The 230,686-nt window shown below is 48.5% G+C and carries 213 protein-coding genes and 3 tRNA genes (1 of these 216 running past the window's edge); 164 read left to right on the top strand and 52 right to left on the bottom strand.

Annotation, left to right across the window (positions count from 1 at the left end; translation table 11 throughout):
* From pstB to phoR, 4 genes are all read left to right on the top strand, one after another.
* Positions 1-338, top strand: the final stretch of a protein-coding gene (gene pstB / locus GEV47_RS02205) for a phosphate ABC transporter ATP-binding protein PstB (RefSeq protein ID WP_153233068.1). 448 nt of this gene lie to the left of the window's left edge; only the last 338 of its 786 coding nucleotides appear in the window; the start codon falls outside the window, past its left edge; its stop codon occupies positions 336-338.
* A gap of 104 nt (positions 339-442) precedes the next feature.
* Positions 443-1,147, top strand: coding sequence for a phosphate signaling complex protein PhoU (phoU, locus tag GEV47_RS02200; protein WP_153233067.1), 705 nt, complete (start codon positions 443-445; stop codon positions 1,145-1,147).
* Positions 1,148-1,210: 63 nt separating this feature from the next.
* Complete coding sequence (locus GEV47_RS02195; RefSeq protein ID WP_153233066.1) at positions 1,211-1,900, top strand: winged helix-turn-helix domain-containing protein; 690 nt, start codon at positions 1,211-1,213, stop codon at positions 1,898-1,900.
* A 106-nt stretch (positions 1,901-2,006) separates the two neighbouring features.
* Entirely contained in the window at positions 2,007-3,326 is a 1,320-nt protein-coding gene (gene phoR, locus GEV47_RS02190) for a phosphate regulon sensor histidine kinase PhoR (RefSeq protein WP_153233065.1), read from the top strand.
* 67 nt (positions 3,327-3,393) lie between these two features.
* On the opposite strand, the gene GEV47_RS02185 is transcribed toward phoR, so the two are convergent.
* On the bottom strand, positions 3,394-3,657 hold the full coding sequence (locus tag GEV47_RS02185) for a CCDC90 family protein (protein WP_153233064.1): 264 nt from the start codon (positions 3,655-3,657) through the stop codon (positions 3,394-3,396).
* Positions 3,658-3,820: 163 nt separating this feature from the next.
* Here GEV47_RS02185 and GEV47_RS02180 point away from each other — a divergent pair, with 163 nt between their 5' ends.
* Positions 3,821-5,023, top strand: a complete 1,203-nt coding sequence (locus GEV47_RS02180) for a PA0069 family radical SAM protein (protein WP_153233063.1) — start codon at positions 3,821-3,823, stop codon at positions 5,021-5,023.
* A gap of 59 nt (positions 5,024-5,082) precedes the next feature.
* Here the strand turns inward: GEV47_RS02180 and GEV47_RS02175 are convergent, their stop codons facing one another.
* The 3 genes from GEV47_RS02175 to trxB all read right to left on the bottom strand — a co-directional run bounded on the left by GEV47_RS02175 (position 5,083) and on the right by trxB (position 7,050).
* Complete coding sequence (locus tag GEV47_RS02175; RefSeq protein ID WP_153233062.1) at positions 5,083-5,751, bottom strand: Smr/MutS family protein; 669 nt, start codon at positions 5,749-5,751, stop codon at positions 5,083-5,085.
* 14 nt (positions 5,752-5,765) lie between these two features.
* A complete protein-coding gene (locus GEV47_RS02170) occupies positions 5,766-5,951 on the bottom strand; it encodes a hypothetical protein (RefSeq protein WP_153233061.1) in 186 nt (61 codons plus the stop codon).
* Positions 5,952-6,093: 142 nt separating this feature from the next.
* Positions 6,094-7,050, bottom strand: a complete 957-nt coding sequence (gene trxB, locus GEV47_RS02165) for a thioredoxin-disulfide reductase (RefSeq protein WP_153233060.1) — start codon at positions 7,048-7,050, stop codon at positions 6,094-6,096.
* Between the two features lie 522 nt (positions 7,051-7,572).
* Here trxB and GEV47_RS02160 point away from each other — a divergent pair.
* The 19 genes from GEV47_RS02160 to GEV47_RS02070 all read left to right on the top strand — a co-directional run bounded on the left by GEV47_RS02160 (position 7,573) and on the right by GEV47_RS02070 (position 29,628).
* Complete coding sequence (locus GEV47_RS02160) at positions 7,573-9,909, top strand: DNA translocase FtsK (RefSeq protein ID WP_153233059.1); 2,337 nt, start codon at positions 7,573-7,575, stop codon at positions 9,907-9,909.
* A gap of 138 nt (positions 9,910-10,047) precedes the next feature.
* Complete coding sequence (gene lolA, locus GEV47_RS02155) at positions 10,048-10,701, top strand: outer membrane lipoprotein chaperone LolA (RefSeq protein WP_228124527.1); 654 nt, start codon at positions 10,048-10,050, stop codon at positions 10,699-10,701.
* A 5-nt stretch (positions 10,702-10,706) separates the two neighbouring features.
* Positions 10,707-12,008 (top strand): replication-associated recombination protein A, encoded by a 1,302-nt coding sequence (locus GEV47_RS02150; RefSeq protein ID WP_153233057.1) that lies wholly within the window; start codon positions 10,707-10,709, stop codon positions 12,006-12,008.
* A 749-nt stretch (positions 12,009-12,757) separates the two neighbouring features.
* Positions 12,758-13,069 carry a flagellar transcriptional regulator FlhD gene (gene flhD, locus GEV47_RS02145; protein WP_153233056.1) on the top strand — a complete coding sequence of 104 codons (312 nt, stop codon included), beginning with the start codon at positions 12,758-12,760 and terminating at the stop codon, positions 13,067-13,069.
* A gap of 2 nt (positions 13,070-13,071) precedes the next feature.
* Complete coding sequence (flhC, locus tag GEV47_RS02140) at positions 13,072-13,683, top strand: flagellar transcriptional regulator FlhC (RefSeq protein WP_153233055.1); 612 nt, start codon at positions 13,072-13,074, stop codon at positions 13,681-13,683.
* A 364-nt stretch (positions 13,684-14,047) separates the two neighbouring features.
* Positions 14,048-14,917 (top strand): flagellar motor stator protein MotA, encoded by an 870-nt coding sequence (gene motA, locus GEV47_RS02135; protein WP_153233054.1) that lies wholly within the window; start codon positions 14,048-14,050, stop codon positions 14,915-14,917.
* Positions 14,918-14,938: 21 nt separating this feature from the next.
* Positions 14,939-15,976, top strand: coding sequence for a flagellar motor protein MotB (gene motB, locus GEV47_RS02130; protein ID WP_194270553.1), 1,038 nt, complete (start codon positions 14,939-14,941; stop codon positions 15,974-15,976).
* A gap of 17 nt (positions 15,977-15,993) precedes the next feature.
* Positions 15,994-18,030 carry a chemotaxis protein CheA gene (gene cheA / locus GEV47_RS02125; RefSeq protein ID WP_153233052.1) on the top strand — a complete coding sequence of 679 codons (2,037 nt, stop codon included), beginning with the start codon at positions 15,994-15,996 and terminating at the stop codon, positions 18,028-18,030.
* Positions 18,031-18,090: 60 nt separating this feature from the next.
* Positions 18,091-18,609, top strand: a complete 519-nt coding sequence (locus GEV47_RS02120) for a chemotaxis protein CheW (RefSeq protein WP_153233051.1) — start codon at positions 18,091-18,093, stop codon at positions 18,607-18,609.
* A gap of 309 nt (positions 18,610-18,918) precedes the next feature.
* Positions 18,919-20,685: a methyl-accepting chemotaxis protein gene (locus tag GEV47_RS19775; protein ID WP_153233050.1), complete on the top strand. Its 1,767-nt coding sequence runs from the start codon at positions 18,919-18,921 to the stop codon at positions 20,683-20,685.
* A complete protein-coding gene (locus GEV47_RS02110) occupies positions 20,685-21,560 on the top strand; it encodes a CheR family methyltransferase (RefSeq protein ID WP_153233049.1) in 876 nt (291 codons plus the stop codon). Before GEV47_RS19775 ends, GEV47_RS02110 begins: the two co-directional genes overlap by 1 nt.
* Positions 21,560-22,243 (top strand): chemoreceptor glutamine deamidase CheD, encoded by a 684-nt coding sequence (cheD, locus tag GEV47_RS02105; RefSeq protein ID WP_228124526.1) that lies wholly within the window; start codon positions 21,560-21,562, stop codon positions 22,241-22,243. Before GEV47_RS02110 ends, cheD begins: the two co-directional genes overlap by 1 nt.
* Before the next feature lie 46 nt (positions 22,244-22,289).
* Complete coding sequence (locus GEV47_RS02100) at positions 22,290-23,339, top strand: protein-glutamate methylesterase/protein-glutamine glutaminase (RefSeq protein WP_407646181.1); 1,050 nt, start codon at positions 22,290-22,292, stop codon at positions 23,337-23,339.
* Between the two features lie 140 nt (positions 23,340-23,479).
* Positions 23,480-23,878 (top strand): chemotaxis response regulator CheY, encoded by a 399-nt coding sequence (cheY, locus tag GEV47_RS02095; RefSeq protein ID WP_153233749.1) that lies wholly within the window; start codon positions 23,480-23,482, stop codon positions 23,876-23,878.
* 1 nt (position 23,879) lies between these two features.
* The gene (cheZ, locus tag GEV47_RS02090; protein ID WP_153233047.1) at positions 23,880-24,581 is read left to right on the top strand and encodes a protein phosphatase CheZ; all 702 of its coding nucleotides are present in this window, start codon (positions 23,880-23,882) and stop codon (positions 24,579-24,581) included.
* 247 nt (positions 24,582-24,828) lie between these two features.
* Entirely contained in the window at positions 24,829-26,118 is a 1,290-nt protein-coding gene (flhB, locus tag GEV47_RS02085) for a flagellar biosynthesis protein FlhB (protein ID WP_153233046.1), read from the top strand.
* Between the two features lie 56 nt (positions 26,119-26,174).
* Entirely contained in the window at positions 26,175-28,253 is a 2,079-nt protein-coding gene (gene flhA / locus GEV47_RS02080; RefSeq protein ID WP_153233748.1) for a flagellar biosynthesis protein FlhA, read from the top strand.
* Between the two features lie 62 nt (positions 28,254-28,315).
* A complete protein-coding gene (locus tag GEV47_RS02075; protein ID WP_153233045.1) occupies positions 28,316-29,080 on the top strand; it encodes an RNA polymerase sigma factor FliA in 765 nt (254 codons plus the stop codon).
* A 104-nt stretch (positions 29,081-29,184) separates the two neighbouring features.
* A complete protein-coding gene (locus GEV47_RS02070; protein ID WP_194270552.1) occupies positions 29,185-29,628 on the top strand; it encodes a flagellar protein FlhE in 444 nt (147 codons plus the stop codon).
* Between the two features lie 140 nt (positions 29,629-29,768).
* Here GEV47_RS02070 and GEV47_RS02065 read toward each other — a convergent pair whose 3' ends face one another.
* The 3 genes from GEV47_RS02065 to flgA are packed head-to-tail and all read right to left on the bottom strand — an operon-like array spanning position 29,769 to position 31,385.
* Entirely contained in the window at positions 29,769-30,239 is a 471-nt protein-coding gene (locus GEV47_RS02065; protein WP_153233043.1) for a flagella synthesis protein FlgN, read from the bottom strand.
* A gap of 4 nt (positions 30,240-30,243) precedes the next feature.
* Positions 30,244-30,588, bottom strand: a complete 345-nt coding sequence (gene flgM, locus GEV47_RS02060; RefSeq protein WP_153233042.1) for a flagellar biosynthesis anti-sigma factor FlgM — start codon at positions 30,586-30,588, stop codon at positions 30,244-30,246.
* A 59-nt stretch (positions 30,589-30,647) separates the two neighbouring features.
* Positions 30,648-31,385 carry a flagellar basal body P-ring formation chaperone FlgA gene (gene flgA, locus GEV47_RS02055; RefSeq protein WP_153233041.1) on the bottom strand — a complete coding sequence of 246 codons (738 nt, stop codon included), beginning with the start codon at positions 31,383-31,385 and terminating at the stop codon, positions 30,648-30,650.
* Positions 31,386-31,651: 266 nt separating this feature from the next.
* On the opposite strand from flgA, the gene flgB reads away from it, so the two are divergent.
* The 11 genes from flgB (at position 31,652) to flgL (ending at position 42,851) form a co-directional block, all read left to right on the top strand.
* Positions 31,652-32,059, top strand: coding sequence for a flagellar basal body rod protein FlgB (gene flgB / locus GEV47_RS02050; RefSeq protein ID WP_153233040.1), 408 nt, complete (start codon positions 31,652-31,654; stop codon positions 32,057-32,059).
* Positions 32,060-32,104: 45 nt separating this feature from the next.
* On the top strand, positions 32,105-32,500 hold the full coding sequence (gene flgC / locus GEV47_RS02045) for a flagellar basal body rod protein FlgC (RefSeq protein ID WP_153233039.1): 396 nt from the start codon (positions 32,105-32,107) through the stop codon (positions 32,498-32,500).
* Positions 32,501-32,569: 69 nt separating this feature from the next.
* Complete coding sequence (locus GEV47_RS02040; RefSeq protein ID WP_153233038.1) at positions 32,570-33,271, top strand: flagellar hook assembly protein FlgD; 702 nt, start codon at positions 32,570-32,572, stop codon at positions 33,269-33,271.
* 68 nt (positions 33,272-33,339) lie between these two features.
* On the top strand, positions 33,340-34,608 hold the full coding sequence (gene flgE, locus GEV47_RS02035; RefSeq protein WP_153233037.1) for a flagellar hook protein FlgE: 1,269 nt from the start codon (positions 33,340-33,342) through the stop codon (positions 34,606-34,608).
* 136 nt (positions 34,609-34,744) lie between these two features.
* Entirely contained in the window at positions 34,745-35,488 is a 744-nt protein-coding gene (locus GEV47_RS02030) for a flagellar basal body rod protein FlgF (protein WP_153233036.1), read from the top strand.
* A gap of 185 nt (positions 35,489-35,673) precedes the next feature.
* Complete coding sequence (gene flgG, locus GEV47_RS02025) at positions 35,674-36,456, top strand: flagellar basal-body rod protein FlgG (RefSeq protein WP_153233035.1); 783 nt, start codon at positions 35,674-35,676, stop codon at positions 36,454-36,456.
* A 29-nt stretch (positions 36,457-36,485) separates the two neighbouring features.
* Positions 36,486-37,187, top strand: coding sequence for a flagellar basal body L-ring protein FlgH (locus GEV47_RS02020; RefSeq protein WP_153233034.1), 702 nt, complete (start codon positions 36,486-36,488; stop codon positions 37,185-37,187).
* 24 nt (positions 37,188-37,211) lie between these two features.
* Entirely contained in the window at positions 37,212-38,360 is a 1,149-nt protein-coding gene (locus GEV47_RS02015) for a flagellar basal body P-ring protein FlgI (RefSeq protein ID WP_153233033.1), read from the top strand.
* A 2-nt stretch (positions 38,361-38,362) separates the two neighbouring features.
* A complete protein-coding gene (gene flgJ, locus GEV47_RS02010; protein ID WP_153233032.1) occupies positions 38,363-39,382 on the top strand; it encodes a flagellar assembly peptidoglycan hydrolase FlgJ in 1,020 nt (339 codons plus the stop codon).
* Positions 39,383-39,617: 235 nt separating this feature from the next.
* Positions 39,618-41,600, top strand: coding sequence for a flagellar hook-associated protein FlgK (gene flgK, locus GEV47_RS02005; RefSeq protein ID WP_153233031.1), 1,983 nt, complete (start codon positions 39,618-39,620; stop codon positions 41,598-41,600).
* 36 nt (positions 41,601-41,636) lie between these two features.
* Positions 41,637-42,851, top strand: coding sequence for a flagellar hook-associated protein FlgL (flgL, locus tag GEV47_RS02000; protein WP_153233030.1), 1,215 nt, complete (start codon positions 41,637-41,639; stop codon positions 42,849-42,851).
* Positions 42,852-42,965: 114 nt separating this feature from the next.
* On the opposite strand, the gene fliR is transcribed toward flgL, so the two are convergent.
* From fliR to fliF, 13 genes are all read right to left on the bottom strand, one after another.
* Positions 42,966-43,760: a flagellar biosynthetic protein FliR gene (gene fliR, locus GEV47_RS01995; protein ID WP_153233029.1), complete on the bottom strand. Its 795-nt coding sequence runs from the start codon at positions 43,758-43,760 to the stop codon at positions 42,966-42,968.
* Positions 43,761-43,783: 23 nt separating this feature from the next.
* Positions 43,784-44,053, bottom strand: coding sequence for a flagellar biosynthesis protein FliQ (gene fliQ, locus GEV47_RS01990; protein WP_153233028.1), 270 nt, complete (start codon positions 44,051-44,053; stop codon positions 43,784-43,786).
* 111 nt (positions 44,054-44,164) lie between these two features.
* Positions 44,165-44,857: a flagellar type III secretion system pore protein FliP gene (gene fliP / locus GEV47_RS01985; protein WP_407646197.1), complete on the bottom strand. Its 693-nt coding sequence runs from the start codon at positions 44,855-44,857 to the stop codon at positions 44,165-44,167.
* Positions 44,858-44,937: 80 nt separating this feature from the next.
* Entirely contained in the window at positions 44,938-45,492 is a 555-nt protein-coding gene (gene fliO / locus GEV47_RS01980) for a flagellar biosynthetic protein FliO (RefSeq protein WP_228124525.1), read from the bottom strand.
* 31 nt (positions 45,493-45,523) lie between these two features.
* Positions 45,524-45,949, bottom strand: a complete 426-nt coding sequence (gene fliN / locus GEV47_RS01975) for a flagellar motor switch protein FliN (RefSeq protein ID WP_153233746.1) — start codon at positions 45,947-45,949, stop codon at positions 45,524-45,526.
* Positions 45,936-46,943, bottom strand: a complete 1,008-nt coding sequence (gene fliM, locus GEV47_RS01970; protein WP_153233026.1) for a flagellar motor switch protein FliM — start codon at positions 46,941-46,943, stop codon at positions 45,936-45,938. Before fliM ends, fliN begins: the two co-directional genes overlap by 14 nt.
* A gap of 113 nt (positions 46,944-47,056) precedes the next feature.
* Entirely contained in the window at positions 47,057-47,587 is a 531-nt protein-coding gene (locus GEV47_RS01965) for a flagellar basal body-associated FliL family protein (RefSeq protein WP_153233025.1), read from the bottom strand.
* 251 nt (positions 47,588-47,838) lie between these two features.
* Entirely contained in the window at positions 47,839-49,119 is a 1,281-nt protein-coding gene (locus GEV47_RS01960) for a flagellar hook-length control protein FliK (RefSeq protein WP_153233024.1), read from the bottom strand.
* Positions 49,120-49,140: 21 nt separating this feature from the next.
* The gene (fliJ, locus tag GEV47_RS01955) at positions 49,141-49,593 is read right to left on the bottom strand and encodes a flagellar export protein FliJ (protein WP_153233023.1); all 453 of its coding nucleotides are present in this window, start codon (positions 49,591-49,593) and stop codon (positions 49,141-49,143) included.
* Positions 49,594-49,636: 43 nt separating this feature from the next.
* The gene (fliI, locus tag GEV47_RS01950) at positions 49,637-51,142 is read right to left on the bottom strand and encodes a flagellar protein export ATPase FliI (protein WP_153233022.1); all 1,506 of its coding nucleotides are present in this window, start codon (positions 51,140-51,142) and stop codon (positions 49,637-49,639) included.
* A 2-nt stretch (positions 51,143-51,144) separates the two neighbouring features.
* Positions 51,145-52,047 carry a flagellar assembly protein FliH gene (locus tag GEV47_RS01945; protein WP_153233021.1) on the bottom strand — a complete coding sequence of 301 codons (903 nt, stop codon included), beginning with the start codon at positions 52,045-52,047 and terminating at the stop codon, positions 51,145-51,147.
* A gap of 5 nt (positions 52,048-52,052) precedes the next feature.
* Positions 52,053-53,075, bottom strand: a complete 1,023-nt coding sequence (gene fliG / locus GEV47_RS01940; RefSeq protein WP_153233020.1) for a flagellar motor switch protein FliG — start codon at positions 53,073-53,075, stop codon at positions 52,053-52,055.
* Complete coding sequence (gene fliF, locus GEV47_RS01935) at positions 53,075-54,745, bottom strand: flagellar basal-body MS-ring/collar protein FliF (RefSeq protein WP_153233019.1); 1,671 nt, start codon at positions 54,743-54,745, stop codon at positions 53,075-53,077. The genes fliG and fliF overlap by 1 nt, the downstream gene beginning before the upstream one ends.
* 621 nt (positions 54,746-55,366) lie before the next feature.
* Here fliF and GEV47_RS01930 point away from each other — a divergent pair.
* From GEV47_RS01930 to chrA, 11 genes are all read left to right on the top strand, one after another.
* Positions 55,367-56,473: a FliC/FljB family flagellin gene (locus tag GEV47_RS01930; RefSeq protein WP_153233018.1), complete on the top strand. Its 1,107-nt coding sequence runs from the start codon at positions 55,367-55,369 to the stop codon at positions 56,471-56,473.
* Between the two features lie 346 nt (positions 56,474-56,819).
* Positions 56,820-57,929: a FliC/FljB family flagellin gene (locus tag GEV47_RS01925; RefSeq protein WP_153233017.1), complete on the top strand. Its 1,110-nt coding sequence runs from the start codon at positions 56,820-56,822 to the stop codon at positions 57,927-57,929.
* Between the two features lie 340 nt (positions 57,930-58,269).
* The gene (locus GEV47_RS01920; RefSeq protein ID WP_153233016.1) at positions 58,270-59,382 is read left to right on the top strand and encodes a FliC/FljB family flagellin; all 1,113 of its coding nucleotides are present in this window, start codon (positions 58,270-58,272) and stop codon (positions 59,380-59,382) included.
* A gap of 322 nt (positions 59,383-59,704) precedes the next feature.
* Positions 59,705-60,025 (top strand): flagellar hook-basal body complex protein FliE, encoded by a 321-nt coding sequence (gene fliE / locus GEV47_RS01915; protein WP_153233015.1) that lies wholly within the window; start codon positions 59,705-59,707, stop codon positions 60,023-60,025.
* A 208-nt stretch (positions 60,026-60,233) separates the two neighbouring features.
* Complete coding sequence (fliD, locus tag GEV47_RS01910; protein ID WP_153233014.1) at positions 60,234-61,673, top strand: flagellar filament capping protein FliD; 1,440 nt, start codon at positions 60,234-60,236, stop codon at positions 61,671-61,673.
* Positions 61,674-61,715: 42 nt separating this feature from the next.
* Complete coding sequence (gene fliS / locus GEV47_RS01905) at positions 61,716-62,180, top strand: flagellar export chaperone FliS (RefSeq protein ID WP_153233745.1); 465 nt, start codon at positions 61,716-61,718, stop codon at positions 62,178-62,180.
* A 103-nt stretch (positions 62,181-62,283) separates the two neighbouring features.
* A complete protein-coding gene (locus tag GEV47_RS01900; RefSeq protein WP_194270551.1) occupies positions 62,284-62,571 on the top strand; it encodes a flagellar protein FliT in 288 nt (95 codons plus the stop codon).
* Between the two features lie 36 nt (positions 62,572-62,607).
* Positions 62,608-63,966: a flagellar hook-length control protein FliK gene (fliK, locus tag GEV47_RS01895; RefSeq protein WP_153233012.1), complete on the top strand. Its 1,359-nt coding sequence runs from the start codon at positions 62,608-62,610 to the stop codon at positions 63,964-63,966.
* Positions 63,966-64,298: an EscU/YscU/HrcU family type III secretion system export apparatus switch protein gene (locus GEV47_RS01890; protein WP_407646180.1), complete on the top strand. Its 333-nt coding sequence runs from the start codon at positions 63,966-63,968 to the stop codon at positions 64,296-64,298. The genes fliK and GEV47_RS01890 overlap by 1 nt, the downstream gene beginning before the upstream one ends.
* 399 nt (positions 64,299-64,697) lie before the next feature.
* Positions 64,698-65,438, top strand: a complete 741-nt coding sequence (locus tag GEV47_RS01885; protein WP_153233011.1) for a winged helix-turn-helix domain-containing protein — start codon at positions 64,698-64,700, stop codon at positions 65,436-65,438.
* A gap of 218 nt (positions 65,439-65,656) precedes the next feature.
* Positions 65,657-66,877 carry a chromate efflux transporter gene (chrA, locus tag GEV47_RS01880; protein WP_153233010.1) on the top strand — a complete coding sequence of 407 codons (1,221 nt, stop codon included), beginning with the start codon at positions 65,657-65,659 and terminating at the stop codon, positions 66,875-66,877.
* Positions 66,878-66,912: 35 nt separating this feature from the next.
* Here chrA and GEV47_RS19335 read toward each other — a convergent pair whose 3' ends face one another.
* Positions 66,913-67,989 carry a sulfite exporter TauE/SafE family protein gene (locus GEV47_RS19335; protein ID WP_194270550.1) on the bottom strand — a complete coding sequence of 359 codons (1,077 nt, stop codon included), beginning with the start codon at positions 67,987-67,989 and terminating at the stop codon, positions 66,913-66,915.
* Between the two features lie 8 nt (positions 67,990-67,997).
* Entirely contained in the window at positions 67,998-68,276 is a 279-nt protein-coding gene (locus GEV47_RS01870; RefSeq protein WP_153233009.1) for a metal-sensing transcriptional repressor, read from the bottom strand.
* Positions 68,277-68,536: 260 nt separating this feature from the next.
* Between GEV47_RS01870 and GEV47_RS01865 the strand changes: the two genes are divergently transcribed.
* Genes GEV47_RS01865 through GEV47_RS01855 form a run of 3 tightly spaced genes read left to right on the top strand, consistent with a single transcriptional unit; the run spans position 68,537 to position 72,377 of the window.
* Positions 68,537-69,781 (top strand): SfnB family sulfur acquisition oxidoreductase, encoded by a 1,245-nt coding sequence (locus GEV47_RS01865; RefSeq protein WP_153233008.1) that lies wholly within the window; start codon positions 68,537-68,539, stop codon positions 69,779-69,781.
* Positions 69,782-69,785: 4 nt separating this feature from the next.
* A complete protein-coding gene (locus tag GEV47_RS01860) occupies positions 69,786-70,994 on the top strand; it encodes an SfnB family sulfur acquisition oxidoreductase (protein ID WP_153233007.1) in 1,209 nt (402 codons plus the stop codon).
* Positions 70,995-71,012: 18 nt separating this feature from the next.
* A complete protein-coding gene (locus GEV47_RS01855; protein ID WP_153233006.1) occupies positions 71,013-72,377 on the top strand; it encodes an LLM class flavin-dependent oxidoreductase in 1,365 nt (454 codons plus the stop codon).
* A 28-nt stretch (positions 72,378-72,405) separates the two neighbouring features.
* On the opposite strand, the gene GEV47_RS01850 is transcribed toward GEV47_RS01855, so the two are convergent.
* Positions 72,406-72,639: a metal-sensing transcriptional repressor gene (locus GEV47_RS01850; RefSeq protein ID WP_153233005.1), complete on the bottom strand. Its 234-nt coding sequence runs from the start codon at positions 72,637-72,639 to the stop codon at positions 72,406-72,408.
* A 225-nt stretch (positions 72,640-72,864) separates the two neighbouring features.
* Here GEV47_RS01850 and GEV47_RS01845 point away from each other — a divergent pair, with 225 nt between their 5' ends.
* The 7 genes from GEV47_RS01845 to GEV47_RS01815 all read left to right on the top strand — a co-directional run bounded on the left by GEV47_RS01845 (position 72,865) and on the right by GEV47_RS01815 (position 81,390).
* Entirely contained in the window at positions 72,865-73,515 is a 651-nt protein-coding gene (locus GEV47_RS01845; protein ID WP_194270549.1) for a helix-turn-helix domain-containing protein, read from the top strand.
* A gap of 116 nt (positions 73,516-73,631) precedes the next feature.
* Positions 73,632-75,251, top strand: a complete 1,620-nt coding sequence (locus tag GEV47_RS01840) for an ABC transporter substrate-binding protein (protein ID WP_153233003.1) — start codon at positions 73,632-73,634, stop codon at positions 75,249-75,251.
* A 111-nt stretch (positions 75,252-75,362) separates the two neighbouring features.
* Entirely contained in the window at positions 75,363-76,373 is a 1,011-nt protein-coding gene (locus GEV47_RS01835; protein WP_153233002.1) for an ABC transporter permease subunit, read from the top strand.
* The gene (locus GEV47_RS01830) at positions 76,370-77,302 is read left to right on the top strand and encodes an ABC transporter permease subunit (protein ID WP_153233001.1); all 933 of its coding nucleotides are present in this window, start codon (positions 76,370-76,372) and stop codon (positions 77,300-77,302) included. The genes GEV47_RS01835 and GEV47_RS01830 overlap by 4 nt, the downstream gene beginning before the upstream one ends.
* A 27-nt stretch (positions 77,303-77,329) precedes the next feature.
* A complete protein-coding gene (locus GEV47_RS01825) occupies positions 77,330-78,358 on the top strand; it encodes an oligopeptide/dipeptide ABC transporter ATP-binding protein (protein WP_153233000.1) in 1,029 nt (342 codons plus the stop codon).
* Positions 78,358-79,374 (top strand): peptide ABC transporter ATP-binding protein, encoded by a 1,017-nt coding sequence (locus GEV47_RS01820; RefSeq protein WP_153233743.1) that lies wholly within the window; start codon positions 78,358-78,360, stop codon positions 79,372-79,374. Before GEV47_RS01825 ends, GEV47_RS01820 begins: the two co-directional genes overlap by 1 nt.
* A gap of 480 nt (positions 79,375-79,854) precedes the next feature.
* Positions 79,855-81,390: a glycine betaine uptake BCCT transporter gene (locus GEV47_RS01815; RefSeq protein ID WP_153232999.1), complete on the top strand. Its 1,536-nt coding sequence runs from the start codon at positions 79,855-79,857 to the stop codon at positions 81,388-81,390.
* Positions 81,391-81,540: 150 nt separating this feature from the next.
* On the opposite strand, the gene GEV47_RS01810 is transcribed toward GEV47_RS01815, so the two are convergent.
* Positions 81,541-81,625, bottom strand: a tRNA-Leu gene (locus tag GEV47_RS01810).
* A 191-nt stretch (positions 81,626-81,816) separates the two neighbouring features.
* On the opposite strand from GEV47_RS01810, the gene rnr reads away from it, so the two are divergent.
* From rnr to GEV47_RS01775, 7 genes are all read left to right on the top strand, one after another.
* On the top strand, positions 81,817-84,333 hold the full coding sequence (gene rnr / locus GEV47_RS01805; protein WP_153233742.1) for a ribonuclease R: 2,517 nt from the start codon (positions 81,817-81,819) through the stop codon (positions 84,331-84,333).
* An 8-nt stretch (positions 84,334-84,341) separates the two neighbouring features.
* The gene (gene rlmB, locus GEV47_RS01800) at positions 84,342-85,085 is read left to right on the top strand and encodes a 23S rRNA (guanosine(2251)-2'-O)-methyltransferase RlmB (RefSeq protein WP_153232998.1); all 744 of its coding nucleotides are present in this window, start codon (positions 84,342-84,344) and stop codon (positions 85,083-85,085) included.
* A 183-nt stretch (positions 85,086-85,268) separates the two neighbouring features.
* Positions 85,269-85,886 carry an HAD family hydrolase gene (locus GEV47_RS01795; RefSeq protein ID WP_153232997.1) on the top strand — a complete coding sequence of 206 codons (618 nt, stop codon included), beginning with the start codon at positions 85,269-85,271 and terminating at the stop codon, positions 85,884-85,886.
* Positions 85,883-86,317 (top strand): VOC family protein, encoded by a 435-nt coding sequence (locus GEV47_RS01790; RefSeq protein WP_322741519.1) that lies wholly within the window; start codon positions 85,883-85,885, stop codon positions 86,315-86,317. The genes GEV47_RS01795 and GEV47_RS01790 overlap by 4 nt, the downstream gene beginning before the upstream one ends.
* A 62-nt stretch (positions 86,318-86,379) precedes the next feature.
* On the top strand, positions 86,380-86,922 hold the full coding sequence (locus tag GEV47_RS01785) for a GNAT family N-acetyltransferase (RefSeq protein WP_153232996.1): 543 nt from the start codon (positions 86,380-86,382) through the stop codon (positions 86,920-86,922).
* Between the two features lie 37 nt (positions 86,923-86,959).
* Positions 86,960-87,709 carry a serine O-acetyltransferase gene (cysE, locus tag GEV47_RS01780; protein ID WP_153232995.1) on the top strand — a complete coding sequence of 250 codons (750 nt, stop codon included), beginning with the start codon at positions 86,960-86,962 and terminating at the stop codon, positions 87,707-87,709.
* Positions 87,710-87,797: 88 nt separating this feature from the next.
* A complete protein-coding gene (locus tag GEV47_RS01775; protein ID WP_228124524.1) occupies positions 87,798-88,496 on the top strand; it encodes a YceH family protein in 699 nt (232 codons plus the stop codon).
* A gap of 23 nt (positions 88,497-88,519) precedes the next feature.
* On the opposite strand, the gene GEV47_RS01770 is transcribed toward GEV47_RS01775, so the two are convergent.
* The 3 genes from GEV47_RS01770 to GEV47_RS01760 are packed head-to-tail and all read right to left on the bottom strand — an operon-like array spanning position 88,520 to position 90,489.
* On the bottom strand, positions 88,520-89,296 hold the full coding sequence (locus GEV47_RS01770) for a UDP-2,3-diacylglucosamine diphosphatase (RefSeq protein ID WP_153232993.1): 777 nt from the start codon (positions 89,294-89,296) through the stop codon (positions 88,520-88,522).
* Positions 89,297-89,329: 33 nt separating this feature from the next.
* Positions 89,330-89,821, bottom strand: coding sequence for a peptidylprolyl isomerase (locus tag GEV47_RS01765; RefSeq protein WP_153232992.1), 492 nt, complete (start codon positions 89,819-89,821; stop codon positions 89,330-89,332).
* 50 nt (positions 89,822-89,871) lie between these two features.
* Complete coding sequence (locus tag GEV47_RS01760) at positions 89,872-90,489, bottom strand: peptidylprolyl isomerase (RefSeq protein WP_153232991.1); 618 nt, start codon at positions 90,487-90,489, stop codon at positions 89,872-89,874.
* 304 nt (positions 90,490-90,793) lie between these two features.
* Here GEV47_RS01760 and cysS point away from each other — a divergent pair, with 304 nt between their 5' ends.
* The 6 genes from cysS (at position 90,794) to GEV47_RS01730 (ending at position 97,252) form a co-directional block, all read left to right on the top strand.
* Positions 90,794-92,194, top strand: coding sequence for a cysteine--tRNA ligase (cysS, locus tag GEV47_RS01755; RefSeq protein WP_153232990.1), 1,401 nt, complete (start codon positions 90,794-90,796; stop codon positions 92,192-92,194).
* 5 nt (positions 92,195-92,199) lie between these two features.
* Positions 92,200-92,874: a DNA-3-methyladenine glycosylase family protein gene (locus GEV47_RS01750; RefSeq protein ID WP_228124523.1), complete on the top strand. Its 675-nt coding sequence runs from the start codon at positions 92,200-92,202 to the stop codon at positions 92,872-92,874.
* A 95-nt stretch (positions 92,875-92,969) separates the two neighbouring features.
* Complete coding sequence (locus tag GEV47_RS01745) at positions 92,970-93,944, top strand: acetyl-CoA carboxylase carboxyltransferase subunit alpha (protein ID WP_153232988.1); 975 nt, start codon at positions 92,970-92,972, stop codon at positions 93,942-93,944.
* A 73-nt stretch (positions 93,945-94,017) separates the two neighbouring features.
* Positions 94,018-95,439, top strand: coding sequence for a tRNA lysidine(34) synthetase TilS (gene tilS, locus GEV47_RS01740; RefSeq protein ID WP_153232987.1), 1,422 nt, complete (start codon positions 94,018-94,020; stop codon positions 95,437-95,439).
* Positions 95,440-95,763: 324 nt separating this feature from the next.
* Positions 95,764-97,014, top strand: coding sequence for an aspartate kinase (locus GEV47_RS01735; protein WP_153232986.1), 1,251 nt, complete (start codon positions 95,764-95,766; stop codon positions 97,012-97,014).
* Positions 97,015-97,159: 145 nt separating this feature from the next.
* Positions 97,160-97,252, top strand: a tRNA-Ser gene (locus tag GEV47_RS01730).
* Positions 97,253-97,405: 153 nt separating this feature from the next.
* Here GEV47_RS01730 and GEV47_RS01725 read toward each other — a convergent pair.
* Positions 97,406-97,708, bottom strand: coding sequence for an ArsR/SmtB family transcription factor (locus GEV47_RS01725; protein WP_153232985.1), 303 nt, complete (start codon positions 97,706-97,708; stop codon positions 97,406-97,408).
* Positions 97,709-97,801: 93 nt separating this feature from the next.
* On the opposite strand from GEV47_RS01725, the gene GEV47_RS01720 reads away from it, so the two are divergent.
* A complete protein-coding gene (locus GEV47_RS01720) occupies positions 97,802-98,890 on the top strand; it encodes an NADH:flavin oxidoreductase/NADH oxidase (RefSeq protein ID WP_153232984.1) in 1,089 nt (362 codons plus the stop codon).
* Between the two features lie 336 nt (positions 98,891-99,226).
* Positions 99,227-100,483 (top strand): cystathionine beta-lyase, encoded by a 1,257-nt coding sequence (gene metC / locus GEV47_RS01715; RefSeq protein WP_153232983.1) that lies wholly within the window; start codon positions 99,227-99,229, stop codon positions 100,481-100,483.
* Positions 100,484-100,557: 74 nt separating this feature from the next.
* Here metC and GEV47_RS01710 read toward each other — a convergent pair whose 3' ends face one another.
* The gene (locus GEV47_RS01710) at positions 100,558-101,025 is read right to left on the bottom strand and encodes an Lrp/AsnC family transcriptional regulator (protein ID WP_153232982.1); all 468 of its coding nucleotides are present in this window, start codon (positions 101,023-101,025) and stop codon (positions 100,558-100,560) included.
* Between the two features lie 29 nt (positions 101,026-101,054).
* A complete protein-coding gene (locus GEV47_RS01705; protein ID WP_153232981.1) occupies positions 101,055-102,260 on the bottom strand; it encodes a hypothetical protein in 1,206 nt (401 codons plus the stop codon).
* Positions 102,261-102,375: 115 nt separating this feature from the next.
* Here GEV47_RS01705 and GEV47_RS01700 point away from each other — a divergent pair, with 115 nt between their 5' ends.
* Together GEV47_RS01700 and GEV47_RS01695 are read left to right on the top strand one after the other, a co-directional pair.
* Positions 102,376-104,364 carry an autotransporter domain-containing protein gene (locus tag GEV47_RS01700; protein ID WP_153232980.1) on the top strand — a complete coding sequence of 663 codons (1,989 nt, stop codon included), beginning with the start codon at positions 102,376-102,378 and terminating at the stop codon, positions 104,362-104,364.
* 206 nt (positions 104,365-104,570) lie between these two features.
* A complete protein-coding gene (locus tag GEV47_RS01695) occupies positions 104,571-105,809 on the top strand; it encodes a patatin-like phospholipase family protein (protein WP_153232979.1) in 1,239 nt (412 codons plus the stop codon).
* 433 nt (positions 105,810-106,242) lie between these two features.
* Here the strand turns inward: GEV47_RS01695 and GEV47_RS01690 are convergent, their stop codons facing one another.
* The gene (locus tag GEV47_RS01690; protein WP_153232978.1) at positions 106,243-107,307 is read right to left on the bottom strand and encodes an adenosine deaminase; all 1,065 of its coding nucleotides are present in this window, start codon (positions 107,305-107,307) and stop codon (positions 106,243-106,245) included.
* A 289-nt stretch (positions 107,308-107,596) separates the two neighbouring features.
* Between GEV47_RS01690 and GEV47_RS01685 the strand changes: the two genes are divergently transcribed.
* A complete protein-coding gene (locus tag GEV47_RS01685) occupies positions 107,597-108,076 on the top strand; it encodes a GNAT family N-acetyltransferase (protein ID WP_153232977.1) in 480 nt (159 codons plus the stop codon).
* A gap of 247 nt (positions 108,077-108,323) precedes the next feature.
* Here the strand turns inward: GEV47_RS01685 and ppc are convergent, their stop codons facing one another.
* On the bottom strand, positions 108,324-111,206 hold the full coding sequence (gene ppc, locus GEV47_RS01680; protein ID WP_153232976.1) for a phosphoenolpyruvate carboxylase: 2,883 nt from the start codon (positions 111,204-111,206) through the stop codon (positions 108,324-108,326).
* Between the two features lie 288 nt (positions 111,207-111,494).
* On the opposite strand from ppc, the gene hemC reads away from it, so the two are divergent.
* The 21 genes from hemC (at position 111,495) to GEV47_RS01575 (ending at position 135,624) form a co-directional block, all read left to right on the top strand.
* Positions 111,495-112,439 (top strand): hydroxymethylbilane synthase, encoded by a 945-nt coding sequence (hemC, locus tag GEV47_RS01675; protein ID WP_322741518.1) that lies wholly within the window; start codon positions 111,495-111,497, stop codon positions 112,437-112,439.
* A 4-nt stretch (positions 112,440-112,443) separates the two neighbouring features.
* The gene (locus GEV47_RS01670) at positions 112,444-113,256 is read left to right on the top strand and encodes a uroporphyrinogen-III synthase (protein WP_228124522.1); all 813 of its coding nucleotides are present in this window, start codon (positions 112,444-112,446) and stop codon (positions 113,254-113,256) included.
* Between the two features lie 2 nt (positions 113,257-113,258).
* Complete coding sequence (locus tag GEV47_RS01665; protein WP_153232973.1) at positions 113,259-114,518, top strand: uroporphyrinogen-III C-methyltransferase; 1,260 nt, start codon at positions 113,259-113,261, stop codon at positions 114,516-114,518.
* Positions 114,519-114,525: 7 nt separating this feature from the next.
* Positions 114,526-115,725, top strand: coding sequence for a heme biosynthesis HemY N-terminal domain-containing protein (locus tag GEV47_RS01660; RefSeq protein WP_153232972.1), 1,200 nt, complete (start codon positions 114,526-114,528; stop codon positions 115,723-115,725).
* A 312-nt stretch (positions 115,726-116,037) separates the two neighbouring features.
* Entirely contained in the window at positions 116,038-116,913 is an 876-nt protein-coding gene (locus GEV47_RS01655) for a DMT family transporter (protein ID WP_153232971.1), read from the top strand.
* A 148-nt stretch (positions 116,914-117,061) separates the two neighbouring features.
* Positions 117,062-118,462 (top strand): 3-isopropylmalate dehydratase large subunit, encoded by a 1,401-nt coding sequence (leuC, locus tag GEV47_RS01650; protein ID WP_153232970.1) that lies wholly within the window; start codon positions 117,062-117,064, stop codon positions 118,460-118,462.
* Positions 118,463-118,501: 39 nt separating this feature from the next.
* Positions 118,502-118,624, top strand: a complete 123-nt coding sequence (locus tag GEV47_RS01645) for an entericidin A/B family lipoprotein (RefSeq protein ID WP_153232969.1) — start codon at positions 118,502-118,504, stop codon at positions 118,622-118,624.
* Entirely contained in the window at positions 118,624-119,271 is a 648-nt protein-coding gene (gene leuD / locus GEV47_RS01640; RefSeq protein ID WP_153232968.1) for a 3-isopropylmalate dehydratase small subunit, read from the top strand. Before GEV47_RS01645 ends, leuD begins: the two co-directional genes overlap by 1 nt.
* A 96-nt stretch (positions 119,272-119,367) precedes the next feature.
* On the top strand, positions 119,368-120,441 hold the full coding sequence (gene leuB / locus GEV47_RS01635; RefSeq protein ID WP_153232967.1) for a 3-isopropylmalate dehydrogenase: 1,074 nt from the start codon (positions 119,368-119,370) through the stop codon (positions 120,439-120,441).
* Between the two features lie 64 nt (positions 120,442-120,505).
* Positions 120,506-121,651: an aspartate-semialdehyde dehydrogenase gene (gene asd, locus GEV47_RS01630; protein WP_153233740.1), complete on the top strand. Its 1,146-nt coding sequence runs from the start codon at positions 120,506-120,508 to the stop codon at positions 121,649-121,651.
* A 264-nt stretch (positions 121,652-121,915) separates the two neighbouring features.
* Positions 121,916-124,915 (top strand): FimV/HubP family polar landmark protein, encoded by a 3,000-nt coding sequence (locus GEV47_RS01625; protein ID WP_228124521.1) that lies wholly within the window; start codon positions 121,916-121,918, stop codon positions 124,913-124,915.
* A gap of 147 nt (positions 124,916-125,062) precedes the next feature.
* Positions 125,063-125,881: a tRNA pseudouridine(38-40) synthase TruA gene (gene truA, locus GEV47_RS01620; RefSeq protein ID WP_322741517.1), complete on the top strand. Its 819-nt coding sequence runs from the start codon at positions 125,063-125,065 to the stop codon at positions 125,879-125,881.
* Between the two features lie 49 nt (positions 125,882-125,930).
* Positions 125,931-126,599 carry a phosphoribosylanthranilate isomerase gene (locus GEV47_RS01615; RefSeq protein ID WP_153232966.1) on the top strand — a complete coding sequence of 223 codons (669 nt, stop codon included), beginning with the start codon at positions 125,931-125,933 and terminating at the stop codon, positions 126,597-126,599.
* A 17-nt stretch (positions 126,600-126,616) separates the two neighbouring features.
* Positions 126,617-127,834, top strand: a complete 1,218-nt coding sequence (gene trpB / locus GEV47_RS01610) for a tryptophan synthase subunit beta (protein ID WP_153232965.1) — start codon at positions 126,617-126,619, stop codon at positions 127,832-127,834.
* A gap of 60 nt (positions 127,835-127,894) precedes the next feature.
* On the top strand, positions 127,895-128,692 hold the full coding sequence (trpA, locus tag GEV47_RS01605; protein ID WP_153232964.1) for a tryptophan synthase subunit alpha: 798 nt from the start codon (positions 127,895-127,897) through the stop codon (positions 128,690-128,692).
* Between the two features lie 125 nt (positions 128,693-128,817).
* The gene (gene accD / locus GEV47_RS01600; RefSeq protein ID WP_153232963.1) at positions 128,818-129,690 is read left to right on the top strand and encodes an acetyl-CoA carboxylase, carboxyltransferase subunit beta; all 873 of its coding nucleotides are present in this window, start codon (positions 128,818-128,820) and stop codon (positions 129,688-129,690) included.
* A gap of 92 nt (positions 129,691-129,782) precedes the next feature.
* Positions 129,783-131,111 carry a bifunctional tetrahydrofolate synthase/dihydrofolate synthase gene (gene folC, locus GEV47_RS01595; RefSeq protein ID WP_153232962.1) on the top strand — a complete coding sequence of 443 codons (1,329 nt, stop codon included), beginning with the start codon at positions 129,783-129,785 and terminating at the stop codon, positions 131,109-131,111.
* A 64-nt stretch (positions 131,112-131,175) separates the two neighbouring features.
* A complete protein-coding gene (locus GEV47_RS01590) occupies positions 131,176-132,126 on the top strand; it encodes an SPOR domain-containing protein (protein WP_153232961.1) in 951 nt (316 codons plus the stop codon).
* Positions 132,127-132,144: 18 nt separating this feature from the next.
* Entirely contained in the window at positions 132,145-132,633 is a 489-nt protein-coding gene (locus tag GEV47_RS01585; protein WP_322741516.1) for a CvpA family protein, read from the top strand.
* Between the two features lie 115 nt (positions 132,634-132,748).
* Positions 132,749-134,269, top strand: a complete 1,521-nt coding sequence (gene purF / locus GEV47_RS01580; protein WP_153232960.1) for an amidophosphoribosyltransferase — start codon at positions 132,749-132,751, stop codon at positions 134,267-134,269.
* A gap of 107 nt (positions 134,270-134,376) precedes the next feature.
* Positions 134,377-135,624, top strand: a complete 1,248-nt coding sequence (locus tag GEV47_RS01575) for a cystathionine gamma-synthase family protein (RefSeq protein WP_153232959.1) — start codon at positions 134,377-134,379, stop codon at positions 135,622-135,624.
* Between the two features lie 77 nt (positions 135,625-135,701).
* Here GEV47_RS01575 and GEV47_RS01570 read toward each other — a convergent pair whose 3' ends face one another.
* Positions 135,702-136,373 carry a TetR/AcrR family transcriptional regulator gene (locus tag GEV47_RS01570; RefSeq protein ID WP_153232958.1) on the bottom strand — a complete coding sequence of 224 codons (672 nt, stop codon included), beginning with the start codon at positions 136,371-136,373 and terminating at the stop codon, positions 135,702-135,704.
* A gap of 210 nt (positions 136,374-136,583) precedes the next feature.
* On the opposite strand from GEV47_RS01570, the gene GEV47_RS01565 reads away from it, so the two are divergent.
* The 14 genes from GEV47_RS01565 (at position 136,584) to dgoD (ending at position 153,002) form a co-directional block, all read left to right on the top strand.
* Positions 136,584-137,609, top strand: a complete 1,026-nt coding sequence (locus GEV47_RS01565; RefSeq protein ID WP_153232957.1) for a patatin-like phospholipase family protein — start codon at positions 136,584-136,586, stop codon at positions 137,607-137,609.
* 104 nt (positions 137,610-137,713) lie between these two features.
* Positions 137,714-138,583 (top strand): alpha/beta fold hydrolase, encoded by an 870-nt coding sequence (locus tag GEV47_RS01560; RefSeq protein WP_153232956.1) that lies wholly within the window; start codon positions 137,714-137,716, stop codon positions 138,581-138,583.
* A gap of 35 nt (positions 138,584-138,618) precedes the next feature.
* Complete coding sequence (locus GEV47_RS01555; protein ID WP_153232955.1) at positions 138,619-138,978, top strand: RidA family protein; 360 nt, start codon at positions 138,619-138,621, stop codon at positions 138,976-138,978.
* 44 nt (positions 138,979-139,022) lie between these two features.
* Entirely contained in the window at positions 139,023-141,287 is a 2,265-nt protein-coding gene (locus GEV47_RS01550) for a RelA/SpoT family protein (RefSeq protein WP_153232954.1), read from the top strand.
* Positions 141,288-141,369: 82 nt separating this feature from the next.
* Positions 141,370-141,444, top strand: a tRNA-Val gene (locus GEV47_RS01545).
* A 649-nt stretch (positions 141,445-142,093) separates the two neighbouring features.
* Entirely contained in the window at positions 142,094-143,152 is a 1,059-nt protein-coding gene (gene chvE / locus GEV47_RS01540; RefSeq protein WP_322741551.1) for a multiple monosaccharide ABC transporter substrate-binding protein, read from the top strand.
* A gap of 281 nt (positions 143,153-143,433) precedes the next feature.
* Complete coding sequence (gene mmsA / locus GEV47_RS01535; protein WP_153232953.1) at positions 143,434-144,993, top strand: multiple monosaccharide ABC transporter ATP-binding protein; 1,560 nt, start codon at positions 143,434-143,436, stop codon at positions 144,991-144,993.
* A 1-nt stretch (position 144,994) separates the two neighbouring features.
* Positions 144,995-146,197, top strand: coding sequence for a multiple monosaccharide ABC transporter permease (gene mmsB, locus GEV47_RS01530; RefSeq protein WP_194270547.1), 1,203 nt, complete (start codon positions 144,995-144,997; stop codon positions 146,195-146,197).
* A gap of 129 nt (positions 146,198-146,326) precedes the next feature.
* Positions 146,327-148,072: an IlvD/Edd family dehydratase gene (locus tag GEV47_RS01525; RefSeq protein ID WP_153232951.1), complete on the top strand. Its 1,746-nt coding sequence runs from the start codon at positions 146,327-146,329 to the stop codon at positions 148,070-148,072.
* 20 nt (positions 148,073-148,092) lie between these two features.
* Complete coding sequence (gene araD1 / locus GEV47_RS01520) at positions 148,093-149,097, top strand: AraD1 family protein (protein WP_153232950.1); 1,005 nt, start codon at positions 148,093-148,095, stop codon at positions 149,095-149,097.
* Positions 149,098-149,223: 126 nt separating this feature from the next.
* Positions 149,224-150,015, top strand: coding sequence for an SDR family NAD(P)-dependent oxidoreductase (locus GEV47_RS01515; protein WP_153232949.1), 792 nt, complete (start codon positions 149,224-149,226; stop codon positions 150,013-150,015).
* A 140-nt stretch (positions 150,016-150,155) separates the two neighbouring features.
* Positions 150,156-151,196 (top strand): 2-dehydro-3-deoxygalactonokinase, encoded by a 1,041-nt coding sequence (locus tag GEV47_RS01510; RefSeq protein ID WP_153232948.1) that lies wholly within the window; start codon positions 150,156-150,158, stop codon positions 151,194-151,196.
* Positions 151,197-151,215: 19 nt separating this feature from the next.
* Entirely contained in the window at positions 151,216-151,839 is a 624-nt protein-coding gene (locus GEV47_RS01505; protein ID WP_153232947.1) for a 2-dehydro-3-deoxy-6-phosphogalactonate aldolase, read from the top strand.
* Between the two features lie 14 nt (positions 151,840-151,853).
* Positions 151,854-153,002 (top strand): galactonate dehydratase, encoded by a 1,149-nt coding sequence (dgoD, locus tag GEV47_RS01500; protein WP_153232946.1) that lies wholly within the window; start codon positions 151,854-151,856, stop codon positions 153,000-153,002.
* Between the two features lie 50 nt (positions 153,003-153,052).
* Here the strand turns inward: dgoD and GEV47_RS01495 are convergent, their stop codons facing one another.
* Entirely contained in the window at positions 153,053-153,994 is a 942-nt protein-coding gene (locus GEV47_RS01495) for a LysR family transcriptional regulator (RefSeq protein ID WP_153232945.1), read from the bottom strand.
* Between the two features lie 403 nt (positions 153,995-154,397).
* Between GEV47_RS01495 and GEV47_RS01490 the strand changes: the two genes are divergently transcribed.
* Entirely contained in the window at positions 154,398-155,324 is a 927-nt protein-coding gene (locus tag GEV47_RS01490) for an SMP-30/gluconolactonase/LRE family protein (protein WP_153232944.1), read from the top strand.
* A gap of 84 nt (positions 155,325-155,408) precedes the next feature.
* A complete protein-coding gene (locus GEV47_RS01485) occupies positions 155,409-155,600 on the top strand; it encodes a DUF1289 domain-containing protein (protein ID WP_153232943.1) in 192 nt (63 codons plus the stop codon).
* 12 nt (positions 155,601-155,612) lie between these two features.
* Here GEV47_RS01485 and galE read toward each other — a convergent pair whose 3' ends face one another.
* The gene (gene galE / locus GEV47_RS01480; protein WP_153232942.1) at positions 155,613-156,647 is read right to left on the bottom strand and encodes a UDP-glucose 4-epimerase GalE; all 1,035 of its coding nucleotides are present in this window, start codon (positions 156,645-156,647) and stop codon (positions 155,613-155,615) included.
* A 274-nt stretch (positions 156,648-156,921) separates the two neighbouring features.
* On the opposite strand from galE, the gene GEV47_RS01475 reads away from it, so the two are divergent.
* The 24 genes from GEV47_RS01475 (at position 156,922) to rlmD (ending at position 180,440) form a co-directional block, all read left to right on the top strand.
* Positions 156,922-157,731, top strand: coding sequence for a beta-ketoacyl synthase chain length factor (locus GEV47_RS01475; RefSeq protein WP_322741515.1), 810 nt, complete (start codon positions 156,922-156,924; stop codon positions 157,729-157,731).
* The gene (locus tag GEV47_RS01470; RefSeq protein WP_153232941.1) at positions 157,724-158,563 is read left to right on the top strand and encodes a lysophospholipid acyltransferase family protein; all 840 of its coding nucleotides are present in this window, start codon (positions 157,724-157,726) and stop codon (positions 158,561-158,563) included. Before GEV47_RS01475 ends, GEV47_RS01470 begins: the two co-directional genes overlap by 8 nt.
* 60 nt (positions 158,564-158,623) lie before the next feature.
* Positions 158,624-158,884: a phosphopantetheine-binding protein gene (locus GEV47_RS01465; protein ID WP_153232940.1), complete on the top strand. Its 261-nt coding sequence runs from the start codon at positions 158,624-158,626 to the stop codon at positions 158,882-158,884.
* A 39-nt stretch (positions 158,885-158,923) separates the two neighbouring features.
* A complete protein-coding gene (locus GEV47_RS01460) occupies positions 158,924-159,208 on the top strand; it encodes an acyl carrier protein (RefSeq protein WP_153232939.1) in 285 nt (94 codons plus the stop codon).
* A 20-nt stretch (positions 159,209-159,228) separates the two neighbouring features.
* The gene (locus tag GEV47_RS01455) at positions 159,229-159,813 is read left to right on the top strand and encodes a COG4648 family protein (protein WP_153232938.1); all 585 of its coding nucleotides are present in this window, start codon (positions 159,229-159,231) and stop codon (positions 159,811-159,813) included.
* Positions 159,810-161,699: an AMP-binding protein gene (locus GEV47_RS01450; protein WP_153232937.1), complete on the top strand. Its 1,890-nt coding sequence runs from the start codon at positions 159,810-159,812 to the stop codon at positions 161,697-161,699. Before GEV47_RS01455 ends, GEV47_RS01450 begins: the two co-directional genes overlap by 4 nt.
* Positions 161,692-162,480: a glycosyltransferase family 2 protein gene (locus tag GEV47_RS01445; protein ID WP_153232936.1), complete on the top strand. Its 789-nt coding sequence runs from the start codon at positions 161,692-161,694 to the stop codon at positions 162,478-162,480. The genes GEV47_RS01450 and GEV47_RS01445 overlap by 8 nt, the downstream gene beginning before the upstream one ends.
* Complete coding sequence (locus GEV47_RS01440) at positions 162,477-163,451, top strand: LpxL/LpxP family acyltransferase (RefSeq protein ID WP_153232935.1); 975 nt, start codon at positions 162,477-162,479, stop codon at positions 163,449-163,451. Before GEV47_RS01445 ends, GEV47_RS01440 begins: the two co-directional genes overlap by 4 nt.
* A complete protein-coding gene (locus tag GEV47_RS01435; RefSeq protein ID WP_153232934.1) occupies positions 163,438-165,003 on the top strand; it encodes an HAL/PAL/TAL family ammonia-lyase in 1,566 nt (521 codons plus the stop codon). Before GEV47_RS01440 ends, GEV47_RS01435 begins: the two co-directional genes overlap by 14 nt.
* Positions 164,996-165,427 (top strand): acyl-CoA thioesterase, encoded by a 432-nt coding sequence (locus GEV47_RS01430; RefSeq protein WP_153232933.1) that lies wholly within the window; start codon positions 164,996-164,998, stop codon positions 165,425-165,427. The genes GEV47_RS01435 and GEV47_RS01430 overlap by 8 nt, the downstream gene beginning before the upstream one ends.
* The gene (locus GEV47_RS01425) at positions 165,424-166,029 is read left to right on the top strand and encodes an outer membrane lipoprotein carrier protein LolA (protein WP_153232932.1); all 606 of its coding nucleotides are present in this window, start codon (positions 165,424-165,426) and stop codon (positions 166,027-166,029) included. The genes GEV47_RS01430 and GEV47_RS01425 overlap by 4 nt, the downstream gene beginning before the upstream one ends.
* A complete protein-coding gene (locus GEV47_RS01420; protein WP_322741514.1) occupies positions 166,022-168,427 on the top strand; it encodes an MMPL family transporter in 2,406 nt (801 codons plus the stop codon). The genes GEV47_RS01425 and GEV47_RS01420 overlap by 8 nt, the downstream gene beginning before the upstream one ends.
* Before the next feature lie 200 nt (positions 168,428-168,627).
* Positions 168,628-169,854, top strand: coding sequence for an NAD(P)/FAD-dependent oxidoreductase (locus GEV47_RS01415; protein ID WP_153232931.1), 1,227 nt, complete (start codon positions 168,628-168,630; stop codon positions 169,852-169,854).
* The gene (locus tag GEV47_RS01410; RefSeq protein WP_153232930.1) at positions 169,845-170,411 is read left to right on the top strand and encodes a DUF3261 domain-containing protein; all 567 of its coding nucleotides are present in this window, start codon (positions 169,845-169,847) and stop codon (positions 170,409-170,411) included. Before GEV47_RS01415 ends, GEV47_RS01410 begins: the two co-directional genes overlap by 10 nt.
* Positions 170,412-170,463: 52 nt before the next feature.
* Positions 170,464-171,663: a beta-ketoacyl-ACP synthase gene (locus tag GEV47_RS01405; protein WP_153232929.1), complete on the top strand. Its 1,200-nt coding sequence runs from the start codon at positions 170,464-170,466 to the stop codon at positions 171,661-171,663.
* Entirely contained in the window at positions 171,663-172,160 is a 498-nt protein-coding gene (locus GEV47_RS01400) for a hotdog family protein (RefSeq protein ID WP_228124520.1), read from the top strand. Before GEV47_RS01405 ends, GEV47_RS01400 begins: the two co-directional genes overlap by 1 nt.
* Before the next feature lie 40 nt (positions 172,161-172,200).
* Positions 172,201-172,929, top strand: a complete 729-nt coding sequence (gene fabG / locus GEV47_RS01395) for a 3-oxoacyl-ACP reductase FabG (protein ID WP_322741550.1) — start codon at positions 172,201-172,203, stop codon at positions 172,927-172,929.
* Positions 172,926-174,164 (top strand): beta-ketoacyl-ACP synthase, encoded by a 1,239-nt coding sequence (locus GEV47_RS01390; RefSeq protein WP_153232928.1) that lies wholly within the window; start codon positions 172,926-172,928, stop codon positions 174,162-174,164. Before fabG ends, GEV47_RS01390 begins: the two co-directional genes overlap by 4 nt.
* Positions 174,165-174,227: 63 nt before the next feature.
* Positions 174,228-174,677, top strand: coding sequence for an excinuclease ATPase subunit (locus GEV47_RS01385; protein ID WP_153232927.1), 450 nt, complete (start codon positions 174,228-174,230; stop codon positions 174,675-174,677).
* A gap of 216 nt (positions 174,678-174,893) precedes the next feature.
* On the top strand, positions 174,894-175,631 hold the full coding sequence (surE, locus tag GEV47_RS01380; protein ID WP_153232926.1) for a 5'/3'-nucleotidase SurE: 738 nt from the start codon (positions 174,894-174,896) through the stop codon (positions 175,629-175,631).
* Complete coding sequence (locus tag GEV47_RS01375; RefSeq protein WP_153232925.1) at positions 175,628-176,536, top strand: protein-L-isoaspartate(D-aspartate) O-methyltransferase; 909 nt, start codon at positions 175,628-175,630, stop codon at positions 176,534-176,536. The genes surE and GEV47_RS01375 overlap by 4 nt, the downstream gene beginning before the upstream one ends.
* Before the next feature lie 109 nt (positions 176,537-176,645).
* Positions 176,646-177,629 (top strand): peptidoglycan DD-metalloendopeptidase family protein, encoded by a 984-nt coding sequence (locus tag GEV47_RS01370; protein WP_153233732.1) that lies wholly within the window; start codon positions 176,646-176,648, stop codon positions 177,627-177,629.
* A 189-nt stretch (positions 177,630-177,818) separates the two neighbouring features.
* Positions 177,819-178,901, top strand: a complete 1,083-nt coding sequence (gene rpoS, locus GEV47_RS01365; RefSeq protein WP_228124519.1) for an RNA polymerase sigma factor RpoS — start codon at positions 177,819-177,821, stop codon at positions 178,899-178,901.
* A gap of 186 nt (positions 178,902-179,087) precedes the next feature.
* Positions 179,088-180,440, top strand: a complete 1,353-nt coding sequence (rlmD, locus tag GEV47_RS01360) for a 23S rRNA (uracil(1939)-C(5))-methyltransferase RlmD (RefSeq protein ID WP_153232924.1) — start codon at positions 179,088-179,090, stop codon at positions 180,438-180,440.
* Positions 180,441-180,542: 102 nt separating this feature from the next.
* Here the strand turns inward: rlmD and GEV47_RS01355 are convergent, their stop codons facing one another.
* A complete protein-coding gene (locus GEV47_RS01355; RefSeq protein ID WP_153232923.1) occupies positions 180,543-181,235 on the bottom strand; it encodes a Bax inhibitor-1/YccA family protein in 693 nt (230 codons plus the stop codon).
* 378 nt (positions 181,236-181,613) lie between these two features.
* Between GEV47_RS01355 and ndk the strand changes: the two genes are divergently transcribed.
* The 19 genes from ndk to GEV47_RS01260 all read left to right on the top strand — a co-directional run bounded on the left by ndk (position 181,614) and on the right by GEV47_RS01260 (position 201,099).
* Entirely contained in the window at positions 181,614-182,039 is a 426-nt protein-coding gene (gene ndk / locus GEV47_RS01350; RefSeq protein ID WP_153232922.1) for a nucleoside-diphosphate kinase, read from the top strand.
* A gap of 24 nt (positions 182,040-182,063) precedes the next feature.
* Positions 182,064-183,263: a 23S rRNA (adenine(2503)-C(2))-methyltransferase RlmN gene (gene rlmN / locus GEV47_RS01345; RefSeq protein WP_153232921.1), complete on the top strand. Its 1,200-nt coding sequence runs from the start codon at positions 182,064-182,066 to the stop codon at positions 183,261-183,263.
* Positions 183,264-183,286: 23 nt separating this feature from the next.
* A complete protein-coding gene (gene pilW, locus GEV47_RS01340) occupies positions 183,287-184,099 on the top strand; it encodes a type IV pilus biogenesis/stability protein PilW (protein WP_228124518.1) in 813 nt (270 codons plus the stop codon).
* Positions 184,092-185,012 carry a helix-turn-helix domain-containing protein gene (locus tag GEV47_RS01335; protein WP_194270546.1) on the top strand — a complete coding sequence of 307 codons (921 nt, stop codon included), beginning with the start codon at positions 184,092-184,094 and terminating at the stop codon, positions 185,010-185,012. Before pilW ends, GEV47_RS01335 begins: the two co-directional genes overlap by 8 nt.
* Positions 185,013-185,082: 70 nt before the next feature.
* The gene (gene ispG, locus GEV47_RS01330) at positions 185,083-186,348 is read left to right on the top strand and encodes a flavodoxin-dependent (E)-4-hydroxy-3-methylbut-2-enyl-diphosphate synthase (RefSeq protein WP_153232919.1); all 1,266 of its coding nucleotides are present in this window, start codon (positions 185,083-185,085) and stop codon (positions 186,346-186,348) included.
* A gap of 77 nt (positions 186,349-186,425) precedes the next feature.
* Positions 186,426-187,778: a histidine--tRNA ligase gene (gene hisS / locus GEV47_RS01325; protein ID WP_153232918.1), complete on the top strand. Its 1,353-nt coding sequence runs from the start codon at positions 186,426-186,428 to the stop codon at positions 187,776-187,778.
* 94 nt (positions 187,779-187,872) lie between these two features.
* Positions 187,873-188,523 (top strand): YfgM family protein, encoded by a 651-nt coding sequence (locus GEV47_RS01320; protein ID WP_153232917.1) that lies wholly within the window; start codon positions 187,873-187,875, stop codon positions 188,521-188,523.
* Between the two features lie 85 nt (positions 188,524-188,608).
* A complete protein-coding gene (bamB, locus tag GEV47_RS01315) occupies positions 188,609-189,766 on the top strand; it encodes an outer membrane protein assembly factor BamB (protein ID WP_228124517.1) in 1,158 nt (385 codons plus the stop codon).
* A 51-nt stretch (positions 189,767-189,817) separates the two neighbouring features.
* Complete coding sequence (gene der / locus GEV47_RS01310; RefSeq protein ID WP_153232916.1) at positions 189,818-191,161, top strand: ribosome biogenesis GTPase Der; 1,344 nt, start codon at positions 189,818-189,820, stop codon at positions 191,159-191,161.
* 149 nt (positions 191,162-191,310) lie between these two features.
* Positions 191,311-191,547 (top strand): RNA chaperone Hfq, encoded by a 237-nt coding sequence (gene hfq, locus GEV47_RS01305; RefSeq protein ID WP_153232915.1) that lies wholly within the window; start codon positions 191,311-191,313, stop codon positions 191,545-191,547.
* A gap of 72 nt (positions 191,548-191,619) precedes the next feature.
* Complete coding sequence (hflX, locus tag GEV47_RS01300) at positions 191,620-192,765, top strand: GTPase HflX (protein WP_228124516.1); 1,146 nt, start codon at positions 191,620-191,622, stop codon at positions 192,763-192,765.
* 38 nt (positions 192,766-192,803) lie between these two features.
* Positions 192,804-194,114 carry an FtsH protease activity modulator HflK gene (hflK, locus tag GEV47_RS01295; RefSeq protein ID WP_153232914.1) on the top strand — a complete coding sequence of 437 codons (1,311 nt, stop codon included), beginning with the start codon at positions 192,804-192,806 and terminating at the stop codon, positions 194,112-194,114.
* A gap of 2 nt (positions 194,115-194,116) precedes the next feature.
* Positions 194,117-194,998 carry a protease modulator HflC gene (gene hflC / locus GEV47_RS01290; protein ID WP_153232913.1) on the top strand — a complete coding sequence of 294 codons (882 nt, stop codon included), beginning with the start codon at positions 194,117-194,119 and terminating at the stop codon, positions 194,996-194,998.
* Between the two features lie 277 nt (positions 194,999-195,275).
* Entirely contained in the window at positions 195,276-196,439 is a 1,164-nt protein-coding gene (locus GEV47_RS01285) for an ATP phosphoribosyltransferase regulatory subunit (RefSeq protein ID WP_153232912.1), read from the top strand.
* Between the two features lie 13 nt (positions 196,440-196,452).
* Positions 196,453-197,766 (top strand): adenylosuccinate synthase, encoded by a 1,314-nt coding sequence (locus GEV47_RS01280; RefSeq protein ID WP_153233728.1) that lies wholly within the window; start codon positions 196,453-196,455, stop codon positions 197,764-197,766.
* Between the two features lie 30 nt (positions 197,767-197,796).
* Positions 197,797-198,336 (top strand): phosphoribosyltransferase, encoded by a 540-nt coding sequence (locus GEV47_RS01275; RefSeq protein WP_153232911.1) that lies wholly within the window; start codon positions 197,797-197,799, stop codon positions 198,334-198,336.
* A 27-nt stretch (positions 198,337-198,363) separates the two neighbouring features.
* The gene (locus GEV47_RS01270) at positions 198,364-199,125 is read left to right on the top strand and encodes an SDR family oxidoreductase (protein WP_153232910.1); all 762 of its coding nucleotides are present in this window, start codon (positions 198,364-198,366) and stop codon (positions 199,123-199,125) included.
* A gap of 216 nt (positions 199,126-199,341) precedes the next feature.
* A complete protein-coding gene (locus GEV47_RS01265) occupies positions 199,342-200,187 on the top strand; it encodes a 3',5'-nucleoside bisphosphate phosphatase (protein WP_153232909.1) in 846 nt (281 codons plus the stop codon).
* Positions 200,188-200,460: 273 nt separating this feature from the next.
* A complete protein-coding gene (locus GEV47_RS01260) occupies positions 200,461-201,099 on the top strand; it encodes an SH3 domain-containing protein (protein WP_153232908.1) in 639 nt (212 codons plus the stop codon).
* Between the two features lie 85 nt (positions 201,100-201,184).
* Here the strand turns inward: GEV47_RS01260 and GEV47_RS01255 are convergent, their stop codons facing one another.
* The 3 genes from GEV47_RS01255 to gmk all read right to left on the bottom strand — a co-directional run bounded on the left by GEV47_RS01255 (position 201,185) and on the right by gmk (position 204,512).
* The gene (locus GEV47_RS01255; RefSeq protein WP_153232907.1) at positions 201,185-203,476 is read right to left on the bottom strand and encodes a RelA/SpoT family protein; all 2,292 of its coding nucleotides are present in this window, start codon (positions 203,474-203,476) and stop codon (positions 201,185-201,187) included.
* Between the two features lie 32 nt (positions 203,477-203,508).
* Positions 203,509-203,712, bottom strand: a complete 204-nt coding sequence (gene rpoZ, locus GEV47_RS01250; RefSeq protein WP_153232906.1) for a DNA-directed RNA polymerase subunit omega — start codon at positions 203,710-203,712, stop codon at positions 203,509-203,511.
* A gap of 155 nt (positions 203,713-203,867) precedes the next feature.
* Positions 203,868-204,512, bottom strand: coding sequence for a guanylate kinase (gene gmk / locus GEV47_RS01245; protein ID WP_153233727.1), 645 nt, complete (start codon positions 204,510-204,512; stop codon positions 203,868-203,870).
* Positions 204,513-204,873: 361 nt separating this feature from the next.
* On the opposite strand from gmk, the gene GEV47_RS01240 reads away from it, so the two are divergent.
* Positions 204,874-206,199 (top strand): dicarboxylate/amino acid:cation symporter, encoded by a 1,326-nt coding sequence (locus GEV47_RS01240; RefSeq protein WP_153232905.1) that lies wholly within the window; start codon positions 204,874-204,876, stop codon positions 206,197-206,199.
* Between the two features lie 86 nt (positions 206,200-206,285).
* Here the strand turns inward: GEV47_RS01240 and GEV47_RS01235 are convergent, their stop codons facing one another.
* A complete protein-coding gene (locus GEV47_RS01235) occupies positions 206,286-207,995 on the bottom strand; it encodes a peptide chain release factor 3 (protein ID WP_228124515.1) in 1,710 nt (569 codons plus the stop codon).
* Positions 207,996-208,295: 300 nt separating this feature from the next.
* Complete coding sequence (locus GEV47_RS01230) at positions 208,296-209,642, bottom strand: MFS transporter (protein WP_153232904.1); 1,347 nt, start codon at positions 209,640-209,642, stop codon at positions 208,296-208,298.
* 149 nt (positions 209,643-209,791) lie between these two features.
* Here GEV47_RS01230 and cyoA point away from each other — a divergent pair, with 149 nt between their 5' ends.
* From cyoA to GEV47_RS01190, 8 genes are all read left to right on the top strand, one after another.
* Positions 209,792-210,754 carry a ubiquinol oxidase subunit II gene (gene cyoA, locus GEV47_RS01225; protein WP_153232903.1) on the top strand — a complete coding sequence of 321 codons (963 nt, stop codon included), beginning with the start codon at positions 209,792-209,794 and terminating at the stop codon, positions 210,752-210,754.
* 93 nt (positions 210,755-210,847) lie between these two features.
* Positions 210,848-212,851, top strand: a complete 2,004-nt coding sequence (gene cyoB / locus GEV47_RS01220; RefSeq protein WP_153232902.1) for a cytochrome o ubiquinol oxidase subunit I — start codon at positions 210,848-210,850, stop codon at positions 212,849-212,851.
* Positions 212,844-213,479 (top strand): cytochrome o ubiquinol oxidase subunit III, encoded by a 636-nt coding sequence (cyoC, locus tag GEV47_RS01215; RefSeq protein ID WP_153232901.1) that lies wholly within the window; start codon positions 212,844-212,846, stop codon positions 213,477-213,479. Before cyoB ends, cyoC begins: the two co-directional genes overlap by 8 nt.
* Positions 213,476-213,919 carry a cytochrome o ubiquinol oxidase subunit IV gene (gene cyoD, locus GEV47_RS01210; protein ID WP_153232900.1) on the top strand — a complete coding sequence of 148 codons (444 nt, stop codon included), beginning with the start codon at positions 213,476-213,478 and terminating at the stop codon, positions 213,917-213,919. Before cyoC ends, cyoD begins: the two co-directional genes overlap by 4 nt.
* A gap of 13 nt (positions 213,920-213,932) precedes the next feature.
* Positions 213,933-214,808 carry an SURF1 family protein gene (locus GEV47_RS01205; RefSeq protein WP_153232899.1) on the top strand — a complete coding sequence of 292 codons (876 nt, stop codon included), beginning with the start codon at positions 213,933-213,935 and terminating at the stop codon, positions 214,806-214,808.
* A gap of 2 nt (positions 214,809-214,810) precedes the next feature.
* Positions 214,811-216,163, top strand: a complete 1,353-nt coding sequence (locus GEV47_RS01200; protein WP_153233726.1) for an ATP-binding protein — start codon at positions 214,811-214,813, stop codon at positions 216,161-216,163.
* Positions 216,153-216,689, top strand: a complete 537-nt coding sequence (locus tag GEV47_RS01195; protein WP_153232898.1) for a response regulator transcription factor — start codon at positions 216,153-216,155, stop codon at positions 216,687-216,689. The genes GEV47_RS01200 and GEV47_RS01195 overlap by 11 nt, the downstream gene beginning before the upstream one ends.
* A gap of 659 nt (positions 216,690-217,348) precedes the next feature.
* Entirely contained in the window at positions 217,349-217,825 is a 477-nt protein-coding gene (locus GEV47_RS01190; RefSeq protein WP_153232897.1) for a hypothetical protein, read from the top strand.
* A 168-nt stretch (positions 217,826-217,993) separates the two neighbouring features.
* On the opposite strand, the gene GEV47_RS01185 is transcribed toward GEV47_RS01190, so the two are convergent.
* The 11 genes from GEV47_RS01185 to GEV47_RS01135 all read right to left on the bottom strand — a co-directional run bounded on the left by GEV47_RS01185 (position 217,994) and on the right by GEV47_RS01135 (position 229,607).
* Positions 217,994-218,485 (bottom strand): group II truncated hemoglobin, encoded by a 492-nt coding sequence (locus GEV47_RS01185; RefSeq protein WP_153232896.1) that lies wholly within the window; start codon positions 218,483-218,485, stop codon positions 217,994-217,996.
* 59 nt (positions 218,486-218,544) lie between these two features.
* Positions 218,545-218,856, bottom strand: coding sequence for an antibiotic biosynthesis monooxygenase family protein (locus GEV47_RS01180; protein ID WP_153232895.1), 312 nt, complete (start codon positions 218,854-218,856; stop codon positions 218,545-218,547).
* A gap of 113 nt (positions 218,857-218,969) precedes the next feature.
* Entirely contained in the window at positions 218,970-220,139 is a 1,170-nt protein-coding gene (locus tag GEV47_RS01175; protein ID WP_153232894.1) for a CmpA/NrtA family ABC transporter substrate-binding protein, read from the bottom strand.
* A gap of 24 nt (positions 220,140-220,163) precedes the next feature.
* The gene (locus tag GEV47_RS01170) at positions 220,164-220,739 is read right to left on the bottom strand and encodes an ANTAR domain-containing response regulator (RefSeq protein ID WP_153232893.1); all 576 of its coding nucleotides are present in this window, start codon (positions 220,737-220,739) and stop codon (positions 220,164-220,166) included.
* Between the two features lie 108 nt (positions 220,740-220,847).
* Entirely contained in the window at positions 220,848-221,606 is a 759-nt protein-coding gene (gene cobA / locus GEV47_RS01165) for a uroporphyrinogen-III C-methyltransferase (RefSeq protein ID WP_153232892.1), read from the bottom strand.
* A gap of 8 nt (positions 221,607-221,614) precedes the next feature.
* Positions 221,615-224,311 (bottom strand): nitrate reductase, encoded by a 2,697-nt coding sequence (locus GEV47_RS01160; protein ID WP_153233725.1) that lies wholly within the window; start codon positions 224,309-224,311, stop codon positions 221,615-221,617.
* 58 nt (positions 224,312-224,369) lie between these two features.
* Positions 224,370-224,690, bottom strand: coding sequence for a nitrite reductase small subunit NirD (gene nirD, locus GEV47_RS01155; protein ID WP_153233724.1), 321 nt, complete (start codon positions 224,688-224,690; stop codon positions 224,370-224,372).
* Between the two features lie 16 nt (positions 224,691-224,706).
* The gene (gene nirB, locus GEV47_RS01150) at positions 224,707-227,148 is read right to left on the bottom strand and encodes a nitrite reductase large subunit NirB (protein WP_153232891.1); all 2,442 of its coding nucleotides are present in this window, start codon (positions 227,146-227,148) and stop codon (positions 224,707-224,709) included.
* Positions 227,149-227,172: 24 nt separating this feature from the next.
* Positions 227,173-228,375, bottom strand: a complete 1,203-nt coding sequence (locus GEV47_RS01145) for a nitrate/nitrite transporter (protein WP_153232890.1) — start codon at positions 228,373-228,375, stop codon at positions 227,173-227,175.
* A complete protein-coding gene (locus GEV47_RS01140) occupies positions 228,365-228,505 on the bottom strand; it encodes a hypothetical protein (RefSeq protein WP_153232889.1) in 141 nt (46 codons plus the stop codon). The genes GEV47_RS01145 and GEV47_RS01140 overlap by 11 nt, the downstream gene beginning before the upstream one ends.
* A 214-nt stretch (positions 228,506-228,719) precedes the next feature.
* On the bottom strand, positions 228,720-229,607 hold the full coding sequence (locus GEV47_RS01135; protein ID WP_153232888.1) for a LysR family transcriptional regulator: 888 nt from the start codon (positions 229,605-229,607) through the stop codon (positions 228,720-228,722).
* A 65-nt stretch (positions 229,608-229,672) separates the two neighbouring features.
* Between GEV47_RS01135 and GEV47_RS01130 the strand changes: the two genes are divergently transcribed.
* Positions 229,673-230,677: a zinc-binding dehydrogenase gene (locus GEV47_RS01130; RefSeq protein WP_228124513.1), complete on the top strand. Its 1,005-nt coding sequence runs from the start codon at positions 229,673-229,675 to the stop codon at positions 230,675-230,677.
* Positions 230,678-230,686: the final 9 nt, after the last annotated feature.

Here is a 230,686-nt window from a genome sequence, read left to right as displayed (position 1 = left end):
AATTAAATAAAAGTGGCCTCAGTTTATCTGGTGGTCAGCAACAGCGTTTGTGTATTGCACGTAGTGTTGCGGTGCGTCCAGACGTTTTATTGTTGGATGAGCCAACATCGGCTCTGGACCCGATTTCAACTGCCAAAGTTGAAGAACTGATTACTGAGCTCAAGCAGGATTACACCATCGCTATCGTCACGCATAACATGCAGCAAGCTGCACGTTGCTCGGATTACACCGCCTATATGTACTTGGGTGAATTGGTAGAGTTTGGTGAAACCGATCAGATTTTCATGAATCCTGGGCGCAAAGAGACGCAGGATTACATTACTGGTCGCTTTGGCTAATTTGGGGCTTCCGCAATATGTCTTCGTCACACCTGGATAAGACACATGCATAAGCCGCCAGCAATAAATTAAAAATAACGTATAAAACTGTAAGGAATAATCAGATGACCGGCGAACATTCTTCAAAACAATACGACGCAGACTTGGAGACTATCCGTTCTAAAGTGCTGTTAATGGGCGGTTTGGTGGAGAAGCAGTTTCAAGATGCGATTGAGGTGTTTCGTAGTGGGAATGTAGAGATTGGCGAGCGCATCATCAAAGATGATGTGCAAGTTAATCATATGGAAATCGAACTTGATAACGCATGTAGTCATTTAATCGTGCGCCGGCAACCGACCGCCAACGATTTACGCACTGTGATGGCAACCATCAAGGTAATTACGGATTTGGAACGCGTCGGTGACGAAGCTGCCAAGATCGCGCGCATCGCCATTCAGTTGCACAAGCGCGGACTTTCTACGATCAATCATTTTGAAACTGTGCATGTGATTGCCGATGGCGCGATGGATCAGCTACACAATGCGTTGGATGCGTTGGCACGATTGGATGAGAAAGAAGCCATTCAATTGATTAAGCATGATGATGTGATCGACAAGGATTTTGGTTTCATTATGCGCAATGTCATCACTTACATGATGGAAGATCCGCGTACGATTTCTGCAGCGATGGATACACTTTGGGTTGCAAAAGCGATTGAACGTATTGGGGATCATGCAAAAAATATTGCTGAATACGTCATCTATATCGTCGAGGGAAAAGATATTCGGCATACCGATTATGCAGCGACTCAAATTGATTCTGGTGCATGAGTTTTGCAATTGAACCTTACAACTAAGTTTTGCAATTGATACTGGTCACTTCTACGGGCAACCATGCTTTCTGATAAAACATCTATTTTGATTATTGAAGACGAACCATCAATTGCAAAATTGATCGACTATACAATTTCAGAAGCTGGTTGGCATTCCACTGTAGTGCACACTGCTGCCGACGGATGGGATGCCATCTCGCGCCGTATGCCAGACTTAGTACTGCTGGATTGGATGTTGCCTGACCAAAGTGGTTTGCGTTTCTTATCGCGATTGCGCGCGGAACGGCAATGGCAGGCGTTGCTGGTCATGATGTTGACGGCAAAAAGCATGGAAGAAGATAAAATTTCCGGCTTGGATAATGGCGCTGATGATTACATGACCAAGCCATTCTCACCACGAGAGTTAACCTCACGTGTCAAAGCGTTATTACGTCGTAAAAACCCTGAGCAAGTATCGGATATTTTGTCTGCAGGTGGCGTGACACTTGATTTGGCAAGCTGCACTGTGGCGATGAACGATCAAAAAATTGAAATTGGTCACGCAGAATATCGACTGTTAAAATTTTTCATGGCTAATCCTGATCGGGTTTTCTCTCGTAGCCAATTGCTCGATAAAGTATGGGGCGATCATGTGGTTATTGAAGAGCGTACGGTAGATGTGCATGTATTGCGCCTGCGTAAAGCATTGCGCGAATCGGAGCATCTGATACGCACGGTGCGTAGTGTTGGTTATATGCTATCGGCTAAATAAGTTTTTAGCCGTACTTAGCATTCCTTTCCTTTGCACATGAAATAGGGCACACTTATTTCATGCATTCTTTCTGCACTTTTTCTACGCACTTTCTAAATCATCATTTATGAATCCACAAGTTTTATTCTGGATACCTGCAGCATTGCGGATATTGTTGATTTTTGTTGCGTCAGCTGTTTTGTGGTTTATTTTTGGCGCAGTACCGGGCCTGCTGTTCGGTTTGCTTTGTATGACGGTCGCAGTCTGTGTGCAGCTTCATTATTTATTCCGTTTGAGCGGTTGGTTAAATTATCCGCGTAGTGAAAAACTGCCTGATGGCTGGGGTGCATGGACAGATATTTTTTCTCGCTTGTATCGCTTGCGACGCGATGACGAAAAAAATCAGGCCGAGTTATCGGAATGGCTGGCGCGTTTTCGCCAGGCCATGCATTTGTTACCAGACGGCGTAGTCATCATGGATGACGTGCTATTTCTGGAATGGTGCAATCCGGCTGCGGAACGTCATCTTGGTTTGCAGCATGAGCGAGACAAAGGAATGCGCGTTACCAATTTGATACGCACGCCGGATTTCATTGATTACATTATTCTCGGACGTTACGATCAACCGCTCACACTGACTTTGCGTGAACGTAAATTGATCGTGCAAATTATTCCCTTTGAAAATCGCCGGCAAATTTTGGTGACGCATGATGCGACCGAATCCCAAAGAATAGATATGATGCGGCGAGATTTCATCGCTAACGCATCGCATGAGCTGCGGACGCCATTAACAGTGATTAATGGCTTTCTGGAGATCGCCCAGGCGCATCCAGAACTAGATGCGAAAGTGCGCGAAGGTCATCTCACCATGATGATAGAGCAGGGCCAGCGCATGCAAAATCTGATTGGCGATATGCTGACATTGACGCGCCTGGAGTCGATTGATTATCCAATGCGGCCAGAGCTCGTGCATATTGAGGCTATGTTGAAAAATATTTTGCAGGAAGCCGAGCTTCTTTCTGCAGGCAATCACAAATTCACTTTACGGATAGATGGACCTGATATTAACGGCAGTGCCGATGAATTGCGTAGTGCCTTTAATAATCTGGTTTCAAACGCGATCCGTTACACACCCGCCGGCGGCACAATTGATTTGCTTTGGCAAGGCACGGCAACCGGCCCGCAATTGATAGTGCGTGACTCTGGTATTGGTTTTAGCCCAGAACATATTTCACGGCTGACAGAACGTTTTTATCGTGTAGATAAAAGTCGCTCACGTGAAACGCAAGGTACGGGATTGGGACTGGCTATCGTTAAGCATGTTTTATTACGTCACGGCGGCTCTTTAGGAATTGATTCGGAAGCTGGTAAAGGCAGCACATTTACGGCACGTCTACCGGCAACAATAGTGGCTGATAAAAAGGACGAGATTGCCGATGTGAAGTAAGCAGTACGTTGATTGAAAAAAAAGCGCGAACTTATTCGCGCTTTTTCTTTTTCTAATGGAGGGAAGCTCAGTGAAAGAGTTTAAAGATGATGCCGACCACACCAGCAAGTGTAAATCCCATCATCCATTTGAGTAATTCGAATTGACCACGTATTTCTGTCATTTGTGTTTTTACCTCCGCACGAAATTCATTTAAATCAGCTTTTTTAACTAATTCGTTATTCATCGCGTCACCCAGCGCCTTTGCATGTGCTTCAGCTTGATCTTGCGATATGCCTGCCGCCTCTAATTTTTTAACGTATTCGTGCGTATCGAAATAAGTTGTAGGCATAAATTTTTCGTCCCGATTTGGTGAGTATATATCAAGCTTAAGATTTATCATCTTTTTGTGTTCGAAAACTGTGCCGACCTTCTGCACGACCCGCATTTTAAGGTTTAACTTGAGGATTTGCAGTATTGTACTGTATTTATATACAGTATTAGCGAGTTTTATAATGCGAAACAAGCCTCCCAAAACTCTAGAGCACGCATTGCATTTCCATGACTCTTTGGCATCGTCTATACCAATCAAAGGACGCGGCGCGACGGGTAATATACAAGGGCGTTACGAAGTTGATCAAAGAGAATCGTTTGATGATGGCTGGACTGACAACACGCGTGAAATTGCGTCTATCGGTGAGGACGATGAAGGGGAGGCAACGCCAAAGAAATTGCGCACCATCGTTACAGAAGAGCGCGCCAAAAGTATTCTGAATAATCATAACTCTCCAGATCTGCCATTTAGCGTTACGCTGAACCCCTATCGAGGCTGTGAACATGGTTGTATTTATTGTTTTGCGCGTCCAACCCACAGTTATCTTGGCTTGTCGCCCGGATTGGATTTTGAGAGCAGGATTTTTGCCAAGATTAATGCGCCAGAATTGTTAACTCAGGCATTGGCACAATCTTCGTATCGTGTTGAGCCGATTGCGCTGGGTGTCAATACCGATGCTTATCAACCGTGCGAGCGCGAACTCGGATTGACTCGACGACTATTGCAAATCCTGCATGACTATGAGCATCCGGTTGCATTAATCACCAAATCTTCACTGATTGAACGTGACATCGACCTGCTTGCTGCGATGGCAGCGAAACGCCAGGCTGTGGTGGCGATAACTATCACGACGTTAGATCCCGTCATTGCCCGAACGTTGGAGCCAAGGGCTGCCGCGCCCGCACGAAGATTGCGTACGATACGCACGTTGACTGATGCGGGTATTCCTGTCCGCGTTAGCGTCGCGCCAATGATCCCATTCATTACCGAACCTGATCTTGAGCGCGTGATCGAAGCAGCCGCTGAGGCTGGCGCAGTGAACGCTGGGTACATTGTTTTACGTTTGCCGTGGGAAGTGGCGCCACTTTTCAAATCCTGGCTTGAAGCGCATTTTCCTGAGCGGGCGCAACGCGTCATGAATCGTGTCAGGGAAATGCGCGGTGGTGCTGATTACGATGCGCGCTTTGGTGCGCGGATGCGTGGTGAAGGAGTGTGGGCGGACTTAATCCGACAACGTTTTGAAAAAGCTGCGGCGAGAGTGGGTTTGCTACAGCGCAGTTCGTTTGCCAATCTGGATGTTTCGCGTTTCAAGCCGCCATTACTGGTTAGTCGAGGTGATGAGAAAAAGACGAAAAATGATGCATCGCAATTATCATTGTTCTAGCATTGTTTTAGCATTAATCGTAAGGTAATTCAATTGTTGATGCGTAAACGAACTGACGACTAGGCTCGCAGCAAAACCATCAGTGCACCGGCGCCACCATCAGCCTCATTGGCTTGGCAAAAGGCGATTACTTCGGGAATTTGCACTAACCAGTCGCGTGCTTTTCTTTTGAGTACCGGTTGTTGATTCACTGAGCCATAACCTTTGCCGTGAATGATGCGGACGCAGCGCCAGCCACGCTGATAAGCGAATGCGATGAATGCCGCCAATGCATCGCGCGCCTGATCGCTGCGCAGACCGTGCAAGTCAAGCTGTTGTCGAATAGCCCAATGACCACGCTGCAATTTAGTGAGAACGTCGGCACCGATACCTGCTCGCGCGTAGCGTAAAACTTCGTCGCTACCAGACAGATTTTCTATGCTGTATGCGTCGGATAGTGATGCCTGCAAAATATCTCTGGGCGACGTGAGTGATCGAGGACGATGCTTCGGAGTCGGACGTGGGATTGACGTTGCTGTCAGCGGTTGCCGCGCGATATTCGCAATTTTATTGGACGATTTAAGGGGGCGAACCTCGCCAACGACATGACGAAATAAATTTTCTTCGCGGTGCTTTGCCTGTTGTTGACGGTGCTGCTCTGCAGCTGCTTCCAGGCGGGCTTCGTGTTGAATTTTTAAGGTTTTACGTAGCGGTTTGAGAGCACGAAAATCCTTGATCGGATTTGCCATAAAAGTCGTGCCAATTATGATTTCTTTTTCGTCAGTGGCTGAACCTGTCCAACACTCTTACGAAAAACATCAGCAGCGCGTGTCGCCTCTTGCTCTTGTTTTAGCCGTTCTGCAGCTTCAGCCAGTCGCACTTCCTCTTGCGCCTTCAACTTTTGCTGCAGTGATTTGAGATCGTTAAAGTCTTTCAGTGGCGCTGACATGATGATCTTTCAAATGTTTCGTATTTTGTTTCCCTTTCCCGCTTGCGGGAGCAGGAAAGGGGGGAACGCGGGCGCATGAATGCAACCTTATCATGCGCTCTCTTGTTGGCTCATTTCGCGCAAACAGGTGAGGAATGTGCCATTAGTTTTCTAAAAACCGCTGTGCATCCAAAGCCGCCATGCAACCGGTTCCAGCGCTGGTAATTGCTTGGCGATAGATATGATCTTGCACGTCGCCAGCCGCAAATATGCCGGGGATGGTGGTGGCGGTTGCCATGCCTTCGAGACCTGTTTTGGTCTTGATATAGCCATTATGCATTTCAAGCTGGCCTTCAAAAATAGCCGTATTTGGTTTATGGCCGATAGCGATGAAAACACCGTGCAGTTTGATCGGTGTGACAACGCCATCGTCGGTACTTTTGATATTCATACCGGTTACACCACTGTTGTCACCAGTGATTTCATCCAGAGTGTGATTCCATTTGATGTCGATTTTTCCCTCAGCCACTTTCGCCATCAAACGGTCTACCAAGATAGGCTCTGCGCGGAATTTGTCGCGACGATGTACCAAGGTCACTTTAGTGGCGATGTTGGATAAATACAGCGCTTCTTCGACGGCTGTGTTGCCACCGCCGATGACTGCGACTTCCTGACCTTTATAAAAGAAACCATCACAAGTGGCACAGGCGGATACGCCTTTGCCCATGAAAGCTTCTTCTGACGGCAGACCAAGGTATTGTGCTGAAGCACCAGTGGCGATAATCAACGCATCGCAAGTGTATTCGCCAGTATCACCAATCAGACGGAATGGTTTTTCTGTCAATTTGGTGGTGTGAATATGATCAAAAATGATCTCGGTGTTAAATTCTTCGGCATGCTTTAATAAATTTTGCATTAAATCAGGGCCTTGTATGCCGCCGTGAGCACCTGGCCAGTTTTCGACATCAGTGGTGGTCATCAGTTGGCCGCCTTGCTCTACACCAGTGATGAGCACTGGGTTCAGATTAGCGCGTGCAGCGTAAACCGCCGCCGCGTAACCAGCAGGACCGGAGCCTAGAATAAGAACGCGAGCATGTTTAGTTGGTTTTGCAGTTGTCATGATGATCTCTGGTGAAGATGATGAGGGCGGATAGTTTGCAATGAATATGGTCTAAAGACTGGCAAGCAAATGGTTTGCACTAAATTCAATTTATATGGTCAATCTCACATATAAGCACTTTAGTGTAGATAACAAGTCATTTAGCAACCAGCGATGCCATACGAAAACAGCAATTGATTAAGAAATGAGCGCAATAATGTAAATATTAGCAACTCCCTTAAGCCGGTATCCAAAAACTGGGTAAGATTATAGCCGAAGCCATGCTGATGGCGCTGTGATAGTCTTAAGTGAGATGTGATTGAAGCGGTTAATGCATGGCGTTTTACTATGTTTTTATCAAAAACCGGGCAGCTACATCACAATCCGGTGCATAATTTCATCTGGCTTTTCAAGCTTTTCACATCAGTGGCAGCATTGTAAAAATGCTGAACTAATAAGTGGCAGATCTACAAAACATGTTAATGAAAATGTACGTATAAAGCGCTTGTATAAAAACATAAGCATGAACTATCAAACGGATTTATGACAAGAACCACACCAGCCTATACCCGCACCAAGCCGCTAGCAGCAGCCCCTCCACAGAGCCGTTTGGTTAATCTGTTGACGGAAGCGCGCTGGATTTTATTTGCCGCACTGACTATTTATCTGTTCATTATTCTTATCAGCTACACCAAAGTTGATCCCGGTTGGTCGCACGCCAGCGCCGTATCGCGCATACATAATTGGGGCGGCCACATTGGTGCCTGGATGTCGGATTTGCTGTTGTATGTTTTTGGTGCTTCAGCCTGGTGGTGGTGCGTGCTGCTGATCCATGCCTTATGGAGCGGTTATCAACGCTTGGCACATCCGGCATTGATTGAAGTTGAACCACCGCGGCATCCGCAAGAAGGCATCATTCGCGGCGTTGGATTTGCCTTCATTCTGGCTGGCAGTATGGGTATTGAATATACCCGTATGTACTCCTTGCATATGGAGTTGCCACGGGCACCGGGAGGAGTATTAGGGCAATTAATTGGGAGTACCGCGCAGAATCAACTCGGATTTACTGGCGCCACCTTGCTACTTTTGCTGTTAATCGCCATAGGCGTAAGTTTGTTTTTCCATGTGTCGTGGCTGACCGTAGCAGAGCGTATTGGCGCTGGCGTGGAAAGAAGTTTTCAATGGATCAAAAATCTGATCGCTGCACGTGAAGATCGTAAGGTTGGCCATGTTGCTGCGGTAAAGCGCGAAGAAGTGGTGGTACAAGAACGTGCCAAGATCGACGAAGCGCCACCGATTCGGATTGAGCCTCAGATCGTAGCAGTGCAGAAATCAGAGCGAGCCCAGAAAGAAAAGCAAAGCACCTTGTTTCAGGATATGCCTGATACGAACTTGCCGCCATTGTCGTTGCTTGATGACGCGCCTGAACTGCAAGAGACCGTGAGCGTCGAAACGCTGGAATTTACCAGCCGTTTGATTGAGAAAAAGCTCTCTGATTTTGGGGTGCAGGTGAAAGTGATTGCAGCCTATCCGGGGCCGGTGATTACGCGTTATGAAATTGAACCCGCCACTGGCGTAAAGGGCAGTCAGATTGTCGGTTTGGCGCGTGATTTGGCGCGCTCGTTGTCGTTGACTTCGATTCGTGTGGTGGAAGTGATCCCCGGAAAAATGTACATGGGGCTGGAATTGCCGAATCCGAAGCGGCAGATTGTGCGCTTAACCGAAATTCTTGGGTCCAAGGTCTACAACGATGGCGTTTCTAGTTTAACTATCGCGCTCGGTAAAGATATCGCTGGTCATCCGGTGGTAGCAGATTTAGCAAAGATGCCGCATTTGTTGGTAGCCGGTACGACAGGTTCGGGTAAATCAGTGGGGATTAATGCCACCATTTTGTCGTTGCTGTATAAGTCCGATCCCAAGAATGTCCGTTTGATTTTGATAGATCCAAAAATGTTGGAGCTGTCGATTTACGAAGGCATTCCCCATTTATTGGCGCCGGTTGTCACTGACATGCGCCAAGCCGGCCATGCGCTCAATTGGGCTGTCAATGAAATGGAACGGCGTTATAAGTTGATGTCGAAAATGGGGGTGCGTAATCTTGCCGGTTTTAATCAAAAAATCGCTGATGCAGAACAGCGCGAAGAAAAAATTCCGAATCCATTTAGTCTGACGCCAGATGCGCCAGAGCCGTTGGAGAAATTGCCAACTATCGTCGTCATTATTGATGAGCTGGCAGATTTGATGATGGTGGTTGGTAAAAAAGTGGAAGAGTTAATCGCACGCATTGCACAGAAGGCTCGCGCTGCGGGTATTCACCTTATTTTGGCGACACAACGACCATCAGTGGACGTCATCACTGGCTTGATTAAAGCTAACGTGCCGACCCGGATTGCGTTTCAGGTCAGCAGCAAAATTGACTCACGTACTATTTTGGATCAAATGGGCGCAGAAGCTTTGCTCGGAATGGGGGACATGCTTTATATGCCGCCCGGAACCGGTTTGCCGATTCGCGTCCATGGTGCGTTTGTGTCGGATGACGAGGTGCATCGCGTGGTCGATTATTTGAAGGAACAAGGCGAGCCCAATTACATCGAAGGCATACTGGAAGGCGGTACGATTGATGATGGTGGCGATGCTGCCGGTGGCGGCGGTGGTGTCGCTAGCGGCGAAGGAGATGAGTTGTATGATCAAGCGGTCGCCATCGTCCTGAAAAATCGTCGCGCATCGATTTCACTGGTGCAGCGCCATTTGCGGATAGGTTATAACCGTGCGGCACGCTTGCTGGAACAGATGGAGCAAAGCGGAATGGTGTCAACCATGCAATCAAACGGTAACCGCGAGATATTGGTGCCGGCTGGAAGTGGTGATGCTGTTGAGTAATCTGCTGCTGTTCAGTGGCTTGGGGCGACACGAACAAATGTCATCGCAGGAATAGGTAAGGCGCGATTTTTATGCCTTATCTACTCTGGAAATAGTTGTATCAGTATTTTGAAAATAATGAAAGTCATAGGCAATCTAATGCAAAAATCTCATATAGCAAAACTGGCCGCAAGTCTGGCGCTTTCAGCCATGTTATTGCCCGGCATTGCCAGCGCTAGCGCCTTGGCGCAATTTAAATCCTTCGTCAGCAGCACCAAATCGGCTAAGGGGGATTTTGAACAGGAATTGCTGAATGCAAAATCGAACGGTGCTAACAAAGTTGGCAGCCCTTCCTCTAAATCGAGTGGGACATTTATTTTTGCGCGCCCTGGGAAATTTATCTGGACTTATAAACAACCCTACGAACAGTTATTGCAAGCAGATGGCGAAACATTATTCATCTACGATAAAGACTTGAATCAAGTCACCATTAAAAAACTAGGCGATGCGCTTGGGTCGTCACCAGCGGCGATTCTGTTTGGCAGTAACGATCTGGAAAAGAATTTCATTTTGAAAGAAGGCGAGGCTAAGGATGGTGTGGAATGGTTGGAGGCTACACCAAAATCCAAAGAAACCACCTTTGCACAGATTGATATCGGTATGCGTAATGGTGTGCCAGAGATCATGAAGCTACAGGATACATTGGGCGGTACTTCATTGCTGACCTTTAAAAACTTCATTAAAAATCCTCCGGCTCCGGCCGGCGGATTTAAATTCGTACCACCTAAAGGTGCAGATATTCTGAAGGAATAAGCACCATGTCTGACCTGTTTAAAGTAGCGCCTACACCACCATTGGCAGAGGCGTTACGTCCGACTACCCTGGATGACGTGATCGGGCAAAGCCACTTGCTGGGGGCGGGTAAGCCGTTGCGTTTGGCGTTTGAGTCCGGCAAGCCGCACTCCATGATTTTGTGGGGACCGCCTGGTGTCGGCAAGACAACCCTGGCACGTTTAACTGCACATGCTTTCAAGTGCGAATTTATTGCTCTTTCCGCCGTGTTTTCTGGCGTCAAAGATATACGCGCCGCGATGGAGCAAGCCGAACAGCATCTGGCGCAAGGCAAGCATACGATTTTGTTTGTCGATGAAATTCATCGTTTCAACAAGTCGCAACAAGATGCTTTGCTGCCCTATGCAGAGTCAGGCTTGGTCACCTTTATTGGCGCAACAACTGAGAACCCTTCGTTTGAAGTTAACTCTGCTTTATTATCGCGAGCCCAAGTGTATGTGCTGCAGGCGCTTTCTGATGACGAGCTAAAGCAGCTGCTGATGCGCGCACAAGAGCGGGTTTTGTCACATTTGCAGTTTGATGATGCCGCAGTGGATACGTTAATAGGTTATGCGGATGGCGATGCCCGGCGCTTTCTAAATCTGCTTGAGCAAAGTAGTGCATCTATCAAGTCTTCAGAAACCACCAGAATCACGGCAGAGTTTTTACAAAACGCTTTAACACTGAATGCACGGCGCTTTGATAAGGGCGGCGATAATTTTTACGATCAGATTTCAGCTTTGCATAAATCTGTACGGGGTTCTAGTCCAGATGGTGCGTTGTATTGGTTGTGTCGCATGCTCGATGGTGGAGCAGACCCTAAATATCTGGCACGGCGCATAGTCCGGATGGCTTGGGAAGATATCGGTCTGGCCGATCCACGCGCCATGCAAATTGCCAACGATGCTGCGGAAACGTATGAGCGCCTGGGGTCGCCAGAAGGCGAATTGGCTTTAGGCCAGGCAGTGATCTATCTGGCCATTGCTGCAAAAAGCAATGCAGGTTACAACGCGTTTAATCAAGCGATGGCGTTTGTCCGTACGGACAAATCACGCGAAGTGCCGGTACATTTGCGCAATGCGCCGACCAAGTTAATGAAAGAATTGGGATATGGTCATGAATACCGCTATGCCCACAATGAACCGCATGCCTACGCCGCCGGCGAGTCCTATATTCCCGATGATATGGTAGAGCCGGATTGGTACCAACCTGTTCCGCGTGGCCTCGAAAGTAAAATTGCCGAAAAAATGGCATTTTTGAGGAAGTTGGATGAAGACGCAGGTGGGTAGTGTGTAGCGTGTTTGAGAGCAAATGAATACCTGAATTTGATCTGACAGTCGCTACATCAAAATCGGATAACGACCAGATCAACTGACGATGATTAATCATGTATTAGTCATGTTATCTAATTGATTTAATATTTTGCAAACTGATTCCCTCTATTGTCGCAAAAGCAGAGATCCAATAATGGCTACTGCACAGCATCAGCAGAACCCTGCTTTTGCGGAAAATGCGGCCATTATTATCAAATCAATTGCGTAATGTTAATTAGCTAATTAGCTAATAGGCATTAATTTTATTGCACGTCATGCAATATTGAATTTCCCCCTTCAGCATTTTATCTAGCCAGATTTTGCATCGTTAATGGTGCGGACTGCCTTTCCTTGATACTTCAATAATTGCATTAATATAAACAACATAACTGCCGACAATAGCATTCAGGTAAGGTAATGATTGCTGTCGCGGCACCTTGTGGTGTCAAAATAATAGTAAATTGGCATCTTAAATGATGAATTTACCGATATTCAGCACACATAATAATTGTCTAATACACATTATTCTTGTTAAAAGTTATGAAAAACCATGAAATATTGCGTCGATTGATGAAATGTCCGTGCATATTTGTTGTGAAAGTATAATTCCCATCTAACTTCTCATCCGGCAATAATGACCATAAGCAAGGTCTGTTGCAGAAAATTACAATTGAAAGGTTGTAGTAACATATTTGAGTTGATTTTTATTTAAGGTGGCTATAGTCATGGATGGACTAAGTAGCGAAATCTCGGAAGTAAATTTGTCTTATTTGTTATTAACGCAGCGCATGCTGAGAGAAGATCGTGCTTCCGCAATGTATCGCATGGGTATCTCAAAAGAGTTAGCTGATTTACTAGAAAAATTATCTCTCTCTCAAGTCGTTAAATTATCTGCATCAAGTTCATTGTTATGTCGTTTTCGCTTTGACGATCATACGATCTTGTCAGCATTGACACATGCAGAAAAGGACAATGGCTTACAACAAGCACACGCGTCCATTTTGCTTGCTGGGCAGCAAGTTGAGAGAGGGGTTTAACGATGCCGAAAAGTGTAATTCAGGAGGCGGAAGAAATTCAGCTGGCGATGGAGCTGATCAAGCTTGGTGCACGCCTTCAGTTTTTGGAAGCAGAAACCAGTCTGAGTCGCGATCGTTTGATCAAGTTATATAAAGAGATCAAAGGTATATCGCCGCCGAAAGGTCTGCTGCCATTTTCTACGGACTGGTTTATGACGTGGAACGCGAATATCCATTCGTCTATGTTCTACAACATTTATCGCTTTATGGTGACACATGGCGAGTGCGAACAAATTGTTGCAGTGATGAAAAGTTATCGCCTATATCTGGAACAAGTAGAGCGCTATGAGGGCGAAGTTATCTTAGACTTCACACGCGCCAGAACTTTAGTGCGATTCTTTGACAGTGAGATGTTGCAATTGACTCCATGCTCTCAGTGTCAAGGTAAGTTTGTCACCCATGCGCATGATCCACAGATTGGTTTTACTTGCGCTTTATGCCGCCCACCGTCACGCGCAGGCAAAACGCGTAAAGTCGCCGACAAGGTAAAGAACGAACGCGTGATTGCGCCGAATAATGCAGAAAAAAATGACAACTTTACGGTTGTTTCGAAGCCTGAATTAGACCTCGCTTAGAGTGTTGCCGATGTAGTGTAATGCCCTGCGAATCGCTGCTTTCTAACCTCGGATAGCAAACAGTAAAACGCTCTCAAATTTGTTGCCTCTATTGCAGCCATACCATTCGGTATGGCTGTTTTCATTTTTAAAACATCTATTGCGAACTTAAATATTTTGTCATTTCTGCCGTAAAGGTAGGTATGAGTGAAATGTATGTGGCGCGGAAACAGTTTCCTTGAAATATTGTGGATTCATTTCTTATGTCGGGAACGTACTAATCAACACTGTAAGCGGAAACGAAAAGTTTAATAGATGTAAGAGCAACCTCTTCATTTTGTGTATGCAGCTTGCACCATAAAATTCATATTTCAAGGGGAATAAATTGTTAGTTCTAGCGGGTTACGTGGTTGTCATTGCTTCAGTTTTCGGTGGCTATGCGCTGATGGGCGGCCATTTGGGAGTGCTATATCAGCCTCTTGAATTACTAATAATTGGCGGCGCCGGTGTGGGAGCGTTTGTCGTTGGTAACAATGGCAAGGCGATTAAAGCAACAGTGAAAGAATTGCCAAAACTTTTGCGCGGTTCCAAACACAACAAAGAGCTGTATCTGGAGCTTATGGCATTGCTCTACGTTTTGCTGGCTAAAGGTCGTAAAGACGGCATGATGACGATCGAAGCCGAGGTCGACAATCCGCATGACAGTGCCATCTTTGCGCAATTTCCTTTGATCCTGAACGACCCTCATGTAATTGAGTTTTTGACCGATTATTTACGTCTGATTGTCAACGGCAATATGGATGCTTTTGAAATCGAAGCCTTGATGGATCACGAAATCGAAACCCGTCAGCATGAAGCGGAGATTCCGGCACAAAGCCTGGCCAAAGTTGGCGACGCGTTACCTGCATTTGGCATTGTTGCTGCTGTGATGGGTGTGGTACATGCGTTGGCTTCCGCCGATTTACCGCCTTCCGAAATGGGGCAATTGATTGCGCATGCGATGGTGGGGACTTTTCTCGGTATTTTAATGGCCTATGGATTTGTGTCCCCATTGGCGTCGCTGATAGAGCATCAAGTTGCCGAATCAATGAAAGTTTATCAATGTATCAAAGTGACTTTGCTCGCCAATCTGAATGGTTGTGCGCCGCAGGTATCGGCAGAATTTGGTCGTAAAGTGCTGTTTTCGACAGAGCGTCCTTCCTTCATTGAACTGGATACACACGTGCGCGAAGTTAAGAATCGCGAAGCGTCGTAATGCTAGTGTGACTCGGAGAATTTGATGAGCAAAGACAAGCACAGAATTATTATCAAGCGTTCAGGACGCGCCAAACACGCGCACCACGGAGGCGGTTGGAAAATTGCCTACGCCGATTTTATGACCGCAATGATGGCTTTCTTTTTGGTGATGTGGCTATTATCGATTTCCAATCCTAAAGAGTTAGAAGGTATTTCCGAATATTTCCGCATGCCGCTAAAAGTGGCACTGGTTGGTGGCAATAAAAGCAGTTTGAGCTCCAGTGTAATTCCAGGGGGAGGCCATGATCCTATGCATACCGATGGAGAAGTGCGTCGTGTGAATGCGGATGCTTCCGATATGCTTGATTCTGAGGATAGAGAGCGCTTATCTGAGTTAAAGAAAAAACTGGAAGAGTTGATCGAAATTAATCCCTTTTTGAAAAGATTCAAAGCGCAACTGCTGATTGATATCACCAGCGAGGGATTGAGAATTCAAATTGTGGACACCAAAAAGCGCCCCATGTTCGATCTTTCAAGCGCTCGGGTTGCGCCATATATGCGCGATATTTTGCGGGAAATTGGGCCGATTTTAAATGAGCTACCGAACAAAATAGCTTTATCTGGGCATACCGACGCGACGCCATATTCCACCGGTGAAAAGCTATATAGCAATTGGGAATTATCAGCCGATCGCGCCAATGCGTCACGGCGTGAACTGGTTGCCGGCGGCATGGAAGAGAATAAGGTGCTACGTGTGCGCGGTGCTGCATCAACCATGCATATGAACCAGGACGATCCATATGATGCAGTAAATCGGCGCATCAGTCTGGTGGTGCTAAATCGTGCGGCGGAAGCGCAGATCCAGTACGAAAATCAAAATAACGGGAATGACAAGGCGCGCACGCCTCCGTCACAGCAAATGAACGGCAACATGGTCGCCAATATTCAAGCCGATAATCCTAAGGTTGTTGCTAATCAGTTCCGCGCCAATTTACCCAAAGTGAATACGGATGGCGGCAATGTGCAAGGAGCTATTCGCCCAGTGTCGTCGCAACGGACATTGAAGTTCGGGTTTTAACTAAGGATAAAATTTGCATGGATATTACTGAGTTTTATCAGGCGTTTTTTGAAGAAGCAGAAGAGTTGCTGGCTGAGATGGAGCAATTGTTGTTGGTACTTGACGTCGATTCGCCAGATGGTGAACAACTGAATGCGATTTTTCGGGCTGCTCATTCAATTAAAGGTGGTGCTGCTACTTTTGGATTTACTGCTCTCACTGATACTACGCATCTTCTAGAGAATTTATTAGACAGCGCACGTCATCAGCAAATAAAACTACACAAAGAAATGATCAACGTTTTTTTGAAAACAAAAGATGCACTGCAAGAGCAAATGCATGCTTATCGTGCAGGCAAGGAACCAGAGCCGGAAATGGTAGAACATATATGTGCGGTGTTAAAACAATTAGCGCAAGAGAGCGCTGCCGGAATATCCGCACCGGTGAGCACGCCTGTCGTGCCAGAACCAGTCATAAAGAACACGATTGCTGCAGCGGCAGCAACGACGGGTAAGCGGCTGGCTATACGATTCTCGCGCGTATCAGCTAGTGATAGCAAATTGCTCAGTGAGGAAATGGCGAATCTCGGAGAGGTCGTCAGCCAGGCGCAAGATGGTGACACTCTGACGATTTCGCTGCAAACCAGTTGCGATGCTGACGACATTATTGCGGTTAGTTGCTTCATCATTGAAATAGATCAAATCGCGATCGAGCAAGAGTCGGCGGCGCAATCGACGACGGAGCCCGAAATGCCAGCATTACCTGCTGTCCCAGAAAAAACCGTGGTGACCGCGAGTAAGGAGATTTCCACGCCAATTAAAGCGGCTGGTAAAAATGCCGATGGCGATGTCAAAGCCAAAGAATCCAATTCGATTCGGGTAGATGTTGAAAAAGTAGATCAGGTCATCAATCTGGTTGGCGAATTGGTGATTACACAATCGATGCTGGCGCAGACGGCATCTACACTTGATCCGGTGCTGCACGAGCGGCTATTGAGCGGCATGGCGCTATTGCAACGAAATACGCGTGATTTGCAGGAATCGGTGATGTCAATTCGCATGATGCCTATGGATTATGTGTTCAGTCGCTTTCCTCGTCTGGTGCGAGATTTGGCCGCCAAATTAGGCAAGGAAGTGCAGCTGGTCACCGTAGGGAAGAATACTGAACTGGATAAGAGTTTAATTGAAAGTATTATCGATCCACTGACCCATTTGGTCCGAAATAGCTTGGATCATGGTATCGAAAAAACTGAGCAGCGCATCGCTGCTGGAAAAAATCCAGTCGGCACAATTACGTTATCAGCGCAACACCAGGGTGGCAGTATTGCGATTGAAGTGTCGGATGACGGCGGTGGTTTGAATCGTGAAAAAATTCTCGAAAAAGCAATTCAGCAAGGTTTGCCAATTGGCGATCCGGCCTTAATACCGGACGATGAAGTCTGGCAAATGATTTTTGCTCCCGGATTTTCTACGGCTGAAAAAATTACCGATGTCTCCGGGCGCGGCGTTGGCATGGATGTAGTGAAACGTAACATTCAGATGATGAGCGGTCAGGTAAAAATCTCATCCAGATTGGGGCAGGGCAGCACCATCAAAATTATGTTGCCGCTCACGCTGGCGATTCTTGATGGCATGTCCGTGAAGGTAGGCAACGAGGTATATATCCTGCCATTGGATTACGTTATCGAATCCTTGCAACCAAGTAAAGAAGATATTCACTCGGTTACCAATAACGAAAAAGTGATTCATGTGCGCGGAGATTATCTACCGCTGATCGCTTTGCATCAGGTGTTTAACGTCAGCGAGGCAAATCGTGATATTACGCAGGGCATAGTCGTGATTGTGCAGGCAGAAGGAAAATTGTTGGCGTTGCAGGTGGATCAATTGATCGGCCAGCATCAAGTTGTCGTTAAAAATCTGGAAACCAATTATCGCAAAGTGCCGGGTATTTCTGCTGCCACTATTCTCGGTGACGGCGGTATCGCTCTGATTGTCGATGTCGGGCAATTGCCGCTTATGCGTCGCCAGATGCTTGAGCGTGCAGTAACTCAAGAAGAAATCGTTGATGCCGCTTGATCAGTGGATTGAAAACAGAGCTGCTTTAGGTAAAACAGAAAAATAGAGGATGAAAATATTATGAGTGCCGTAAACAAGCAAGAAATGACCGCCTTGACTAACATGGCTGGATTGCAAGGTGACATAGGCAATGAAGGCAAAAAATTTCTGATTTTTTCCTTAGGTCAGGAAGAATATGGTATCGATATTTTGCGTGTCCAGGAAATTCGTCAGTTGGAGGAAGTTACACGCATTGCCCACGCGCCCGAATTTGTTAAAGGGGTTATCAATCTGCGCGGCATTATTGTGCCTATCGTCGATTTGCGGATCAAATTCAATCTGGAAAATGTGCAGGAAGATCCGGTCATGATCATTTTGAATATTCATCAGCGCGTAGTCGGCATATTGGTTGACGGTGTTTCTGATGTGTTGACGCGAGAGGCCGAGCAGATCCTGCCGGCGCCGGAGTTTGGCGCCAAATTAGCCAATGCATATTTAACAGGTTTGACCACGGTTGATGAGCACATGGTCATCTTGATTGATATAGAAAAACTAATGACAAGTGCGGATATGGCTTTATTGGAGGGAGTTGAGGTTTAACGTTCCAAGTATTAGCGATATTCCGACATTATTTATTTTCAATAAACGGCATTCTCTGAATGCCGTTTTGCATTGCGTTGCCACTATTCACCCTCCCGGCGCCGCGACAAAATTCCCTTTAAAACAATCAATAAATAAACGTATTTGCCGTTAACAAGGTAGATGGTCCTGTCTGAGGAAATTTGCTGCTGTTTTCTTGCAATGTGTTCGTGTCATCGGCAGAAGAGCTGCCTTTTCCGCTTGCTTTTCCATGCATCAATCGACAGTCAGATTACGTATATTGTGAAGTATCTATCGAAATGAATGAAGATGAAAAAATTAACTTTAAAGAAAAATTTGTTGGCAATCCTGATAATTTTGTGGGTTGGACTAATAGCACTGAGCTTGCTTTCAGCGCGTGAGCTTTATCATGCCAAGTTGGAAGAGCGTAAGCTAAAAGTGATGGATTTGATTGATATTGTCGGAGACTTGACTAGCTCGTATATGGGCGATGTCAAGAAGGGAACAATGACAAAAGAAGATGCGCAGAAACACGCATTGGAAAGAATTTCTGATCTGCGGTTTGAAGGCGAAAAGAATTTCTTTTATGTTTTCGATTCCAAGCCCATCGTCTTGGCTAATCCGGGGTTGACCGACCTGATCGGGACCAATGTCAGCAACTGGACTACGGAAGACGGCAAACGTCTGTTCATGGAAATGATAAAAGGCGACTTGGCCAATGGCGAGACTTTTGTCGAATACATAGTGAAGTATCCAGGAAAGGGCAACGTCAGCAAATTGGGCTATAGCCGGTATATTAAAGAGTGGGATTGGCACGTTGCCAGCGGTGTTCTTTTGGATGATCTGGAAGCTTCGTTTATGAAAGAATTGTTGGCTCAAATACTGTATTTGGTCATCGTTGGCGGCGTATTGACGATCTTGCTTTACTTGTTGAGCCGCAGCATCGTCAAGAGTTTGGGAGGCGAACCGGCCTATGCCACGCACATTGCAACCCGTATTGCCGAGGGTGACCTGAGTGTGGCGGTTAATGTAAAGGACAATGATAGTAGCAGTTTGCTGTTTGTCATGCGGCAGATGCAACAGTATCTCGCTCAGACCGTTCGACAGATTCGCGATGGCAGTGAAGCTATCACGGTAGGCACCAAAGAAATCGCCGCAGGCAATAGCGATTTGTCGGCGCGTACTGAACAGCAAGCCGCTTCGCTGGAAGAAACCGCAGCGAGCATGGAACAACTGACGGCCACGGTGAAACAGAATGCCGACAACGCACGCCAGGCTGGTCAACTGGCGCAAGCGGCATCCGACATTGCGGTTAATGGAGGCAGTGTCGTCAATCAAGTGATCACTACAATGCAGGGCATCAGTGAGAGCTCGCGTCGAATTACCGACATTATTGGGGTGATCGATGGAATCGCTTTCCAAACCAATATTCTGGCCTTGAATGCTGCTGTGGAAGCTGCGCGTGCTGGCGAGCAAGGACGCGGCTTTGCCGTGGTTGCCGGAGAAGTTCGCATATTGGCACAGCGCAGTGCTCAGGCCGCCAAAGAAATCAAAGTCTTGATTGATGATTCCTCTAGTCGTGTCAGCAACGGTTCAGACCTGGCCAGCCGCGCCGGTAATACCATGAGCGAAGTGGTGCAATCGGTAAAACGCGTAACCGATATCATGGATGAGATTTCTTCAGCTTCACAGGAGCAAAGTAGCGGTATTGCACAAGTCAATCAGGCAGTGATTCAAATGGATCAGGTCACGCAACAAAACGCTGCATTGGTGGAGCAGGCAGCTGCGGCCGCCATTTCTCTGGAAGATCAGGCACATCGCCTGAATGGGGCAGTCTCTGCATTTCAACTGAATGAAGCGGCCCAGGGTTTTGTTAAAAAAAATGCCAGCACTGCGCAGCAAAGTTCGCATGAAAGTTCTCATACTGTGCGTCATGAACCTGCAATGGCAATGGCAACGGCGAAGTCGCGAGCGAAACCGGCTTCTCAAGTTGATACTAATCACAGGAGTGATAGCCCAGCGAGCAAAAGGGCTGTCGCAAAAACTGCTTCTTCTGATGACTGGCAAACGTTCTGATGAGCGTAGCCGGACAACGGTTGGCGCCAGTATTTGAGGCGCCGCCTGATCCATCACACAGGCGCGAATTTATTCTGACTGACAGTGATTTTCTGCGTGTACGTCGCATGATTTATCAACGCGCAGGAATTGCTTTGAGTGAGCAAAAGCGCGAGATGGTATATAGCCGTTTATCTCGTCGTTTACGAGAGTTGGATATGACGGAATTTACGTCATATCTGACCAACCTGGATGACAACAAAAATAGTCGGGAGTGGGAGGAGTTTACCAATGCATTGACCACCAATTTGACGTCATTCTATCGGGAATCGCATCACTTTCCGTTGTTGGCCGCTCATGCCAGTCAATGCACTCAACCAATGACAGTCTGGTGTTCGGCAGCCTCTACGGGAGAGGAGCCATATTCCATTGCCATGACGCTGATTGAAGCATTGGGTGGTCGCGCGAGTCAGGCCAAGGTAATTGCCACCGATATTGATACGCAGGTGCTGAAGAAAGCCGTTACTGGGATTTACACAGTAGATCAGGTGAGCAAGATATCGCCGGAGCGCCTCAAACGTTTTTTTCTAAAAGGAACAGGCGCGCAAGCGGGTTTAGTTAAGGTGCGACCAGAAGTGATGGCGATGGTTAGTTTTTTTCCGTTGAATTTGCTGGAGCATCAATGGCCTTTAAAAGATCCATTCGATGCGATTTTTTGTCGGAATGTGATGATTTATTTTGACAAGCCGACGCAAGCAAAAATTTTACAGCGGTTTACGAATTTAATGAAACCGCAAGGGTTATTGTTTGCTGGTCACTCAGAGAATTTTTCTGATATCAGTGCCGCCTTTCGCCTGCGTGGACAGACCGTTTACAGCTTTGAAGGGAAATGCTGATGGCGATGATAGAGGAGGTCGCTAACCATCACTATTTTGACCATGGCTTCGATGTTGCCGCAGTAAAGCTATTGCCTAATCAATACTATGTGACAGACAAAGAGATGCTGCTGACCACCGTACTGGGTTCTTGCATTGCGGTCTGCATGAGTGACCGTATTGCGGGCGTAGGTGGCATGAATCATTTTATGTTGCCTGATCTGGAGCAGCGCAGTGATGACGGAAAGCCGTCACCGGTTCCGACGCGCGACATGCGCTATGGCACTTACGCGATGCAGGTTCTGCTGGAACAATTAATGAAAGCCGGAGCGCAGCGCGAGCGATTAGAAGTCAAGGTTTTTGGTGGTGGTGCGGTGCTGGATAATATGCGTGCGCTCAATATTGGGGAGCGCAATTCAGAATTCATTTTGCGTTATTTGCGTAATGTTGGCATACCGGTTGCAGCCCAGGATTTGGGTGGAAATTTTCCACGACGCGTTCTTTATTTTCCGAAAAGTGGTGTGACTATGGTACGCACCTTGCGCCGTAAGAATGATTTACAGCTGGTGCAGACTCAGGAAATTCAAGAAATATCAGATACACGGAAATGGTTAATACGTACACAACCAGCACCATTTTTCGTCGCTAAACAGACAGAGCTGGAAAAATATTCCGGAGGAATAGGTAGTGGCAGTGAAAAATAAAATCAAGGTGTTGTGCGTTGATGACTCGGCCTTGATACGGAGTCTGATGACTGAAATTATCAATAGCCAGCCAGATATGGAGGTCGTTGCTACGGCACCGGACCCTTTGGTCGCACGGGATTTAATTAAAAAAATCAATCCGGATGTGTTGACACTGGATATTGAAATGCCGCGTATGGATGGATTGGAGTTTCTGGAAAAACTAATGCGCTTACGTCCGATGCCGGTATTGATGGTATCAACTTTAACGGAGCGGGGGTCAGAAATTACCATGCGCGCATTGGAGCTGGGTGCCGTTGATTTTGTTACCAAACCGCGTTTAGGAATACGTGAAGCATTATTAGATTACACGGATTTGATCGCAGACAAAATTCGTGCTGCCGCGAGTGCCAAGATACAACGACTATTAGTTAAAACAGTGGCGCCGGGCTCGAGTACCGATGGAGTGAAAAATGTGTCAGCAATAGCGCAAACGCCTTTATTGGGAAGCGCTTTAATGATTACTGAAAAACTCATCATTATCGGGGCATCAACCGGAGGTACAGAGGCGATTCGGCATGTGTTGGAATCGTTGCCACCTGACAGCCCTGGAATTTTGATCGCGCAGCATATGCCGCCTGGATTTACGAAGTCATTTGCGCAGCGCCTGGATAGCCTGTGCCGAATTAAAGTGAAAGAAGCGGTACACGGTGAGCGCATATTGCCCGGTCATGCCTATATTGCACCCGGCGGTTATCACCTGAGTTTGACCCGATCCGGCGCCAATTATGTAACGCACGTTGATCAAGAGGAGCCCGTCAATCGCCATCGCCCGTCGGTTGATGTGTTGTTTGATTCGGCCGCCAAATATGCCGGTAAAAATGCGATCGGTGTGATTTTGACTGGTATGGGGCGTGATGGTGCGGCTGGCTTATTGAAGATGCGACAAGCGGGAGCTTATACCCTCGCTCAAGACGAAGCCAGCTGTGTTGTGTTCGGAATGCCACGAGAAGCGATTATGTTAAACGCCGCCAATGAAGTAAAGCCATTGGCGGAAATTAGCTCGTCCATTGTTATGCATCTCATGTCGTTTGGGGCTGGACGCAATAGGGTGTAGGAGTTTTTATTCGGATGTCAGGCGATTTTTCCTCTCCCTCCATTCATCTCCGACAAGTGGATGATAAGTGGACGACAAGTGTTTTCGCGTTACATCAACGTGCAATTATTTTTAATGACAGACAGTATGGAGTGTTAACCATGGTAGACAAGAATATCAAAATTTTGGTAGTTGATGATTTTCCGACGATGCGTCGGATTGTTCGCAATTTGCTGAAAGAACTCGATTTCATCAACGTAGATGAAGCGGAAGATGGCGCGCAAGGATTTGAAAAACTGCAGAATGGCTCTTACGATTTCGTCGTTTCAGATTGGAATATGCCCAATTTGAATGGCTTGGAAATGTTGCAAAAAATCCGTGCTGACGAAAGATTGGCTAAATTGCCCGTGTTGATGGTAACGGCAGAGGCGAAAAAGGAAAACATTATCGCGGCAGCACAAGAAGGTGCTAACGGCTATGTAGTCAAACCTTTTACTGCCGCTACGCTGGAAGAAAAGATCGCCAAGATTTTTGAAAAAATTCAAAAAGAAGGGGCTTAATATGGCGCAGGCTGCAACATCTGACGTTTCTTTATTGACACAGGATTCTGGCGATAATGTTGAGAAATTGATTAGCCGAATTGGACAACTCACTCGCACTTTGCATGAAAGTATGCGGGAGCTTGGTTTGCATAAGGAAGTGTTGAAAGCCGCCGAGGCAATACCGGACACGCGTGATCGCCTCAGCTATGTCGCAACGATGACTGAGCGTGCCGCGGAACGTGCTTTGAATGCTGTTGATGTTGCTCAACCGATTCAGGAGAGCATTGCTAAACAGGCCAAAAATTTAGAGCAGCGCTGGAACGCCTGGTTCGCGGAACCTGTGGAACTCAATGATGCACGCTCTCTGGTGATGGATACTCGTTCCTATTTGCAGGACGTGCCGATACAAGCGAGCGCGATTAATGCGCAACTGGTGGAAATTATGATGGCGCAGGATTTTCAGGATTTAACCGGGCAAGTCATCAAAAAAATGATGGAAGTCGTGCAGCAAATGGAAAAACAATTGCTGCAAGTGTTAATTGACAACACGCCAACTGACAAGCTTACCGACGTTGGACAACTTTCTGGCGAAGTCAGTGATGCGGCGGATAGTCATTCTGTTGATCTATTGCACGGCCCCAATTACAAGCAGGTGCTCGATTCAAATTCTTTGTCCGATCAAGGGCAGGTGGATGATCTTCTGGCGAGTCTGGGATTCTAGATCACAGTAGTGACGCGGTGAAAACGACAGCACCGCAACTTGCGTCATGCAATCAGGATTTGTCATCAACGATGAAGCAATTAGCCAATTTATTGATGCAAATTGCGTCAAATCTCCATTGATTGCACAAAAAGCGCCCTCAACCTCCCCCTGTTTCACAGATCACTTCATTGCCCCAGCGTCAATAATCTTATCTGCGGAGAGTTCTCTCCGCCGTATTTATTGAGTTTCGCATACTGGAGCGCACATGTCTGACGATAGCGATGTTGAAAAGACCGAACCCGCCTCTCCCCAGCGCCTGGAAAAGGCGCGCAAGGAGGGGCAGGTTGTACGCTCGCGCGAGTTAAGCACCTTTATTCTATTAATCACAGGCGTGGCTGGCCTGTGGATTTTTGCGAGCTCTATGAGTGAGCATTTAAGCCGGGCGATGATGGCCAGCATGCAGTTTGAACGCGCCTCCGCCTTTGACACGTCGCACATGTTAACCCGCGTGGGCATGGTATGGATCGAGGCGTTGGTGGCGATATTGCCATTGCTGGGCATGTTGGCACTGGCCGCGATCGCAGCGCCCATGTTGCTGGGTGGCTGGTTGTTTTCCATCGATGCGTTGGCTCCCAAGTTTTCCAAAATGAATCCCATCAACGGCATAGGACGCATATTTTCCGTGCAATCGCTGACCGAGTTGATTAAGGCGATCCTCAAATCATTGCTGGTTGGTGGAATTGCTTATTTGGTCATTTCATCGAATATTGATTCCATCATGGCGCTGCTGAGCGAACCAGTGCATTCGGCGTTGCCATACATGATGCGCCTGGTAGCAACCTGTTGTGCGCTGATTGTTTTTTCTTTGCTTTTGGTGGCAGCGATTGACGTGCCGTATCAGTTATGGAGTTTTCATAAAAAACTGCGCATGTCATTGCAAGACGTTAAACAAGAATACAAAGATAGCGAAGGCGATCCGCATCTGAAATCAAAGATTCGTCGTCAACAGCAACGGATGGCCAGCCAACGCATGATGTCTGAAGTTGCGACTGCGGACGTGGTGGTTACTAATCCAACACATTACGCGGTGGCGTTGAAATATATGGATAAAGAAATGAGTGCGCCACGAGTAGTGGCCAAAGGTACGGATTTGATCGCCCAGCGTATTCGTGAATTAGCTCTCGATAATAAAGTTCCAATTTTGGAAGCGCCGCCATTGTCTCGCGCCTTGTATAAGCACACCAAACTGGGCAACGAAATTCCAGCGGATTTATATACCGCCGTAGCAGAAGTGCTGGCTTGGGTATATCAGTTGAAGCGTTGGAAAGACGGCCATACCAAAGGGGTTGCGCCACTGACGCCAACACAATTAGCTGTACCGCCAGAACTAGATCCACACTCAACGCAAGCAAAAGCAGCAGTGAATGAAAATATTGAGAGCGACGAAAACGAAATGATGCAAGACGAAGTAACGCTATCGACGGTGCGCAATCAAGTTGATGCAACGGTAAAACCTAAAGCAGGCGCAACAGATTCATCCGGGAGTGGCGCATGAAGACCAATATCAACACAGCCTCATCGAATGGCAGCGGAACTAACTTGAACATCTTTATGCAACTGCCCAAGATGATCAAAGATGGCCAATTAAAAGGTATGGCAGGTCCTATTCTGATCTTGATGATACTTGGCATGATGATTTTGCCTTTGCCAACGGTCGTACTGGATTTTCTATTCACTTTCAACATAGCCTTGTCGATCATGGTGCTGCTGGTCAGCATGTACACCATGAAGGCATTAGAGTTTGCTGCCTTCCCGACGATATTGCTGTTTTCGACTTTGCTGCGTTTGTCACTTAACGTTGCTTCAACACGCGTAGTTTTGCAGGACGGACATACCGGCCCGGCAGCGGCCGGTAAGGTGATCGAAGCCTTTAGCCAATTTCTGGTCGGTGGTAATTTCGCCGTCGGGATTGTGCTGTTTATTATTTTAGTCATCATCAATTTTATGGTCATTACCAAAGGTGCTGGCCGTATTGCCGAGGTGGGAGCACGCTTTACGCTGGATGCGATGCCGGGTAAGCAAATGGCGATTGATGCTGATTTGAATGCAGGGTTGATTGGCGAAGATGTCGCGCGCAAACGTCGCGCCGAAGTGTCGCAAGAAGCCGATTTTTACGGTTCCATGGATGGTGCCAGCAAGTTTGTGCGAGGCGATGCAATTGCCGGTTTGATGATCATGGCGATCAATATCGTTGGAGGCTTGATAGTCGGCGTGGCACAACACGATATGGCGGTAGCTGACGCTGCCAAAACGTATACCTTGCTGACTATCGGTGATGGTTTGGTTGCCCAAATTCCTGCATTGATTATTTCCACCGCTGCGGGTGTCATCGTTTCTCGCGTGACGACGGACGAAAACGTTGGCGAACAAATGATGGGGCAATTGTTCTCTAACCCGCAAGTGCTGTATCTGACCGCTGGCATCATTGGTTTGATGGGCTTAATTCCAGGTATGCCGCATTTTTCCTTTTTGGCGATTGCAGCCGGTCTTGCATACATAGGCAACGGCTTGACGAAAAAAGCCAAGAAAAAAGCATCAGAACAATCTCCCGATGCTGCCGCCAATGCCGCGGCAACTGCAAACGCGACGGCCGAGCCGGAAGAGGCGACTTGGGATGATGTCGTGTTGACCGACCCATTAGGTTTGGAAGTCGGCTATCGCTTGATCTCAATGGTCGATAGGACGCAGAACGGCGAACTGTTGGGACGAATTAAAAGTATCCGTAAAAAATTCGCTCAGGATATTGGATTCCTGGTACCTGTCGTGCATATCCGTGACAATCTGGAGTTAAAGCCCAGTGACTATGTGATCACACTCAAAGGTGTTGAAATTGGTCGTGGAGAAGCATTCCCAGGGCAGTGGATGGCGATTAATCCGGGGCAAGTCAGTTCTAGTTTACCGGGTACGCCAACCACAGATCCAGCCTTTGGTTTACCGGCGATTTGGATAGACAGCAAATTGCGAGAGCAAGCACAGATTTATGGCTATACCGTGGTCGACGCCAGTACTGTGATTGCCACGCATTTGAATCATTTAGTGCATACCCACGGCTCAGAATTACTGGGTCGTCAGGAAGTGCAGAAACTGGTTGACCGTATCGCTAAAGATGCACCGAAATTGATCGAAGACTTAGTACCGAAAGTGTTGTCATTGACTACCTTGCAAAAAGTGCTGCAAAACTTGCTCGATGAAAGTGTCTCGATACGCGACATGCACACGATTCTGGAAGTACTGGCAGAGCATTCACCGACTATCACTGATATCAATGAATTGACCTCGCATGTCCGTCTGGCATTGGGGCGCGCGATTACGCAGCAACTTTTCCCTGGCGGCGGCGAATTACATGTGATTGGCTTGGATGGCACGATCTCGCCAATGCTATTGCAAGCACTCAGCACCGGCAGCGCTTTGGAGCCTGGTTTGGCGGACAATTTATTGTCTCAAACGCAAGTGGCGATCACTCGTCAGCAGCAGCTGGGCTATCCGGCGGTGCTGGTCGTGCAGCACCCGCTACGCGTGTTGTTGTCGCGTTTCTTACGGCGCAGTTTGCCGCAGCTTAAAGTGTTGTCGCATGCAGAGATCCCAGACAGTCGCCAGATAAAAATCACCGCCAGTATTGGAGGCAGATGATGAGCGATGTTGTGCAGTCTTCCTTCCGCAATGGCGCATTATAAGTAAGAAAGGACACGGCTTTGTATACCGCTCAGGGAAAAATGGACAAGAACGCGATGCTGACCAAGCATGCGCCATTGGTACGTCGTCTGGCATTACAACTGATTGCCAAACTACCTTCCAGCGTTGAATTGGACGACATGATTCAAGTGGGCATGCTGGGTTTACTCGATGCCTCCAATCGTTATCAAGACAATATGGGAGCGCAGTTCGAAACCTATGCAAGCCAACGAATTCGCGGCGCGATGCTGGATGAATTGCGTGCCAACGATTGGCTCTCGCGCAGCATGCGGCAATCTTCGCGTAACGTGGAAGCGGCGATCCAGTCATTGGCGCAGCAATTGGGACGAGCACCAAGCGAACAAGAGATTGCTGATGAAATGTCTATGTCTTTGGATAAATATCAGCGCTTGTTAGGTGAAGTGCATGGTAGTCAATTGGTGTACTACGAAGATTTTGAAGGAAGCGGCGGTGGCGAGAATTCTTTCATTGATCAGCAGATCAATAGTCACAGTGAAGGCAATGATTTATTGCATGGACAACACAGCGACCCTCTGCAGCAATTATTGCAAAGCGGTTTCCGCGAAAATTTAAAAGCGGCGATCGACAGTTTGTCTGAGCGTGAGAAATTGTTGATGAGTTTGTACTACGAGCAAAAATTAAATTTGCGTGAAATCGGTGCGATTATGGAAGTTAGCCAATCACGTGTTTGTCAGTTGCACAGTCAAGTGATTGGCCGTTTGCGCGCCTATTTACATAAAGTCGATGAGTTGGAATACGCATAATGTTGCTGCGACGAAGGCTTGTGCCGTGCTTGTTGCTGATAGCTTGTTTGGGGAATGCCGAAGCTGCTGTATCCACATCGTCAAACAGAACAGAACTAAGTGCCATGCCGTTGGAACAGTTTCTGCGAAAAAGTTATAAAGCGCAATCGAATACGCATATTGCCAGTTTGAAAAACGCCGGAAATACAGGAATCAAGGGTGCTTGGTCCGGCAGTGAATTGGCACCATCCATGAGAAGTCGCGGTGTGACTGTCGCATCGGCGCAAATCAAACCGACTGGCCTGATGATGCAAGCTAGCGAAATCAGGAGAGTGAGAAAAGTAGAATGGCAATATGGTTTTCTGCCAGCCGCTCCACCTTATTTGCAGGCGTATCTTTGCAACGCGGCACGTTGCGCCGCGCTTGGCAGCGGCAGCGGTAGCACTGATCGCTTTAATGGCGATAATGCGAATTCAAATTTTGTATTTGCTTTTGTGATCAGCGGAAAAGGCGCGTTACTTCCGGCAATACGCGGCGAGAAATTGCGGTTGGTAGTGAGTTATGAATAGGTGATTTCATGTGCCGTTTTGCTGCTTTTGTATGGCGGTAACGCATTTAAATTATATGAATGGTGTGCCGCAATGACGTAACGAAAAAAAGCTGGGGTAATTAAATAATTACCCCAGCTTTTTATCAGAGCAGCGAGAACTTATCCTGCCGCCAAGCTTTTTCCGTGCCCCAAGCCAACCCGATGCTGACCATCGGCGCCATACAACGATTGGCCATGCGCGTGCACGAAATTGATCGCGTTACGGCTTAGCTCCAGATGGGCATGGATCAAAATGCCATTGTTGTGATTGTGTTGGCGTGATTCTGCAGTACGCGCCAATAAGGTTGACCATGCTTCTTGTAATGATGTGCCGCCAGCGGTGGCAGCGGCATTGGCACCTTTCGGCGAAACCGGATAGCCCATGATTTGCAGTTGCGTTTCACGTGCCTGATCTACGTCGACCAGTGTGGTGACCAATTGCTCTTTACGCTCTGTCATTTCCATCATGTCAGAGAATCGACCTTCCATTAAGGCGGCGGCTTCATCTTTCAGCAGCTGCGTGTAGGCCTCCATAGCGGCAATTTCTTCAACGATGCGGTGTTGCAAAAAAGCATAAGGGGAAATGATCATTTATTTATTTGGCTGCTGCCGTAGTATTTAAAAAATCGCGGACATCATCAATCAGGCCATCAGCGATTTTGTCAGTATTAACTTGATAACGACCTTCACTGATTGCCAGACGAATTTCGGCAACTTTCGCGGCATCGAAATCGGCCGCAGAAGGTTGTAGCAATTGCGTTTGCAATTGTTGAAAATGCGTTGCGGTTAAATCCAGATTGGCTGGTAATGTAGAAACGCTAACCTCATCCGCGAGTTTGCTTGCTTGTTTGCTGGAGTTGGTGCTGGCAAGGTTGCTCATTTTTGTGGTTTGTTGGTCGATTTTCACAATATTTCCTTGGCGACTATTTATTGGTGTCATATAGACTCATACTTGATTATCGGCATGGCATGGCTAAACTTTAGCGTAACCGCAAAATTTTAGGATGGCATTTCTACCGTGCCATCGGCAAGCACGATGCCTTGCAGCATTTTGCCATTGTCGGCCTTTACTTGCAGTCTGGCACCGACACTACCGTTACTCATGGCACGTCCTTCGGTGCTTGCGACAAAACCTTGTCCTTGCGCCGAGACTTTGACCGTTTGACCTTGTTTGATTACCTCAAGATTTTTGACTGATTCTTGCCGTATTGGCGCGCCTTGCGGCAAGCGATTACGTGTTACCAAGCCCGTGATTTGCCTCATGTCAGTGATGATATTACGCGGCAGGGCGGTTAAATCGCCTTCTTTTATACTGACATCCGCCGCTGATAAGGGTGCTCCTGCGGCGATTGTTCTGTTGGTAGTCAGGTAATTTGAAAAAACGGCAACGTGCGCTGCGACATATCGTGTCCATTCCGCCTGAGCAGCTGATTTCTGGCAGCGTATTCCAATGGATACACGTCCCCAGACGCTCGCGCCACTCGGCAAAAAAGCACTGATTTCGCTGGCGCAGGCTGGCAAATTCGCGGATGCTGCATTCACCGTGATATCAATTTTTCCGGGCAAGCCACTTGCCTGTTCCAATAAAAATTGCTTGATTAACGGATCAGCCCCAGAAGGAACGGAGCTTTGTGCGTGCGCGCCGAACATCGTTGTTACCCCGATAAACACAGTTACACCGAAGCGCTTTAGGCATTTCCGATGTGCCGTATTTTTATGTGGAGGGCGTTGATGCATGCTGCGTCGCTTTGAAAAATAAAATCAAGAAAATTCCAGCAATTTAATTCACCGACTTAAACCGCGGACATCATTTTAATCAGGTCAAATTTTAGCGAATTTTTGCTGCTGCTTAATTGTTGAAGTAAGCGGCAAATTGCGGTTTGTTTAAGCGATAGCACTTGTACTCGACTACCTATAATCGCTTTCATCAAAAAGTCTAGTGGCACGCGCAAAAATTCAGCCGCATTTGCCAGTCGAAAGTAGATAACAAGGGTGAGGACTCGATGGATAAATTAGATGGGGCATTACGTTTTCAGCAAGAAGCACTCAATTTAAGAGCAAGAAGGCAAGAGGTCATTGCCAGCAATATCGCGCATGCAGATACACCTAATTTTAAAGCGCGTGATTTCGATTTCAGCAGCACTTTGGCGCAAACCGTAGAACGTGGCCGACAGGCCATGGCGACGTCGATGACGATTACTTCGGCCGGTCATATTCAGGGCGATCAAGTGGGCCATGTGGAAGCCGATTTGTTGTACCGGGTTCCGAGTCAATCCAGTGTGGACGGCAATACGGTTGAGATGGACGTGGAGCGTGTCAATTTTGCGGATAACGCCTTGCACTATGAAGCTAGCATGACCGTGATTAGCGGCCAGATTAAGTCGATGCTATCTGCCATACAAGGTAATTGAATAAGATAAATCAGAGAGATTAACCCTATGTCTTCCAATGTGTCTATGAACATTTTCGATGTTGCCGGCTCTGCCATGCAAGCGCAATCGCAACGCATGAACGTCACCGCCAGCAATATGGCAAATGCCGACAGCGTGGCAGGCCCAGATGGTCAGCCCTATCGTGCCAAGCACGTAATTTTTGAGGTGGCTTCGAATAATCAACATGCCATCGGTGGCGTTAATGTTACCGGTGTGGTGGAAGACGATTCGCCTGCACGTATGGTGCACGATCCGAAAAATCCTCATGCCAATGCGGATGGTTATGTGGCGATGCCCAACGTGAACGTAGTCGACGAAATGGTCAACATGATGTCCGCTTCTCGTTCGTATCAAGCCAACGTTGAAGTGATGAATAGCGCCAAAACCATGATGTTGAAAACACTCAGCATCGGTCAATAACTGTTCGTTTTTTCGCTGACACCTATCAATATTTTTAACTATTAGCAGCCTTCTTTGTAAGGGAATTTCATGAACGTCAATGGATTTAAATCTGACTCGCTCAGTACAGGCGGTGTCAGCGGCAACGGTACTGGATCGGCAAGTGAAAAGCAATTTCTTAAATTGATGATCACGCAAATGCAAAATCAGGATCCTTTGAACCCGTTGGATAACGCCCAACTGACATCTCAACTGGCGCAGATGGCGACGGTCAGTGGGGTTGAGGAACTGAATGGACGCTTTGGCGACATGTTGGCGCAGGATGGATTTACCCAAGCTTTGCAAGCATCCAACTTAATCGGAAAAGAAGTTTTGGTGCCCGGTTCGGATGTGAAACTGGGTGAGTTGGGAGGCAAGGACGATGATGTCAATGCCAAAAGTAGTGAGGGTAAGCGCGAAGTGAAATTTGGCCTGAATTTAGATGGCGCGGCTGATGGCGTAGTCGTCAAAATCACCAACGATAAAGGCGAAGTGGTGCGTACTATCGATCGTGGCGCATTGCCCGCTGGTGTCGACAACATGGTGTGGAACGGTTTGGGTGACGATGGTCAGCCATTGCCGTCCGGTGATTACAAGATTGCTGTTACTGCGACCAATGCCGGTTCCAAAGTGGAGGCGGCGGCGTTGAAATACGCCAAAGTGGATGGCGTCAGTTTTGATAATAAAGGCGTTTGGCTGGATTTGGCTGGAAGCGAAAAAGCGCGCTTGGCTGATATCCGCTGGATCGTCTAAGACACGCATTTTTAATTTTGTTCATTAATTTTGTTCATTAAATTCGTTTCATAAATTAGGAGTTCAATATGGGTTTCGGACAAGGTGTCAGTGGTTTAAATGCATCAGCAGCAAGTTTAGATGTGATTGGTAATAACATCGCTAACTCAGGCACATGGGGTTTTAAATCGGGCAGTGCATCGTTTGCTGATGTATATGCAGGATCGCGTATTGGTTCAGGCACCAAGATGAACGGCGTTGCGCTCAATTTTAAAGGTGGCGATTTGCGGCAGGGTACCGGTGGGCTGGACATGGCGGTTAGCGGTGGCGATGGATTTTTCCGCGTGGTCAGTTCGGATGGCAATATTGCGTATACCCGTAACGGTCAATTCAGCGATGATAAAGACGGCTTTATCGTCAATGCCAGCGGCCAGAAATTAACTGGTTTTCCGGTCGGTCCGAATGGGCAGATTTCCGGCGGCGCGCCAGTGCCATTCCAGCTGTCGAAATTGCCGATGGCACCAAAAGAAACGACTGCCATGTCGCTGAAGTTCAATTTCGATTCTGGTGCTAAACAGCCTGCAGTGAATCCTTTTGACCCGGATAACGCTGAGTCGTACAACTTCCAAAATTCCAGCGATGTCTATGACACGCTGGGCAATAAGCACAACATCACCACTTTCGTGGTTAAAAATCCGGCAGGTGACTGGAGTATGTATGCCACGGCGGATGGTTGGCCATTGGATGCAAACGGCGCCAAGGTTGCTGAAGATCCCGCCAATCCGGGCAAGCCTGATATGACACTGGCTGCGCCTGTCGGTGCAAACATTACTTTTGATAATCGCGGCACCATGTTGACGCCGGCGAATGGCAAATTTGCATTCGCTGGTCTGGATTTTGGAAATGGCGCAGCGCAGATGAAGTTTGTGTTGGATGCCACTGGTACCACTCAACGTGCGAGTGATTTCAATACGACACCGACTATCCAGAATGGTTATGCCGTTGGTGTGATGAACGAATACACCATGGACAAAGATGGCACGATTATCGGGGTTTATTCTAATGGTGAAAGACAGCCTTTGGGGCAGGTTGTGTTGAGTTCCTTTGCCAATCCAAATGGCCTGCGTCCTAACGGCGACAACTGCTATTCCGAAACTACTGAATCTGGCCAGCCGGTAACAGGTGCGGCATCTTCGGGCGGTCGCGGTGATATTTTGGCGGGTTATCTGGAGGCCTCAAACGTTGAGATGACGGGCGAATTGGTCAACATGATCGTGGCGCAGCGTACTTATCAGGCCAATGCGCAAACCGTGAAAACACAAGATCAAGTGATGCAGACTTTGGTTAGCATGCGTTAATTTTCTAATGCATTGATGCATTGAAGTAAGAGCAGATGGCGTTGCCGACCGCAACGTCATTTTGTTTTGGATTTTGTGGTCGATTTTGTAGTCGATGTTGTAGTTAATACTGAGCCTAATCAAGTAGGAGTAAAGCATGGATCGCATGATCTATACCGCCTTAAGCGGTGCCAAGCAAACGCTGGAACAACAAGCTTCTATCGCCAACAATATGGCGAATGTGTCGACACCGGGTTTTCGCGCTCAGCTCAATGCATTTCGTGCCGTACCTGTAGTTGGCGATGAGGCGACAACCCGGGTATTTACGGCCGCCACTACGCCAGGCGCGGATATGAGTAACGGTCCCACTATCGAAACCGGCCGCGCTTTGGATATTGCTATCAATGGGGACGGTTGGTTGGCGGTGCAAAGCGCAGATGGCAGTGAAGCGTATACCCGCGTCGGCAATTTGCAGGTTGCTGCAGACGGCCAATTGATCACGATGGGTAAATTGCCTGTGCTGGGCGACGCTGGTGCGATTGCGGTGCCACCTGGTGCGCAAGTCATGATAGGAAAAGATGGTTTGATCACTGCGCTGGGCGCTGGTGATCCCGCTACCGATGCGGCAGAAGTTGGACGTTTAAAGTTGGTCAATCCAGCTGCGTCTGATCTGGTGCGCGGTGATGATGGTTTGTTCCGTATGCGCCCAGGCATGGATTCGGCGGAGGCCGACCCTGCTGTCAGTGTTACCAGTGGCGCGATTGAAGGCAGCAACGTCAATTCTATCGCCGTTATGGTGGACATGATTGCCAATGCCCGTCGTTTTGAAATGCAAATGAAAGTGATCAGCAGTGCAGATGGTAATGAGCAGAAGGCTAATCAGTTGTTGAGTATGAGTTAAGAATCAGACGTTCTGATTTCACCCCTTTCCCGCTTGTGAGGGGCGAGCCAAAGCCAGGAAAAAATGATTCAAACCAAGAAACAGGGAGTAAATCCCTGTTTGTTCAAGCCATCTGTTTTCCCTGCATTCCCACATAATTTACATATACAAGGTCATTCATTTGGCCATCATTTTGGAGTTTTATTATGTTACGTTCCCTCTCAACTGCGCAATCAGGTTTGAATGCACAACAAACTAACCTGGACACTATCAGTAATAACCTCGCCAACGTTGGCACGACAGGTTTCAAACGTAGTCGCGTGGTTTTTGAAGATTTGATGTATCAAAATTTACGTCAACCAGGTGGTCAGAGTTCTGATCAGACGCGTTTGCCATCGGGCTTGCAAGTCGGTACCGGGGTGCGCGTGGTCGCGGCGGAGCGTATGCATACACAAGGCGCGCCTACGCAAACCGATAATGCCACCGATGTCATGATTAAAGGCGATGGCTTTTTCCAGATACAAATGCCAGATGGCACCACGGCGTATACCCGTGACGGCGCATTTCAATTAGATGCGGATCGTCAGTTAGTAACTTCCAGCGGATTTTTGGTACAACCGAACATCACAATTCCGGCTAATGTAAAAAGCATCACCATTGGTATAGACGGCATTGTTTCGGTAAAAGCAGACAACGATGCGGCGGAAGTGCAAGTGGGACAGCTTCAGATCGCCACCTTCATGAACGCAACCGGTTTGGAAAGCAAAGGCGGTAATTTATATGCCGAAACGGCGGCATCCGGCACCCCGAACGAAACAGTACCAGGGCAAAACGGCGCCGGTCTGCTAAATCAAGGTTATGTCGAAGCGTCGAATGTCAACGTGGTGGAAGAATTGGTCAATATGATTCAGGCCCAGCGTTCATACGAAATCAATAGTAAAGCCGTGACAACATCGGATCAAATGTTGCAAAAGCTGACGCAATTGTAATGAGAGTAATTGTGCCGGAGTCTTTGAGCATGTCCTTGATAAATCGTATCGAAATTCGTTTCAGCATGGTAGCGCTGGTGTCTGCAGGCGCCTTGTTGAGCGGCTGCGCACAAGTACCACGCGAACCGTTGGTGCAATTGCCGATGACAGCGCGCGCACCTGACCGTGTTGTGGTTGCATCAACGAATGGCGCGATTTTTCAAGCTGGCTTAGGTTCACAGGCGTTGTTTGAAGATAGGCGCCCGCGTAGTGTGGGCGACATCTTGACGATAGTGATCAGTGAAAATGTCAACGCCAGCAAAAATTCCGGTACGAATGCCAGTCGGTCCGGCAGCGCGAGTACCGGGTTGAGTGCAGTGACTAAAGTGCTTAGCGGCTTGTTGGGCGACGGTAAATTAGATACCCAAGCGAGCGGTAAGAACGCATTAACCGCCAAAGGCGGTGCCAACGCGGCCAATACTTTCAATGGCACCATTACCGTCACAGTGACTGAGGTTTATGACAACGGTAATTTGTTGGTCAGCGGTGAAAAGCAAATGATGATTAATCAAGGTACGGAATTCATTCGTTTCTCGGGTGTAGTTAATCCACGTACAGTCAGAGGCGACAATTCCGTGTCTTCCAGTCAGGTGGCCGACGCGCGCATAGAATACAGCGCCAAAGGTTACATCGACGAAGCTCAGAACATGGGATGGCTGCAGCGTTTCTTCCTGAATGTTTTACCGTTCTGATTTTTTGTAATGGATACCTAGGCTATGGCTGTTAAATTTTTCGACTTGATCTGTAAATATGCTGCGGCCTCTGGCGTGACGCTATTGTCTGCGGCGTTATTATTTATTGCTATACCGGCACAGGCCGAGCGCATCAAAGAATTAGCCAATATCCAGGGCGTGCGCGACAATCCTTTAATTGGCTATGGCTTGATCGTCGGTTTGGATGGGACTGGCGATCAAACTATGCAAACGCCGTTTACCACCCAAAGTCTGAGCAACATGCTGTCGCAACTAGGTATGTCGGTCGAAGCTGCCAGCAAAATGCAATTGAAAAATGTCGCATCGGTGATGGTCACGGCGACCTTGCCACCTTTTGCACGGCCAGGTCAAACCATCGATATCACCGTATCGTCGATGGGAAATGCCAAGAGCTTGCGCGGCGGGACCTTGTTGATGACGCCGTTAAAAGGATCCGACGGCAATGTGTATGCGGTTGCGCAAGGCAACATGATCGTCGGTGGTGCAGGTGCGTCGGCCAACGGTAGCAAGGTGCAGGTGAATCAATTAAGTTCCGGTCGAATTCCTGCCGGGGCATTGGTTGAACGTGCCGTGGCTGCACCACTCGGTGCCGGTGAGCATCCCGGCACCTTTATGCTGGAATTGAATAATACCGATTTCGGCACCGCACAAAAAGCCGTGGATGCCATCAATCGTCATTTTGGCAGTGGAACTGCACAAGCGTTAGACGCTCGCGTGATTCAGGTGAATGGACCGATCCGGCCCGATGCGCAAGTAGGATTTTTGGCGAAAATAGAAAATATCGAAGTAACACCAGATCAAGCGGCAGCCAAAGTGATTATCAATGCACGTACCGGCTCGGTGGTCATGAATCAGGCGGTAAAGGTGCGTGATTTTGCGGTGGCTCATGGTAATTTATCGATAACGATCAACACGCAAAATAATGTTAGTCAACCGAATTCCTTCGGTGGTGGCAGAACGGTTGCCACGAGTGAGTCACAAATCGAACTCGATCGCGGCAGTGGTGCCTTGCAGGTTGTGAAGGCCAGCGCATCTTTGGCTGAAATTATTAAAGGCCTTAATCGTCTGGGCGCAAATCCGCAAGACCTGGTATCGATTTTGCAAGCGATGAAAGCAGCAGGCGCATTGAATGCTGAACTCGAGGTAATTTGATCATGGGTATCAATGGGTCTTCCATTCAATCAACAGCGCGTAGCGGCGCCGATCTGGATCAACGTTTTGCGCTCGATGTGCAAGGCGTCAACGCGTTACGACGTACCGTCAAGAACTCGCCGGAAGCTGGAGTCAAGCAAGTATCGCGTCAGTTTGAAGCGATGTTCATGCAGATGGTGTTGAAGAGTATGCGTGAAGCAATGCCGACCGAGGGCGGTATGTTTGATACACAGACTACCAAACAGTTTACGTCGATGCTGGATCAGCAGCTGGCGCAAAATTTGTCCGGCCGCGGGCTTGGTTTGACCGAGATGATGCAAGCGCAATTGACACAAGATACACGCAAGCGTGAGCAGGCTCAGGCGGATATTCAGGATGTATTGAAAGACAGGGAGCCTGCACGCGGTCTGCCATTAGATGGCAGTCAGATGCAGAACCGTAAGCTCAATCTTAAGCCGCAGCAATCGGTTAAACAATTATCAGAAGCAGCGTTAAAAAGCGAAGCGACTGTATCCAATTTGTCGTTTTACGACATCGCTAGCGGCCAGGGAAATCGTGCGAACGGTACGCCGGCACATGTGCAACAGTTCGTTGACCGTATGGCTGATGCGGCTGAGAAAGCCAGCGCCGTTACTGGCGTGTCAGCGCAATTGATTTTGGCGCAGGCAGCTCTCGAATCAGGCTGGGGCAAGCGTGAAATTAAAAATGCGGATGGTTCTAGCAGTCACAACGTCTTTGGCATCAAAGCGCATAAGGGGTGGCAGGGTAATGTGGTAACAGCTGATACCAGTGAATATGTAAACGATGTGAAAATCAGCGTGAACGACAAGTTTCGGTCCTATGGCTCATACGAAGAAGCATTCACTGATTACGCCAATTTCCTAAAAACCAATCCACGTTACGCTAAAGTGTTAGCGTCAAATAATCCCGCCGAAGCGGCACATGGCTTGCAACGAGCCGGCTATGCAACTGACCCACAATATGGGAATAAGTTGGTATCGATTATGCGGAAAATTGCTTAGATATTTGACGTCATGCAGTAGGGCGGATACAAAACATGTGCGCTCTACATGCGATTGCAGTTTGAAAATAAGTTGGTGTCACTGACACGACAGCTGACAAAAAAATGTCAACAAAAAATTCTCAGCAATAAATAAAATTCTCGAATCCTCTTAATTTCCCAGAGCAATTTCCGTTATACCCAATATATATCGCCACATGGCGTTTACTTGCATTTATATATTTACAGGATGAACCATGCCTAATATGTTTTATATCGGTTTGAGCGGCATGAATGTTGCTCAAGGCTCGCTGATGGCGACAGCCCATAACTCTGCCAATTCTGCGACGCAAGGTTATAGCCGTCAGTATGCGGTGATTGGTGCCAACGGCGGTAATTATGTTCCTAGCGTTGGCTATTTTGGAAATGGCGCAAAAATTTCCGGTATGGTTCGAAGCTATGACAATTTCATTTCTGGCGAATTAAATCAAGCCATTGGTAAAGCCGAGTTTTTGAACGCACATTTTACGGGTGTCAGCCAAATTGATACTTTGCTGGGCGGCATTACTGTCGGGCCAAAACTGGCGGCATCGCTGGAAGGTTTCTTCAACAGCATGCAAGGCGTGGCCAATAATCCTGCCGACCCATCTGCTCGCCAACAGTTACTCTCTTCAGCGCAAGCATTGGCAAATAAGTATCGCTCGGCCAATGGCGAATTGAATAATATGAATCTAGGTGTGAATGATCAGATCACGGCAAGTGTTGATCAGATCAATTTGTTGAGCAGGCAAATCGCCGATATGAACAAACAGATTTTGCAAGCGAGCGCCGGAGGTCAGCAGCCAAATGACTTAATGGATCAACGCGATTTGATGGCCCATAATCTGAGCGGATTGGTGCAGGCCAAAGTCAATATCGGGAGCGACGGGCGATACAACATCACTACCGGCAATGGTATGTCGCTGGTGTCGGGAGATGCTGCGAAACAGTTTAAGGCGGTACCTTCGGCCGCCGATCCGAGTCGCATGGCGGTAGCCTTGGTCAATCAGAATGGCAGCGAATCAGAATTGAGCGACAGCACCTTCACCGGTGGTTCCTTGGGTGGCGTGCTGCAATATCGAAATGAGAGTCTGATTCCTTCGCAAAATGCGCTGGGCCGGATTGCGATTGCCTTAGCCGATGCCATCAATTCGCAGCAAAAACTGGGCGTGGATATGAAAGGGCAGTTCGGCACGGACTTCTTTTCGCAAAGCTCACCTGGCGCGCTTTCCAATGACAAGAATAAGGGCAACATGTCGTTGACCCCTAAATTTTCTGATGTCAGCAAGCTGACTGGCAGTGATTACAAAATTACCGTTTCTGGCACACCAGGTAGTCTGGAATATATTGTCACACGCTTGCCCGGTAATGGTGTGATGGGTAACTATAACGATGCGGATTTCCCACTGAAATTTGATGGCTTGACTATAGATGCGGCAGGTTTAGGACAGCCGGGCGACTCGTTTCTGATTCAGCCAACCCGTAATGGTGCGTCTGGTCTCAACGTGTTGATTGCTGATCCGGAAAAAGTAGCTGCTGGCGGTGCACTAGTCACTAACACCGTTGCAAGCAATACCGGTACAGGGAAGATTTCTACGGCAGAGATTAATAAGCCGTATATGGGTAATCCATTGACTGGTCCTGTAACACTGGTCTTTGATAACGTAACCGGTACGTTTTCTGGTTTCCCGACTGGCTCTGGAGCGCCGTCGAATATGGATATCACCGTGACGACCGCAGATGGTTCGTCCACAGTTTATCCTGCGGGATCCGACGTTCCCTACACCTCTGGCGCCACCATGAGTTTCGGCGGGATTACGGTTTCAGTTTCTGGCGAACCAAAGGCAGGCGATCAATTCACCATTGAGCCGAATATTAACGGTATTTCTGATGGTCGTAATGCCTTGGCAATGGGGGCGTTGCAGAATACAAAAACCATGGATGGTGGCACAGCCAGCTTTAGTGATGCTTATGGAAAATTGGTTGGCAAGGTCGCTAGTAAAACCCAAGAGTTGAGCATGGCAGCGACTTCGCAAGGGCAGTTGGCACAAAACATTTTGGAACGTTTGCAATCCATCTCTGGCGTGAATCAGGACGAAGAAACCGCCAATGTATTGATCTATCAGCAAATGTATCAGGCCAACGCCAAGGTTCTCAAAACAGCGAACGAAATGTTCGACACTATTTTGGGCATTAACTAACCCGGTCAATTTCGCTACACCAATTTGGAAATTAATATGCGTATCAGCACACAAACTTTTTATGACAGAAGCCTGAATTCATTGCAGTCACAACAAACTGCGTTATCGCGTCTGGGAATGCAGGTTGGCACGCAAACACGCGTGATGACAGCATCGGATGACCCTATCGCGGCGATTCGCGCCCTCGGTATCGGCAAATCGCTTTCCGTCAATGCCCAATTTGCTGCCAGCCGTACGCAGGCCAATCAAAGTTTGGGGCTTTCCGATAATGTGTTGGGCAATGTTGCCAGCACTACTCATAAAATTAAAGAGCTATTGGTTCAGGCGGGTGACAATGCGTTGAGCGACGTTGACCGCGCCGCGATTGCCACGCAGCTGGAAAGCCAAATGGATCAATTGATGGGATTGGCGAATACCCGTGATGGGAATGGTCAATACCTCTACGCGGGATTCAAAAGCGCGTCGCCACCATTTATCAAACAGGCTGACGGCAGCGTGTCATATGTCGGTGACCAGGGCGAACGTTTAATGCAGGTCGATGCAGCACGCCAAATGGCGGCAAATGATAACGGCCGTAGTATTTTTCAATCGGTGCAAGCTAATGCAAAATATATAGGTTCTACACCGGCATCGAATACTGGTAGTGCGATGTTTAAGGGCACTTCAGTGGTCAATGCAAACGATCCGAATTTTGGTAAAGATTTCGATATCACTTTCCTCGCTGGCGAATACAAGGTCATGACGAAAGATACGCCGCCAGTAGTAATTGCAACCGGGCCGTATAAAGATGGTGGCACGATTACTTTTGGCGGTATGCAAATGGCAGTCACTGGCACGCCGGTAGATGGGGATGTCATTCATGTGACGACTGCAAAAAATGCTGGCACCGACATGTTTAGCGCATTAAGCGATGTCATTTCAGCATTGCGTCAGCCGGCTTCAGGTGGCGGCAGTCCCGCATTCGCAAAAATAAACAATGCATTGAGTACCGCAAATGTGAAATTCAGTAATGCGTTGGATAATGTGCTGACAGTGGCCACATCCGTTGGCGCCCGTATGGCGGAGCTAGATATGCTGGATGAAGGCGGTGAAGATCGCCGAGTATCGGAAGAAGGTTCCCTGGAAAATCTGGTTGGACTTGATATGATAGGTGCGATCTCTCAGCTGGAGCGCCAAAAAATGGCGATGCAAGCAACCATGTTGACGATCATGAAGGTCCAGAGTTTATCGTTGATGGACTATGTGAAATAAATAGCGCATTTCAAAAAAAGAAGCTTAGGCTTCTTTTTTTATGTTTCCTCCATGTTGTCATTGCTATGTAAAAGTAGAAAAATCTAACAAGCGTTGCCGTTAATTAAATTCAAATTAAGCGCGCAATCCCAGCAACACCTGCATTACTGTCGCATGTGCGTTGGCAAATCCTTGTTCCAGAAACAAGCTTAAGTGCGGCATCATCATTTGCAGGACCAACATACCAGATAGCAATGTCACTGGAAAACCAACCGCGAAGATACTCAACTGCGGGGAAGCGCGATTGAGTATGCCCATTGCAAGATTAAGCGTTAATAATGCGGCAATCAGTGGCGATGCCAGCATCAATCCGATGGAGAATACCTGGCCGCCGGCCATCACTAAGGTGTACCAGCCATCGCGTGCCAAGGGGGCGTCAGATATTGGCAAGAGATGAAAACTCTCTGCCAGAGTAGCAATTAATAGCAGATGACCATCGAGTGCCAGAAAAATTAACAGCGCCAACATATTCAAAATACGCGACAGCACGACAGTTTGGCCACCGCTGCCAGGGTCAAAAAACGAGGCAAACGACAGACCCATTTGCAAGCCTATATAGTCTCCCGCCGCTTGCACGCCAGCGAACACCAGTTTCATGCAGAAACCCATGGCCGAGCCGATTAACACTTGTTGGAAAATGATCCAAAAACCCGGGGCGGAAAACAGCGGCACATCGGGCATTTCTCCCACTGTAGGACCAAGGGCAAATGCGAGTAGGGCGGCCAGTGCCACTTTGAGCGGTCGTTGAACTTTCGCCTCGCCAAAAATTGGTGCGGTGCTGATCAATGCCAGCATTCGCACGAATGGCCAGAGGAATGCGACTATCCAGCTAGTCAGCTGTTCTGAGTTAACGAATAGGACAGGATCCATGACGGGTAACGTAGGTTTGCGGCTTAGGATGCCAGAAGCGGGATACTGATAATTGTTTCACGCATGTAATCGACTAAGGTGCTTAACATCCATGGACCGGCGATTATGAGGGCGGCGAACACCCCCAATAATTTAGGAATGAAAGACAAAGTGGTTTCATTGATTTGGGTCGCGGCCTGAAAAATACTCACGACCAGACCGATGATCAGTGCAACCAATAGTAATGGCGCAGCAATAAGCAGCGTAAGCTTCATCGCCTGGAAACCCAAGGTCATTACTGATTCTGGTGTCATGTGTATACTCTAAATTGAGAGATGGGAGTGGAAGGTCGTTGCACCCGCACTAGTATTCGTCGAGCGGGGATGCGACAATGTATAACGAAGGAGGCAGGAATAGCTTATCAGCTACGTGTAAAAACTCTGGGCCAATGCACCCACCAATAATTGCCAGCCATCGACTAATACAAACAGCATGAGCTTAAATGGCAATGATATTGTCGCCGGTGGCACCATCATCATCCCCATAGACATCAAGACACTGGCGACCACCAGATCGATAATTAGAAAGGGAATGAAAATTGTGAAGCCAATCTGGAACGCTGTTTTTAATTCACTTATCACAAATGATGGCACCAGAATCCGCAAGGGCACTTCTTCCGGTCCTTGCATCTCAGGAGTGTTGGCCAGCTTGGCAAACATGGCTAAGTCAGCTTCGCGTGTTTGTTTGAGCATGAATTCCTTGAACGGTTTTACTCCGCGATTTAAAGCAGTTTCCATGCTGATTCTATTTTCAGAAAACGGTTTGTAAGCGTCCTTGTAGGTTTTGTCCAGGACTGGTGACATGACGAAAAATGTCAAAAACAGCGCCAGGCCAACCAGAATTTGATTTGGTGGTGACGATTGAGCGCCGATGGCGGTACGCAGCAGGCCGAGCACGATGATGATGCGAGTGAAGCCGGTCATGGTTAGCAAGATCGCAGGCAAGAACGACAGCGATGTCAGCATCAGCATGGTTTGCACTGAAAGCGACCAGTTTTGGCTGCCATTTGGACCAGGTGTGGTAGTTACCCCAGGGATGCCTTGCGCGTTTGCCAGCATCGGTAGCATCGTCAATAAAATGCATGCCGAAACTGCGAAGGTACACCAGACGGCACGGCGATTAAATACCAGTTTATGCATTAGTCGGCCTTTATGACGAATGAAGAAGCGACGACGCCATTGGAAGGTGCGATTCCTGAGTTTTTGCCAACAGATTTATACGTTGCCTCGCGCAATTTCTGAGCGAAATTGGCGGCAAATGCCGCACCGAAAGATGTAGCTTTGTTTGTGTTTGCTTGTGTTGTAACTCTCGCCTTTGCCTGCGCAGGTAAAGTATGCAAGGTGTTGATTTGACCGGTAGTGACACCCAGCACTAACCAAGTGTCGTCTACTTCAACGATGACTACCCGTTCTTGCTTTCCAACGTTAGTGCTGCTAATGACTTTGAGTAAATCACCTTTGCCGTTACGCTGAAATCCCAGGCGACGAGCGATGGCTGCGATCAAAAAAATGACGCCGATCACCACGACCAGACCAGAGCCGGCCTGCATCAAGCCAGCGGCGCCCCATGATGGCGGACCGCCGGTTGCACTTATTATGGCGGCTGTGCTCTCCGACTTCATGGGCGCGACAAAGCCGGCAGCAGCGGTTGCTTCCGTGTTGACTGTTGCGCTGGAAGGTGAAGTCTTATTCATGATGGACAATCGGCTATAAGATTAAACAGGATCAGCGATTCAGTTTATGAATCCGTTCGGACGGCGTAATGATATCGGTGATGCGAATCCCGAATTTGTCATTGACCACGACCACTTCGCCTTGAGCAATCAGGTAACCATTGATCAATACATCCATAGGCTCACCGGCTAAGCCATCCAGCTCGACCACAGAGCCTTGCGCCAGTTGCAGCAAATTTTTGATGGTGATGCGAGTACGGCCCAATTCAGCAGTAAGCTTGACGGGGATATCCAAAATCATGTCGATATCGGTTTTAGCCGCGTTATCACTTTGCACCGACTGGAACGCACCCTCAGTGCCAGTGCCAGTACCAGCGCCGGTGGACGGAGCTGCATTTTGTGCTGCTAAAGCGCTGGCCCATTCGTCAGCAACATTGGCGGAATTCTTGTTTGGATCTTCTTGCTCACTCATGGTCATTTCCTTGGCTGGCATCGCCGCTGCGATGATTAATCATTTTTTGTAGGTTTAACGCATAGCGCCCATTGGAGGTGCCGTAGCTGCATTCCATTACTGGCACATTATCGACATTGGCAAATATAGTTTCGGGCATTTCAATCGGTAATACGTCGCCAATTTGCAGTTTCAGCAACTGGCCTATGGTCGATTGCAACTCCATGAAGTTGGCGGTTAATTCGACATCGGCACTTTGCACCTGGCTCGATAATTGTTTGATCCAGCGCTTATCAATCCCGACTTCATTTTTCACAGGGTTGATCAATAAATCGCGTATCGGTTCTATCATCGAATACGGTAAGCAGACATGCAGTTCACCGCCAATCGGTCCAAATTCAATATTGAATGTGGTATTGAGAACGACTTCGTTGGGCGTAGCAATGTTGGCAAATTTGGTATGCATTTCTGAACGCATATATTCAAATTCAATCGGGTAAACGGGATTGAATGCAGAGCTATAACTTTGTAATGCAAGGTTTAGCAAACGTTTGATAATGCGTTGTTCAGTTTGTGTAAAATCGCGTCCTTCAACCCGCATTTGAAAACGGCCATCGCCACCAAACAAATTATCAACGACCAAAAACACTAAATTAGGGTCAAATACAAACAATGCAGTGCCGCGCAAAGGCTTCATGTGCAGCAAATTGATATTGGCTGGCACAGGCAGATGGCGCATAAACTCGCCATATTTTTGTATCTGTATGGCACCTACGGAAATATCGGCATTGCGACGCATAAAGTTGAATAAGCCGCTACGTAAATTTCGGGCGAAACGCTCATTAATAATTTCCAGCGTTTGCATGCGGCTACGCACAATACGCTCTTGATTCCCTAAGTCGTAGGCTTGCACACCGGCAGACTGCGTTGGTGCAGCGCTGATTTTTTCAGCATCGTCACCGGAGAGTCCTTTCAGTAGTGCATCTATCTCATTTTGAGATAATCGCTGTTCATATGCCATTCTTTGGTCCCGGCTTTTCTGTTGTTAAGCGCTAACCCTATCCGGCTAGCAGTCAAAATTACGTCTAAATTATTATGCAAATGCATCGGGCGATGATGCGTTCGATTGCAGACTTATTGCACAATGAAAGTCGTAAACAACACACCTGAAATACGCAGCGGTGCCTGTCCGGCGAAAAATGGAACGCTCAATGATTTTGCAACTTCTGCAGCTAAATTTCTCTTGCTTTCTGGTGTATCCAGCGACTCTGAAGAGCGATCGGCGAGCAATGTCAACACACGGCTGCGGGCTTCAGGTAAAAAATCTGTTAGCAGAGTTTTTGTTTTCGCATCGGCGACTTTGATGACCAGCCCGACATGCAAGAAGCGATCACGACCTTGCTGCTGTAAATTCACCGTAAAAGGTTCAAGCGTGACAAAAATTGGCGCTTCCAGAGCAGCTTGAGATTCTGCATTTTGTATTGTTTTTTTATTAGCTGCGTCGGCCGGATTATGTTCAGACGTTGCATTTGCCGGATGAAATGATAGATAACCAAAATTATATGCCCCACCGATACAGATGGCCGCAAGCACGATCAGAATTGCCAGGATCAGGCCTATTTTTTTCTTGGATGAATTTGCTTGCTCAGCTTTTATAGTTGCCATGAATAGTCCCGCATTAATTAACAGCCCATATTCTCAAGGAATTGGGTCGCTAACTATCGGCTGATTAAAAGGCATAAATTGCTTTAACTTGGCGTTTTGGTTTTTTACGTTGTTTAGAACAAAGTGTTTGGCAGAGCAGGTGTGGGGGAGATTGCGAGGCTGGCTATTGCCGTAACGGTATCGAAGCGGGAACAGTATCTTGTTCCCGTTACGAACGCGTATCCTGCTAAGAAATGTTTATTTTTGAAACGTTAAACAAAGGTATCGATTTCACCAAGATTGCGACGTTTTATGACGGTTTGTGGTGATTCTGTCGTCGTATTTGCATCGCCGCCAAATGCATCGCGATTTGGTTGACGATGTTGCTGGCCTGACGCAGATGAATGTTCGCCGCCATGCTGGTTCTGAGTAAAGGCGCTTGGCTGACCTTGTGTATCTGGACTCACCGAAGATTGACTCAGGGTGATACCGTTGTCTTGTAGTGCAGTGCGTAACTGCGGCAAGGCGGCTTCTAATGCTGCGCGTACCGCCATATGGGCCGAGGTGAAATGCGCTTGTGCCTGATTTTCTGTAAAGCTTAATGTTACTTTTAATGGCCCAAGTTCTGGTGGGTTTAAATGTAATTCTGCACTTGATTGCTGATTGTCGCTCATCCACGAAATGTGCTCGCCGATGGCGGCCCCCCATTTTTCACTACCCACTTCCGGATGGACTGCCAATGTTGCGACAGGTGTGTCGGCGCTAGTGTTAATGGACAAAGGCATCGCGGGTACCACCTGCATCATGGAGGCTGTCATGGACGATGACAGGCTTGAATTAAACGGTTCCGTCATTTTAGGTGTGCTTGCTTGCAGATCACGGGCAGCGACGACGGACGAGGATAAATCAGATGTATCATTTTGTTTGTGTTGCCCGGATTGTCCGTTACCGGCCGCATTTTTTGGTAATAGAGCATCGGTATCGGCAGCAGCAATCGCTTTGGATGCGATGGTACTAGCATCTTGCGTGGCGGCTTCTGCTTTGTCGCGCGGCGATAATAAGGCCAGAGCTGCCGCAGGGGAACTTGCATTATTTTTTCCGGCCCCGGCATTGCCGGTTGTTGGCTGCAGGCCTAGCAATGTCGCTGCTTTGTCGGCAGGATAAGCTTCGGGTATTAAATTCTTCCCCGCGTAGTCGAATTCCTGCTTTGCCTGTTTGCCGTGCGCGGCAATTGCCCGCTCAAATTGTGCATCGGCACTGGTTTTCAGGCTGCTGATATCGACCGTGCTGGCCAGCGTACCTAAATCCGATACTTTCGGCGTTTCTTGTACATCGTGTGCAGCGACCGACTGCGGACGTTTAGCCGGACGCGCATTGGCTTTGTCAGCAGGCTTGTCATTATCGGTAGCGCCATTTTCCTTTTTTGATAAAGAGTGCTTCATTGCCTGATCGAAGCTATCCGCATTATTTTCCTGATGGCCAGCATTTTTGCTGGCAAACTGAACTTGTGTCCCGGCTTGATTTGCAGTCACAGGATTGAGTAATAAAGACATAGTGTTCCTTGAGAAAATTATTTATATCGCTACTTCGCGCAAACTAAACTGTCGTGCTGCATGTTCGTCACTAATACCTTGCTCGCGCTTGCTTTGTACCTGTGCCTCTTGCTGTTTGACTCTTTCCTCCAGAGTGCAAAAAGAAGATACTTTCTGCTTCGCCTGAATCCAGTCTTTCCGACCATGTATCAAACTTTCTTCAGCTTGCCTGACGATGGATTCTTGCTGAACGATCGCGCCATCCAGAGTGGTGATGAAATGCTGCGTATTGCGCCAATAGGAAGAGGGCGCGCCTTGTTCCATTTGTGCATGCAGCTTGAGGTAATACTCTGTGCGATAAGCATGAAGCATTACTACTTTCTCTTTTGCATGGCTTAATGCCGTTTGTAATTGACCAAGGCGCCGGGTCGCATTGTCAGTTTTCTTTTCTGCCAGCTCAATCAACATCGGCAGTGGTAAAGTGTTTTTTGTCATTGTTTTACCGTATCAATTCGTAAATTCTGCTTAAGAAACGCCCTTAAGAAAAAATACCTGTCAATTTTGCAGTTGCATCTTCGTAACTGGTTCTGTCATCCATCTCTTGCTGCAAGAATTCCTCAATTTTTGGGTACAGAGCAATCGCCTTATCCAGTTGTAAATCATGACCGGCAGCATAAGCACCGACACTGATCAAATCACGATTGCGTTGATAGCGCGATAACATTTGTTTGCATAGTCGTACCTCGGCGAATTGCTGCTTAGGGATAATTGCGGACATAACACGGCTGATCGAGGCTTCAATGTCGATCGCTGGATAATGGCCCGCTTCGGCCAAACTACGCGACAACACGATGTGACCATCCAAGATCGCACGGGCTGAATCGGCGATAGGGTCTTGTTGATCGTCGCCCTCCGTCAGCACTGTATAAAATGCAGTAATAGAACCGCTTTTTCCATCGGAATCGGCCGCGCCGTTACCGACACGTTCAACCAGCGCTGGCAACTTGGCAAATACAGAAGGCGGATAACCTTTGGTGGCAGGCGGTTCACCGACTGCCAAAGCGATTTCACGTTGTGCCATCGCATAGCGCGTCAACGAATCCATAATCAGCAGCACATCTTTGCCTTGATCACGGAAATATTCCGCAATACAAGTGGCATAGGCTGCACCTTGCAATCGTAATAACGGTGAAGTATCCGCAGGAGCTGCAACCACGACGGCGCGTGCCAAGCCGTCTTCGCCCAGCGTATGTTCAATAAATTCTTTGACTTCGCGTCCGCGTTCGCCGATCAGACCAACCACGATGACGTCTGCGCTGGTATAACGGGCCATCATGCCAAGCAACACACTTTTACCGACACCAGAACCTGCGAACAAGCCCATACGCTGGCCGCGGCCCACCGTTAATAAGGCATTGATTGCGCGTACGCCGACATCCAGGACCGAATCGATAGGTGCGCGTTGCAAGGGATTAATAGGGGCAGAGGAAAGTGGTACTTCACGTTCGAAATTGAGCGGACCTAAGGTATCCAACGGCCGACCGGTCGCATCGACCACGCGCCCCAGCATTCCACTGCCGACTGGCAATCGCTTGGCGCCTGTGACGGCACTGTGATGAGTTTTGTCCGCTTCCGCGTTATTCGCCCCGAGGTTGGCGGCAGAAGGGGGTAATGCTTCCACTGGATAGACGCGCGCACCTGGTATCAAGCCGGTGACTTCCGTTCTCGGCATCAAGAAAATACGATTGCCACTGAAACCGACGACTTCCGCTTCTGTGGTGCGCTCCGCGCAGCCAGCAGCAAGCTCGATCAGGCAATCACTGCCAACCGGCAGGCGAATCCCGACTGCCTCCAGCACCAGGCCGACAGCGCGCGTCAAATGGCCGTAACTACGAATTGGCGTACTGCGTGCAACTTTGCCACTGGCATGTGCCAACGCAAGCTGCCATCGCTGTTGATGAAGATTGCCGCTAAGTTTTTCGCTCAATGAGTTGCTTATCGACTCACTTAACTTGGCGTTTTGTCTGGCCCGGTAGGTCACCATATTTATTCTTTCACATCATCACGACGGCGATGGAATTGGGTCTCGTGGTGCCCCAGCGCCGCAGTGATACGCTGCCAGCGGGTATCCAAAGTGGCGTCGATCCCGCCACTTTCAGCTTTGACACGACAATCACCGCGCTGTAAATGCGGATCGCTTTTGATGTTCCAGCCGACTGCTTGCAATTCTTCCATCAGATATTTTTCAACCAGGCTGAAATCTTCCGGATGCAGCAGTAGTTGCGGCTGTCCGGATAATGCTGGTTCGGTTTGCAGCAATTCCCGTACAACCGGCAAAATCAATTCGGGCTCAATCGACAATTCCTGCACTACTAATTGGCGTCCGACATCCAATGCCAATGTGAGCAAATCGTCGGCAATTTCTTGATCGTTATTACGCAATGCCTGCGGTAATGTCGTGAGCAAAGTACGCAGTTTTTCCACTTCATTTTCAACCAGCGCGATGCCGACGTTATAACCTTGTTTTTGACCCTCCAGATACCCCAACTTCAAGCCTTCATTAAGGCCTTCTTGTCTGGCCTCTTCGCGCAAGCGTACCAGCTCTTCTTCATCGATCAGCAGGTGCGCTTGCAGTTGTTCCAGTCCTGATGCAAGGCCGGTTTCTGGCAATGCATCATCATCGACTGTTAAATTGATCAGCGTATCGTCAATTGGCATGCCGTCTTTAAACATGCCGGCGTTCCAACGTTCCCAGGCATGCACGGAGCTTTGAGAAGCAATTTTTGGCGGCCGTTTTTTCTTGACGTTATGACGATTAACCGGTTGCAGCACAGCTGGCCTGGCGTAAGTATTCGCCAGAGGCATAAAAGTTTCGGCTGAGCCGTGCCGTACTGCTGGCATCGGGAACGGCTGAAATGAGGATGGACTGGTTTTCGTAGCGTTGGCCATAATCGTTATACAAACTGTTCATCTTTAGAGGCGCCAAGCGTGAGTTGTCCAGCATCGGCCAGACCACGCACGATTTGCAAGATCTTCTTCTGCTCAGCTTCCACCTGCGATAAACGAACCGGACCGCGGTTTTCCAGATCTTCACGCAATATTTCTGCCGCACGTTGCGACATATTGCGTAAGAATTTTTCGCGCAATTCCAGTTTCACGCCTTTCAAGGCGATGATTAATGTTTCCGATTCGACGTCTTTCAACAGGAGTTGAATGCCGCGATCTTCTATATCCATCAGATTTTCGAACAAGAACATTTCATCGATAATGCGTTGTGCCAGATCGGCATCCTGATTGCGAACATGATCGATGACGTTTTGTTCTTGTGTGCCACTCATCAGATTGAGCATCTCGGCCGCAGCGCGTACACCACCCAGGCGATTACGTTTGATGCCCTGGCCGGATAGCAGATTCGACAAGACTTCCATCAGCTCTTCAAGTGCTTCTGGCTGAATGCCGCCGAAAGTGGCGATGCGCATCATGACATCCTGACGCAGACGTTCATCAAATACTTCCAGTACCGCCGATGCTTTAGGGCGATCAAGATGGATCAACAAGGTAGCGATAATCTGTGGATGTTCATCACGGATCAGCTCTGATATCTCCAGCGTTTCTAACATGTTCAACGTTTCGATTCCGTTGACTTTGTGGTTTTTACGCATGGATTCGGTGATGCTTTCAAACAGGCCGGAGGCACGATCGCTGCCGACGGCTTTATCCAGAACGGCACGTAAATAAGCATCGGAGTCCAGCGTGATGGATGAAAACTGTTCCGTTTCCAGGCGAAACTCGTCCAGTACATCTGCGATTTGATCGCGAGTGAGGTTATGCAATCTGGTCATTGCCAGACCTACCTTTTGCACATCTTCTGTATCCAAATGTTGGAATACTGCAGCAGCATGATCTTCACCCAGCGACATTAATAAAATGGCGCTTTTTTTAATGCCGGCTTCTGTTGTCGTGGTTGTGATCGCCATTATTGCTGCTCCTTGTCGCCGTTTATCCAGTTTTTAATCACCATCGCGGCCAGGCGCGGATCTTGTTCGATGATGGTTTGTGCATGCTGCATATTTTCGTGCAATCGTTGCTCCCGCCGCTCTTGTGCTTCTGCACTCAGTTGTACGTTATTCGGCTTGATTTCTTCTACCGCCGGGATTGCCGGCGTTGGTGTCGATGCTGCTACTGGCGGTTCTAAATGTTTGCGTAATAATGGGCGCAACACGCTAAACCAAAGCCATGCGAAGATCACGGCGAACAACAAATACTGGCCTAACGTTTTACCCAGGGCGATATTGTCGCGTTGCTTCCACCATGGCAGTTCTGGTTCCAGATTTTCATTGGTGACGAATTGGCTGTTAGCGACGTTGAGCGAGTCGCCGCGTTCAGTACTGAAGCCCATTGCTTCGCGAGTCAGATTTTTAATCTGATCTAATTCTGCGGCCGGAATCGCTTGTGTCGTCGGCTTGCCTTTTGCATCTACCGCGTTACGGTAGTTGACTACGACTGCGACCGACAAGCGTTTGACACCACCAGCGCCTTGTTGTGTATGGCGTATTGATTTATCGACTTCATAGTTGGTGGTTGCATCACGACGAGTATTACTTGGACCGCGGGCAACCTGGGCATTGTTCGCCGTAGCGCCAGCTGGTGGGGCATTAATTTGTGCGGTTGGTGCATTTGGCGCTTGATTTGACAATGCACCTGGTACGCCACCTGGTGGGGTCACACCCTGTTGATTGGAATCGCTGGATTGCATGCTGCGCACAGCAGCTTGATTCGGATCTTGATTAGGGCCATATTTTTCGTCGGTTTTTTCTACGGTTGTAAAGTCAACGTCTGCTGTAACTTGTGCTTTGACATTGCCGCTACCAACGATAGGTTGCAAAATTGCTTCAATTCTGCGGATATAGTTTTGCTCAATTTCATGGGTATATTTCAACTGGCTGGCATCTAGCCCACGATTGTTGGTGTTTGGAGATGACAGTAAATTACCTGCCTGATCGACTACCGTCACATTTTTTGCATTGAGCTCTGGCACGCTGCTGGAAATTAAATGGGTGATAGCGCTGACCTGGCCTTCGTCGATACTGCGGCCGCGTTGCAAGGTCAAGATCACGGAAGCACTCGGCTTTTGCTGGTCGCGAACAAATAATGAAGGTTTTGGAATGGCCAAATGTACGCGGGCCGTTACTACTGAAGCAATCGATTCGATGGACTGGGCGATTTCACCTTCCAGCGCGCGCTGATAATTTACCTGCTCGGCGAATTGGCTGGTACCGAATTTTTGTGTCTCCATTAGCTCAAAGCCAACTGAACCGCCTTTAGGCAAGCCCTGCGCTGCCAGACGAAAACGCGCATCGTGCACTTGACTGGCCTCAACCAGCACGGCGGAGCCGCCATCAGAATATTTATAAGGGATATTCATTTGCTGCAATGACGCGATTACTGCACCGCCGTCACGATCAGACAGGTTGCTGAACAACACCCGATATGTCGGCGCACTGTTCCACAACCACAAAGCGGAAATGAGTGTTATCGCTAGCGCGCCGCCAATGATCAAAGGTAGCTTGGGATTGCTGCGTAATTGCGCTATCAGTTTCGTAATGGGATTGGCTGCGTCAGTACCGCTTTGTGTCGCCGTGCTCATGCTGACACCTCAACTAGGCTATTCGTCGATGACTGTATGCATAAGTGGCTGGTATTTTTATTTTTCTTCACTTCACATTTCTGCTTGGATGTCATACAGCAGGCTTCCTTAAATTTGGGGAGTAGGGATCACGACCAGGTGCAACAAACGGCTGTTGAGCCCTAACGAATAGATATTTTTTAATGCAGGCGCTGTTTATTCATGCTGAATTCAAATTTAGCGTGACGGCAGCCGCAACAACTGTACGTATTGTCAACGGATAGCCTATTTTTTGATCGGTTGAATAGCCGGGTTTTTTGCCGTTAGTTGCTGCTTTACGAACAAATTCGGGCTGTTGAGCGGTTTATTTGAAAATTTAAATGAGTCGACTATCAACAAAAAAATGACGGCGCATTAGATTTTGGAAAAATATTTTGAAAAAAAGCAGCCGTTGTTAAATTTTTTCAAATAGCTGTCGATAACTGGATTGACGATGGCTTGCACGACTTTGTGTTTGGAAACGAATCAGAGGATTGCGTCAACGTTAAAAGGAGTAGTGAATGCAGGGCGCACTCAACGTGATATCGCATTGAGTTACTGTTGCTGACATCAATTATTTGCAAACCAAGAGGAATTTTCAGCATGGCACAAATCATCAATACCAATGTATTGTCATTGACAACACAAAATAATTTAAACAAATCACAAGCTGCTTTGGGTTCTGCCATTGAGCGTTTGTCATCTGGCCAGCGTATCAACAGCGCAAAAGACGACGCTGCCGGTATGGCCATTGCAAGCCGCTTCACTTCAAACATCAAAGGTTTGGAAATGGCAAAGCGCAATGCCAACGACGGTATCTCGATTGCGCAAACCACTGAAGGCGCATTGACAGAAATCACGAATAACGTGCAACGCGTACGTGAATTGACAGTACAGGCGGCTACCGGCACTAACTCAGCAACCGACTTGCGTTCTATCCAAAAGGAAATCAATCAGCGTCTGGCTGAGATCGACCGTACTGCCGCACAAACTGACTTCAATGGCGTCAAAGTATTGGGTTCAGACCAGAAGTTGACTATTCAAGTTGGCGCAAATGATGGGGAAACTATTGAAGTTAGCCTGCGTGAACTGAATGCAAAAACGTTGGGTCTTGATACTTTGGGCGTTGCTGGCCCTAAAGACGCACCTGTAGCGCTTGCTGACGGCGATCTGAAAGATGGCAAAGGTGCTGCGATTAAAGGTGCTGCTGTGACGGCAACGATCAATGTCGATGGCACAGATATAACCGGTACAGTAATGAAAGATAGCAAAGGTAGCCTCTTTATTCAAGCTACGGTTGGTGGTGCTACGAAATACTACGGTGTTTCGAAGTCCGATTTTAAAATTACTGATGAAACTGCAGCTGGTGCTGCCGATGGAAAAGCAGTTGCTACTATAACTGGTGCGACTTCAAGTGATATGTCGGACGTTGCGACTGCCGACCCATTGGCAGCAATCGACAGCGGTTTGAAACAAGTGAATGACCTGCGCGCTGATCTGGGTGCGGTACAGAACCGTTTCGACTCGGTTATCGCCAACCTTGGCACTGCAGTGGTTAATCTGTCCGCTTCACGTTCACGTATTGAAGATGCAGACATGGCAGTTGAAGTGTCGAACATGACGCGTTCACAAATCTTGCAGCAAGCTGGTACGTCAGTTTTGTCGCAAGCAAACAAGACTACACAAAACGTTTTGTCGCTGTTGCAATAAGCTGGTTAAAAAGCGGTATTTTTTCCGCTTTTACCTATGCAATATGAAAATAGATCCCGCTCGGGATCTATTTTTGTTTGTGTCGCGATGGGCGTGTCACTTTTTTTTTGCGCGACATTACTTGTGCCAATGTAAAGATGCAGATTGTTTGTAAGTAGCTAAATTTTTTGGAAGTGGTGCCGATAACATGATTAGCGCTGGCTAGCTCGACTCTGAATTTGGTAACAAAGACAAGAATCGTGTCAACGTTAAAAGAAGCGGTAAGTGCAGAGCGCATTCAAAGTGATTTCGCATTGAATTACTACTTCTGACATCAATTATTTGCAAACCAAGAGGAATTATCACCATGGCACAAATCATCAATACCAATGTATTGTCATTGACAACACAAAACAATTTAAACAAATCGCAAGCTGCTTTGGGTTCTGCCATTGAGCGTTTGTCATCTGGCCAGCGTATCAACAGCGCAAAAGACGACGCTGCCGGTATGGCCATTGCAAGCCGTTTCACTTCAAACATCAAAGGTTTGGAAATGGCAAAGCGCAATGCCAACGACGGTATCTCGATTGCACAAACCACTGAAGGCGCATTGACAGAAATCACGAATAACGTGCAACGCGTACGTGAGTTGACGGTACAAGCGGCTACCGGCACTAACTCAGCAACCGACTTGCGTTCTATCCAAAAGGAAATCAATCAGCGTTTGGCTGAGATCGACCGTACTGCCGCACAAACGGACTTCAATGGCGTCAAAGTATTGGGTTCGGACCAGAAGTTGACTATTCAAGTTGGCGCAAATGATGGTGAAACTATTGAGGTTAGCCTGCGTGAACTGAATGCAAAAACGTTGGGTCTTGAAAATTTGAGCGTTGCAGGTCCTAACGGCGCGGTTACAGCGCTTGCTGATGGCGATCTGAAAGACAGCAAAGGTGTTGATATTAAGGAAGCTGATGTAGCAGTAAATTTTAAAATCGACGGTAAAGCTGTAGCCGGTACACTAGTGACGGATAGCAAAGGTAGCCTCTTTATTGAAGATGCTACTGGTCCAACTACTAAATACTATGGCGTTACCAAGTCTGATTTTGCTATTACGGATGCCGATGCTGGCGCAACTCCTGCCGTCGTTGGTTCAGCAAAGCTTACTGTAGACGCGACTTCGAGTGATATGTCGGCGGTCGGAACTGCGGATCCATTGGCAACCATCGACAGCGGCTTGAAACAAGTGAATGACCTGCGCGCTGATCTGGGTGCGGTACAAAACCGTTTTGACTCTGTTATTGCGAATCTGGGTACTGCGGTGGTTAATCTGTCCGCTTCACGTTCACGTATTGAAGATGCAGACATGGCAGTGGAAGTATCGAACATGACACGCTCGCAAATCTTGCAGCAAGCTGGTACGTCAGTATTGTCACAAGCAAACAAGACTACGCAAAACGTTCTGTCGTTGTTGCAATAAGCTGGTTAAGAAGCGGCATTTCTTGCCGCTTTTTACCTATGCAATTTGAAAATAGATCCTGCTGGGTCTATTTTTCGTTTTCTTTCGCCACTTTCATCGTGTGATATTGCTTGTGCCAATGTAAGGATGTAGATTTTTTATCTATAACTGAATTTCTTGAAAATGGTGCCGATAACTTGATTAACGATGGCTAGCCCGACTCTGAATTTGGGAACAAAGGCAAGAATCGTGTCAACGTTAAAAGAAGCAGTGAGAGCAGAGCTGGTTCAAAGTGATATCACATTGAAATACTGCTTCTGGTATCAATTATTAGCAAACCAAACCAAGAGGAATTTTCAGCATGGCACAAATCATCAACACCAATGTATTGTCATTGACGACACAAAATAACTTAAACAAATCACAAGCTGCTTTGGGTTCCGCCATTGAGCGTTTGTCGTCGGGTCAGCGTATCAACAGCGCAAAAGACGACGCTGCCGGTATGGCCATTGCAAGCCGTTTTACTTCAAACATCAAAGGTTTGGAAATGGCAAAGCGCAATGCCAACGATGGTATCTCGATTGCACAAACCACTGAAGGTGCATTGACAGAAATCACGAATAACGTGCAACGCGTACGTGAATTGACAGTACAAGCTGCTACCGGCACTAACTCAGCAACCGACTTGCGTTCTATCCAAAAGGAAATCAACCAGCGTCTGGCTGAGATCGACCGTACTGCCGCGCAAACTGACTTCAATGGCGTCAAAGTATTGGGTTCAGACCAGAAACTGACTATTCAAGTCGGTGCAAATGATGGTGAAACTATTGAGGTTAGCCTGCGTGAACTGAATGCAAAAACGTTGGGTCTTGAAGGTTTGAGCGTTGCCAGCCCTAAAGGCGCAATTACAGCGCTTGCTGACGGCGATCTGAAAGATAGCACAGGCGCTGACATTAAAGCTGGTGCCGTGACACCAACGATTACGATCGACGGTGGCACTGCTGTAGCCGGTGCTGCAGTAATGAAGGATAGCGAAGGTAGCATGTTCATTGAAGTTACTGTTGGCGCAGATAAGAAATATTATGGTGTTTCGAAGTCTGATTTTAAAACTACTGATGAAACTGCAGTTGGTAATGGCGATGGAACAGCAACAATTGATATAAAAGCGACTTCGCTTGATATGCTGGCAGCAACAAAAACTACGGACCCATTGGCAAAAATCGACAGCGGTTTGAAACAAGTAAATGACCTGCGCGCGGATCTGGGTGCGGTACAGAACCGTTTCGACTCTGTTATCGCCAACCTGGGTACTGCGGTGGTTAATCTGTCTGCTTCACGTTCACGTATCGAAGATGCTGACATGGCTGTTGAAGTGTCGAACATGACACGTTCACAAATCTTGCAGCAAGCTGGTACGTCAGTCTTGTCGCAAGCAAACAAGACTACACAAAACGTTCTGTCGTTGTTGCAATAAGCTGATTAAGAAGCGGCATTTTTGCTGCTTTTTATCTACGCAGTTTGAAAATAGATCCCGCTTGGGATCTATTTTTGTTTGTGCAGATACTTCAATTTGATTGCTTGAATTGCTTGGTTTTCCCCCATTTGTTGATGCATTGACGATTTTTTTTTGCTGTTACGCTGGAGTGCTGGATGTGGCGTGGTCCGTTAGCGTTATGAAAAGTCGACAAAATCCAGCGTCGTTTGGTATTTACTTCAATCGAATGAGAAGTGAATGCGATTCAGACGGCGCTGCATTTTTTCGATTTTCGTATTTGGTCAATATAGAAGAGGTTCGTATGTCGATTTCATCGATTCAGACGGTGTTGCAGCAATTGCAAGCCACCGCGCAAGCTGCCAGCGGTAGTTCTGACAATACTCATGCAGGCGCGATAGGCAGTAGTTTTTCCGATGAAATGAAAAAAACACTGGAGCGTATCAGTTCTGCCCAAACCAGCGCGCAGAGCAAAGCGCAAGATTTTGAATTGGGTAAGCCTGGTGTCGCATTAAATGATGTGATGGTGGATTTGCAAAAGGCGAATATTGGTTTTCAAATGGGATTGCAAGTACGTAACAAGGTTGTTTCTGCGTATCAGGAAATTATGAATTTACCTGCTTAATCCTTGTCGATCTGTGTGAAGTTATTTTTGCTGCCGTCGATCGTTGCGTCTGTTACGGAGAAGACATGACTGGTGATTAAAGTTTTTTTGCAATTAGCCGATAAAGAGGACAAGAACTCTTCTATAGACAGCGGTAACTAGCATCAGAACCCAATCATCAGCACAGACTAGTTACAACCATCACTAGCACAAGAATAAAGGAGTACACATGTCAGATACCGGAATATCACTCCCAGGGGCAGGCGGCGGTTTTAATTACGCCGATCTTTTAGATCGTTTGACCATCAATGCGGCCAAGCCATTGACGACGTTGGAGGCGCAACAAAAGTCGTATACCGCAAAATTATCGGCTTTTGGTACGTTGCAAAATGTGCTGAGCTCTTTTAAAAGTTCTGCGACGGCGTTGAGTGCCACTGGCTTGTTCCATAAATTGCAGATATCGACGAGCGGCACGGATGTTTTGAGTGCGTCGATAGGCACTGGCGCAGTGGCGGGCACATGGAAAGTGAATGTCAAAGCATTGGCAGCAGCACAAGCGTTGGCGACTGGTACGCAGGCCAGCTCAAATACATCGATCGGTGAGGGCAGTGTACAAATCGCATTAGGGAAGCTTGATGCGAACGGTAACTTTGTAGCCAATACCGATAAAGGCGGTACGCTTAATATCTCATCGCCAAAAAATACGATGGAAGATATTCGTGATGCGATCAATAAAGATAGCAAGCTAGGTGTTGATGCAACGATTGTTGACAATGGCTCGGGTAAGCAATTGGTATTGACATCTAAAGAGTCGAGTGAATCTTCCATCATGAAGATCACAGTGACTGACAGTGGCAGCGGCACAGGGTTATCGGATATGTTGAATTACGATCCTGAAGCTGCTGGTGCCAGCAACATGAAGCAGACGGTAGCGGCAAAGAATGCAGAGATTGAAGTGAATGGCATCACGATCACACGGCCGAACAATAATTTTTCAGATGCGATTCCAGGTATCACGCTCAATGTGACAGGCATCGGTGCCAGCACGGTGACCGTGCGCGGTGGAAATAAGAGCGAAGCCACAACCGCGATTCAAGGTTTTGTGACTGCATTTAATAAAATGCAAACTGAGTTTGATAATCTGAGTTCTTTCGATGCTGCGGCAGAGGATCCGAATAATCGTACCAAAGCACCGTTGAATGGTGACAGCACATTACGCAATATTCGCAATCAAATGCGCACCGGTATTAATGGTGCGGTATTGGGGACCATCGGAATCAGTATTGATGAGAAGGGCGTCATGAAAATTGACGACAAAAAGCTTAGCGACGCATTGGATAAAGATCCAGCGGCGGTTGCGAAGTTGTTTTCCGGTAGCGACGCTGAAATTGCTGACAAAAGTTTAGATGTAAAACCGGGGATTGCGAACAGCTTGATCGCCACCATTACCGATATTATCGATAAAGGTATGTTGAAAAACGCCAAAGCCGGTGTTGAAAGTAGTATCAAAACACTGGAGAAAAAACATAGTGCAATGGAAATCAGCATTCAGGCGGAGGTTGATCGCTACAAAGCGCAGTTTTCCGCGATGGACGTCTTGATGACGAAAATGAACGGTACGATGAATTATTTGACGCAGCAGTTTGAAGCGCTCAATTCGAAGAACTAAAAAGATATTGAATAGAAGAGTGAAAGAAGCGCGCCCATGTCTATGTATACGCCAACCTTAGCGGCGTCAAAGGTCGAGAAGAACCACTTTGCCAATGAAGCAGTCAACACTTATGCCAAGATCGGCCTTGAAACGGCGGTCTTGAGTGCATCGCCGCATCAATTGATTACGATGTTATTTGATGGTGCACAGACTGCCATTTATATGGCGCGCCATCACATGAGAAATAATGAAATTGCAGCAAAGGGGAAAGCCATTACCAAGGCCATCAATATCGTTGAGAATGGCTTGAAAAGTAGCCTGGATGCCAAAGCCGGTGGGAAAGCCGGGGCGCAATTAGTGACCAATCTGGCTGCGCTGTATGACTATATTGTGAAGCAATTAATGCTAGCTAATTTGCGCAATGATCCTGCATTGCTGGACGAAGCAGAGCGCTTGCTGGAGAGTGTAGGTTCTGCATGGCGTGAGATTGATGGAAAGCAGGGTACAGCGGTGCCATCTTTATAAAATACGAACGTTGCGTTGTTAAAAATCATGTAATTGCAATACATTTGATAGGTTAGTGAAATTAATGGAAGATAAAAGCGAAATTCTGCATTGCTACGAAAAAATGCTCCTACTCACAGCAAAAATGTTGGCGCTGGCGAACGCTGGCGAATGGGATGCCATGTCAAGTGTAGAGGCTGAATTTCGCGCTTGCGTCGAGCAGCTGAAGACCATAGTGCCATCTGATAATTTGAGCGCCGAGCAGTTGCAATATAAAAAACAGATGCTCCAGCAAATATTGGCTGATGATGCGCAAATTCGTCATTTAATGATGCCGGAAATGACGCGCCTTGGCGATTTGCTTGGGTATTTGCGGCAACGCCAAAATGTTAATCATGCATATGGTTATTAAAATCGATACTGCTGAACTGCCAATAGTAAAATTATTGTGAGCACTTTACCGCCTATCGTAAGTACGCTGGCTGCCACCGATCTGGTACCCGCGAAGCCGGCGACAACCATAGGTGCGCCGAATCCTGTTATCGGGACGGGAAAAATACTTAACGATGCGCGCCTATTGTCGCGCGCAGGTGCCGAACTACAGTTTGCGAATAGTTTTCTGCAGCAGACCCCTCGTTCTGGCGGGAGTAATGCGCCAGTCACTTCTAGCCATACCGCACTGAGTGTCGCTGCATCTGCCATTAGTGCGATTCTAAGCACATCAGACGGTATAAAGAGCCTTGTCATTACAGGACGGCATGCTTTGCTGTCTTTAGCCAACGGCGGCCGTTTACTGCCCATCTCATCTGACGCGACAGGAAAGCCTTCTGTTGCACCAACGACCGTTTCGGACTCCTCCATTGTTCCTGGTGCCAGTCAAACTGCCGCGGCATTTTCCACAGCACTGATGCGCGTGGTCACACACAGTGGTTTATTTTACGAATCGCATTTATTGCAATATGCATTTGGTCGTCGTCCTTTGGCACAAATATTATTGGAGCCGCAAGCGCGTTTAGGCAGTCTCGCGCAACGCTTTCCGGAATTGTTTTCGGAGCACCCGTCTGACGAAACACCGGAATGGTTGTTGGCAAGATCTGCAGTGTTAGCGCAATTGTCTAAATCGATGTCATTGCCTGTGATGATGCGGACGAACGCCGTTGCCGGCGATGACAGTGAGTCTGAGATTCATGCGCAGGATCAGAATGCAACAGATTTGTCAGACGGTGAAAGTGCCCAGCAGATATCGCGCCATGTTGCTGATAAGTTGTCGTCGACTTACGCGGCCGCGAATATCGGAATTAAGAACGTGGAATTGCTGCAAGCATCTAGTGTCGATGGCCACCCTGATATTGATGCAACTGATGCGAGTTTATCTTCATCTGCTTTTGTTTTTGGGCAGAAAAACGGCGCGGAAATGTCCGCCGATTTGATGGCCATGGTTCGTCACCAATTGGAAATATTAGCCACACCTCTGTTCCGCTGGCAAGGCGAGGCGTGGCCAGGTGCCGCGATGGAATGGGAGTTTGAGCGAACTGATGATGCCGGGCAAGATCAGCAAAAAAAAACGGCACAAGATGAAGCAATTACCCATTGGCGCAGTCGTATCAAAATGACTTTGCCGTTGCTAGGCCCAGTTGAGTTGCGTATTGACATACGCGACAACAATGTCCAGACATATCTTTATGCGCAGCAAGAGAACACTGTCGCGGTGATGCGAACAGCATTAGATCATTTACGTCAGCGCTTTAATGCAGGCGAGGTGAACTTGCGCACTTTAGAATTGGGCACTTTACCGGTGGATCAATAATGACCGATAGTCATAAGCAGAACGATCAAGCAGACGCAAGAATGCGGGCTGTTGCCTTATCTTCTGGCCGCAAAAATAATGACACAAACCTGGACGCGCCGATGGTGGTGGCCAAGGGATATGGCGTTACCGCGGAAGCTATCGTACAACGCGCTCGTGAGCATGGTTTGTATGTGCATGAATCAGCGGATTTAGTAAATTTGTTGATGCACGTCAACCTGGATCAACAGATTCCTCCTCAGATGTATCTTGTGGTTGCCGAACTATTGGCGTGGCTCTATGAAATTGAAGAGAGTCAAATTCACCTGCATAAAATTAAAGACAAGCAGTAGCCGCTCAATCCCCATAGAGTTGATATCAAACATAAATATATTTAGTTGCAAGTTCGAATGCAGCTGGTAAACTGCCGCGCTATTGATGTTGGTAGTTAGCACTAGCTCTACACATTTTGTTTGATTGTTCTTGCTGAAATGAAACGGTATTTGTTCGAATTTCTTTATCGCAACAAAATGACGGCAATTAAAGATATGAAAAATATAGATAAGTGATGCCACGTAATTAATTTGGTACACATCACAGTTGTTTTCGCATTCGTGGAAACTTAGAAATACGCGCAGCAGCTACTAGTGCAACTGGGTCTTCACCTTCTCGACAATGGCGAAGATGACCGTGGAAAATGGCAAATTAATTACGCTGCATTATTTATGTTTATAAAAGGTATCTGAAAAGCGATGGCAAAATATTTCATTTGTGGGCACGCCTATTTCGACGATGAGCATTTTGAGCTTACTTCCGCAAGCGAGCCGGAATACGTTATACATATTGGGGCAGCGGCAAGCCGTTGTCTGCTGATGTTAATCGAAGCAAAAGGGCAGATCGTTACAAAAAAAGACTTATTGGAGGGGGGCTGGGGGCAATACGGTAGCGTTGTTTCCAGTAATAACGTCAATCAGGCAGTCAGGCATATTCGTAAGTGTTTCGCCGCCTTAGATATTAGCGATGACAGCATCGTTACTATTCCGCGCATTGGCTATAAAACAGCCGACACATTTTTCGTAGGAGAATTGCTTGAAGCGGAACAATCCGCCTCCGCCTCCGCCTCTGTCTCCGCGTCTGCATTGCCGGTTTCGGCCGATGTAATTACGCAATCTGCAGATGTGCCGATGGCGATGGATTTGCCGGCTGAACCATCGCTGGTAAATAAGTTATTTACATGGTTCGTCGACTTGCGCCCACTTAAATTTCAGGTGGCAATTTTAGCGGTGTTGATAATGAGCGTCGTAACCGCGTATATGTTTGTCTCCATAAAAAAACATAAAAAAATACAAGCCGCTATCGTTGCGGCTTATAAACGCTTTCCGGATGAGATTGGCGTTCAGTACTATGTAGAAAAAGATTCTTCTGATAAAAAAGAGCTTTCTGAATTGAGAAAGCGTATGTTCGCAAGATTTCCCCCCATTTTGTCACGCTGAATTCTTATCGCAATGCGTATGTCGATGGCGCGATGTCTGATGAAATTAAGGGACGAAAAATAGCTTGCGTTCCGCATTTTCAGCACGTGAATGTAATTGGTTGTGAGGTTATACTCCGCACTATCGAATGACAAAGTGTGCTGCATTCTTCCAATACGCTTGCTAAGCTGCAAGCGACGCGTCAGCATATTTCCCGATTGAGCAGGAGCGGAAAACTCATGGCATCGACCACAAGCGACACTAAAAAAAACAGTGTGGATAGCGCTTGGACCATATTTTTGATTTTTCTGCGATTAGGATGTACATCGTTTGGTGGCCCAATTGCGCATTTGGGGTTCTTCCGATCAGAGTTTGTAACGCGTCGCCGATGGTTGAGTGAACGCAGTTTCGCCGACATTGTCGCGTTATGCCAGTTTCTTCCTGGGCCAGCAAGCAGTCAGGTTGGCATAGCGCTCGGATTATCTCGGGCCGGTTATGCCGGTGCGTTATGCGCCTGGGCCGGCTTTACATTGCCATTGGCGATCGTTATGACGCTGTTCGCTTTGGGTATATCAACATGGGGTAATGCTTTTCCGGCTGGCGCATTGCACGGCTTGAAAGTGGTCGCCGTCGCCGTGGTGGCACAAGCAGTATGGAGCATGGCACGCAATCTTTGCACGGATATACAACGCGTTAGCATTGCCGTAGCATCGGCTTGCGCCATCCTCGCGTGGCCGACTGCCTGGAGTCAAATTGGCGTGATGTGCATTGCTGCATTTGCAGGGTTATGGTTGCTCAAGCCATCACAAGCGTTACCTCACGATCCGCTGCCAATTTCGGCTAACCGTCGCGTAGGTTTTGTACTTCTGAGTCTATTTTTTTTCATCCTGATCGGCTTGCCCATTTTGGCGCAAGCGCTACCGGATCAGACATTGGCCATGTTCAACGCGTTCTATCGTGCGGGGGCATTGGTTTTCGGTGGCGGTCACGTAGTGCTGCCGCTACTGCAAGCGACAGTGGTACCGAATCATTGGGTCAATAATGACGTCTTCCTGGCCGGTTACGGCGCGGCGCAGGCTATGCCTGGCCCGTTGTCGACCTTTGCTGCTTTTCTGGGCGCTTCCATGCAGCGTACGCCCAGTGGCTGGATGGGGGCAGCGCTGTGCTTAATCGCCATTTTCTTGCCGTCATTTTTGTTAGTGCTTGGCACCATGCCGTTTTGGGAAGCATTGCGCCGCAGTGTACGTACCCAAGCTGCTCTTGCGGGAATTAATGCTGCCGTGGTTGGTGTGCTGTTGGCTGCGCTTTATCATCCGGTCTGGACCAGCGCGATATTGAAGCCTGTCGATTTTGAGTTGGCGCTGATTGCACTGGCGGCGCTGATGTTCTGGAAATTGCCACCCTGGCTGGTCGTCATTGGCTGCGGTGTCATCGGGTGGGCGCTAAGTTACGTTGCTTGAAGAAGGTGGATGTTAACGATCACGCCTATCGATATTTAAAGAATCGGGAATGCCCAAAAAGCCAAGCCAACCAGCACAATGAAAGCGCCGCTAAGAACTTCGCCATAACGTTCGAAGGCGCCGAATTTAACGCGCTGCAATCCCTCTGTCGAATACACGCAGAGCAGCACATAGGTCAAGATGGTGCTGGCGGCAAATACCAGTGCCATGATGATAATGAGGCTAACTCCATACTTTCCCGCAGCGAAGAATGCCGGAATACCTTCAATCATTGGCGATGAGCCGAGGATGAGTAGCAGCGCCGTGCGCGACGATGTTTTATGCCTGGCCTCTTTGCTGCTGTCATGGTGGTGACTGTGTTCGTGATGATCCCCGTGATGATGTTCATGCTCGGCAAAATTAGTGCGGTAGGAATGTATCTGCTCATCCTGAATTAGCGTCAAATTGACATCAAAACCATGCGGCTCTGGAATGTCGTCTACGGATTCCCAATATGCTCCACGTTGGACAAACGGGAAAGACTGGCGGGCGCCATCTGCGCGCAGAGTCTCAACCGTGATTGCTTTCGTCGCATCTGTTCCATTGGCTGTGAAACGGAAGCGTGGTGCTTGTCCAAGTTCATAAATTGAAAGTTCGAGATCACCGTGCTTTCCTTTAATCCTCTGCAGTTCCGGCCCGTGAATTTGATCGCCAGTATCTTTTGATTCATCTAGATGTGAGAAGTCGTGCGTATGTCCATGCGCGCCGTGACTATACGCATGACCATCGCCAGAACGTAGCGCTAGCCACGACGAGATAGCAATCCATAAGCCAAAAGCAATCAACGCAATACTTGAAATGGTGTCAATCCAATGGCCAAATTTATCGGCAACAGCGACGCCAGCCAGCCAGACAATCGCCGCCAGAATAAGTGTCGTGACGACATGCCCGGTGCCTGCCTTAAGTGCCGCGCGTGCAGTTTCACCACGGGTCCATCCCCGTTGGCGCGCTATGAGCGTGATGGGCACCCAATGATCTGGAACGATAGTGTGTAGCACACCGACGAGTAAAACCGAACCTACCAGCAATTCTGCTGAACCGGTTTCTAAAAACTGGAAAGAGAGAAAACTCATTGCATGCCTTATAGGTATTTACTAATTTCTTTAAACTCTGCCAGAGCGGCTTTGCTGGTGTTGGCATCGCTGTCCATTTGCGCTTCCAGGCAGTGATCTACATGGTCATGTATGAGTGCTTTCTTTGCATTCGTGATGGCTTTTTCGATGGCGTGAAGCTGCTGTGCGAGCTCAACGCAATTTCGACCAGCCTCAATCATCGCGATGGTGCTGCGCAGATGTCCTTCGGCGCGTTTTAAGCGAAGAACAATATTGGTGTGAGATTCGTGGGGAGGATGTTTTTTCATGATTCATCCTATCCCCCTGGGGGGGGATGTGTCAATCAAAGATGTTGGAAAGCATTTTCGGCGCCGATTTCATTGTTGCGTCGCACCAACGGGTAGTAAAGAACGATTTTGTTATCTGACGCAATCCGGTAAAACAATTTCCGCATACGCTCAGGCGTTTTTCTTATTGGACGCCCGACTTGCCTCCACGCTATAGTTTTTTCTTGGCAACCGACGACAGCCACAAGCTGACGTCAACTGCGCTATCAGAGAGGTGATTCATGTCGTCTATCGCGACTATAGCAGCGGATGTAAGTCAGGCAGATCTGTTATCCCGGGTCTTGCCGGCGCATCGTATCAATACGGACCAGGAAGCGCTGGATATTGCGCGCGAGCTGGCCGCCGAGTTCCGGGTCGACGCCAGCGCGCGCGATCGCGAGCGTCGCCTGCCTTGGGTGGAAATCGAGAAATTTTCCGCCAGCGGACTGGGCGGCATTACGGTGCCGCGCGAGTTTGGCGGTGCCCAGGTTTCCTACCGCACGCTGGCAGAAGTATTCCGTTTGCTGTGTGCCGCCGATCCGGCGCTGGGCCAAATCCCGCAAAACCATTTCGGTATCCTCGGCGTGGTAGCGCACAGCGCGGACGCCGCGCAAAAGGCGCGCATCTATGGCGACGTGCTGAGCGGTCAGCGCATCGGCAACGCGGGACCGGAACGCGGTACCAAGAACATTCTGGAGATGAAGGCGCGCCTGACCGAAACGCCAAATGGCTACCGCCTCAACGGCAAGAAATTCTATTCTACCGGTGCCTTGTTCGCGCATTGGGTCCCGGTCAAGGCGTTGGATGAGCAGGGCCAGCCGGTGCTGGTGTTCGTCAAGCGTGGCACGTCTGGTCTGACTATCATCGACGACTGGTCGGGGTTCGGCCAGCGCACTACCGCTAGCGGCACGGTGCTGTTGGAAAATCTGGCAGTGGCCGCGGAAAACGTGCTGTCGCTACGGAAGCTGGCCGAGCAGGCCAGCATTCAGGGGCCGGCCTCGCAGCTGATTCAGGCTGCGATCGACGCTGGGATCGCTGCTGCCGCCATCGAAGATACAGTGCTGTTCGTCCGTACCCGTTCGCGGCCTTGGGCCGATAGCGGCGTCGAGCGCGCCAGCGATGATCCTTACGTCATCAGCGATATCGGCGACTTGAAAATTCGCCTGCATGCCGCCAATGCACTGCTGGTGAAAGCAGCGGTGGCGCTGGATCAGATTTCCAGCGTGGAGATTGATGCTGACGCTTCTGCACGTGCCTCGATCGCCGTCGCTAAAGCAAAGGTGCTGACTACCGAGATTGCGTTGCTCGCTAGCGAGAAACTGTTTGAACTGGCTGGCTCGGCATCTACTCTGGCAGAACATAACCTGGACCGCCACTGGCGAAATGCCCGTACCCATACCTTGCACGATCCGGTACGCTGGAAGCTGCACGCCATCGGCAACTACCTGCTGAACGACATCGCGCCCGCACACCATTCCTGGAACTGACATCATGACGACTTCAATTAATGCCGCTACCGGACCGGTGGTGCGCATCCTCGACGATATTCAGGCTATTGCCGCAGCGCGCGCGCTGGCAGCCTCATTTACACGCGAAGCCAGCAAGCGTGACAGCGAACGGCGGCTGCCACTACATGAGCTGGAACAGTTTTCCCGCTCAGGCCTGTGGGGAATATCGGTGCCGCGTGCCTATGGCGGTGCTGGTGTCTCGCACGCTACGCTGGCTGAAGTGATCGCCACGATTGCCGCTGCCGACGGCTCGCTGGGACAGATTCCGCAAAACCATTTCTATGCGGTCGAGATTCTGCGGGTCAATGGCAGCGAAGCGCAAAAGCGCTATTATTTCGAACGTATCCTGGCCGGTGAACGTTTCGGCAACGCCTTGGCGGAACTCGGCACGCGCACCTCGCAAGAGCGACGCACTCGCCTTAGTAAGGATGGTCAGGGTTTCCGTATCAATGGACGTAAATTCTATGCAACCGGGGCGCTGTACGCGCACCGGATTCCGGTTTCGGTGATCGACGACGACGGCGTCCAGCAACTGGCCATTGTCAAGCGCGATGCCGAGGGCGTCGACGTGATTGACGACTGGTCCGGTTTCGGCCAACGCACTACCGGCAGCGGTTCCGTGGTGTTCGCCAATGTGTGGGTGACAGCAGAAGAAGTGCTGCCGTTTCAGAGCGCTTTTGAGCGACCGACTTCACTTGGCCCGGTGGCGCAATTGCTGCATGCAGCGATCGATATCGGCATTGCCCGCGCCGCCTTGCACGACGCCGCAGCATTCGTACGTACCCGCTCGCGCGCCTGGATCGATAGCAAGGTGGAACGTGCCATCGACGATCCTCTCACGGTTCAGGAGTTCGGCAACCTGGCAGTGCGACTGGCCGGCGCGGAAGCATTGCTGGAACTGGCCGGTGCGGCAGTCGACGTTGCGGCTTTGAATCCGACGGTGGCATCAGTAGCAGCTGCTTCGATAGCAGTGGCGGAAGCACGCGTGCTGAGCACCGAAATATCGCTGGCTGCTGGCAGCAAGCTGTTCGAGCTGGCTGGCACGCAAGCAACGCTGGTGGAGCACAATCTCGACCGCCATTGGCGCAACGCCCGCACCCATACCTTGCACGATCCGGTGCGCTGGAAGTATCACGCGGTAGGCAACTACTATCTCAACGAAAAAAATCCGCCGCGCCACGGTGCCATCTGATCAATACTAAATAAGCCTATGTCGAAGAAGCAAATTCGCCTCAACGCCTTCAACATGAATTGCGTCGGGCATATTAATCATGGCTTGTGGACGCACCCGCGCGACCGTTCTACCGATTACACCAGCATTGAATACTGGACCGAGCAGGCCAGATTGCTGGAACGCGGCAAGTTCGACGGTCTGTTTTTGGCCGATATCGTCGGTGTCTACGATGTCTATCAAGATTCAGCCGACCTGACCGCACGAGAAGCTATCCAGTTGCCAGTCAACGACCCCTTGTTGCTGGTGTCGGCGATGGCTGCGGTTACCAGGCATCTCGGTTTCGGTGTCACCGTTAACCTGACCTACGAAGCGCCGTATCTGTTTGCGCGCCGAATGTCGACCCTCGATCACCTGACACGTGGCAGGATAGGCTGGAATATTGTCACCGGCTATCTGGACAGCGCGGCGCGTGCCATGGGATTGAGCGAGCAGCCGGAACACGATGCCCGCTATGAACGGGCGGAAGAATTCATGCAGGTGCTCTACAAGCTATGGGAAGGCAGTTGGGAAGATGGCGCGCTACTGCGCGATCGCCAGCGCCGCATCTTTGCCGATCCGGCCAAGGTGCACCGCATCAAGCATCGCGGTGAACACTACGAGGTAGACGGTTACCATCTCAGCGAGCCATCACCGCAACGCACGCCGGTGCTGTATCAGGCCGGCGCTTCGGATCGTGGTCAGCAGTTTGCCGCCGCCCATGCCGAATGCGTATTCATCTCCAGCCAGAAGCCGGAGGCAGCGCGCAAGCTGGTGCATGATCTGCGCGATCAGGCACAGCTAGCCGGTCGCCAGCGCAATGATCTGAAAATCTTCATGGGTGTCTCGGTCATCGTTGCCCCGACTGCCGCCGAAGCGCGCGAGAAATATGTCGAATACTGCCGCTATGCGAATCCGGAAGCCGGCCTTGCGCACTTCGCTGCCGGTACTGGCTTCGATTTTTCCAGGTATGGTATTGATGAAGCAATCAGGCCAGCCGCCAGCAATGCCATTCAGTCCTCCGCCAAAGCGGTCAGCGCCGCCGATGCTGGCTGGACAGTGCGCAAGCTGCTTGACCAACTGGCGCTGGGCGGGCGTTACGTTACCATCGTCGGCTCACCGCAGCAGGTGGCCGATCAGCTGGAAGCGTGGGTCAGAGACACCGATATCGACGGCTTCAACCTTACGCGCACCGTGGCGCCTGAAAGTTTCGAGGACTTTGTCAATCTGGTGATTCCGGAACTGCAAGCACGTGGTTCTTATAAGCTGGATTATGAAGACGGGACATTACGCGAGAAGTTGTTTGAGGCCAGGCAGCCGCTCTTACCCGCGCGGCATCCGGCTGCCCGCTACCGCCGAGGCTAAATTTTTAAAATCCGTTCGGCGGACTTGTTTATAGATATCTAGTAATTTCTTTAAACTCTGCCGGAGTTGCTTTGCTAGTTTTGGCACCGCTGTCCATTTGTGCTTCCAGGCAGTGAGCTATATGGTCATGTATGAGTGCTTTCTTCGCATTCGTGATGGCTTTTTCGATGGCGTGAAGTTGTTGGGCGAGTTCAACACAAATCCGGCCAGCCCCAATCATCTCTCTGATTACTCGCAAAAAAGCGGGCTTGATTGCTGCCATTTCGGAGCAGATTCAATTCTCTATTCTGTCTTTGATGGTGCGCAGAGAACGTAACTGCGCATGTATATATTATTAAATGACAACTTCAACAATGAAAAATTTTGTCTTGACTGAAATTGTAGTGTGACTATAATTTGCCTCACTTTATCATGTGACGATGACAACTATTAACGGCCAAAATAGGCCGGCAGGTAAAGTCGAGGAGACAAAATGGGTATGCCCGAATTGGGACGCACTATCCGTGCGCGACGCCATAAAATCAAAAAAACGCTGGTCCAGATTGCGGAAGAAACAGGCTTGACTGCGGGTTTCCTATCGCAATTGGAGCGCAATCAAACCAGTGCTTCGATTTCCTCATTAGTTGTTATCGCCAAAGCACTCAACATCGCGGTAAGCGATTTGGTAGAACAGCCTGCACAAGCACTGCCTGATACGTACCAGGGACAAAGAAAACCATATTCAGTCATTAATGGGCAGGTGCGCTATGAGCGCTTGTCGACGGTATTCCCGGGAAGCCAGATTCATTCGGTGAAATTTACTATGCCGATGGGTTATAAATCAGAGACCGTTTCACACGAGGGTGATGAAATGGTATTTGTGTTAAGCGGTAAAGTGGAATATGCGGTTGGGATGGAACGATATGTGCTTAATGTTGGTGATAGTTTACATTTTGATGCGAATATCCCCCACAGCGTGGAGGTATTGCTGCATCAAAATCAACAGGCTGAACTAATTTGGATGGGAACAACGAAGTTGTTTGAAGAGTTTGTTCAAATTTCTACAAGTAAGAGCCGCAAAAGCAGCAGCGGCGGGCATCAGGTTTTCAAAGGTGGTACAGAGTTTTTTAACGTAGATGTAAAAGCAGTGGGTGTATAAATATAAGGTGTGCGTGATTTAACGTAATGTTTGACGGGATATTTCATAAACGCAGCTGAAATGCATGGCATTGCCATATCAACCAAGCAACCAAGCAACCAAGAAAGAGACCAAAGATGAAAAAAAATCTACAATTCGCAGCTAAGGTAGGACTTGTCGCTGTTTTGAGTACCTGTGCCGGCTTCGCTGCCGCACAAGCGAAAAAAACTCTGGTGTATTGCTCCGAGGCGAGCCCTGAAGGTTTCAGTCCACAGCTCTATACCACTGGTACCACGTTTGATGCTTCTGCCAATCCGATTTATAACCGCCTGGTTGATTTCGAGCTTGGTACAACCAACATCAAACCTTCGTTAGCAGAGTCGTGGGAAATTTCACAAGATGGTTTGACCTACACTTTCAAGCTGCGTAAAGGCGTCAAATTCCACAGCAATGCCAAATTCAAGCCGACCCGTGACTTCAATGCGGATGATGTCGTGTTTACATTTAGCCGTATGGGCGACCCTAAAAATCCATACAATAAATTAGCGGTTGGTCAAACCTTTGGCTACTACCTCGATATGGGTCTTGACAAGATTATCGACAAAGTAGAGAAGGTTGATGACAACACAGTGGTATTTAAACTCAAACATGCTGAAGCGCCATTCCTGGCTGACTTGGTGATGTCGTTTGCTTCCATCTATTCAGCAGAATATGCTGGCAATATGCAGAAGCAGAACAATATGACGGCGATCGACACCGATCCAATTGGTACCGGTCCGTTTGAATTTGTTTCATATCAAAAAGATGCGGTGATACGCTACAAAGCATTTGATGCTTATTGGAATGGTCGCCCAAAACTGGATAGCTTAATTTACGCCATCACACCGGATGCATCGGTACGTTACGCTAAATTGAAAGCGAATGAATGCCAGGTAATGTCCTATCCGAAGCCAGCCGATTTAGCGTTGATGAAGGCGGACGCCAATGTCAATCTGATCTCCAAGCCAGGTATGAACATTGGTTACATCGCTTTTAACGTCAATAAAAAACCATTTGATAACAAACTGGTGCGTCAAGCTTTGAGCATGGCAATCGATAAGGCAAGTATCCTCAAAACGGTGTATCAAGGTGCAGGCCAACCGGCTAAAAATTTGATACCACCAACACTGTGGTCATACAACGACAAGGTCCAGGATTATGCTTACGACCCGGTAAAAGCGAAGGCTTTGCTGGCTAAGGCCGGTTATCCAAACGGCGTAGAAATCGAAATGTGGTATCTGCCAGTACAGCGTCCTTACATGCCTGATGGTAAGCGTGCGGGTGAGTTGATTCAGTCCGATTGGGCCAAAATTGGCGTGAAAGTAAAGCTGACGACTTATGAATGGGGCGAGTACCTCAAGCGTAGCAAGGTCGGCGATCAGCAATCGATGATGTTTGGTTGGTCCGGTGACAATGGCGATCCAGATAACTTCTTTGGCAATTTACTCAGTTGCGACGGTGTTAAGGGCGGCGGCAACGTTGCGCGCTGGTGTGACAAAGATTTCGATGCGCTGATCCAAAAAGCTAAGCTGACATCGAAACAAGCTGATCGTGCAGCCTTGTACGAAAAAGCTCAGGTCATTGCGCATGAAGAAGCGCCAATGATTGATATTGCACACTCAGTGGGATTTGTGCCAGTGCGTAAAAATGTGCTGAATTTCAAAATTCCAGCGACGCCATACGCCTTCTTCTTTGATAAGGTTGATTTGGCTAAGTAAGGTAAATACGTAAGCTAAGTAAGTAAGCTAAGTCACTCAATCAGCGTAAGGTGGGCATGTTTTTTGTGCTCACCTTACACAATTTTAGTTTTCCTTCAGCAGGTACTCTCAATGTTTGGATTTCTCCTGCGGCGTCTTGGCTTGGTCATACCGACCTTTCTAGGCATTACGCTGCTCGTATTTTTATTGATCCATTTGATTCCCGGAAATGCGGTTGAAGCGTTATCCGGAGAGCGCGGTATGGATCCGGTGCGTTATGCGCAAATGATGCACGACTTTGGGCTGGATCAACCGCTCTATGTGCAATATTTTTCTTATCTCGGCAAAGTATTTCATGGCGATTTAGGTATGTCTGTGACCACCCATGAATCGGTGCTGACAGAATTTTTGGCGCTGTTTCCAGCAACGTTGGAACTGGCCACTTGTGCAATGTTATTCGCCTTGATCATTGGTATTCCAGCCGGTATTTTGGCAGCTTTAAAGCGCAATACCGTACTTGATTATTCAGTGATGGGCGCGTCGCTCACCGGTTATTCGATGCCGGTCTTTTGGTGGGCGCTATTGCTCATTTTATTATTTTCCGTGACCTTGGGTTGGACGCCCGTCTCGGGGCGGATCGATCTTCTATTCGATATTCCGCCAGTGACCGGTTTCATGTTGATTGACAGTTTGTTGGCTGGCGATCCTGGGGCATTTAAATCGGCTGTGTCGCATTTGATCTTGCCAACTATTGCATTGGGCACTATTCCGCTGGCGGTGATTGCGCGGATGACGCGTTCGGCCATGCTGGAAGTATTACGTGAAGATTACGTCCGTACCGCGCGTGCGAAAGGCTTGTCGCCCTGGCGCGTAGTTGGTGTGCATGCGTTGCGTAATGGCTTGATCCCGGTGGTAACGGTGATCGGCTTACAGGTCGGCACTTTGCTGGCAGGCGCAATTTTAACGGAAACAATTTTCTCATGGCCGGGTATCGGCAAATGGCTGGTTGGCGCAATTCAGCGTCGCGACTATCCGGTGGTGCAGGGCGGGATTCTGCTTTCTGCCACTATCATCATCATCGTCAATTTGATCGTGGATCTGTTGTACGGCGTGATTAATCCTCGTATACGGCATCGCAAATGAGTAACCCATCTATCAATACATCGACTTCATCATCGGCACCATTAAAGCCGTCTGCCGCAGTTGCTGCGCCACCGAAACCACTACGCGAATTCTGGGGCTATTTCAGCCAGAATCGCGGCGCCGTAATCGGCCTGGCAATTGTCTGCCTGATGGTGCTGATGGCGCTGTTTGCAGATCTGATTGCGCCGCATTCGGCTATCGACCAATATCGCGAGGCGATTTTAGTCCCGCCATTCTGGCAAGACGGCGGCTCGATGAAATTCTTGCTTGGCACCGATCCGGTAGGCCGCGATATGTTGTCGCGTTTGATCCACGGAGCACGTCTGTCGCTGATCATCGGTCTGGTATCGGTATCTCTGTCCATGATCTTAGGCGTTATTCTCGGCCTGTTCGCCGGCTATTTCCGTGGCATGGTGGAAGTGGCGATCATGCGTTTGATGGACATCATGCTGGCACTGCCAAGTTTGTTATTGGCCATTGCAGTGGTCGCTATTCTCGGCCCAGGTTTGATGAATGCCATGTACGCGATTGCGATTGTGATGTTGCCGCACTATACGCGACTGACACGCGCTGCAGTAATCGGCGAAATGGAAAAAGACTACGTCAGCGCATCACGGATTGCCGGTGCCAGTAAGTGGCGAATTATGTTCAATTGTGTTTTGCCAAACTGCGCGGCGCCGTTGATTGTGCAAGCAACTCTGGGATTTTCTTCGGCGATTCTGGATGCCGCGGCGTTGGGCTTTCTCGGTCTTGGCGCGCAACCACCGACGCCGGAATGGGGGTCTATGTTGGCCAGCGCTTTGGAATTTATTCAAAGTGCATGGTGGGTCGTCACATTCCCAGGATTAGCAATTTTGATCTCGGTACTGGCGTTTAATTTGATGGGTGATGGCTTGCGTGATGCGCTGGATCCAAAACTCAAACGTTAAGTCAAGCGCTAAGAAAGAGAAAACAACATGGCATTACTAGAAATTAAAAACCTTGGCGTTCAATTCGGTTCACCGGCATCGCCTTTTATTGCGGTCGATGGACTTGATCTGAATATTGAAGCGGGGGAAGTGGTCGGCATCGTAGGTGAATCCGGTTCTGGAAAAAGCGTCACTTCTCTGGCCTTGATGGGACTGATTGATTATCCCGGCAGAGTCAATGCCGAGCGAATGGCGTTTGATGGCAAAGACTTGCTGAAGATGCCGGAGAAGCAACGACGCAGCATGTTGGGTAAAGATATCGCGATGATCTTCCAGGATCCGATGACTAGCCTGAATCCATCATTTACTGTTGCTTATCAATTGATAGAAACTTTGCGTGTACATCAAGGCGGTTCACAGAAAGAATTGCGCGCAAAAGCACTGGCATTATTGAAGCAAGTCGATATTCCTGATCCGGAACGTCGACTCGATGCTTATCCGCATCAACTATCCGGCGGCATGAGTCAACGTGTGATGGTAGCGATTGCGATTGCCTGTAACCCACGTTTGTTAATCGCTGATGAACCAACGACGGCGCTCGATGTAACGGTGCAGGCACAAATGCTGGAACTGTTATTGCAGTTGCAGCGCGATCGTGGCATGGCCTTGATGCTGATTACTCACGATCTGAGCGTGGTTGCGCAGACCGCGCAAAGGGTAGTGGTGATGTATGCCGGTCGCGTGGTGGAAACTGGCCGAGTACCCGATATCTTTAACGCGCCTCAACATCCTTATACCCAGGCTTTATTGGCGGCACTACCAGAGCACAATATAGGTCGTGCGCGCCTGCAAACTATTCCTGGTGTCGTACCGGGACAATACGATAGGCCGCAGGGTTGTCTGTTAAGCCCGCGTTGCAGCTATGCGACTACCCGTTGTCGGGATGAAAGTCCGGCGTTGGCTGGGACAGATGGCATGCAAGTACGTTGCCATTACCCACTCACAGCTGACGGAAAGCCTGGCAATGATTGGCAAGCTATTCCGCTTAATCAGTTATTGAATCGGAAGGCAGCATGATGAATACACTAAGCAATGCAAGTAAGGCAAGCAACACAAACGACAAACAAAACGTTTTACTGGAAGCGAAAAACCTTAGTAAGCATTATAGCGTCGGGCAAGGACTGTTCAAGCCCAAAGCAACGGCCAAAGCACTGGATGGCATTTCTTTTGTATTAACCGCAGGGAAAACCTTGGCAGTGGTAGGGGAGTCCGGTTGCGGAAAATCGACTCTGGCGCGTCAAATCACGATGATAGAGCCACCAACCGGCGGTGAGTTATGGATGGATGGCGCCAACATCGCCCATGCCGACCATGCGACGTTAAAACGCGTGCGGCCGTTAGTGCAAATGGTGTTTCAAAATCCTTACGCCAGTTTAAATCCGCGTAAAAAAGTCAGCGCCATGCTGGAAGAGCCGTTGATTATCAATACCAAACTGAGTCAGGTTGAGCGCAGCGAAAAAGCGCAGGCGATGATGGCAAAAGTGGGGTTGCGACCCGAGCATTACAATCGCTATCCACATATGTTTTCCGGTGGTCAGCGCCAGCGTGTCGCGATTGCCCGTGCTTTGATGCTTGATCCGAAAATCATCGTTGCCGATGAACCGGTATCGGCATTGGATGTGTCGATTCAGGCGCAAGTGTTGAATCTGCTCATGGATTTGCAAGAGGCTAGCGGCGTTGCTTATCTATTTATTTCGCATAACTTATCGGTAGTAGAGCATATCGCCGACGACGTTTTGGTGATGTATCTCGGCAAAGCAGTAGAGCATGGTAGCAAGGAGCAGATATTCAGTCGCCCGTTGCATCCTTATACCAAAGCTTTATTGGCCAGCACGCCAAGGATAGACCCGGCACAACGCCAACAAAAAATGATGTTGCCGGGTGAGTTGCCATCGCCGTTAGCGCCACCGCCAGGTTGTAGTTTCAACAACCGCTGTCCGCATGCAGTGGATCGCTGCCGTCAAGAAGTGCCATTACTGCAAATGTTTGAGGGGCGTTTGGTGGCTTGTCATCGCGTTGCAGAGATTAATTAATCGGCAATGAATTAATCGTATTCACGATTTGATCGGCGCGGAAGTCGGGCTGAAGTAATACCTTCCAATACTTGAATTATTGGAAGGTATTACGTCGAATTTGCTTTCGTGCACTTGTTATTTTGTTACCGGTTGTACATGATTTTGTTACATGTTGTATACTACGACCTCTGTTATTCTTCGCGATGTAGTTATCGTTCGTATTTCCCATAAGTAAAGTGCAAACAATGTAAGGCTGATTCACGAGATGTAATTAGCTTGGTTTTTGCTATTTTTATCATATCTGCAATGCTCAGCGAGCTTATGCACGACAGCAGTATCAGTATCCTTCAAGCTGGTTGATATAGTAATAATGCCCTTCATAAAGTGAGGTCGCTTTAGCCATATAAATGGTCTTATCAGTGCAGTATCTTCATTAATTTTCTTGCATCATTTATTTTTTGAATGATAAGAATATTCATTAGAAAGATGAGAAGTTCTATGGTTTTAATCGTTTCTTTAATTCTTGTATCGATGTTCGTCCTATGGGGCGCATTGTCGCCATTAGGTTTGGCTAGTGTGATGCAGTTCGCACTTTCCGCCACTATTGCGCGTTTTGGCTGGTTCTATTTATTATCGATGTTTGGTTTCCTGGTATTCGCTCTGTATTTGGCCTTTAGTCGCTACGGAAAAATTCGGCTGGGCGGAGAAGATGCCGAGCCCGATTTCACGCGTCATAGCTGGTTTTCGATGCTGTTTGCTGCGGGAATGGGGATTGGGTTGGTGTTTTGGGGCGTGGCAGAACCGCTTTCGCATTATGCGACACCACCATTCGGCATTCCGGAAAGTGCAGACGCGGCACGTATCGGTTTGCGTTACACTTTTTTCCACTGGGGCTTGCATCCGTGGGCAGCTTATTGCGTCGTCGGTTTGGCATTAGCCTTTTTTAAATTCAACCGTGACCGACCGATGTTGATGAGCACCACATTCGAACCGCTCATTGGTAAGCGTGCACAAGGACCCATCGGTAAAACTGTCGATATTCTGGCGGTTGTCGCGACCGCTTTCGGGGTCGCCACTTCGCTCGGTTTGGGCGCTATGCAAATCAGTAGCGGCTTGCATAAAGTGTTTGGTTTGGACAATGGCATTTCCTTGCAATTGACCGTAATCGCTATCGCGGCAATCCTGTATCTGGCATCTTCGCTTAGCGGCTTGGATCGTGGCGTCAAGATACTGAGCAACATCAATATGGTGCTGGCGATGTTGTTATTGCTATTTGTGCTGTCACTCGGCCCGACCTTGTTCATCATGGATATGTTGACCACGACATTGGGTGACTATTTGAATAATCTGGTTGCCATGAGTATGCGCTTGACGCCATTTTCAAAAGGCACCTGGATTGCTGACTGGACCTTGTTCTATTGGGCCTGGTGGGTAACCTGGGCGCCTTTTGTCGGTATGTTTATTGCCCGCATTTCACGTGGTCGTACTATTCGCGAATTTGTTACGGGTGTGCTGCTAGTTCCTTCTTTGATTAGCTTTTTGTGGTTTGCCACCTTTGGTGGAGCAGCATTACACGCTGTCATGTTTGATCATTTACCCTTGGTTGAAGTCGTCAAACAAGATACTTCATTGGTCTTGTTTTCGATGTTGGACTCATTACCATGGGGAACGCTGACCTCGTTGCTGGCGATTGTTTTGGTTTCAGTGTTTTTTGTTACCTCGGCGGATTCGGCAACTTTTGTGCTTGGCATGATGACCAGTAAAGGCAATCCAACACCTTCGGCCAGAATCAAGCTGGTGTGGGGAGTATTGACGGCTTTGGTGGCAGCCATCTTGTTAATGTCCGGTGGCTTAAAAGGCGTGCAGGCAACCTCGATTGTGATTGCTTTACCTTTCATGGTCATCATGCTGATGATGTGCGTGGGATTGGTAAAGGCTTTGGACGTGGAAGCCAATAAACTGGAGCGTCGTCGTCACGCGCGCGATAAATTGTTGGAGCGATTATTGAGTGAGCGCGAGAGCTCGTCGTCGTAACGGATGTTCGATCGGGGGAGGACGTAGTCTTTCCCCGTTATTTCGTAATCTGGAAAGTTTTGCGAATAGAAAATAAAAAAAACCGCATAAACACGAATGCTTATGCGGTTTCTCTAATTTACTACTTTACTACTTTTTACACCAATTACTTGGTGCCCACGGAGGGACTCGAACCCCCACACCCGAAGGCACATGGACCTGAACCATGCGCGTCTACCAATTCCGCCACGTGGGCTTCCTGCGAAGAAGCGAGATTATAGAGCAAATCAGCAATAAGTCAACTTCCTGATTAAAAGAGATTAAAAGAAGATAATGCGTTGCAATAAAAAACACGTTAAAACGCGTCCTTGGCTAGGAGAATGGTGACATCCTCCGTTACACTAAAGACCTTATGTTCGATTATCAATGAAACCTACCGAGAGCCATTTGAGCCAATATTCCTACACCATTCCTACCCGAGAGGAAATTCTCGGCCTGTTGCGGACTACGTCAGAACCGCAAAACGCGGCCGCTCTTGCTGCCGCACTGAGTGTTAAACCTGATGAAATGGAAGGTTTGACGCGCCGCCTGAATGCCATGGAGCGTGATGGACAAATCAAAGCAGATCGCGCCGGTGTTTATAAATTAACAAATTCTCCCGATTTTATCGAAGGGCGCGTCAGCAGCCACCGCGATGGCTTTGGCTTTTTGATTCCTGACGATGGCGGTGGTGACGTCTTTTTGCCAGAAAAAGAAATGCAAAAAGTGCTCAACGGTGACCGCGTACAGGCGCGCATCATTGGCACTGACAGACGTGGCCGTCCGGAAGGCACTATCGTCGAAGTGGTGACCCGTGCCAATACCCACGTGATTGGGCGTTTGCTCAACGAAAATGGGGTATGGGTGATTGCCCCTGAAGATAATCGCATCAACCAGGACATTATTTTGGCGGGCTCGCCCGGCAAGGCTAAAGCAGGGCAAGTCGTCAGCGTTGAGCTGACAGAGCAGCCATCACGTTATTCGCAGCCGGTCGGTAAAATTGCCGAAATTCTGGGTGATATTGACGATCCTGGTATGGAAATTGAAATCGCGGTGCGCAAGTTTGGCGTTCCGCATGTATTTTCGGCAGCGGCATTAAAGCAGGCAGCAAAAATCCCTAACACTGTAGTCGATGCCGATCTGGTAGATCGCGTCGATTTGCGTGATGTGCCGATGGTCACCATTGATGGCGAAGATGCGCGTGATTTTGATGATGCGGTGTATTGTGAACCAGTCAAGATTGGCCGCGTTAATGGTTATCGCCTGATCGTTGCAATTGCGGATGTCAGTCATTACGTTAAACCGAATGACGCGCTAGATGTTGACGCATTAGAACGCAGTACCTCGGTGTATTTCCCGCGTCGTGTGATTCCGATGTTGCCGGAAAAATTATCCAACGGCCTATGTTCGTTAAATCCAGATGTCGACAGATTGACTTTGGTGTGCGATGCCGTGATTACCGCCAAAGGCGAAATCAAAGCCTATCAATTCTATCCAGCGGTGATCCATTCAGCTGCCCGATTAACGTATACCGAAGTTGCCGCGATTCTTGGTAATACCAAAGGTCCCGAAGCAGGAAAGCGCCCGGGTTTAGTTCCCCATTTATTGCACCTGTATGAAGTGTTTCATGCCTTATTGCAAGCGCGCCAGGCACGCGGGGCAATTGATTTTGAAACCACAGAAACCTACATCGTCTGTAATGCAGTCGGCAAGATAGAAAAAATCCTGCCTCGTACGCGTAATGACGCACATCGTTTGATTGAAGAGTGCATGTTGGCGGCCAATGTGTGCGCCGCGGATTTGCTGCAGCGGCATAAGCATCCCGGTTTGTTCCGCATACACGCTAGTCCAACCAAAGAGAAATTGGCAGTGTTACGCACTTTCTTGAAGCAAGTCGGCTTGACTTTAGCTGGCGGCGATACGCCATCTGCTTCTGATTACGCCGCTTTGCTGCCGAAAATCAAAGAGCGTCCAGATGCATTGTTGTTGCAAACAATGTTGCTGCGTTCGATGCAGCAAGCGGTATATAACCCGGAAAATATCGGTCACTTCGGTTTGTCGTACGAGCATTACGCGCATTTCACCAGCCCGATCCGACGTTATCCGGATTTATTGACCCATCGTGCGATCAAAGCGATTTTGGTTGGCAAGCGCTATGAACCTAAAGGTATGGATACGGCAGGTTTAAATACCATGCTGTCGCCAGCCGGACGCAAGAAGCAGGCGGAAGATAAAGCCGCCGGTAAAAAACGTAATGAAGGCAGTCTGGCAATATGGGAAGCGTTAGGCGTACATTGTTCGGCCAACGAACGTCGTGCCGATGAAGCATCGCGTGATGTGGAAGCGTGGCTCAAGTGCTACTTCATTCGCGACAAACTCGGCGAGGAATTTACCGGTACCATTTCTGGCGTGACCACTTTCGGCATTTTTGTACAGCTTGATGCTTTGTACATTGAAGGTTTGGTACATGTGACGGAATTGGGAGCGGATTATTTCCAATACGATGAATCGCGTCACGAGTTGCGCGGTGAGCGCACCGGGATTCGCTATCAATTAACTGATCGCGTTACGGTGCAGGTTAGCCGGGTTGACTTAGATGCGCGTAAAATTGATCTGCGATTGGTCAATGAGCCTGGCATTAAAACCGTCTTGCGGAATGAAGCCAGACGTGCTGATAGCGAACATGCAAAATCCATAGTCAGAAAAGCAAAAGCGGATACTACGCCTGCCAATCGCGTACCGAACAAGACAGCTAAAACTACAGCCAGCCGTAAAACAAATAAAACCAGCAAGGTTGCAGTAAGCAAACCTGCAAGAGCAGCACCAGCAACCAAGGCCAAAAAAGCCAAGATTGTGATCAAACCAGAAAAGAAATCACGAGAGCCAAAAGCTTTTGTGAAGCCCAGCAAGTCCCGAAAAAGATAAGATAGAACATGAAAAGTAAAATGATTTTTGGCTTCCACGCCGTCACTGCCCGTCTACGCCATGAAGCATCGTCGGTAGAAGAAATTTACGTCGACGCCAATCGTGTCGATGCACGCATGAAAGATTTGTTGTACACGGCGAAAGGCTTAGGCGTTCGCATCATTCAGGCGGACGAGCAGCGCCTGGCCAATATCGTTGGTACGCGACGTCATCAAGGCGTGGTTGCCAAAGCGGGCGAGCTGTCGCTGGCCCGTAATTTGGATGAATTGTTGGATGCGATTGATGGCCCGCCGTTGTTGTTGATCCTTGACGGAATTACGGATCCGCATAATCTGGGCGCATGCTTGCGTGTCGCCGATGGCGTTGGTGCGCATGCTGTGATTGCTCCTAAGGATCGTGCGGTGGGATTGAACGCCACTGCAATGAAAGTCGCCAGCGGCGCGGCAGATACTGTTCCGTACATCACCGTCACTAATCTGGCGCGCACATTGCGTGAACTAAAAGAGCGTGATGTATTGTTAATCGGCACAACTGAAGATGGTGAAAAAAGTTTGTACGAAGCCGATTTTTCTGGTCCCGCAGCGTTGATCATGGGATCGGAAGGCGAAGGCATGCGCCGTTTAACACGCGAAACTTGTGACGTATTAGTGAATGTGCCGATGTTTGGTTCCGTTGAAAGTCTGAATGTTTCCGTGGCTTCTGGTGTTTGCTTGTACGAAGCACGACGTCAGCGGATTGTTAAAGGCGTTTAATCTGACGGGAGCACGGTGTTAGCATATTGTGCCCGCAGCAATTGAAAATACCGCCGTCGTCCTCGCGAACGTGGAGATCCAAGCTACGCAACATGGATTCCCGCGTTCGCGGGAATAACGGAGATGAATTTTATTTGTCGTGAATAATTCAAATCAGTTACGGGGTGTTACTTAGAGCGCGTTATGGATAAACAGAAAATTAATACCGTCGTTTTCGATTTAGGTGGCGTGCTGGTTGATTGGAATCCTGAATATCTTTACCGTTCTATTTTTCCGAGTGAAGAAGAGCGCAGATGGTTTCTGTCTACGGTCTGTACGCAAGACTGGAACCTGCAGCAAGATGCTGGGAGAAGTTTGCAGGAAGGAACAGCGGTGCTGCTGCAAAAATTTCCTGACCATGAGACTGCCATTCGCGCTTTCTATGGCCGTTGGACCGAAATGCTGAGCGGTCCGATTCAAGGCACACTTGAAATTTTGCGGCATTTAAAATCGAATACTGATAAGAAGTTATATGCACTGACCAACTGGAGCGCAGAAACTTTTCCGGTGGCGTTGGAAATGTATGATTTCTTGCACTGGTTTGATGGTCGTGTGGTGTCTGGCGAGGAGAAGATGCGTAAGCCTGACAAAGCGATTTATCAGGTGCTGATCAACCGCTACAACATCACACCGAATTCTTCGGTTTATATTGATGACATGCTCTATAACGTTGTTGCAGCGCGAGAGTTGGGTTTTCATGGGATTCACTTCCAATCGCCGCAGCAGCTTAAAGCAGAATTGATTGCATTAGACGTTTTGTGATTATTGGCATCGATCATATTTACATCACCGTTTCTGATCTGGCGCGATCAGAGCTATTTTATGATCGCGTCATGACAGTGCTTGGTTTTCGAAAGAGTGTTTTTGCCATTCATGGCGATACACACATTCAATACTTCAATCGTCATTTTGGTTATGTGTTGCGCCCGGCAAGAGGCGCAAATGTTCACGAGGCTTATTCGCCGGGATTACATCACCTTTGTTTTCGCGCCGACTCGGTTGCTGATGTGACTTCGGTTGCCGCTAATTTGCGTGCGGCGGGTATTGATGCGACAGAACCTCAACTGCATTCAGATTACGCACCGGATTATTGGGCAACGTTTTTTAATGATCCGGATGGAATACGGCTTGAAGTGACCAATTATCGTTTGGAGAGGCGAGAGCGTCATGATGCGTGGGATGTGCCAACTTGAGGTAAAGTTTGTACGTAGTTCGATCGTACACTAACCGTTCATTTTTAGATGTCGTTAAGACTATGAAAATTCGCCCAGCCACTGCCAAAGACGCCACTATTTTGGCGGCACTAGCCATTCAAATCTGGCTGCATACCTACGCCGAAGAAGGAGTGGATCACACCACCGCGGATTATGTTATCAACGAATTCACCCCGCAAAACTTCCGTGAGCTGCTACAGGACGACACGATACGTATATTGATAGCAGACGTTGCGGATCATGCTGTTGCTTATGCTGTTGTTGATATTGCTTCGCCATGCCCATCCAACCAGGCGCTAGATGTTGAATTGGACACTTTGTATGTGCAGGAATATTTCGCTGGTCAAGGTATAGGCAGGGCACTGGTAGCGAGTATTGCCAAATTGATTCAAGCTGAAAAAGGACATACAGACTTTTGGCTGACTGCGTATTATCAAAATGAAAATGCACTGGCTTTTTATCGAAAACTAGGTTTTGTTGAAATTGGTACCACGGTTTTTGAAATGGGAGAAGATCAGTACAAAAATCTAGTCTTGGCATATCGCCCAGAATCCCTACGGCAACAACCGAATATCGTCATTTAGAATATCATTACGCCTCCGCATTTATATAAGTCCCCATATGTTCAGTCGTATTCGTGAAGACATCGCCAATATCATGGCGCGAGATCCTGCTGCACGCACGCAGTGGGAAGTGCTGACTTGCTATCCAGGGTTGCATGCCATCGTGCTGCATCGCTGGGCGCATCATTGTTGGCATAATGGTTTTAAATGGCCGGGGCGTTTTATTTCGCATATTGCGCGGATTTTTACCGGCATCGAAATTCATCCCGGCGCCACCATAGGTCGTCGCGTGTTTATTGATCACGGTTTTGGCGTTGTGATCGGTGAGACTGCGGAAGTGGGCGACGATTGCACGATTTATCAAGGCGTTACATTAGGCGGCACTTCCCTGAATAAAGGCGCAAAACGCCATCCCACATTGGGGCGTGGCGCGATTATCGGTGCCGGCGCCCAAGTGTTGGGTGGCTTTACGGTGGGTGAAGGCGCCAAAGTTGGTTCTAATGCCGTGGTGGTCAAGGAGGTGCCGGCAGGCGCAACGGCGATCGGTAATCCTGCGCGGATTATTCAAAAAGATATTCATGATGAAAAAGAAGCCGCCGCTGCAAGAATGTTTGCGGCTTATGGTGTAACACCGAATGGTGATGACCCCTTGTCAAAAGCGTTGCACGGCTTGATAGACAATGCCGCTGCGCAGGAGCAGCGTATTTCACGTATCGTGACATTGTTAGCTGCGGCCGGGATTACCTGCGAAACTTTGCCGAAGTGCGACGAGTTTGATTCAGAAGAGTTGAATAAATTGATCGAGTAAGCAATCCCGAATAATCGATTTAATATTTCTTAAGTCGTTATTGCATACGGTAAGCAAATTTATACACAATTGAAAAAGATGGGCGGCGATGATGGCTGATATGGATACGTCTATGGGTGGAGATAGCAACGACGCGATTCTCGATGCGTTTGAAATTCGCGTGCTCGCGGTATTGGCTGAGAAAGAAGCGCTCACGCCTGATAATTATCCTTTGTCTTTGAATACCCTCACTAACGGCTGCAATCAGCTTTCCAGCCGTGATCCAGTGATGTCGATTTCAGAGGCAACAGTGCAAGATGTGCTGCACCGCCTGATGCAACGCAAACTGGTGGTTGAGGTCAACCAAGCCGGTGCGCGCGTTTCTAAATACGAGCATCGAATGCGTGTCAAATGGACTTTGGAGCAAGATAAAGTGGCTGTGTTGACGACGCTGATGTTGCGCGGTGTGCAAACGGCTGGCGAGTTACGGACCCGTACCGGCCGTCAATTTGAATTTGCGTCGGTGAATGAAGTCGAGACGGCACTGCAATTTCTGATTGATAAATACCCACCATTGGTTGCGCGTCTGGCCAAGGGGCCGGGTACGAAAGAGTCTCGTTATGCGCATTTGTTAGCTGGTGATGACCTGCTGGAGCAGCAAGTAATGGCCGAAGCTTTGGGTGGAACAGCATCTCGACAAGAGCGGCAGGACAAGATAGCGGCTTTGGAAGAGGAGGTTTCGACTCTAAAGCAGCAAGTTGCAGACTTGACTAACCAGTTTGCAGAATTCAAGCTTCAGTTTGAATAAATAGATATCGGCAACCGGCTTATTTAAACGAGTTCAGCACCATCAAAATCAAAGCGATGAATCGAGCCGTCGCTATCGATGGCAATCCAGCCACCACGCTTATTTTCAACGTCGTATTCCCAATCAGGTAAGACATAGCGCAGACGCTTGCTATCAGCATAATGATGCAGCGCCGGCCTGTGCGTATGGCCGTGTATCAGCGTGTCAGTGTCGGTACTGTCAAACAGGGCAGCGATTGCCTCTGCGTTAACATCCATGATTTCCATGGATTTATGTCGATGGCCTTCCTGGCTTTCTTTTCGCACGCCAGCTATAAATGCTTTGCGTTGCGCCAGTGGCTGCGCTAAAAACTGCTGTTGAAAGGCTGGCTGTCGTACTTGTGCGCGAAACGCCATGTAGGCAAGGTCATCAGTACATTGCGCGTCACCGTGCGCTAGCGCCACGCGACGACCAGCTATGGTCGCGACGTATGGATCGGGTAATAATGTGAGGCCAGCTGTCTGTGCAAAAACTTCACCCACCAAAAAATCACGATTACCGGCGATCCAAAACACCTGAACGCCGGCATCGCTGACTTGGCGAATGGCCTCAGCAATTTGCCGGTTATAAGGTGTTTCCAGATCGTCGTCACCAGCCCAGTATTCAAACAAATCGCCCAGCAAATACAATTGCCGGGCGTGACGTGCATGTGTCTGCAAAAAAGTAAAGAACGCTTGCGTAGTATGTGGATGTGCTTCTTGCAGATGCAGATCGGAAATGAACAAAGCAACTACAGGCGTTTCTTTTGCAATGACTGTCATAGTGGGCTGATGCTTTTACGTAAGTGCTGCTATTTAAACGACTTCTGCTTTTTCGATAACGACATCTTCAGCTGGGACATCTGAAAACATGCCACTACGCGTAGTTTTCACGGCTCTGATGGCATCGACAATTTCTTTGCCATCAGTGACTTTACCAAATACGCAATAACCCCAGCCGTCTTGACCTGGGTAATCGAGGAAGCTATTGTTTTTAACGTTGATGAAAAATTGCGCAGAAGCAGAGTGTGGGTCTGAAGTGCGTGCCATAGCAAGGGTGTATGGCTCATTTTTCAGGCCGTTTTTTGCTTCGTTTTCAACCGGAGCATTAGTCGGCTTTTGCTTCATGCCTGGCTCAAAGCCGCCGCCCTGGACCATGAAACCATCGATGACGCGATGGAAAATAGTGCCGTTGTAGTGGCCGGAGTTGACATAGGCAAGGAAATTTTCAACCGACTTAGGCGCTTTGTCTGCGTCGAGTTCGATGGTGATCTTGCCGTGATTCGTTGTGAGTAGAACGGTTGTCATGTTAATCCCTTTAAATAGGTTGATTGAAAAATAGTTAAATTATTTGATGATTATTTCGTTACGGTGGCAGACTCAATAACCACAGGCGTTAGTGGTACGTCACCCATGCCATTTTTTGAGCCGGTCGGTACTTGTTTGATTTTGTCGACGACGTCCTGTCCTTTGATGACCTTACCAAACACGGCATAACCAAATCCGTCCTGGCCAGGATAGTCTAGAAATTGATTGTCTTTAACGTTGATGAAAAACTGTGCACTGGCTGACTGTGGGTCGGAGGTACGCGCCATGGCAACGCTATAATTGACGTTTTTTAAGCCATTGCTGGCTTCGTTGACTACTCTGTTTGGCGCTGGTTTTTCATTCATCTTGGTGTCAAAGCCACCACCTTGAATCATAAAACTGCCAATGACACGGTGAAAAATTGTACCGTTATAGTGGCCATTTTTGACATAAGCCAGAAAATTGGCGACAGTTTTTGGCGCTTTTGCCTGATTCAATTCCAATACAATATCACCCATATTGGTTTTTAATAGCACGTGTGGCGCTGCCGCTGTGGTGGCTGCCGGTGCTGCTGCATGCGCCATCGATACCGATAATGAGAGCGCAGCAACTGACGATACCAACACGCTAACGAATGTGCGACGAGAGATGGATATGATGCGTTGCATTAAAATTCCTTGATGTGAAAGATAAGATTTCGCTTAATGAGCAATGTTTACTTTGATATACTGTGCCGAATGCCTGCAATCAAAAGCAGCGCGACTGTGCATTTTATCAAACTAAGTATCAAATAAGACCGTGCAAAAGAATTTTGATCACCATGCTGCGAGCCACATAGAATTGACACCGCGCTGTTGTTGATCGCTTTCGTTGATTTTGCCGACGCTGGAACCCACGAGCAATTGTTTTTTTTGCCTTAACGTTTTTCGTTAAGTAAAGCATTAACCCCTAAGCACTAACCTGTAACCCCCGATGAGCAATCTAAAAATATATAACACGCTGGCGCGTGAGAAGCAGCTGTTTTCTCCTATTGAACCTGGCAAGGTGCGCATGTATGTCTGCGGAATGACCGTATACGATTACTGCCATATTGGCCATGGACGCATGTTGGTGGTGTTCGACATGGTGCAGCGCTGGTTGCGGCAATCGGGCTTTGAGGTGACTTATGTCCGTAACATCACGGATATTGATGACAAAATCATTCGCCGTGCGGTTGAAAATGGAGAAACCATTTCGCAATTGACGGAGCGTTTTATTCTAGCTATGGACGAGGACGCCGCTGCGTTGGGCGTGCAGAAGCCCGATCACGAACCGCGTGCGCGTGACTATATTCCGCAGATGCTATCAATTATTGGCAAATTAGAAGAAAAAAATCTGGCTTATATGGCCAGTGATGGCGATGTGAATTATGCGGTTCGAAATTTTTCTGGATACGGTAAGTTGTCGGGCAAATCACTGGATGATTTACGCGCCGGTGAGCGTGTTGATGTCAATACCGGTAAACGCGATCCGCTGGATTTTGTTTTATGGAAAGCAGCAAAAATAAGCGAACCGGAAGAAGTCAAATGGCCGTCGCAATGGGGTGCTGGTCGGCCAGGCTGGGCGATTGAGTGTTCTGCTATGGCAGGCGCGATACTCGGCGATCACTTTGATATCCATGGTGGCGGACAGGATTTGCAATTTCCGCATCATGAAAATGAAATCGCCCAATCCGAAGGCGCCCATGACCACAAGTTCGTCAATTACTGGATGCACAACGGCTTTATCAATATTAATGCCGAAAAAATGTCGAAGTCGCTCAATAATTTCTTTACGATCCGTGAAGTGTTAAAAGAGTACGACGCAGAAGTTATACGGTTCTTTATTTTACGTACCCACTATCGCAGTCCATCCAACTACGCAGATGTGCATCTGGATGATGCCAAGCAGGCATTAACCCGTTTATACACAGCGTTGAACGAAGTTGCGCCCGATGCGTTGCCGTTAGATAGCAATGAAGCGTATGCCATACGTTTTGCCGAAGCTATGAACGATGACTTTAATACGCCAGGGGCGATTGCGGTTCTGTTTGATCTTGCCAATGAAATCAATAAAACAAAATCACCTGCTTTAGCGCGACAATTGAAGCTGTTGGGTGCTGCGCTAGGTTTTCTAGGTCGCACCCCTGACGATTTTTTGAAGGGGCGTTTTTCGCCTAATGCTGATGTTTCAGGTCTTTCTGATGAAGAGATAGGCAGCAAAATCGCTGCACGTTTAGCCGCAAAAAAAGCCAAAGATTTTGCCGCTGCCGATAGCATTCGCGCTGCACTATTGGATGATGGTGTCATACTGGAAGATAAACCCGATGGTCGTACCGAATGGCGGAGGGCATAGTTTGTATGGGAAAAGTATTAACTGACGCTGAGAGTGCAGCCGGTAAAGCCGATACCAAGATAATTGTTGCCGCCTATTGGGAAGACGCGAAGATTGAGTTGATGAAGCGTGATCGCATCATGCGTAAATTGATTCCACAGTTCGGTGATTTACATCTGACCGGACGTGGCGAACCTTTTACGACATTGGCGCGCTCAGTCGTAGGGCAGCAAATTTCGATCAAGGCCGCAGAATCGGTCTGGCAGAAATTTCTGTTAATTTGTCCGAAATGTACGCCGGCGCAAGTACTCAAAGCGGGGAATGAGCAGTTAGCTGCTTGCGGGTTATCCAAACGTAAAGCCGAATACATCATTGATTTAGCAGAACATTTCAAGACGAAACGCGTCCATGCAGATAAATGGATGGAAATGGAAGATGAGGACGTCATTGCCGAGTTAACCCAAATTCGTGGCATTGGGCGCTGGACAGCGGAGATGTTTTTGATATTTAATCTGCTCCGCCCGAATATTTTACCTTTGGATGACTTGGGATTACTCAAAGGTATTAGCGTGAATTATTTCTCAGGCGAGCCAGTATCTCGCAGCGATGCACGCGAGGTTGCTGCCAATTGGGAGCCGTGGCGAACTGTTGCCACATGGTATTTATGGCGCAGTTTAGAGCCAGTACCGGTAGAATACTGAATTGAAACCTATTGATATTTGCAAAATATCAATATTGCAGAACATTGTAAATACGCATCATCGCCCCATGACTGGGTCAAAATAAGAGGAATACGATGAGTAAAACCACATTTCTAGGCTTTGAGCAGCCGATGGCTGAGCTAGATGCCAAAATCGAAGAATTACGTTTCGTACAAGACGATTCGGCTGTCGATATCTCAGAAGAAATTGATCGGCTATCGAAAAAGAGCCAGCAGTTAACCAAGGATATCTACGCAAAATTGACTCCTTGGCAGGTCTCACAGATTGCACGGCATCCACAACGTCCTTACACCTTGGATTATGTGAGAGAAATATTCACGGATTTCCATGAGCTGCATGGCGATCGTAGCTTCGCCGATGACTTGGCGATTGTCGGTGGTCTGGCACGCTTTAATGGGCAGTCTTGCATGGTGATCGGTCATCAAAAGGGACGCGATACCAAAGAGCGTGCGCTGCGTAATTTCGGGATGCCTAAACCAGAAGGCTATCGCAAAGCCATGCGCTTAATGAAGCTGGCAGAAAAATTCGGTATTCCTGTTTTCACGTTTATCGATACTACTGGCGCATGGCCGGGGATTGATGCGGAAGAGCGCGGGCAATCCGAAGCGATTGGTCATAATCTGTATGTCATGGCCGAGCTTAAAGTGCCATTGATTGCCACCATTATTGGCGAAGGTGGTTCTGGTGGCGCGTTGGCGTTGGCGGTGGGTGATGCCGTGTTGATGTTGCAGTACTCAACTTATTCCGTGATTTCTCCAGAAGGTTGCGCTTCGATTTTGTGGAAGAGTGCAGAGCGTGCGTCAGATGCAGCAGATGCGCTGGGTCTGACTGCGCACCGTTTAAAAGCGGTTGGTTTGATCGACAAAATTGTGAACGAACCATTGGGCGGCGCGCATCGTGATCCAAAACTGATGGCTAGTTTATTGAAACGCGCATTGGCCGACACCTTGCGCCAATTCCAAGACGTGAAGACTAAAGATCTGTTGGCGGCGCGTCACGAGAAATTGATGAGCTACGGAAAATTCAAAGAAATTTCTGCTGCAGAATAATCATGGATAGGCAAATTTACCCTCTCGCCAGCAAGTGAGCGGAGGGTAAAACGTGCAACATCAGATAGAAAATATGACTGAACAATTTGAAAGCGCGCTGACGAGTATTACTCAGCGCGCTTTTTCTATTTCCCCTAATGTGCCTTCGACATCGTTGGCGATTGCCTATAGCGGCGGGCTCGATTCGTCTGTACTGCTGCATCTGGTTGCGCAATACGCGACTGCGCATAAACTCACGTTATACGCATTTCATGTGCATCATGGACTTAGTCCGAATGCGGATAAATGGTCGACGCATTGTGCGCAGGAATGCGCGGAGCGCAATATTCGTTTTGACGAACGCAGAGTCAACATAGGCAATACCGGGAAAACCGGTGTTGAAGAAGCAGCGCGCCATAGTCGTTATGCTGCATTGGGTGATATGTGTCGCCAGCATCAAGTGCCGTTAATCTTGACTGCGCATCACCAGGATGATCAGGCTGAAACAGTGCTGCTGCAATTGTTGCGCGGCTCTGGCGTGGCCGGTTTATCTGGCATGGATAACCTAAATACTGCGCCGACTTTGCTAAATGATGCAAGCTTGCAGATGGCGCGACCATTGCTGGCATTTTCGCGTGCTGAGCTCGAAAAATACGCAGTCAGTCACAACATAAGCTACGTCGAAGATGAGTCAAATGACGACCCGCGCTACGCCCGTAACGCATTGCGTAGTCAGGTAATGCCCGTGTTAAGCCGGTATTTTGGCGGCTTTCAAGAGCGTTTGGCGCGTACTGCCGGCCATATGCAATCTAGTCAGCGATTATTGATTGAGTTGGCAGCTCAGGATTTGAGTGCCACGATTTCTGATAATCACCTTAATCTTCCGCCATTTCGACAATTGAGTGCAGATCGTCAGGATAATTTGCTACGTTATTGGTTTGGTTTGCATGATTTGCGTATGCCTTCCAGTGCATGGTTGAGTGAGGCGCGAGCGCAATTGCTGTCTGCAAAAGATGACGCGCAAATTTGTGTGACACATCCTGAATGCCATATCCGACGCCATCGCGATCGCGTTTTTTTGACTGCGCGTGATGATCTGGATAGAGAAGATATTGCGCCTATCGCGTTTCGTTGGAACGGTGAAAGCGAGATCGCATTCCCAATATATGGCGGCACTTTGCACTTCGACGTAGTTGGCGTAGCGGAGCAGGGCGTGGATCCGGCATGGCTACGTCTGCAGTCATTGCAACTAAAATACCGTAGCGGAGGCGAGCGCCTTAAGCTTGCGGCGAATCGTCCGACCAAGCCTTTGAAAAATCTTTATCAAGCGATGGATATTCCGGCCTGGGAAAGAGAGACGTTGCCTTTGGTGCATAACGGTGCCAAGTTGTTGTTTGCTGCTGGCCTTGGGATGGATAGCCATCAATTAACCACCGAGGGCGAAGCGAATATTCGTTTGCGTTGGCAGGCTGATAATTTGTCTTTGCGTAAGCAATTGCACAACTTGCTTATCTGATTTGTTGCTGTATTTACTACTAAATGCTCACTTTTTATAGCAGCTATGCGGCTTCGCTACTTGTCATCGTGTCGCTTAACGGGTACAGTTAGCGGTTGTTTTTAGGATTTCCTCAGAATCTTATTGTCTAGCAAAGCGCAGGAGTCGACATCAGACTCGGGCGTTTCTCAAATGCACACATATTTACAAGGTATGTACTGCTTTTACCTCGCTGACGACCAAGTCGGCGTAGTTTGTTGAGGTTACAGTTTCTGAATAGATTCATAGCTTTATACCTTTTTAAGCAGGTTCCACTCCTACGCTCTTACTTGTATTTACTCTCCTATGGCATTAATCGTCCACAAATACGGCGGCACTTCAATGGGTTCGCCAGAGCGCATCAAGAATGTCGCTAAACGCGTTGCCAAATGGCATAACGCAGGCCACCAGGTTGTTGTCGTTCCTTCAGCGATGTCTGGTGAAACCAACCGTCTGTTAGGTTTGGCCAAAGAAATTACTGGCACACCTGACCCGCGTGAACTCGACATGTTGGCCGCAACCGGCGAACAAGCATCGGTAGCCTTGTTGTCCATGGCATTGCAAGCCATTAATCAACCGGCAGTGTCTTACACCGGCTGGCAAGTTGCAGTCAAGACCGATTCCGCGCACACCAAAGCACGCATCCGCTCAATTGATGATGCAAAAGTGCGGCGTGATTTAGATGCTGGCAAAGTCGTCATTATTACCGGCTTTCAAGGCGTCGATGATCACGGCAACATTACGACTTTGGGGCGCGGTGGTTCGGATACGTCAGCAGTTGCGGTGGCGGCAGCATTAGGTGCTGCGGAATGTCTGATTTATACCGACGTCGATGGCGTCTACACCACTGATCCACGCGTGGTTTCGGAAGCGCGCCGTTTGAACACGGTGACTTTTGAAGAAATGTTGGAAATGGCCTCATTAGGCTCAAAAATCCTGCAAATTCGTTCAGTTGAATTCGCTGGTAATTACAGAATGCCAACGCGCGTATTATCCTCGTTGACTGACCCCTTAATGCCGCTGGAAGAAGAAATGGCTTCCGGCACTCTGATTTCGTTTGAGGAAGACACCAAAATGGAACAAGCCACTATCACTGGCATCGCATTTAGCCGCGATGAAGCAAAAATCACCGTAGTTGCCGTGCCGGATCGTCCAGGTATCGCGTATCAAATTCTAGGCGCAGTTGCTGACGCTAATATTGAAGTGGATATGATTATTCAGAATCAATCCATGGATGGCAAAACTGATTTTACTTTCACGGTTCCACGTGGCGAATACGATAAGACCATGTCAGTGTTGGATGATAAAGTCAAAGTACTGGTTAACTCCGGCAAAATCATCGGCGACAGTAAAGTATCGAAGGTTTCTGTTGTTGGTGTCGGTATGCGCAGCCATGTCGGTATCGCTTCGCAAATGTTCCGCACCTTGTCGGAAGAGGGCATCAACATTCAATTGATTTCGACGTCGGAAATCAAAATTTCGGTGTTGATCGACGAGAAATATATGGAATTGGCAGTACGTGCATTGCACAAGGCTTTCGGCCTTGAAAATGCTTAAAGTACTCAAGTTTCAAAAAATATCCGATTAAGAAATATTTTTTACTTTTTAATAGCGAAATTGGTCGAGTATTATTGACCAATGCCCTCTGAAAAGATATTATGCCTGCCTTGCTGCGGTGTTCACGTAATACCGCACCAAGTTTGGAGGTGTGGCCGAGTGGCCGAAGGCACATCCCTGCTAAGGATGCATACGGCTTATACCCGTATCGTGGGTTCGAATCCCACCACCTCCTCCAAATTTTAGTAACAAGCAGCTTCATGAAGCTTGTTACTGAGCAAAAAAACCGCGACTCTCTACGGAGATCGCGGTTTTTTTGTATGTTTAATTCGTTTTAAGAAATTTTGTGGTGTGATAAAGGTATTTATCTGTACTCTTTATGCGAGTGCCGTCATGTATGCTGCGCCAGTATGGCTGCCAGCAATCCGGGGAACCGGCTTTCTATGTCTGCACGGCGCAGTCTGTTCATGTGAGTGGTACCTGTATTTTCGGTCAATACCAATCCGGCCTCCCGCAATACCTTGAAATGATGTGATACGGTAGACTTCGGTCGCCCGCCATCCAATTCGCCGCAGCTCGCGGTATCTACTCGCGCCAAATGCCGAACGATGTCCAGACGAATGGAGTCGCTCAAGGCGTACAACACGCGTTCAAGGGCAAGTTCGCTGGTGGCAGGGTGTTTAAAAGGGCGCATGAGCAAGATCATACACCTTGGGTTATAATAATTCTATAGTTCGTATATATACGAAATAACGAACAAAACTACATTCACTTATCAAAGGCCTTTATGTCTGCTTTATTCCATTCGTTCAAATTAAAAGACGTCACACTACGCAACCGCATCGCGGTACCGCCAATGTGTCAATACATGGCCGTCGATGGCCAGGTTAACGACTGGCATCTGTCACACTACGCCAGCATGGCCCGTGGCGGTGCCGGATTGGTGATTGTTGAAGCGACTGCCGTTTCCGCTGAAGGACGTATCACGCCGGGCTGTGCAGGAATCTGGAATGACAATTTGGCAGTAGCGTTTGCGCCAGTGGTACAGGCGATCAAGGCGGCCGGTTCAGTGCCGGGTATTCAAATCGGCCATGCTGGACGCAAGGCCAGTGCCAATCTACCTTGGGAAGGCGACGACCATATCGCTGCGGACGATGCACGCGGCTGGGGGACTATCGCACCGTCGGCGATCGCATACGGTGCCGGTTTGCCGAAGCAACCTGCTTCGATGACACGGGATGATATTGCCCGCGTGCGTCAGAACTTCGTTGACGCCGCTCGGCGTGCGCACGAAGTCGGCTTCGAGTGGCTTGAGCTGCATTTTGCGCATGGTTATCTGGCACAAAGTTTCTTTTCTGCGCATTCAAATCAACGTGACGACATCTACGGCGGTAGCGTCGAAAACCGCAGTCGTTTCCTGTTGGAGACGTTGAAGGCGGTACGCGAAGTCTGGCCTGAACATTTACCGTTGACAGTGCGTTTTGGTGTGATCGAGTACGACGGTCGCGATGAGCAAACACTGTTAGAGTCGATAGGCCTCATACGTCAGTTTAAGTCCGCCGGTATGGACATGATCAGCGTCAGTGTAGGTTTTACCATTCCTGAAACATCGATTCCTTGGGGACCGGCTTTCTTGGGATCGATCACAGAGCGTGTGCGTAAGGAAGCGAACGTGCCGGTGTCATCGGCCTGGGGCTTCGGTACACCGACAATCGCTGAGCAGGTGGTTAAAGACCAGCAACTTGATGTAGTGATGGTGGGTAGGGCACATCTGGCTAATCCGCACTGGACTTATTTTGCTGCTAAAGAGCTGGGCATCGAGCGGGCAGCGTGGACCTTACCGGTCTCACACGCGCATTGGCTTGAGCGTTATTGATAGGTGTTATGAGTCATGCGCGATGGTAGCGCCCCTGTTTCCGTTGAGTTTGAAATCGAGATATAGGGATATTCCATTAAACGCCACGAGCGATAAAAAAAGCCGTACTTCTTTTAAGGAGGTGCGGCTTTTTATATTCTTGATGTAAATATCGATCATATCGATCAATTCCCAATTTTCATAATTTAATTGGAAGTTGGAACTAATAAAAATGGAAATAAGGGAAAAATATTTCTTGTTTTTGGCATTTTGTACGATTTATAACGATAATTTTCCACTGCGACAATCTTACAATGAGCACATCTGATCTCACTTCATCTCATTCTGGAAAACAACATGTCATCCGTTATTTCGTCACCTTTGCCATTGAAACTCACCCCATCGGAGAATATTGCATGTGGATTATCGCGCTCAGCTGCGGAGCCGCATCACATCGACACACAAATTATCCATGCTGGGCGTGATCCGGAACGTTTTTCCGGCATGGTCAATACGCCAGTATTCAGAGGTTCGACCATCATGGCGAATAATCTCGATGACTGGGAAGCGGGTCGTCAGGTTGATAATCCTATGGCGATGTACGGGCGCTTTGGGACACCGACCACGCGTGCGTTTGAGCAAGCGATCGTGACTTTAGAAGGTGGCCACGATGCATTGGTGTTTCCTTCCGGTTTATCTGCTTGTACTCACAGCATCATGGCATTCGTCAAATCGGGCGATCATGTGTTGATGACAGACAGCGCCTATGGCCCGACGCGCACTTTTGCAGAACGTGTTTTGCGACGCATGGGAGTTGATGTTGAGTTTTTCGATCCTTTGATTGGCGGTGAAATTCGCACGTTAGTACGCCCGAATACGCGCGTGGTGTTTGTTGAATCACCTGGTTCATGGACGTTTGAAGTGCAGGACATTCCTGCGATCGCGGAAGAGGCGCACAAAGTGGGTGCTTTCGTATTGATGGATAACACTTGGGCGACGCCGTTGTATTTCAAATCGTTTGAGCATGGAGTTGACGTTTCTATTCACGCCGCGACCAAATATATCGTGGGTCATTCGGATGCGTTGTTGGGTGTTGTCAGTGCCAATCAACGTGCGTGGCCGATATTGAAGCAGGGCGCACATGATTTTGGTCAGACGGCTGGCCCTGATGATATTTATCTTGCGCTGCGTGGTATGCGCAGTATGGCAGTGCGGCTCCGTCAACATTGGGATAGCGGCATTCAGTTGGCAGAATATCTGCGTACCCAACCATTGGTAGAACGTGTGTTGCATCCTGCATTGCCATCCGATCCTGGACATCAGCTATGGAAGCGCGATTTCCTTGGTTCCAGCGGCTTGTTCACAATAGAACTTAAGCCCGTCGGCCGCCCGGCACTTGCTGCCTTTTTTGATAGTCTTGAGTTGTTTGGGATTGGTTTATCGTGGGGTGGTTATGAAAGTCTTGCGCTGCCAATTGATAAGCCGCCGACTCGCACAGCGTCCAAAAACACTTATCAGTATCCTTTAGTCAGGATTCATGTTGGTCTTGAAAGTGTGGATGATCTTAAGTCCGACATGGGACGTGCGTTTAGGCGGATGGAAAGTGCGCTTTAATTAATAATCGGGCAGGCACATGCGCAATAGGACCAGATGCAGAATACTGTATCCGGTCCTGTTGTTCGTTAGGGCTAGTGAATATCCGCGTAATCCAGTGGTAAAGCGGTGGTGTGTTTGATTTGCTCCATCGCGAAGCTGGCGTTGACATCGAATAGCGCATTGGCTTGCGTCAGTTTCTGATAAACCTTGTCGTAAGCGGCAATGTTAGGTACGACTACACGCAACAAGTAATCGATATTGCCGCTCATCCTATAAAACTCCACCACCTCTGGAATTAATTTCACGGTAGCGCTGAACTGCTCATACCACGCAGCGTTGTGTTGATTGGTTTTGATCGACACGAATACGGTGACGCCTACATTGAGTTTTTCTGCGTCCAGTAGCGCGACCCTGCGTAATAAATAGCCTTCCTCTTCCAGTTTTTGGATGCGACGCCAGCACGGCGTGGATGACAGATTTACGCGCTCGGCTATATCTGCCACGGCGACGGTAGCATCTTCTTGCAAAATTGCCAGTATTTGTTTGTCTATTTTGTCCATAAATGCGGCAGTGTGAGCAATCGATTGGGCTATGGAAAGAGCGCCTTACGGGCTATTTCCGATGAAAACACACATGATACATTGTGCCCACAGTCGGGCACTATATCCATCATTCTATGATGCGACACATGGAATTTTTCCTGATCATATAAGGCATAGGCCAAGCCGCGTTGTAAGCGGTAGGGCCCTTGTAGCTCGGCGCTACATGATTTGTCGAGAATTTTATAAAACGCACGCCTATCCTGGCTGTTATCAAGCGCAGCTTCGATGATGGTGACATCGGCCTGTTGATAGGCCTTACGCGCTTCTTCGGCGTTACGCTGTTGCAGCAATTGCGACGGTATTTGATCTGTGCCATATTTCCAGTGATTGTAAGCAGGACAATTAAGTGCCGTTGTTGAAGTTGCTATTGAGCTGATTCTTACATCGCATTTGCCGAAATCAGTTTTTCCTTCAAGTTCGCACGCGGACCATGGCACCGCCTGATTCGCGATGAATGGCTGAGGACGATTTCCATCGAAATACAGCCAGCTGCCGGGATCAGCGACCACAAAGCGTACGCTATAGCTTGGGTCCGCTAAATTTGCAAATGCGATGTAATGCTGCACCATTTGCGCGCCAGCAGAAAAGCCGGTGATTGTTACGGTACGGATGGTGGGATAGCGTTGTGTGATGCGTCGCACCAATTGATCCATGGCGGCAAACGAAGTGATCGATGTTGCGACCGCAGCATTTTTTGCGATACCGCCCTTCATCCAGCTGGTACAGGTCCACAATAAATCATTTGTTTCCGGCGGAGGCGTGTTCGCCGTATGGCATTTTGTTGGGTCGCTGACTTGGAATAATGGCGCAATTACCAGCGTTGTGGCTAATTTCTGCGCTTGCACAGTCGCAGCGAGCGCCGCATTGAAGGATAGGTTGGCATCGCGTGGATGGCCATGCATCACAATCAATACGGTGTTGATCTCGCTATCATTTTGGGTATTTGCGTCGAAGGGCAGCGATGCGTAAAAATGCAGAAGATTAGTTTGTCCGCTTTGCGGCCGATCTTGTTGTTCTTGCTGTTCGCCTTGCCTATTATTTGAGTGAGAATCAGCGAGATTAATGCCGAAAAAGCAGGCAGATGTGGCAGGCACCGCGCAGTTGATATTGGCCGAAACAGCTAGTCCGCTTTCTGCTGCCAACAACAGGAAAAGCAACAGTGTCAGTCGATATAAGGAAAATAGAGTCGGCATTCTTTAAATTGTGTCGAGAGTGATTGATGTTGACGATGTTGGCAGCTATGCTGTTACTAGTCAGAAATATTTGGCTATACTCATCATCCTATACTTATAAATCTGGGAGACACGCTTGTTACCACTTTCATTCAAACGACTACGCTCTGCCGCTTCAGTGGCGTCCGTTTTCCAACCATCTGCGCAGAAATCACGCGCAACCTATTTACTCTTTTTATCAGCTTTAGCGTCTTGTGTCAGCATGGGTGTCACAACGAATGCCTATGCAGGTGACTTTTCGCAAATGGTATTTTTTGGAGACTCGCTGACGGATAGCGGTTTTTTCAAAGGCGTTGGTCAGCAAGCTTCATACACAACCAATCCAGACCCTGTCTGGGCGCAAATTCTGGCGCGCGATAATGGCTTAACTGCAAATCCAGCCTATGTATTAACGCCATCAGGTGTGCAGGCATTGGGCGGTACTGATTATGCGGTAGGCGGAGCACGCGTCAGCACGCAAGCAGGTTACACCTCTGACGTTGTGCCTACTGCAACGCAACAGGTTGAAGGTTACATCGCGGCTAATAATGGAAAATTGGATAGCCGTGGTTTGTATAGCGTCTGGGCCGGAGCGAATGATGTGTTCGCCTATACAGAACAAAATATTGGTGGGTTGTTAAATCCGGCAACGCAGGCTGCAACGGTGCAAACAATCTTGGCCCAGGTCTCAGGTGAGGCGGTCAATGTGGTTGGTCTGCTTGGCCAGCTGCAACACGCTGGCGCTGGCACGGTAATGGTAGTGAATCTACCGAATATCGGTAACACGCCTGACGCAGCTGCGGGCGGTGCTCTATTGCAGCAATTATGGACCGGTGAGGCGTATACGTTTAATCAAGCGCTGAATGCCGGCATCAGCAAACTCGGCGGTAATGTCGTGGCACTGGATGCTTATTCTTTGCTCGATGAAGTGATTGCCAATCCAGGCAGATATGGCTTTACCAATGCGACCAGCCCGGCATGTACTTCAGTGACTCCAGGTACTACCAGCATTGATTCTGGCTATTGCACGCGTGCGACATTGGTCGCGCCAAATGCCAATCTGACCTATGTATTTGCGGATGGTGTGCATCCTACCGGTGCAGCGCATGCAGTGTTGGCACAATACGCCGAATCGGTATTGTTGGCACCGTCGCAAATTAGCATGTTAGCCGAGGTGCCGTTGGCAGGTGCGCAAACCTTGACGCAAGCAATCGATAATCGCTACCGCTTGAATGCCGCGGTGTTGGCACCGGGTCATTCTGACGCGTACGCGATGTATAACTATAGCCATCAAAGTCTGGATCACTCAGACAACACGCAAGGTCTGGATGGCAATGCCAACAGCTTGACTGCCGGGATTGATCATGCAATTACGCAAAACTGGCTGATTGGTGGTGCTGCCAGCTTCCTGCAAAACAAAACCGATTTTGGCAACAACACCGGTAACTTTAAAGTCAATCAAGCGATGTTTGCTTTGTACTCGCAATATCGTCAAGGGCCATGGGCGATTAATGCTATCGGTATGTTAGGTAATCTGGACTATAGCAATGTGACGCGCTTGATTCAGCTGGGCGCATATCAACGTAGCGAAACCGGCACCACCGGTGGTTCTCAGGGATTATTCCGCGTTGGTACGCAATATGACTTCGACCTCGGTTCATTCACAGCTAGTCCGATTGCAAACCTGACTTGGCAAAATGTCAGCGTCGATGGTTACGATGAAATTGGTAACGATAGTACTTCGATGCATTTTGATAAGCAAACGCTTCATTCGCTTGTTTCTAGCTTAGGTGCGCAATTGACGACCACTACGCAGTTGGGCGGTTATACCGTAATGCCATTTGCGAAACTGGCATGGGAACATGAGAATGACAACAGCGTTCGTGACGTTCGTGCTCACGTGACAGATATGGCGGGGAGTTTCGGTTTGCCAGCCTATCTGGGTGCAGAAAACACGACGCGTTTTGATATCGGTGCAAATGTCGTGTTAGGCGCGAACTTTACTGCCTATGCTGCTTATGACTTGCAGTACGCTAGTGGCAGCACCATCAATTCGTTCCAATTGGGGTTGAAGAAAGCATTTTAATGTTGAGAGAGCAGTGTAGTGCTTGAGAAGCGGATTTAATGCTATTTCACTCTCGCTCTTCATATAACTGCTAACTGTTGCTAAGATACTCGCCGTTCCCGCGTAAGCGGGAGTCCCAAAGTAAACTGCGGGACTTTCGCTTTTGCGAAAACGGCGAGTGTGCATTTGTGGCGCACATACCATGATCAACTTGAAGGGTTTTCATCATGCGACGCAACTTATGCACTGCATTGCTCGGACTATTTCTATTGTCTTTGTCGGGCTGTGCGGCTATAGATCGGCCACCTACCACACTGGCTCAGCTGGAGAGCGATGCTGGTGCCGAGCGCCAAAATTACGAAACCACTATTGATACTATCGTTGATCGCCTTGCGCAGCGAACAGTTACGCGCGGGGATCAGACTTTAGATATTTTGTTACTGTCCGGCGGCGGTCAACACGGCGCCTATGGAATAGGTTTTTTGCGCGGATGGGAAGAGCGCAAAGACCAGCCTATGCCACATTTTGATTTAGTCACAGGTGTGAGTACAGGCGCGTTGCAAGCCCCATTTGCTTTGTTGGGAACGCCGCAAGCACTATCTCTTGCATCAACCCTGTATCGTTCTGCGGCGAGTGATTTTGCGCCCACTTTCGATTGGTTGTTTTGGTTGCGTCGTACCGGTGGTGTAGTCAACACCACGCGTTATCAAAGCATGATACAGACGGTTTTGGATGCCAATATGCAAGCGCAATTGCGCGCCAATTTCCATGATGGACGGCAGTTGGTGATCTCCACCACTGACGATGATCTTGGTACAGGCCGCATCTGGGATGTTGAACATGAAATGAGCCGCAAAGAACATGGGGCAGAGCGGGTGCAGCAATTGATGCTGGCGAGTAGCGCTATTCCCGGCATCTTTCCCCCAATCGTACTGGATGGGCACGTCCATTCAGATGGCGGGGTTGTGTCAAATACCTTGGCGGTGCTCGATTTTGAAGGCTATCGCAAATTGGCGGCACGTTTGACCGCATTGGGCGCATTAAAAGATGGCAAGCCTGTCACGATACGTCTTTGGGTCATCATGAATGTGTGGACCCATGGGCCTATAAAGATCATGGATCCCGCAAGTAGCAGCAAAATCAGGCAACGCGGCAACAGCCTAATGTTTTCTACCCAGCAACCTCAATTTCTGTCAGGTTTAGATAATCTTGCACGTGCCGTGACCGCAGACGTACCTGGGTTAAAAGTGGAAATGCACTACACCGCGATTCCGGCTGAGCTTGCCAGTGAGCCTGGAGCGTCCGACTTGTTTAATGGTGAGTGGATGACAAGATTAGAAAAATTTGGTTATGAACGCGCACAAAGCACCACGCCGTGGGATCGGCTCACCACGCCTTATGCGCGTCCTGCACCTGTGTTGACGGCAGAGCAACAGGCAAAATTTGGCGCAAATCAGGCGAGGTAATATATCAAATTATCGAAATAGGTATACGTTTAGCGTATACCTGTTATCCAAATAATAAAGCAGACGTATATGTTGCAGCGCGATATAGTCTTACCTGTCTCCTCCAACACCTCCTAAGGTTTGGATTTAGCCCGCATCGACTTAAGTCTGCGGGCTTTTTTTTGCCTGCAGTTTTGATATTGTCTTTTTGTTTATAAACAATATTAAATAATCATTTTGCAAATGACACCGTCGTTTCCCCGTTCGCGGGAATCCATGTTGTTTAGCGCAACAGGTCGGGTATAAATCTCGCTTATTGGGATTTGATGCTTCTTTCGAAATACGTAGCTTTACATTGCGCAAACTGAATTCCCGCGTTCGCGGGAATGACGGTGGGTGGATTTTATTGGTATGTGTAGTGTCAGTTATGTAGATATGGCCGGAGAGCAATTACTTAATGCGCCATGCAATAACCATCTAGTTCTTGCAACAGGCGTTGCTTTTCTTTTTCAGGTAGGAAGCTAGCCTCAAAACTATTGCGCGTCAGTTTGACCAATTCCGTCCGGCTTAAACGTAAAGACTGCGCAACGGCCAGATAGTTATCGTTCATATAGCCGCCAAAATAAGCTGGGTCATCCGAATTAATCGTTACCGCCAGACCTGCGTGCAGCAAACGCGCTAAATTATGTTTGGCCAAATCATCGACGACACATAATTTGAGATTAGATAACGGACACACTGTCAGTGGAATGCGTTCTTTGGATAAGCGGGTCATCAAATCAGGATCTTCTTCGCTACGGACGCCATGATCAATGCGTTGCACCTGTAGCACATCTAGTGCGCTGATAACGTAGGCTGGCGGCCCTTCTTCGCCAGCATGGGCGACCAGATAAAAACCAAGTTCACGGCAACGCGCAAATACCTTCGCGAATTTTTCGGGGGGATTGCCGCGTTCGGCTGAGTCCAGGCCTATACCTATCCACAAGTCTTTATATTGTTCGCGCAATGGCAGTGCCGCCTCTAACGTGGCGAAGGCATCTTCTTCCGACAAATGACGTAAAAAAGACATAATCATGAAACTGCTAAAGCCATGCTCATCTGGTGAGTTTTGTGCTTCTCGTAATGCCCGCGCAATTCCGGCGAAAACGACGGCTATGTCGATGCCTCGCTCGGTATGGGTTTGAGGATCAAAGAAAATCTCAACATGGCGCACGTTGTCAGCGCGGCAGTGCGCGATGTAAGCCGCTGTCATCTCATAAAAATCCTGCTCGGTTTGCAGTACTGCAGCGCCGGCATAATACAAATCCAGAAACGATTGCAAATCAGTGAAAGCATAGGCTGCGCGTAACTCTTCCACTGTTGCGTAAGGCAATTTCACCCGATTGCGTTGCGCCAGAGCGAATAGCAACTCAGGCTCCAATGTGCCTTCTATATGCAAATGCAATTCGGCTTTAGGTAAGCCTTCGATGAAAGAGACGAGATCGGCAGCGAGTGGAGGGATGGTATCGATAGCATTCATGTGCGCTTCCATTATTTGCAGGGGTTAATACGGGATTTTACAGAATTGCGATGGGTTTTATCTTGTTTGCTAATTTATTGCCTGTCTTTAGTTTGCTTTCTGGAGGAGATGATGACGAGCGTGCGGTCATATTGCGGCATGAGCAAGTCGTATGCCAGCACGCAAGCGGTGCAGATAACTGCCACTAGAAAAAGATGGAGCCGTCGTTTGCACGCATCAGACTTGGGCGAGAGGGATGTAAAATTAACGCTCGAAGTCTCTCAATACCTATTTACCCAGGATCAGGAACATGACTCAAATTGTGAATGCAGATTTTTCTAATGCGCACCATGCTGGCGCGATTGTGGAACTTTTAAATGAATACGCTATGGATGAGATGGGAGGTGGGCAGCAACTTAGCGACTTCGTCAAAAAGAATCTCATCACGGCGATCAGTAAAAGAAACGATGTTCATGTCGTTCTGGCTTTTGTTGAAGACGCGCCAGCGGGTGTGGCGATTTGCATCGAGGGCTTTTCGACTTTTGCATGCCAGCCGCTGTTGAATATTCATGACCTGGCTGTTGCGGAGAAATTTCGAGGTCAGGGGATTTCGAAATTACTGATTGCTCAGGTTGAACAGGTGGCGATCGGATTGGGTTGCTGCAAGATTACTTTAGAGGTGTTGGAAGGAAATCATCGCGCTCGAAAATTGTATAAATCGACTGGTTTTGCTGGCTACGAACTGGGTTCGACAACGGGTACGGCGATGATGCTGCAGAAGAAGCTATAACGGATGTTACGCATAATCATAATCTAACCACCGTCATCCTAGCGAACGCGGGGATCCAAGTTACGAGCACAATAACGTAAAGGACAAATCTCTCCAATCTTTGTTTTTCGTAAAATGGATTCCCGCGTTCGCGGGAGTGACGGTGGGTGGGCATGTGGGATATCAGTCGATAATATCAGCCAATAAAAAAACCGGATAAAAGTTTATCCGGTTTTTTTATTGTGTTAACACTTGAATCAAAAAAGAATCAACCGGTATTGCGCAAGCCCGCAGCGACGCCGTTAATGCTCAAATGGATGCCGCGTTTAACGCGCTCCTCGGTAGCCCGGCCAGCAGCTGTAATGCTGCGGTGGCGCTTGATTAACTCGACCTGCAAGTGATTCAGCGGATCAAGATAAGCGAAGCGGTTTTTGATGGAGCGCGCTAACAAAGGGTTGCCCGCCAAGCGATCTTTAGCGCCAGTGATAGCGCTGAGAATGCTGCTGGTACGCTCGTGCTCTTCTACGATACGTTTGAAAATACTGTTGCGTAGCTTGCGGTCAGTAACTAAGCCTGCATAGCGCGATGCTACTGCGAGATCAGTCTTGGACAACACCATATCCATGTTCGATAACAGCGTCGCAAAGAACGGCCATTCTTTATACATGGCTCGCAAGGTGGCCATTTTTTGTGTTTTGTCTTTAGCCGTACCTTCGTTCAACCATGCAGAGATGGCACTGCCAAAGCCATACCAGCCCGGCAACAGCAAGCGACATTGCCCCCATGAAAATCCCCATGGAATGGCACGTAAATCTTCAATCCGGCGGGTTGATTTGCGCGATGCCGGGCGTGAGCCAATATTTAATTCAGCGATTTCTGCAATCGGCGTAGCTTGAAAAAAATAATCGGTAAAACCCGGCGTTTCGTACACTAGATTGCGATAAGCCTGATAAGCGCGTTCCGACAGACCGTCCATCAATGTTTCAAATTCGGTGAGTTTTTTCGCTTGTTTGCCTACTGCTGCACTGGGCATCAAGCCCGCTTCCAAAGTGGCGGCAACTAACAACTCCAAATTGCGGCGGCCGATTTCCGGATTGGAAAATTTCGACGCAATGATTTCGCCTTGTTCAGTTAAGCGAATTTGACCATTCACCGTGCCTGGTGGTTGCGCCAGAATCGCTTGGTAACTTGGTCCGCCGCCACGTCCTACGGTGCCGCCCCGGCCGTGGAACAAGCGCAATTTGACGCCGGCGCTGTTAAACACGCGTACTAATTCAATTTCAGCCTTATACAGTTCCCAGTTAGAGGTCAAAAATCCGCCATCTTTATTCGAGTCGGAATAACCTAGCATGACTTCTTGCTGGTGACCTTGCTTGGCGATCAAGCGTGCAACTTGTGGCAGCGCCATCCATTGCTCCATGATGGCGGCTGCAGCACGTAAATCGGGAATGGTCTCAAACAACGGGATAACCATGACTTCGAGTTCAGCATTGACGGAGGTATCAGTTTCGGCGCTGAGGCGCAATAAACCGGTTTCCTGTTGCAGCACTAATAGCTCTAATAAATCGGACACGGTTTCCGTATGCGAAATAATGTAATTGCGGATAGCACGCGCACCGTAACGCTGGCGGATCAGGCCAGCACTACGCAGGATGCTGAGCTCAGATTCGGTCTGTGCCGAATAGCTGATAAACGGGGAATACAAGGGCCGTGGATTACTCAGTTCCGACAACAATAAAGCGATTTTTTGATCTTCGCTGAGCTGGTTATAGGTTGTGGTAACGCGCGCATGTGCGAAGAGCTCGGTTAATACGGACTCATGCACATCTGAACTTTGACGCATATCGAGCGACGCCAAATGAAAGCCAAATATCTCTGTCGCACGTTTTAGTGTCGATAAGCGGGGTTTGACCAGCGCCGCGCCATGATTGACCATCAACGAGTCTTCGATGATTTGTAATTCCTGAGTGAACTCGCTGGCTGCCGCATAGTGCGCAGCGCTACCGACTTCCTGACGCAGGATATTGGTCGCGCCCAGATCGCGCGCAGTGGCTGCAAGGCGCGCATAAATACCGATCAAGGCACGGCGATACGGCTCATCGGAGCGGTGATCCGACAGATCCGGCGACGCGTCGGCCAGTGTCAATAATTCTGGCGTAACGCTGACCATCAACGTGGAGACTGATAATTCTGCGCCCAGTGCATGCACTTCATCCAGATAGAAATCCAGTATCGTCGTTGATTGGCGTTGCAATGCATGCTGCATGGTGCTGGCGTTGACGTTAGGATTGCCATCGCGGTCGCCACCGATCCAGCTACCCATTTGAATATAGGGCGATAACGGTGACGATGCTGAGCTTGCGCCGCTGCCTGCTTTGGAGCGGGTTGGAAACTGTGTGGAAATTTCGCTATCGATATCGTCGTATAAGGCCGGTAATTCGCGCAAAAAGGTAATGCGATGATAGGACAATGCATTTTCAATTTCATCGGCAACCGTCAATTTGCTATAACGTAGCATGCGCGTTTGCCACAAAGTGGCGATGCGGCCCCGTAGTAATTCGGCATTGTCGCGTAATTCTTTAGGTGTGTGCGGTTGATCGCGTTCAGCTAATAATCGTGCGATATCGCGCTCTGCATCTAAAATACTTTTGCGTTGGACTTCAGTCGGATGCGCGGTGAGTACCGGTGAGATCAACGCATCCTTCAGAAAGTCGCGAATCGCTGCGCCTGAAACACCAGCGTCATCCAGCTTGCTCAATGCATGCGCAACACTGCCAGGTTGCGGCGCAGAACCCGCCAGCACGTGGGCGCGACGGCGACGATTGTGATGCTGATCTTCAGCAATGTTAGCCAGATGCGAGAAGTACGAAAATGCGCGCACCACCGAATTGGTTTGATCGCGCGTCAATTTTTTAAGCATTTTGTCCAGCTCGGCCCCGGCTTGCGGATCCGATTCACGGCGAAAACGCACCGAGGTTTGACGTATGGTTTCGACGACTTCGAAAACTGCATCGCCTTCTTGCTCACGCAGCACATCGCCTAACAAACGACCTAGCAGCCGAATATCTTCTTTTAAGGGAGCATCTTTATTAGGAGTGATGCTTTTGACAGGAGGGGTGGTACGGATAGCGGGTGTAGGTTGTTTTGCCATGATGGTGAGGAAAATTTGCTTTTTTCTGAATGGATATGAATAGAAATGGTGATTCAAACAACAACAAAAACGACAGCAAAGAACAGCATGGTGATCAGTGCAATTATTACTGATCGACTATTACGCATATAACAAAGGGTGAATGAGCCGGATTCCGCACTTGGGCCGTGCTAGAATTTACAGCTGCATGCTATGCCTTATGCCCCTGATGGAGGCTGTAAAAGCTTTTTAAGTCTGTCATTAACGTTAGCTTTGTGGGCCGCATTAATATTCAATTTGAAAGAAACTGTGTCGAAAATATCTCTTCCTTCCAAACTCATCATAGCATCGCGAGAAAGTCCACTGGCTATGTGGCAAGCGGAACATGTGCGCGATAGATTAGCTGCATTATATCCACAGTGCAAGATAACTATTCTCGGTATGACGACGCGCGGAGATCAAATTCTTGATCGGACCTTATCCAAGGTCGGCGGCAAAGGCTTGTTTGTGAAAGAGCTGGAAGTGGCGATGGAAGAAAATCGTGCTGATCTGGCGGTACATTCGCTCAAAGATATGCCGATGGAGTTGCCTGAAGGTTTTACGCTTGCGGCAGTATTGGAGCGAGAAGATCCGCGCGATGCTTTCGTTTCGAATACCTACGCGTCACTTGCCGCATTGCCAGTTGGTGCGATTGTTGGCACTAGCAGTTTGCGTCGGCAGGCCTTGATTGCCGCACGTTTTCCTCATCTGATCATCAAGCCGCTGCGCGGAAATTTAGGAACGCGCTTAGGCAAACTGGATAAGGGTGAATATGATGCGATTATTTTGGCTGCGGCGGGTTTGAAACGCTTAGGCTTGCATGAGCGGATAAAAGCGTTGATTGAGCCAGAACAAAGTTTGCCAGCCCCCGGGCAGGGAGCGATGGGAATAGAAATTTGCAGCACACGTGACGATGTATTGAGGATGTTGGCGCCCTTAAATCATCCTGCGACCAACGCCGCTGTGACGGCCGAGCGTACTCTGTCACGTGCTTTTGGCGGCAGTTGCCAGATTCCGCTTGCTGCTTTTGCAACAATCACAGGCGATACTATGCGTTTGCGTGGCATGATCGCGACGCCTGATGGTTTGCGCGTTGCCAGCGCAGATATCAGCGGGCCAGCAGATGCCCCCGAAAAATTAGGCGAGCAAATGGCGGAACAATTACGTTTGCAAGATGCCGAAGCTATTTTGGTTTCATGTAAACAAGAAGGGTAAAGCATTGCAACAACCACCTGCATTACCAGCTATCGTTATCACCCGGCCACAAGCGCAAGCGCAGAGATTGGCGCAACAAATCATCGCGCGTGGCCGGGAAGCTATTATTTTTCCTCTGTTAGAAATATATCCGCTCAGAGGTGAGGTTGAACTTGCTGAACTTTGCACCATAATGGCGCAGTTGGATCACTATGCAATGGTGGTGTTTGTCAGTCCTAATGCCATTCATGCGACTTTTCAACACATTGTGCAATGGCCGAAGCATGTTGATATTGGCATTGTAGGCGAGGGCAGTCGCGCCGCTTTGGCTGAGCATGGCGTGACAAATGAGAATGCGAAGATTTTCAGTCCCCCTGATCTGACTAAAACGGACTCTGAAGGTTTGCTGCAAGTACTTGATCTCAATAGTTTGCGTGGTGAGCGGGTATTAATAGTACGCGGTGATGGTGGCAGAGAGTTATTGTCAGATCAACTGCGTGCAGCGGGAGTCAATCTAAGCACAATTACGGCTTATCGCCGTCAGGCGCCAGTGATGACTGTTGCGCTGAAAAAGCAATTGCGTGAATTGCTTGATGCCGACAATGTATGGGTGCTGACTAGTTCGGAAGCGTTACGTAATCTTCTGGACATGGTGCAGCAACTTGAAAATTCCATTGAAAGCGCAATCAATAGCGACATTAATGTTGCAAAAATCCAACGAAAAAAAATCGTGGTGTCGCATACGCGTATTGCAGAAACAGCGCATCAATGTGGATTTACCGATATTACTCTGACCGGCTCAGGGGACGAACGACTACTCGACGCGTTACAATTGTGACTATGACTTCATCACAACCTACTCCGACTCCGCCAGATGCACAGCAGCCGACTGTTGGTTCTACTGCAGCATCTCCTTCAACTACAGATTCGTCTGCAGGCTCAACGACGGCCTCAAAGGCATCGCAAGCCGTTTTGCAGCCCTATGCCATTGCAGAAAACAAGTCGGGCAAGCAGCTCGGCTTGATTTATGTGTTGCTACTAATACTGGCGTGTTTGCTCGCCGCTACATGGTGGACCACGCACAACGAAAATATTAAGTTGCGTACAGAGCTTGCGCAGCGTTTGCAAATTGGCGATAGCAACATTAACGACACTAAAGTGATCGTCAAATCCAGCGAAGAAGCGACCAAAGAATTGCAAGCGAAAGTCGCGGTGCTGGAAAACAAGCAAACCGAATCCCAAAGCCAGCAAGTGGCGCTGACCCAGATGTATCAGGATTTGTCTAAAAATGGCGATGATTGGGCATTGTCGCAAGTCGACGACGTGTTATCGACTGCAAATCAACAGTTGCAGCTTGCTGGCAATGTGCAAGGCGCTTTAATTGCACTGGAAAACGCAGACAAAAATTTAGCGCGCTCGGATAAAGCGCAATTTGTGGCGATCCGTGCTGCGATTGCTCGCGATATTGATCGTTTGAAAGCGTTACCGACGCTGGACGTTACTGGTATTTCGGCGCGTCTGGATAGTTTGATCAGCCAGGTCGATACATTGCCGTTGTTGTCGGATGAAAAACCTGTGGTAACAGCAAATCGTGCTGATATGGTCAATATTAACAAGCAGCCGGTTCATCCTGTTAATCCGCACAAGGCAAACAACAAAGCCGTCAAAGATGTGGGCGTAAATAGCAGCGACGCTGCCAGCACCAATGCCGCTACAGGCACTAATTGGGGTGGCGTATTGAAAGATACATGGCAGAGCTGGAGCACCGAATTCTGGGGACAAATTCGCCAGTTGATCCGGGTGCGCACAGTGGCAACGCCAGATGCACTGATGTTGTCGCCAACGCAGGCTTACTATGTCCACGAAAATCTGAAATTACGCTTGCTAAATGCCAGACTGGGATTGTTGTCACACAATGATGCGGCCTTCCGTAGTGATTTGATTGCATCGCAAGACATTATCACCAACTATTTTGATACCCGCGCCAAGCAAACGCAGACTGCGCAAGCGTTGTTGAAACAGGTACAAGGTAATAATTTGTCGATCAACATGCCAACGCTGGATAGCTTGGCTGCGATTCGTACTTACAAGAATAAGTGATAGGCATATGCGATTTTTTCTTTGGTTGATTGCCATCTTTGCCAGCGCGATCGGTGTCGCGCTCCTGGCACATTTCAATGCTGGCAACGTGGTATTTTTCTATCCACCATATCGGGTTGATTTGTCGCTGAACTTTTTTCTCCTATTGCTGGGTATTCTTTTCATCGCTTTGTATGTTTTATTACGTGTGATTCGGACGGCGCAAAAATTACCTGCAAAAGTGGTGGCCTATCGCCGTCAAAAGCGGGAAGAAAAATCGAATAAAGCATTGCGAGACTCACTCAAATCCTTATTTGAGGGGCGTTATGGTCAAGCGGAAAAAGCCGCCACCCGTGCTGCAGAATCAAATGATAATTTGGGTGTTGCAGCGTTAGTGGCCGCACGCGCTGCTCATCACATGGGGCAACCTGAACGGCGCGACATCTGGCTTTCCAGCATTGAAGATAAAGAGCAGATGAAAACGGCGCGGTTGATGACTACGCTAGATTTGCTAGTGGATGGTCATCAGTCGCAAGCAGCGTTAGTCGCCATAGACGAGCTCAATGCTAACGGCACGCGTCACATACAAGCCCTGCGGTTAGCATTAAAGGCCCATCAAAGGGCTAAAAACTGGCCTGAAGTGCTGCGTTTGGTAAAAACTCTGGATAAGCACAATGCGCTGCATCCTGCGTTGTCCCATCGTCTGCGCGAATTGGCGTACGAAGATCAATTTGCCGATGCGTCACATGATGCTGAAGCGGTTCAACGCTTATGGGCATCGATTCCTGCGGAAGATCGGATTAAGCCGTCGATCACTTTGTGTGCCGCACGTGCATTCAATCAACGCGATATGCAAGATGAGGCACGCGGCATCATCGAAAAATCATTGGCATACGAATGGGATAAACGCTTGATACAAGCCTATCGCGATGCCGCTGCCGCCGAAAATTCAAGTGCCTTGCGTACGCAAATTGAGCGGTGTGAAGCTTGGTTAGAAAAATCGCCCAATGACGCCGAGTTAGCGTTGACTCTTGGTACATTTTGCCTCAATCAGAAATTGTGGGGTAAAGCACAGCGTCATTTGGAGCAAGCTTTGTCAGATGCTCACGAACCGCGAATTATTCGTGAAGCGCATTTGAAATTAGGTCAATTGCACGAAGCATTAGAGCAAAATGAACAAGCTGCAGAGCACTATCGCCAATGCGCGTTGGCGACGACGCTGTCATGATGTGCTAGGTCGGGCACTGCTTTTCGTGCCCACCTCCAATAACCGAAGTTGTCGAAATTAGCTAATCTGCCTAACGCATTTTGTTAGGCGAGATTTTTGCCTAGCGCAATGCATCGCATGCCATTTCCCCTTAGATGTTTTCAACGCTTCTTGCTTTAACACATGCCGATGTTGAGTTTGAAAGCAAGATACGGAGTGTTTTACTATCTTGTGGTTGATAAACTTTTTAGCCAAGGTATCGAATATCTTTTCCTCTATACTTCCGCAGGCAGGTTGACGCAGGCCATATAACAATTAACTCACATTATAAAAATGCAAATCGCTGAACTCTTACTATTAGCCGCAATTTGGGGTGCTTCGTTTTTGTTTATGCGAATTGCAACGCCTGAATTTGGTCCGATTGCGTTAATTACATTACGAGTTGGTATTGCGGCTTTGGTATTGCTGCCAATGCTCCGTACAGGGGACGCGCGCCAACATTTACGCAATAAAGCGGGACCATTCCTTATCGCCGGTATTTTTAGCTCCGCGCTGCCATTCTGCTTATTCGCTTATTCGACACTCCATCTGAATGCAGGTTTTGATTCCATTCTGAATGCGACTACACCGCTATGGACAGGCGTAATTGCTTTTGTCTGGCTGAAGAAAACCATGAAACGGATGCAGGTTCTTGGTCTGATCATCAGTTTAGTGGGTGTGGTGACCTTGGTTTGGGGGCAAGTTGAGGGGGATATTGCCAGCTCTTTATTGCCGATACTGGCGGTGCTGTTGGCAACGTTGTCCTATGGATTTTCTTCGAATTACACTAAGCAGCATTTGGCCGACGTGCCGTCCGCAGTCGTGGCTGCCGGGAGCCAGCTTTTTGCAACGCTGGTTTTGCTTCCTTTGGTTTTATTTACGTGGCCAAGTGCGCCGATATCGCCGACGGCTTGGTACGCAGCACTAGCCTTGGGTGTGTTTTGTACTGGCGTCGCTTATTTTATTTTCTTTAAATTGATAGCGCAAAAAGGCGCCAGTTATGCTGTATCAGTCACTTTCTTGATACCGATCTTTGGCGTTATGTGGGGAGCAATTTTTCTGGGCGAAAAAATAACGTTAACAATGATAGGTGCTTCCTTGATTATTCTGTTTGGTACGGCATTGTTCACAGAAAAATTGAAATTTTCCCGCGCCTTGCAAGTTTCGTGATTTTATTTGTTTGTTGGTCAACTATTAATAAGCTGATGTAAGAAATTTGTGTGGCATTGCTTGTATTTAGACAAAATATGCTGCCGTTAAATATGGCATAATCAAGGGCTAAACTAACATATAGTGCGCCTTTGCTGGCCTTTTGATCATGCTTAAAACGCTTTACGACAAACTCTGGGAATCCCACGTTGTTCATACTGAAGACGACGGCACCGCGATTCTGTATATAGATCGTCATTTATTACACGAAGTGACCAGTCCTCAGGCTTTTGAAGGTCTGCGCCTGGCTAATCGTGCGCCTTGGCGTAATCAGGCCAATCTGATGGTCGCTGATCACAATGTACCGACCACTGATCGCTCGCACGGCATCGCCGATCCGATTTCACGTTTGCAAGTTGAAACGCTGGATGCCAATGCCAAAAAATATGACTTGACCTATTTCGGCATGAACGATTTGCGTCAGGGTATCGTGCATGTGATTGGGCCTGAGCAGGGAGCGACTTTGCCGGGCATGACGGTTGTTTGTGGCGACTCGCATACTTCTACTCATGGCGCGTTTGGTTGTTTGGCGCATGGTATCGGTACATCTGAAGTCGAGCACGTATTAGCGACACAGACCTTGCTGACCAAAAAGTCCAAATCTATGCTGGTGCAAGTTGATGGCGTGATTCCTGCCGGCGTAACGGCGAAAGATATTGTATTGGCAGTTATTGGTCAGATCGGTACGGCTGGCGGAACCGGATATGCGATTGAATTTGCGGGCACCGCAATACGCGCATTATCGATGGAAGGTCGGATGACTGTGTGTAACATGGCGATCGAAGCCGGCGCGCGCGCGGGCATGATTGCGGTGGATGACACGACTGTGAATTACGTTAAAGGGCGCCCATTCTCGCCAGTCGGCCCACATTGGGAACGTGCTGTCAGCTATTGGCGTACTTTGCACACCGACATCGGTGCTAAATTCGACATGGTAGTGACGCTCAATGCAGCGGAAATCAAACCGCAAGTGACATGGGGTACTTCGCCTGAAATGGTGGTCGCCATTGATGATCGCGTACCTGATCCAGATAAAGAAAAAGACCCTACCAAGCGCGATGGCATGGAAAAAGCGCTGGTGTATATGGGATTGAAGCCAAATACACAGATAGCTGACATTCGCATTGATAAAGTGTTTATCGGTTCTTGTACCAATTCCCGCATTGAGGATTTGCGTGCTGCGGCATCGGTAGTGCGAGGCAAATTCCGCGCTTCCAATGTCAAGTTGGCAATAGTGGTGCCAGGTTCTGGTTTGGTTAAAGAACAAGCGGAACGTGAAGGTTTGGATAAAATTTTTAAAGAAGCTGGTTTTGAATGGCGTGAGCCGGGCTGTTCCATGTGTCTGGCAATGAATGCGGACAGGCTGGAACCGGGTGAGCGTTGCGCGTCAACTTCCAACCGAAATTTTGAAGGGCGTCAAGGCGCTGGCGGTCGTACACATCTGGTTAGCCCGGCAATGGCCGCAGCAGCGGGAATTTTCGGCCACTTCGTCGACGTGCGCGCTCTTTAAATTTGATCATATTCGTCGCCTTCTTTACTTCGTGAAATCATGAAAAAAATTATTTTTGTTTGCATTCTTTCTATAGCGGGAATTTTGCTTGCTGGTTGCAATACCGTGCATGGTTTTGGCCAAGACGTTGCCAAAGTTGGCGACAAAATTCAGGGTAAATAATGAATAAATTTACAGTCTTGGATGGGTTGGTAGCACCGTTGGATAGAGCCAACGTTGATACCGACGCGATCATCCCTAAGCAGTTTTTAAAATCGATTAAACGTACCGGTTTCGGCCCAAATCTGTTTGACGAGTGGCGTTATCTGAATCATGGTGCGCCCGGGATGGATAATACCCATCGTCCATTGAATCCGGATTTCGTCTTGAATCAGGCGCGTTATCAAGGCGCTTCAATTTTATTGACGCGTAAAAATTTTGGTTGCGGTTCGTCGCGTGAGCATGCGCCTTGGGCACTGGATCAATACGGCTTTCGCGCAGTGATTGCGCCTAGTTTTGCTGATATTTTCTTTAACAACTGCTTCAAGAATGGCTTGCTCCCTATCGTGCTGCCGGAAGCGCAAATCGATCGTCTATTCGATGAGGTCAAAGCATTCCCTGGCTACCGTTTGATTGTTGATTTAGAGGCGCAAGTGGTGCGTACTGACAATGGTAGTTTGAGCTATCCATTTGAAGTTGGTGAGTTCCGTAAATACTGTTTGTTAAATGGTTTGGACGATATTGGTCTGACCTTGCGTCAGGCCGACAAGATACGTGCATTCGAAGAAAAACATTTGTTTGAGCAGCCTTGGTTGGCAAACGCGATTTAATTCGTCACTGATGTTGCGCAACAGCGGATTTGTAGCAATGGCCCGATTTGTGATTACGGAACATCAGCCCGTCATTTTTAGATAAGTTGAAACAACATGAAAATTGCAATATTGCCTGGTGATGGCATCGGTCCGGAAATCGTTGAACAAGCAGTAAATGTACTTAACGCGTTAGACGAAAAATTTGAACTTGAAACGGCTGTTGTCGGTGGCGCCGGTTATGCTGCGCATGGTCACCCGCTACCAGACGGCACTTTAAAACTGGCAAAAGAAGCTGATGCCGTTTTGTTCGGCGCTGTCGGCGACTATAAATACGATTCATTAGAGCGTGCGTTGCGTCCGGAGCAAGCGATTTTAGGTTTGCGTAAAAACTTAGGTCTGTTTGCTAATTTACGTCCAGCGATCTTGTATCCTGAGTTGGCGGGCGCATCGACTTTGAAGCCAGAAGTAGTATCTGGCCTGGATATCCTGATTATTCGCGAATTGACTGGTGATATTTATTTTGGACAGCCGCGCGGTGTACGTACATCTCCGGATGGCGCTTTTAAAGGTGAGCGTGAAGGTTTCGATACCATGCGTTATGCGGAAACGGAAATCCGTCGTATCGCTCACGTGGCTTTCCAAACGGCGCAAAAACGCGACAAACGCTTAACTAGCGTGGATAAAGCTAACGTACTGGAAACGTTCCAGTTCTGGCGTGATATTGTTACCGATGTACATCAGGAATACCCGGATGTCGCGTTGGAGCATATGTATGTAGATAACGCGGCGATGCAATTGGTACGTGCACCGAAAAAATTTGATGTAATCGTCACTGGTAATATGTTTGGCGATATTTTGTCTGACGCTGCAGCGATGCTGACCGGTTCGATTGGCATGCTGCCATCGGCGTCATTGGATGCAAATAACAAAGGTTTGTACGAGCCATCGCACGGTTCGGCGCCGGATATTGCGGGTAAAGGTATCGCTAATCCGTTAGCGACAATTTTGTCAGCAGCCATGATGTTGCGCTTCTCGCTGAACAAAGCAGAGCAGGCTGATCGCGTGGAAGCCGCCGTGAAAAAAGTTTTAGCGCAAGGTTTGCGCACCGCAGATATCTTTGAAGCTGGCACTACCAAGGTCAGCACGTCGGAGATGGGAGCAGCAGTGGTAAAAGCACTAGCTAAGTAATCGTCGTAATACAGATTGATGATCGCAGAGGCGATCATCTCCAAATACCCTTTGAGGAAAAATGATGAAACTGGTTGGTTTAGTTGGTTGGCGTGGCATGGTTGGTTCGGTCCTGATGCAGCGTATGCAGGAAGAGGGCGATTTCTCCCATATCGAGCCGGTATTTTTTTCAACTTCCAATACTGGCGGTAAAGCGCCTGCAATGGCGAAAAACGAAACAACGTTAAAAGATGCCAATGATATTGAAGCGTTGAAGAAGTGCGAAATTATTATTACCTGTCAGGGCGGCGACTACACTAGTGAGATTTTTCCTAAGCTGCGTGCAGCTGGCTGGAACGGATATTGGATCGATGCGGCATCGACGTTACGGATGAAAGAGGATGCCATCATCGTTCTTGATCCGGTCAATTTGAACGTCATCAAAGACGGTTTGACACGTGGTGTAAAAAACTACGTCGGTGGCAATTGCACCGTGTCCTGCATGATGATGGGACTGGGCGGGTTGTTTCAGCACGACATGATTGAGTGGATGACATCGATGACTTACCAGGCAGCTTCTGGCGGCGGTGCGCAACATATGCGTGAATTGTTAACGCAATTTGGCTCTATCAATGCGGAAGTCAAGGCGCTGCTGGATGATCCAAAATCAGCGATCTTGGAAATTGATCGTAAAGTATTGAGCAAGCAGCAGAATATGTTGCCGGAGGAAGTCAAGCAGTTCGGTGTTCCATTAGGCGGCAATTTGATTCCGTGGATCGACAAGGATTTGGGCAATGGCCAATCCAAAGAGGAATGGAAAGCTGGTGCGGAAACCAATAAGATTCTCGGTCGCGGACCTGGTTTTAACAATGCCGAAGGGGGAGCAAAAGCGGTTATCCCGATCGATGGTCTCTGCATCCGGATCGGCGCTATGCGCTGCCATTCACAAGCATTGACGATCAAGCTGAAAAAAGATGTGCCGCTGGATGAAATCAACGACATCATTGCGAGTAATAACCAATGGGTCAAAGTGGTACCAAATGAGCGCGAAGCGTCGATGCGCGATTTAACCCCGGCGGCAGTTACTGGCAGCCTGACAATTCCGGTTGGACGCTTGCGTAAATTGGAAATGGGCGGCGATTATTTGTCGGCATTTACAGTTGGCGATCAATTGTTGTGGGGTGCGGCTGAACCGTTGCGTCGCATGCTACGCATCGTTTTGGATAAGTAATAATTGACTTAATAAATAAGCAAACGCAATATTGCCATGCATAGAGAATATTTATAAAAAGTACACCCGCTACGGACTTTATGGTACGTTCATAGCGGGTTTTGTGTTTTTGCAGCCGCAATTTTCGTAGAAATGATAAGTCGATGTTGCTATTTTAAAAATTCTGGAATAGCATTGATGTAGGGCAATATTTTTATACTGATCGACTTGCATAGCATTAAACACGAATTGATTTTCAATAACATCGCCAACGGAATACCTTCCATGTCACAGAACACGTCTAAGTCTCACCACACTACAAATAAGTTCATTTCTAGCGGCTTAAAAACACTTAGTTCCGCCGTTTTGTCTGCGGTGGTACTGATGTCCGGCGCACAAGCAGCAGGTTTCGGGAAATTAACGGTGTTGTCCTCCTTAGGGCAACCGTTGCGAGCAGAAATAGAGTTAACTTCTGTAGCGAAAGACGAAGAAGGGCAATTAACGGCGAAATTGGCTTCTGTTGATGTTTACAAGCAGGCTAATCTTGATTTTAGTCCGGCGTTGATGGCACTGCAGTTCACGGTTGATCAACGTGGTTCGCGTAATTTTATTCGTGTTACATCATCGCAGCCAATGAACGAGCCTGTCGTTGAGGTGTTGGTTGAGTTGGGCGGCACCAAGGCACGGGTAATAAGAGAGTACACGCTGATGCTGGATCCAGCTGAGTCGCGTACTACGCAAAGTGCACAAGTATTCTCTCGGCCAAGCAAAGCCGCAAAATCAGTAGCAGTTGCGCCAGCACCAGCACTGCCGGCGACAACTTCTGGCGTTACTACCACGCCACTCAGCAATTCTGTCGATATTCCTCCCGGCGCGCGTAACGATAGAACGAGCGCATCGTATGTTGCTGAGAAAACAGTTAAAAATAGCACTGCAGCCAATACTACAAAATCGACTGCTAAATCAACGGTAGCTAAGAGTGACGACGCTGCAACAGCAAAATCGGCGAACAGCTATCGCGTGAAGCAAGGTGACACTCTGGCAAGTATTGCCGGCCAAAATCTGTCTGGCAGCATTTCATTGGATCAAATGTTGGTGGCGATGTATCGCAGCAATAAGCAGGCATTCATTGACGGCAACATGAATCGTTTGCGCAGCGGTCAAATTTTATCGATACCGGATGCAGGCAGCGCAAGCAGTATCAACAAAACCGAAGCCAAAGGTCTGGTTCTTGCGCAGTCTAAAGATTTCAAAAATTATCGTAGTACTTTAGCTGCCCAAGTAGCCTCATCCTCAGCGGAAAAGAGTGAGCCATCCAAGCAAAGTGCCGGTGGGAAAATCACAGCAAAAGTGGAAGAAAAAGCCAGCCCGACTGAAGGCGCCAAAGATAAATTAACCTTGTCTCGCTCTGGTGCTACCAATGCTTCAGGTGCAACCGCAGATGCCAAATTAGCGGCAAGCTTAGCGGCAGCCAACGAAGAAAAAGTTGCGCATGAAAGAGCTGCTGCGGATGCAGATGCGAAGATCAAGCTGTTGGAAAAAAATGTCAGCGATTTGCAAAAGGTCCTGGAAGTAAAAAACAAAAATTTAGATGATTTGCAAAAGCAAGCAAGCGCGGTTAAGCCAGTTGCACCGGCTGCCACCGCAGCGCCTGTAGCCGCTGTTGTGGCACCAGTCGCTGCGGCAGTAACTCCAGCCTCAGCAAATACAGCGGCAAGCGCGTCTACTCCGGCCGCAGCGACCGCAACTGATGCAGCTAGTGCTTCCGCTGCTGCTACAGCTGCAGCAGCTAGTTCGACTGCGGTTGCTCCGGCAATAGCTCCAGCTGCGCCGGTCAAGCCAGTAGTGAAACCAAAAGCCGCTCCAGTTGCACCTGCGGAAGCGCCAGGCTTTTTCAGTGGCTTAACTGATAATCCGTTCTTGCTTCCTGCTGCAGGTGTGTTAGCACTGTTACTCGGTGGTCTGGGTATCAGCCGTATTCGTCGCAAGCAACAACTGGCTTTTTTGAATACAAACGGCGATCCGGCAACTAACTCTGCTTTGAAGACAAACTCGTTGTTTGGTTCAACCGGTGGTCAAAGTGTCGATACTAAAAATAGTATTTTTAATTCGAATTTCGTGCCGTCAGTTAGCCATCTCGATACCAACGTTGATCCGGTTGCAGAAGCGGACGTTTACATCGCCTATGGCCGCGATGCGCAAGCCGAAGAAATTTTGAAAGAGGCGTTGCGCAACCAGCCCGGTCGTAATGCTATTCGCGTCAAGTTATTGGAAATCTATGCTGCTCGCAAGGATACACGTGCCTTTGAAGGCCTTGCTACCGAACTGTATAGCCTGACCCACGGTGAAGGTGAAGATTGGCAGCAGGTTGCACTGCTAGGAGCATCTATTGCTCCTGCTAATCCGCTATATGGCAATGCGAATTCAATTGGGACAGCGGTACCAGCAAATCAGCCGGCACACGTTGCTGCGCCAGTCGCGCCGGTCGTTGCAGCCGCAACTGTAGCAGCCGTTGCGCCAGTCATCGCAGCCACGCCAGTGGCGCCAGTGTCGACTGCAGCACAAGAGCCGATATTCGATTTGCCTGTATTGACGGCCAATGGTCCAGCTACCGAGCCGTTTTCTATGCATCATGAGATAGATTTTGATCATGCGGGAAATAGTCGTCCGGCGAGTAATCAAGATACATTGGTGATGCCATTGGCGGCAAATAAGGCAATGTTTGATGCCCTGGACTTTGAGTTGGACTCTAAGCCGTTGCAAGAGACATTGGTCAGCACGCATGATGATTTGCCATCGGATGAAACGGTTGATTTCGCAACGACGACGTTTCCTCATTACCTAGGAACGCAATACAAATATGAGCCGATGCTCAACAACTCTTCCAGAGTGAATGTTGCATCGGTTAAAGCTGATGCACCATCCGTCGTACATGTTGATACCGCAATTCCGACACCACCAGTATCTGGTAATGTTGAATATAAATTGTCAGATGTGAATTTGGATTTGGACTCAGATTCAAAAGTATCACCTGTCGCGGAAGTTGCTCATGCCAGCGCGATCCATTTAGTATCGCCAGCGGTACCAGTGGCGTCGCACGAAGTTGCTAAGGAAGTAACGAGCGATCACCACAATCCTGAGATGGCAACAAAATTGGATCTGGCCGTTGCTTATCAAGAAATTGGCGACACAGATGGCGCGCGTGAATTGTTGGAAGAGGTTGTTAAAGGCGGTAATGCAGAACAATTGGAGAGTGCTAAAGCTTTATTGAGCAAATTGGCATAATTTAATCAACAATCCTTATGCTGGGATTTACATCCTGGCATCTGAATTTCGATGGGCGCGGCATGATGCTTGCGCCCGTTTGCTTTTTTGCGGGCCAATGCAGATAAACTCAAGTATGCTTACGCGTTTTGACAATATGGAGCAGGTGTGAAACGTATCGTTCTCGGCGTGCAATATGACGGCACTCCCTGGCAAGGATGGCAAACACAACCGAGTGGCCAGACAGTTCAGGATAAGCTGGAGTTTGCCTTAGCGAAATTTACCCAAGGCAAAGTGCCTACTATCTGCGCTGGCCGTACTGATGCCGGTGTACATGCGCTGGAACAAGTGGTGCATTTTGATACTGAATTGACGCGTTCATTGTCGTCTTGGGTACGTGGTTTAAATGCTTTTTTGCCGCCATCGATTGCTGTGCGCTGGGCAAGTGAAGTACCGCATGCTGAGGTACCGGATCATGTTGACGGCAATTTGCAATTTCATGCACGCTTTAGCGCCACTGCGCGGACCTATCATTATTTGCTCTATAACCACCCAGTACGCTCCCCAATCTTAGCGAACAAAGTCGGCTGGGCGTTCCGTCCGTTGGATGTAGAGCGCATGCGGGAAGCCGCTCATTACTTTATTGGCACGCATGATTTCTCAGCATTTCGGGCGATTGAATGCCAAGCTGCATCGCCGATTCGTACCATGCATGAAGTAAAAATTGAACAACACGGATCATTAATTGTCTTTACATTACGTGCGAATGCATTTTTGCATCACATGGTGCGTAACATGATTGGTGCGTTGATTTTTGTCGGCAATGGTAAAGAGTCCGCTGCCTGGATAGCTGAGTTGTTAGTACAGCAAGATCGCAGCTTGGCTGCACCAACATTCATGCCGGATGGACTTTATTTGGGTAAAGTGGAGTACGACAAAAAATGGAATCTGCCGCAAGAAGAAAGCAGCGTCTTGCCTTGGCTTTGATTTTTTGTTCTTCTGGTAATAAATGCGCAAGCATGGTGAAATAAACTATATGACACATCGTACCCGTATCAAAATCTGTGGCATAACTCGAGAGCAAGACCTCGCAGAAGCCGTCGCTGCTGGCGCTGATGCTATTGGCTTTGTGTTTTACCCTAAAAGTCCGCGTTATGTTACGCCGCAACGGGCGGCCGAGTTAATTCGCTTATTGCCGCCATTTATCACCGCAGTTGGGTTGTTTGTAAATGCCAGTGCCGACGAGGTTGTGGCAACAGTGCAGCAAGCGCCGCTGTCACTATTGCAATTTCATGGCGATGAAACCGTGGCGCAGTGTGATTCAGCGGCAAATGCCGCTAATCGGCCCTTTATTCGCGCTATGCGGGTAGGAACTGCTACAGTAGCCGATGATTTGATAAAATACGCACATGACTATCGCGCTGGTAGTCGTTTGTTTGCCGGTTTATTGCTTGATACGCTGGTTGATGGTTACGGCGGTAGTGGAAAGGTATTTGATTGGTCTCTCATTCCAAAAGAACTCGCGCCTCAGGTCGTTTTAAGTGGTGGCTTGAGCGTACAAAACGCGACTGACGCGGTGGTGCGCGTACGTCCCTATGCGGTCGATATCAGCAGTGGTGTTGAACAAAGCAAGGGCATTAAAGACGTCGCCAAAATCCGTGCATTTATTGCCGCGGTACGTCAGGCGGATGCGAGTTCAAATTAGGTGTAGAGAGAGTGATCATGAAAGAACCAAGTCAGCATTACAATTTTCCGGATGCCAAAGGCCACTTTGGCAAATATGGCGGTAGCTTCGTTTCAGAAACGCTGACCCAGGCGCTAGATGAGTTGACGCAAGCTTATGCGCATTATCAAAACGAGCCACAATTTTTAGCTGAGTTTCATAGCGAACTTAAGCATTTTGTCGGTCGTCCCAGCCCGATTTATCACGCAAAGCGTTGGTCTGAGCAAATGGGCGGCGCACAGATTTACTTCAAGCGTGAAGATTTGAATCATACTGGCGCGCACAAAATCAACAACGTCATTGGCCAAGCCTTACTCGCCAAACGCATGGGGAAAAAGCGCATCATCGCGGAAACCGGCGCTGGCCAACATGGCGTGGCAACAGCAACAATTTGTGCGCGTTTCGGTCTGGAATGCGTGGTCTACATGGGTAGCGAAGACGTCAAGCGTCAAATGCAAAACGTCTATCGGATGAATTTACTTGGTGCCAAAGTGGTGCCTGTCGAATCCGGTTCAAAGACCTTGAAGGATGCGCTCAACGAAGCCATGCGCGATTGGGTGACCAACGTTGAAAATACTTTCTACATTATTGGCACAGTTGCAGGACCGCATCCTTATCCAATGATGGTGCGCGATTTCCAATGTGTGATAGGGCAAGAGTGTCTGGTGCAAATGCCAGAAATCGCCAGCCGCCAGCCTGATTACGTCGTTGCCTGTATCGGCGGTGGTTCCAATGCGATGGGGATTTTTTACCCGTACATAGATCATCATGATGTACGTTTGGTCGGCGTAGAAGCCGCGGGTGAGGGTTTGGGCAGTGGTAAGCATGCCGCGTCTTTGACTGCCGGTTCGCCGGGCGTGTTGCACGGCAATCGTACTTATCTTCTGCAAGATGAGAATGGTCAAATCATCGAAACGCATTCTGTCTCTGCCGGATTGGATTATCCGGGCGTAGGTCCCGAACATGCGTGGTTAAAAGATTCCGGGCGAGCGACATACGAAACCATCAGCGATGATGAAGCCCTGGCCGCATTCCACACTTGCTGTCGCATCGAAGGCATTATCCCCGCACTGGAATCGAGTCATGCATTGGCATATGCCGCCAAATTGGCCGCGACTTTGCCGAAAGATCAAATCATTCTGGCTAATTTGTCTGGCCGTGGTGACAAGGATATGCATACCGTTCAGGAACGGTTGAAGCTGTCAGACACCAACTGATTTATCCCTTCTCTCGCATGCGGGAGAAGGGCTTAAATAACGAACCTATTCAAAAAAACTATGTCAAGAATCCAAGCAACATTCGCAGCGCTCGCTGCGAACAAGAAGAAGGGATTAATTCCTTTCATCACCGCCGGTGATCCTGCGCCGGAATTAACTGTGCCGCTAATGCATGCGTTAGTCGCCGGTGGCGCTAACATTCTGGAGCTGGGCGTGCCATTTTCTGATCCTATGGCCGAAGGGCCGGTGATTCAGCGGGCATGCGAACGCGCGCTCAAATTTAATGTCAGCCTGCACGATGTGTTTGGCTACGTTCGTGCTTTCCGACAAACAGACACCACAACGCCGGTGGTGTTGATGGGATATGCAAATCCGTTGGAGCGTATGGGTGTTGACGCGTTTATCGCTGCAGCGAAAGAGGCTGGCGTTGATGGCACTATCGTGGTCGATTATCCGCCGGAAGAGTGCGAGGAGTTTGCGCAAAAAATGCAGGCGCATGATATGGATTGCATTTTCTTGCTGGCACCAACCTCTACCGACGAGCGCATTAAACAAGTGGCAACTATTGGTGGTGGGTTTACTTACTATGTCTCACTGAAAGGCGTTACTGGTTCAGCCAATATTAATATTGATGAAGTTTCGGAACGAATTGCCGCTATTCATCAGCATGTGAAATTGCCAATTGGCGTCGGTTTTGGTATTCGTGATGCTGCGACAGCCAAGGCCGTTGCCAAAGTAGCAGATGCAGTGGTGATCGGCAGCCGCATTATCCAAGAGTTGGAAAACACCCCGCGTGAGCAGGCTGTGGCCGCTGTACAGACTTTCATTAGCGGCATTCGTCGAGCGCTGGATGAGTAAAATCGGTCTATATCATCATAATTGACGCTTATGCTTATTGTCATTGAGGCAATAAGCATAAGCTATCGCCATTTGCGGGTTGAAGGTACAATTCGGCAAGTAAAAAAATTGAAGGAGCTTACTCCATGAGCTGGCTAGAAAAATTACTCCCCCCACGTATTCAGCGTAGCGATTCGGCTACCCGTAAATCTATTCCTGAAGGTCTATGGGTGAAATGCCCATCTTGCGAAGCAGTGTTATATCGCACGGATCTGGAATCAAATATTCATGTCTGTCCAAAATGCAGCCATCACTTGCGTATTCGCGCGCGTGATCGTCTCGACGCATTGTTGGATGCGGGCGGACGTTATGAGATTGGCCAGGAAGCATTGCCAATTGATACACTTAAATTCAAAGATAGCAAAAAATATCCAGAACGCCTGAAAGCAGCGATGGAGGCAACAGGTGAAACTGATGCACTGATCGTTCTTGGCGGCTCGATCATGACACTGCCAGTGGTGGTGGCGTGTTTTGAGTTTGAATTCATGGGCGGCTCTATGGGCTCAGTCGTTGGCGAACGTTTTGTGCGTGGTGCGCAAGCTGCACTCGATCAAAAAGTGCCTTTCATCTGCTTCACTGCAACCGGCGGCGCGCGCATGCAAGAAGGCTTGCTGTCATTGATGCAAATGGCAAAAACAACAGCAATGCTGACGAAATTATCTGAAAAGAAATTACCTTTCATTAGTGTGCTAACCGATCCGACCATGGGTGGTGTTTCAGCATCATTTGCATTTATGGGTGATGTGGTGATTGCCGAGCCTAAAGCGCTGATTGGTTTTGCTGGCCCACGCGTTATCGAAAATACTGTACGTGAAAAACTGCCGGAAGGCTTCCAGCGTGCGGAGTTCCTCCAAACTAAGGGCGCGGTCGACATGATTGTAGATAGACGCAAAATGCGCGAAGAAATCGCACGTTTGCTTGCATTGCTACAAAATCAACCCGCTGAGTCTATAGCGTAATTGATGTCATCACAAAATAGCCCGATCATCGTTGTTCGGGCTATTGTTCGTTGTATAAAAGCCTAGTGTTAACAGCATTGCTAAAGAAATAAATGTCTCAAAATTCCACCACGCCAGCTCATCCAGCAAATCTTAACGAGTGGTTAGCGCTACTTGAATCGCGTCATTTCAAAACGATCGATATGGGATTGGATCGCGTCAAGCTAGTGAAAGAGCGATTAAATCTGCAATTTAGTTGTCCAGTCATCATGGTTGCGGGTACCAATGGCAAAGGCTCGACTTGTTCGATGCTGGAATCGATATTGCTACGGGCTGGTTATAAAGTCGGCCTATACATCAAGCCACATTTTTTACACTTCAATGAACGCGCACGTGTCAATGGCGAGTCATCATCCGATCAGGCAATCATTGCTAGTTTTGAGGCAGTTGAAGCGCAGCGCGGCGATGTTTCGCTAACTTATTTTGAGTTCACCACGCTGGCAATCATGCATTTGATGGCCAATAGCCCTCTGGATGTGGTCATTCTTGAAGTTGGTTTGGGTGGGCGTTTGGACGCCGTCAATATCATTGACGCAGACGTGTCGATTGTGACCAGCATCGACATCGATCACACCGATTATCTCGGTGATACACGTGAAAAGATCGGTTTTGAGAAGGCGGGCATTTTCCGCGCAGGTAAAACCGCAATATGCAGCGACCCGGTACCACCGCAATCGCTGATCGACCATGCAGAAGCAATCGGTGCCGATCTTTGGTTATTGGGTCGCGATTTTAACTATACCGGCGACAAGCAGCAATGGAATTACGGTGGCCGTGGCCAGCGCCGTACCGGCCTGGCCTATCCAAGCTTACGCGGCGCCAATCAGTTGTTGAATGCGTCTGCGGCGTTGGCAGCGCTTGAAGCTTTGCGCCATCAACTCCCGGTAAGTGCGCAAGAAGCGCGTACCGGACTAGTGACGGTCGAATTGCCAGGCCGCTTTCAAGTGTTACCTGGATTGCCGTTGGTGATACTGGACGTCGCACACAATCCGCATGCCGCTGCAGCATTGTCACAAAATCTCGGTAATATGGGCTTTCATCCATACACTTACGCGGTATTTGGTTCTATGCTCGACAAAGATATTGCAGGTGTCGTGGCGCAATTAAAAGGGCGGATTGATCATTGGTGTGTTTGCGATTTGCCATTGCCGCGTGCAGCGACCGCTGAGCAATTGCAGCAGCAATTGGAGCAAGCCGGGATCGTCACAAATTCGGCTGAAAATGCCGAGTCCAGCATACAAATTTTTAAAACACCTGCTGCTGCTTATACAAATGCGTTAAGCAGAGCTGGGGAGAATGATAGAATTGTGGTCTTTGGTTCTTTCTTGACGGTTGCTGGTGTAATTGAAGCCAGAATGCGGCCTGATATTGAAACTAAGTGAACTTGAAAAAGACTAAAAATACGTATTCCATTCGCATCAACCTCTCAAACACTATTGATATCGCATGGGTTTATCCTCACTTTTTAGCAAAAATAAGCAAGCAGAACCTTCCGATCAGAGCGCTTATCAATCCCGCGCCGCAGAAGATAGCTCCGCCGTACGCGCCAGTAGAAAGCGCAAGACGCCTGACAATCAAACGAATGACCCCATCCTTCCGGAGAAGAAACGTGCGCGCCGTCGCCTAGTTGGTGCTGTCGCTCTGGTATTGGCTGTAGTGATTATCTTGCCGATGATATTGGATCCTGAGCCTAAACCACTCACCAACGATATCAAGATAGATATCCCATCGCGCGATCAGGCTAGTGCCGCTGCAGCTTCATCGTCAGCGGCATCAGTGACTTCACCGACAACTGCCGCTGTAGCTTCGGCAAGCGCTTCGAGCGTGAATACTGTTGGCAGTAATGGTCTGGATAATCAGGAAGAAATCGTTGATCCTGCAAGTACTACGGTTGCCGCTGCAATTGCTGCTGCCACACCAGCTTTGCCATCAACAAATGTTGCGACTGCTGCGGCTGCAGGTGCGGGCGTAGTTTCTGATAAAGCACCCGCCAAACCTAAGCCAGTAGAAAAACCAAAAGCAAAAGAAAAAGTAGCTCCAGTCAAACCTGAACGCAAATCCAATGCGGAAGCCGAAGATGCAGCGCGTGCAGCAGCAATTTTGAATGGCCGTCCTTACGAAGCGCCTGCTGATAGTGAAGCCAGCGGTCGTCCGGTAGAGAAGAAGGCTGGCAAATTTATTATCCAGGTCGCCGCTTTGGCATCGCAAGATAAAGTCGATGAATTGCAAGGCAAACTGTCTGGCGCAGGTATTCGGTCCTATACGCAAAAAGTGAAAACCTCGTCCGGTGAACGTATCCGTATCAGAGTCGGTCCGTTTGCTAGTAAAGAGGAAGCTGAAAAAAATCGTGCCAAGTTGTCTCAGTTGGGGTTAAGCGGCACGCTAGTGCCAAATTAAGCGAAAAGTGCTGACCGAGTGACAATTTTTGATTATCTGGTTTTATTTATTCTGATTTGCTCGGTGCTTATAGGCACTTTGCGCGGCTTGATCAAAGAAGTGGTATCACTGGCTAGTTGGGTCGTTGCGTTGTTCGTTGCCAACGCATATGGCGAAAACCTGGCAAAATTGCTCCCCGACATCATTCCGGGCGAAATGGTACGCTTGATAGTCGCGTTTTTGGCCTTATTTATAGCAGTGCGATTGTTAATGCTGTTGCTTTCCCTCGCGTTAGATAGTGTGATTAAAGCTACCGGACTGACGATTGCGGATCGATTTTTAGGGATGTTGTTTGGTGTAGCGCGTGGCGTGGTAATTATTATAGTGGCGGTTTTGGTGTGCGCAACAACCGCGATTCCACAACAACCACTTTGGCGCGACGCCTTGTTTAGCCCTATAGCGGTAAGTATGGCGCAGAGTGTATTGCCTTATATACCAGGCACATTTCGCCAACATATACATTTTTAATGTTGTTTTGACACTGACATTCGTTTTATACCGTATTCGACTGCACGATTTGTAGCTTATTTTTGCAGCTCATTTTGCAGTCTACAGATTTATATTGTTTTATTAGGAGTCCACCATGTGTGGCATAGTCGGTATCGCCTCTCAAAGTCCTGCTAATCAACTGCTTTACGACGCATTGTTGCTGCTGCAACATCGTGGTCAGGATGCAGCAGGAATCGCAACAAATCACGGAAACGGGTTTTTTATGCACAAGGCCAATGGCTTGGTGCGTGACGTTTTCCGTACTCGCAATATGCGCTCTTTGCCCGGTAATTTCGGCATTGGCCAGGTGCGTTATCCAACCGCCGGTAGCGCCAGCGCAGAAGAAGCGCAACCGTTTTACGTGAATGCTCCATTTGGTATTGTGTTGGCGCATAACGGCAATTTGACCAATGCAGAACAACTCAAAATCGAGATGTTCAAAAACGACAGACGTCACATCAACACGGATTCTGATACAGAAGTTCTGTTGAACGTTCTTGCGCATGAAATTCAACAAGCGACGACTGGTTATTCGCTTGACCCTGATGCCTTGTTTAAAGCCGTGGCAATGGTGCATCAGCGGGTTCGTGGTTCTTATGCAGTTGTGTCGCAAATTGCTAATTATGGTTTATTGGCATTTCGTGATCCTTTCGGTATTCGCCCGCTCTGTATTGGTGTTTCTGAAACAGAACAAGGCAAAAAAGAATATGTCATCGCGAGTGAATCTGTTGCGCTTGAAGGTTTGGGTTTCCAGTTCTTGCGTGATGTGATCCCTGGTGAAGCGGTATTTATTGACATGGATGGCAATTTTTACAGTCAGCAATGCGCCGATAATCCAACCTTGAATCCGTGTGCCTTCGAATTTGTTTACCTGGCACGTCCAGATTCAATTATTGACGGCGCATCGGTCTACGCAACGCGTTTGAAAATGGGCGAGTATCTGGCCGATAAAATCAAACGTGAATTTTCCAGCGGTGATATCGATGTTGTCATGCCGATTCCTGATTCGTCGCGTCCCGCAGCGATTCAGCTGGCATTGAAACTGAATATTGAATATCGCGAAGGCTTCATCAAAAATCGCTATATAGGCCGTACTTTCTTGATGCCGGGGCAGGCAATCCGTAAAAAATCGGTGCGCCAAAAACTCAATGCCATTGGTTCAGAGTTCAAAGGTAAAACTGTATTACTCGTCGATGATTCCATCGTACGCGGAACAACCAGTCGTGAGATCGTGCAAATGGCGCGTGATTCCGGTGCCAAGCGCGTTATTTTCGCTTCAGCTGCACCTCCGGTGAAATTCCCTAACGTGTACGGTATTGATATGCCTACCCGCGCCGAATTGATTGCGTATGGCCGCACTGATGAAGAAGTGTGTCGTGAAATTACTGCTGACGCGTTGGTATATCAAGATATTGATGCGCTCAAACGCTCGATTTCAGATGTTAATCCCGCATTGAAGAGTTTTGAAGCATCATGCTTTGACGGGAATTACATCACTGGCGATATTTCACGTGATTATCTGGATCATATCGAGTTCACGCGTAATAATCCGAAAGAAGAAAATGAAGATGCTGTGCGTTCACAACTTAATTTGAATTTGGCGCTTCAGGAATAGCGATATTACCGGACCTCGAATTAACATCGCTCGTCATTCCCGCTTCCGCGAGGATGGCGAGTTTTTTTTGATGCGGACATAAGTGGACATAAAAATTGGATGTGAATATGAGTAATGTAGAAAAAAAATACGGCTTCACTACGACCGTGGTCCATGGCGACCGGCAAAAAGATATTGAACACGGCTCTTTGCATAAGCCGGTTCACACCTCAGTGACTTATGGTTATCAGGACGCGCGCCAACTGGCAGAAGTATTTCAGGGGCGGGCGCAAGGATATCGCTATGGCCGTCAGGGTAATCCGACGGTGTCGGCATTGGAAGATAAAGTCAACGCAATGGAAGGTGGTTCCGCCACTATCTGTTTCGCGTCCGGTATGGCTGCTATCGGTGCATTGACGCAAAGTTTGCTGCGCGCAGGTGACCACGTAGTGTCATCGATATTTTTATTTGGTAATACTGCCAGTGTATGGCAAACCATGCGTGGCCTGGGCGTCGATGTCGAGATGGTTGATGCCACTGATGTCGCCAACGTGGAAGCGGCATTGACTGTCAACACGCGCATGGTATTTGTGGAAACGGTAGCTAATCCTCGTACGCAGATCGCCGACTTAAAGCGCATCGGTGATTTATGCCGTGCGCGTGGGATTTTATTTGTGGTGGATAACACCATGACTTCACCCTATTTATTTCAGGCTAAATTAGTAGGCGCCGGCTTGTCGATTAACTCACTGACTAAATCCATCAGCGGTCATGCCAATGCTTTGGGTGGTGCGGTGACTGATACTGGCCTGTTCGATTGGGCGCAATATCCTCACATCTACGACAATTACAAAAAATTTCCGACGCCACAATGGGGCATGACGCAAATACGTGCCAAAAGCCTGCGTGACTTTGGTGCGTCATTGGGGCCAGAGGCTGCACATCACATTGCAGTTGGTGCGGAAACCATGGCACTACGCATGGATCGTAGCAGTGCTACAGCGCTGGCAGTGGCTGAAATGCTAGAGGCGGATCCACGTGTCGCAAAAGTCTACTATCCGGGTCTGAAGTCGCATCCTCAGCATGAATTGGCCGCCGAGCTATTCCGTTCGTATGGTTATCTGATGAGCTTTGAATTACAGCCCGAAATCGATTGTTTTGACTATCTCAATCGCATGAAGCTCGGTATTTCGGCTACACATTTAGGCGATAATCGCACCTTGGTGTTGCCAGTTTCGCAAACTATTTTTTATGAAATAGGACAGGAAGCAAGGGCCAAAATGGGACTTGCTGAATCATTGATACGCGTATCGATAGGCATTGAGGACACGGCCGATGTAGTGGCAGATTTTAAACAGGCGTTAGATCAACACTAAAGTCTGATGTCGCTGTAAAAACTAAAAAGCCACGATAACCAAGGGAATCGTGGCTTTTTTTACGCATCAAATTAACTCTATAGACTTTGCATTTTCAGCAAATGTTGGGCAGTAAGCTCTTCAAAGTGTTGCAAAGTTTCGCCCCGCAGATACGGGTGCATCAACGATAAAACTTGATAGCAACCAGCATCCAAAGCTTTTTCGACGAAAGCTTGTTCAGTATATTGACGTGGGTTCAATACATATTGATAAGATAACCAGTAACTGGCGGTGACCACCATATTGGTAGAAAGAACGTCAATTTCCGTAGCAGATACTTGTAGCGCGTTATCTGCTTGCAAATCCACGCATACTTGCTTAACTACTTTAATTTTGTGACCAAAAATCTCTTTGAAATGTAACTCTAGCGTGCGATTGCGAGACAATAAATCGCTTAAGTCACGGTAAAAAAAGCGATAGCGCCAGATCAGCTCAAACATGAAGTGCAAATAAGTCCAGACATCCTGCATGGTTGGGCGCTTGCCTTGGGGCATGGCCAACATGCGCGCCATTTGCTCTTCAAAGGTGGAGAAAATTGAATTGACGATGTCATCCTTATTGCGGAAGTGATAGTACAAATTTCCAGGGGAAATTTTCATTTCATCGGCAATAATGGTCGTTGTGATATTGGGTTCACCAAATTCGTTGAACAGTTTCAGCGATAATTCCAAAATCTTTTCACGCGTGCGACGTGGTGCTTTTTGTTCCATGGGTTTTCTTTCTGAATCACATTGAGTTGCTGCCTTGAGCTGCATTCAGCGCGTTCAAGTCGGCATCTTCCTTGCTTACTACCATCCCAATGATGCTTTTAAAGCATGTGGGTAACTATGTAATCATTTCTTCTGTTAAAGATTGTATATTGCTTCTGATAGCTTCTGACAGGCAAACCACTATTTTTAGTTGAAAAGCACGGGGAATCTATGCAAAAAAAAGCAATCACGTTGGCATTGCAGGGCGGTGGATCGCATGGTGCGTTCACTTGGGGGGTGCTGGATCGCCTGCTGGAAGACTCTCGCGTCGATATAGAGGGTATCAGCGGCGCCAGTGCCGGCGCAATGAATGCCGTCATGCTGGCCTATGGCTATGCGGTCAATGGTCGAGAGGGTGCCAAGCAAGCTTTGGCGGATTTTTGGCATAGCGTCAGCACCAAAGAGTTTTTTCTCTTGATGCCGCATCAGGCATTGAGAGAAACAGGTTATGGTTCACATGGGTCTTCCACTGCGATGTGGAAGGGACTTGCCTCCATGATGCGACTATTTTCACCTTATCAATTTAATCCCTTTGATATAAACCCTTTACGCGATATTTTGGTAAAGCAGATTGATTTTGAGCGGTTACGGTCGGATGGAAAAATCCCGCTGTTTATTGCCGCAACACAGGTCAGCACCGGCACTCTAAAAATATTTCGAAACAACGAATTATCTGTCGATGCGTTGCTAGCTTCAGCTTGTTTGCCAGCGATGCATCGCGCCGTGGAAATCAAAGGTGAAGCCTATTGGGATGGTGGCTTAACGGCTAATCCACCGATTTTCCCTTTGCTGCATTTTTGTGCATCATCCGACATTATGGTGGTGTTATTACATCCATTTCGTCGCCCCAAAGTACCGACAACGACAGAAGCCATTGGCCAACGTTTAAGTGAGATTAGCTTCAGTTCGGCATTTTTTACCGAGTTGGGTGGTCTGGCGTTGGCCAAACGTCGCGCCACAGATGATCCGCATGGCGCGGGTGAATTGGTGGAACGCTTGAAAAAACTCAATATGCACGTCATTGATGCAAACGACTTGATGAGTAATCTGAGTATCAGCAGCAAGTTGAATACCAAAGCGTCCTTCATCAATGCGCTGCATGGAGCCGGACGAGAGCAAGCCGATCTTTGGCTGCGTGAAAATTTTGATGATCTCGGGAAGCGATCGTCTTTTAATTTGGATCAGTTTTTACCTTAATGGATCAGTCTGCGTACAGACATCAACGGCTTTATATTTGCACTTATTAGCCATCATGCGCAAGCACCGGTAAAATAGCTACATACTCTCAATTGGGCGCAATCATGACTTTTGCATCGCATAAAACCGTTCAATGTATTTCCCCCGCTGGTTTGCACACGATGGCATATCAAGAATGGGGCGATCCACATAATCCAAATGTTTTGTTATGCATTCATGGGGTAACGCGGGTTTCTGATGATTTCGATCAATTGGCGCGCAGCTTGTGTGACACTTATCGCGTCGTGTGCCCAGATGTCGTCGGTCGTGGACGTTCCGGACGCTTACGTGATCCACAATATTATGTAGTGCCGCAATATGTCAGCGATGTGGTGACATTGCTGGCGCGTTTGAATGCCGATACCGTTGATTTTGTCGGCACTTCTATGGGCGGCTTGATTGGCTTGGGATTGGCGTCATTACCAGAAAATCCTATCCGCAAATTAGTCCTCAATGATGTCGGGCCAAATCTGAATATTGATGCACTCGGTCGTATTGGTGAATATATCGGCGCGGATATGCGCTTTGCTACCTTTGAAGAGGCAGCAGCTTATGTAAAAGCGATATCTTTATCCTTTGGGGAACATACGGATGTTGAATGGCATAAAATTGCAGCTGATGTATTACGCCAGAATCAACAAGGTGAATGGGTGCGACATTACGATCTTGCGCTGGCGGTGCCATTCACGATGAGTACTGGCGACGCCTTCAAGTATGCGGAAATGCTGTTGTGGACTGCCTATGATGCAGTCAAATGCCCAACATTGTTAATCCGCGGCGCAGAATCAGATTTGTTATCGCCAGAAACGGCCAAAAACATGACCCAACGCGGCCCTAAAGCCAAGCTGATTGAGTTTGCCAACGTTGGTCATGCACCGACATTGGTGCATACGGATCAAATTGAAGTGGTAAGTAATTTTTTGCTTGGCAAGTAGTAAATTGATTAAAAGTAGAAACTGAGGAGCCTGAAATGAGCACAAATAAAGTACAACGTTTGCACGTCGGTAAACGTCTTTCTGAAGTCGCTATTCATAACGGCACCATATATTTGGCAGGACAGCTGGCGGAAGATACTAGCCAGAATATTGAGGGTCAGACACGTGAAACTCTGGGCCACATTGATCGCTTGTTGGCAGAGTCTGGCAGCGATAAAGACCATATTTTGTCGTGCCAGATTTACCTGGCCGATGTAAAAGATTTTGCCGGCATGAATCTGGAGTGGGATAAGTGGGTCTCGGCCGACAATTCTCCACCACGCGCAACTGTGGAAGCCAAGCTGGCACGCGCAGATATTTTGATCGAAATCGTCATCGTCGCAGCACAAAAATAAACCGATTTTAGCTAGTCCTCGCAACAGAAGTCATTGTAGAAAATATGGTCGCTATTACCTCCTCGCAAGATGCCGTTCAAACCCAGCTTTGTGCCGGACTGAACGACGATGACAGCGTCCGTGTGCTTGCCGCGCTGGCGTTCGTTGCGCCTTTGTATGCTGAGAAAACCGTCACGACCGGCCAATCGACGCTGGAATTCTCACAAAATGTCGCCAGTGCATTGGCAACGTTAAATACGGATGTCGAAACCCGCATTGCAGGTTTGTTATTTGAATTGCCGATTATTGATCCGACCAATATGGCCGTGATTGAACAGCATTTTGGTGAGGAGTGCAGTGGTCTGGTTGGCGGTATCCGTCAGCTCATGCGCTTGCATGGATTTACATTTGTGCATCAGCAGGAAGTGATGCGAGGTAAGAACGCGGCGCAACAGGCTGCGACACAAGTAGAAACCTTGCGCAAAATGTTGTTGGCAATGGCTGGCGATATGCGCGTGGTGTTGGTGCGTCTTGCATCGCGTCTGGTTGCGTTACGCTATTTTGCGGAACAAAAAATTGAAGATGCACGCACTAGCAAATATGCGCGCGAGACACTGGATTTATACGCGCCGTTGGCGAATCGTCTGGGTATTTGGCAATTGAAATGGGAGCTGGAAGATCTCTCGTTTCGTTTCATTGAGCCAGCTACTTACAAACGTATTGCCAAAATGCTGGAAGAACGCCGGATTGAGCGTGAGAGTTTTGTCGGTGCCGCGATTGATCGTTTGCGCAGCGAATTAGGTGCCGCCGGCATTAAAGCCGAAGTGTCTGGACGACCCAAACATATCTACAGTATTTGGCACAAAATGCGGGGGAAAGAACTCGATTTCTCCGAACTTTATGATGTCCGCGCATTCCGCGTGATCGTCGATGATGTCAAAACCTGTTACACCGTTTTAGGGATAGTTCATAACATCTGGATTCCGATCCCGAAGGAATTTGACGACTATATTTCACGTCCGAAGCCGAACGGTTATCAATCTTTGCATACGGTGGTGGTAGCCGATGATGATCGAGCATTGGAAGTACAAATTCGCACTAGCGAGATGCATCATTTTGCCGAGTACGGTGTCGCCGCACATTGGCGGTATAAAGAAACTGGTGGCTCACAGTTTGCAGCACAAAAATATGATGAAAAAATCGCATGGTTAAGGCAACTGCTGGCATGGAAAAATGAAGTCACCGATGCGGTGGTCGAACAAGAGGATAACCGCCGCGAATGGCTGGAGAAACTCAAATCAGCAGCGCTCGATGATCATATCTATGTATTGACGCCGCAGGCACGTGTGATTGAGTTGCCGAGCGGAGCGACGCCTATCGATTTTGCCTATTACTTGCATACCGATGTCGGTCATCGTTGTCGCGGTGCGCGCGTTGATGGCGTGATGGTGCCGTTAAATACGCCATTGAAAAATGGCCAGACGGTCGAAATTATCACTGCCAAAAATGCATCAGGCATGGCAGGTCCTTCACGTGACTGGCTAACGGCTGGGTATGCGGCGAGCCCACGCACACGCTCCAAAGTGCGCGCATGGTTCAATGCAATCGAGCAGCAAGAAACACTATCCAGTGGCCGCAGTTTGCTCGACAAAGCCCTGCAGCGCGAAGGCAAGACTGCGCTTAATCTGGAGGAGCTGGCACGTAAACTCGGTTTTGCCAAACTCGATGAATTGTTGCTGGCTTTAGGTAAAGATGTATTCAGTCTGCGCCACGTAGAGCAGGCGATGCACAGCGATGAAGAACTGAAAGACGCACCTCTTGATCTGCACGATGAAGAGGCGGCGATTACCCGTAAAAGTAAGGCATCCAGCGTAACGCATGGCGCCAAAACCGGCGTGTTAGTCGTTGGCACTGATGGCTTGATGACGCAATTGGCAAAATGCTGCAAGCCGGCACCGCCAGATGAGATTGCTGGTTTTATCACGCGCGGCAAAGGTGTATCCATCCACCGCAGCAACTGCAAAAATTTTGCAGAAATGAAAGCAAAAGCACCGGAACGTATTATTCAGACCACCTGGGGTGCACCGGGCATGGAAACGGTGTATCCGGTAGATATCTTCGTCCTCGCCAGCGATCGACAAGGTTTGTTGCGGGACATTTCGGATATCTTTTTGCGTGAAAAAATTAATGTGATCGGGGTCAGCACGCAAAGTACTAAAGCCCACGCACGCATGGCTTTTACGGCAGAAATTGCTTCGACCGCACAATTGCAAAAAGCACTCACAATTATTCGTGATGTGAAAGGTGTGTTAGAAGCTAAGCGTCAGTGATAGTTTTTGGGTTGCGCATTTCTGCTGCAAAATCTGTGCGATATTTTTTCTGTCTAAGGATTGTTTTTAAGAAAAATTCTCAGGAAGGTTAGCTCAGGGGTAGAGCATCGCACTCACACTGCGGGGGTCGCAAGTTCGAAACTTGCACTTTCCACCAAATATAGTGTGTTTAAAAAGGCTTAGTGCAATCACTAAGCCTTTTTTGTTTGATTAAGCGCCATTATCGCGCGCTTCCTGCCCAACTTGTTTCGGTCACCTTGCACCTTGCATTCATGGCGTGTTCCATCCATCAGCCACGCAGCACGAATAAAAATTACCGCCAAGGTCGATAAAGAGATTTATGTGCCATTTTACGAGGTAATGTCGACGAAATTATGTGACATAGAATTAACTTTCAGCATAGCCGACAATCAACTTTTTTCAGAGAAATATCAAAATGGATATCAATCGTGATAAAAAAGTGATTAGTAAGACGCGTAAAGTGTTTTTACACTGACATTGGCGTTTATCCTCTAACGAATAGCTGCAAATGCCATCATCCAAGTATTTCATTTTTCTAAATCAATACCTAAATAGATATCGAAATGATGAAAAATATCATTTGTTTGATATCGATGATGTTCGTAAGATAGCTAACAAACTTACCCGAAGCGGTTTATAGAGTTGTAGCCGCATAATTGCCGGATAAAAATATTTTGTTGGCCAGTCATATGGCGGTAAGTGAGCCATATGCGTAGTAAACGCAGGCGCTGCACAATGTTCTGACGCAATATCAAAATAACTAATGGAGACAAGCTGTGAAAATAATTAAATTGACGATTGTTGGGTTATTGATAGGTGTATTCGGTGTGGTATCTCAGGTTGGTGCGCAAGAGAAGCCGAGCATAGGTATTTCGATGCCAACGAAATCATCAGCACGCTGGATTGCTGACGGCGATAACATGGTCAAGGTATTTAAGGAAAAAGGTTATAAGACCGACTTGCAATATGCCGAAGACGATATTCCAAATCAGTTAGCGCAGATCGAGAACATGATCACCAAAGGCGACAAGGTGTTGGTGATCGCTGCGATTGATGGCACTACGTTAACGAATGTCTTACAAAAAGCAGCCGACAAGGGGATTAAGGTAATCGCTTATGATCGTCTGATCCGTAACTCCAAGAATGTTGATTATTACGCGACCTTCGATAACTTTCAGGTCGGCGTACTGCAAGCCGACTACATTGCCAAAGCACTGGATTTGAAGGACGGCAAGGGACCTTTCAATATAGAACTGTTTGGTGGTTCTGCAGACGATAACAATGCCTTCTTCTTCTACAATGGCGCGATGTCAGTGCTACAACCGTATATCGCCAAAGGTAAGTTGGTGGTGCGTAGCAAACAAACCGGCATGAACAAAGTCTCAACTTTACGTTGGGATGGAGCGGTGGCACAAGCCCGTATGGATAACCTGCTCAGCGCCTACTACAGTGATGCGCGTGTTGATGCGGTGCTATCCCCATACGATGGCCTCAGCATTGGTATTTTGTCGTCTCTCAAAGGTGTTGGATACGGCACGCCTAAGTTGCCAATGCCGGTAGTGACAGGCCAGGACGCCGAGATCCCTTCCGTAAAATCTATTGAGCACAACGAACAACGTCAGACAGTGTTCAAAGACACACGCGAACTGGCGAAAGTAACCGTCGGTATGGTCGACGCGCTATTAAGTGGCAAGACACCAGCCATCAACGACACCAAAACCTATAACAACGGCGTCAAGATCGTGCCAGCCTATTTGTTAAAGCCGGTCAGTGTTGATGCCTCCAACTGGAAGCAAGTACTAGTAACAGGTAGCGGTTACTACACTGAAAGCCAGATCAAATAAGCGCCAGTTGGATTTTGGTTGTTAGCCCAGTGAATGAGCAGATGTAAAAACGATGTCTTTTATTGCTTGCCCAGGGTGTGCGCAGTCGCCATGGCTTTTGCACACACTTTGCCAGACAAAAGTAGTCATTTTTATTTCACTCTTTCAACTGGGATGACAGCCAGCTATAAAAGGTCTTGTTTGATCTGATGTTGTCACACGCTTAGCGAATGCACATTCTCGTGTTTCAACGTCATAAAGCCAAACGTCGGTAAAGCTTGAGGTAAGTGAGGTAACAACAGATGGAAGCTATCCTGGAAATGCGCGGGATCGGGAAAACATTCCCTGGTGTCAAAGCATTAAATAATGTCAATCTGGTGGTGAGCAGTGGCGAGATTCACGCCGTAGTTGGAGAAAACGGCGCCGGAAAATCTACTCTGATGAAAGTGCTGAGCGGGATTTATCCCCACGGTTCCTATACCGGCGATATCTACTTTCAAGGGGAAAAACGGCAGTTCGATGGGATTGCCGATAGTGAAGAAATCGGCATCATTATCATTCATCAGGAATTGGCTTTGGTGCCCTTGTTATCGATTACAGAAAATATTTTTCTGGGTAACGAGCAAGCTAAATACGGCGTTATAGATAGTGCTGCGTCGCATGCCAAGGCAAAGGAGCTACTGGCCAAAGTCGGCTTGAAGGAGTCGCCCAGCACACTGATCACTAACTTGGGAGTCGGTAAGCAGCAATTAATTGAAATTGCCAAGGCGCTCTCGAAACAGGTCAAGTTACTGATTCTCGACGAGCCGACTGCCAGTTTGAATGAAAGTGACAGTGACGCCTTGCTAGAACTGCTGTTAGAGCTTAAGGCGCAAGGTGTTTCCTCCATTTTAATTTCTCATAAACTCAACGAACTTTCAAAAGTTGCAGACTCGATCACGATTTTACGTGATGGCTCCACCGTCGATACGCTCGATTGTCATAAGGAAGTAGTGAGTGAGGATAGGGTTATTCAACATATGGTCGGACGTGAAATGGCCGATCGTTATCCCAAGCGCAGTCCGAACATAGGCGAAACTATTTTCGAGGTTAAGCAATGGCGCGCATATCACCCTATTCATCCTGAACGGCAGGTGATAAAGGGCGTCGATTTTCAAGTCAAAAAAGGCGAGATTGTAGGCATTGCAGGCTTGATGGGCGCTGGCCGTACGGAATTGGCGATGAGCATTTTCGGGCGAACTTACGGACAGCGTATTAGCGGCAAGGTTTTTTTGCGCGGCAAGGAAATTGATGTCAGCACAGTAGAAAAAGCCATCGACAACGGTATTGCGTATGTGACTGAAGACAGAAAAAATTATGGTCTGATTTTGGATCAGGACATCAAGAAAAATATTACGCTGGCCAACCTCAAGGGAGTAGCAGATAAGAGCGTGATTGACGAAGGGCGTGAGTATGCAGTGGCAGCAGATTATCGTCGCCAGTTGAAAATACGTTGTTCAAACGTGTTTCAGAAAGTGCTGAACCTGTCCGGTGGCAACCAGCAAAAAGTCGTGCTCAGCAAATGGTTGTTTTCTAATCCCGATGTGCTGATTCTGGATGAGCCGACGCGCGGTATTGATGTCGGTGCCAAGTACGAGATCTATACCATCATCAGTCAACTCGCGAGCGAAGGTAAATGCATCATCATGATTTCTTCGGAAATGCCTGAACTACTGGGCATGTGCGACCGCATCTATGTGATGAACGAAGGAAGCTTCGTTGGAGAACTGAGCGCGGCAGAAGCATCCCAAGAAAAAATAATGCGAGCGATAGTTAAAAATGAGCGTGTCAACACGAAACACGACAAGAACGGAGACAACTGAAATGAATCACGATATTGCAGCAAGCGAGCATCCGCCGCTGGTCGAGAAAAAAGAGTATGAGGGGTTTTTGAAAAACAATATGCGCGAATATGGCATGTTGTTGTCATTGATCGCGATCATGGCGTTTTTTCAGTACATGACCAACGGTACCTTGATGCGGCCGCTGAACCTGACCAACTTGATATTGCAAAATAGTTACATCGTCATCATGGCGCTTGGTATGTTAATGGTGATCGTGGCTGGTCACATTGATTTATCGGTCGGATCTGTCGTTGGTTTCATCGGCGCGTTGGCGGCAGTCTTGATCGTCAATCTGAATATGAACTTTGTGCTCGCCAGCATCATCTGCTTGCTGGCCGGTGCGGTGATTGGCGCAGCGCAGGGTTATTTTGTCGCGTTTTTCAAAATACCATCATTCATTGTCACTTTGGCCGGCATGCTGGTATTCAAAGGGCTGACACTGGCGTTGTTGCAAGGGCAGTCGGTTGGGCCTTTTCCCGATGATTTCCAGATGCTCAGTTCGGGCTTCATTCCTGATTTCTTCAACGGTACGAATTTACGTATCACGTCTTTATTAGTTGGTGTCTTGGTCGCAGCAATACTGATTTACGTCAAAAGCCGTGATCGTGCCAAACTGGTCAAGCATGGCATGGAGACAGAGCCGCATTTATTTTTCATACTCAAGAATGCTGCTTTTGCCGTTGTCATCATTTTCTTCAGTTATTTGCTGGCGACTTATAAAGGGATGCCAAACGTACTAATCGTCATGTTCTTGCTGATGGTGGCTTACACCTTTATAGCAAATCGGACCACTATTGGTCGCCGCATTTATGCCGTCGGCGGCAATGAGAAGGCGGCTAAGTTGTCCGGTATTAAGACTGCCCGCGTATCTTTTTACACCTTCATCAACATGGGCATGCTGGCCGCGTTGGCCGGATTGATTTTTGCGGCGCGCCTGAATACAGCGACACCAAAAGCCGGTACCGGTTTTGAACTGGATGTGATTGCCGCCTGCTTCATTGGAGGTGCGTCAGCTTCTGGCGGTGTGGGTAAAGTCATGGGAGCTGTGATTGGCGCTTTTGTGATGGGGGTGATGAATAATGGCATGTCAATCTTGGGTATCGGTATTGAATATCAGCAGGTGATCAAAGGCCTGGTCTTGCTGGCAGCCGTATTTGTCGACGTATACAACAAAAACAAATAAAAACGGTATTGCGAACAGGTCACCCACTGTCCGCCATTTGCCAATCATTTTCCAAATACCGCTTTACTTACGGTGGGCATCCGTACGACTGGATGCCCGGATTCCCAGCATTTCACGAGAAAGCAAGCTATGACTGTTGATAAAAAGCGCCCGCTACGTTCCGCCGAATGGTTTGGCAGCAATGATAAAAACGGCATGATGTACCGCAGCTGGATGAAGAACCAGGGCATTCCCGATCATGAATTTCAGGGCAAACCTATTATTGGGATCTGCAACACATGGTCGGAGCTGACTCCATGTAATGCGCACTTTCGTAAAATTGCGGAACATGTCAAACGCGGCATTTACGAGGCTGGCGGATTCCCGGTTGAGTTCCCGGTATTTTCTAATGGCGAATCGAATTTACGCCCGACTGCCATGCTGACTCGCAATTTGGCCAGCATGGATGTGGAGGAATCGATACGTGGCAATCCCATGGATGCGGTAGTGCTGCTGGTAGGCTGTGACAAAACGACGCCTGCCTTGCTGATGGGAGCCGCCAGTTGCGATATTCCTGCGATTGTTGTCACCGGCGGCCCTATGCTGAATGGTAAGCACGAAGGTAAAGACATTGGTTCCGGCACTGCGGTCTGGCAATTGAGTGAGGCCGTCAAAGGCGGGCAGATCAGCATGCATCAATTTCTAGCTGCCGAATCCGGTATGTCACGCTCGGCAGGTACGTGCAACACGATGGGAACGGCATCGACCATGGCTTGCATGGCAGAGGCGCTGGGAACATCCTTGCCACACAATGCAGCGATTCCGGCGGTCGATGCACGCCGTTACGTGTTGGCGCATATGTCAGGTATGCGGATTGTCGATATGGTGTGGGAAGATTTACGGTTGTCGAAAATTTTGACGCGTGAGGCATTTGAAAATGCCATCCGAGTCAACGCAGCGATCGGTGGTTCAACCAATGCGGTGATTCACTTGAAGGCGATTGCTGCCCGTATCGGCGTGCCTTTGGCACTGGAGGACTGGACCAGCATTGGCAGAGGCACGCCGACTCTGGTCGATTTGCAGCCATCCGGTCGTTTCCTTATGGAAGAATTTTACTATGCAGGCGGCTTGCCCGGTGTGTTGCGCCGACTGGGCGAAGCTGATCTGTTGCCGCATAAAGACGCCTTGACGGTGAATGGCAAGTCGCTTTGGGAAAATACGCAAGACGCACCGATTTATAACGATGAAGTGATACGGACGATAGGTAATCCGTTGATCGCTGACGGTGGCATCTGTATTTTGCGCGGCAATCTGGCGCCGCGTGGTGCGGTGCTCAAGCCATCCGCGGCTACGCCAGCACTGATGAAACATCGTGGTAAGGCGGTGGTATTTGAAGACTTCGCACATTACAAAGAGCGTATCAACGATCCTGAATTGGATGTCGACGCCAGTTCGATATTGGTGATGAAAAATTGCGGTCCCAAAGGTTATCCCGGGATGGCCGAGGTCGGCAACATGGGATTGCCGCCGAAATTGTTGGCACAAGGTGTCAAAGATATGGTGCGGATTTCGGATGCCCGCATGAGTGGCACCGCTTATGGCACCGTGGTTCTGCACGTAGCACCGGAAGCGGCTGCTGGCGGGCCGCTGGGGATAGTTGAAGATGGTGACTGGATAGAACTGGATTGTGAAGCCGGGCGTTTACATCTGGATATCAGCGAGACCGAAATGGCGCAACGTCAGACTGCCAGAGCTGCGGCCAATGCTGAGACGGTAGCGAAGCTCAGCGGTTATCAGCAGCTTTACATAGATAGAGTTTTGCAAGCCGATGAAGGTTGCGATTTCGATTTTCTGGTCGGCTGCCGCGGATCTGCGGTGCCAAAGCACTCACACTAATTAGTCGTCGGGAGAAGCATATGTTGTTGGTTCAATTCAAGCAATCCGATGGCCGTCGTCGGATAGGGGTATTGGAAAATGGTACCAAGAATAATCTTGTAATCCGGATTGTTGAAGGCTATGACTCGACCTATCAATTGGCGCAGGCAGCAATAGCAAGCAACAGATCGTTGCAAAATCTGGCCAGTGCCGGACTTGGTACTACCGTGCTGGACTACATCACGATAGCGCAGGCCGGAGGTCTTTTGCCGCCGCTTGATCACGTTGATACTGCCCATTGTTATGTCACCGGCACCGGACTGACGCACCTTGGCAGTGCCGACGGTCGCGATGCGATGCACAAGAAAATCAATGATGTGGATACGCTAACCGACAGTATGAAAATGTTTCGTATGGGATTGGAGAGCGGCAAGCCGCAACCGGGGCAAATCGGTGTACAGCCGGAATGGTTTTATAAAGGGAATGGCAGCATCGTTTGCGCCAGCGAGCAGGAACTGACGATGCCGCATTTTGCATTGGATGGCGGTGAAGAGCCGGAAATTGCAGGGCTGTATGTGATCGCTGAGGACGGCACGCCATGTCGGATTGGTTTTGCTATTGGCAACGAGTTTTCCGATCACGTTACTGAGCGTCAGAATTATCTCTATCTGGCGCATTCGAAATTAAGGGTTTGCGCGATCGGCCCGGCCTTGTTATTGGGCGATTTACCGTCGCATGTAGAAGGTATGTCGAGAATTCGTGACGCTAGCGGTCAGGTTCGTTGGGAAAAGCCGTTTGTCAGTGGCGAAGAGAATATGTCGCATACCGTCGCCAATCTGGAATACCACCATTTCAAATACCCGTTGTTTCGGCATCCGGGAGACGTGCATATTCACTTCTTCGGCACCGCGACATTGAGTTGCTCGGACGGTATTCAGGTCGCTGCCGGCGAAACATTTGAGATTGATGTCGCGACATTCGGACCGCCACTCCGTAATAGCCTGGCAATCGAAACGGTGTCAACACCGTTGATTCGTCAGCTGTAAGCAATAGCATTGCTCAGTTAAATAGTCGATAAAAAACAAGTTGAGAACAGCGTTTACATACAACCGGGCTTGCTCTCACAGGTTTTTCGATACGGCATGAAGTAGTCACATTGAATAGGGGTCTATATGACTGTAGTAAAGGAAGTATCAACCGAACAGTTGGCGCATTTTCCCAGTCTGAAAGGCAAGAATGTGTTCATCACTGGAGGCGGTAGCGGCATCGGTGCGGCAATAGTCAGCGCGTTTGCTGAGCAGGGCGCGCAGGTAGCTTTCGTCGATATTGATATAGATGCGAGCGAGGCTTTATGTGAGCGTCTGGCTGCGGCCGGTTTGGTCGAGCCACAGTTCCGATATTGCGATATTCGCGACATTGCGGCATTGCAAAAAACCATGCAGGTATTGGCGCAAAAGTTCGGCGACTTTGATGTGCTGGTCAACAATGCGGCGAACGACGAGCGTCATCATTGGGAAGAAGTGACCGTTGATTACTGGAACGACCGGATCGCCATTAATCAGCGTCCTATGTTTTTTACTTGCCAGACCGTTGCGCCAGGCATGCAAAAGAAAGGTGGTGGATCGATTATCAACCTCAGCTCGATTAGCTGGCATTTATCGAATGGTGGCTATCCGGTGTATACCACGGCCAAGGCAGCCGTGGTTGGCCTGACACGTGGTTTGGCGCGCGATCTCGGTCCGCACAATATTCGTGTCAACACCATTTCGCCGGGATGGGTGATGACCGAAAGACAGGTTGCTTTATGGCTGGATGCTGAAGGCGAGAAAGACATCAAGCGCAATCAGTGTTTACCCGGGAAATTGCAACCGTGGCATTTGGCGCGCATGGCCTTGTTTCTGGCTGCGGACGACAGTGCAATGTGTACCGCACAAGAGTTCATTGTCGATGCAGGTTGGGCTTAAGCATTATATGCAAGAACAAATAAGCAATTGAAAAGTCATCGTCATTCCCGCGTTCGCGAGGATGACGGCGGTATTTTTCAAATCAATTATTTGGTAATACTTAGTTCTCGCTTCTCGCTCCATAAAGACAAACGATTTATATGACACAAACAAAATTAATCGCTCTGGACTGGGGCACTTCTTCATTACGCGCTTATCGATTTGATGTGGCCGGGCGGGTGCTGGAGCAACGCAATCTGCCATGGGGCATCATGCATTTGCCTGAAGTGCAAATGGGAGCAGCGGAAAAACAAGGGTTTGAATTGGCCTTTACGCAAGCGTGTGGTGATTGGCTACATGCCACTCCACAAACTCCCGTGATTGCTTGCGGCATGATCGGCAGCGCACAGGGCTGGTGCGAAGTACCTTATCAAAAAGTGCCAATAGCGTCGCATGAAGTTGGCGGGCAATTGTCGACGGTACAAACGCAGGATGGTTACACGCTGCATATCGTACCTGGATTGATACAACATTCGATCTTGCCAAATGTGATGCGCGGTGAAGAAACACAGGTGATTGGCGCGCTATCACTGCTTACTGAAGATAGTAAAGAAAATGCCCGCAATATCTTAATTGGCCTGCCAGGTACGCATTCGAAATGGGTACAAGTGCAGCAACAACCTGCGTCATTACAGAATAAATCGGCACTGATTCGGCACTTCGACACCTTTATGACTGGTGAAGTATATGCGGCATTGTGCGACCACACTATTCTGGGGCGCACGATGCGAAACAAGGATAGTGAGGGCAACGACGTTAATGCCTGCACGTTAAACAATGCCTCCGACAATGACGCATTTTTGCGCGGTCTGAAAGTGGCACAAACTGCAGCAGGGCGAGGCGGTGTGCTTGCCACGATTTTCAGCACACGAACTCTGGGTTTGACAGGCGTATTAAACGGTATCGAACAACGTGATTACCTTTCTGGTTTGTTAATCGGACATGAAATCGCTGCCATGCAGGCGTTGCTTGAAGAGCAAACATTTCAACTCGATCACGTTATCTTGATCGGCAATGCGACCTTGTGCGCGCGTTATCAACAGGCACTCGCTGCGTATGGTTTCACTAACGTAGATGTCGCGATGCAAGCGACGGAGCGCGGCTTATGGGCTTTGGCGATGCAAGCAGGATTGATTACTTAGAACCAATAAAGGAAATGAGATGCTAACAGCAGCAATGGAAAAATGCGGCTTGATCGCTATTTTGCGCGGTGTGCAACCGAATGAAGTCGCGCAGATAGGTTTGGCTTTGTACGAAGCAGGATTTCGCATTATTGAAGTGCCATTGAATTCGCCGGAACCATACGAAAGCATTCGCCTATTGAGAACCACTGTACCTGCAGATTGCGTGGTTGGCGCAGGCACCGTATTGACGTCCGAACAGGTCATCAATGTCAAGAATGCAGGCGGTGAAATCATTGTGATGCCGCATGGCGATGCGGCAATTATCAAGGCCGCCAAGCAAGCGGGTCTGGCTTGTGCACCCGGTGTTGCGACACCGACGGAAGCATTCGCAGCGTTGGCCGCTGGTGCTGACGTTCTCAAAATGTTCCCGGCAGAACAGCTGGGCGTACACGCCGTTAAAGCCTGGCGTGCGGTGTTACCGGCTCAGGTTGCATTGATTCCTGTGGGCGGAATTACGCCAGAAAATATGGCGCACTTTGTGGCGGCCGGCGCGACTGGATTTGGCTTGGGATCGGCATTGTACAAATCGGGGCTAACTGCCGGGCAAGTGAGCCAAAACGCCAGGAATTTTGTCGCAGCATGGAATGCAATTAAAAGATAAAAAGGGAGCGCTGAATGAAAATCACAAAAATCACAACTTATATTGTGCCGCCACGTTGGTGTTTTCTAAAAATAGAAACCGATGAGGGTGTTGTTGGTTGGGGAGAGCCGGTGGTTGAAGGGCGTGCCCATAGCGTCGCAGCGGCAGTGGAAGAGTTATCGGATTATTTGATAGGCAAAGATCCGCGTAATATCGAAGATCATTGGACCGTGCTGTATCGTGGCGGTTTTTATCGAGGTGGCGCGATACACATGAGTGCATTGGCCGGTATCGACCAAGCGCTGTGGGATATCAAAGGCAAGGCACTCGGCGTCCCAATCAGTCAACTGCTTGGCGGCCCTGTACGCGATAGCATTCGTGTGTATTCATGGATAGGCGGCGATAGGCCTGCCGATACCGCTGCAGCTGCAAAAGACGCGGTCGGACGCGGTTTTACAGCAGTTAAGATGAATGGTACGGAAGAGTTGCAATTTGTTGATAGCCACGAAAAAGTCGAATTGATGTTGGCCAATGTCGCAGCGGTGCGCGAGGCGGTAGGCCCGCATGTTGGCATCGGGATCGATTTTCACGGCCGGGTTCACAAACCGATGGCAAAAGTGTTAATCAAAGAGTTGGAACCGTACAAGCTGATGTTTATCGAAGAGCCGGTATTGAGTGAAAACTACGAAGCGCTCAAAGAAATTGCACATCTCACCAGCACTCCGATTGCGCTCGGCGAACGTCTGTATTCACGTTGGGATTTCAAGCGTATTTTAAGTGAAGGTTATGTCGACATCATTCAACCGGATGTGTCACATGCTGGCGGCATTACTGAAACCCGTAAGATCGCCAGCATGGCTGAGGCCTACGATGTCGCAGTTGCCTTGCATTGCCCGTTAGGGCCGATTGCATTGGCAGCTTGTTTGCAGGTCGATGCCGTGTCCTATAACGCCTTTATTCAAGAACAAAGTTTGGGGATTCATTACAACGAAAGTAATGACCTGCTTGACTATGTCCAAGATCCTGGCGTGTTCGCTTACGAACAAGGTTACGTAAAAATTCCGCAAGGCCCAGGTTTGGGGATAGAGATCAATGAAGAATATGTGAAAGAGCGAGCCGCTATCGGCCACCGCTGGCGCAATCCGATTTGGCGCCATAAAGACGGTAGCTTTGCTGAATGGTGAAGTGAGACTCCTTCTCCGCAGGTGGAGAAGGATGAAGACATTAAACGATACTAATAGATCTGTGCTGCCACTTCACGAATTGTCTTCTGCAAGATAATTGCGGCCGGGGACAGTATCTGCAGGCGGCGGGTGATAATGCCAAAGCCGTCCATTTTGCATGGCAGCTCAATCGGCAGTATCGCCAGCACATTAACCTGCGCATAAAAACGGGCGACTTCTACCGGCATTACATGCAAGAAATCAGTCTGTTGTAACAAACTGGTAATGACTAAAATGGCAGTGGTATCGACGACATTGGATGGCGGAGGCAAACCTTCCTTGTGAAACATCATGTCGACTCGATGGCGCAAGATACTGCCTTTTGGTGGCAGGATCCAGCCAGTATTGGCGATATCCTTCAGTTGCAGATTCGAGACATGGCACAAGGGATGATTAACGCGTGCCACCATGCACACAGGTTCGTCCGACAGTTCTTCATATTCGAGATTGCGATTGTCTTCCTGATCCATAATGCGCGCCACCAGGAAATCGAGTGAGCCGCGCTGTAATTGTTCCAACAAGATATTGCTACTTTCCACTTCCACTTCGATGCGCAACATCGGCGCTTGTTGCTTGAGTCGCGCTATCGCCGGGGGGATTAAGGTCATGCTCGGCGACAAAATTGCGCCGACGCTGACTTGCCCGGACAGCCCGGATTTCAGCGCCGTAATGTCGTCGTGGGCATGTGACAAGCTAGTCAGTGCCATGCGTGAATGGCGAATCATGGCTTCGCCATAAATAGTTGGCCGCATACCCCGCGGCAGTCGCTCGAACAGCTGCACATCAAGCATATCTTCCAAATCTTTGAGTTGTTTGGACGCGGCCGGTTGCGTCATGTTGAGTGCTTCAGCTGCGCGATGGATATTACGACTCTCATCTAGCGCTATCAACAAAAGTAGCTGACGGGTTTTCAGACGTGCGCGCAGAAACCAGTTGGTGGTATTGGGTTGCATTATTGTCTCGGTGTTTGGTTTTATGCCAATTGGCTATTTTTTTGTCGTTATTGTTTTGGAACTTACGCAAAACAGTGTTGCGGCTGGCATTTTTTGCTCACGGTCTTATGACGTCGATATCAGTAACCGTGTTTGATCACAGCAAATACCTTCAGCGCTAATTTCCTTCATTTTGCACATTGCTTTTTCAGAGCAAAAAATGCCAGCTCCCGCCGTGTTTTGTGCAAGCCTGTGATTTTTAAAAATGATACCAAATGCAGTATTGATTTGGGGTAAAAAATCATTAGATTGATATCTATCTAGTCATTAATATATGTGTGCATTCGCGCTCGGTTGAAATGTGGGTGCCGTGGTCAGCAACGAGGTCGAACGGGCCTCGTTGCTATTTTCAAAGGATAGTTTTATGAGCGAGGCGATAGCCACAGCAAGTTTGCAATTTGACGGACAGAATTTGCTGGGTGAGGGAATACAGTGGTGTCAGCGCAAGCAGCGCTTGTTATGGACAGATATTCTTGGCGCTACCCTGTGGAGTCACAATCCAGTTACGGGTGCTACATGCAGTTGGCGTATGCCGGAACGACTTGCGACTTTCGCGTTGACCGATGATGATGATCGACTACTGTTGGGATTGGCTTCGCAGTTAGCTTGGTTCAATTTTTCCGACTGCGCGATAACGTCGATTTGTACCGTTGAGGCTGATCTGCCGCATACGCGCTTGAACGATGGCCGCTGTGATCGATTCGGGCGTTTCGTGTTTGGTACCAAAAGTGATGCGCCGGATATAGCGCGCGGTTGTAGTTTTTATCGACTCAATATCGATTTGACGCTGGAAAAGTTGGCATTGCCCGAGGTCGGGATCAGCAATAGCATTTGCTTTAGCCCGGATGGACACACCATGTACTACTGTGACTCTCCCAGCAAGACGATACGCTGTTGCGACTATGACACTGACGGCGGCACAATAAGCAATGACCGGCTTTTCGTGAGTTTGCTGGAAGAGCCGGGCGTGCCGGATGGTTCAATCATCGACAGCGCTGGTTATTTGTGGAACGCCCAGTGGGGCGGTTCCCGTGTGGTGCGCTATACCCCGGATGGCAGTATAGATCGTGTTATTCACGTCCCGGTAACGCAGCCAAGTTGCGTCGCGTTTGGTGCAGAGTCTTTGGATACGTTATATATAACCAGTGCACGCGAATCGCTATCGGCCGCAGCCTTGTCTATCGAACTGGCAGCCGGAGGAGTATTTCAATTACATCTGTCCGACGTACGTGGTTTGCCTGAGGCGCGGTTCGGTGGCAAACGGCATAGCCTTTTTACGACGATATTATAACGTTATATCGGCGGCCTTTTGTTTTCCTATTTTTGAATTTGATCGCGATACAATGCGAGCTTACAAAAAATAGTGAAAGCAGTTATGTCCGCATCTCCCCCCAATCGTCCCGATACACCTTGCGTTGCCGTTTGCTCAACAACGTTTGATGACGTGTGTCGCGGGTGTGGTCGTACTGTCAACGAAGTTGCTCATTGGGTGTTCATGACCGAAGCAGAAAAAGAGGCAGTTTGGATACGCATCACTCATGAGGGCTATCCTAAGCGGAAAGGATAAGATGCACTTGCATCAAAGATAACCGTTCGGATTTTGCACGTGCCAGCGCCAGTGATCTGCGCACATTTCAGCTAATCCCTTTTTTGCAGACCAATTCAATAATGCTGCTGCTTGCGACGCATCGGCATAACAAGCTGCGGTATCGCTGCTACGACGGGATTCGATGTAATAGGGGACTGACTGACCGCAGGTGATTTCAAAGGTGCGGACGATGTCAAGCACGCTATGACCTTGCCCTGTCCCCAGATTGAGTGTGAAGTTGCGAGCGTCGTCATTCGTATTTTGTAGCAGATGCGCTAATGCTGCGACATGGGCGTTAGCTACATCCATGACATGAATATAATCTCTTACGCCAGTGCCGTCGGCCGTTGGATAGTCATCACCAAATATCGGTAATGACGATTGCTGGCCAGAGGCAACCCGAACAATGGAGGGCATCAGGTTATTGGATTGTGGATGCGATGTTTCTCCAATTAATCCGCTATCGTGCGCACCAACCGGATTGAAGTAACGCAATACGCCTATCGCCCATGCTGGATCGGCAAGTGTCATATCGGCAAGAAGTTGTTCTACCATCAATTTTGAATGGCTATAGGGATTATTGGCCAATAATGGTGCCGACTCTGCAATCGGAACTGCCGTTGGTGTGCCATATACGGCGGCTGAAGAACTAAATATGACGGTTTTAATATTGTGTTGCGCCATTGTTTCCAGCAATGTCGCCGTACCTGCTACGTTGTTTTGGAAGTAACGTAAAGGCTGCGCAACCGATTCGCTCATTATTTTTAAGCCAGCGCAATGAATCACTGCGTCAATATGATGTTTCTGTAACAGTTCATCTAAGGTCTTGCCATCACGTATATCTATAGCGTAAAACGGCAAGGCGCACTGGCTGATTTGTTCGACACGCTGTATTGCCCGCACAGAGCTATTGCACAAATTGTCGACGGCGATGACCTGATATTTTTCGGCGAGTAATTCAACACAAATATGTGATCCGATATAGCCTGCTGCGCCAGTGACGAGAATGGTTTTGTTGTAAGTCAAAATAAGGAGATTGGTTAGCTGAATGAAAAAAAGCGTATTTTCGCGAGCCCGCTACTTTACCGTATTTAACGTAAGCAGCACGACACGATAGAGTGCACAATATCGGCGAGAATAATGCTGAAAAGAAATATAAAAACTTGTCATAAAAATAATAATTATTTGGAAGTGTAGTTTATAATCTCGGCTTTATTTAACGCCATAGTTCAAATAAAGCCATCGTCGATGAAAAAAAATAAAGTCGACTCAACGACTTGCGCGTTAAAAGGATAGGGAAGTGGGTCGTACTGGCTTAAATAGTGTCGAATTCTCGATTATCTCTCATGCAGCATGGGCGCCCGGATTAGATACGGATGTGGCTTGGATGGGTTGGGCGCAGCAGCCTTTCTTTATTGACCATGTTCAAAATGGGCGTACTGAACCCGAAGTCGCTGCGATGCCAGCGATGTTGCGTCGTCGCGCAGGTTTTATTGGGAAGATGGCATTAGAGGTGGCATATCGCTGTCTGGCTGGCCGCACTGACGTCCCTGTTGTATTTTGTTCGCGTCATGGTGAGTGTCAGCGTTCGGTGGCTCTGCTGACAGATCTCGTGCGCGATGAGCCTTTATCGCCAACCACTTTCAGTCTGTCGGTGCATAACGCCGCTGCTGGCTTGCTCTCCATCGGTCGCCATGATCAGGCAAATCACTGCGCATTGTCGGGCGGTGATAGTGGTGTTGAATATGGCGTGATTGAGGCATGCAGCTTGTTGGCTGACGGGGCTTCTGAAGTCTTGATTGTGGTTTACGACGGCATATTACCAGAAGTATTTTTGCAGTATCAGGACAATAGTGAGCAGCCGTTCGCCTGGGCATGGTTGATCAGTTCGGCTGAAAATCATAACGATGTATTTTCGCTCTCATGGGGTGCTGATACTACGGATGCAGACGGCTTATCAAATCTACAAACTGTCGAGCAAAAAGCGCGGCAGCCAGCGGGGTTAGATGTGCTGCGATTTCAACTGAACTGCCATAGTCAGCAGGCTAAACACAACGAGTTGATTCGTATAGTTGATCATCGACGCTGGCATTGGCGACATCATGGCTGATTTACTCAATTCTGATGACGCCTCAATCGATAGCGCCGGCGGCGGTATAGCGCAACGACTAAGTCAACGATTAAATCGCTACTGGCGTGTAGTCGCAACGGGCATTAGTTTTTTATTGTTTGGGTTTGGTGGTCTGGTGCTACGCATCGTCATTTTCCCGATACTGAATTTGATGATTTTAGAACGTAATGCGCGCGTGCGCGTCTCTCGGTATGTGATTCGCCGGGCGTTTCGTGGTTTTGTTGAGGTTATGCGGTGCCTGGGAGTGCTGCGCTACGAAGTGAGAGGTTTGGAGCGTTTGGAACGTCAAGGATTACTGATTTTGGCGAATCATCCAACTTTAATTGATACGATATTTTTGATGGCATTTGTGAAACAAGCCGATTGCATCGTTAAAAGTCAGTTATGGCGCAATCCATTTACAGGCGGCCCGGTGCGTGCTGCTGATTACATCAGCAATGATGACAGTGTTGAATTAATAGATGACTGCATCGCATCTTTGAAGGCAGGGAATAATCTGATTATTTTTCCTGAGGGGACGCGTACTGCAGAGAACGGTGCGATCAGTTTAAAGCGTGGCGCTGCTAATGTTGCGGTAAGGAGTATGGCGAATGTGACGCCAGTGGTGATTCACTGCGCGCCACCGACTTTACACAAAGGCAAAAAATGGTGGCAAGTACCGAATGTAATTGCTCATTTCAAGATTGAAGTGAAACAAGACATTGAAATAGCGGAAATTGTTGCAGAAGCAGGCAATGAGAGTTTGGCCGCCAGACGGTTAACCGCGTATTTACAAGATTATTTCAAAAACGAAATCAGCATCAATATTTAATTAAGCTTGACTAGAATAATTTAGATTCAAATAAGTTCAACCAACAGGATAGGCGTAGCAATGCAACAGCTTGAACAAGAAATAAAGCAGGTCATCATCGATGTTTTACAACTAGAAGATATTACCCCGACCGATATCGTTACCGATGCTCCTTTGTTTGTCGATGGACTTGGATTGGATTCAATCGATGCGCTTGAATTGGGAGTCGCGCTACAAAAACGCTATGGCATTTCATTGTCTGCTGACTCCGCGGAAACGCGTCAGCATTTTGCATCAGTGCACGCACTTGCTGCGATGGTCGCCAGCAAAAGAACTAAGTAAATAAAGTGTAAGTACCAAATGAGTAAGGGAAATATGGACATGACAGAAAGCATCAAATTAAGCGCGGCTACACCTGAAGCAGAGTTGTATGCGTGGGTGGTTGACGTGTTGCATGAAATGTTTGAAATCGATAAGGCTGACATAACACCGCAATCCAATTTGTATTCCGAACTGGATATCGACAGCATTGATGCAGTCGATTTGGTGGTAAAACTCAAACAATTAACTGGCAAGCGCTTGCAGCCGGATGTGTTCAAAGCAGTTCGCACGGTGCAGGATGTGGTCGATGCCTTGCTTGTATTGTTGAAAGAGGACACGAAATAAAGTCCCTCGCTGCCATTTTCATGTCTACTCCTTTTCGTCGGATCATGGGAGTGGTGACGGTTGTCATCACCCTGTTTTACCCAGCCGCTATTTGGCTGGCGCACGGCAAGATAGAGCCACGCATCCTTGCGCTTTTACTGGTATTGGCCGCCGCTACGCGTTTAACGACTTTAAAAGTAGGCAACGCAAGTCGCTGTTGGCTAGCTGGTGCATTGGTACTGGCGGCGATAGCTATTTGGTATAACGCATTGTTGCCGTTGAAACTCTATCCCGTGTTGGTCAATGCGACCATGCTGATTGTTTTTTCTTATAGCTTGATCTCACCACCGTCTGTAATCGAACGCATGGCGCGTTTAACAGATCCCGCTTTGCCAGACTACGCAATTGCGTATACGCGTCGTGTGACACAGGTTTGGTGTGGGTTTTTTATACTCAATGGGACTATTGCGTTGATTACCGCTTGCTGGGCATCATCGCAAATTTGGTCACTCTATAACGGCATCATTGCTTATGTAATGATGGGATGCCTGTTCGCAGGCGAATATGCAATCAGGGTATGGGTTAAGCGGCGCCATCGTTTGCAACACGAAGCAATATCATCATGATTCAGAGACCGAATATTCGCGTACAGCGTAATTTGTTGTCGCTGTTAAGCCCGGCATCACTGGCGGACATCAACCTGCAAGCCGGAGCGCCATTTCATGGGCGCCAGGAAATGCCGTTTAGTTATGCTGATTTTCTGGGTAATGTCGCTGCATGGCGTTCTTTATTGCAGCATCAGAAAGGCACAAAGTTTGCCTTGTATTTGAGCGATACCTTTGATTTTTCTTGCGCCCTGTTGGGAGCATGGCAAGCTGATAAAACGATTTATTTATCAGGCGATGCATTACCGGCAACATGCCGCAACTTAAGTGCGGAGGTTGACGGATTCTTAGGTGAGTTTCCGGCACATTATTCGCCGTTAAATTTGCCATCAGATGCGGCACCTTTTTCTGCCGAAAATAGTCTTCAACAATATCAATTCAAAATATTGTCAGAAACATTTCCCTGTGTGGTGATTTATACCTCAGGTAGTACCGGCGCGCCGCAGGCAGTGCCGAAAAAAATATCTCAGTTAGCCTCAGAAGTCCAGACATTAGAGGTATTATTTGGCAGCCAAATAGGTGATGCCGATATTCTCGCAACTGTCTCGCATCAACATATATATGGTTTGTTATTTAAAGTGTTATGGCCGCTGACAACTGGCCGTGTAATACACACGCGGCAAGTCGATTATCTCGAAAGTTTGCTGCCTATCATCGCAAAACGCAATATTGTTTTGATTGCTAGCCCAGCCCATTTGAAGCGGTTGCCGGCGTCGTTTGATCAGATAGGCGAATTGCAAAATCTGCGTTCTATCTTCTCCTCTGGTGGTGCATTAACAGCGGAAACTGCGCAGCAAGTGGGGCGGATCTTCGGGAAAATGCCAATTGAAGTATATGGCAGCTCAGAAACCGGCGGTATCGCGAGCCGTCAACGCCAATTTAATCAAAGCGAAGCGCTCAATGTCATGAGCAATGAGGACAGTTGGCAAGTTATGCCAACCATTGCATGGCGAGTCAATCAGGAAAACGACGTTTTGGAAATTAACTCGCCGCATTTGCCGGATGCAAGTTGGCACACTTTAGCCGATCAGGTGGAGCCAGTAGATGCACAACGGTTTTTGTTAAAGGGGCGCATCGACAGGATTGTTAAAGTGGAAGAAAAACGTATTTCACTTGATGCCATAGAGCGTGCTTTGCAGGATGACAGCTTGGTTGAACAAGCGCGGGTATTGCTGTTAGATGTTGCTGATGCCGCATTGCTCAAGATGAATATACATCGGCAAAAAATAGTAGCTTTCGTTGTTCTCAATGACGATGGCCGTGCGTTACTTGCCCGGCAAGGTAAATTGGGACTGAATCGGCGCTTACGCGATCAATTGACCGCAGTCATTGAACGTACCGCCTTGCCGCGCAGTTGGCATTATCTGGAAGCATTGCCGATGAACGCACAAGGGAAAACGACACGTGCCGCTTTGTTGGAACTGTTGCAATCTAATTCAATGCAAACGAATACTGCGAATCAAACTCGACCGATCGACGAGCGGGTGGTAGAACACGATAGCGAAAACCGCCGTGTGTTGCTCGCATTAACAGTGCCGGGCGATTTGCTGTATTTCGATGGCCACTTTGATGGAGCGCCAATCTTGCCTGGTGTAGTGCAGGTTGACTGGGCATTGTCGTATGGTCGGAAGTATTTTTCGTTGCCTCCACATTTCATTGGCATGCAGGCTCTCAAATTTCAGCGTGTGATTACGCCTGGTATGTCATTCCAATTGGAGTTGCAGCACCAAGTGGAAAAATCCGCGTTGACGTTTACGCTGACATCTAAGGAAGGCAAGCATGCAAGTGGACGTCTGATGTTTGCTGAAATACGCAGTGAGCGGCATGGTGGAGAGACGCATGTCTGATTTTTCTCCCTGTGCGGTGATCCCGGTATACAACCACGAACATGCGATAGGCGCTGTCGTGGCTGCGGTGTTGGCGCATGACCTGCCATGCATCTTGGTCGACGATGCTAGCAGCGCATCATGTGCTGCGGTTCTCGATACGCTTGCTGCTGAATTTCATCAGCAAGTGACCCTGCTGCGTCACCCATTAAATCGCGGTAAAGGTGGTGCGGTTCTGACCGGGACTCAGCATGCCGCGGATTCTGGTTATACGCATGCGCTGCAGATCGATGCGGACGGTCAGCACAATACCGATGATATTCAGCGTTTCTTGCAATACGCGAAGAATCAGCCGGCTGCATTGATTGCGGGTTGTCCTCAATATGACGAGAGCGTGCCCAAACACCGATTGTATGCGCGCTATATCACGCACGTCTGGGTATGGATTAATACTTTATCGCTGGATATTAAAGATTCCATGTGTGGTTTCCGTGTCTACCCATTACCTTCATTGCTCGCGTTATCACGGCGACAAGTGTTGGGAGAACGGATGAATTTTGATATCGAAGTGTTGGTTCGTTTGTATTGGGACGGCGTTGATATTGTTAACGTGCCAACCAAGGTTGGATATCCCACCGATGGTGTTTCACATTTCCGTGCAGGGTTGGATAATTTACTGATTTCGCGTTTGCATGCGATTTTATTTTTTGGCATGTTGTTGCGTGCGCCAAAGCTGCTGGGCCGTCGGCTATTCCGTCAATTTTCCAATAAATCGGAACGTAAGCCGAGAGCGCCACAATGACCGCTTCCGCAAGTAGTAAGCGCCATTGGGCGCAAATTAATGAAAGCAGTTTTGTGTTTGGCATGCGCCTGCTATTTTGGATTTATCGCATCGCTGGACGCTGGCCGTTCCGATTGGTTTTATATCCGGTTCTGACTTGGTATGTGATGACGAAGCCAGCAGCACGCCATGCATCGCGTACCTATTTGAGTCACGTCAATAAATACGCGGTGCATCGCGGTGACAATCAACTAGTACGTTCAGATTTGGTCGGTGTGTTTCAGCATTTCGCCTCTTTTGCTGAAAATATTCTCGACAAAATGCTGCTGTGGGGTGGTTTGTATAAAACACATGAGGCGGTCAAATTTGGTCAAGAGGTGATGCTGGAAAATTTGAAAGAGCAGCGCGGAGGTTTGTTAATTTGCGCGCATCTCGGTAATCTTGAACTCTGTCGCTTGTTGGCTAAGCAACGCCAGCATCTGCGCATCACGGTGTTGGTACACACTAAACATGCGCAAGCATTCAATCGCTTATTGGCGCAGCTGGACCCTCAGAGCCAGTTGAATTTGTTGCAAGTCACCGAGATATCTTCTGCGACAGCCATTATGCTGGCCGAAAAAATTGCTAATGGCGAGTTTGTCGCGATTGCCGGTGATCGTATTCCGGTATCCATGAGCTTGCATAGCCCACGTGTCGCCCACGCCAAATTTTTGGGTGAGCGTGCGCCATTTCCGATTGGCCCTTATGTATTGGCGAGTGTGATGCAGTGCCCGGTGTATCTGCTGTTTTCTTACACCATCAATCAACGCCCTGAATGTCATTTTGAATTATTTCGCTCATCTATCTCTTTGCCACGTAAGCATCGAGATCATATTTTGGATGAATTGGCGACTGCTTATGCTGAACGATTAGAACACTACTGCCTGCGCGCGCCATTGCAATGGTTTAATTTTTACGATTTCTGGAATAGCACCAAATATGAAACTGAATGAGCCACATTTGAATGCGGTAAATCTGAAATCTGCGATTACATTCGATCAATCTCGACTAACGATAGAAGATATCGTGGCGATTGCTGGCCGTAACACGCAGGTTGCCTTATCCGATGATTCCACATTTCGTGCGGTGATTGCGCGGGGTGCCGATTTCCTGGATAAATTGCTGAGAGAAGATGGCACCATTTATGGTGTGACGACTGGTTACGGCGATTCTTGTACAGTCAATGTCCCGATGGAACTGGTGCCGGAGTTGCCGCATCATTTATATGCTTATCACGGCTGTGGGCTGGGCGAGCACTTTACGCCAACACAAACTCGGGCAATTTTGGCGACCCGTCTGGCTTCGTTGTGTAAAGGTTATTCCGGTGTAAGTGTTGGTTTGCTGGAGCAGATCACGCGTTTATTGCAAGAGGATTTGCTGCCATTGATTCCGGCCGAAGGATCAGTTGGCGCCAGTGGTGATTTAACACCACTGTCCTATTTGGCAGCAGTGCTTTGTGGCGAACGTGAGGTGTGGCGCGACGGTATTAAAGTGTCTGCCGCGTTAGCCTTGCAAGAGGTCGGTATGACGCCATTGAGATTGCGCCCCAAAGAAGGTCTGGCGATCATGAATGGCACGGCCGTTATGACTGCGCTTGCTTGTCTTGCCTATGATCGCGCAGCATATCTGGTGCAAATTGCCACGCGTATTACTGCGATGTCGAGTTTCGCGTTAGATGGCAACGCGCATCATTTTGACGAAGTTCTATTCTCCGTCAAACCGCATGCAGGCCAACAGCAAGTCGCTGCCTGGTTGCGTCAGGATTTGCCAGCTAGTGACGCACCTCGTAATGAAAAACGTTTGCAGGACAGATATTCGATTCGTTGCGCACCGCATGTGATTGGCGTGCTGGCCGACGCATTGCCATGGCTGCGTACATCGATCGAAAATGAATTAAACAGCGCCAACGATAATCCCATCATTGACGGCGAAAACGAACGCGTGCTGCATGGCGGGCATTTCTACGGCGGTCATATCGCTTTTGCGATGGATAGCATGAAAAACGCGGTAGCCAACATCGCAGATTTACTTGATAGACAAATGGCGTTGCTGGTGGATAGCCGTTATAACCACGGTTTACCTAGCAATTTATCTGGTGCCACGGGACCACGTGCCAGCATTAATCATGGTCTAAAAGCATTGCAAATCAGCGCATCTGCCTGGACTGCCGAAGCACTCAAATTGACTATGCCGGCTTCCGTATTTTCACGTTCGACCGAATGCCACAATCAAGACAAAGTCAGCATGGGTACCATCGCGGCACGTGACTGTCTGCGGGTATTGCAATTGACAGAGCAAGTGGTGGCCGCGTTGTTGGTCAGTGTGCGTCAAGGTGTGTGGCTGCGCTGTCAAATTGACGGCACGACGCCGCAGAAAAATATTCAGGATATGTTGAAGAGTCTGGCTGAAGATGTCGCGGTGATTCAAGAGGACCGCATGCTGGAATCAGAATTACGTTTGTTGCTAGAACGGATAAATACAAAAAAATGGGATTTGTATGTCTAAGAAAGAACCTAGTCGCTGGACCGCAGAGATTGCGCTGCAAATCCAGTTCTACGATCTCGATCCTATGGAGATCGTTTGGCACGGTAACTACGTCAAGTATTTAGAACAAGCGCGTTGTGCATTGCTCGACACCATTCAATATAACTATCTCGCCATGCAGGCATCCGGTTACACGTGGCCGGTGATCGATTTGCATCTGCGGTACGCACATCCGGCGACATTCGGGCAGCGAATTAAAGTTAGTGCCAGCATAGTTGAATGGGAAAACTGTTTGAAAATTGCCTATTTGATTGCCGATGCAGCTACCGGTAAACGCTTGAGCAAAGGCACTACTACGCAAGTTGCGGTCAACACAGCGACACGTGAAATGTGCTTTGCCTCGCCTGCTGTTTTATTTGAAAAATTAGGAATTGACACGCCATGAAACGCTTGTTTTTAATCAGTCTTTTGGCATTGTTTTCAGCGACAACACAAGCCGCCGCACCTATCGAAAAAATTCAGGAAATGTTGGCTAAGCCACCAGTATTGTGCGGTCGTTTCGATCAAACCAAACAGTTGGTTGGCATGAAAAAGCCATTGCTGTCGAACGGTCGTTTTTGTGTGGTGCAAGGCAAGGGCGTGTTGTGGCAAACCTTGCAACCATTTCCTAATACCTTGCGTTTGAAACGCGATGAGATCGTGCAGATGCAAGGTGATCGCGTCGCTATGCGGATGGATGCAAAACAGGAACCGGTGGTACGGATGATTAATAGTGTTTTATTCTCTTTATTGGCAGGCGATTTAAGCCAGTTAAACACCTTGTTTCAACTTGAAGGCACTGTGCAGGGGAATCACTGGAAAGTTGCTTTGATCGCGCGCGAGCCAGCATTAGCGAAAGCGATCGGCACACTGGCATTAAGCGGCGGTGCCTATGTGAAAACGGTCAATATCAACGAAGCGAGCGGCGACAAAACTGATATTGTTTTTTCTGATTTTAAAAGTGGCGCAAGTGCGATGACGGCGGAAGAAGGGGCACAGCTTGAGTAATCGTTCAGATAATCGTTTGGATTGGCAAGTCTGGTCTAGGCGATTGGCGTTGGTATGGGCAATGGTGGTCGCGTTACTTGTGGCGCATAACGTTTATTTATGGGGTGTACAAAAGATCGCCCCGGATACGGACATCATGGCTTTGCTGCCAGCGCAGCAGCGTGATCCAGTGCTGCAACAAGCTTTCACGCATATGGTTGATGCAGCACAACAGCGGGTGATTGTGTTGATTGGTGCAAATGACTGGCAACAAGCAAAAGCGGCCGCAAATGCGTATAGCGCCGTAATCGCCAAACATGCCGATGTGTTGTCCCTGGGGAGCCCTATAACAGATCAAGATCAGACGCAGGCACTGACTCTGGCGCAACAAAATCATCTAAGCTTGCTCACAGCAACGCAAAAAAAAGCATTGCGCGAACAACCGGCAAGTCACTGGGTTGAGACCGCACTACAACAACTTTACAGTCCATTTTCCGGTCCCAAGCTAGGTGCTTGGCAAGACGATCCGTTTGGCATATTCAGTGGCTGGGTGCAGGCACGTGCGCAAGAGACACCGGTACGGCCACGTGATGGACATTTGTTTGTCGAGTATCAGGGACGACCTTATGTGTTGTTGATGATGACCTTGCAGCATTCTGCTTATTCGATGGCGACGCAGCAAACAGTGTTGCCTTTATTGACGCAAGCCAGTAGCGCCGCTAAGCAAGTAAATCCTCTGGCGGAGGTGATTAGCGCCGGCGTAGTGTTGCATGCTGGCGCGGCCAGTAGTCAGGCTAGCAGTGAAATGTCGACCATCGGCATTGGCTCTTTAATTGGCGTGATCTTGCTAATGTGGTTGACTTTTGGTTCTTTACGACCGATTGCGTTGATTGTTTTTTCTATCATCGTGGGTTGTTTGGGCGCATTTTCATTATGTTGGCTGATTTTTGGGAAGGTGCATTTATTAACCCTGGTTTTTGGCGCCAGCCTGATTGGAATTGCACAAGATTATGGAATTTATTTCTTATGTAGCCGAGTTGGTGCGGATAAATCACTGAACTCATTACAGTTATTGCGGCAGTTAATGCCTGGTTTATCACTGACATTGACTGCCGCCCTGATTGGCTATATTGGCTTGGTGTTAACGCCGTTTCCGGGCTTACGGCAAATGGCAATTTTTTCAGTGATAGGCTTGTCGTTTGCGTGGTTGACAGTGGTATTTTGTTTTCCGGTATTGATTCAGGCATCGACTTTGAAGAGTTCCCGTTTCGCGAATTGGTTTGGCGCTACGCGGCGTCATTGGCCACTGTGTCGCGTTAATCGAGCAACTTTTATTACGCTCATCTTATTTGCAGTGTTGGTGGTGACTGGTCTGTCGCGCTTGCAGGTTAACGATGACATTCGATCCTTGCAAACGCCGCCTAAAAAATTGTTAGACGATCAAATCAAGCTCTCAAAAATTCTCGATGCGCCAACGCCGGTGCAGTTTTATCTGGTGCGTGGCGTTACGGAAGAAGTGGTATTGCAGCGCGAAGAAGCGTTAACGCAACGTTTAGATGAGCTGATTGCGAAACACATCATCAGTGGTTATCAGGCGATGTCGAATTGGACGCCTTCGTTGCGCACGCAATCTGCGAATCGTGCTTTGGTCGAGCATGGATTGTTGAGCGAGGATGGCGCATTAAACAGTCTCGCAAAACAATTGGGCGAAGATGCAAGCTGGGTTGATGCTATGCGTAAGCGCGCCTTAGCCGTGCCAGAAAAAACATTAACGCCCGATAATTTTTTGTCTACGCCTGCGGCTGAGCCGTTACGCCATCTGTGGTTGGGCAAGCTGCAAAGCGAAAATGGTAGCACCTATGCCAGCATAGTCGCGTTGCGCGGGATAGACAGTTATGCGAATTTGCCGTTGTTAAAACAAAGCGCCGAGCATTTGGATGGTGTGCAATGGGTCGATAAAGTCAGTGAAATCTCATCTGTACTTGGTCACTATCGCCAATATATGGGATGGGTATTATTCGCTGCATATGTTGCTATTTATCTCTTGCTGTTTACGCGCTATCGCTTCGCCGCGTGGCGAGTTGTGATATCGCCAATGTTGGCTAGCCTGACGGTGTTGGCGTTACTGGGATGGCTGTCACAACCGTTGCAGTTGTTTCATGTATTGGCGTTGATGTTGATACTCGGATTGGGTGTTGATTACGGAATTTTCTTGCAAGAGCAAGGCGAAGACCGCCATCGTGCTGCTAAATTTGCTTGGCTGACGGTTGGGTTGTCTGCCTTCAGCGCGTTGCTGTCGTTTGGCTTACTGGCGTTATCGGGTACGCCGCCATTGCATGCTTTTGGATTCACTATGTTAGTTGGGATTGCTGTGGTGTGGTTGATTGCACCTTGTTTTGGACCGGATGGGCTGAAGTAAGGTGGGCGCCGTATTTTGCGCCCACGCGGTATTAAGCCGTCGTCATCCGATAGAGGGGCCCGCCAGCATTGCGGCCTAAGATGTTAACTGCATTTATTCTGTGGTTATCCGCCCGGATGCAAAATGCGGTGCCTGCCACACTTGATTAATATTTTTTGACGCATTTTTTGACGCACGTAACGAAGAATAAAGAAAATAATATGAAAATTGAACAATGTGATGTAGTCATCATTGGCGCCGGTCCATCCGGTTCGGTAGCGGCTGCTTTATTGTTGCAGCAAGGGCGTAAGGTGATCGTACTGGAGCGCGAGCAATTCCCACGTTTTAGCATAGGCGAAAGTTTGCTGCCGCAAAGCATGGAGTATTTGCAGCAAGCGGGCATGTTGCAAGCTGTGGTGGAGGCCGGCTTCCAATACAAGAATGGCGCAGCTTTTGTGCGTGGTGACAGATATACAGCATTCGATTTTCGCGATAAACATTCCTCTGGCTGGGGCACTACCTATCAAGTCCAACGTGCCAATTTTGATCATTTACTGGCGAAGGAAGCACAACGGCAGGGCGCTGATATTCGTTTCCAGCATTCGGTTATTTCAGTTGATGTTGAAAGTGAAAAACCAAGTGTAGTTGTGCGCGATGCCGATAACAATGAGTACCGTGTTGAAGCTGATTTTATCCTCGATGCCAGTGGATTTGGGCGGGTATTGCCACGGTTATTGCAATTGGAAACGCCATCTAATTTCCCCGTACGTGGCGCGATATTCACGCATATAGCCGATGGAATCGCTGCACCAGATTTTGACCGCAATAAGATTCGTATCACGGTACATCCTGAACATTGCAATGTATGGTACTGGCTGATTCCGTTTGCCGGTGGGCGTTGTTCGATTGGCGTGGTGGGAGAGACTGAATTCTTGAAACAATATCAGGGAAGTGATAGCGAACGTCTGCATGCATTAGTGATGGAAGATCCGGCTTCGTGTCAGTTATTGAAAAACGCAAAATGGGACACGCCAGCGCGCGCGATTACAGGATATTCCGCGAACGTGAAATCGCTATGGGGGAAAAACTACGCTTTGCTGGGCAATGCAGGGGAATTCCTGGATCCGGTATTCTCTTCCGGCGTGACGATCGCGGTCAAATCGGCCAGCATGGCGGCCGGCGTATTGCAGCGTCAATTTGCCGGGGGAAGAGTTGATTGGGAAAATGACTATGCCGTGCCGATGAAAAAAGGTGTTGATGCTTTCCGAACGTTTGTCGAGTCATGGTATGCGGGTGATTTTCAAAGAGTGATTTTCCATGAAAACCAACAGCCGGAAGTGCGCCGTATGATTGCTGCGATTTTGGCCGGTTATGCCTGGGATGAAAGCAATCCTTATGTCGCCGACAGCAAGCGCCGTTTGAACACGCTGGAGGAAATATGCGTATAACTGCGCGAGTACTGTCCACGCTGTTTTTGACGGTGCTGATTGCAGGCTGTGCCAACGTTGCGCAGGCTCCGGCGCAATCGGGAAGATTAGGTTTGCAATTATCACCGGCCAGCCTTGGCGCTACCATTAGTGTGCAACAGCATTTGACAGTAGAGCGCGACAGTACGCCCGATAAATCGGATCAACTGGATGTGGCGTTGGAAATTGATCCGCAACAACTCAATATGGTTGGATTGGCGTTCGGACAGCGCGTGTTGACCATTAACTATGATGGTCAGCATGTGAAATCGTGGCGACATTTGATGTTGCCTGCGCAGGTGAAGGCTGAGGATGTGCTTGAGGATATGCAGTTGACTTTATGGCCATTGGAGGCGATACGTCAGGCTTTGCCGACAGGTTGGAAGATAGAGCAGCAAGGAAGACGTCGCACCCTGTCATTAAATAATGAGCCGGTGATGGTGATTAACTACAGTGATGATCTACGCTGGAGCGGTAAAGTGATATTAACCAATTTACGCTATCACTATCGCTTAACTGTAGAATCCGAACCGCTATAAATTATCACCCGTTACTTCAATACTTTATGCACTGATAATTAATTCCTCGACAATGTTCTATCTGAATCAACTTGGCCTGGTGTGCGCACTTGGCGACAATCACGATCAAATTCGCCGGCGCTTGCTCAATGGCGAAAGTGGTGTCGTCATGACGGATCGCTATTCTGCTGGCAAACCGTTGTCGCTGGGCTGTGTTGATACTCCCTTACCCAGTGCGGAAGATTTACCGGTTGCGCAACGTAGTCGTAATAATCAGTTGGCGTTAGCTGCTTTGGCGCAAATTCGACCTCAGGTCGATGCTGCGATTGCAAAGTATGGCGCTGATCGCATTGCGATTGTGGTTGGTACCAGTACCTCTGGTGTTGCTGAGAGTGAGAGTGCTTTTCGACAGCAACTTGTGAGTGGAGTATTTCCTGCGCAATTCACCTATGCGCAGCAGGAGATGGGTTCGGTGGCGGCGATGTTATCCCAACTATTAGGTGTCAGCGGCCCCGCATATGTTCACTCCAGCGCCTGTGCTTCCAGCAGTAAGGCAATGGCGAGCGCGGCCAGAATGTTGAAGATGGGAATATGTGATGCGGTGATCACTGGCGGGGTCGATTCTTTGTGCGCTTTTACCGTGGCTGGTTTTAGCGCATTGGAATCAGTCAGTGTCGAGCGTTGCAATCCATTTAGTGCACATCGAAATGGCATAAATATCGGTGAAGGTGCGGCTTTGTTTTTAATGACAGCAGAACCTGCAACTGTGTCTTTGCGCGGTTGGGGCGAGTCCTCGGACGGCCATCATATTTCTGCGCCCGATCCGAACGGCAGTGGTGCACGGCTGGCAATAGAGCGGGCATTATCCTCTGCAGGCATCACCGCAGCGCAGATTGACTATATCAATTTGCACGGTACCGCGACATTACAAAACGATGCGATGGAAAGCCGGGTGATTGCTGACATGTTTGATGCGCAACGGATCGGTAAACGCGTCGCTGCCAGCTCAACCAAGCCATATACCGGCCATGCTCTGGGTGCGGCAGGTGCAATAGAAGCGGGATTGTGTTGGTTAATGATGCAAAACGGCGATAGCACTGATGTTGAAGGTCGTTTGCCACCGCATTTGTGGGACGGTGTTCGGGATGCCAGCTTGCCGGATTTGACTTTGGTAGCGCAGGGTGATCGACTTGGACGACCAGTAGATTGGATATTAAGTAATTCATTCGCTTTTGGCGGAGCGAATGCAGTATTGATTTTAGGACGGGAATAATGATGGAAGGGACAGATATGCATGCAGATGAAAGCATTGATAATTTCCCTGCTATTTGCACTTTCATGCCCCATTCTGGCCGCATGGTTTTATTGAATCGGGTGTTATCTGCTGACGCAGAAAATTTATGTGCAGAAGTGGTGATACGCCCTGACAGTTTGTTCTGTGAATCAGATCACGGCGTAGGTAACTGGATAGGTGTGGAGTACATGGCGCAAGCGATTGCCGCGTATGCCGGTTACAACGCGTCTTTACGTGACGAACCGGTTAAAGTCGGCTTCTTGCTGGGGACACGAAGTTACGATGCACATTGTTCCTATTTTGCTGTCGGCTCTGTTTTACATGTCGCCGTGCAACGACTAATACAAACCGACAACGGGGTTGGATCGTTTGAATGCAGCATCACAGATACCGATAGAAAGACATTAGCGACAGCCACCATCACGGTATTTCAACCTGATGATGCAGATGCTTTCCTTCAAAGTAGTGAAAAATGACTAAAAGGCATACGGAGTGAGTGTGAGTGTAGATCAGAAAATAGATCAAAAGACAGTGCTGGTGACTGGTTCCAGCCGTGGAATTGGCAAAGCAATTGCCTTGCGTTTGGCACGTGACGGTTACGACATCGTCTTGCATTGTCATCAGCAACGCGAAGCGACTGATGGTGTGGCACAGACTATTAGAGAGATGGGACGACAAGTACGTGTCTTGCAATTTGATATTAGCGAACGGCAGGAGTGCGCGGATATTTTGTTGGCGGATGTTGCGCAATATGGATGTTATTACGGTGTTGTGTGCAACGCGGGCGTCGCGCGCGATAATGCCTTTCCCGCAATGCCAGGTGAGGATTGGGATATCGTGATGAAGACTAATCTGGACGGTTTTTATAACGTTCTGAACCCACTCATCATGCCGCTAGTACAGCGCCGTGCACCGGGGCGGATTATTACGATGGCATCAGTGTCTGGTCTGATCGGCAATCGTGGACAGGTTAATTACAGTGCAGCCAAGGCTGGCGTTATTGGGGCGACCAAGGCGTTGGCAATTGAACTGGCGAAACGCAATATCACCGTTAATTGCATTGCGCCGGGATTGATAGAAACCGACATGATTGCTGATGCACCGCTTGAAGAAGCGCTCAAAATGATTCCTTTACGTCGCGTTGGTAAGCCGGAGGAAGTCGCCGGTACCGTAGCTTTTTTGATGCATAGCGATGCGGCGTACATTACACGACAGGTTATTTCTGTGAACGGTGGCATGGCATGACGTCTTCGGATAAAAGGGTGGTCGTCACCGGCATGGCGGGAATTAGCCCGATTGGCAATGACTGGAGCAGCATACGCGCCTATTTAGGAAGTTATCAAAACGCGGTGATACGCATGCATGACTGGGCAGATTATGATGGTTTGAATACGCAGTTAGGTGCGCCTGCGATGGCGTTCTTGTTATCTGACCGTTATACCCGCAAGACTATGCGTAGCATGGGCCGCGTGGCGTTGATGGCTACCCGTGCCAGCGAAATGGCGTTGATGGATGCTGGATTATTGGACGACCCGATTTTGAAAAGTGGTCAATGTGGGATCGCCTATGGTTCATCGGCCGGAACGACCAAAGCGATAGGCGACTTCGGCAAAATGATCGAAGAACGTAGTACTCGCGGCATTAATGCGACCACCTACATCAAAATGATGGCACATACAGCACCCGTGAATATCGGCGTATTTTTCGGGGTTACCGGCAGGGTAATCACGACTTCCAGCGCTTGTACATCAGGCAGTCAAGGAATTGGTTATGCTTATGAAGCCATCCGCAGTGGTCGTCAAAAAGTCATGATTGCCGGCGGTGCAGAAGAGTTGTGCGCTACCGAAGCGGCGGTATTTGATACCTTGTTCGCTACCAGCGTGCGTAATGACACGCCGGGATACACCCCGAGCCCATTTGATAGTGAAAGGGACGGTTTGGTGATTGGAGAAGGCGCTGGAACGTTGATACTGGAAGACTACGATCATGCGCAAGCACGTGGCGCAACCATGTATGCGGAGATAGTCGGTTTCGGTACGAACAGCGATGGCTGCCATGTGACCCATCCGAATTCCGAAACCATGGCGATTGCGATGCAGTTAGCGTTGGCTGACGCCGGATTGCCTGCCACTGCGATTGGTTATATTAATGCCCATGGCACAGGAACCGAACAAGGTGATATTGCCGAATCGCATGCGACGGCACAGGTTTTCGGTCAACAAATTCCCATCAGTTCTTTGAAGAGTTACACAGGGCATACGTTAGGAGCGTGTGGTGCATTGGAAGCGTGGGCTTGCATCGAAATGATGCGCGAAGGCTGGTTTGCACCAACCATCAACCTTAAGCAACTCGATCCACGCTGCGCGCAATTGGATTACATCGTTGAGCAAGGGCGGGCATTGCAATGTGATTATGTAATGTCGAATAATTTTGCCTTTGGGGGAATTAATACTTCATTAATTTTCAAAAAATTGCAATAATGTCATTATTATTTGGCGACTGTTTTGCCATTTAATTTTGTTCACCTTATACACAAGGAAAATATGAATTTTTTTTTACGCGTTCTGTTAACGATGTCAGCTTTATCGTTCATTGCCAGCCCTACTGTTTTTGCCCGTGACACACAACTGATGGTGCCAATTCAGGCAGGGCTAGATAGTGCAATAGCAAAAGAAAAACTGGATGGCTCTATCAAATTTTATTTTGCAGGGCAAAATCAACCTAAGATCGCCGCCCCCATCAAAACGGACGTGAGCAATCGGAAAACCAATTCATTCGGCAAATCCGACCAGGATGCATGTATTTGGGGATTTGTATCGGCATTAATCGAATTCCAAAAACGTGCGCATGAGCTTGGTGCTGATGCCGTTGTCAATATTGAGAGTTACTACAAGAAAAATTCAAGCCCAAGTGCCACCGAGTTTGAATGCCATGCTGGTGCCATTGTCGCCGGTGTTGCGCTGAAGGGCGATTTTGTGAAGCTGGCCAAATAAGTCTCTATGAAATTTTGCAAATTTCGCCCCATCATCCGTAAATGGATTGTGGGGCGAATTTTTTTTGCATAAGATTTTTCAATATTTTCTTTCACTGCCATTGCTTCATATGCAACTTCCAACAAAGTAAGCCGGCACCGTTAAATCGTCTTTATGTCACATTAAAATCATGAAAATCTTCCCTTGAGTGTTGGTTGCATCGGGTAAAATTCATCTATGAAAATTCTTATCAGCAACGACGACGGTTATTTAGCTCCGGGTATTATTGCTTTAGCCAATGCGCTCACACCAATTGCCGACATTGTGGTGGTTGCCCCAGAAAGTAATCGCTCTGGCGCATCTAATTCTTTGACTTTGGATAGACCATTGTCGGTACATCGTGCTGAAAACGGGTTTTACTTCGTCAATGGCACGCCATCGGATTGCGTGCATGTGGCGCTGACCGGGATTTTAAATTTCCGCCCAGATCTGATTGTTTCCGGAATTAATCAGGGACAAAATATGGGCGACGATACGTTGTACTCTGGAACAGTTGCTGCTGCGACGGAAGGATTTTTATTTGGCATTCCGGCTATTGCCTTTTCTCAGGTTAAGCACGGCTGGGATGAATTGGAAGCTGCCGCACAAATTGCGCGGGAGATTGTGGAGCGCCGTTTCGAGCAGATGCCGCGTCCCTTCCTGCTCAATGTGAATATCCCAAACTTGCCTTACGCCGAAATCCGGCCTGCATTGGCTACGCGTCTGGGGAAACGCCATATGTCGGAGCCGGTGATTAAAATGTTGGATCCGCATGGCCGCGAAATTTATTGGATAGGTCCGGCAGGTACGGCAAAAGATGCTGACGCAGGAACAGATTTTCATGCAGTGGCGCACGGTCATGTATCGATCACACCATTACAAATTGATTTGACACATAGAACGCAGTTGACTGGTTTAGCGAAAGATCTGCTATGAAGAAAGAAGGGGCAGCGCGTTTTCCACTGACTTTATCATCAGTGGTGGATGTGAAGGCAAAATCCGCTGGTGTGCGCTCGAATGTGAAGGTCGCAACACCACAAACGGCGACGCGCAATGCTGTACAGGATAGTGTACGTGTCGCTTCGTTGAAGCAAGCAATTTCGCAAGCAAGCTCACCAAACAATGCTAATAAAGCGGGTACTGTTAAATCTACCGTGATGAGTAATTCGACCAAACATATCGATGAGCGTCCGACGCCGCTGGTGTCGGAAGGTGTGCGCAAAGCGATGGTGGCACGGATCGCTCAGCTCGGTGTGCGCGATGTCAGTGTGTTGGCGGCGATGGAGGCAGTGCCACGGCATTTGTTTATGGAACCGGGATTGGCTAGCCAGGCCTATACCGATTCCGCGTTTCCGATTGGCCATCACCAGACCATTTCGCAACCTTATATCGTCGCTCGCATGATAGAAATCATGCGTGATAACAAGCAAGGTGGTGTATTGCAGCGTGTATTGGAGATTGGTACCGGCTGTGGTTATCAAGCGGCGGTGTTGTCTTTGGTTGCGAAAGAAGTGTATTCAATTGAGCGTATCAAACCTTTGCATGAGCTCGCTCGCGTTAATTTACGCCCATTGCGTGTAGCGAATATCCGTTTGCATTACGGAGATGGTATGCTTGGATTGCCGCAGGCGGCGCCTTTTGATGGCATTATTCTGGCTGCTGCGGGTCTGGAAGTGCCGCCAGCATTGTTAGAGCAATTGTCCATAGGCGGACGCTTGGTGGCTCCGGTGGGCGGACGTCATCAGGTATTGCAGTTGTTTGAGCGCGTCAGTAAATACGATTGGACCAGCACTACACTGGAAGATTGTCAGTTTGTGCCGTTGCGTGCAGGGACCATATAGGTTCATATCAACGGTAGATTCTATTGGCAGATTTACTATCAGCCTGCGTCAGAACATCCAACAAAATTCGATTAAACCTGCGACTTAGTCGCCAAGAAAACGTATGAGCATGAAAATAATTCGTCTAGCAACTCTGGGAATAGTGATCACTACGATTGCTGCTTGTAGCACCACACATACTCCTGCGCCAGTAGTCGAGCGTCGAGCCGGCGGTGCCGCGTATAACACGGGTGCCAGTACCGAGCCGCGCGCAGTAGCCGGGCCGGGATTTTACACAGTTAAAAAAGGCGATACGCTGTTTAAAATCGCACAGGAATCCGGGCAAAGCTATCGCGATATCGTGACTTGGAATAATCTTGAAAATGCCAACGATATTAAGGTCGATCAAGTATTGCGTGTGCAACCTCCGAACGGTAGCAGTGCCACTGCTGGCGGTGCGCAATTAGGAAATGTTACTTCCGGTTCGGGTGTTGAAGTTAAGCCATTAAGCACAACTACTCCATCGCCGAGTGCCAGCAGCAGTAACAATAACGCGGCCTCTGCCAGCAGCAATAAAACTGGCCCACGCGGCGATAAACGTCCGTATTCAGAAAGCGCTTTGGCCGAATTGCAAAAGCCAGATATGGCTGCGGCCAACGAAGCGCGCCCAGAAATAAAACCCGCGCCATCAACTTCCGCTGAAAAAACTACGCCTCCGCCAGTTGCCGCAATTCCAAGCGGTGACGAAGATAAAGTTGACTGGATGTGGCCTACGGATGGCAAATTAACGGGTACTTTTGACCAAGGGAAAAAAGGTATCGATATCGCTGGTAAGGCCGGCCAGGCAGTGCAAGCTGCTGCTGCAGGCAAGGTGATGTATGCTGGTAGTGGAATACGCGGTTATGGCAATTTGGTGATTATTAAGCATACAAACAATCTGCTATCGGCGTATGCTCATAACAAGCTGATTTTGGTCAAAGAAGGACAAACAGTCAGTAAAGGTCAGAAGATTGCTGAGATGGGCAATTCTGATAGTGATAGCACCATATTGCATTTTGAAATTAGACAACAAGGCAAGCCGGTTGATCCGTCGAAATTTTTGCCTCCCCGTTGATCATTGTCTATGTGGCTAATGGTGATAATTGACAGATAAAAGCAACCGTAATCAAAAAGACTGAATATAGAAGTGATGCATATTGCTGCAATAAAGTAGCAATATGTTAATGATTTCGTTGGTTGTCGTACTAGAAGTTCACGCGGTTATTAATTGTTTTAACTGAATGACTTACTAAGTGATTGCTAAATGAATAAGCACGTTAGTCATCAAAGTAGCGCCAATGAGATGTTTTCAGAAAGCGCTTCTGATGACGTACTTGATGATCTCGATTCTGGATTGCTTAATGATAGGGTTAGCCATATTGATGGCTACGCTGAAGAAGCAGAGGAGGTCGATGCGGCAAACACTGATGATATTGTCAATGTTGATGATATCTCGGTGGTTGACGCAGGGTTCGGTGCTGAAGAATTAAAAAAAGTATTGGCATCGGAATTATCAACCGATACTACGCAACATTATCTGAATCAAATCGGCACTCGGCCGCTACTGACTGTGACGGAAGAAGTACACTTTGCGACGCTCGCCAAGCAGGGAGATTTTCCGTCGCGGCAGAAAATGATTGAGCATAACTTACGCTTAGTCGTTTCGATTGCTAAACATTATATTAATCGCGGTGTTGCTTTGCTCGATTTGATCGAAGAGGGCAATCTCGGTTTAATGCGAGCGATCGATAAATTTGAACCGGAGCGAGGCTTTCGCTTTTCTACTTATGCAACATGGTGGATACGGCAAAGCATAGAGCGCTCAATCATGAATCAGGCACGTACCGTGCGACTACCGGTCCATATGGTGCGCGAATTGAATCAGATATTGCGGGCAAAATACCATCTGGAGGCACAGCATCATAATGGCAAGGATGCCTGCGCTGAAGACATTGCGCATTTGGTCGATCGACCTATCGATCAAGTGCAAGCCGTGTTGATATTGGCGGAGCATGCGACTTCACTGGATGCGGCATTGGATCAAGATCCGGCAGCAAGCTTGATCGACTTGTTGCAATGTGCAACGGAAGAAAACCCTGACTTTTGCGCAGAACAAAAAGAAACCTGCGTACTCATCCGGATGTGGCTGGATAAGTTGAGTGACAAACAACGTAATGTCATCATGCGACGCTTCGGTTTTGATAACGATGAGCCTACGACCTTGGAAGAGTTGGCTTCTGAAATTGGTGTGACACGTGAGCGGGTGCGGCAAATACAGCAAGAAGCGCTGATTAAGCTGAAACGTTTACTTGGCGCCAAGGGAGTGGGGAAGGGGGCGTTTTTATAGTGCGACTGCATTGTCTTCCGTATTGTCTTATATCTATCCTCCTGCTTCATGTAGACCCTATTTTGTTATAGCTCATCTATAACCCGCTATAATTCTGCGCTAATCATTTCCCCTCAAATTATTTATATGCCTGTATTTCTTTGTTTTCGCGAATAAAGAGACGGCAGTATTGCAGAGTGTTTCCCTATGGTCGAAGACATAATCATTGATATCAAATCGTTGGACATGGATGCGCGTGGTGTAGGCCATTTGCAAAATGAGGATGGCACACAAGGCAAAGTGATTTTTGTTGAGGGTGCATTACCTGGCGAACGCGTGAGTTTTCAGTCGTTTCGCAAGAAAAAAGCATGGGAAGCGGCGACCATGACTGCGCTGCATCGTGAATCAGTGTCACGCGTGAAGCCGCATTGTCAGTTTTTTGGGGTATGCGGTGGATGTTCCATGCAGCATATTGACGCCAGCGCGCAGGTAGCCATCAAGCAGCGTGTATTGGAAGATAACCTCTGGCATATCAGCAAGGTCAAAGCCGACATGATGTTGCGTCCGATTTATGGGCCGACGTGGGGTTATCGCTATAGAGCGCGTATCTCGGTGCGTCATGTGGTTAAAAAGGACGCGGTGTTAGTGGGATTTCATGAGCGTAAATCCTCTTTTGTCACTGACATGACTAGTTGCGAGGTATTGCCCGCTAACGTGTCGGCGATGCTAGTTCCGTTGCGTAGTCTAATCGCCTCCTTGACCATTATTAAAGACTTGCCGCAGATAGAACTGGCTATTGGCGAAGGCGAGCACGGCATCGTTACAGTAATGGTGTTGCGCATCATGGCACCGCTGACTGCAGAAGATGAGGTCAAATTAAAAGCATTTGCTGATGCGCATCAGGTGCATTGGTGGTTGCAAACGGGTGGGCCGCAAACTGCAGCGCCGTTCTATCCGGCAGACAGTGCTTTGTATTACACCTTGCCTGAGTTCAATGTCCGCATGCCGTTTAAGCCTACCGATTTCACGCAAGTGAATCATCAAATCAATCGCGTATTGGTTGCCAGGGCACTGCGTTTGCTGGATGTGCAACCAGAAGAAAGGGTTGCGGATCTATTCTGTGGCTTGGGTAATTTCACTTTGCCGTTAGCGACGCAGGCGCGCGAAGTGGTGGGAATAGAGGGCAGTGATGTGTTGGTTGAGCGCTCTGGTGAGAATGCCGCAGTCAATCAGTTGTCAGATAAAACCACGTTCTATTGCCGTAATTTGTTCGAGGCGACGACGGACGACTTCATAGCGTTAGGCAAATTCGACAGGATGTTGATCGATCCTCCGCGCGACGGAGCAATGGCCGTCTGCAATGCCTTGGTCGGTTTGGCGGAGGTCGATAAATCGTTAATGCCAAAGCGGATTGTGTATGTATCCTGCAGCCCGTCAACATTAGCGCGCGATGCGGGTATTTTGACGCAAGGCGGTTATCGCTTGTCGCAAGCTGGTGTCGTGAATATGTTCCCGCATACGTCGCATGTCGAATCAATTGCGATGTTTGATTTGGAATAGGCAAAGAAGTTGTTGTTATTCGAGAATAAAAAAGACGAATAAAAAAACCGGCGTTTAAGCCGGTTTTTTTATTGGAAACGTTAATAACCCTTAAGCAAATTTTTAATTTCGATTGCCGCCAAAGACACCAAGCAATGAAAGTAAATTGGCAAAAATATTATAAACATCCAGATAGATACTCAATGTAGCGCGGATGTAATTGGTTTCACCGCCGTTAATGACTTTCTGTACATCGTAAAGCAGATAAGCGGAGAAAATTGCAATGGCGATCACGGAAATGGTGAGATAGAGCGCTGGAATATGCAAAAAAATGTTGGCGACACTAGCAACCAAAATGACAATTAAACCCGCGAATAGCCATTTGCCCATGCCAGAAAAATCACGCTTGGACACAGTCGCGATTGTTGCCATCACGCCAAATACAACAGCCGTGCCTGCAAACGCCATTATGATCAGCGAACTGCCATTGGAAAACTGCAGTGTGCGTTCGATCAGGCGAGACAGCATTAGGCCCATGAAAAAAGTAAAGCCCAGCAAAACCAGAACGCCTAGTCCGGAATCCTTGGTTTTTTCAATGGCATAAAAGAAACCGAATGCAATTGCCATAAAGATAGCAAAGCCTATCATCGGGCTGGCACTGAAAAAGCTAAAGTTCAGTTGTACCCCTAACCAAGCGCCAGCAATCGTTGGTAACATCGACAGCGCCAGCAGCCAGTAGGTGTTACGCATGACGCGATGGCTGCTACCGATAGCTGTGCCCGCAGGTGCGTAGCGTGATTGTAAGTTTTGACTCATAGGTACCTCCGTTAAGTATTGCGAATGCGTTGAAAAGCGTTCAATAATGGCAAGAGCATAGCATGTTGAGGCGCAATGTTATATATCTCTGCTTGCCAACTTATCATCTTCTATCCTTGCATAAGACCATGAAGCGACAAACTAGTTCTCGACAGTTTGTTACCAATTCCCCTATGTCGGCATGGTTTGTGAAGCGACGTTTCGTGGTAGAATCAAAGGTTGATTGAATATCAAACTTATTTGACTGTGGTTCGTAGATTTGGCGCATTGATGCCGCATTAATGCATTACTCGCTGAGTTTTTAACGGATTTGCTTAGTCGGCTTAATATGTAAAATTAAGCGATCATTTTACTTTTACCCTTATTGGAGTTTTTCAGATGGCAATTGAACGCACACTTTCGATCATCAAACCAGACGCAGTCGCTAAAAACGTTATCGGCCAAATCTACAGCCGTTTTGAAGGCGCTGGCTTGAAGATTGTTGCATCACGCATGATGCATTTGTCACGTGCTGAAGCTGAAGGTTTTTACGCAGTGCACGCAGCGCGTCCTTTTTTCAAGGATTTGGTTGAATTCATGATTTCTGGTCCAGTTGTTGTGCAAGCATTGGAAGGCGAAAATGCAATCTTGAAGCACCGCGATTTGATGGGCGCAACCAATCCTAAAGAAGCAGCTGCCGGCACAATCCGTGCTGATTTCGCTGATTCTATCGACGCCAATGCAGTTCACGGTTCTGATTCTGCAGAAAATGCAGCGATTGAAATCGCCTATTTTTTCCCAGCGTCACAAGTGTTTTCGCGTTAATTTAGAAGTGTAAGAAATATCGATATGGCTACTACTCTCACCAATCTGCTGGATTTGGATCCTGCGCAACTTGTCGCTTATTGCGGCGAGTTGGGTGAGAAGCCGTTTCGTGCAAAACAATTGCAACGCTGGATACACCAATTCGGCGCGCACGATTTTGATGCAATGACGGATTTGGCCAAGTCATTGCGTGACAAGTTGGCGACGCGTGCGATGATCGCCGCTCCAACGATCATTAGCGATCATATTTCCACCGACGGTACGCGCAAATGGCTGCTGGATGTCGGGCAAGGAAATGCGGTCGAAACAGTATTTATTCCTGAGGAAAATCGCGGTACGTTGTGTATTTCGACGCAAGCCGGTTGCGCGGTCAATTGCCGCTTTTGCTCGACTGGAAAGCAAGGTTTTAGTCGGAATTTGACGGTCGGTGAAATCATCGGTCAGCTATGGATGGCAGAATTTGCCTTGCGTCGCTCCAAAGGCATCGAGCCAGGCCCTAAAGGTGAGCGCCAAATCACCAATGTGGTCATGATGGGCATGGGCGAGCCGTTGTTAAATTACGAGCCAACCGTGACTGCCTTGAAGTTGATGTTGGATGATAACGCCTATGGTCTTTCGCGCCGACGTGTGACCTTGTCAACCAGTGGTGTCGTGCCAATGATAGATAAGCTTTCGCAAGATTGCGCGGTGGCGTTGGCGGTATCCTTGCATGCTTCCAACGATACGTTGCGTGATGGCTTGGTGCCGCTGAATAAAAAATATCCTTTACGTGAACTGATGGCTTCTTGCCGTCGTTACCTGGAATTTGCACCGCGTGACTTCGTCACTTTTGAGTATTGCATGCTCGATGGTGTCAACGATAGCGATCAAAATGCGCGTGAGTTAGTTGCTTTGGTTCAGGGACATAATGGTGATGCGGCCGTGTCATGCAAATTCAATCTGATTCCTTTCAATCCCTTTCCCGAATCTGGTCTTAAGCGTTCGAATAATCCGAGAATTCATGCTTTTGCAAAAATCCTGATGGATGCAGGCATCATAACGACTATCCGAAAAACCCGCGGCGATGATATTGATGCGGCTTGCGGCCAACTAGCGGGTGAGGTTCAAGATCGCACCAAGGTACAAGAGCGTATGCAAAAAATGCCTGAATATCAGAACAGTCCTCAAAATAAGTTCGGTAAGAATTTTGGTCGTGTTATCGAAATTATTGAGGTGTCTGAGTGAAAAATCGCAGCTGGAATTTTTCGATGAATTCTTTGTGTTTTATTGCTCCCGTCATGGCAATGACTTTGTTGTTAGCCGCATGCTCCAATCAACAAATCGATACCAGCCTTCGTAATGAGCCTGGTGCCCGCGACGAACTGAAAACCAATTCTGATTTAACTGAAGCGCAACGCCGGGCGCGGATTCGCATGCAATTGGCGATCGGTTATTATGGACAGGGACAGTTAGAAGTTGCGCTTGATGAAATTAAACAGGCCTTGACTGCTGATCCGGATTTTGCTGACGCTTATAGCGTGCGTGGCTTGATTTATATGGACATGGGTGAAGTGCGATTGGCGGATGAGAATTTTCAGCGCGCCTTGAGCCTGGCGCCTCAAAACCCAGATATAGCCAATAATTACGGTTGGTTTTTGTGCCAAAACGGCAGAGAAAAAGAATCAATAACTTATTTTGAGTCGGCTTTGAAAAGTCGCTCATATAAATCGCCGTCCAAGGCACTGACTAACGCCGGTATATGTAGTTTGAAGTTGAAAGATAAAGCGGCGGCTGAGCGGTATTTTTCGCAGTCATTTCAATTCGAGCCAGACAATCCACTGACTAACGTAAATTTGGCAAATCTGGCTTATGACAGGCATGATGAGGCCCGTGCGCGTTTTTATATGGAACGCGTGACAAAAACGGATGGCTTGAATGCTAGTCTTTTATGGTTAGCCATTAATGTCGAACGAAAATTAGATAATCGTGCATCAGAAGAAAAATTTGCGATGCAGTTACGTCAACGTTATCCGGGTTCGGTAGAATATGCGTCCTATCAACGGGGGGCATTCGATGACTGAGCCGGAAAAAAATAGTGAAATAACTTCCGCAGCGGAAGAAATGGCAGGGGCTGAAGCAAGTGCGCCAGTGAGCGATGGCTTGCATTCTGTTGGCGCGCAATTAGCGAATGCGCGTAAGCAACATGGTTGGGCAGTCGAAGATGTGGCTAGTCAGTTGAAATTGGCTCCTCGTCAAATTGATGCTATCGAGCAAGATAATTACAATGCTTTGCCAACCATGGTTATGACGCGAGGTTATATCCGTTCCTACGCAAAATTGCTCGGCCTTGATCCTGCAGCCATTTTGCCAAGTACGGCTTCCGCGACTGACACAGCCGGTGCATTTAGCTCTTCTCAGCATGGCGGAAATACGTCCAGATCACTGGCACAATCAAATATCCCTTTTGAGAGCGAAGGTCGTATTTCAGTCAAATGGATAGTCGTTGGCGTAGCTGTAGTATTGGCTGCGATTGCGGCAACACAATTCGGCGGGTTATCTGCGTTGCATTCTTCTTCAGTGGCATCGGCAGAGTCTGTTGAGTCAGCCTCTACTGACAAAGACGCTACAGGAAAAACAGATGATGAGATTTTGGCAAACGCGAACACGCCACCTTCTGCTGTGGCGAGCAATCCGCAAGCTACTGTGGCTGTCGGCGCGACCGGAGTGCCGGCACCGACTGTTGCGCCTGGCGCTGACAACAATCAATTAAGCCTGCATTTTAAGCAGGACTCTTGGATTCAAGTTAAGAGCGCAGATAAAAAAATCCTTTTTTCGGGAATTGCCAAAGCAGATGCAACTGAAACGTTTAGTCTCGACCAGCCGTTGTCAGTAGTGATCGGTAATATTTCAGGCGTTGACGCGACTTTGCGCGGTGAAGCCCTGGATTTAAAAGCCAATAGCAAAACCAATGTAGCTCGCTTGAATTTGAAATAATTTTTATTTTTTGTTTCATTTTTAGCCTAATTAAAATCATTTCGCCCCCTGTATAAAACGAACATCGTCCATGTCCAAGATGAATCTCCCTATTGCTTCTGGCCCCAGTATTCGTCGCATTAGCCGCTCTGCGCCGATACGGTACGGCGCACGTGAAATTTTAGTGGGCGGCGGAGCGCCAGTGGTAGTGCAATCGATGACGAACACCGATACCGCTGATGTCATCGGCACGGCGATTCAAATCAAAGATTTGGCACGCGCTGGTTCCGAAATAGTCAGATTGACGGTAGACAAGCCTGAAGCTGCGGCAGCGGTGCCGGCAATACGCGAACAACTCGATAAGATGGGCATTGACGTGCCGTTGGTGGGTGATTTTCATTACAACGGTCATACCTTGTTGAACGATTACCCTGAGTGCGCGCAGGCATTGTCTAAATATCGCATTAATCCGGGCAATGTCGGTAAGGGTGCAAAACGCGACACGCAATTTGCTCAGATGATAGAAATTGCCTGCAAATATGACAAGCCAGTGCGCATAGGCGTGAACTGGGGTAGTCTGGACCAGGCATTGCTGGCGCGCATTATGGACGAAAATGCTCAGCGCTCGGATCCATGGACAGCACAGACGGTGATGTATGAAGCACTGATCACATCTGCGATTGAAAATGCCCAGCGTGCAGAGCAATTGGGACTGGCTGGCGATAAGATTATTTTGTCTTGCAAAGTGTCGGGCGTGCAGGATTTGATCGCCGTGTACCGTGAGTTAGGGCGTCGGTGCGATTATCCATTGCATTTAGGTTTGACTGAAGCAGGGATGGGCAGCAAAGGCATCGTGGCATCGACAGCAGCGTTATCGGTCTTGCTGCAAGAAGGTATTGGCGACACTATCCGGATTTCGTTGACCCCAGAACCTGGTGGCGATCGCACTAAAGAAATCGTTGTGGCGCAAGAGATTTTACAGACCATGGGGCTGCGTAAATTTGCACCGATGGTGATTGCTTGTCCTGGTTGTGGGCGGACGACGTCGACCGTGTTTCAAGATTTAGCGGATAAAATTCAAACATATTTGCGCGACCAAATGCCAGTATGGAAAAAAGCATATCCGGGTGTTGAAGCAATGAATGTTGCGGTCATGGGATGTATCGTGAATGGTCCGGGCGAGTCCAAGCATGCCAATATCGGCATTAGTTTGCCGGGCACTGGCGAAACGCCAGCTGCACCAGTTTTTATCGATGGCGAGAAAAAAATGACGTTGCGCGGCGAGGGTATCGCTGAGGAATTTCAATGCATTGTTCTTGACTATGTAAAGTCGCACTACGGCGCAAATGCAACCTGATTTTGTTTCTAATAAAAATTAGTGCAGATCCCAAATAAAATTCGAAAATCGAATTAACCAAAATAATAGTAAATAGAATGTCAGAAAATAAAAAAGCCGAAAAAATCGTTGGTGTTAAAGGCATGAATGATGTCTTGCCAGCTGATGCCGCGTTATGGGAGTTATTTGAAAACACCGTGCAATCGGTGTTGAAGAGCTATGGCTTCCAGCAAATTCGCACACCTATAGTAGAGCCGACAGCGTTGTTTAAACGGGGCTTAGGTGAGGTAACCGACATTGTCGAAAAAGAGATGTATTCGTGGGTCGACGCGATGAATGGCGACAATCTGACATTGCGCCCTGAAAGCACGGCTGGTGTAGTGCGTGCTGCTCTTGAGCATAATTTGACTTACGACGGTCCTAAAAGACTTTGGTACAGCGGTCCAATGTTTCGGCATGAACGTCCGCAGCGCGGTCGCTCACGTCAATTTCATCAGGTCGGCGCCGAAGCGATCGGCTTTACTGGGCCAGATATTGATGCAGAACTGATCATGCTTTGCCAGCGTCTATGGGACGATCTTGGTTTGGAAAATATCAGACTGGAATTAAATTCCATTGGTGATGCCGAAGAGCGTAATCGTCATCGCACGGACTTGATTGCCTATTTTGAGCAGCATAAAGAGCTGTTGGACGCCGATGCACAACGTCGCTTGCATTCTAATCCGCTGCGGATTTTGGATACTAAAAATCCGGCCATGCAAGCAATGGTGAATGGTGCTCCACAACTGTTGGAGTATCTCGGTGAGGAATCACGTGCGCACTTTGAGGGTGTGCAAAAAATTCTGAATCACAACAACATTCCATTCACTGTCAATCCGCGTTTAGTGCGTGGTATGGATTACTACAATCGCACGGTGTTCGAGTGGGTTACCGATCAATTGGGCTCACAAGGTACGGTGTGTGGCGGTGGACGCTATGATCCGTTGGTTGAAATGTTTGGCGGCAAACCAACTCCTGCCTGTGGTTTTGCGATGGGGGTCGAGCGCTTATTGGAATTGATGCGTGAGAATGGTGAACAAGTTACGCGTAATGAGTGTGATGTGTATGTAGTGCATCAGGGCGAAACGGCGCAACTGCAAGCATTTGTGTTGGCAGAGCGTTTGCGCGGTGCAGGATTGGATGTCGTACTCCATTGCGCATCGGCGAACTCTGGCAGCAGTTTCAAGTCTCAGATGAAGCGCGCCGATAGTAGTGGCGCAGCTTATGCAGTCATTATTGGCGAAGATGAGGTTGCTAACCAGACCGCAACCATCAAAGTTTTACGTGGTGATGTTTCTGCAGAAGGTGGCAATCAAGCCGTCGTGCCGTTTGATGGCGTAACAGATTATCTGGTTGATCAGATTGTTGGCAACGATGATCATGATCATGACCACGTACACTATCACCATTAATAAATTGCTGTAAACTCATGCGCTAACGTCATGTATTGGCGTTAGCACATAAATACTTCGCATTATTTTTAAAACACCACTCAGATAAGACATCATGGCATACGATCACGAAGAACAAGAACAGCTAGCTACTCTTCAAGAGTGGTGGAAAAAAAATGGCAATGTAATGACCTGGGTGCTGATTGCAGCACTGGCCGCTTACGCAGGTTGGACCGGCTGGAAATATTACCAAAATAATCAGGCTGTGCAGGCATCGCAACTTTACGATGAGTTGGGAAAAGCAGTCACAGCTAAAGATAATGTGAGGGTGTTACGCGCTGCGACTGATATGGAGCAGAAATTTGGCGGTACAACTTATGCGCAAATGGCAGCGTTGGCCGCGGCAAAAGCAACTTTTGACGCCAATGATCTGACCAATACAAAGGCTCAGTTACAGTGGGTGATCGATCATGGACGCGACTTGGAATACAAGACGTTAGCCAAAATTCGTCTGGCCGGCGTTTTGCTGGATGAGAAGGCATACGACAAAGGTTTGGAAGTGTTAGGTGGCGATGTAGCGCCGGAATTTGATTCTGCGTTGGCAGATCGCAAGGGCGACATTCTAGTAGCTCAGAATAAAATTGACGAAGCACGCGCTGCTTATCAATTGGCGCTGGATAAAGCTGATCCAGGCAATCCTAGTCGTCAATTGATCCAGATTAAGCTTGATGCGATCGGCGGATCTGCCACCAAAGCGGCAGCCTGACCAATAGCGATCAACGCAAATTTAGTAACAATAGTGGCGAATAGTACGCATTAGCCAAGAACTAAAAATCAGAAAAGGGAAGCAAATGCAGAAAATGCAAAAAGTCCGTACTGCAGCGAATATTGCCTGCATAGGTGTGGCATTGGCGTTATCGGGCTGTTCTTTGTTTGCTAGCAAACCTACGAGTAGCACACCGGTTCCACTGGCAGCTGATTTTAAACCGACTGTAAAAGTGCATACTGTCTGGACTGCTTCTGTCGGTGATGCGGGTGTTTATGCTTTCGCTCCTGTACTTGGCGGTACCAGTATTTATGCGGCATCCGCGGATGGCGGTATTAGTCGTCTTGATGCAACCACGGGGGCTTCTGTCTGGAAGGTTAAGACAGGCATGAAGTTGACCGGCGGCGTTGGTACTGACGGCACAACCGTTGTCGTAGCAGGTGAAAAAGGTACGCTGCTCGCTTATGATGTGGAAGGTAAACTGCTATGGAAAGCGCAAGCTTCCAGCGAAATTTTGTCTGCGCCTGCGGTAGGTCAAGGACTGGTGATTATTCGTAGCCAAGATAATCGTATTGCTGCTTACGATGAACAAACAGGTGAACGCAAATGGGTTGCGCAACGTACAAATCCATCGCTGACTATTCGTTCGTCTCCCGGCATTTTGATTGTGCCGCAAGCGGCATTTATATCATTGCCAGGCGGTCGTTTATCGGCATTGAATCTTGCAAATGGCGGCCCTTGGTGGGAAATGGCAATTGGTGATCCGCGCGGAACAACGGAATTGGAGCGTGTTTCTGATGCCTCAGGTACGCCGCTATTGATTGGTCACGACATCTGCTCCGTCGCATACCAAGGACGTGTAGGCTGTTTCGACGCTGGTACCGGCGCGCAGCACTGGGTCAAAAAATTCTCCAGCGCGGTTGGCGTCGGCGGTGATGGCGCGGATATCTATGCTGCCGATGAAAACGGTGATGTTTCTGCTTTTACCCGTGATAATGGCACTGTCTTGTGGAAAAATAGCGACCTGAAGTATCGTAGTTTATCTACTCCTGTACCATTAGGTCCAACCGTTGTTGCCGGTGACTATGAAGGGTATGTCCATTTCTTCTCACGTGAAAATGGTGCTCTGGTGTCACGCATTCGGATTGATAAAACACCCGTTTTACTCAACCCGCTAGTAGTTGGATCAAATGTCATTTTCCAGACAAAATCTGGCGTATTGACCGCATTAGCACTCGATTAATCAATTTTTATATTATGCATTTAACCACTGCATTTAACCTCTAAGCACTTAATGAAGCCAGTCATAGCACTCGTAGGACGTCCAAATGTCGGTAAATCGACCTTATTCAATCGCTTGACACGATCACGCGATGCGTTGGTTGCCGATTTGCCGGGATTGACCCGAGATCGCCACTATGGAGAGGGGCGGATAGGCGAGCGCCCATTTCTGGTCATTGACACCGGTGGTTTTGAACCGGTTGCCAAAGACGGCATCATGCATGAAATGGCAAAGCAGACCAAGCAAGCAGTGGCGGAAGCCGATCTGGTGATTTTCATTGTTGATGGACGTCAAGGTTTGACGCCGCACGACAAAACTATCACCGATTTTTTGCGTAAATCCGGTCGCTCAGTGATGTTGGTAGTGAATAAATCTGAGGGCATGAAATACACCTCAGTTACTGCAGATTTTTATGAATTAGGTTTGGGTGACCCTTATGTCATTTCAGCTGCCCATGGTGATGGTGTAACTGATCTGGTCGAAGAATCCCTGGATTTGGCTTTCGCGCAACGTCCACCTGAAGTCGAAGAGCCAACCAGTAATGAGCGCAGCATAAAAATTGCGATTGTCGGCCGCCCTAACGTTGGCAAGTCCACTTTGGTTAACACCTTATTGGGCGAAGAGCGTGTGATTGCGTTCGATATGCCAGGTACAACGCGTGATTCGATTGAAATCGATTTTGAGCGTAATGGCACGCAATATACGTTAATCGATACAGCAGGGATACGTCGACGCGGCAAGGTGTTTGAAGCAATTGAAAAATTTTCGGTAGTCAAAACACTGCAGTCCATTTCGGAGGCTAACGTCGTATTGCTATTGCTGGATGCTCAGCAAGATATTTCTGAGCAAGACGCGCATATCGCCGGCTTTATTCTTGAGTCCGGTCGTGCCTTGGTGGTTGGCGTGAATAAATGGGATGGCTTGACGAGTGATCGCCGTGACGAAATCAAAATCGATCTCGATCGTAAGCTTAGTTTTCTGTCGTTCGCCAAATTCCATCATATTTCAGCATTGAAATCGACTGGTATCGGACCGCTGATGAAGTCCATCGATTCGGCCTATGCAGCCGCGATGACAAATCTAACTACGCCAAAATTGACGCGCGCGTTATTGGAAGCCGTTGAGCATCAACAACCGCGCCGCAAGGGTTCGATACGTCCTAAATTACGCTATGCGCATCAAGGCGGAATGAATCCACCTATCGTCGTTATTCACGGAAATTCTCTCGAAGCGATCGATGCCAATTACAAACGTTACCTGGAAAAATATTTCCGTGAAACTTTTTCACTAATTGGCACTCCATTACGTATCGAATTTAAATCGGGGAAAAATCCTTTCGCGCGACCTGTAAAATAGATTTTCGTTGGCAGTAAAAGTGAAAATCGTTTACATTTATAAATACACCACCTAGTCAATCATTTTACTTTTGCTAATTTGGCTTAAGATGCATAAAAAATGCATGAAATATGTTTGACCTCTAATCACAACAACATAGTGGAGTAACCATGAGTAATAAAGGGCAATTGTTACAAGACCCATTTCTAAACGCATTGCGTAAAGAACACGTACCTGTTTCGATTTATCTCGTCAACGGTATTAAACTTCAAGGTCATATTGAGTCATTTGATCAATATGTCGTGCTGTTACGCAATACAGTAACTCAAATGGTATACAAACACGCCATTTCAACCGTTGTTCCTGCCCGTGCTGTGACACTGAATCTTGAATCAGAAACAGAATAAGCATTTGCGTCCCACGTCGATTTCGCCTGGTGCAAGGCAAGCGAATGTGGGAGCAGCCATCATCATTTTCCTATGCGCGCAGCACTTGTAGGTATTGACTTCGGCAAAGGCGATTTTGCTGCAAGTCTGGAAGAATTGTCCCTGTTGGCAAAGTCAGCAGGGGTAGATCCAATTGTCACTATTACGGGTAAGCGTAGTGCGCCTGATGCCGCATTGTTTGCCGGTTCCGGCAAAGTACAAGAAGTGGCTGATGCGGTATTGGATGGCGAGCTTGATATCGTTATCTTTAATCACGCCTTATCACCCGCGCAACAGCGCAATCTTGAGCGCGAATTGAAAACGCGGGTACTTGATCGGACTAGCTTAATTCTTGATATTTTCGCTCAGCGTGCTAAAAGTCACGAAGGTAAAGTACAGGTTGAGCTAGCCCAGTTACAGCATTTAGCGACACGTTTGATACGCGGCTGGACACATCTCGAGCGCCAAAAGGGCGGTATCGGGTTGCGCGGACCCGGTGAAACCCAATTGGAAACCGATCGGCGCTTGCTGGGAGTGCGAGTCAAAGCTTTGCGCGGACAATTAGAAAAATTGCACCGGCAACATGCTACACAGCGACGTGCGCGCGGACGTAACAATACCTTGTCCATATCGCTGGTTGGTTACACCAATGCGGGCAAATCGACATTGTTTAATGCTTTGTCGAAAGCCGGTGTTTATGCTGCGGATCAATTGTTTGCAACGCTCGATACCACTTCAAGGAAGGTGTATTTAGGCGAAGTTGGACATGTTGTGATTTCAGATACAGTCGGCTTCATCCGTGAGTTGCCACATCAATTGGTTGCTGCATTTCGCGCGACGCTGGAAGAAACTATCCATGCAGATTTGTTGTTGCATGTGGTGGATGCAGCTAGTCCTGCAAGAATGGAGCAAATTGAGCAGGTCAATTTAGTATTGAAAGAAATCGGCGCCGATCATATTCCCCAAATTTTGGTATGGAATAAAATTGATGCAGCCGGACTTGCGCCCGGAATTGAGCGTGATGAGTATGATAAAATTGCACGAGTTTTTACCAGTGCGCAGAGTGGGGCCGGGCTGGACTTATTGCGGCAGGCTCTTATTGAATTTATGACAAAATCTGTAACGGAATCTGTAGTTACAAATGCTGTAGTTAAGGATGATCAAATATTAATTGAACACTCTCACAATGCGCCGCTCTGAAAGAGCATTCCTACCTACTCTATACGGATAATGATCGAATGCTTGGTTCCCTACTAAAAAAATTTGGTGTTAAATTGTCGTTGAACGACCCGCAATGGGGGCGCAACTCGCAAAATGACAACCAGCAAAATAACGATGGCAAAAAGCCTAATAACGGCAATGGACCACCGGATCTTGATAAGTTGTGGCAAGATTTTAATCAACGCTTAAACCGCTTTCTTGGCGGTAAAAAGAATGGCGGCGGCGGTGATTCCAATGGCGGTGGCAATTTTTCATCCGGAAAAGGTGCCGGAATCGGCGCCGGGATGATTGCTGCAATTGCGCTTTTCATGTGGTTGATTAGCGGTTTTTTTACAGTGCAAGAAGGCCAGACTGCTGTCGTATCGACATTTGGGAAATATAGTAGTTCTACAGGTCCAGGTTTCAATTGGACATTTCCGTACCCAATTCAAAGCCATCAGATCGTCAACGTTTCTGGGGTGCGCACCATTGAAGTCGGTTATCGTGGCAACGCAAAAAATAAACAACCTAGAGAAGCATTGATGCTGACCGATGATGAAAACATCATCGATATTCAATTTGCTGTGCAATATAAATTGAAGAGTGCTGCTGACTGGATTTTCAATAATAAAGATCCGGAAGAAACTGTGCGTGAAGTTGCCGAAACGGCAGTACGCGAAATTGTTGGAAAAAGCAAAATGGATTACGTTCTTTACGAAGGGCGTGAAAAAGTTGCTTTGGATGTTGGACAACTCATGCAGCAAATTTTAGACCGTTATAAATCGGGTGTGCAAATCACCAATGTCACGATGCAAGGCGTGCAGCCCCCAGAGCAAGTGCAAGCGGCGTTTGATGACGCTGTAAAGGCTGGGCAGGACCGTGAACGTCAGAAAAATGAAGGTCAGGCCTACGCGAATGACGTCGTGCCGAAAGCACGCGGTGCGGCTTCCCGTTTGATGGAAGAAGCCGAAGCCTACAGCGCACGTGTGACTGCTAACGCAGAAGGTGATGCATCGCGTTTCAAACAAGTGCTTACCCAATATCAAAAAGCGCCAGCGGTGACGCGTGATCGTATGTACCTTGATACGATGCAGCAGATTTTTGCTAATACAACGAAAGTCATGGTTGATGCTAAAAATGGCAATAATTTGTTGTATCTGCCGCTAGATAAATTGCTTCAGCAAACTTCAGGTAGTGGCACGATAGTGCCTGCTGATCAGAATGCAAGCAGTGGCGCAACGGCGTCGTCGCCAACCGCAGCAACGCAAAGCGGCACAACTAAAGATGCTGATACACAGGCAGTCATTGATTCGCGCGCTCGCGATACACGTGATCGGGAGGGCAGATAATTATGAATCGCATTTTATCCTTAGTAGTTGCAGCACTCGTTGTTCTGTTGCTGTTGTCGACTACAGTCTTTGTGGTTAATCAACGTCAATATGCGATTTTGTTCTCATTTGGAGAGATCAAAGAAGTCATTAAAGAACCTGGTTTGCACTTCAAATTGCCGCCACCATTTCAAAATGTGGTGTATCTGGATAATCGTATTTTGACGATAGATCCGCCGGAAACGGATCGTTTTATCACGGCTGAGAAAATGAATATTCTGGTCGATGCTTACGTCAAGTGGCGTATCGTTGATCCACGTTTATATTTTGTTAGTTTTGGTGTTGACGAGCAGCGCGCAAAAGATCGGATGTCGCAAATTGTGAAGGCGGCATTGAATGAGGAGATTACCAAACGTACTGTGCGTGATGTGATTTCCGGTGAGCGTGGCAAAGTCATGGATGCCATACAGAAGAAAGTGGAAGAGGAAGCCAAGCAAATCGGTGTTGATATCATCGACGTTCGTTTGAAGCGTGTCGATTATGTGGATCAGATTAATAGTTCGGTGTACGATCGGATGAAATCTGAGCGCGCACGGGTTGCTAATGAATTGCGCTCTACGGGTTTCGCCGAGTCCGAAAAAATCCGTGCTGACGCTGATAAACAGCGCACTGTGATTTTGGCCGAAGCATATCGTGATGCTGAAACTTTGCGCGGCGAAGGTGATGCTAAAGCATCGCAAATTTATGCCGAAGCATTTGGTAAAAACCCTGAGTTTTATAAGTTTTATCGCAGTTTGGAGGCGTATCGTGCCAGCTTCAAGACCCGTCATGATCTGATGGTGATTGATCCTAATTCCGAGTTCTTTAAGTACTTTAAAAGTTCAGCTGGCGGCTCGAGTAAATAGCCTGCATTAATAATTCTTGGCGGCAAAAAAAGTCGAGAAATAGTCGGTATGCCACGAATTTACCCCGAGTAGTGGCATATCGGCTTAAAATGGCGCATCTTATTATTGATGCGCCTTGCAATAAACATGGTCTCTGCCGCGTTTTGTTGTCTTGTCAAGAAATTAATTCGAATAAGTATGTTAGGTTAAGTAGATGAATCGTGCTAACCAGTGATATCTGGATTTGGCACGTTTTTCTTTTTGCAGATTTATTTTGCGGTTTTTTTGATTTATTCCTATGCCAAACTGGCTTCTTCCTGAAAATATTGCCGATGTTTTACCGTCGGAAGCGCGCAAGATCGAAGATTTGCGTCGTTTGATTCTAGATAATTTTCGTTTGCACGGCTATGAGCTAGTCATGCCACCGATGTTAGAGTATCTGGAGTCTTTACTCGCTGGAGCGGGGCAGGATACTGAAGGGATGACCTTCAAATTAGTGGATCAGCTATCCGGTCGGACGCTTGGGGTACGCGCGGACATGACCACACAAGTGGCCAGAATCGACGCCCATTTATTGAATCGTGCATCGTTGACGCGTCTTTGCTATGCTGGCAGTGTCTTGCGCACACTACCTCAGGGCTTGCATGCGACGCGCGAGCCTTTTCAGATCGGTGCCGAAATTTATGGGCATGCTGGATTGGAAGCGGATGCGGAAATTCAACATCTGGCCCTGACTTCGCTAGCTTTGGCAGGGATTACGCAAGTGCGGCTGGACCTATGTCATGTGGGTATTTTGCGGGCCATCATTGCCGAAGATGCAACTGCTCAGAAAGATGAGATGGCTTTGGTGAAACTTTTGGAAGCCAAAGATACGCCTGGTCTGCAAGTGATGAGTGCGGATTATGCGCCAATTACCCGCGAAGCTTTACTGGCGTTGCCGAATTTGTATGGCGACATCACTGTATTGGACCGCGCACGGCAAGTACTGCCAGCATTACCGGCAATTGCAAGTGCCTTAGATCAACTGCAGGCACTGGCTGAAGCAGCTGGCCCAGAGTGCGTCACTATCGATTTAGCAGATTTACGAGGTTATCATTACGAAAGTGGTGCTATCTTCGGTGCTTATGTTCCAGGATTGCCGAATGCATTGGTACGTGGCGGACGTTATGATCATGTAGGTGAGGCGTTTGGGCGTTCACGTCCGGCGACTGGGTTTTCCATGGATTTGCGCGAATTGGCCAGATTGATGCCGGGCGCACAGCGTAAATTGGCAATTCGCGCGCCGTGGAGTACCGAGGCAGGTTTAAAAGAAAAGCTGCAAGAGTGTATCGTTGCATTGCGTAAAGCAGGGGAAATTGTCATTCAGAATTTACCCGGCCACGAAAACGATCAAGATGAATTCAATTGTGACCGTGCGGTTGTGCTCGAAAACGGTCACTGGGTTATCAAAAATTTAGACTAAATTTGGAACTATGATGCTACAGAAAAGTAATGCAAAAAACGTCGTTGTAATCGGTACGCAATGGGGCGATGAAGGCAAGGGCAAAATCGTCGATTGGCTGACCGATCACGCGCAGGCTGTGGTGCGTTTTCAAGGTGGTCATAACGCCGGTCATACTTTGGTAATCGGTGGACAGAAAACAGCTTTGCAATTAATCCCATCAGGCATCATGCGTCCTGGTGTTGCCTGCTATATCGGCAATGGCGTGGTGTTATCTGTGCCGGACTTGTTGCGTGAAATCGATAAATTACAAGCCGTCGGCGTAGAAGTGGCTTCACGTCTGAGAGTGTCAGAAGCCTGCCCGATTATCTTGCCTTATCACACTGCACTTGACGCAGCGCGTGAAGCTGCACGCGGTGATGCCAAAATCGGTACAACTGGTAAAGGTATTGGCCCAGCTTACGAAGATAAAGTAGCGCGTCGTGCAATTCGTGTTGCCGATTTGCTCAATGAAGAACGCTTTGCTGAAAAACTCAAAGCAAATTTGGATTATCACAATTTTGTGCTGACCAATTATTTGCACGCACCCGCGGTCGATTTCCAAAAAACCTACGATGATGCCTTGGCCAATGTGCCACGTCTGCGCCCTATGGTTGCCGATGTTTCAAGCGAGTTGTACGGCGCATATAACAATGGTGCCAAGTTGTTGTTCGAAGGTGCGCAAGGTAGCTTGCTTGACGTTGATCATGGTACCTATCCGTTCGTTACTTCCAGTAACTGTGTGGCTGGCAATGCCGCTGCAGGTTCTGGTGTAGGCCCGAACATGTTGCATTACATTCTGGGTATCACTAAGGCTTACACCACGCGTGTAGGTTCGGGACCTTTCCCATCTGAATTGCCGACAGATCAGGGCGTTGGCCATCATTTGGCGAGTGTCGGCCATGAGTTTGGTACTGTCACCGGTCGTGCTCGCCGCTGCGGTTGGTTTGATGCTGCTTTACTGAAGCGCTCTGTGCAAATCAACGGCGTTTCCGGCATGTGCTTGACGAAGCTGGATGTGCTGGACGGCCTGGCATCGTTAAAACTGTGTACTGGTTATATGGTCGATGGCAAGCGTGTGGATATTTTCCCAGTCGGCGCTGAAGACGCTGCGCGTTGCGTACCAATCTACGAAGAAATGCCAGGCTGGACTGAGTCCACCGTTGGCGCTAAATCGATGGAAGCTTTACCGGCGACAGCGCGTGCTTATATCAAGCGGATTGAAGAGTTGGTTGGCGTACCGGTCGATATGGTTTCTACTGGCCCTGATCGTGAAGAGACAATTGTTTTGCGTCACCCGTTCAAATAAAAACTAAAAATAACCAAGAAGAGTAGCAAGATGAATAAGATCTCAGATGATAATCACCTGTGGGTGTCGTGGGAAGAGTACAACCACGCCATCGAAAAATTAGTATTAAAAGTACACGCTTCCGGCTGGAAATTTGATCAGGTGTTATGTCTGGCGCGCGGCGGGATGCGCCCTGGTGACGTTTGTTCGCGTATTTTTGATGTGCCACTGGCGATATTGGCAGCGAGTTCTTATCGTGAAGAAGCCGGTACGGTGCGCAGTGAGCTTGATATCGCGAAACACATCACGATCAGTCGCGGTGCATTGGCCGGTAGAATTTTGCTGGTGGATGATTTGGTCGATTCCGGCATCACGCTGGAGCAAGTGCAACGGCATTTGCGCGAGCATTATGCACCTGTTACGGAAGTGAAAACAGCCGTGATCTGGTGGAAACAATGCTCCATTATCGAACCCGATTTTTATGTCGATTTTTTACCGACCAATCCTTGGATACATCAACCATTTGAGGATTATGACGATATGCGCCCACATCAATTGGCTGCGCAAACTCAGCACGCAGATAAAGCTTGAAGTCGGCCCGCTAACAGTCAAACCTAAATGCAGTCAACCGTGAAAAAAATTGCTTTGGTTACCGGTGCCGGTTCTGGCATAGGTAAGCATATCGCCTTGGCGTTGCTGCGCAATGGTTATGCTGTTGCGTTGGCAGGGCGTCGACTTGATGCTCTTCAGGATACGGTTGCTGCTGCGGGGGAGTTTGGCGTACATACCTTGCCTGTCGTAGCCGATGTGAGCTCTCCTGATTCTGTTAAATCCTTGTTTGCCACTTTGCGTACGCATTTTGGCCGACTTGATCTGCTATTTAACAACGCCGGCGTGTTCACAGCATCCTCATCGCTAGAGGACGTCGATTTTGCTGATTGGAAAGCTTCAGTTGATGTTAATTTGACCGGTGCTTTTTTGTGTACCCAAGAAGCTTTTCGCGTGATGAAGGATCAACATCCAATGGGCGGACGCATTATAAATAATGGTTCGATTGCCGCGCATGTGCCCAGGCCAAATTCGGTGGCTTATACCGCTACCAAACACGCGATGACTGGATTGACCAAATCAACTTCGCTCGATGGTCGCAAATACAACATTGCTTGCGGTCAAATTGATATCGGTAATGCCGCAACAGACATGACGGAACGCATGGAAAAGGGTATCTTGCAGGCCAGTGGCGCGATTGCCGTTGAGCCGACCATGTCGGTCGATGACGTCGCCAATGCAGTGCTTTACATGGCCAATTTGCCGCCGAACGCTAACGTTCAGTTCATGACGGTGATGGCAACTAACATGCCTTTTATTGGACGAGGTTAAGCACGTCCGCATTGCTGTTTACTCGCCGTTGACCCTACTTGCCGGCCTCGTTGAGCGTGTCATTGCCTTCAGGTATTAACTAGTATGTGCATTTGCAACATGGAACTTTGAACGAGAGTACAATCTTAACAATCTTTATTGTTTACCTGATTGTTTTGTGCTGCTACATGCAGTTGCATACTTGGTCTTTTATTCTCTGGTTCCGTGCATAAAGCTATGCTAAACGTTGATCTTCACAGCCACTCCAATATTTCCGACGGTGTTTTAAGTCCGTCCGTGGTGGCCGCACGAGCGAAGGCCAACGGTGTGGATGTCTGGGCATTAACTGATCATGATGAAGTTAGTGGTGTCGCTGACGCCCGCGCTGCGGCAAAAGAGCTCAATTTGTTCTATGTGCCCGGCGTCGAAATTTCGATTACCTGGGCAGCGCATACGATCCATATTGTCGGTTTGCGAATAGACGAAACCAACCCGACATTAGTGCAAGGATTAGCTGCCACCAGAGGTGGCCGAGAGCAACGCGCTCGCGAAATGGCCGCACAACTGGCAAAAATTGGTATTCCTGATGCCTTCGAAGGTGCCTTGCTTCATGTCGGCAATCCCGATTTGATTTCACGTACACACTTTGCACGTTATTTAGTTGAAATAGGGCGTTGTGCAGATACGCATGAAGTGTTCAGTAATTATCTCACCGAGGGAAAGCCCGGTTACGTTCCGCATCGCTGGGCCACTTTGGAGCAAGCTGTAAGTTGGATACATGGCGCTGGTGGCATTGCTGTGGTTGCTCATCCAGGTCGTTATAATTTGAATGCTGTTGCCTTCAACGCTTTTTTCGATGAGTTCAAACAATACGGTGGTGATGCAATCGAGGTCACCACGGGCAGCCACTCTCCAGATCAGTACGCACAATTCGCCAAAATTGCCAATGACTTTGGCTTTATGGCGTCACGTGGTTCTGACTTCCACAGTCCAAGTGAGTCGAGAATTGATCTTGGCGCATTACCGCCGTTGCCGAAAGGCGTGGTGCCGGTATGGCACGACTGGGATTTCTCTAGCAGATAAATAACACTCCGCTTGCAAGATCTTGTATCGCAACAATTCCACACGAAATAGTTTTCCCCGTATTTCCATTGCAATATGGATACGTATTTAGTTTTTTTTTGGCGAGTGGAATAACGCCTATTAATGTCGTTGTTGGCGCTTCACAAAATGGAAGCTCTTCATGCAATTATTTTCCACAACTAAATACTGACAAAAATCTAAGATACTCTCGCGCAATGTATGATTAACTGATATTGTCTTGAGGCACTTATTGCAAACAATGGAGGCAGAAAAATGACGAATATTCGTATTTCCTTATTGCGATTTATTGCTGTTGCTTTATGCGCTATGCCGATTGTCGCCTCAGCACAGCAGCAGGCGTTTACGAGTAAATCAGTGAATTTGCGCGCAGGTCCCGGGCGTGATTATCCTTTGGTGGCAGGGGTTGGCCCAGGAGCGCCAGTTACTGTGATGGGATGTGTGAGTGGCTACGTTTGGTGCGATGTCATTGTTCCTGGAAACAATCGTGGTTGGATTTATGCACAAAATTTAACTTACCCATATCAAGGGAATAATGTCCCAATCGTTAACTACGGTATGGCGATAGGATTGCCAATTGTCGCGTTTAGCATTGGTACATATTGGGGTAGCTATTATCGCAATCGCCCATGGTATGGAAATCAGTCACATTGGGCAAATCGTCCAGGTTATCGTCCGCGTCCACCAGTCAATCGCCCCCATCCTAGTCGCCCAGGAATAATGCCGCCACCACGGCCAGGGAACGGCGGTCAACATGGGGGTAATCGTCCTGGATTTGGTCAGGGTGGCCAGCAAGGTGGCAATCGCCCACAGCCGGCACGTCCTAAACCACCGGGTAATGGCGGGCAACATGGTGGCAATGGCGGAAATCGCCCTCGGCCACAACCAAAATAGATATTTTGCGTTAGAAAGTGGTCAGTCTGCCTCGTTACTACAAAAAAGAAACGAGGCAGTAGCGATCAGATGTTTTGTGAGTGGTCTAACTGCGGTCGCGTAGAATGCGCGTAACGCCATGAATGCGGCGTACATTTCGCAGCAAGCGTGCCAAATGTACGCGATCCTGAATCTGGATGGTGAATATCAATTGCGTCATCATCTGGTCTTTATCGTCATCCATATTGACGTAAATAATATTGGCATCGGAATTGCCAATTTCAGCAGCAACGCGTGCCAAAATCCCTTTGTCGTTGTGCACCAGAACTTTAATGCGACAATCAAAATGACGATTAATTTCTGTCCCCCAAAGAACCTCAATCCAGCGTTCCGGATCTTTGTTACGTTGGCGCTTTGCGATGTTGCAATCTTCGGTATGAACAATCACGCCTTGGTCGCGCTTTAATTGTCCAATCAATTTATCACCAGGAATAGGCAGACAGCACGGCGCCAGTTGTATGCTGGCCCCTTCGTTGCCATTAATTACGATAGAGTTCTGTTTATGGGGAGTGTCCTCATCGGCTTGTAATGATGAAAGCGGAGTGGATTGCTTTTCTTGCAGGCCCATAATATGTCGGGCAACAAGCCCGGCCATACGTTTACCAACACCAATGTCGGCATAAATCTCGTCCAGCGTCTTCGCACTTGATTCGTCTAGCAAATGCTCTACTAAGCCGGGTGTCAGCGTTGAGTCTGCATTTAGTGCGTTTAATGCCTGTGTGAGTAAGCTGGCACCTAATTCAATCGACTCTTGTAAATTAATCGTTCGCAAGTGATGGCGAATGGCAGAGCGCGCTTTACCGGTCCGTACAAAGCTAAGCCAATTGGGACTAGGGCGTGAGCCTCTTGCTGTAATAATTTCGACGATGTCGCCATTGTGTAATTCGGAACGTAACGGCACCGATTCGTGATTGATCTTAGCAGCGACAGTGCTGTCGCCAATGTCGGTATGGATGGTGTAAGCAAAGTCTAATGTCGTGGCACCGCGTGGCAAGGCAATAATTTTGGACTTCGGCGTAAATACATAAACAGAATCTGGGAACAGATCGACTTTAACGTGCTCTAAAAATTCAGCAGAATCGCCCGTTTGCTTTTGAATGTCGAGCAAGGACTGCAACCATGCATGCGTGCGCTGTTGCAAGTCACTTAAATCGCCATCTTCATCTTTATACAGCCAATGCGCGGCAACACCCGACTCGGCTACGCGATGCATATCTTGGGTTCTGATCTGAAACTCCACCGGCGTGCCGTAGGGGCCGATCAAGGTCGTATGCAGCGATTGATAGCCATTGAGTTTAGGAATGGCAATGTAGTCTTTGAATTTTCCCGGCATTGGCTTGTACAGCGCATGCAGCGTACCAAGTGCAACATAGCAGTTGGCAAAGGTGTCTACAACAATGCGAAACCCATACACATCCAGCACTTGAGAAAAGGACAGATGTTTCGTGCGCATTTTGCGATATATGCCATACAGCGTCTTTTCTCGGCCATCAATCTGCGCGTGAATACTGGCCGCAGCCAATGTTGTTTTGACTGACTCAAGAATCTTGCTCACCACTTCACGTCGATTGCCACGCGCAGCTTTTACCGCTTTCTGTAATGTTCTGTGACGCAGTGGGTGCAGGTGCGAGAAAGACAGCTCTTGCAATTCGCGATAAATATTATTCAGGCCTAGTCTATGTGCAATCGGCACATAAACTTCCATCGTTTCACGGGCAATGCGCCGTTTTTTTTCTACTGACATGACACCCAAGGTGCGCATGTTATGCAAGCGATCTGCTAGCTTGACAAGAATTACGCGTACATCGCGGGCCATTGCCAGTAGCATTTTGCGAAAATTCTCTGCTTGCGCTTCGATTTGACTTTGAAATTCGATCTTGTCGAGTTTGGAAAGCCCATCAACCAACGCGGCGACAGGGGCGCCAAAGTGCTCGATTAATTCTTCTTTTTGCACATCCTGATCTTCCATCACATCGTGCAGCAATGCCGCCATGATCGCCTGCGCATCCAGTTTCCAATCGGCGCAAATTTCGGCGACAGCGATAGGGTGGGAGATGTAAGGCTCGCCTGATTTGCGCATCTGTCCCAAATGTTTTTCGTCTGAAAAACGATAGGCTTCCTTGACCTTCTTTAATTCGGAAGGTGTCAGATATTGCGAAAGTTTGGCGGTGAGGTGAGTGATGGATGCAACGGCGTTAGCTGAGCCAGTCAGCGAGCCAATTTCAGATTTTGATGCAGACAGCTCGCCAGAGGGTGCGGTTTTGTTGGCGCGTGACGACGCTGTCCGTTTACTAGTAGCGGCTGATGGCAAGGTTGCATCCGAAGGAGTGATGTTCATACTGGATCGACAACAGCCGCAACTGGTAATGGTTAAACAGGAACCTTTTTCAACATTTCAATACCAATTTTGCCGGCTGCAATTTCACGCAGCGCTACTACAGTTGGTTTGTCTTTTGCGTCAACTTTAGCTGTGTGGCCTTGCAACAATTGGCGCGCACGATAAGTTGCTGACAATGTCAGTTGAAAACGGTTAGGAATTTGTTTCAGACAATCTTCGATGGTAATACGTGCCATATTTTCTCCATGTGCAGTGAAGGGTATTGATCAAAAAGTTTAATATTAATTTCACATTAAATGTGAGCGATTAAAAACTAATTGAATAGAAAAATGATCTGGTGATTAGTAAACAATAGCTATGAACAACCAAATCAGTACTTTTAGAAAAACCTTTAGCTCAAGTTGGCGTGAATGCCAAGTTGAGCAAATAGTGATGCATTACGCACTGCCTGTTGTGAAAAGCGGCAACGAGTCGCTTTAACAATCGCTGTGAGCGCGGATAATGCAGAGTCAAACTCTTGGTTGATAATAACATATTCGAACTCTGAGGCATGGGCGATTTCGCCACCAGCCGCCAAAATGCGTCGCGTAATAACCTGCGGCTCATCTTGACCACGCTTTTTTAGCCTGTCTTCAAGCGCTGCAATGGACGGCGGCAAGATAAAAATGCCGACTGCATGCGGAAATTGTTTCTTTACCTGCTGCGCGCCTTGCCAATCAATTTCCAATAAAACATCAGTGCCGGCTTGCATTTGTTCGGCAATCGCCAGGCGCGAAGTGCCGTAATAATTACCGTGTACTTCTGCCCACTCTAAAAATTCGCCTTGCTTATGTCGCGCCCGGAAATCTTCAACGGTAGCAAAATGATATTCGCGACCATCTTTTTCTTTAGAGCGTGGCGGGCGGGTAGTGTAGGAAATCGATAATTTAATTTCAGAATCTTGCGCTAAAAGTGCATTGACCAAGGTTGATTTTCCGGCTCCGGAAGGTGCTACCACCATGAATAAACTCCCGGACATAGGATGTTCATCTGGCATCGAAGCGCCACTGGCAGGATCGACAAGTGAGGACAATGGGATAGTTGGTGTCATAAATAATTAACCTGCGCGCATATAGCAAAGTAATATTGTATCAGTGACATAGTGCGACCGCAGCATGGTTTTGCATAACAGCGTTAGTGAAAACTACATTGAGTTTTGTCATTTGTTATTTTTGCATTAAATTGCTTGAGTTAAGCTATGGAATTCGGCTAAAGTTGCCTCTGCCTCAGTTATTCATGAAGCGCGTCGCGATTTTCCAAGTTGGAATAATCCTATTTGTTTAGCCAAACGCAGCTATGATGCATTTAGCAGTAACAATAAAATTCTAAGCGCTACCAGGCGCAATCGGAGAATATAAATGACCAACGATATAACAGCTAAAAAACCACTCTATAAATCCCTCTATATACAAGTATTAACGGCGATTGTCATCGGTGTTTTTCTTGGTCAGTTTTATCCCGGAACCGCTCAGGCAATGAAGCCGTTGGGCGATGGTTTTATTAACCTCGTCAAGATGATCATCACGCCGGTGATTTTTTGTACTGTTGTGCTCGGTATCGCCGGCATGGAAGATATGAAAAAAGTCGGTAAAACGGGTGGCTTGGCGCTTTTGTATTTTGAAATCATGAGTACGGTTGCATTAATCATAGGTTTGATCATGATTAATGTGTTTAAACCAGGAGCAACTCTGCACATTGATGTTTCAACGATTGACACCAAGGCCGTTAGCGCTTTTACCGGACCGGGGAAAATGGATAGTGCAACTGACTTCTTGTTTCACATTATCCCGACCAGTTTTGTTGACGCATTTGCGCAAAACAATATCCTGCAAGTGCTATTAATTTCTATCTTGTTTGGTTTTTCTTTGCATCGTTTTGGCGGTCGTGGCACCGTGGTATTTGATTTTATTGAAAAATTTTCGCAAGTTATTTTCGGCATGGTTAACTTGATCATGAAAGTAGCGCCAATCGGTGCTTTTGGTGCAATGGCTTTTACCATCGGTAAATACGGCATTGCCTCTTTGCTGTCGCTAGGGTATTTGATGGCGTTATTTTATGCGACCTGTCTGATTTTCGTTTTCGGCGTACTCGGCATCGTTACGCGTGTGCATGGCTTCAGTATCTGGAAATTCGTCAAGTACATCAAAGAAGAGTTATTGATCGTATTGGGAACGTCATCATCGGAATCGGTCTTGCCGCGTTTGATCGACAAGATGGAAAAACTCGGTGCGAAAAAATCAGTCGTTGGTTTGGTCATTCCAACTGGCTACTCCTTCAACCTTGACGGCACTTCGATCTACTTGACGATGGCAGCTGTGTTTATTGCGCAAGCGACCGATACACCGCTGACCATCATGCATCAAGTCACGCTGTTGTTAGTGCTGTTATTGACGTCAAAAGGTGCCGCAGGTGTCACAGGCAGTGGCTTCATCGTGTTGGCCGCCTCATTATCAGCGGTTGGTCACGTACCAGTCGCAGGCCTTGCGATAATATTGGGTATCGATAAGTTCATGTCAGAAGCGCGCGCGTTGACCAATACGGTCGGTAATGGTGTGGCGACAATTCTGGTGGCCAAATGGTCGAATGATCTGGACGAAGATCAATTGCATCGGGAGCTGGATGGAAAGGGTAATATTGATCCGATGTTGGATTCGGCGAGTAGCGAGATCAAACAAAAAGCCTAATTTATTAGATTCAGGGTGACTTAAGCGGCAATAAAAAAACGGCTCATCAGAGCCGTTTTTTTATTTGCATGATTCATAAACCAGCGCTAAACCAACTTCACCGCATGTTCCCGAGTTTCATGGAAAACCACTTGTGGCCAACGCTCTTGTGTCAGGCGCAGGTTAACACCTGAGCTTGCCAGATACGCCAGGTTGCCTGCGGCATCATGCGCGAGATTATTGCCAGCGGTAGATCTTTCAAAATCGGCCAGCATTTTTTTATCATCGCATGTGACCCAGCGCGCACTATTGATGTTTGTTCCTTCAAAAACGGCATCAACGCCATACTCATTGAGCAAGCGACTTGCGACCACTTCAAATTGGAGTACGCCGACGCCACCTAATACCACATCACTGTTGTGAACGGGTTTAAACACTTGAATTGCGCCTTCTTCACCTAGCTGCTGTAATCCTTTATCCAGTTGCTTGGTTTTCAAAGGATTGCGAATGCGCACTGAGCGGAAAAACTCTGGTGCAAAGTAGGGGATGCCAGTAAATTGCAGCGGTTCGCCTTCGGAGAAACTATCGCCGATTTGCATATTGCCGTGATTAGGCAAGCCAATGATGTCGCCGGCAAATGCTTCTTCCACTTGTTCGCGACTGGACGCCATAAAAGTAACGACGTTGGATACTTTAATTTCGCGATTCAAGCGCAAATGCTTGATCTTCATGCCGCGTTCAAAATGGCCGGAGCAAACACGCAAAAACGCAATGCGGTCGCGATGCGCCGGATCCATATTTGCTTGAATCTTGAAAACGAAACCTGTGAACGGTTGCTCTGTTGGTTTAACTACGCGCACAGTCGCATCGCGTGCGCCGGGTGGCTGCGCCCAATCGATCAATGCATTGAGAATTTCGCGAATACCAAAGTTGTTAATCGCGGAGCCAAAGAATACGGGTGTTTGCACGCCAGCCAAAAATGCCTCTTGATCGAATGGATGCGAAGCGCCATGCACCAGTTCAACTTCCATTTTCAATTGTTCGATTTCTAACGGGAACATTTCTGCCAAGCGCGGATTATCAATACCTTTCACCACTTCAAAGGTCTGATCGGCTTTTTCGCTGCCCGGTGCGAATAATAAAATTTCATCGCGTAGCAAGTGATACACGCCACGGAAAGATTTTCCCATCCCGATAGGCCATGTGACAGGAGCGCATTGAATTTTTAAAACGGATTCCAACTCGTCCAGTAATTCAAGAGGGTCGCGGGTTTCGCGGTCCATCTTGTTCATTAAAGTGATGATAGGCGTGTTACGCATGCGACAGACGTTCAAGAGCTTGATGGTTTGCGTCTCAACACCTTTTGCGGCGTCAATCACCATCAGTGCTGAATCCACTGCTGTTAAAACGCGGTAAGTATCTTCCGAGAAGTCTTGGTGACCTGGCGTATCAAGCAAGTTAACGACATGATCGCGATATTCAAATTGCATCACTGAGCTGGCGACCGAAATGCCGCGCTGCTTCTCAATGTCCATCCAGTCGGACGTGGCATGACGGCCACTTTTTCGACCTTTGACGGTTCCGGCTAATTGAATTGCGCCAGAAAATAGCAATAGTTTCTCGGTGAGCGTGGTCTTACCCGCATCCGGGTGAGAAATGATGCCAAAGGTTCTGCGTCGCGAAACTTCGTCGGCAATTTTCTCGGCCGAGACGTTATTGACGACAATGTCATCCGTTTCAGTGTTGACATCACCGGTATTGTTGTTATTGTCAGAGTCGATCTGATCGGAAATCGGTTCTTGCGTAGGATCTTGCATGATGCGTGCGTTCAAGCGATTTTTAGGCGCTTGCCTTGATAGTGAGTCAATAATAAATACGGAATTTGGAGAGATGCGCTGATTGATAACAAAAAATGCTGTTATTGCGCATCATCGGGAAGCCACGATTATAGCTTATGACGAGCAACGCCCACCTTCAGTTTTTCGGCCTGGCGTGGCGGTAACTAAGTTACGGGCGATGGGGATAAGAAATCGGGGCGGGTGTGGTTGTACCAAATGCAAGAATAACCTCACAAACATAGCCCAATGTCTACGCTATGTTTGTGAGATATAAGCACCTTAATCGCGAAGCTCCAAGGCGCGATTAAGGCTCAATGCGGCCAGAGAGCAAACAGCGCCTGACAATAAATAAAATCCGACGTAGGCCAAGCCGAAGTGCGAGGACAGACCCAGCGCTACCAGAGGCGCGAAGCCTGCGCCAACCAGCCAGGCCAGATCAGAAGTCAAGGCTGCGCCAGTGTAGCGGTACTTGGCCGGGAAATTGGCACTGACAGCGCCCGCAGCCTGACCATAAGACAGTCCGAGCAAACTGAAGCCCAGCAATATGAAAATGTTCTGTCCAAGTTCGCCGCCGTTCATCAATGACGGAACGAAGGCGCTGAGTAAGGCAATCAGTGCGGCACAAGTACCTAACGTGGTACGGCGACCAAAACGGTCTGCAATCAGGCCGGAGGCGATAACGCCTAAAGCCATCAGACCAGCCCCGATCACCTGAATCACTATGAAACTGCTGACAGGGCGTATCGAATATAGCCGTATCCATGACAGAGGGAACACGGTGACCAGATGGAACAGGGCATAGCTAGCCAGGGCTGCCAACGCACCAATGATCAGATTACGACCCTGAGTGCTGACCATTTCGAGGGAGTTGGTAGGTTCCAATTCGCGCTCATCAAGCAAGCGCGCGTATTCGTTAGTAGAGACCAGGCGCAAGCGCGCAAACAGTGCGACAACGTTGATGGCAAAAGCCACGTAGAACGGATAGCGCCAACCCCAATCGAGGAAGTCTTCCGTAGAAAGATTGGAGAGCATATAGGCGAACAGGCTGCCGGCGATCATGAATCCGACAGGCGCGCCCAGTTGCCCGAGCATTGCGTACCAGCCACGTTTGTTTTGCGGTGCATTCAGCGCCAGAAGTGAGGGCAGGCCATCCCATGAGCCACCGACTGCGACTCCTTGTCCGATGCGCAAAATCGATAGCAAAATAATAGCTTTGAAACCAATATCTTCAAAAGTTGGTAAAAAAGCGATGCCAGCGGTGGAAATTCCGAGTATAAAGAGAGCTGCTGTCAGTTTCACTTCTCGACCGAATTTTCGCTGAATTGCCATGAAGGCAACCGTACCGAAGGGCCGAGCAAGGAATGCAAACGAAAAGATGACAAAGGCATAAAGCGTTCCTTCCAATCGCGGAGCGTAGGGGAAGAACACAGACGGGAACACCAGTACCGAAGCCATGGCGTAGACAAAAAAATCAAAGTACTCGGAAGCACGACCGATGACGACGCCAATGGCGATTTCACTCGGTACGATAGTTGAATGATCAAACTTGCTGTTTCTAGGCGCGTTGGTAGTTGAATGTGACGAAAGTCCTGCATTTCCTGCATTGTTACTTAAGGTGCTGTTCATTTTACGATGTCTCCAATTGAGTTACAGTCGTTGGACGCGCCCATCTTTCACATGCTGCTTGGAAAGGTGGGACAAAACGTCCAATCGCCAACGCATATCAGTAGGTGTACATTATCACGATTTTCCTGCTTTGATTGGACTTTAGCCCAATGTTTTCACTAATAGCTCGTCGCGGATGGATATCCTTCCCCGCTATTTTGTTGGTTGGCTTATTAACTGGTTGCGATACCGTCGTGATGAATCCATCCGGCGACATCGCAAACCAGCAAGGCCACCTCATTGTCGTTTCTACTCTGCTAATGCTACTCATCATCGTTCCGGTGATCGCATTAACATTTTGGTTCGCCTGGCGTTACCGAAAAAATAATACTAAAGCACGCTATGAACCGGACTGGGATCACTCAACTCAGCTTGAGCTAATCATCTGGGGTGCGCCGCTTCTTATCATTATTGCCTTGGGTCTGTTGACCTGGATCAGCACCCATACGCTGGATCCATACCGACCACTATCACGCCTTGATGCGCATCGCCCGATTCCGGCAGACGTTAAACCGCTGACGGTCGAAGTGGTAGCGCTGGACTGGAAATGGTTGTTCATTTATCCAGAACAAGGCATTGCTACCGTTAATGAAGTCGCTGCGCCGGTGGATGTTCCTATCCATTTCAAGATTACTTCTTCCACGGTGATGAACTCTTTTTATATTCCTGCGCTGGCTGGTCAGATTTACGCGATGGCAGGTATGCAGACCTCGCTTAATGCAGTCATTAATAAGCCGGGCGAGTTTGAGGGTTTTTCAGCCAATTACAGCGGCGCAGGATTCTCAGGTATGCGCTTCAAGTTTCATGGCATGACACAGGAAAATTTTGATAACTGGGTGCAAACAACCAAAGCGTCAGGTGGGGCATTAAATCGTGCTGACTACTTGCAACTTGAAAAACCTAGTGAAAAAGAGCCGGTGCGCCGTTACGGTACTGTTGATGCTGACCTCTACCATGCGATTCTCAATCGTTGCGTCGAAAGCGGTCAGGTATGTATGGACAAGCAGATGATGACTGACGTTAATGTTAAGAGCGACGTCAAAATGGATCATCAACATGCTCAAGATGAATAACCTGCATCTGCAACAAGATCAACACTGCACAGCAGATACTGGTGCGATAGCCCATAGCTTGCACTGCGTTCCATTTTTTCTCAGGAAGTAACGATGCTAGACAATATTAATCTGACCAAGCTGATCTTCGGCCGTCTCACCTGGGATTCGATTCCCTATCATGAGCCCATCCTGATATTTACTTTTCTCGGGGTGGCAATCGGCGGTATAGCTGTACTAGCCGCGATTACCTATTTCCGCTTCTGGGGTACCCTGTGGCGCGATTGGGTTACCAGTATCGACCACAAACGAATCGGTATCATGTACATCATCCTCGGTATTGTGATGCTGTTACGCGGCTTTGCTGATGCTTTGATGATGCGTGCGCAGCAAGCGCTTTCTTTTGGCGATTCGGCCGGGTTTTTGCCACCACATCACTACGATCAGGTTTTCACGGCGCATGGCGTCATCATGATTTTCTTCGTGGCGATGCCGCTGGTTACCGGGTTGATGAACTATGTTGTGCCACTACAAATTGGCGCACGCGACGTTGCCTTTCCTTTCCTGAATAACTTCAGCTTCTGGATGACGACCTTTGGTTCGATATTGGTCATGTTGTCTTTGTTCATCGGGGAATTCGCAAAGACAGGTTGGTTGGCTTATCCGCCTTTGTCGGGGATACTCGCCAGTCCTGATGTCGGGGTCGATTACTACATATGGGCATTGCAGATCGCCGGGGTCGGGACCCTGTTGTCAGGTATTAATCTGATCGCGACCATCGTTAAAATGCGCGCACCTGGCATGACCATGATGAAAATGCCAGTATTCACATGGACTGCTTTGTGTACTAACGTGTTGATCGTTGCTGCGTTCCCAGTGTTGACTGCTGTACTTGGTATGTTGTCGCTAGATCGTACTCTGGGCTTCAATTTCTTTACCAATGACATGGGCGGCAACGCCATGATGTATGTCAATCTGATCTGGATCTGGGGTCATCCTGAAGTTTATATTTTGATTCTTCCGGCTTTTGGTGTTTTCTCTGAAATCGTGTCAACCTTCAGCAGCAAGCGCCTGTTCGGTTACACCTCGATGGTGTACGCGACAGTTGTTATCACGATCTTGTCTTACCTGGTTTGGTTGCATCACTTCTTCACCATGGGTTCGGGAGCGAGTGTCAATTCGTTCTTTGGTATTACGACGATGATTATCTCGATTCCAACCGGCGCCAAAATTTTCAACTGGTTGTTCACCATGTACCGCGGACGCATTCGCTTTGAAGTACCAATGTTGTGGACGCTGGGTTTCATGGTTACCTTCGTTATCGGCGGTATGACTGGCGTGTTGTTGGCGGTTCCGCCAGCTGATTTCGTATTGCATAACAGTCTGTTCCTGATTGCCCATTTCCATAACGTGATTATTGGCGGCGTGGTGTTCGGTATGTTCGCCGGCATTAACTACTGGTTCCCTAAAGCTTTCGGTTACAAGCTTGACGATTTCTGGGGCAAGTGCTCGTTCTGGTTCTGGTGTATCGGTTTCTACGTTGCTTTCATGCCGTTGTATGTGCTTGGCCTGATGGGCGTAACACGTCGTATGAGTCATTTCGAAGATCCGTCATTGCAGATCTGGTTCGTGATAGCAGCTTTCGGCGCAGTATTGATTGCACTTGGTATTGCTTCGTTCATCATTCAGTTGGTGGTCAGCTACAAACGTCGCGAAGAGCTACGTGACCACACGGGTGATCCATGGGGTGGCCGTACTCTGGAATGGTCAACTTCGTCACCGCCACCAGTGTATAACTTCGCTTTCACACCACGCGTTCATGATAATGACGCTTGGGACGATATGAAGAAAAATGGTTACGCGCGACCACTGGATGGCTTTACCAAGATCCATATGCCAAAGAACACGGCTGCTGGCTTCGTTATCGCAGCAATTAGTGCGATCCTTGGTTTCGGTTTGATCTGGCACATGTGGTTGTTGGTCGGCTTCAGCTTTGTTGCAATGTTGGCTGCGATTATCATCCACACTTTTAACTACGACCGCGATTACTACATTCCGGTGGACGATGTTGTCCGCACCGAAGGTGAACGCACTCGCTTGCTGGCTAGCCATGTCTAATATTACATCTACCTCTACCGGCGCCTTGGGCGCCACTCCGAGTTCACGTTTTTTCGTGAAAGAGCATCATCCGGAAAATGGAACTTTGCTCGGTTTCTGGCTCTATTTGATGAGCGATTGTTTGATTTTCGCTTGTTTATTCGCGACCTACGCAGTATTGGGACGTAACTATGCAGGCGGCCCAACTGGCGCTGAACTGTTCGAATTGCCGCTGGTGGCGATCAACACCACATTGTTGTTGTTCTCGTCGATCACCTATGGCTTCGCCATGTTGGAAATGCAGCGCAAACGCGTTCGTGCCACGATGATCTGGTTAGCGATAACAGGCATTTTCGGTGCTTGCTTTATCGGGATTGAGTTGTATGAGTTTGCCCACCTGATACATGAAGGTGCAGGCCCAGGACGCAGTGGCTTCCTGTCATCATTCTTTGCTCTGGTAGCGACGCACGGTTTGCACGTCACTTTCGGTATCGTCTGGTTGATTACACTGATGTTCCAACTTGGTCGTCATGGCATCACACCTGAGAACAGCCGTCGTTTGATGTGTTTGTCTATGTTTTGGCACTTTTTGGACCTGGTCTGGATTGGCGTCTTCACCTTTGTTTATCTGATGGGAACCTTGCCATGAGCGCACATCAAGAACACGGCCATCATGATGGTCACGACGATCACGGCCATTCGGATGCCGGCCATGGCAGTCTCAAAACCTATGTAACCGGCTTCATTCTGGCTGCGATCCTGACCATCATTCCATTCTGGCTGGTCATGGGTAAGGTATTCGACAAGTCCAGCACTACCGGCATGGTATTGCTAGGCTTGGCTGCGATTCAAATCATTGTTCATATGGTGTATTTCCTGCATATGAATACCAAGTCCGAAGGCGGTTGGAACATGTTGGCATTGATCTTTACCATTATGGTGGTAGTGATCATGTTGAGCGGCTCTCTGTGGGTTATGTATCACCTGAATCGCAATATGATGCCGGGCATGGTGCACGATTTACAGGAAGAAACTGTTCCAAATTCGATGTCTGAATCTATGCACGAAATGAATATGAATAAGCAATAAGCAGCAATAAACCATGACCCTCACATCGCGTAGCAAGGCAACGAGCGTACAGTCTCAAGCTGATTCAAAGCCTCAGGACATTACTCCTCGTTCCCGCTCCGCAACCGTGAAGGTCATATTGCTAATTTGTGCGGGGCTGCTTTTTGCAGCCTTTTTTGCTTTAGGGACCTGGCAAGTCAAGCGTTTGCAATGGAAACTTGATCTGATCGAACGGGTAGATCAACGGGTTCATGCAGCCCCTGTTCCGGCTCCCGGTCCGGAACGCTGGCCGCAGATCGGTCCGGAGGCTGACGAATATCGGCATGTAAGCGTGACCGGTAATTTCCTGTATCCGCTCACAACGCAGGTTCAAGCCGTCACCGATCTTGGTAGCGGTTTTTGGGTAATAACACCATTACGTAGCGCCGATGGCAATGTTGTCCTGATCAATCGTGGCTTCATCCCGGCAAAACTCAATGCCCAATCAAATCACAGTGACTCGGCAGCCGTTGTAACAATTACCGGACTTTTGCGGATGAGCGAGCCCGGCGGCGGTTTCCTTCGCCACAACGATCCCGCCGGCAATCGCTGGTATTCTCGCGATGTTCAGGCGATAGCTGCGGCGCATGGATTGCAGCATGTTGCCCCTTACTTTATTGACGTAGATGCTGCCAAAGCGACAACGGAAGGTCAGGGCGCGGCAATTTCGTCTGATACCCCGATCGGCGGTTTGACGGTAATCGCTTTTCACAATAATCACTTGGTTTATGCTGTTACTTGGTATGCTCTCGCCTTGATGGTAGCGGCGGCCTGTTTTTGGGTTGCGCGCGAGGAGCGAAAAATGCGGCGTCGAAATACGGATGCAGGCACTATCGCTGATGATGGCGACGAAAACAGCAAAGATAAGTGAAGATGGCGGGCGAAATTAATATTCTTGCAAACTCAGAAGACTCAACAGAAAGATCGGCAGTCGCCACCGGCGTTGAAAATGCCGCCAGTCACAAGAACACCTTACAACTGATTCAATTGCGTTGGATCGCCGTAGTTGGTCAGATTACAACGATTGCGGTTGTGACTCTCGGTTTTGGCATACATTTGCCACTTCTACACATGCTGGAAGTGCTGGCATGCCTGATTGCCTTCAATATTGCCAGCCATCTGCGTTGGCACGAAAATCGAATTGTGACAAATTGGGAGCTATTTCTAGCCCTTTTAGTCGATGTTGGCGCGTTGACAGCGCAGTTGTATCTCAGCGGCGGAACCACGAATCCTTTCGCATTTCTTTATCTCTTACAGGTGATTCTCAGTGCTGTTTTGCTCGAAGCCTGGACCACCTGGATTATTGTCGCCATTTCTGGTGCGTGCTTAGCCGGTTTGTCTCTGTTTTCCAAGCCATTAGTATTACCGCCAACTGCCGGTAATGGCTTATCCAGTTTGTATGTTGATGGCATTCTTATTTGCTTCGCTATCAATGCCTCTCTGCTTGTTTTTTTTATCACGCGCATCAATCGCAATCTGCGTGCAGGATATGCGCAACTTGCCGATCTGCGTCAGCGTGCTGTGGAAGAAGATCACATCGTGCGCATGGGCTTGTTAGCCTCAGGTGCTGCGCACGAACTCGGCACACCGCTGGCGACGCTTTCCGTGATTTTGGGTGACTGGAAAAGAATGCCGGAATTCAAAAAGAATAGCGAATTGTTAGAGGAAATTGGTGAAATGCAGGTTCAGCTGCAACGTTGTAAAACTATCGTCAGCGGCATCCTGCTGTCGGCCGGAGAAGCGCGCGGAGAATCGGCGGTAAAGACCACCATCAATACTTTTTTAAATAATCTCGCCAGCGATTGGCGCACCACACGACCGGTTGTTACATTTGTTTATGAAAATCGGATAAGCCAGGATATTCCTGTGGTTTTTGATTCCGCTCTCAAGCAAATGATTTGCAATGTACTCGATAATGCCTTTGAAGCTTCACCACAATGGTTGCGCTTTGAAGCTGCGCAAGAAGCGGATGCGCTGACACTCTTAATCACCGATGCCGGACCTGGTTTCGCACCTGAAATATTGGCGCAATTAGGTAAGCCATATCAGTCGAGTAAAGGACGTCCCGGCGGCGGATTGGGATTATTTTTTGTGATTAGCGTCGCACGTAAACTGGGTGGTACCGTGACAGTTAAAAATAGCGAGCAGGGTGGGGCGTCAGTCTTGCTTACTCTGCCACTTGCCGCCATCAGTCTTGAAGAAGAGGATAAAACACATGTCGGCTAATCGTCTGCTATTGATCATTGAAGACGATGTTGCTTTCGCTCGCACCTTAGCGCGTTCGTTTGAGCGCCGCGGTTATACGGTCTTGCTTGCCGCCAGCCAGGATGAAGCCAGCGTAATGCTGGAACAGCATACCCCCGGATACGCAGTAGTTGATCTCAAGTTGAACGGCAATACCTCGGGTCTGGCGTGCGTACAAATGCTGCACAAGCGTGATCCTGCCATGTTGATCGTGGTATTGACCGGATTTGCCAGCATCACGACTGCGGTCGAAGCGATCAAACTTGGTGCTTGCCAATATTTGGCCAAACCATCCAATTCTGACGATATCGAAGCAGCCTTCGGGCATATTGCAGGTGCGGCCGAAATTGAGCTAAGTAACCGATCTACATCAATCAAAACCCTTGAATGGGAGCGCATACACGAAGTGCTGGTGGCCACCGATTTCAATATTTCGGAGACAGCACGTCGTCTTGGTATGCATAGGCGCACATTGGCGCGTAAGCTGGAAAAGCAACGCGTGAAATAACAATGGCATAGTTGTTTTTTAACTTTGCTGTTCTCCCCAGTAACGCACACTCAGACCATGCCGGCCAACAGCCCTAAATCTGAGGCTTGCACCAGCAATCATAGCAAAGCTGTATTTATCGGAATCGGGATGGCAGCAAATATCCGATGAATTTTGCGTAACAAACGCGACGGCAGCCCGATTTAAAATATTTTCTGAGTGCAACTCGACATTGTTTGCACCACAAGGCAACCCTTTGTGCACTTTTGTACAGGAGTCATTGCCAACGATTCTATTTATAGTTATTGAACTTCTGGCGGGTGTAATTTACTAACCATTGCCAATTACCAAGGAGAATTGTCGTTGCCGGCCTTCAACCAAAATATGGCTGGCTCGAAACACAGAAATTCGAAACGTGCTAAGGTGCGCCCGAATTTGATGAGCCTGACGGGTATGTCGCTGACGCGGCTGTGTCGGGCAAAAATGATTACCTACGATCTCCCCATCATACTAAATACGATTCTGAGTATCAAAACGTTGAATAAAAGACGTAAGAAGATTTTGCCTGTCATAGAAATATGCCGGTCATGTCGATCGAATAGAATGCTTGTTTCAAGTGGTGGGGAGTCTTATTTGATGAGATTAATATAGTGATTCCAAAATTTCGAATAGCAGCTTTAATGGTTGGTTTGTTGTGTGCTGGCTCTTCTTTGCACGCACAGGTAACGGCGCCAACATCCACGAACACCACGAATAGTGATTATTGGGAGCTGATGCTTTCTCCTTATGCCTATCATTTCGATTACAGTCCCGAGCACAAAAACGTGTATTTAGTCGGTTTGGAAAAGCACCGAAGTGACCAATGGTTTGCCGGTGGAGTGCTGTTCTCCAATTCTTTTGGCCAGGCGACGGGCGCGGCGTATGCTGGCTATGAGTGGGATAAGTTATTTGGCGTGTCGTCCCTCTATGCGAAATTAGCTGGGGGCATAATGTACGGCTATGTTGGCCAATATAAAAATAAAGTTCCGCTGAATTACAATGGATGGTCGCCAATCGTGGTACCCGCCGTGGGTTGGAGTTTCACGCAGAAAGATGCGGCTCAAGTTACTTTATTAGGGAATGCCGGGCTGCTATTTTCATACAATCGAAAATTTTAGAGTGGTATGGCCCGAAGATTGTGTGATTGTGTATGTGGGCCAGCAGGACTGCCGGCCTGATTACATGGAATCTGGTTTGCGCGCATGCGTGAACGACGCTTGGCGAATAGTACATAGCTGTGCCTCAATCAAACTATTTTCTAATGACGCTATCTGCCGATATGTGACTTAAATATCTTGATCAGGGGGGATGTAAGGCCCTTTTACCTCGCCCCATCCCCATGTCGGCATAGGAGCAGATTCATCGAGAGGATTTTCACTCGTGGCTGAATTGAGCACCGCGATGCGAGAACCCCATTCAAGATAGCCAATCAGCGCAGAACGAAATTCGGGGTCGTCCGGCAACCTCAACTGGTCTGCCGTATCGAGTAGCAGTTCTATCCAACGCTTGCGTTGCTGGTCTGTGAGATGACGGGCAAGATGTTTGGCTACCATAGTCGAATGATTGTGACTCGGATCACCGCTGTAGAGTTTCGGCCCGCCCAAGACTTCGCTTACAAAGTGCGCGACGGTCTTGAAATGATGTGAGGGCATGTCGGCAAACACAGGGCCGAGGATAGCGTCGCCAGGTACTCGTTCATAAAATTTCATGAACAGTGTTTCGATGCTTTCGATGCCTCCAGCCCATTCATATAAAGTAGGAATTTTTTTTTGGCTCATGTGAAGTGATACCTAAATGTTGACGACAATATTTTGGTGACTCACTGATACTTTTATTTCTATTGCTCATTCTTCGATAGCACTTTCGTTGCTTCATAGTGCTGCATCTCTTGGATATTGTTAAAGTAGGGCTTGATTGCAGCAAAGAACGGCCCAAAACCAGCGCTCTTTCTAAAGCCGTTGATATGTCCGTCAAGCGAGTCCCATTGAATCCGAAGAATGAATGACTCAGGATCTTCAGAACATTGGCTTAAGTCATACCCTAAGCAGTGTTCTGATTTGTCGAGTTCCTTTGCGGCAAGTGCGTAAGCATCGACAAAAAGCGTCGCATTTTCTCTGCTTATTTTGTACCGAATATATTCGAGCAACATGATTTTTCCCTTCTCAGCAGTTTATGTAAAACACCATAAACGGCGGCGGAATTTTTAGGGCGCTGCATTAGCTTTATTCAATAGACAAGATCAGCGCGACTGCGATCAATGCGCTAGCCCGAAATATTACCCTGAATAGCAAATCGTCGTGAATAGGCGATTGGATTCGTCGGATCCCAATTGTATCCATCGATAAATGGCATGGCAGTTGTCGCTGGCTCGTCCGCAAAATACCCCAGGCTTTGCGCTGCAAGCATGTAACTTTCGGTTTGACAAACCTTGGTGACGATTTTCTCCCAGCCTTCGGTAGTAGTGAGCAAACCCCATCGATGGAATTGACTAAGAAACCATAAACCGTCACTGGCAAGCGGGTAGTTCATTCCGTTCGCATCAAAGAAACGATGCGGTAACGGCGCCGAAGGCAGCATGCTGTTGCCATATTCCCCTGACAGTCGTGGCAAAATTAATTCCTGTGCGATGTTGAGATATTCAGGACTCGCGAGACGATGGCTGGTGGTGACTTTATTGGGTGGATTTTCGAGCCACTGAGAAGCTTCGAGCAGGGTACGAACCAATGCTTGTACTGTATTCGGATAAAGCGCGGCAAATTCGCGTCGACAGGCGAGTGCTTTTTCCGGGTGATCGGGCCAGATTTGACTGCTGCTGACAATGGTTCGTCCAGAATGATTGTGTTCCGCCACAGCATGCCACGGTTCTCCGGCGCAAAATCCATCCAGTTCGCCTTGCGCCAGCGCATCAGCCATCTGTGGCGGGGGAATGACGACACTTTCAACGTCATGCAACGGATGAACGCCTTGCGCAGCCAGCCAGTAGTTAAGCCACATTGCGTGCGTCCCGGTCGGGAAAGTTTGCGCAAATACCGGTTTTCGTCCTAGCATCGCGAATGCAGCAGACAAAGGCGATCCGCTGCGTAACGCATCTGCCAAACGATTCGATACAGTGATCGCCTGACCGTTTCTGTTTAACGTCATCAAAATCGCCATATCGGCCTGCGGCCCGCCCAAACCGAGTTGTATGCCATACACCATGCCGTACAAGGTTTGCGCGGCATCGAGTTCGCCGGACAGCAATTTATCGCGGACAGCGGCCCATGATGGTTGCTTGCACAACTCAAGCGTGAGTCCATTGCGCTGCCCGAAATCCATCATCTTTGCGGCGACTAAAGATGCGCAGTCCGTCAGCGCCACGAAACCTATGCGCAAGTGCGGCCGCTCCGGTTTTGCAAATTCGCGGGAAGGATCAAGGTTAGGGTGAACTGTCATTCGGGACTTTCGTTGTATCAGTTTTTAATTAAGCAAGTCTGCTATGGCAATGATCTGGCGCGCTATTTCGGCAATTTTTAGTCCTTGCTTCATAGACTGATTGCGTAGTGTTTCATAAGCCTGCGCTTCACTCATTTTTCGCTTATCCATCAATAATCCTTTAGCGCGATCTATCAGCTTACGGTCGGCAAGTTCGCCCTCGACATCAGCCAGCCGTTGACGCAGTCGCGTTTCTTCGGCAAAACGCGCAAGGGCAACTTCCAGTATGGGTGCCAGCCGGGCAGGTGCCAAGCCGTCGACTACATAGGTTGTGACACCTGCACCAACGGCCGCTCGGATAAGTTGTTGATCGGCGTCGTGGCTGAACATGACTACCGGACGCGGTGCAGCGGTATGCATGAGTGCCAGTTGTTCGAGAGTGTCGCGTGAAGGAGATTCTGTATCGACAATCACAATGTCTGGTCGTTGCTGTTTGACAGCCTCGGACAACGCACGCGAAGTGTCGACGACAGGGAGCACCTCATAGCCATGCTCGACCAACACCTGGCAAAGTTCGGCTATGGGCTTATCAGTATCGTTGACCAGAAGAACTCGAAGCATGGGAAAAAATGTTTTAATTAAAATGAGTTAATTGGGATACATAATGAAAAACCGAACTGATTTTTTCAACGATATTATGTGCTTAGAGGATTCTCCTTCCAGTTGTCGTTATGCTGCAAGCGTAATATTCGAGTCGCGCCACTCATCCGCTTCGCAAATGGCATTTCCTACAAGAATAATGGCTGGGCTGCCAAGATCAGCAGCAGCGACATCCATTATCAACCTCCCCAAAGAAGTGAGTAAGCGACGTTCATTTATGCTACTTGCCGCCTGAACAACGGCTACAGGAGTATCCTCATCGAGTGTCTTTAATAAACCCGTCGCGATCTGTGAAACACGGCTCATACCCATGTAAATCACCAGCGTCGTTTTTGTTGCCGCCAATGCAGACCAATCCGGTTCTAAGTCGCCCTGAGTATGCGCTGTAACCAGAGTGACACCTTGTGCGTAGGCACGATGGGTAAGAGATATGCCGAGACTGGCCGCGGCAGCCAAACCTGAACTGATGCCGTTGCATAGTTCAATGTTTATTCCAGCCCGACGCAAATAGGCGATTTCTTCACCGGCGCGGCCGAACACCAAGGCTTCGCCACCTTTGACTCTGACCACATGCTTACCTTGTAATGCATAACGTCGTGCCAGTCGCTGGATAAAGTCTTGAGGCGTCGATTTACAGCCGCCGCGTTTGCCAACATGAATTGTCCGCGCGTTCGGTGCCAGCAGGGCAATTTCCTGATTTACCAAATCATCTAACAACAAGATATCTGCGAGAGCTAACGCTTTCACTGCCTTCCGCGTCAACAAGTCCAGATCACCTGGGCCAGCCCCAAGCAATGTCACCTTACCCGCTTTTATTTCTTCACTCATTTCCTTGCTCATTTGCTTGCTCCAATTGCGGGTGCCAGCGCACCTCGGTCGCATAATTGTTTTAGTTCAGGAACGCAGGATCCGCAGACAGTACCGCAGCCCAGCGTGGCTTTCAGTTGATTCAGAGTGGCACCTTCAGCAATCGCCTTAGTAATGTGTGAAGCCTTAATTTGCTTGCATAGACAAATTGTGCGATCCGCAATAATGTTAGTTGTCTGACGCGAAAATACTGCGAGACGCGAACCTTGCCATGGCTGCCCCTGGCGCAAACTGGCTAGTAGTGCGTCTGCACTTGTTGCCTCACCAGCGAATACAAAACCAGCGAGCGCACCGTCGTCCCACACCGCACGTTTGGCGATGCGACGTTGCGCGTCACGATATTCGAGCGTGTCGGTGCCAGTGGGCAGATCGAGTGCAAGGTATAGCCGCTCCAACCAACCTGCCGGTGGTTCGCCGTTGGCGGCCTTCAGCACGAGTAAATCGGCCTCGACCTTGATGGCGGCGTACGCACATTCATGCAATAGGGGTTGTACGCTGGCTTGTATTTTCAAAACGTCGCCACGTCGGGCGGCCAGGATGCGCCATGGCAGATCTGCTGCTTCGACACGAACCGCCGCATGTTTCAATTCTGGTTGGAATGAGCGCCGATCGACTGCACTCGATGAAACTTCGTTAATGCCGCCGCAATTCAAAAATTGCGCATTCCAATGCATGGCTGCGAACACCGTACCCGATTGCATCTCGTCCGAAACCTGCAGTGGTAATACCACGTGGGCTCTTTTGCTGGTGATGGTAACCAGACTGCCTGCCTGAAGTCCGCGTCGTTCGGCATCAACCGGATGCATCGTCAGTGTCGCTTCCGGCGCATGGGAAAACGCGGCAGCAACCCGACCGCTGCGGCTCATGCCGTGCCATTGATCTCGCAAACGTCCAGTCAACAGATGGAATGGATAGCGGGCGTTGGTTGGCTCTGCAACCGGTTGATATTGTGTCGCATGAAATTGTGCCCGGCCAGTAGGAGTGAGGAATTTCCCATCGGTATAGCGGCGCGTTTGTCCGCCGCTTTCACCTGCAGGAAATGGCCATTGCTGAGGCCCTTGGGTTTCTAATACCGAATAGCTCAGACCAGCTATGTCGAGGTCGCGTCCTACGGTCAGCCTGCGATGTTCATCAAACACCATTTCTGGGGAGGTGAAAGGAAATAGATCGCGTAGCTCTGGCCGTAATAAATGTTGAATGCGTCGTCCGATTTGATTCGCGATCCACCAGTCAGCTTTTGCCTCTCCTGGTGCATTGATTGCTTGCCGTACGCGCGAGATACGGCGCTCGGAATTGGTGGCGGTGCCAGTTTTTTCACCCCAGCTACTCGCCGGAAGTAGTACATCGGCGTATGGCACCGTATCGGTCTGGGTATAGGCTTCTTGTACCACCACGAACTCTGCACTATTGAGCGCTGCGCGGATCTTGCCGATGTCCGGCATAGAATGAACCGGGTTGGTACAGACTATCCATACCGCTTTTATACGTCCGTCGAGAAGGGCGTCAAACATATCGACAGCAGGTAAGCCGGGACGGTCGGACAGCGTTGCACTTCCCCATAACTCTTCAACTTCTGCGCGATGGGCGGGATTGCCGATGTCCCGATGAGCTGCCAGCATGGTCGCCATGCCACCGACTTCACGTCCACCCATGGCATTGGGCTGGCCGGTCAGGGAAAATGGTCCAGCGCCAGGTCGCCCGATTTGTCCTGTGGCCAGATGAAGATTAATCAACGCAAGATTTTTGTCGGTACCATGACTGGATTGATTCAGACCCATGCAATAAAGCGACAGGGCGGCAGGGGAGAAACCAAACCATTCTGCTGCCTGAATCAAATCTTTTTCCTGGATGCCGCACAAATCGGCTGCCATACGTGGTGTGTATTCACGTACCAGATTCTTGAGCGCAGTGTAGCCATCGGTATTGCTATCGATGTAAGCCTGATCTACCAATCCTTCCCAAATCAGGTGATGCAACATGCCATTGAATAACGCAACATCGGTACCCGGTTCAATCGCAAGATGCAGGTCAGCCATTGCAGCAGTGTCGGTGCGGCGTGGATCGATCACAATCCAGCGTATGCTCGGATCTTTTGCTTTGGCAGCTTCCAGCCGGCGAAAAAGTACTGGATGAGCATAGGCCATATTACTGCCAGCAAAAATCACAGTTTTAGCGTATTCCAGATCGTCGTAGCAGCATGGCGGACCATCGGCACCGAAGGCCAGTTTATAGCCAGTGACTGCGCTCGACATGCAAAGCCGTGAATTGGTATCGATGTTATTGGTAGCTATGAGTCCCTTGGCGAGCTTATTGAACACATAGTAGTCTTCCGTCAGCAATTGCCCGGAAACATAGAATGCCACTGCATCCGGACCATGTTTGCGCACGATTTCTGTAAAGCGCTGCGCCACTGTATCCATTGCCGTATCCCAGTCGACGCGCAGACGCGGTGCATCGCGATTCGCACGCATTTCAGGGTAGAACGCACGCCCAACATCGCTGGCAACCGTTAATGGCAAGGACAGTCCTTTGCTGCACAGACGGCCGTAATTGGCGGGATGATCCGGATCGCCCTTGATACCCGTGATGCGTTCATCTTGCGACTCGATCAGCACGCCGCAACCTACGCCGCAATAGCAGCAGGTCGACTTGGTGATGGTTGGCATAGCTTTCATTGTCTGTGCTCAGGTTTAATGAATAAGACTTACGCAAAAAATACTGTTTTCAATCCAGCGCGAGGAAGACATCACCCGACTCGATTTTTACCGGAAAACGCCGCGCACAACCGACATCTGGTGCTTTCGCCTCGCCGCTTTGCAAATCGATTTGCCAGCTATGTAACGGACAGGTCACGGTTTCGCCGTGCACGATCCCTTGCGACAATGGCCCAGCCTTATGCGGGCAGCGGTCTAGCAGCGCAAAGACCTTATCATCCGCAGTGCGAAAAACAGCGATATTCCCAGCCGTTCTTTCCACCAGCCGACTGCCGAGCGGCGGAATATCATCTACCGCACACAGACGTACCCAAAATTCGTTGATATTCATTTCCATCTTCATCTCCTCAGGCAACGATTTTTAATGGAATAAATTCACGTTGTTGGACACCTTTAACGCGTGCTGCCCACGGATCGGGTAAACCGTCCAGCGAGTACAACAACCGTTCATGCAGCATCTTGCGATTGGCCGCATCTGTCACCACGCGCTGCTTGATATAGTCGAGGCCGACGCGCTCGATGTAATGGACGCTGCGATCCAGGTAATAGGCTTCTTCGCGATAAAGCTGGAGGAAGGCGCCGGTATATTCCTTCACTTCTTCGGCAGTCTTTACCTTGACGAGAAATTGCGCCACTTCGGTTTTGATGCCGCCGTTCCCACCTATATATAATTCCCAGCCACTATCAACTGCAATCACACCTACATCCTTGATACCTGCTTCGGCACAATTGCGCGGGCAGCCGGACACAGCCAGTTTCACTTTGTGGGGTGACCACATGTTGGCCAGCATGGTTTCGAGCTCTATGCCCATCTGGGTACTGTTCTGCGTGCCGAAACGGCAGAACTCGATCCCGACGCAGGTTTTGACAGTGCGAATCGACTTGCCGTAGGCGTGACCGGAATTCATGCCAAGGTCTGACCAGACATTGATCAGGTCATCCTTTTTGACGCCCAGCAAATCGATGCGCTGACCGCCGGTGACCTTCACCATCGGAATCTGATATTTATCTGCTACATCGGCAATCCGTCTTAATTCTGAGGAATTGGTTACGCCACCTTTCATTTGAGGAATCACCGAGAAAGTGCCATCTTTTTGGATATTCGCGTGAGCACGTTCATTAATGAAACGGCTCTGTGGATCATCCAAGGCTTCGTGCGGCCAGGTCGAAAGCAGGTAATAGTTCACGGCTGGGCGGCAGGTTGCGCAACCATTCGGCGTACGCCATTCCAGGAAATCGTAGGTTTCCTTGTGAGTGAGGAGCTTATGCTCGCGGATCGCTTTACGTACTTCACCGTGATTTCTGTCGGTGCAGCCGCAGATAGCTTTGGTCTTCGGCGTTTCCTGAAAACTGCTGCCAACTGTATTCAACAAAATTTGTTCGACCAAACCGGTACAAGAGCCGCAAGAACTGGCGGCCTTGGTGTGCTTTTTTACATCATCGACAGTGAATAATCCCTTATCCTTGATAGCCTTGATAGCCTTGATGATTGTCCCTTTGCAGACGCCGTTGCAGCCGCATACTTCGTCTTTGTCCTGCATTGCCATCGCACGGCTTTGACCTTGTACGCCGACATCTCCAACGCTTGATTCACCGAACATGATGTGATCGCGCAATTCACCCAGCTTACGTCCCTCTTTGAGCAACTTGAAATACCAGGCACCGTCAGTCGTGTCGCCGTAAAGACAGGCCCCAACCAATTGGTCATTTTTGATCACCAATTTTTTATAGATACCGCCAGCAGGATCTGATAAAACGATTTCCTCGCTTTGCTCGCCGCCCATAAAATCGCCAGCTGAAAACAAATCAATACCGGTCACTTTAAGTTTGGTGGACAGCACCGATCCCTGATAGCGGCCTATACCCATTTGCGCCAGATGATTGGCACATACTTTGGCTTGCTCAAATAACGGTGCTACCAGTCCATATGCAATGCCGCGATGACTGACGCATTCGCCCACCGCATAAACGCGCGGATCGTAGGTTTGCAATGCATCGCTGACAACCACACCGCGATTGCAATAAATACCCGCTGCTTCAGCCAGTGCACTATTGGGCCGTATGCCGACCGCCATCACCACCAAATCCGCGGGAATAACGTCGCCGTTTTTAAAACGCACCGAGCACACTTCACCGGCTTCATTGCCGACGATTTCGGCAGTCGTTTGACCCAGCAAGAAGCGCAATCCACGCTCTTCCAGTGAGTGTTGCAACAGCTTGCCTGCTGTGATGTCCAACTGACGTTCCAATAACCAGTCTGCAATATGCACGACGCTGACATCCATGCCGCGCAATCTGAGTCCATTCGCCGCTTCCAGACCCAACAAGCCACCGCCGATCACGACCGCATGGCGTTTGACACTGGCGGTCGCTATCATCGTTTCGGTATCGCGAATATCGCGATAGCTGATAACGCCTTTGAGATCGTTGCCGGGAATAGGCAAAATAAATGGTGTAGAGCCAGTGGCAAGCAATAGGCGATCGTATGGCGTACTGCTGCCGTCTTCCGCCTCAACAGTGCGCCGGACTCGATCGATCTTTGAAATTGCACAGCCCATGCGCAGGTCGATTCCTGCATCCTGATACCACGACAAAGGATTGAGCACGATATCCTGAAACGCCTGTTCTCCGGCCAATACGGGAGACAAGAGTATCCGGTTGTAGTTGGGATGCGGTTCGTTGCCGAACACGGTAATGTCATACATGTCGGGAGCAATAACCAACAACTCTTCCAGCGTGCGGATACCCGCCATGCCGTTACCGATGACGACTAATTTTGATTTTTTCATAGTAGTTACTCCTGAATTTCAAGCTCAAACGCGCGCCATGGCCACTGACCAGTTATTGCGCCAGCGCTCCTTGACACTACGCAAACTGACCCAGCCTAAGGCGGCGAGCAAGGCGAACAACCACAAGCCCAGCGTATAGTCACCCGTAGCCTGTTTGATCGCACCAAGACTGGCTGCAAGCGCAAAACCACCCATACCGCCGGCCATGCCAATCAGCCCTGTCATGATGGAAATTTCGTTGCCGAAACGCTGAGGCACCAGTTGAAATACCGCACCATTACCAGCACCGAGGCAAAGCATCGCCAGGATGAAAAGCACCAATGCACCAATTGGTCCGCCAATATGAAATCCTGCGACACCGATCAACAAGGCGCTCGCTGCAAACACACCCAACAACGACTTGGTGCCACCAACACGATCTGCTAATACGCCACCTAATGGACGCATCACTGAACCGGCAAACACGCAAGCAGCGGTGGCCCACCCCGCAGTTTTGGGATCGAATGCAAACTGATCATGGAAATAGCCGGGCAGGGCACTCGCAAAGCCGGAGAAGCCGCCAAAGGTCAGCGCGTAGAAAAACATGAACCACCATGCATCGCGGTCAGCGAGCATGCGTGCGTAATCGGCGAGACGTTTTTGCTTGAAAACACCTGGTGCATCTTTCGCGAATCGTGCAAAAATCACCAGCACCAGCAGCAATGGGATACAGGCAATACCAAATACATTTTGCCAGCCCAAAGCAACTGCCAGCATCGGTGCAAACAGCGCTGCCAACACAGTCCCGGAATTGCCTGCACCAGCGATTCCCATCGCCGTGCCTTGATGTTGCGGCGGATACCAGCGTGAAGCCAGCGGCAGTGCCACGGCAAAAGAAGCACCGGCCACGCCCAGAAAAACACCTAGTAGAAGTACCTGGGCAAAACTATGCACACCAAATTGCCATGCTGCGATCAAGGCCGCGATGACAACAAACTGTCCAAGCAAACCCGCGCGCTTGGTGCCGACGCGGTCAGCCAGTAAACCCATGAAAACACGAAGAATAGCGCCTGCCAATATGGGTGTTGCAACCATCAACCCACGGGCCTGGGTAGACAAGCCAAGTGATTGGGCGATTTGCACTTGCATCGGGCCGAGCAAGTACCACACCATAAAACTGAGGTCGAAGTAAATGAACGAGCAAAACAATGTCGGCGTGTGGCCGGAACGCCAGAAGTTACGATCCATCAAAATCTCCTTGCAACCGCAGTGCCAGAAATGGAAGCACTACGCCAACCAATAAAAAACGGCGTCCGCCCGTACCTTGTCGATACGAGGGGACGCCGTTGTCCTTGTTACGCTTTGCCGTCTTTGGCATTGCACTATGCATTCTTGCTAACGCTTCATTGCGTTTGCAGGATATTGCTATGCAACATATATGCCAGATCGCTTATTCGAATCTGAACGGGGTGTTTTGCTTAAGACGTAGGGTAGGGGGAGATTGTGATCGCACTGCGATAGTGCGGGGACGACGAAATTGCACCGTGTAGGGGAGATTCTCGTTAAAAATGAACGACTTCCTGAACTCCAGATCAGGTGGCAGAATCCTGTAATTGAGACCATAGTCGTTCGGCCACAGGCCCGTGAACGACATCGCGCCGACGTGCCGCGTAATGCGGGAGTGTGGCACCGCGTAAATGTCGCCCTTCAAGCGACAATAAGCGATTTTCCTGCAGGTCAGCCTGAATCAGATGAACGGGCAAATGCCCCCAGGCCAGACCTTGCAGGATGAGTTCGCGTTTCATTAACTGATCCGCAACGCTGCATGTGCGTGCGCCATCGATCAGATAATAGTTGGCCTGCGATGGGCGACGGCTGGAATCTTTGATTACGCACTGCATGTACGGACGCATATCGTCAGGCGTGAGCGCGTCGCTGACAGTGCCAGCAAAAAATCCCGGGGCCGCAACCGGCACCAGTTTTACCTCAAACAGTGCGATTGCTTCGTATTGTGGAGATGGCTTGTCGAGATGATGAAAGATCAGGTCGCAATCTCCATCATCCAGACGCTCCCAGGGACCACTGATGGTTTCAACCATGAGGTTTAACTTTGTACCTGTACTCGCCCCAAAAAATCGTCGTAGCATACCCAGCGTTTCTGGAAGCGGACATAGATCGCCTACCACAACGCGTAATTCGGTTTCTTCACCTGCGGCCAGTTGCGCGGCTTCACGCCTTAGCTCGTCAAATTGACGCAGAAACAAGACCGTACGTGCGTGAAGCGCCGCACCTTCGGCGGTCAGGGCTACCCTGTAACCGCTACGATCCAGCAGGACTATACCTAGCTGGTTTTCCAACGACGTGAGTGCAGCATGCACAGTCGGATGCGTACGATTCAGATGGGCTGCGGCGGCAGAAAAACTACCATGCGCAACCAGTGCCTCGAAGCATTGTAGTTGCAATAAAGTCGATTCTGACATTGTCGGAAAATCCTTCTATCTTTGTAAAAATAAAGTAATTTATTCAAACATTATTCGATCTTAACATGGCATCTCAACCTATTTTGGAGATCGACATGAAGGCAATCACACGTAAGCAATTTGGCGGACCGGAAATGCTGGAAGTCGTTGAAGTTGTGGCACCGACCGTGCAGCCAGGCACAGTCATGATAGAAGTACGTGCATTTGGCCTGAACCGGGCCGAGTTATACATGCGAGGCGGCGAGTGGGGAAACGTGGCGGAAATCAGTGGTATCGAATGTGTCGGACGTGTCATCGCCGACGCAACCAATCGCCTGAGCCCGGGACAAACGGTCATGGCGTTGATGGGTGGCATGGGCCGCACCATTAATGGTAGTTACGCCGACTATACGGTGGTCCCGGCAAGCAATGTCATTCCGATTGAGACCAGCGCGCCGTGGGAAGTACTTGCTGCGTTACCAGAAACCTATGCCACTGCATGGACTTGTTTGCACCGCAATCTTGAACTCAAGGCCGGACAGCGGCTGCTGGTTCGTGGCGGCACTTCTAGCTTGGGACAGGCCGCCATCGACCTGGCGGTGCAACTGGGGGCCGAGGTGATCGCCACGACGCGCAGTGCCGAGCGGACACCGCTTTTACATGGCCTTGGCGCACAACATGTCGTCACGGCAGACGGCGCCCTGGTTGACGCATTAACGCCCATAGGTCGAAAAGTTGATGCAGTACTTGATTTAATAGGCAACAGCACAATTGTCGATTCAATGCGTGCCACGCGGCGCGGAGGAAGGGTGTGTTTGGCTGGCTTCCTCGGTGGCCTGGCTCCCGTGGTCGATTTTAATCCACTTAGTCAGATGCCAAGCGGCGTTCATTTGAGTTTTTTCGGAAGTTTTAATTTTGGTTCCGACGATTTTTCGTTGTCGGATATTCCGATGCAGCAAATCGTTAACTTAGCCGCGGAGGGGAAACTCCGAGTGCATCCCTCGCGAATATTCACGTTTTCCGAAGTTGCCCATGCACATCAGCTAATGGAACGTAACGAGGCGCAAGGCAAGTTTGTCGTTCTCACCTAATTTCATCGT

The sequence above is a fragment of the Glaciimonas soli genome (assembly GCF_009497155.1).
In the GTDB taxonomy this organism is placed as follows: domain Bacteria; phylum Pseudomonadota; class Gammaproteobacteria; order Burkholderiales; family Burkholderiaceae_D; genus Glaciimonas; species Glaciimonas soli.
This window is presented reverse-complemented; position numbering and strand designations above follow the sequence as displayed.

Bases quoted from the DNA above. Each gene is read 5' to 3' on its own strand.
- phoU (WP_153233067.1), top strand. From the start codon at position 443: ATGACCGGCGAACATTCTTCAAAACAATACGACGCAGACTTGGAGACT.
- GEV47_RS02195 (WP_153233066.1), top strand. From the start codon at position 1,211: ATGCTTTCTGATAAAACATCTATTTTGATTATTGAAGACGAACCATCA.
- phoR (WP_153233065.1), top strand. From the start codon at position 2,007: ATGAATCCACAAGTTTTATTCTGGATACCTGCAGCATTGCGGATATTG.
- GEV47_RS02185 (WP_153233064.1), bottom strand. From the start codon at position 3,657: ATGCCTACAACTTATTTCGATACGCACGAATACGTTAAAAAATTAGAG.
- GEV47_RS02180 (WP_153233063.1), top strand. From the start codon at position 3,821: ATGCGAAACAAGCCTCCCAAAACTCTAGAGCACGCATTGCATTTCCAT.
- GEV47_RS02175 (WP_153233062.1), bottom strand. From the start codon at position 5,751: ATGGCAAATCCGATCAAGGATTTTCGTGCTCTCAAACCGCTACGTAAA.
- GEV47_RS02170 (WP_153233061.1), bottom strand. From the start codon at position 5,951: ATGTCAGCGCCACTGAAAGACTTTAACGATCTCAAATCACTGCAGCAA.
- trxB (WP_153233060.1), bottom strand. From the start codon at position 7,050: ATGACAACTGCAAAACCAACTAAACATGCTCGCGTTCTTATTCTAGGC.
- GEV47_RS02160 (WP_153233059.1), top strand. From the start codon at position 7,573: ATGACAAGAACCACACCAGCCTATACCCGCACCAAGCCGCTAGCAGCA.
- lolA (WP_228124527.1), top strand. From the start codon at position 10,048: ATGCAAAAATCTCATATAGCAAAACTGGCCGCAAGTCTGGCGCTTTCA.
- GEV47_RS02150 (WP_153233057.1), top strand. From the start codon at position 10,707: ATGTCTGACCTGTTTAAAGTAGCGCCTACACCACCATTGGCAGAGGCG.
- flhD (WP_153233056.1), top strand. From the start codon at position 12,758: ATGGATGGACTAAGTAGCGAAATCTCGGAAGTAAATTTGTCTTATTTG.
- flhC (WP_153233055.1), top strand. From the start codon at position 13,072: ATGCCGAAAAGTGTAATTCAGGAGGCGGAAGAAATTCAGCTGGCGATG.
- cheA (WP_153233052.1), top strand. From the start codon at position 15,994: ATGGATATTACTGAGTTTTATCAGGCGTTTTTTGAAGAAGCAGAAGAG.
- GEV47_RS02120 (WP_153233051.1), top strand. From the start codon at position 18,091: ATGAGTGCCGTAAACAAGCAAGAAATGACCGCCTTGACTAACATGGCT.
- GEV47_RS19775 (WP_153233050.1), top strand. From the start codon at position 18,919: ATGAAAAAATTAACTTTAAAGAAAAATTTGTTGGCAATCCTGATAATT.
- GEV47_RS02110 (WP_153233049.1), top strand. From the start codon at position 20,685: ATGAGCGTAGCCGGACAACGGTTGGCGCCAGTATTTGAGGCGCCGCCT.
- cheD (WP_228124526.1), top strand. From the start codon at position 21,560: ATGGCGATGATAGAGGAGGTCGCTAACCATCACTATTTTGACCATGGC.
- GEV47_RS02100 (WP_407646181.1), top strand. From the start codon at position 22,290: ATGACTGAAATTATCAATAGCCAGCCAGATATGGAGGTCGTTGCTACG.
- cheY (WP_153233749.1), top strand. From the start codon at position 23,480: ATGGTAGACAAGAATATCAAAATTTTGGTAGTTGATGATTTTCCGACG.
- cheZ (WP_153233047.1), top strand. From the start codon at position 23,880: ATGGCGCAGGCTGCAACATCTGACGTTTCTTTATTGACACAGGATTCT.
- flhB (WP_153233046.1), top strand. From the start codon at position 24,829: ATGTCTGACGATAGCGATGTTGAAAAGACCGAACCCGCCTCTCCCCAG.
- flhA (WP_153233748.1), top strand. From the start codon at position 26,175: ATGCAACTGCCCAAGATGATCAAAGATGGCCAATTAAAAGGTATGGCA.
- GEV47_RS02070 (WP_194270552.1), top strand. From the start codon at position 29,185: ATGCCGTTGGAACAGTTTCTGCGAAAAAGTTATAAAGCGCAATCGAAT.
- GEV47_RS02065 (WP_153233043.1), bottom strand. From the start codon at position 30,239: ATGATCATTTCCCCTTATGCTTTTTTGCAACACCGCATCGTTGAAGAA.
- flgM (WP_153233042.1), bottom strand. From the start codon at position 30,588: ATGACACCAATAAATAGTCGCCAAGGAAATATTGTGAAAATCGACCAA.
- flgA (WP_153233041.1), bottom strand. From the start codon at position 31,385: ATGCATCAACGCCCTCCACATAAAAATACGGCACATCGGAAATGCCTA.
- flgB (WP_153233040.1), top strand. From the start codon at position 31,652: ATGGATAAATTAGATGGGGCATTACGTTTTCAGCAAGAAGCACTCAAT.
- flgC (WP_153233039.1), top strand. From the start codon at position 32,105: ATGAACATTTTCGATGTTGCCGGCTCTGCCATGCAAGCGCAATCGCAA.
- GEV47_RS02040 (WP_153233038.1), top strand. From the start codon at position 32,570: ATGAACGTCAATGGATTTAAATCTGACTCGCTCAGTACAGGCGGTGTC.
- flgE (WP_153233037.1), top strand. From the start codon at position 33,340: ATGGGTTTCGGACAAGGTGTCAGTGGTTTAAATGCATCAGCAGCAAGT.
- GEV47_RS02030 (WP_153233036.1), top strand. From the start codon at position 34,745: ATGGATCGCATGATCTATACCGCCTTAAGCGGTGCCAAGCAAACGCTG.
- flgG (WP_153233035.1), top strand. From the start codon at position 35,674: ATGTTACGTTCCCTCTCAACTGCGCAATCAGGTTTGAATGCACAACAA.
- GEV47_RS02020 (WP_153233034.1), top strand. From the start codon at position 36,486: ATGTCCTTGATAAATCGTATCGAAATTCGTTTCAGCATGGTAGCGCTG.
- GEV47_RS02015 (WP_153233033.1), top strand. From the start codon at position 37,212: ATGGCTGTTAAATTTTTCGACTTGATCTGTAAATATGCTGCGGCCTCT.
- flgJ (WP_153233032.1), top strand. From the start codon at position 38,363: ATGGGTATCAATGGGTCTTCCATTCAATCAACAGCGCGTAGCGGCGCC.
- flgK (WP_153233031.1), top strand. From the start codon at position 39,618: ATGCCTAATATGTTTTATATCGGTTTGAGCGGCATGAATGTTGCTCAA.
- flgL (WP_153233030.1), top strand. From the start codon at position 41,637: ATGCGTATCAGCACACAAACTTTTTATGACAGAAGCCTGAATTCATTG.
- fliR (WP_153233029.1), bottom strand. From the start codon at position 43,760: ATGGATCCTGTCCTATTCGTTAACTCAGAACAGCTGACTAGCTGGATA.
- fliQ (WP_153233028.1), bottom strand. From the start codon at position 44,053: ATGACACCAGAATCAGTAATGACCTTGGGTTTCCAGGCGATGAAGCTT.
- fliP (WP_407646197.1), bottom strand. From the start codon at position 44,857: ATGCTGGCAAACGCGCAAGGCATCCCTGGGGTAACTACCACACCTGGT.
- fliO (WP_228124525.1), bottom strand. From the start codon at position 45,492: ATGAATAAGACTTCACCTTCCAGCGCAACAGTCAACACGGAAGCAACC.
- fliN (WP_153233746.1), bottom strand. From the start codon at position 45,949: ATGACCATGAGTGAGCAAGAAGATCCAAACAAGAATTCCGCCAATGTT.
- fliM (WP_153233026.1), bottom strand. From the start codon at position 46,943: ATGGCATATGAACAGCGATTATCTCAAAATGAGATAGATGCACTACTG.
- GEV47_RS01965 (WP_153233025.1), bottom strand. From the start codon at position 47,587: ATGGCAACTATAAAAGCTGAGCAAGCAAATTCATCCAAGAAAAAAATA.
- GEV47_RS01960 (WP_153233024.1), bottom strand. From the start codon at position 49,119: ATGTCTTTATTACTCAATCCTGTGACTGCAAATCAAGCCGGGACACAA.
- fliJ (WP_153233023.1), bottom strand. From the start codon at position 49,593: ATGACAAAAAACACTTTACCACTGCCGATGTTGATTGAGCTGGCAGAA.
- fliI (WP_153233022.1), bottom strand. From the start codon at position 51,142: ATGGTGACCTACCGGGCCAGACAAAACGCCAAGTTAAGTGAGTCGATA.
- GEV47_RS01945 (WP_153233021.1), bottom strand. From the start codon at position 52,047: ATGGCCAACGCTACGAAAACCAGTCCATCCTCATTTCAGCCGTTCCCG.
- fliG (WP_153233020.1), bottom strand. From the start codon at position 53,075: ATGGCGATCACAACCACGACAACAGAAGCCGGCATTAAAAAAAGCGCC.
- fliF (WP_153233019.1), bottom strand. From the start codon at position 54,745: ATGAGCACGGCGACACAAAGCGGTACTGACGCAGCCAATCCCATTACG.
- GEV47_RS01930 (WP_153233018.1), top strand. From the start codon at position 55,367: ATGGCACAAATCATCAATACCAATGTATTGTCATTGACAACACAAAAT.
- GEV47_RS01925 (WP_153233017.1), top strand. From the start codon at position 56,820: ATGGCACAAATCATCAATACCAATGTATTGTCATTGACAACACAAAAC.
- GEV47_RS01920 (WP_153233016.1), top strand. From the start codon at position 58,270: ATGGCACAAATCATCAACACCAATGTATTGTCATTGACGACACAAAAT.
- fliE (WP_153233015.1), top strand. From the start codon at position 59,705: ATGTCGATTTCATCGATTCAGACGGTGTTGCAGCAATTGCAAGCCACC.
- fliD (WP_153233014.1), top strand. From the start codon at position 60,234: ATGTCAGATACCGGAATATCACTCCCAGGGGCAGGCGGCGGTTTTAAT.
- fliS (WP_153233745.1), top strand. From the start codon at position 61,716: ATGTATACGCCAACCTTAGCGGCGTCAAAGGTCGAGAAGAACCACTTT.
- GEV47_RS01900 (WP_194270551.1), top strand. From the start codon at position 62,284: ATGCTCCTACTCACAGCAAAAATGTTGGCGCTGGCGAACGCTGGCGAA.
- GEV47_RS01890 (WP_407646180.1), top strand. From the start codon at position 63,966: ATGACCGATAGTCATAAGCAGAACGATCAAGCAGACGCAAGAATGCGG.
- GEV47_RS01885 (WP_153233011.1), top strand. From the start codon at position 64,698: ATGGCAAAATATTTCATTTGTGGGCACGCCTATTTCGACGATGAGCAT.
- chrA (WP_153233010.1), top strand. From the start codon at position 65,657: ATGGCATCGACCACAAGCGACACTAAAAAAAACAGTGTGGATAGCGCT.
- GEV47_RS19335 (WP_194270550.1), bottom strand. From the start codon at position 67,989: ATGAGTTTTCTCTCTTTCCAGTTTTTAGAAACCGGTTCAGCAGAATTG.
- GEV47_RS01870 (WP_153233009.1), bottom strand. From the start codon at position 68,276: ATGAAAAAACATCCTCCCCACGAATCTCACACCAATATTGTTCTTCGC.
- GEV47_RS01865 (WP_153233008.1), top strand. From the start codon at position 68,537: ATGTCGTCTATCGCGACTATAGCAGCGGATGTAAGTCAGGCAGATCTG.
- GEV47_RS01860 (WP_153233007.1), top strand. From the start codon at position 69,786: ATGACGACTTCAATTAATGCCGCTACCGGACCGGTGGTGCGCATCCTC.
- GEV47_RS01855 (WP_153233006.1), top strand. From the start codon at position 71,013: ATGTCGAAGAAGCAAATTCGCCTCAACGCCTTCAACATGAATTGCGTC.
- GEV47_RS01850 (WP_153233005.1), bottom strand. From the start codon at position 72,639: ATGGCAGCAATCAAGCCCGCTTTTTTGCGAGTAATCAGAGAGATGATT.
- GEV47_RS01840 (WP_153233003.1), top strand. From the start codon at position 73,632: ATGAAAAAAAATCTACAATTCGCAGCTAAGGTAGGACTTGTCGCTGTT.
- GEV47_RS01835 (WP_153233002.1), top strand. From the start codon at position 75,363: ATGTTTGGATTTCTCCTGCGGCGTCTTGGCTTGGTCATACCGACCTTT.
- GEV47_RS01830 (WP_153233001.1), top strand. From the start codon at position 76,370: ATGAGTAACCCATCTATCAATACATCGACTTCATCATCGGCACCATTA.
- GEV47_RS01825 (WP_153233000.1), top strand. From the start codon at position 77,330: ATGGCATTACTAGAAATTAAAAACCTTGGCGTTCAATTCGGTTCACCG.
- GEV47_RS01820 (WP_153233743.1), top strand. From the start codon at position 78,358: ATGAATACACTAAGCAATGCAAGTAAGGCAAGCAACACAAACGACAAA.
- GEV47_RS01815 (WP_153232999.1), top strand. From the start codon at position 79,855: ATGGTTTTAATCGTTTCTTTAATTCTTGTATCGATGTTCGTCCTATGG.
- rlmB (WP_153232998.1), top strand. From the start codon at position 84,342: ATGAAAAGTAAAATGATTTTTGGCTTCCACGCCGTCACTGCCCGTCTA.
- GEV47_RS01795 (WP_153232997.1), top strand. From the start codon at position 85,269: ATGGATAAACAGAAAATTAATACCGTCGTTTTCGATTTAGGTGGCGTG.
- GEV47_RS01785 (WP_153232996.1), top strand. From the start codon at position 86,380: ATGAAAATTCGCCCAGCCACTGCCAAAGACGCCACTATTTTGGCGGCA.
- cysE (WP_153232995.1), top strand. From the start codon at position 86,960: ATGTTCAGTCGTATTCGTGAAGACATCGCCAATATCATGGCGCGAGAT.
- GEV47_RS01775 (WP_228124524.1), top strand. From the start codon at position 87,798: ATGATGGCTGATATGGATACGTCTATGGGTGGAGATAGCAACGACGCG.
- GEV47_RS01770 (WP_153232993.1), bottom strand. From the start codon at position 89,296: ATGACAGTCATTGCAAAAGAAACGCCTGTAGTTGCTTTGTTCATTTCC.
- GEV47_RS01765 (WP_153232992.1), bottom strand. From the start codon at position 89,821: ATGACAACCGTTCTACTCACAACGAATCACGGCAAGATCACCATCGAA.
- GEV47_RS01760 (WP_153232991.1), bottom strand. From the start codon at position 90,489: ATGCAACGCATCATATCCATCTCTCGTCGCACATTCGTTAGCGTGTTG.
- cysS (WP_153232990.1), top strand. From the start codon at position 90,794: ATGAGCAATCTAAAAATATATAACACGCTGGCGCGTGAGAAGCAGCTG.
- GEV47_RS01750 (WP_228124523.1), top strand. From the start codon at position 92,200: ATGGGAAAAGTATTAACTGACGCTGAGAGTGCAGCCGGTAAAGCCGAT.
- GEV47_RS01745 (WP_153232988.1), top strand. From the start codon at position 92,970: ATGAGTAAAACCACATTTCTAGGCTTTGAGCAGCCGATGGCTGAGCTA.
- tilS (WP_153232987.1), top strand. From the start codon at position 94,018: ATGACTGAACAATTTGAAAGCGCGCTGACGAGTATTACTCAGCGCGCT.
- GEV47_RS01735 (WP_153232986.1), top strand. From the start codon at position 95,764: ATGGCATTAATCGTCCACAAATACGGCGGCACTTCAATGGGTTCGCCA.
- GEV47_RS01725 (WP_153232985.1), bottom strand. From the start codon at position 97,708: ATGCGCCCTTTTAAACACCCTGCCACCAGCGAACTTGCCCTTGAACGC.
- GEV47_RS01720 (WP_153232984.1), top strand. From the start codon at position 97,802: ATGTCTGCTTTATTCCATTCGTTCAAATTAAAAGACGTCACACTACGC.
- metC (WP_153232983.1), top strand. From the start codon at position 99,227: ATGTCATCCGTTATTTCGTCACCTTTGCCATTGAAACTCACCCCATCG.
- GEV47_RS01710 (WP_153232982.1), bottom strand. From the start codon at position 101,025: ATGGACAAAATAGACAAACAAATACTGGCAATTTTGCAAGAAGATGCT.
- GEV47_RS01705 (WP_153232981.1), bottom strand. From the start codon at position 102,260: ATGCCGACTCTATTTTCCTTATATCGACTGACACTGTTGCTTTTCCTG.
- GEV47_RS01695 (WP_153232979.1), top strand. From the start codon at position 104,571: ATGCGACGCAACTTATGCACTGCATTGCTCGGACTATTTCTATTGTCT.
- GEV47_RS01690 (WP_153232978.1), bottom strand. From the start codon at position 107,307: ATGAATGCTATCGATACCATCCCTCCACTCGCTGCCGATCTCGTCTCT.
- GEV47_RS01685 (WP_153232977.1), top strand. From the start codon at position 107,597: ATGACTCAAATTGTGAATGCAGATTTTTCTAATGCGCACCATGCTGGC.
- ppc (WP_153232976.1), bottom strand. From the start codon at position 111,206: ATGGCAAAACAACCTACACCCGCTATCCGTACCACCCCTCCTGTCAAA.
- GEV47_RS01665 (WP_153232973.1), top strand. From the start codon at position 113,259: ATGACTTCATCACAACCTACTCCGACTCCGCCAGATGCACAGCAGCCG.
- GEV47_RS01660 (WP_153232972.1), top strand. From the start codon at position 114,526: ATGCGATTTTTTCTTTGGTTGATTGCCATCTTTGCCAGCGCGATCGGT.
- GEV47_RS01655 (WP_153232971.1), top strand. From the start codon at position 116,038: ATGCAAATCGCTGAACTCTTACTATTAGCCGCAATTTGGGGTGCTTCG.
- leuC (WP_153232970.1), top strand. From the start codon at position 117,062: ATGCTTAAAACGCTTTACGACAAACTCTGGGAATCCCACGTTGTTCAT.
- GEV47_RS01645 (WP_153232969.1), top strand. From the start codon at position 118,502: ATGAAAAAAATTATTTTTGTTTGCATTCTTTCTATAGCGGGAATTTTG.
- leuD (WP_153232968.1), top strand. From the start codon at position 118,624: ATGAATAAATTTACAGTCTTGGATGGGTTGGTAGCACCGTTGGATAGA.
- leuB (WP_153232967.1), top strand. From the start codon at position 119,368: ATGAAAATTGCAATATTGCCTGGTGATGGCATCGGTCCGGAAATCGTT.
- asd (WP_153233740.1), top strand. From the start codon at position 120,506: ATGAAACTGGTTGGTTTAGTTGGTTGGCGTGGCATGGTTGGTTCGGTC.
- GEV47_RS01625 (WP_228124521.1), top strand. From the start codon at position 121,916: ATGTCACAGAACACGTCTAAGTCTCACCACACTACAAATAAGTTCATT.
- GEV47_RS01615 (WP_153232966.1), top strand. From the start codon at position 125,931: ATGACACATCGTACCCGTATCAAAATCTGTGGCATAACTCGAGAGCAA.
- trpB (WP_153232965.1), top strand. From the start codon at position 126,617: ATGAAAGAACCAAGTCAGCATTACAATTTTCCGGATGCCAAAGGCCAC.
- trpA (WP_153232964.1), top strand. From the start codon at position 127,895: ATGTCAAGAATCCAAGCAACATTCGCAGCGCTCGCTGCGAACAAGAAG.
- accD (WP_153232963.1), top strand. From the start codon at position 128,818: ATGAGCTGGCTAGAAAAATTACTCCCCCCACGTATTCAGCGTAGCGAT.
- folC (WP_153232962.1), top strand. From the start codon at position 129,783: ATGTCTCAAAATTCCACCACGCCAGCTCATCCAGCAAATCTTAACGAG.
- GEV47_RS01590 (WP_153232961.1), top strand. From the start codon at position 131,176: ATGGGTTTATCCTCACTTTTTAGCAAAAATAAGCAAGCAGAACCTTCC.
- purF (WP_153232960.1), top strand. From the start codon at position 132,749: ATGTGTGGCATAGTCGGTATCGCCTCTCAAAGTCCTGCTAATCAACTG.
- GEV47_RS01575 (WP_153232959.1), top strand. From the start codon at position 134,377: ATGAGTAATGTAGAAAAAAAATACGGCTTCACTACGACCGTGGTCCAT.
- GEV47_RS01570 (WP_153232958.1), bottom strand. From the start codon at position 136,373: ATGGAACAAAAAGCACCACGTCGCACGCGTGAAAAGATTTTGGAATTA.
- GEV47_RS01565 (WP_153232957.1), top strand. From the start codon at position 136,584: ATGCAAAAAAAAGCAATCACGTTGGCATTGCAGGGCGGTGGATCGCAT.
- GEV47_RS01560 (WP_153232956.1), top strand. From the start codon at position 137,714: ATGACTTTTGCATCGCATAAAACCGTTCAATGTATTTCCCCCGCTGGT.
- GEV47_RS01555 (WP_153232955.1), top strand. From the start codon at position 138,619: ATGAGCACAAATAAAGTACAACGTTTGCACGTCGGTAAACGTCTTTCT.
- GEV47_RS01550 (WP_153232954.1), top strand. From the start codon at position 139,023: ATGGTCGCTATTACCTCCTCGCAAGATGCCGTTCAAACCCAGCTTTGT.
- mmsA (WP_153232953.1), top strand. From the start codon at position 143,434: ATGGAAGCTATCCTGGAAATGCGCGGGATCGGGAAAACATTCCCTGGT.
- mmsB (WP_194270547.1), top strand. From the start codon at position 144,995: ATGAATCACGATATTGCAGCAAGCGAGCATCCGCCGCTGGTCGAGAAA.
- GEV47_RS01525 (WP_153232951.1), top strand. From the start codon at position 146,327: ATGACTGTTGATAAAAAGCGCCCGCTACGTTCCGCCGAATGGTTTGGC.
- araD1 (WP_153232950.1), top strand. From the start codon at position 148,093: ATGTTGTTGGTTCAATTCAAGCAATCCGATGGCCGTCGTCGGATAGGG.
- GEV47_RS01515 (WP_153232949.1), top strand. From the start codon at position 149,224: ATGACTGTAGTAAAGGAAGTATCAACCGAACAGTTGGCGCATTTTCCC.
- GEV47_RS01510 (WP_153232948.1), top strand. From the start codon at position 150,156: ATGACACAAACAAAATTAATCGCTCTGGACTGGGGCACTTCTTCATTA.
- GEV47_RS01505 (WP_153232947.1), top strand. From the start codon at position 151,216: ATGCTAACAGCAGCAATGGAAAAATGCGGCTTGATCGCTATTTTGCGC.
- dgoD (WP_153232946.1), top strand. From the start codon at position 151,854: ATGAAAATCACAAAAATCACAACTTATATTGTGCCGCCACGTTGGTGT.
- GEV47_RS01495 (WP_153232945.1), bottom strand. From the start codon at position 153,994: ATGCAACCCAATACCACCAACTGGTTTCTGCGCGCACGTCTGAAAACC.
- GEV47_RS01490 (WP_153232944.1), top strand. From the start codon at position 154,398: ATGAGCGAGGCGATAGCCACAGCAAGTTTGCAATTTGACGGACAGAAT.
- GEV47_RS01485 (WP_153232943.1), top strand. From the start codon at position 155,409: ATGTCCGCATCTCCCCCCAATCGTCCCGATACACCTTGCGTTGCCGTT.
- GEV47_RS01470 (WP_153232941.1), top strand. From the start codon at position 157,724: ATGGCTGATTTACTCAATTCTGATGACGCCTCAATCGATAGCGCCGGC.
- GEV47_RS01465 (WP_153232940.1), top strand. From the start codon at position 158,624: ATGCAACAGCTTGAACAAGAAATAAAGCAGGTCATCATCGATGTTTTA.
- GEV47_RS01460 (WP_153232939.1), top strand. From the start codon at position 158,924: ATGACAGAAAGCATCAAATTAAGCGCGGCTACACCTGAAGCAGAGTTG.
- GEV47_RS01455 (WP_153232938.1), top strand. From the start codon at position 159,229: ATGTCTACTCCTTTTCGTCGGATCATGGGAGTGGTGACGGTTGTCATC.
- GEV47_RS01450 (WP_153232937.1), top strand. From the start codon at position 159,810: ATGATTCAGAGACCGAATATTCGCGTACAGCGTAATTTGTTGTCGCTG.
- GEV47_RS01445 (WP_153232936.1), top strand. From the start codon at position 161,692: ATGTCTGATTTTTCTCCCTGTGCGGTGATCCCGGTATACAACCACGAA.
- GEV47_RS01440 (WP_153232935.1), top strand. From the start codon at position 162,477: ATGACCGCTTCCGCAAGTAGTAAGCGCCATTGGGCGCAAATTAATGAA.
- GEV47_RS01435 (WP_153232934.1), top strand. From the start codon at position 163,438: ATGAAACTGAATGAGCCACATTTGAATGCGGTAAATCTGAAATCTGCG.
- GEV47_RS01430 (WP_153232933.1), top strand. From the start codon at position 164,996: ATGTCTAAGAAAGAACCTAGTCGCTGGACCGCAGAGATTGCGCTGCAA.
- GEV47_RS01425 (WP_153232932.1), top strand. From the start codon at position 165,424: ATGAAACGCTTGTTTTTAATCAGTCTTTTGGCATTGTTTTCAGCGACA.
- GEV47_RS01415 (WP_153232931.1), top strand. From the start codon at position 168,628: ATGAAAATTGAACAATGTGATGTAGTCATCATTGGCGCCGGTCCATCC.
- GEV47_RS01410 (WP_153232930.1), top strand. From the start codon at position 169,845: ATGCGTATAACTGCGCGAGTACTGTCCACGCTGTTTTTGACGGTGCTG.
- GEV47_RS01405 (WP_153232929.1), top strand. From the start codon at position 170,464: ATGTTCTATCTGAATCAACTTGGCCTGGTGTGCGCACTTGGCGACAAT.
- GEV47_RS01400 (WP_228124520.1), top strand. From the start codon at position 171,663: ATGATGGAAGGGACAGATATGCATGCAGATGAAAGCATTGATAATTTC.
- GEV47_RS01390 (WP_153232928.1), top strand. From the start codon at position 172,926: ATGACGTCTTCGGATAAAAGGGTGGTCGTCACCGGCATGGCGGGAATT.
- GEV47_RS01385 (WP_153232927.1), top strand. From the start codon at position 174,228: ATGAATTTTTTTTTACGCGTTCTGTTAACGATGTCAGCTTTATCGTTC.
- surE (WP_153232926.1), top strand. From the start codon at position 174,894: ATGAAAATTCTTATCAGCAACGACGACGGTTATTTAGCTCCGGGTATT.
- GEV47_RS01375 (WP_153232925.1), top strand. From the start codon at position 175,628: ATGAAGAAAGAAGGGGCAGCGCGTTTTCCACTGACTTTATCATCAGTG.
- GEV47_RS01370 (WP_153233732.1), top strand. From the start codon at position 176,646: ATGAAAATAATTCGTCTAGCAACTCTGGGAATAGTGATCACTACGATT.
- rpoS (WP_228124519.1), top strand. From the start codon at position 177,819: ATGAATAAGCACGTTAGTCATCAAAGTAGCGCCAATGAGATGTTTTCA.
- rlmD (WP_153232924.1), top strand. From the start codon at position 179,088: ATGGTCGAAGACATAATCATTGATATCAAATCGTTGGACATGGATGCG.
- GEV47_RS01355 (WP_153232923.1), bottom strand. From the start codon at position 181,235: ATGAGTCAAAACTTACAATCACGCTACGCACCTGCGGGCACAGCTATC.
- ndk (WP_153232922.1), top strand. From the start codon at position 181,614: ATGGCAATTGAACGCACACTTTCGATCATCAAACCAGACGCAGTCGCT.
- rlmN (WP_153232921.1), top strand. From the start codon at position 182,064: ATGGCTACTACTCTCACCAATCTGCTGGATTTGGATCCTGCGCAACTT.
- pilW (WP_228124518.1), top strand. From the start codon at position 183,287: ATGAATTCTTTGTGTTTTATTGCTCCCGTCATGGCAATGACTTTGTTG.
- GEV47_RS01335 (WP_194270546.1), top strand. From the start codon at position 184,092: ATGACTGAGCCGGAAAAAAATAGTGAAATAACTTCCGCAGCGGAAGAA.
- ispG (WP_153232919.1), top strand. From the start codon at position 185,083: ATGTCCAAGATGAATCTCCCTATTGCTTCTGGCCCCAGTATTCGTCGC.
- hisS (WP_153232918.1), top strand. From the start codon at position 186,426: ATGTCAGAAAATAAAAAAGCCGAAAAAATCGTTGGTGTTAAAGGCATG.
- GEV47_RS01320 (WP_153232917.1), top strand. From the start codon at position 187,873: ATGGCATACGATCACGAAGAACAAGAACAGCTAGCTACTCTTCAAGAG.
- bamB (WP_228124517.1), top strand. From the start codon at position 188,609: ATGCAGAAAATGCAAAAAGTCCGTACTGCAGCGAATATTGCCTGCATA.
- der (WP_153232916.1), top strand. From the start codon at position 189,818: ATGAAGCCAGTCATAGCACTCGTAGGACGTCCAAATGTCGGTAAATCG.
- hfq (WP_153232915.1), top strand. From the start codon at position 191,311: ATGAGTAATAAAGGGCAATTGTTACAAGACCCATTTCTAAACGCATTG.
- hflX (WP_228124516.1), top strand. From the start codon at position 191,620: ATGCGCGCAGCACTTGTAGGTATTGACTTCGGCAAAGGCGATTTTGCT.
- hflK (WP_153232914.1), top strand. From the start codon at position 192,804: ATGCTTGGTTCCCTACTAAAAAAATTTGGTGTTAAATTGTCGTTGAAC.
- hflC (WP_153232913.1), top strand. From the start codon at position 194,117: ATGAATCGCATTTTATCCTTAGTAGTTGCAGCACTCGTTGTTCTGTTG.
- GEV47_RS01285 (WP_153232912.1), top strand. From the start codon at position 195,276: ATGCCAAACTGGCTTCTTCCTGAAAATATTGCCGATGTTTTACCGTCG.
- GEV47_RS01280 (WP_153233728.1), top strand. From the start codon at position 196,453: ATGCTACAGAAAAGTAATGCAAAAAACGTCGTTGTAATCGGTACGCAA.
- GEV47_RS01275 (WP_153232911.1), top strand. From the start codon at position 197,797: ATGAATAAGATCTCAGATGATAATCACCTGTGGGTGTCGTGGGAAGAG.
- GEV47_RS01270 (WP_153232910.1), top strand. From the start codon at position 198,364: ATGCAGTCAACCGTGAAAAAAATTGCTTTGGTTACCGGTGCCGGTTCT.
- GEV47_RS01265 (WP_153232909.1), top strand. From the start codon at position 199,342: ATGCTAAACGTTGATCTTCACAGCCACTCCAATATTTCCGACGGTGTT.
- GEV47_RS01260 (WP_153232908.1), top strand. From the start codon at position 200,461: ATGACGAATATTCGTATTTCCTTATTGCGATTTATTGCTGTTGCTTTA.
- GEV47_RS01255 (WP_153232907.1), bottom strand. From the start codon at position 203,476: ATGAACATCACTCCTTCGGATGCAACCTTGCCATCAGCCGCTACTAGT.
- rpoZ (WP_153232906.1), bottom strand. From the start codon at position 203,712: ATGGCACGTATTACCATCGAAGATTGTCTGAAACAAATTCCTAACCGT.
- gmk (WP_153233727.1), bottom strand. From the start codon at position 204,512: ATGCCAGATGAACATCCTATGTCCGGGAGTTTATTCATGGTGGTAGCA.
- GEV47_RS01240 (WP_153232905.1), top strand. From the start codon at position 204,874: ATGACCAACGATATAACAGCTAAAAAACCACTCTATAAATCCCTCTAT.
- GEV47_RS01235 (WP_228124515.1), bottom strand. From the start codon at position 207,995: ATGCAAGATCCTACGCAAGAACCGATTTCCGATCAGATCGACTCTGAC.
- GEV47_RS01230 (WP_153232904.1), bottom strand. From the start codon at position 209,642: ATGAACAGCACCTTAAGTAACAATGCAGGAAATGCAGGACTTTCGTCA.
- cyoA (WP_153232903.1), top strand. From the start codon at position 209,792: ATGTTTTCACTAATAGCTCGTCGCGGATGGATATCCTTCCCCGCTATT.
- cyoB (WP_153232902.1), top strand. From the start codon at position 210,848: ATGCTAGACAATATTAATCTGACCAAGCTGATCTTCGGCCGTCTCACC.
- cyoC (WP_153232901.1), top strand. From the start codon at position 212,844: ATGTCTAATATTACATCTACCTCTACCGGCGCCTTGGGCGCCACTCCG.
- cyoD (WP_153232900.1), top strand. From the start codon at position 213,476: ATGAGCGCACATCAAGAACACGGCCATCATGATGGTCACGACGATCAC.
- GEV47_RS01205 (WP_153232899.1), top strand. From the start codon at position 213,933: ATGACCCTCACATCGCGTAGCAAGGCAACGAGCGTACAGTCTCAAGCT.
- GEV47_RS01200 (WP_153233726.1), top strand. From the start codon at position 214,811: ATGGCGGGCGAAATTAATATTCTTGCAAACTCAGAAGACTCAACAGAA.
- GEV47_RS01195 (WP_153232898.1), top strand. From the start codon at position 216,153: ATGTCGGCTAATCGTCTGCTATTGATCATTGAAGACGATGTTGCTTTC.
- GEV47_RS01190 (WP_153232897.1), top strand. From the start codon at position 217,349: ATGGTTGGTTTGTTGTGTGCTGGCTCTTCTTTGCACGCACAGGTAACG.
- GEV47_RS01185 (WP_153232896.1), bottom strand. From the start codon at position 218,485: ATGAGCCAAAAAAAAATTCCTACTTTATATGAATGGGCTGGAGGCATC.
- GEV47_RS01180 (WP_153232895.1), bottom strand. From the start codon at position 218,856: ATGTTGCTCGAATATATTCGGTACAAAATAAGCAGAGAAAATGCGACG.
- GEV47_RS01175 (WP_153232894.1), bottom strand. From the start codon at position 220,139: ATGACAGTTCACCCTAACCTTGATCCTTCCCGCGAATTTGCAAAACCG.
- GEV47_RS01170 (WP_153232893.1), bottom strand. From the start codon at position 220,739: ATGCTTCGAGTTCTTCTGGTCAACGATACTGATAAGCCCATAGCCGAA.
- cobA (WP_153232892.1), bottom strand. From the start codon at position 221,606: ATGAGTGAAGAAATAAAAGCGGGTAAGGTGACATTGCTTGGGGCTGGC.
- GEV47_RS01160 (WP_153233725.1), bottom strand. From the start codon at position 224,311: ATGCCAACCATCACCAAGTCGACCTGCTGCTATTGCGGCGTAGGTTGC.
- nirD (WP_153233724.1), bottom strand. From the start codon at position 224,690: ATGAATATCAACGAATTTTGGGTACGTCTGTGTGCGGTAGATGATATT.
- nirB (WP_153232891.1), bottom strand. From the start codon at position 227,148: ATGAAAAAATCAAAATTAGTCGTCATCGGTAACGGCATGGCGGGTATC.
- GEV47_RS01145 (WP_153232890.1), bottom strand. From the start codon at position 228,375: ATGGATCGTAACTTCTGGCGTTCCGGCCACACGCCGACATTGTTTTGC.
- GEV47_RS01140 (WP_153232889.1), bottom strand. From the start codon at position 228,505: ATGCCAAAGACGGCAAAGCGTAACAAGGACAACGGCGTCCCCTCGTAT.
- GEV47_RS01135 (WP_153232888.1), bottom strand. From the start codon at position 229,607: ATGTCAGAATCGACTTTATTGCAACTACAATGCTTCGAGGCACTGGTT.
- GEV47_RS01130 (WP_228124513.1), top strand. From the start codon at position 229,673: ATGGCATCTCAACCTATTTTGGAGATCGACATGAAGGCAATCACACGT.